The following is a 171,116-nucleotide window of genomic DNA, read 5'->3' as shown; positions in this document are numbered from 1 at the left end:
GCCACGGGCACCCCGATCACGATCAGCAGCGCCCACCAGAATCCGAGCAGGGGCCACAGGATCGCCGCCGGAGTTCCAGGCCCGGCTGTGTCCCGGCCCGCGCTCGGCGACGGTCACCATGCCGGGCGCGTACACGACGTCGCCGGCGACCTCCCCGTCCGGGACCGGCGGCCACTCGACGACGAGATGGTCCCCGGGAGCCAGTTCGTACTCCATGCCCGACGGCTCGAACTGCACGACGACCGCGGTCTCGCCGGCCGATACGCGGAACCTCATCCGGCCCCCGCCGCCCGGCCCGACGTCGGGCCCTCCAGCTCATCGTCCTCGTCCTCGTCCTCGGCGGGCCCGAGTTCCTGGAGCAGGAACCGCAGCTCGTCCCGCTCGTGGGCCAGTTCGAAGACGCGCATCATCGCGGGGACGCCCGCGTGGCGCGTGACGACGAGGTCCGGGCACCGGAACTGAAGCCGCTCGTACGCATCCGCCCCGCTGTCCATCCACCGCTGGAGCGCGGCGACCGTCAGCACGGTCGCGCTGTAGCGGCTCCCGTCCGCGAGGGTGACCAGGACGTCGACGTTGTCGACCGTCGCCTCGTCGTCCTCGGCTCCCAGCATGAAGTACGCCTCGAAGTCCGGCGTCCGACAGGTCACTTCGCCCACGGCTTCCTCTCGCGGCCCGGCGGACGGCGCCGCGGGCCGCGTCCGGCGGAGTGGACGCGGCCCGCGGCGTGTGCGGCTCCCGAGGGGGCGGGGGTCAGGCCGGTTCGATGGTGTTGCGGAGGTCTTCGACCTTGAGGGTGCCGCCGAACTGACCCGCCTGCTTCAGCTTGACGTTGGTGAAGAAGACCGCCGGGAGGTCCAGCGGCGGCGGGGACTCGGGGCCGAAGGTGATCGGGATGATGCCGAGGAGGTTGCCCTTCAGCTCCTCCGTGTACATCGTCACCGTGCCGTCGGTGATGGTCGACGTCGAACCCCTCTGGGAGCGGACGTGGGCCTCGCGGCCCTCGGAGTGCTCCGTGATCTGGTGCAGGTCCTTGATGCCGATGTACGTCGCGGTGAACTTCAGGACCTTCTTGACCTGACCGCCGTACGTCTTCACCTCGACGATGCCGTGGTACTTCAGGCCGCTGAGCGAGAGCCTGCTGCTCTCCAGGCGCCACGGCTCGTCCGGCAGCAGCGGGATGCCCTGCTCCAGTTCGGCGGCGGCGAGCGCCGCGTCGTCGCGCTCGGGGCACGGGAAGCGGGGCTTGGCACCGTCGGGTATGTCGGTGTCCTTCTTGGCGTCCAGGCCCTTCGCGCTCTCGGGGAGCTCCCGGACCGGCACGCCGGCCTTCTCCGCGGCCTCCCTGATGGCGGCCTTGGTCGTGTCGGCGGCCTTGTCCGCCTTCGGGGCCTTCGTGGCCGCCGGCGACGGGGTCGCCGTCGCGGTGGGCGCGAGGTCGTCCGCCGTCGCCGCCTTCTGCTGCTGCTGCGGTGCCGTCGTCGTCGGCGCGGGGGCGGTCGGGGTCGGGGTCGGGGTCGCCGTGGGCTCCCGGTCCGGGGTCAGGCCGTCGAAGAAGTCCGTGAGGGCGTCGCCGACGCCCAGCGGGTCCAGCGGGTTGGCCGACTTCGTCGGCGTCGGCGCGGCCGTGGCCGTGGCCGCCGGTTCCTGGGGGGCCGCCGCCAGGGCGGAGGCCGTCGCGGTCGCCGTCGGTTCCGGGGTCGCCGTCGCGGTGGGCTCCGCGGACGCGGTCGTGGTCGTGGTCGCGGACGGGGTGACCGTCGGCGCCCCGGTCGGCTCGGCCGGCCGCGTCGCCGTGCTCGTCGGTTCCGGCTTCGCGGTCTCGGTGACCTTCGCCGTGGGCGTGGCCGTCGTCTCCTCCGCCACCGGCTCGTCCGAGCGGGTCACACACGGGCCGGGCGCGAAGGGGACGTCCTTCTCGTCGGCCAGGGCGGGGCTGGGCGCCAGTCCCATGCCCACGAGCACCGCGGTCGGCATGGCGGCCAGCGCCATCGCCTTGCCCGCCGGGCCCTGGATCCTGTTCAGCAGCGTCTTGCGAGGGGCCGCGTGGCGCGGTCCGCTCCTCCCGAGGCCCCGCTGGGTCTCGTCACCCCGCACTGTTCCTCCCGCCCTTGGCGTCGATCGTCGTGTCGGTCGCCGGCCCGTACGGCTCGCGCTGCTCCGGGACCCCGGCCGCCAGTACGGCCTCGGTCGCGGGCTCGCCGTCGAACGCGGTCTCCTCGGAGGCCGCCGGCTCACCGTCGTGCTCCGCGTCGCCGGTCTCCTCGACCGGCGGGGCGGGGGCCCACGCCGCGGACATGCCGCCGCCGACGAGGGCGAACAAGAACCCGATGACGAGACCGCCGAAGTTCGACACGGGGATGGAGACCAGGCCGAGCACGATCGCCGCGATGCCCGCGAAGACCCGCACGGCGGGCTGGAACCACATCGTCAGGCCCAGCGTGAAGAGCAGGACGCCGATGATCAGCGCGCCCGCTCCGGCGGTCGTGGCCATGGCCAGGGTGATGTTGCCGAGCCGGACGTCCCCGTACGGGAGATAGGCGATCGGCACGCTGGCGATGACGGTGAACAGGCCCGCCCAGAAGGGCCGGGTCTGCCGCCAGACCTTGAACCGGTTCTCCTTGCGGACTTCGGGGGAGGCAGGGGTCTCGGCGCTCATGGAAAACAGCTCCCTGGAAGCGGTGTTGCTGAGAAAGGTGGAGAGACCGGGACGGACCCGGTGCGGGTGCGGGCCGCCGGGACGGCCCGCACCTCAGAGGACCGGGTCGGTCCTAGAAGCACTCCTTCTCGGTGCCCCGGTGCAGGGACAGCTTGAGGTCGGGGAGCTTGAAGGTGGCGGCCGTGGTGGCCCACGCCTTCTGCTGAACATTGGTGAGGGTGGCGGTCTTGGCGCGCTGCGCGAAGCCGTGCGGGCTGGCCGGGGTGTCGGGCTGGATGCCCGGACGGCCCGGCAGCGGCGTCTTGCCGTCGGCGGCCTTGTCGGCGACGCCCGCCGCGATACCGATGTCGATCTGGTCGAACTCGGCATCGGCCTTCAGCGAGGAGACATCCAGGTAGATGCCCTCGGCCACGACCGGCTTGTTCTTCGTAGTGCCCGCCGTCAGGCGGAGCGTCACGTCACCGACGAACGGCACCTTCGGGGTGACCACCGACTGGCACATGTTGGTGATCTCGGCGTGGTCGAAGCCCGACACCGCGACCGGGGCGGCGAACCGCTCGCCGGCGAGGGTGTGGCCCTGAGCGACGCTGCCGTACTGGACGAAACCGTCACCCTTGAGGCGGTCCGTCGTGACCTTGAACTCCTGGCCGGAGATCGCGAACGACGCGGCGAGCGCGCCCTGCGCCAGGCCGACACCGATCGCGGCCGTGGCCGCCAGGCTCGGGACCATGACGACGGCGAACCGCTTCCATCTGGTCCCGCCACGAACCTGGGAACTCATGAGAATCCTCCTTCTCGGACGTACATCTCCAGCAGGGGCCCGGGGCCCGTCCTGGGATGGGAGAAGAGCTACGTCCTCGGGAAGGAGAGCGCCGAGGCATCAGGAGACGCGACGCGCGTCCGATCACCGGCGATCACCCCCGAGCGACAACCATGTGCCGCGCGTGCGCACGGCCCGGTGGACAGGTCCTGCCCGGTGGGAGCAGGAACCCCCCTGTCCGATGGCCGGCCGCCTGTGGCGCCGGCCCGCTCGGTGGGGACCCGCGCCGCGCGACCCAGGCGGTTGCCGGGGAGCGTGCGGTACGGACCGAGCGTGGCCGATCGTGGTCTATCGGCGGCGCCCGCACAAGGGGTTCATTACTCGCTAGTAACGGATGTGTGACCCCGTCATGGCGCGACGCCGCCGGGCGGGTACGCAGGGTGGAGGCGCGAGGTGCGGAAAATCCTCTTATAGGAGAGCGAACCCGGACAGATCAACAGGTTCGATTTACTGCAAGTAACAGCGGCCGCGATTATCAAGATTTGGTAAAGCGCGGCCGCCGTTTGTCACCGTGTCGCCAAATCGTCGGACGATCCGGCGCCTTTTCCGGCCCTGAGCAGGCGCTTAGCGCATACGCCCGCGACAGGACCGGAATTCGGGAATCAGAACAGCACGCGCGCCAGCGCCTGCCGGGCCGCGATCACCCGCGGGTCCTCCGGGCCGATCACCTCGAAGAGCTCCAGGAGCCGCAGCCGCGCCGTGTTCCGGTCGTCGCCGGCGGTCCGGCCCACGGTGTCGACCAGCCGCCCGAAGGCGTCCTGCACGTGACCGCCCGCCAGGTCCAGGTCGGCGGCGGCGATCTGCGCCTCGACGTCCGCCGGGTGGTCCGCCGCGTTCTTCCGCACCGCCTGCGGGTCCATGTCCTGCACCCGGCGCAGCAGCTCCGCCTGGGCGAGGCCCAGCCGGGCCTCGGGGTGCTCGGGGTCGTCGGCCAGCACGTTCTTGTACGCCTGCACCGCGCCGCCCAGGTCGCCCGCGTCCAGCGCGGCCATGGCCGCCTCCAGGAGGGCGTCGTACGGGCCGGCGGCCGGGCGCGCGGCGGCGGAGCCGTCGGCGTCCCGGTCGACGGTGAGACCGGTGAGGCCGAAGCGCTCCTCGCCGACCTTGATCAGCTGGTCGAGGGTCTCGCGGATCTGGGCCTCGGGCACCGCGCCCTGGAAGAGCGGGAGGGCCTGGCCGGCGACGACCGCGAAAACGGCCGGAATTCCCTGGATGCCGAACTGCTGCATCAGCATCTGGTTGGCGTCGACGTCGATCTTCGCGAGCAGGAAGCGGCCGTCGTACTCCACGGCCAGCCGCTCCAGGAGCGGGCCGAGCTGCTTGCACGGCTCGCACCACTCGGCCCAGAAGTCGAGGACGACCGGGACCTCGGCGGAGCGCTGGAGCACGTCGCGCTCGAAGCCCGCCTCGTCGACGTCGATCACAAGGGCGGAGGGCGGCACCGCCGCGGGCCCGCCGTGCCGCGCCGCCTCGGCGCGCGCCTGCTCCGCCTTCGCCTTGGCCTCTCCGGCCGCCTTCACCGCGGCGAGGTCGACGACGCCGCTCATGGACATGTTTCGGGGCTGCATGAGTACATCCTCCCCCTTCCGCGCGCGGAACCGGTAAGCCGTGGCTGAACAGCGCCCTCCGCCGAGGGCGCTCCGTCTCCGCCGGGTCCCCACCCGGCGGTCCTGCACTGGTTGTCGCTCAGGCCGCTCAATGCCTTTCGCTACGGGTCGTAGCGTAATGGCCGAGGGCGCCCCCCAGGGAGCCCTTCACCGTGAACTGCCTCACACGACGGCCCTCTGGCGCCCTACCTACCGGCGAGTATGGTCGTCGTCCATGTGTAGCCGCACCACCCCCCGAACCGGCCGCCCCCGCTCCACGGAGGCCGACGAGGCCATCCTGGAGGCGACCCGCGCGGCCCTGGTGGAGCTGGGCTGGTCGAAGCTCACCATGGGCGACGTCGCCACCCGTGCCGGGGTCGCCAAGACCACCCTGTACCGCCGCTGGGCCAACAAGAACGAACTGGTCGTCGACGCCGTCGCCGTCCTCTTCGACCAACTCGAACTGCCCGACCTGGGTTCCCTCCAGGCCGACATCGAGCACGTGGTCCTCCAGTTCGCCGCCCTCCTGGAGCGCCCGGAGACCAAGACGGCGCTGATGGCCGTGGTCGCCGAGTCGACCCGGGACGCGCCGCTGCGCGAGCGGATCCGCGCCTCGATCGTGGAGCGCCAGAAGCGGCTCGTGCTGGACGGCCGGCGGCGCGCCCAGGAGCGCGGCGAACTGCCCGCGGACCGGGACCCGGTGGCCGTGGACGCCACCGACGACCTGATCTTCGACGTGGTCGCCGGCGCCGTGGTGCACCGCGCCCTGGTGAGCGCCGAGCCGGTGGACGGCCAGTGGGTGGCGCGGCTCTCCGCGCTGCTCGTGGGCGGTCTGGGCGCGGCGGCGGTGCTGGGTTAGCGTGCCGGGATGACGACACCGCTTCCGGACCGGGTCCGGGCCCTGCTCGACGACGTGAACCCCGCCGTGCTGGCCACCGTCCAGCCCGACGGCTCGCCGCAGACCTCGGTGGTCTGGGTGGGCCGGGACGGCGACGACCTGCTGATCTCCAGCCAGGACGGCCGCCGGAAGGTGAAGAACGTGCGGGCGGACGCCCGGGTCTCCCTGACCGTCCACGACCGCCGCGACCCGCTGGTCTACGCGGAGATCCGCGGGACGGCCACGGTCGCCGAGGACGAGGGCCGGAAGCTGGCGGTCGCGCTGGCGGAGGCGTACGAGGGCGAGGGCGCCGGCCAGGAGTACCTGGACCTGCCGCCGGAGCGGGTCCGGGTGGTCATCCGGATCACGCCCGTGAAGGTGCTGGGCACGGCGGCGAAGTAGCGGAGCGGCAGCGCGGAGGGGCCGGTGCGGGAACTCCCGTACCGGCCCCTCGCCTTCGGGAACTCAGAAGCCGGCGGGCTCCACGTACACGCCCCACTCGTCGCGCAGGACGCCGCAGATCTCGCCGAGGGTGGCCTCGGCGCGGACCGCGTCGAGCATCGGCGGGATCATGTTGGAGCCGTCCCGGGCGGCGGCCAGCATGGCGTCGAGGGAGGCGCGGACCTTCGCCTCGTCGCGCCGGCCCTTGCGCTCGCCGAGGACCCGGACCTGCTCCCACTCGACCTCGTGGCTGACCCGCAGGATCTCCAGGTCGCCGGTGACCGAGCCGTGGTGGACGTTGACGCCCACGACCTTCTTCTCGCCCTTCTCCAGGGCCTGCTGGTAGCGGAAGGCGGACTCGGCGATCTCGCCGGTGAACCAGCCGTCCTCGATGCCGCGCAGGATGCCGGAGGTGATCGGGCCGATCGGGTGCTGCCCGTCCGGGTGGGCGCGCAGGCCGCGCTCCTTGATCTGGTCGAAGATCTTCTCGGCGTCGGCCTCGATGCGGTCGGTCAGCTGCTCGACGTACCAGGAACCGCCCAGCGGGTCGGCGACGTTGGCGACGCCGGTCTCCTCCATGAGGACCTGCTGGGTGCGGAGCGCGATCTCGGCGGCCTGCTCGCTGGGGAGGGCGAGGGTCTCGTCGAGGGCGTTGGTGTGGAGCGAGTTGGTGCCGCCGAGGACGGCGGACAGGGCCTCGACCGCGGTGCGCACGACGTTGTTGTACGGCTGCTGGGCGGTGAGGGAGACGCCGGCGGTCTGGGTGTGGAAGCGCAGCCACTGCGCCTTGTCGGTCTTCGCGCCGTAGACCTCCTTCATCCAGCGGGCCCAGATCCGGCGGGCGGCGCGGAACTTGGCGATCTCCTCGAAGAAGTCGAGGTGCGCGTCGAAGAAGAAGGAGAGGCCGGGCGCGAAGACGTCGACGTCGAGGCCGCGGCTCAGCCCCAGCTCCACGTAGCCGAAGCCGTCGGCGAGGGTGTACGCCAGCTCCTGCGCGGCCGTCGCCCCGGCCTCGCGGATGTGGTAGCCGGAGACGGAGAGCGGCTTGTACGCGGGGATGCCCTGCGCGCAGTGCTCCATCAGGTCGCCGATGAGGCGCAGGTGCGGCTCCGGCGGGAAGAGCCACTCCTTCTGGGCGATGTACTCCTTGAAGATGTCGGTCTGGAGCGTGCCGTTGAGGACGGCGGGGTCGACGCCCTGGCGCTCGGCGGCGACGAGGTACATGCAGAAGACCGGGACGGCGGGTCCGGAGATCGTCATCGAGGTGGTGACGTCGCCGAGCGGGATGTCCTTGAAGAGGACCTCCATGTCGGCGGCGGAGTCGATGGCGACGCCGCAGTGGCCGACCTCGCCGAGGGAGCGGGGGTCGTCGGAGTCGCGGCCCATGAGGGTGGGCATGTCGAAGGCGACCGAGAGCCCGCCGCCGCCGGCGGCGAGGATCATCTTGTAGCGCTCGTTGGTCTGCTCGGCGTTGCCGAAGCCGGCGAACTGGCGGATGGTCCAGGTGCGGCCCCGGTAACCGGTCGGGTGGAGTCCCCGGGTGAAGGGGTACTCGCCCGGCCAGCCGATGCGCTCGAACCCCTCGTAGGTGTCCCCCGGGCGGGGCCCGTAGACCGGCTCGACCGGGTCACCGGAGAGCGTGGTGAAGTCGGCGTCGCGCTTGCGGGCCTTGTCGTAACGGGCCTGCCAGCGACGGCGGCCTTCCTCGATGGCGTCAGCGTCCATGCCTTCGAATTTACTAGGACGTCCTAGTAAATGTCGATGACAAACCCCCGTACATCTGTACGGGGGCGGAGGTCAGGCGTTGGCGGGCACCGGTCGCGCGCCGTCGACCAGCGGCTTCACCTCGGCGTACACCTTGCGCTCGACGAAGAACGCGGCGAAGGGGATCGTGCCGGAGAGCAGCACCCACACGATCTTGCCGAACGACCAGCGGGCCTTGGAGCCCAGGTCGAAGGCGAAGACCAGGTAGACGATGTAGAGGACACCGTGGAGCTGGGAGACCGCGAAGGTCACGTCCTCGCCGGTGTCGAAGCCGTACTTGGCGACCATGCAGCCACAGAGCACGAGCAGCATGACGGCGGTCACGTACGCCATGACGCGGTAGCGGGTCAGCACGCTGGATTTCATGCCGTCGAGCGTAACCGCCCGTTCCGGGCGATCTTCGCCGGGGTCAGCCCTCGTCGAAGTCGTGGGCCGCGACCCGCAGCGGGCGCAGCAGGGCGAAGATCTCGGCGCACTCCTCGGCGTCGTAGGCGCCGAGGCCGAAGTCCATGTCCATCAGGTCGCGGGTGGCGGACTCGACCACCTCGCGGCCCTTCTCGGTGATGGAGGCGAGGGTGCCGCGCCCGTCGTTGGGGTTGGGGCGCTTGGCGACGAGGCCGGACTTGACCAGGCGGTCCACCGTGTTCGTCACCGAGGTGGGGTGGACCATCAGCCGCTCGCCGATCTTCGACATCGGCAGCTCGCCCGCCTGCGAGAAGGTGAGCAGCACCAGCGCCTCGTAGCGGGCGAAGGTCAGCCCGTACGGCTTGACCACGGCGTCGACCTCGGCCAGCAGGATCTGGTGGGCGCGCATGATCGAGGTGATCGCGGCCATGGAGGGGACCGGGCCCCAGCGCTTCTGCCAGAGTTCGTCGGCTCGGGCGATGGGGTCGAAGGGGAGACTGAGCGGCTTCGGCACGCGTCGACCTTACCGACTGGTCATATGGCGGTCAGCCCCGTCTCACCTTTCGGCCGCCCGCGGCACGCGTCTCGGCCAGCAGGGCGGCGACCGCGGCGGTGGCGAGGACCCCGGCGCCGGCGACGACGAGGTGGACGGGGACGAACTCGGCGACGAGCCCGGCACCGGCCATGCCGACGCCCTGGACGGTCATCATCCCGGCCGACATGAGGGTCATCGCCCTCCCCCGCCGCTCCTCCGGGACGGCGGCGACGAACCAGGCGTCGAGGCCGAGGGTGTACGCGCCGGCGGCGCCGGCCAGCACGAGCGCGACCGCGGCGAGGGCGGCGCCGGGGCGGAGCGCGTACAGGAGGAAAGGGAGGAAGCCGGCCAGGAGCAGGGGGGCGACCAGCCGGGAGCGGGTGGCGGGCCGCAGGACGGCGCCGGCCAGGAGTTCGCCGGCGACGGTGCCGACGGGCAGGGCGCACATGAGGAGGCCGAGGGCGGCGGTGGAGACGCCGATCTCGTCGGCGTACGGGGCGGCGAGGGCTTCCGGGACGACGGTGAACATCGGCGGCACCCAGAAGAGCAGCATCAGGGCGCGGATCCGCCGGTCGCGCAGCAGCGCCCAGGTGGCCCCGAGCCCTTCGCGCCGGTCCCCGGCGCGGGCGGGGCGGCGGGCGGTGCCGGCGCGCAGCAGGAGCGCGGAGAGGAGGAAGGTGCCGGCGGTGAGGGCGATGGCGCCGCGCGCGGGGACGACGGTGAGCAGGACGCCGCCGATGCCGAAGCCGGCGAGCAGCGCGGACTGGGACACGATCCGGAGGAGCGAGCGGCCGAGGACGAAGAGGTCGCCGTCGCCGAGGATGTCGGCGAGGGTCGCCATCCGGGTGCCCTGGAAGACGGGCGCGACGGCGGCGACGGCGCAGCGGAGCGCGAGCAGTCCGGCGACGGGGGTGGCGGGCAGCACCATGAGCGCGACGGCGGCGGCGCAGACCAGGTCGCAGACGACGAGCACCCGGCGGGGCGGGTACCGGTCGGCGAGGCCGGCGAGGAGGGTGCCGCCGAGGAGGTAGGGGAGGAAGCCGAGGGCGAAGGTGAGGGAGGAGAGCAGCGGCGAGCGGGTGAGGTCGTAGACGAGCACGGTGAGCGCGATCTCGCTCACGACGAGCCCGAGCAGCGACAGCAGGTGGGCGCCGAAGACCCACCGGAACTCCCGGACGCGGAGGACGTCGAGGTATCCGGGCGGGGCGGCTTCCGCGTCGGGAGGAGCGGTGGGCGGGGTGTCGGTCCGGGTCATGGCCGCAGCGTGCTGCGTGGGGCGGCCCGGCCCCTAGACTTTCGGCTGGAGCCGAATCTTGGGGGTGTGGTGCCGTACCACCTGGTCTTCGGGGAGGCCGATCCGCTGCGGATCCGGTTCGCCGTGTCGCCGCTGTGGGAGACGCAGTCGGCCGTACGGGTGCTGGCGCGGCCCCGGCAGCAGGGCTACCACCTGCCGTGGCTGCGGCGGATCGCGGGGGCGGCGCGGTCGCTGGAGCTGGCGCCGCTGCAGCTGCTGATGCCGGAGCGGGGGCATTCGCCGGACTTCCTCTATCCGCCTCCGCTGGGGCCCGCCGCGTCCTTCGAGGAGGAGCTGGCGGCCGTCCGGGCGGTGGATCCGGCGCTGGTGCGGCCGGACCTGGAGCAGGCGCTGGCGTGTACGCCGGGGGCGGCGCGGAGCGCGGAGGGGCGGCGGATGCTGGCCGACCCCGCCGGGACGGTGGAGCGGCTGGCGGGGCTGCTGGAGGCGGCGTGGGAGGCGCTGATCGCGCCGGAGTGGCCGCGGTTCCGGGCGCTGCTGGAGGCGGACGTGGCGTATCACTCGCGGCGGCTGGCGGAGGGCGGCCTGGAGCGGCTGCTCGGGGAGCTGCACCCGTCGTTCTCGTGGGACGCGGAGGCCTCGGTGCTGGAGGTGGGCGCCTTCCGGGGCGAGCACGTGCGGGTGCTGGGCGGCCAGGGTCTGGTGCTGATGCCGTCGGTGTTCATCTGGCCGGAGATGGTGAGCGGTTTCGAGGAGCCGTGGCAGCCGACGGTGGTGTACCCGGTGCGCGGGATCGGCGGGCTGTGGACGCGGTCGCGGGAGCGGACGCCGGAGGCGCTGGCGCGGCTGCTGGGGCCGGTGCGGGCGGACGTGCTGTGCGCGCTGGACGAGCCGGCGGGGACGACGGCGCTGGCGCACCGGCTGGGGCGGGCGCCGTCGTCGGTGTCGGCGCACCTGGCGGTGCTGCGGGACGCGGGGCTGCTGACCTCGCGGCGGTACGGCCACCAGGTGCTGTACGAGCGGACGCCGCTGGGGACGGCGGTGTCGCAGCCGGACGCCGGGTGACCGGCATGTCACGATGTGTCCCGTTGGTTCCGCCTGTCCTCCCCGTGTTGCCGACCCTGGGGGCCGGATGTCCCGCCGTACCACCGCCACCGCCTCGCTCGCCCTGCTCGGCGCGCTGCTGCTGACCGCGAGCGGCTGCTCGTCCGACGGGCCCGCCCCCTCGCCCGTCGGCCCGCCCGCGACGAAGGGCGAGGCCCCGGCGCCGACCGCCGGTTCGCCGTTCTGGGTGGACCCGGAGAGCGACGCGGCGAAGCAGGTGCGGCAGTACGAGGCGGAGGGCCGCGCCGACGACGCCCGGGTGCTGAAGCGGATCGCCGAGCGGCCGGTCGCGGAGTGGCCGGCCGGCGACGACCCGGTGCCGGACATCCTGCGGGCGGTGCGCGGGGCGACGGCCGAGGACCGGACGGCGGTCTTCGTGGCGTACAACATCCCGCACCGGGACTGCGGCATGTACTCGGCGGGCGGCGCGCGGGACGGGGCGGCGTACCGGGCGTGGGTGGACGCCTTCGCGTCGGCGATCGGGGACGCGAAGGCGGTGGTGGTGCTGGAACCGGACGCGGTGCCGCACATGGTGGACGGCTGCACGCCGGCGCAGTACCACGACGAGCGGTCGCGGCTGCTGACGGAGGCGATCGAGCGGCTGAAGCGGCAGCCGCGGACCCGGGTCTACCTGGACGCGGGGAACCCGGCGTGGATCGACGATCCGGGGAAGCTGGTGGAGCCGCTGCGGCGGGCCGGGATCGAGCGCGCGGACGGCTTCGCGCTGAACGTGTCGAACTTCCAGACCAACGAGACGGTGCGGGCGTTCGGGGCGACCCTGTCGGGGCTGCTCGGCGGGATGCACTTCACGATCGACACGAGCCGGAACGGCGCCGGCCCCCTCCCGGGGGACCGGGAGGAGGCCTGGTGCAATCCCCCGGGCCGGTCGCTCGGCGTGCCGCCGACGGACCGGACGGGGGACGCGCTGGTGGACGCGTACCTGTGGATCAAGCGGCCGGGCGACTCGGACGGGCAGTGCCGCGGCGGCCCGGCCGCGGGGACCTGGTGGCCGGACTACGCGCTCGGGCTGGCCCGCCGCGCGGGGTCCTGACGCCCCGGCCGCCCGTCAGTCGCCCTTCACCTGGACCCACTTCGCCTCGGAGGGGATGCCGGCGTCGTCGGTGACGAAGAGCATGTACCAGCCGGGCGGGACGAGGGTGCGGTCGTCGGGGGCGTCGACGGTGACGGTCAGCCCGTCCTTGCCCTTGGTCAGCTCCAGCGCCACCGACCGCTGTTCGACGTCGGTGGTGTGGGTGACGGCGCTGGGCCGCATCAGCCGGGCCTTGGCGATCCGGCCGGCGTCCTTGGTCTTGAAGGTGGCGCGGCCGTTCCGGTCGAGCTCCCGGGGGCCCTCGCCGAGCGCCGGGCGGTCGCCGCCGGCCTTGTGCAGGTAGGGCGGGGTGAAGACCTCGATGCGCTGCTCGAAGGTGCCGAGCTTGGTGTTGTCCTTGTCGCTGAAGAGCGGGTCGGAGCCGAAGGTGGCGACCCGCCCGTCGGGCAGCAGCAGCGCCTCCGAGTGGTAGTTGCGGCCGACGGTGGGGTCGGCGGCGGCGGCGAAGGCGTTGGCGGCGGGGTCGTAGAACTGGGCCTTGAGGATGTCGCTGCCGCCGCGGCCCCGGTAGTCGCGGGAGCCTCCGGTGGTGAAGACGGTGTCGTCGGGGAGCAGGACGCTGTTGAGGTAGCGGGTGCCCTGCGGGAGCGCCGGGCCGTCCTTGAAGGTGGGGCTCTCCGTCGTCAGGTCCACGATGGAGGTGCGGGCGGTGGACTTGGGCGACTCGCCGACGCCGCCGCCGCCGAGGACCATGACCTTCTGGGCCTGCGCGGGCGGCAGGATCAGGGAGGCGGAGGTCTCCAGCTGGTCCGGGTCGGTGAGGCCGGCCAGGGGGGTGAACCGGTTGGTCTTCAGGTCCCACAGGCCCGGGGCGCGGCCCTTCTCGGCGGGGCCGTAGCCGGCGTTGGAGCCGGTGTAGAGGAGCTTGCCGCCCTTGGTGAGGAAGAGCGAGGGGTAGGTGGGGAAGTAGCGGAAGGGGCCCTTGGACCACTTCTTGGTCTTGGGGTCGTAGATCTCGTTGTCGCCGGGGACGACGTCGCCGACGTCGTTGAGCCCGGAGACGGCGAGGACCTTGCCGTCCTGGAGGCCGACCAGGGTCGGGTACCAGCGGGCGTCCTTCATCGGCGCCACGGGGACGTACTTCTCCGCCTTGGGGTCGAACTCGTAGGCGGCCTTGATGCCCTGGAAGTCCTGCTTCTCGGTGGTGAGCTTCTGGGCGAGGCCGTAGACGTTGTCGGCGTCCTTGCCCTTGAGGCCCACGACCTCGTACTGGGCCGCCTGGGTGGTGAGGCCGCGCGGCCCCTCCTCGACGGCCTCCACGAAGACGCGGGCCTCGGCGGCGGTCACCTTGGTCCTCCACGGCTTCATCTGGCCGCTCTTGAAGTACGAGATCTCGAACTCGCGCTTCGCCTTGGGGACGGTGACGTCGGTGGTGGTGACGTACTCGACGCCGGACGGGGAGCGGAAGCGGGTGCCCTTCTTCAGCGTGACCGCCTTGTCGGGGCTCTCGTTCTTCACCCGCATCCCGCCGCCGGCCTTCGTCACGCCGCCGTCCAGGACCTCGTAGCGGGCGGTGCCGCCGGCCACCAGCAGCCGCCCGTCGGGCAGCTGGCTGTGGCCGGCGCAGAAGAAGTCCTCGGGGGTGGGGACCTTCTTGAAGGTGTTCTTCACCGGGTCCCACAGCACGGTGTCGAAGGTCCCGGCGTCGAAGTTCTTCTGGTTGTTGCCGGAGCCGGCGATCAGCAGCACCTTGCCGGTGTGCAGCAGGGCGGCGTGGATCGCGTTGATCCGGGCGCCGTCGGGGACGGAGACGCCGCCCCAGGAGCCGTACTTCTTCTTGTAGCCGGGCTGGGCGATCTTGTAGGCGTGGTACTTCTCCGCGGCGAAGGAGACGGCGGCGGGCGCGTTGAGCGCCGCCAGGACGACGACGGCGCCGCTGCCGAGCAGGGTCTTCTTGAACTTCTTGGACGGCCGGTAGGCCATGGATCAGTTCCCTCCGGTCGTCGTGGGCGCGGGGGTCGCGGGCGGGTGCGGGGGCAGCGGCGGGAACTGCGGCCGCGGCGGTACGGGGCGCAGCTCGATCGCCGAGCGGGCGATGGTGAGGCGGCGGTTGCCGGTGCGGGCGCGGGCCTTGGCGCGGACCGCGCGCCGGCGCCGGTCGCGCAGCAGGGTGAAGGCCCAGACGGTGACCGGGGCGAGCGCGATGACGAGGGCGAGGACCGCCCAGGTGCGCATGGCCGCGTGGGTGTGGTCGTAGCGGACCGAGGCCACCAGCGAGGCGATCAGGACGGCCGCCCAGAAGAGGTGGATGCGGAAGGTGAGGACGCGGTCGGGGCTGGCGGCGCCGCCCTTGGGGGTGACGACGAACCGGCCGCGGGTGCGCAGCAGCGCGGAGCCGAGGGACCGCAGGTAGACGGGGGCGGAGAGCGCGGACATCACCATGCCGGCGAGGCCGCCGGAGCCCTCGGGTTCGTGCGGGGAGACGTTGTGGCGGCGGTTCCACAGGTAGAGGCCGATCTGGAGGGCGACGGCGTCGCTGTAGATCATGAGCCAGACCTGGGAGGAGACCTGGGTGCCGGAGGCGCCGAGCCACAGGTAGAGGACGCAGCTGAGGATGCCGAGCAGCCAGTTGACGGCGGTCATCGGGTAGTAGACGAGCATCAGCGTGTAGTTGAGGAGGCGGCCGGGCGGCATGCTGAACGGCGCCTTCCAGTACTGCTTGAGGATCGTCTCGTACGTGCCCCGGGACCAGCGGAGCTGCTGGGTGAAGAAGTCCGTCCAGGACTCGGGGCCCTCGCCGACGGCGAGGACGTCGGGGGTGTAGACGGAGCGCCAGCGGCGGCCGGTGGCCGGGTTCCTGCGGCGGTGGAGCTCGAAGCCGGTGGCCATGTCCTCGGTGATGGAGTCGTACAGGCCGCCGATCTGCTTCAGGGCGGCGATCCGGACGACGTTGTTGGTGCCGACGAACATGGGGGCGCGGTAGCGGTTCCCGGCGCGCTGGATGAGCGCGTGGAAGAGGAACTGCTGGGACTCGGCGGCCTTGGTGACGGCGCCGGTGTAGTTGCCGTAGACCTGCGGTCCGACGACGAAGGCGGTGTCGGGGTCGCGGAAGTAGCCGAGCATCCGCTCCAGGAAGTTCGGGAGCGGGACGTGGTCGGTGTCGACGGAGGCGAAGAAGTCGTAGGCGTCGCCGTGCCGGGCGAGCCAGGCGTTGTAGTTGCCGTGCTTGGTCTTCGCCTTGTGCGGGCCCTTGGGGCGGTTCCACTCGGGCACGCCGGCGCGGGTGAAGTGGCGGACGCCGAGTTCGGCGCAGAGGGCCTTGGCCTCGTCGGAGTCGCCCTCGTCGAGGAGCCAGACGTGCAGGGTGCCGTCGTGCCGCAGGCGGACGGCGGCCTCCAGGGTGCCGCGCACCATGGCGAGGGGTTCCTTGCCGGGCACGTACGTGGTGAGGAAGGCGACCCGGGTGCCCTTCTCGGGGTACACGGGGACGGGGTCGCGGGCGACCATCGTGGCGTGGGCGATCGAGGTGACGTTCACCAGCATGAAGAGGCAGATGAGCCCGATCGACACGAGCATCACGGTGTCGTACGGCACCCGCCAGCTGTCGTCGCCCTCGCGGACGGTCCAGTGGCTGGGCCAGACCAGGTAGGCGAGCAGCACCGCGGAGAGCAGCGGCGCGAGGGCCATGAGGAGGACGGCTCGTATTCGGTGCGGCTCCTTCGAGAGCAGACTCGTGTACCGCACCTGGTACTCCGCCGTGTCCGGTTCCGTGAGGGGACCGGCGAGTCGGCTGTAGGTGTCGTAGTCGTAGCCTCCCGGCCGCACGGTGCCTCCAGCTGTCGTCGATCGGGTCGATATCCCCACGAAAAGGGACATCATCCGGCGTGTCGACTGGAGTACTCCGAGTGAGGGCGTTCTAGCGCTCGCGTCCACCCGATCGACGCAGCGTGTACGCGACCGCCTTCCGCGCCACCGGGTTCAGCTCGTCCATCGCGGCGAGCAGGGCGCCGAGCTGTTCCAGCGCGGTGAGGGCGGCGTCGGCGCCGGCGGGGTCGACGCCCTCGTAGAGGGCGAGCCCGACGAAGGAGGCGGCGACGGCCCGGGCGAGTCCGGCGGGGTCGGCGAAGCCGTCCAGCGGGGTGCCGGCGAGCACCCGGCGGAGCACCCGCTCGATCTCGTCGGCCCACAGGTCGAGCCCGGCGGCGGTGGCGGGTGCGAGCCGGGGGTGGCTCTGGGCGCCGGCGAGCAGCTGGGCGAGGACGGCGACGTGCCCGGCGGCCCGTTCCTCGTCGTGCATGGCCCGCCCGAAGGCCAGCAGCTCGGTGAGGCTGGTGACGGCCCGCAGCCGGTCGCGGTGGCGGGCCACCCGCTGCTCGGCGCCGCGCCGGCACGCCTCGGCGAGCAGTTCGTCGACGGAGCCGAAGTGGTAGAAGACCAGGGCCTGGTTGACGCCCGCGGCGGCGGCGACGGCCCGGGCGGAGGTGCCGGTGATGCCGTGCTCGACGAGCACCCGCAGCGCCCCGTCGAGCAGCTTCTCGCGGGTCTCCCGCCCCTTGGCGTCCTGCGCCATCCCGCCCCTCCTCGCGTCCGCGGCGCACCGCCGGCCCCGGTGGCGCTCCCCCGCGGAGACACCGGTGCCGGCGGTGGCCGGGCGACGGGGTCCGCCGTGGCGCCCCCGCCCGATGCCCCGTCTTGAGCGACTGCTCAAGGAGCACGCTAGCCGATGTTGAGCACTCGCTCAACACTCCTCCGGCGCGCGGGGGAAGGCAGCAGCCCCCGGCCGGAGGGCCGGGGGCTGCTGGCGGTGCGGGCGGGGCCGGGCAGGGCGGGCTCAGGCGCCGAGGTGGCGCTCCACCGTCTCGACCTTGGCGGTCAGCCCGTCGGTGACGCCGGGCCGGATGTCCGCCTTGAGGACGACGGAGACGCGCGGGGCGCGCGCCTCGACGGCGGCCACGGCCCGCTTCACGACGTCCATGACCTCGTCCCACTCGCCCTCGACGCTGGTGAACATCGCGTCGGTGCGGTTCGGCAGGCCGGACTCGCGGACCACCCGGACGGCGTCGGCGACGTACTCGCCGACCTCCTCGCCCACGCCGAGCGGGGTGACGGAGAAGGCGACGATCACGCGGTCACCTTGCCCTCGGCGGCCTCGGCGCGGGCGCGGGACGCCATGACGGCGGCGTCGGCCTCGCGCTTCAGCTTGCGGTCGGCGAAGAAGCCGCCGAAGGGCACGACGGAGAGCAGGAAGTAGACGGCCGCGGCGCCGAAGCTCCACTTGGTGCGGTTCCAGGCGTCCAGCCAGAAGAGCACGTACAGCACGAAGAGCACGCCGTGGACGGCGCCCATGACCGGCACCGCGTTGAAGTCCGTGGTCCGCTTGAGCACCGAGCAGACCAGCAGGAGCAGGAACGAGACGGCCTCGGGCGTGGAGACGAGCCGGAGACGGTGGAGGGAGGAAGCGGTCTTGATGTCCACGGGGTCCTCTTCGGGAAGGGGCGGGCGATCTTGTGAATCGGCGCACAAGCGTCGGTCCATTGTGCACGGCGACTTTGCAGTCCCTTTAACCGGGTCCCCGCTACCTTCGGGCCGTGGCTACGTTCCGACTCCAAGGCAGCAAGGTGCTCGCCGTGACGATGACCGGCGACGCCGTCAAGGCGAAGAACGGCTCGATGGTCGCCTACGACGGGCAGATGGCGTTCAAGAAGATGAGCGGTGGCGGTGAGGGCCTGCGCGGCATGGTCACCCGTCGGCTGACCGGCGAACAGATGGAGGTGATGGAGGTCAGGGGCCAGGGGACCTGCTGGTTCGCCGACCGGGCCTCCGAGATCAACCTCGTCCAGCTGCACGGCGACAAGCTGTGGGTCGAGGCGAGCAACCTGCTCTGCGCGGACGCGGGGCTGCGCACCGGCACCACCTTCACCGGCATGCGCGGCGGGGCGACCGGCAACGGCCTCTTCACCACCACGGTGGAGGGCACCGGCCAGGCCGCAATCATGTCCGACGGCCCGGCGACGGTGCTGCGGGTGACCCCGCAGTACCCGCTGTCGGTCGACCCGGGCGCGTACGTCGCCCACCAGGGCAACCTCCAGCAGCACTTCCAGTCGGGCGTGACCTTCCGCACCCTGATCGGCGAGGGCGGCGGCGAGGCGTTCCAGATCCGCTTCGAGGGCGACGGACTGGTCTACGTGCAGCCCAGCGAGCGCAACACGATCGGAGGGGACGTCTAGTGCCGTTCCGTGAGGTCAACTCCAAGATGATCGAGGCGACCGTCGTCCCCGGGCAGCGCCTCTTCAGCCAGCGCGGCGCCATGCTCGCGTACCGCGGGGACGTCACGTTCACGCCGAACATCGCGGGCGGGCAGGGCGGCGTGATGTCGATGATCGGCCGCCGGGTGGCCGGCGAGGCGACGCCGCTGATGACGGTGGAGGGCAACGGCCTGGTGATGTTCGGGCACGGCGGCCACCACATCCAGGTGATCACGCTCTCCGGCGACACCCTGTACGTGGAGGCGGACCGGCTGCTCGCCTTCGACGGCACCCTGGAGCAGGGCACCATGTTCATGGGCTCGCAGGGCGGGGTGATGGGCCTGGTCCGCGGCCAGGTGACCGGCCAGGGCCTGTTCACCACGACCCTCAAGGGGCACGGCTCGGTGGCGGTCATGGCGCACGGCGGGGTCATCGAGCTGCCGATCGCGCCCGGCCGCCCGGTGCACGTCGACCCGCAGGCGTACGTGGCCCACCACGGCGACGTGCGGAACAAGCTCTCGACGGCCCTGGGCTGGCGGGACATGGTGGGCCGCGGCTCGGGCGAGGCGTTCCAGCTGGAGCTGAGCGGCAGCGGCGCGGTGTACGTCCAGGCGTCGGAGGAGAAGCTGTGAGCACCCCTGTCATCCACGATCCGCACACCCTGCCGTCGGACGACAACGTCAACGCGTACACGTTCTGCGTCGAGCTCAAGGGCAGCCCCTGGTTCCTCCAGAAGGGCAAGATGATCGCCTACTACGGGCGGATCGAGTTCAACGGGATCGGGCACGGCCGGCTCGACCGGCTGGTGCGGACCGCCTTCCACTCGCCGCTGCACGCGAGCGACTGGGTGGTGGCCGAGGGCACCGGGAAGATGCTGCTCGCGGACCGGGCCTTCGACGTGAACTCGTACGACCTGGACGAGGGCAACCTGACGATCCGGTCCGGGAACCTGCTGGCCTACCAGCCGACGCTGGCGCTGAAGCAGTCGATCGTGCCGGGGTTCGTGACGCTGATCGGCACCGGGAAGTTCGTGGCCGCGTCGAACGGGCCGGTGGTCTTCATGGAGCCGCCGCTGCGCGTGGACCCGCAGGCGCTGGTCGGCTGGGCGGACTGCCCCTCCCCCTGCCATCATTACGACCACGCCTATCTGACGGGCGTGATGGGCGGCGTACGGGCCCTGACCGGCATCGGCGGCTCCTCCGGCGAGGAGCACCAGTTCGAGTTCGTCGGCGCGGGCACGGTGCTGCTCCAGTCGACGGAGCTGCTGATGGCGGAGCGCGCGACCGGCGGGCCGCCGGCCCAGGCCGGGGTGCCGGGCGGGCACGGGGCGCACGGTTCCGGCCAGGCGGCGCAGGGTGCGGTACCGCGCCTTCCCGGCCAGCTCGGGGACCTGCAGCGGCGCTTCGGGCTGTGAGCGGTAGTCTGCGGAGCGTGACGCATCGAACGGCCGCGCGGGGTGCGCGGACGGAACGGCGGGTGCCGAGCGTCACCCCGCAGATTTCGTCAAGTATTCAACTTCTTAGGTAGAATCCACTCTATGGACACCGAGACGGCCACTCCCTGGCTCACCGACGCCGAGCAGTGCGCGTGGCGCACCTTCCTCGACGTCCAGAGAATGCTGACGCACCAGCTGGAGCGGGACCTCCAGCCCTTCGGCCTGACCATGAACGACTACGAGATCCTCGTCAACCTCTCGGAGTCCGCCGACCGCCGGCTCCGGATGAGCGACCTGGCGGCGGCCACCCTCCAGTCCAAGAGCCGCCTCTCCCACCAGATCACCCGGATGGAGAACGCCGGCCTGGTCGAGCGGGTGAACTGCGAGTCCGACCGGCGCGGCCTCTACGCGGTCCTCACCGACCACGGCATGGAGACCATGCGCAAGGTCGCCCCGCACCACGTGGAGTCGGTCCGCGACCACTTCATCGACCGGCTCACCCCGGAGGCGCTCGGCGACCTCCACGAGTCGCTGAAGCCGGTCGCCGAGCGGCTGCGCGGCAAGCGCGGCAAGCCGTGACCTGACAGATGTGCGGAAGAAGGGCCTCCCCGGCGCGGGGAGGCCCTTCTCTCGTCGTTCGGGCGCTCAGCTGCCCGTCAGGCTCGCCAGGAGCTCGTCGGAGGCCGCGTACGGGTCGAGCGCCCCGGTCGCGATCCGCTCGGCCAGCGCGTCCAGCCGCCGGTCCCCGTGCAGGTCGCCGATCCGCTCCCGCAGCGCCGTGATGGTGATGGTCTCCACCTCGCGGGCCGCGCGCGCCTTCCGGCGCTCCGCGAGCACCCCGTGCTCCTCCATCCAGGCCCGGTGCTTCTCCAGCGCCTCCACGAGCTCGTCCACGCCCTCGGCGCGCGCCGCGACCGTCCTCACGATCGGCGGGCGCCAGTCGCCCGGGCCGCGGGCCTCGCCGAGGCCCAGCATGTGGTTGAGCTCGCGGGCGGTGGCGTCGGCGCCGTCCCGGTCCGCCTTGTTGACCACGTACACGTCGCCGATCTCCAGGATGCCCGCCTTCGCGGCCTGGATCCCGTCGCCCATGCCCGGGGCGAGCAGCACCACCGACGTGTCGGCCTGCCCGGCGATCTCCACCTCGGACTGGCCGACGCCGACGGTCTCCACCAGGATCACCTCGCAGCCGGCCGCGTCCAGCACCCGGATGGCCTGCGGGGCGGCCCAGGCCAGACCGCCCAGGTGCCCGCGGGTGGCCATCGAGCGGATGTAGACGCCGGGGTCGGAGGCGTGCTCCGACATGCGCACCCGGTCGCCGAGCAGCGCGCCGCCGCTGAACGGCGAGGACGGGTCGACGGCGAGCACGCCGACCCGCTTCCCCGCCTTGCGGTACGCGGTCACCAGCGCCGACGTCGACGTCGACTTGCCGACGCCGGGCGAGCCGGTCAGGCCCACCACGTAGGCGTTGCCGGTGAGCGGGGCCAGCGCCGCCATCACCTCGCGCAGCTGCGGGGACGCCCCCTCCACGAGCGAGATCAGCCGGGCCACGGCCCGTGGCCGGCCCTCCCGTGCCTGGGCGACGAGAGCGGGGACGTCCACCATGCTGCGTTCTCCTGTCAGAGGTGCTTACTTGCCGGTGACCTTGATGATCAGGGCGTCGCCCTGACCGCCGCCGCCGCACAGCGCCGCCGCGCCGACGCCGCCGCCGCGCCGCTTGAGCTCCAGGGCGAGGTGGAGCACCACGCGGGCGCCGGACATGCCGATCGGGTGGCCGAGCGCGATGGCGCCGCCGTTGACGTTCACCTTTTCCGGGGACACGCCGAGGTCCTTCATGGACTGCACGGCGACCGCGGCGAAGGCCTCGTTGATCTCGATCAGGTCGAGGTCGTCGACGGTCAGGCCCTCCTTCTTCAGGGCGTGGTTGATCGCGTTGGACGGCTGCGACTGGAGCGAGTTGTCCGGGCCGGCCACGTTGCCGTGGGCGCCGATCTCGGCGATCCACTCCAGGCCCAGCTCCTCCGCCTTGGCCTTGCTCATCACGACCACGGCGGCGGCGCCGTCGGAGATCTGCGAGGACGAGCCGGCGGTGATCGTGCCGTCCTTGGCGAAGGCCGGGCGGAGCTTGCCGAGGGACTCGACGGTGGTCTCGGCGCGGACGCCCTCGTCGGTGGCGAAGACGACCGGGTCGCCCTTGCGCTGCGGGATCTCGACCGGGGTGATCTCGGCCTCGAAGACGCCGTTCTTCTGGGCGGCGGCGGCGCGCTGGTGCGAGAGGGCGGCGATCTCGTCCTGGGAGGCGCGGTCGATGCCGAGGCGGGTGTTGTGCTTCTCGGTGGACTCGCCCATCGCGATGTTCTCGAAGGCGTCCGTGAGGCCGTCGTACGCCATCGCGTCGAGCATCTCGATCGCGCCGTACTTATAGCCCTCGCGGGACTTCGGCAGCAGGTGCGGGGCGTTGGTCATGGACTCCTGGCCGCCGGCCACGATGACGTCGAACTCACCGGCGCGGATCAGCTGGTCGGCCAGCGCGATGGCGTCCAGGCCGGACAGGCACACCTTGTTGATGGTGAGCGCGGGGACGTTCATCGGGATGCCGGCCTTGACGGCGGCCTGGCGGGCGGGGATCTGCCCGGCGCCCGCCTGGAGCACCTGGCCCATGATCACGTACTGCACCTGGTCGCCGCCGATGCCGGCCCGGTCGAGGGCGGCCTTGATGGCGAAGCCGCCGAGGTCGGCGCCGGAGAAGGACTTGAGCGAACCGAGCAGGCGACCCATGGGCGTGCGGGCGCCCGCGACGATCACTGAGGTGGTACCGGTCGTTCCAGACATGAGGCACGGCCCCTTGGGATGAGGAGTGAACGAGGGTTTACCGCCAATGTACTGAGCGGTGCGGCGCGAGGTCACCGGCCTGCCGGTGTGACGGCGCGCACGTTGCGTAACCACCCCGGCGGGGGTGCACTGGAGCCATGCTGACGCGTATCGACCACATCGGGATCGCCTGCTTCGACCTGGACAGGACCGTCGAGTTCTACCGTGCCACGTACGGCTTCGAGGTCTACCACTCCGAGGTCAACGAGGAGCAGGGCGTCCGCGAGGCCATGCTGAGGATCAACGGCACCGACGACGGCGGCGCCACCTACCTCCAGCTCCTGGAGCCGACCCGCGAGGACTCCGCGGTCGGCAAGTGGCTGGCGAAGAACGGCGAGGGCGTCCACCACATCGCCTTCGGCACGGCGGACGTGGACGGCGACGCCGACGCCATCCGCTCCAAGGGCGTCCGGGTGCTGTACGACGAGCCGCGGATCGGCTCGATGGGCTCCCGGATCACCTTCCTGCACCCCAAGGACTGCCACGGCGTCCTGACCGAACTCGTCACCTCGGCACCGGCTTCCGCTGACCACTCCTCAGCGGAGCACTGACCTCCGTATTCCGGGCCCGGTAGAGTGGGCGGCTCCGGGCCGGGGCCGGTCGGGGCCGCTTCGCGCGGCGCCGTAGTCGGGATGTCGGGGTCGTCCGATCTGCCACGATTCCCCGGGGGGCCGTTCTTCCAGTGAACGGTGCTCGTCGGAAAGTTGCGACCGGGTTGGGGTCTCCCCTGCTCGCAGAGCTCGGGGAAGGATGGACCGCGCAGTGCGGGGCTACGAACGCCAGGAGAGCCACCGAGCTGAAGACGACCATCTCTCGCGGTTCGAAGCCGAGATGGACCGGCTGAAGAAGGAGCGAGAGAAGGCCGTCCAGCACGCCGAGGACCTGGGCTACCAGGTCGAGGTCTTGCGTGCCAAGCTCCACGAGGCGCGGCGCACCATCGCGTCCCGGCCCGCCTACGACAGCGCCGACATCGGCTACCAGGCCGAGCAGTTGCTGCGGAACGCGCAGGCCCAGGCCGAACAGCTCCGCCAGGACGCCGAGCGCGAGCTGCGCGAGGCCCGGGCGCAGACCCAGCGGATCCTCCAGGAGCACGCCGAGCACCAGGCCCGGCTCCAGGCCGAGCTGCACAACGAGGCCGTCCAGCGCCGCCAGCAGCTCGACCAGGAGCTGAACGAGCGCCGCCAGACCGTCGAGGCGCACGTCAACGAGAACGTGGCCTGGGCCGAACAGCTCCGCGCCCGCACCGAGTCCCAGGCCCGCCGGCTGATGGAGGAGGCCCGCGCCGAGGCCGAGCAGTCGCTCGCCGCCGCCCGCGCCGAGGCCGCCCGGCTCACCGAGGAGACCGGCCGCCGCGTCGGCGCCGAGGCGGAGGCCGCCCGCGCCGAGGCCGAAGCGATTCTGCTGCGCGCCCGCAAGGACGCCGAGCGGCTGATGACGACCGCCTCCACGCAGGCCCAGGAGGCCACCGGCCACGCCGAGCAGCTGCGTACCGCCGCCGTCGCCGAGACCGACCAGGCCCGCCGCCAGGCCACCGAACTGTCCCGCGCCGCCGAGCAGCGGATGCAGGAGGCCGACGAGCGGCTGCGGCAGGCCCGCGCCGAGGCCGACAAGACGCTCGCCGAGGCCAAGGACGCCGCCGCGAAGGCCCTCGCCTCCGCCGACTCCGTCAACGAGCAGCGCACCCGTACGGCCAAGTCCGAGATCGCCCGGCTGGTCGGCGAGGCCACCGAGAAGGCCGAGCAGCTGAAGGCCGAGGCCGAGGAGAAGCTGCGCGAGGCGACCGCGCACGCCGAGAAGGTCCTCGCCGAGGCCACCGAGAAGGCCCGCGCCACCGCGGCCGAGGACTCGGCGGCGGCGCTGGCCAAGGCCGCCCGCAGCGCCGAGGAGATCCTGACCAAGGCGTCCGAGGACGCCGCCGAGACCACCCGCAAGGCGTCCGAGGAGGCCGAGCGGATCCGCCGCGAGGCCGAGACCGAGGCCGACCGGCTGCGCTCGCGCGCCGAGGAGCAGGCCGACGAACTGCTCGGCTCCGCGAAGGACGACACCAAGGAGTACCGGGCCAAGACCGTCGAGCTCCAGGAGGAGGCCCGGCGGCTGCGCGGCGAGGCCGAGCAGCTGCGCGCCGAGGCCATCGCCGAGGGCGAGCGGATCCGCGGCGAGGCCCGCCGCGAGGCCGTCCAGCAGATCGAGGAGGCGGCGAAGACCGCCGAGGAGCTGCTGTCCAAGGCCCGGGGCGACGCCGACGAGCTGCGCGCCAGCGCCGGCGCGGAGAGCGAGAAGGTCAAGTCGGAGGCGATGGAGCGCGCCCAGACGCTCCGGGCCCAGGCCGAGGAGACCCTGGAGCGGACCCGCGCGGAGGCCGAGCGGCTGCGCGCGGAGGCCGAGGAGCACGCCGGGTCGGTACGGGAGGCGGCCGAGAAGGCCGCCGCCGAGCTGCGCGCGGACGCCGAGCGCGCCGCCGAGGCGCGGCGGGCCGAGGCCGCCGAGGAGCTGGCCCGGCTGCACGCCGACGCCGAGGCGAAGGTGGCGGCGGCCGGCCGGGAGCTGACCGACGCCCGCGCGGAGGGCGAGCGGATCCGGCGCGAGGCCGCCGAGGAGACCGAGCGGCTGCGGACCGAGGGCGCCGAGCGGATCAGGGCGCTGCGCGAGCAGGCCGAGCAGGAGGCCGAGCGGCTGCGGGCCGAGGCCGCCGCGGACGCGTCGGCGTCCCGCGCGGAGGCCGAGGCGACCGCGCAGCGGCTCACCTCCGAGGCGGAGACCGAGGCCGAGCGGCTGCGGTCGGAGGCCCAGGAGACCGCCGACCGGGTCCGCGCCGAGGCCGCCGCCGCGGCCGAGCGGGTCGCCGCCGAGGCGGCCGAGGCGCTGTCGGCCGCGCAGGAGGAGGCCGTCCGGCGCCGCCGGGAGGCCGAGGAGACGCTGGAGTCGGCCCGGTCCGAGGCCGGCCGGGAGCGGGAGCTCGCCCGCGAGCAGTCCGAGGAGCTGCTGGCCGCCGCCCGGAAGCGGGTGGAGGAGGCGCAGGCCGAGGCGCAGCGGCTGGTCGAGGAGGCGGACGCGCGGGCGACCGAGATGGTCGGCGCCGCCGAACAGACCGCGCAGGAGGTCCGGGACTCGGTCGCCGGGCTGCGCGAGCAGGCCGAGGAGGAGATCGCCGGGCTGCGCTCGGCCGCGGAGCACGCGGCGGAGCGGACCCGTACCGAGGCGCAGGAGGAGGCGGACCGGGTCCGCGCCGACGCGTACGAGGAGCGGGAGCGGGCGTCGGAGGACGCGGCCCGCACGCGCGCGCGTGCCCAGGAGGAGTCCGAGGCGGCGAAGGCGCTGGCCGAGCGGACGGTCGGGGACGCGATCGCGGAGGCGGAGAAGCTGCGCGCGGACACCGCCGAGTACGCGCAGCGGGTGCGGACGGAGGCGACGGACGCGCTGGCGTCGGCCGAGCAGGACGCGGCCCGCACCCGGGCGGACGCCCGGGAGGACGCCAACCGGATCCGTTCGGAGGCGGCCGAGAAGGCCGAGGGCGTGGTCGGCGAGGCGACCGCCGAGGCCGAGCGGATCGGCGCGGAGGCCGAGCGGGTCCTCGACGAGGCCCGGCAGGCCGCCGACAAGCGCCGCCAGGACGCCGCCGAACAGGCCGACGCGCTCGTCGGCGAGGCCACGGCCGAGGCCGAGCGGATCACCGCCGAGGCGGCGGAGCTGTGGGAGACGACCGAGCGGGACGCGGCGCGGCTGCGGACCGAGGCCGAGCAGGTCAAGACGGACGGCGAGGCGCACGCCCAGGCGCTGCGGACGGCGGCCCTGGCCGACGCCGAGCAGATCCTGGACGAGGCCCGGCAGGCCGCCGACAAGCGCCGCCAGGACGCCGCCGAACAGGCCGACGCGCTCATCGGCGAGGCGACGGCGGAGGCCGGCCGGATCACCGAGGAGGCCGGCGAGCTGGCCGACTCGGTGACCGCCGACGCCCGCGCCGAGGCCGAGCGGACCGTCGCGGAGGCGGCGGGCGAGGCCGAGCGGCTGCGCACCGAGGGCGCCGAGGAGCTGGCGGCGGCCCGTCAGGACGCCGAGCGGATCCGTACGGAGTCGGCGCGGGTCCGGGAGGACGCCGAGGCGGCGGCCGAGCAGATGCGCGCGGAGGCCCGCGAGGAGGCGGACCGCACCCTGGACGAGGCCCGCGAGGCTGGTGCCCGCAAGCGCGCGGACGCGGCCGAGCAGGCGGACCAGCTGATCGCCAAGGCCCGCGAGGAGGCGCTGCGGGCGACCGCCGAGGCGGAGGCGCAGGCGGACACGATGGTCGGCGCCGCCCGCAAGGAGGCCGAGCGGATCGTCGCCGAGGCGACCGTCGAGGGCAACGCGCTGGTGGAGAAGGCGCGGACCGACGCGGACGAACTCCTGGTCGGGGCGCGGCAGGACGCGACCGCGATAAGGGAGCGGGCGGAGGAGCTGCGGAGCCGGATCGAGGGGGAGATCGAGGAGCTGCACGAGCGGGCGCGGCGGGAGTCGGCCGAGCAGATGAAGACGGCCGGCGAGCGCGTCGACAAGCTGGTGAAGGCCGCGGAGGAGCAGCGGGCCGAGGCCGAGGAGAAGGCCAAGGAGATGGTCTCCGAGGCGAGTTCGGAGGCGAGCAAGGTCCGCATCGCGGCCGTGCGGAAGGCGGACGCGCTCCTCAAGGAGGCGGAGCAGAAGAAGAGTTCGCTGATCGCGGAGGGCGAGCGGATCAAGGCGGAGGCCGAGCGGCTGAAGGTGGAGGCGGAGGCCGAGGCGGACCGGCTGGTCGAGGAGGGCCGGCGCGAGCTGGAGACCCTGACCCGTCGCCGGACCGACATCAATGCCGAGATCTCCCGTGTCCAGGACGTGCTGGAGGCGTTGGAGTCTTTCGAGACGCCGTCGGCGGGGACGAAGGACGGGCTCAAGGCGGGCGCTTCCTCGGGTTCCACTCGTTCGGGTGGCAAGTCCCAGGACGGCTAGCCACTCAAAAGGCTGGACATTCTCCAGATCAAACGGGCATACGCTCGATGACACGCCGCTTCGGCCCCTAGGATTCCCTCTAACACCTCACCGGTCTCATTCGACAGGAACCCCATGAGCGACACTTCCTCCCCCTTCGGCTTCGAGCTCGTGCGGCGTGGTTACGACCGCGGTCAGGTGGACGACCGCATTACCAAGCTCGTCGCCGACCGTGACAGTGCTCTGGCCCGGATCACCTCCCTGGAGAAGCGCATCGAGGAGCTGCACCTCGAGACGCAGAACGCGCAGGCGCAGGTGAGCGACGCGGAACCGTCGTACGCCGGGCTCGGCGCGCGCGTCGAGAAGATCCTCCGTCTCGCCGAGGAGGAGGCGAAGGACCTGCGCGAGGAGGCCCGTCGCGCCGCCGAGCAGCACCGCGAGCTGGCCGAGTCGGCCGCCCAGCAGGTGCGCAACGACGCGGAGTCGTTCGCGGCCGAGCGGAAGGCGAAGGCCGAGGACGAGGGCGTCCGGATCGTCGAGAAGGCGCAGGGCGAGGCCAACTCGCTGCGGGCCGAGGCGCAGAAGGACGCGCAGTCGAAGCGCGAGGAGGCGGACGCGCTCTTCGAGGAGACCCGCGCCAAGGCCGCCCAGGCCGCCGCGGACTTCGAGACCAACCTGGCCAAGCGCCGCGAGCAGTCCGAGCGCGACCTGGCGTCGCGTCAGGCCAAGGCGGAGAAGCGCCTGGCCGAGATCGAGCACCGTGCCGAGCAGCTGCGCCTGGAGGCCGAGAAGCTGCGCACGGACGCCGAGCGCCGGGCCCGCCAGACGGTGGAGACCGCGCAGCGCCAGGCCGAGGACATCGTGGCCGACGCCAACGCCAAGGCGGACCGGATCCGGTCGGAATCGGAGCGCGAGCTCGCCGCGCTGACGAACCGCCGCGACTCCATCAACGCGCAGCTGACCAACGTCCGCGAGATGCTGGCGACGCTGACCGGTGCCGCGGTGGCCGCCGCCGGTTCGCCGCTGGACGAGGAGCGCTCCGCCGGCGTGCCGGCCCAGCAGACCCGCTGAGGCCCCGCCCCGTCGCGTCCACGGACCCCCCGTCACTCCGGTGGCGGGGGGTTTCGCGCGCCCTTAGCTTGGTACGCATGATCGAGCTTGACGGGCTGACGAAGCGGTACGGGACGAAGACGGCGGTCGATCATCTCTCCTGCCAGGTCCGGCCGGGCATGATCACCGGCTTCCTGGGGCCCAACGGGGCGGGGAAGTCGACCACGATGCGGATGATGCTCGATCTCGACAACCCGACGAGCGGGACGGTGCGGATCGACGGCCGGCACTACCGGGAGCTGGACGAGCCGCTGAAGTACATCGGGGCGCTGCTGGACGCCAAGGCGATGCACGGGGGCCGGTCGGCGTACCACAACCTGCTGTGTCTGGCGCAGTCGAACCGGATCCCGGAGCGCCGGGTGGGCGAGGTGCTGGACCTGGTCGGGCTGACGGCGGTGGCGCGGAAGAAGTCGAAGGGTTTCTCGCTCGGCATGGGGCAGCGGCTGGGGATCGCGTCGGCGCTGCTCGGCGATCCCGAGATCCTGATGTTCGACGAACCCGTCAATGGTCTGGACCCCGAGGGAATTCACTGGATCCGCAATCTGATGAAGTCGCTGGCGGCGGAAGGAAGAACGATCTTCGTCTCCAGCCATCTGATGAGTGAAATGGCGCTGACGGCGGATCATCTGATCGTGATCGGGCAGGGAAAGCTGCTGGCCGACATGTCCATGGCTGATTTCATCCAGCGGAATTCACGGAGTTTCGTACGGCTCCGCTCGCCGCAGCAGGAACGGCTGCGGGACGTCCTGCACGCCGAGGGATTCGTGGTGGTCGAGGCCGGGAACGGGACGCTGGAGGTGGACGGCGCCACCACCGAGCGGCTGGGCGAGCTGGCGGCGGCGCACCAGCTGACGCTGCATGAGCTGAGCGCCCAGCGGGCCTCGCTGGAGGAGGCGTTCATGCAGATGACGGCGGGCGCGGTGGAGTACCACGCGCACGGCACCGACACCCGCGGCGGCGACGGGCCGGCGGCGCCCGGCCCCGCGTGGGGCGCGACGTCCGGCTGGGGCCCGGCCCGCGGCTCCGGCTCCGGCTCCGGCTCGACAACCGAAGGGGTCTGATCCATGGCAGCGGTACCCGCGGTCCTCCAGTCCGAGTGGACCAAGATCCGGACGGTCTCGTCGACGGTCTGGACGCTGGCGAGCGCGCTGCTCGTCACGGTGGCGATGGGCGCGGCGCTCTCGGCGGTCCTGAACTCCACCTTCGACGACCTCTCCGAGCTGGAGCGGGCCACCTTCGACCCGACGTTCGTCAGCTTCTCCGGGATGGTCCTCGGGCAGCTGGCCATGGTGGTCTTCGGCGTCCTCGTGGTGGGGACCGAGTACTCCTCGGGCATGATCCGCACCTCGCTCGCCGCCGTGCCGCAGCGGGCCACCTTCCTCTTCTCCAAGGTCGCGGTGGCCGGGGTGCTCGCCCTGCTGGTCGGTCTGGTGACCAGCTTCCTGTCGTTCTTCCTCGGCCAGGCGCTGCTCGGCGAGCACCGCACGACGATCGGTGCCGACAACGTGCTGCGGGCGGTGGTCGGCGGCGGGATCTACATGGGGCTGATCGCGGTCTTCTCGATGGGCGTGGCGGCGATGCTGCGCTCCACGGTGCTGTCGCTCGGCGTCCTGGTGCCGTTCTTCTTCCTGATCTCGCAGATCCTGTCGGCGGTGCCGAAGGCGAAGGAGGTCGCGAAGTACTTCCCCGACCAGGCCGGCTCCAAGATCATGCAGGTGGTGCCGGACGCGCTGGGCTCGGACAGGGCGCCGTACGGGCCGTGGGGCGGGCTCGGGATCATGCTGCTGTGGGTGGCGGCCTCGCTGCTCGGCGGCTACCTGGTGCTGAAGCGGCGGGACGCCTGACGGCGACTGCCCCGCCCCTGGGGTGCGTCCCGGATTTCCCCCTGAGGTTTCGCTTCGGTCTCGCTTCCCGGAAGCGGGAACCGTTCATGGCTGGATAAGCTCCTCACTCGTACGGGGGCCGTCCGGCCGTGCGCCGCCATGCCCCGATCGCACGCGACCGATCTGTCGATGGGGCTGGAGAATGATCGAGGCAGTCGGCCTGACCAAGCGCTACGGCGCCAAGACGGCCGTGTACAACCTTTCCTTCCAGGTGCGGCCGGGTGTCGTCACCGGCTTCCTGGGGCCGAACGGCTCCGGCAAGTCGACCACCATGCGCATGATCCTCGGCCTCGACCGGCCGACGGCCGGGCACGTGACGATCGGCGGCCACCCCTTCCGGCAGCTGCCGAACGCGCCCCGGCAGGTCGGCGCGCTGCTCGACGCCAAGGCCGTGCACGGCGGGCGCAGCGCCCGCAGCCACCTGCTGTCGCTGGCGCAGCTGGCCGGCATCCCGGCCCGCCGGGTGGACGAGGTGCTGGGCGTGGTGGGCCTCCAGGACGTGGCGCGGCGCCGCTCCAAGGGCTTCTCGCTCGGCATGGGCCAGCGGCTCGGCATCGCGGCCGCGCTGCTCGGCGACCCGCAGGTGCTGCTCTTCGACGAGCCGGTCAACGGCCTGGACCCGGAGGGCATCCTCTGGGTGCGGAACCTGATGAAGAAGCTGGCCTCCGAGGGCCGTACGGTCTTCGTCTCCAGCCACCTCATGAGCGAGATGGCGCTGACGGCCGACCACCTGATCGTGATCGGCCGCGGCCAGCTGCTCTCCGACATGCCGGTGAAGCAGTTCATCTCGGCGAACTCGGCGGACTTCGCCCGGGTCCGCACCCCGGACGGCGAGGTCGCGGTGCGGGAGAAGCTGTCCCGGGTGCTGGCGGGGGCCGGCGGCCAGGTGCTGTCCGAGCCGGACGGGGCGCTGCGGGTGACCGGTCTGCCGCTGCCGCGGATCAGCGACCTGGCGCACGAGGCGGACGTACGGCTCTGGGAGCTGTCCCCGCACCAGGCGTCGCTGGAGGAGGCGTACATGCGGCTGACGCAGGGCGCCGTGGACTACCGCTCCACCGACGACCGGCTGGCCCACCTCCAGGCGCCGCCGCAGCCCGGGCAGCCCGGGTACGGGATGCCGCCGCAGCCACCGGTCCCGGCGGACGTGCCGCAGCAGGGCTGGTACGCCCCGCCGCCGCCCGGACAGAACCCGTACACCGCGCCGCAGCCCCCGGCGGCGGCCCCGGCCGCCCCGCCGAGCGCCCCGCAGCCCGCCGCCGCCCAGCCGGGCGGCGAGCGGCCGAGCCTCCAGAAGCCGAGCGACACCACCGAGGACGCCCGATGACCGCCCCGACGCCGACCCCCACGCCTCCCCCGCCGTACGGCTACGTCTCCCCCATCCCGGTCCGCCGGGCGCACCTCGGGGACGCCCTCGCCTCGGAGTGGACGAAGATCCGCTCGGTGCGGTCGACCATGTGGACGCTGGGGACGATGGTGGCGCTGATGCTGCTGATCGGTCTGGGCGTCGCCGCGGTCGCCGCGAGCGAGGGCGGCACCATGGGCGAGGACTCGGCGCTGCCGCTGGGTTTCTTCGGGATGCTGCCGGCGTCGATCTGCGTGATCACGCTGGGCGTGCTGACCATCTCCTCCGAGTTCGGCACGGGCATGATCCGGACCACGCTGACGGCGTGCCCGAGCCGGTCCCGGGTGCTGACGGCGAAGGCGGTCGTCTTCTTCCTGCTGGTCTTCACGGTGACCCTGGTGGTCGCGTTCGCGGTGGCGACGGCGCAGGTGTCGATGGTGGACGCGGCGGAGCCGACGGGCGCGGAGTGGGCGCGGGCCACGGTCGGCGCGGCGGCGTTCATGGCGGTGCTGGGCCTGCTGTCGATGGCGGTCGGCGCGCTGGTGCGGCACTCGGCCGGGGCGATCACGGCGATGATCGGCGTGCTGCTGCTGCCGCTGGTGGCGGCCCTGTTCATGATGGCGCCGGCGCTGAAGGGGATCCAGGAGGCGCTGTTCACCTACTCGGTGCCGTCGCAGATGATCGCCCTGTACAGCGCGGAGCCGATGCTGGGCGACAGCGGTCCGGCGGGCTGGGACGCGCTGTTCATCCTGACGGGCGTCACCGCGGTGGTCCTGGGCGCCGCGTACGCGCTGCTGAACAACCGGGACGTCTGAGCCGGCGTCCGGGCCGGCGCCGGACCGGGGCTCAGTACTTCGGCGCGTTGCGGGACCGCTGCACCCGGGTGGTGCGGCGGTCCTTCGCGTTCCAGCACGCCTTGTGCCAGTGGCGGCGGTCGTCGACGCCGCCGTACTCGGGCCAGGCGACGACGTGCGGGGCGCCGGGCGGGATCTCCTGGTCGCAGCCGGGGCAGCGGTAGCGCTTGCCCGGGGAGCTGGCGCCGGCGACGAGGCGGACGTACCACTCCTCGCCCTGCCAGGTCTCGGTGCGCTGGGAGCCGCCGTACCGGTCGTCGCGGTCCTCCTGCGCCGCCGACTTGGCGCCGCGGCGGGGGCGGTGGTGACGCGGGGACACAGCACACCTCACGGGGTCGGGAACACGGACCGTTCGTTCCAGCCTACGGGCCGCGACGGGCTGCCCGGCTCCCCGGTCCCCGCCCCCGGACCGAAAATCGCAAGAACTTCATGTTCGGCCGTTGCCTTTGGCACGTGTCAGACGTTGTTGCCCTACGAGGGGGAGTGAACGCGCCGGCCGCGAGGAGGCAGAAGGCGATGCGCGTAGGGACATTCGTACTGGCGGCCCAGTTCCCGGGCCAGGGCCAGGGAGAGGCACTGCACCGCGCGGTGCGGACCGCCGAGGTCGCCGAGGAGGCGGGCCTGGACTCGGTCTGGCTGGCCGAGCACCACTTCGTACCGTACGGGGTGTGCCCGTCGGCGGTGACGCTGGCGGCGCTGCTGCTCGGCCGCACCCGGCGGCTGCGGGTGGGCACGGCGGTGAGCGTGCTGCCGACGGTCCACCCGGTCTCCCTGGGCGAGCAGGCGGCGCTGCTGCACATCGCCTCGGGCGGCAGGTTCACCCTCGGGGTGGGCCGCGGTGGGCCCTGGGTGGACCTGGAGGTGTTCGGCGCGGGCCTGGAGGCGTACGAGCACGGCTTCCCGGAGGCGCTCGACCTGCTGCTGCGCTGGCTGGGCGAGGCCCGGGTGGGCGCCGAGGGAGAACGATTCTCCTTCCGGGAGGTGGCCGTGGTGCCGCGCCCCGGCGAGCTGATCGGCGGCGCGCCGTCGCCGGAGGTCGTCGTCGCCTGCACCTCGCCCAGGAGCGTGCGGCTGGCGGCCGAGCGCGGGCTGCCGATGCTCCTCGGCATGCACTGCGGCGACGAGGACAAGGCGGAGATGGTCGCGGCCTGGCAGCGGTGCGCGCGGGAGGCCGGGCGGGACCCGGACGAGATCGCGCGGATCGGCGCCGGGCACGTCTCGGCGGGCGTGGTGCAGCTCGCGGACCGCACGCAGGAGGCGGCGGAGACCCTGGTGAAGGCGATGCCGGGCTGGCTGAAGCAGGGGCTGGACGCGCATGTGACTGTCGACGGCCGGCACCGGGCGATGCGGGACCCGGTGGCGTACACCGAGCTGCTCTGCTCGCTGCACCCCGTCGGCACCCCGGCGCTGGCGGCCGACCGGCTGGCGGCCACGGCCGAGCGCACCGGCATCACCCGCTTCGCGCTGCTCGCCGAGGGCTCCGGCGACCTCGCGGGCACCGAGGAGAACCTGCGGCGGCTCGGCACCGACGTCCTCCCCCTGGTGGTCTGAGGTCCGGCCCTCGCCGCCGGTCCCGGACACGGCACCGGACCCGTCCGGGGTCCGGCTCCCGCCGCCGCTCCGGCGTCCCGGCGGGACGGTGCGCGTCGGCGCGCACCGGTCGCGGGTCCGCGACGCGGCGCGGCGGCGTTCGAGTCCCCGGGGTCCCGGTGGCGGTCCGGGCTCAGCAGTCGCGGAGTTCCGGGGACTGGTTGAGCAGCTGGCCCCGGATCGAGGTGAAGCGGGCGAGCCGGTCGTCCACCGCCGGGTCCAGCGGGAAGACGGCCACGCGGTGGCAGTTCTGGAAGGCCAGACGCACCCCGAAGTGACGCTGGAGCGCACCGCGTATCGCGTCGCTCGCCAGCGCGCGCAGCAGCTGACCACGTGCCTGCTCGTTCGGCGGCGGCGTCTGGTTGTCGGCGAACTCGCCGCCTTCCACCTCCAGCTGGGCCACCAGAGAACTGATCATCTCCCACGCGTAGGGCAGGGAGGTCCGGACGCAGTCGACGAAGGCGGCTTCGTCGACCTCGCCTCGCTCGGCCTGTTCCAACAGTGCCGGTGAGACGTCGAGCGACATGGGTTCTCCTCTCGCGACCCCGCGGACGGGGTCTGTGCGGGCAGGGTCGAGGGCCGCCGTACGCCACGCAGCGTGCACGGACGACGACCTCCGGCATCCACGGTAAGCGCGCGGTCCGGTCGGCACCAGGAGAATGGGCACACAACAGGCCGATAACCGACGGGTGTTCGTCTCACTCGGGTGCCCGAATCGCGTAGAAGGGCGCTCCTCTTGTAGCGTTGGCGACCATGCGTCTCGTCATTGCCCGCTGTTCCGTGGACTACGCGGGCCGGCTCACGGCCCACCTGCCCTCCGCGCCCCGTCTGATCCTGGTCAAGGCGGACGGCAGCGTCTCCATCCACGCGGACGACCGGGCGTACAAACCGCTCAACTGGATGTCCCCGCCGTGCACCCTCAAGGAGGACTCCGAGGGCGCGGACGGCGCGGCCGGCGTCTGGACGGTGATCAACAAAGCGGGCGAGAAACTGATCATCACGATGGAGGAGATCCTCCACGACTCGTCGCACGAACTGGGCGTGGACCCGGGTCTCATCAAGGACGGCGTCGAGGCGCACCTCCAGGAACTGCTCGCCGACCGCATCGAGACGCTGGGCGAGGGCTGGACGCTGGTGCGCCGCGAGTACCCGACGGCGATCGGCCCCGTCGACATCCTGTGCCGGGACGCGGACGGCGCCACGGTCGCGGTGGAGATCAAGCGGCGCGGCGAGATCGACGGCGTCGAGCAGCTGACCCGCTATCTGGAACTGCTCAACCGCGATCCCCTGCTCGCGCCGGTGAAGGGCATCTTCGCGGCCCAGGAGATCAAGCCGCAGGCACGGGTGCTGGCGACGGACCGCGGGATCGGCTGCGTGGTGCTCGACTACGACGCGCTGCGCGGCATCGAGGACGACAAGCTGCGGCTGTTCTGAGCCGGGCGGTACGACGACGGGGACGGCCCCGGGCGCGAGAAGCGCCCGGGGCCGTCCCCTTTCCCGCTCGCGCCTCAGCTCACGGGGGTGGTGCCGGCGGGGGTGCCGTCGAGGGTGGAGGAGGCGGCGTTGCTGGGCGCCTCGTTGCTGGCCGTCGTGCTCGGCGTCTCGGGCGACGACGGAGTGGCGGAGCTCGTCGTCGGCCCCGGGCCGGGACTCTCCGAGGTCGGCGGGGGCGAGGTGGTCGTCGGCGGTGCGGACGTCGTGGTGGGCGAGGCCGGCGGCGGGGTGGTCGTCGGCCGGCCCGTCGACGGGGCCGTCGGGGCGTCCGTGGTGCCGGTCCCGGTGCCGGGCGTGCTCGTCGTCGCCGACGGGTCGGGGTCCCCCGAGGCGCTGGTGGACGGCGAGTCCGTCGCCGTCGGGTCGGTCGACGTGGCCGTCGGGGCCGCCCCGGAGGTGGTGGGCCCGGGCGTGCCGGAGGCGGTGGGCGTGCCCGTCTCGGCCGGGTCGCCGGCCTCGCCCTCCGCCGGGGTCCCGTCGTCGGTGCTGGGGGTCTCGTCTCCGCCGCCCTGGTCGGCGGTGGCGTCGGTGGTGACGGTGCCGGAGGTGGGGGTGTCGTCGTTGCCGGAGGTGGCGCCGAGGGTGACGACGGTGCCGAGGACGGCGACGAGGAGCGCCCCTGCGCCGACGGCGGCCAGGTTGCGGCGGGTGCCGTCGAGGATGCCCGCCGCCAGGCCCTTGCGCGGCGGGGCGGCCGGGGCGGGGTCGGGTCGGGTGACGAGGGTGGGTCCCTGCTCCGCGAAGTCCGGGTAGTCCGGGAAGGAGGGGACGGCCGGGACGACGGGGGTGGTCGCCGCGGTGGCCGGGCCGGTGCCCGGGACCGGCTGCAGCGGCGCGGTGGGCGGCTCGGCGGGCGCCGGGGCGGCGGCGCGGACGGCGGGCAGGCCGCGCGCCGGCGAGTCGGTACGGGACGGCTGCGGGGGCTGCGGCTGCTCGCGGTCGCGGCCGAGGTCGGCGACGAGAGCGAGGGCCCGGCGGCCGGCGACGGTGCCGCGCTTGTCGGCGAGGACGCCGCGCAGGCCAATGGACGCCTCCAGTTCGGCGCGGGCGCGGCCGAGGTTGCCGGCGCAGAGGGCGAGGACGCCGAGCTCGTGGTGGAAGTACGCCTCCTCCGCGACGTCGCCGGCGAGCCGGGCGGCCTCCTGCCCGGAGCGCAGGGCGCGTTCCCAGGCGCCCCAGTGCAGGCCGGCGGCGAAGGCGGGGGCGGCGGCCCGGGCGAGGGCGACGGCGGTGGCGCGCGGGTCGGCGGCGGTCTCGCCGGAACCGTCCCCGGCCGCTCCCCCGCCGTCCGTGCCGGCCGCGCCGCCCTGCGTACCGCCGACGAGGGCGGCGAGGGCGGCGAGCAGGGCGTCGGCCTCGGCGGCGGCGCGGTCGGGGCCGACGGACGGGTGGCCTGCCCACCACGCGTAGTGCTGGGCGGCGGTGTGGGCGCGGTCGGCCGCGTCGAGGCCGTAGCCGTGGGCGAGGAGCTGGGTGAGGACGCCGCCGGCGAGGCGGTGCCGGGGGCCGACGGGGCTGAGGAGGCCGCAGGCGCGGAGCTCGCCGAGGGCGGCGTCGGCGTGGGTGTCGCCGACGAGCGCCGGGAGGTGGGCGTGGTGCGGGACCTCGCCGCCGAGGGCGACGGCGAAGCGCAGGGTGGTCTGGGCGGCGCGGCTGAGCCGGGAGGCGAGCAGCGCGGCGGGGGCGGCGCCCTCGCCGAGGCTGGGCAGCGGCACGTCGTGGAGTTCGACGTCGGGGTCCTCGTACGGATCGGCGGGGCGGCCGGCGGAGCCCGTGCCGGGGCCGGTGCCGGTGGGGCCGAACGCCTCCTCCAGGGCGCCGAAGGCGTCGAACTCGGCGGGGGTGACGCGGAGCCGGTCGCGCTGCCGGAGCAGGGCGCCGGCCTGGACGAAGCGGAGCGGCAGGCCCTCGGACTCGAACCAGAGGTCGCCGGCCCAGTTGGCCTCCTCGTCGGTGAGGCGGCGGCCGACAGCGGCCTCCAGCAGGGCGAGGGAGGCGGCGCGGCCGAGGCCGGGGAGGGCGACCTCCTCGATCGCGGCGTCCGCCGAGGGGGCGGGGACGCCGGGGGCGGCGGCGAACAGGAAGGCGCACTCGGGGGCGGCGGCGAGGAGTTCGTCGAGGGCGGCGCCGCCGAACTCCAGGTCGTCCACGACGACGACGGCGCCGACGCCGGCGAGGTCGGCGCGCAGGCCGTCGCGGTCGGGGCGGTGGCCGGGGGCGTGCAGGACGGCGGCGCGGAGGTCGTGGAGGAGTTCGGCGGTGGTGCGGTGGTGGCCGCAGAGGCGGACGACGCCGTCGGGGGCGAGCGTGGCGACGTCGGCGGCGACGGCGTCCAGGAGGGCGGTGCGGCCGGAGCCGTCGGGGCCGGTGAGGCGGGCGCTGCGGCCCCGGGTCAGGATCTCGGTGAGCCGGGCGCGCTGTTCCTCGCGCTCCAGGAGGGGCAGTGCGGGGGCGGCGGGGCCGGGCGGTACGGGGGCGGTGGCGGCGCGGGCGGCCCCGGCGCGCTCCTCGGGGGTGCGGCGGCGGGCGGCGGGGGGTTCCTCGCCGGGCGGGCACGCCTCGATCTCGCTGCCGTCGACGGGGTTGACGGTGAGCAGCAGGCCGCCGGAGACGATCCGGGTGACGCGGGCGCGGGCGGGGGTCGCGGCGGCGCGCTCGGGCAGGGCGGCGGGGTGGGCGGGGCGGGCGTCCTCGGCCGCGGTGTCGTGACCGGACTCGTCCGGCCCCCGGTGTATCGGGTCCATGGTCAAAGCCCCCAAGAGCGGTGGTGCGGAGCCCGCCGGGTGGGTGGTGTCGTCGGGTGCGGGCGACCGAACCCTAGACGGTCGCGGGGCGCCCGGGAACAGCCGGGGTGCCGTCGAGCCCAAGACGTCACGGTCTCGTGAGGATTGAGCGTGACGCCTGGTTCGCACAGGGGCTTCACCATCGGTTCACCCCGGGACCGGGCCGGTCCGGACGCGACCCCGTCCCCTTGGAGGAGTGCCCTCCGTCCTTCCGGACGGCCGGCGCCCGTCCCTCCGTACGCCCAAGGCCCCCGGCCCGTCCGCCCGTTCAGACGCGGGGCAGCGACTCCAGGGCGAGGCCGCCCTCGATGGCGAGGATGCGGTGGAGGCGGGTCGCCACGAGGAGCCGCTGCATCTGCGGCGGGACCCCGCGCAGGACGAGCCGGCGGCCGCAGCGGCCGGCCCGCCGGTGCGCGCCCATGATCACGCCGAGTCCGGTCGCGTCCCAGGAGTCGAGCCCGGTCAGGTCGAGGACCAGGTCGCCGACGCCGTCGTCGACGGCCGAGTGCAGGACCGTACGGGCGTCCGCCGCGCTGCGGACGTCGAGGCGGCCCCCGACGACCAGCTCGACGTGGTCGCCCCTGATGTGCATAGTCGCTCCCCGGGAAATGCTCCGTCTTCGCAACAACTGACTGCTGCCTCGGCAGATACGTTGCGCCTTGTCAGCAAACCGATACCGAAATTCACCCCGTGGAGTGACGAGGGGTGGCGCCTCGGACTCAGTACGTATAAAAGCCCTGCCCGCTCTTGCGGCCGATGTCACCCGCGTCCACCATCCGGCGCATCAGCTCCGGCGGCGCGAACTTCTCGTCCTGGGACTCGGTGTAGATGTTGCCGGCGGCGTTCACCAGGATGTCGATGCCGGTGAGGTCGGCGGTGGCGAGCGGGCCCATGGCGTGGCCGAAGCCGAGCTTGCAGGCGGTGTCGATGTCCTCGGCGGTGGCGACGCCCGACTCGTAGAGCTTGGCGGCCTCGACGACGAGGGCGGAGATCAGCCGGGTGGTGACGAAGCCGGCGACGTCGCGGTTGACGACGATGCAGGTCTTGCCGACGGACTCGGCGAACGCGCGGGCGGCGGCCAGGGTGGCGTCGCTGGTCTTGTGGCCGCGGACGAGCTCGACGAGCTGCATCATCGGGACGGGCGAGAAGAAGTGGACGCCGACGACGGCCTCGGGGCGCCCGGTCACCGCGGCGATCTTGGTGATCGGGATCGCGGAGGTGTTGGAGGCGAGGACGGCGCCGTCCTTGACGATCTTGTCGAGCGAGCGGAAGATCTCGTGCTTGACGTCGAGGTTCTCGAAGACGGCCTCGACGACGACGTCCGCGTCGGCGACGGCGTCGAGGTCGGTGGTGGCGGTGATCCGGCCGAGCGCGGCGGCGGCGTCCTCGGCGGTGAGCCGGCCCTTGGCGACGAACTTGTCGTACGAGGCCCGGATGCCGTCGGTGCCCCGGGTGAGGGCGGCGTCGGTGACGTCCCGCAGGACGACGTCCCAGCCGGCCTGGGCCGAGACCTGCGCGATGCCGGACCCCATGAGTCCGGCCCCGATGACGGCGAGCTTCCCAGCCACGATTCCACCCCTTAACGCCTGTTCACTTCTGGCTCTCCGGCGGAGATTAGCGGGCGCGGGCCGCCATGTGACCGTGAAGTAATGCGCGTCACGCTCTCTTTGACGGACGTCACACTCGCGACACCCCCGGGGGCCGCGGCCCGGCCGCCGGCGGCGGTCTCGCGGGGGAGGAAGCCGGCGGCGGTGGGAGCGGCGCGCCCGGGGGGCGGGGCGTCACTAGGGTGGTCCCATGGTCAATCTGACGCGCATCTACACCCGTACCGGCGACCAGGGCACCACCGCCCTCGGCGACATGAGCCGCACCGCCAAGACCGACCTCAGGATCGCGGCCTACGCCGACGCCAACGAGGCCAACGCCGTCATCGGCACGGCCATCGCGCTCGGCGGGCTCGACGAGGCCGTGGTGAAGGTCCTCGTCCGGGTCCAGAACGACCTGTTCGACGTGGGCGCCGACCTCGCCACGCCGGTGGTCCCGGACCCGGAGTACCCGCCGCTGCGGGTGGAGCAGTCGTACGTCGACAAGCTGGAGGCGGACTGCGACCGCTTCCTGGAGGACCTGGAGAAGCTGCGCTCCTTCATCCTGCCCGGCGGCACGCCCGGCGCGGCGCTGCTGCACCAGGCGTGCACGGTGGTCCGGCGGGCCGAGCGGTCGACCTGGGCCGCGATGGAGGTGCACGGCGAGACGATGAACCCGCTCACCGCCACCTACCTCAACCGGCTGTCAGACCTGCTCTTCATCCTTGCGCGGACCGCGAACCGCGAGGTCGGGGACGTGCTCTGGGTCCCGGGCGGCGACCGCTGACGCCTTCCCGGACGCGTCCTCCCCGTCCTTCTTGGGGAAGACCGCGTAGCTGAGCGCGATCAGGCCGTGGATGCCGACGGCCTTCCACACGGCGCTGATCGTGGAGTGGAGTCCGGAGGTGTCGCCGCCGTCCCCGACGTAGGCGATCGCGGCCAGCAGCAGCCCGGAGGCGACGGCGCCCGCGACCACCGAGCCCAGCCAGATCTCGCCCTCGTGCCGGGCCCGGGCGAGTCCGTACCGGGGCGGCTTCGGGGGCGGCGGGGCGTCGCCGAAGCGGTGGGCGGCGTGCCCGTCGAGCCACTTCACGGTGCGGTGGCCGTGGCCGACGGTGTAGCCGATGTACGCGGCGGCGATGCCGTGCCGCCAGCTGGGGTCGGCGCCGTTCTTGAGGTCCATCGCCGTGACGACGAGGAGCAGCACCTCCAGGAGCGGCTCGCACAGCAGGAGCCCCATGCCGAGCCGGGGCATCCGCAGCAGATAGCGGGCGGCGAGCCCGGCGGCCAGCAGGACCCAGAACCCCACCTCGCAGACGATGATCAGCGTGACGATCACGGCGTTTCCCCTTTCGCTTCCCCCGCCGGGTCCCTCCCAGCCTCCCGTGCGGTCCGGCGCGCCGCGTCGTCGCCGGAGACGAACCGCGCCTACATCGTTCGGCGGAGGCGCCGACCCGCCCGGATCGGCCCGGACGCCGAGGGCAGACGGGCCCGGGGCGTGTTGGATGGGGACGTGACCCTCCCCCGTCCCCACCGCCACGACCTCCTCATCGCCCTCGCCGGCCTCTCCGTCGGCGTGCTGCTGTGGTCGTTCGGGCTGTACACCACGGCCGACCGGGTCTTCGACCAGCGGGGGGCGGCGCTCGTGCCGCTGACCGTGATGGCCGGGGCGGAGGCGCTGCGCCGGGCCGCGCCGTGGACCGCTCTGGTGACCGGGACGCTGGCCATCGTGGCCGACCAGCTGACCCAGGGGAACCTGGCGACGGTGCTGATGTTCACGGACGTGGTCTACGCGGCGGTCGTCTACGGCACCCCGGCGCAGGCCCGCCGCATCCCGTACACGACCGCGCTGGTCACCGTCGGCGTCACGGTGGCCTTCCTGGTCTGGTGGCAGAACGCCTACGCGCTGCTCGTCGGCGTGATCACCGGCATCGTCGCCTTCCTGCCGGCCGTCACCGGTTCCATCGTGCGCAACCACCGCGAGGCCGCCGAGTCCGCCCGGCTGCGCGCCGAGCAGACGGCGCTGCTGGCCGAGATGGACCGGACGCAGGCGGTGGTGGCGGAGCGGGCGCGGATGGCGCGGGAGCTGCACGACATGGTGGCGAACCACCTCTCCGCGATCGCGATCCACTCGACGGCGGCGCTCTCCCTGGACGATCCCGGCACCACCCGGCAGGCGCTCGCGGTGATCCGCGAGAACAGCGTGGCGGGGCTGGCGGAGATGCGGCGGCTGATCGGGCTGCTGCGGGACAGCGGCGCGGAGACCGAGCCGGCCGCGACGGCGACGCTGGCGGGGCTCGACGCCCTGGTCGCCCAGGCGCGGGCCAACGGGTCGGCCAGCGGGCTGCGTTTCGTCCTGGACGACGCCCGCCGGGACGGTCCGGGGCTTCCGGCGCCGGTGGAGCTGGCGGCGTACCGGATCGTGCAGGAGTCGCTGACGAACGCGCTGAAGCACGCGGCGCCCGGCGAGGTGCGGGTGGCGCTCGCGCACCGGGACGGGGCGCTGCGGGTGACGGTGACGAGCCCGTACGGGCAGCGGCCGGGGCCCCGCGCGCCGGGGTCCGGGGCGGGGCTGGTGGGCATGCGGGAGCGGGTGGCGCTGCTGGGCGGGTCGCTGGAGGCCGGTCCGGCGGCGGTGGACGGCGGCGCGAGGGTGTGGCGGGTGCGGGCGGAGCTGCCCGTGGACGCGAGCGAGGAGGAGCGGGCATGACGGTGCGGGTGGTGGTGGCCGAGGACCAGGCGGCGGTACGGGCCGGTCTGGTGCTGATCCTGGGCAGTGCCCCGGACATCGAGGTCGTCGGGGAGGCGGAGGACGGGGAGCGGGCGGTGGAGCTGGCCCGGGAGCTGCGGCCGGACCTGGTGCTGATGGACGTGCAGATGCCCCGGATGGACGGGGTGACGGCGACCCGTCTGGTGGTGGCGGAGGGGCTGGCGGACGTGCTGGTGCTGACCACCTTCGATCTGGACGAGTACGTCTTCGGGGCGCTGCGGGCGGGGGCGTCGGGCTTCCTGCTGAAGAACGCGGACGCGCGGGAGCTGGTCGAGGGGGTGCGGACGGTGGCGCGGGGCGAGGGGCTGATCGCGCCGGCGGTGACGCGGCGGCTGATCGCCGAGTTCGCCGCGCCCACGCCGCCGGTACGGAGGGACCCGGAGGTGCTGGCGGGGCTGACGCCGCGCGAGCGGGAGGTGCTGGCGGCGCTGGGGGCGGGGCTGTCGAACGCGGAGGTGGCGGTACGGCTGGAGATGGCGGAGGCGACGGTGAAGACGCACGTCAGCAAGGTGCTGGGCAAGCTCGGGCTGCGCAGCAGGGTGCAAGCGGCGGTGCTGGCAAGGGAGTTGGGGCTCCAGTAGAACGCCACCGACGTTGGTCTGGACCTCTTGACGATTGGTCCAGACCTTCCTACGCTCGCGGGGCGCGCGCAACTCTCCCACGGACCACCCCCACCCCGAACGTCCGCAACTTGAGGAGCACCGTTGAGCACTCAAGCACCGACGCGCCGAAGAGGACTCAAGGCGAAGGCCGCCGCCGGCCTCACCGCCCTGACCCTTCCGCTGGCCGCCATGGTCGGTCTCGCCACCCCCGCGGAGGCGGCCACCTCGGTCACCGCCACCTACACCAAGACCCAGGACTGGGGCACCGGATTCGGTGCCAGCTGGACCATCAAGAACACCGGCACCACCACCATCTCCGCGTGGAACCTGGAGTGGGACTACCCCTCCGGCACCAAGGTCACCTCCGCGTGGGACGCCACCGTCACCAACAGCGGCGACCACTGGACCGCCAAGAACGTCTCCTGGAACGGCACCCTGGCGCCCGGCGCCTCCGTCTCCTTCGGCTACAACGGCTCCGGCTCCGGCGCCCCCAGCGGCTGCAAGATCAACGGCGCCTCCTGCGACGGCACCCAGCAGCCCGGCGACAACCCGCCGTCGGCCCCCGGCGCCCCCACCGCCTCGAACGTCACCGACACCTCGGCGAAGCTCAGCTGGGGCGCCGCCACCGACGACAAGGGCGTCAAGAACTACGACGTCCTCCGCGACGGCACCAAGGTCACCACGACCACCGCCCTGAGCTACACCGACACCGGCCTCACCGCCGGCACCGACTACAGCTACACCGTCGTCGCCCGCGACACCGCCGACCAGACCGGCCCCGCCGCCGGCCCGGTCGCCGTCCGCACCACCGGCGGCGACGGCGGCCAGCCGAACCCGAACACGGTCAAGATGGGCTACTTCACCAACTGGGGCGTCTACGGCCGCAACTACCACGTGAAGAACATCGTGACCTCGGGCTCCGCGTCCAAGATCACCCACATCAACTACGCCTTCGGCAACGTCCAGGGCGGCAAGTGCACCATCGGCGACGCCTACGCCGACTACGACAAGGCCTACACCGCCGACCAGTCCGTCGACGGCGTCGCCGACACCTGGGACCAGCCGCTGCGCGGCAACTTCAACCAGCTGCGCAAGCTGAAGAAGGCGTACCCGCACATCAAGATCCTCTGGTCCTTCGGCGGCTGGACCTGGTCCGGCGGCTTCGGCCAGGCCGTGCAGAACCCGGCCGCCTTCGCCCAGTCCTGCTACGACCTGGTCGAGGACCCGCGCTGGGCCGACGTCTTCGACGGCATCGACCTGGACTGGGAGTACCCGAACGCCTGCGGTCTCACCTGTGACACCAGCGGCCCCGCGTCCTTCAAGACCATGATGCAGGCCATGCGCGCCAAGTTCGGCCCGAACAACCTGGTCACCGCGGCCGTCACGGCCGACGCCTCCGCCGGCGGCAAGATCGACGCCGCCGACTACGGCGGCGCCGCGCCGTACTACGACTGGCTGAACGTGATGACGTACGACTTCTTCGGCGCCTGGGCGGCGAAGGGCCCGACGGCCCCGCACTCCCCGCTGACCTCGTACGCCGGCATCCCGCAGGCGGGCTTCAACTCCGCCGAGGCGATCGCCAAGTTCAAGGCCAAGGGCGTCCCGGCCAACAAGCTGCTGCTCGGCATCGGCTTCTACGGCCGCGGCTGGACCGGCGTCACCCAGTCCGCCCCCGGCGGCACGGCCACCGGACCGGCGCAGGGCACGTACGAGCAGGGCATCGAGGACTACAAGGTCCTCAAGACCTCCTGCCCGTCCAACGGCACCGTCGCCGGCACCGCCTACGCCCACTGCGGCACCAACTGGTGGAGCTACGACACCCCCGCCACCGTCACCTCCAAGATGGGCTGGGCAAAGAACCAGGGCCTCGGCGGAGCGTTCTTCTGGGAGTTCAGCGGTGACACCAGCAACGGCGAGCTGGTCTCCGCGATCAACGGCGGCCTGAGCTAGCGGACGCCGGTACGACGAAGCGGGGGACGGTGCAGCACACCGTCCCCCGCTTCCGTACGCACGCGCGTGGCTACGCCACGTTCACCCTCTGGCCGGGCGGCGCCGCCTCCAGCCAGGCCATGAAACCGGTCCGGGCGTCCTCGCTCATCGCGAGCTCCAGCCGGACCCCGTTGTACATGCAGGGCTGGATCACCGAGTCCGAGAGCAGCGCCAGCTCCTCCTCGCCCTCCGGCATCCGGCGCTCCAGCGCCACGATCGCCGACCGCTCCAGGAACCGGCGCGGCCGGGGCGCGTACGAGAAGACCCGGAACCACGCGATCTCGTCACCGCTGTACCGGGCCACGCCGTACACCCAGCCCTTGCCGGACAGGTCCGGCTCCTCCGGGACGTCCCAGCGCAGCGAACAGTCGAAGGTGCCGCCGGCCCGCTGGATCAGCCTGCGGCGCAGTCCGAAGACGAAGAGCCCGATCACCAGCAGTGCGACGACCAGCCCGCAGACAAACAGCGCGAGGAACATCTTCACCGACCTCCTCGCTGCGTCCCGTGACCGGCGCCGCCGGCCCCACCGAATACGACCTGCATCTGCATCGCCTCAGCCGCGGCACGGTCTGGAACATTCCAGCCGTGCCGCGGCTGAGGGCACTACTCTCTTCGGTCGCCGGTCCGCTAGCGGACGGCCACCGCGCGCAGCCGGACCTCGGCGCGCCGCTCGGCGGCGGCGTCCTCCTCCGACTTCGCACGCTCCAGCGCGCGCTCGGCGCGCTGGGCGTCGATCTCGTCCGCAAGCTCGGCGATCTCCGCCAGCAGCGACAGCTTGTCGTCCGCGAAGGAGATGAAACCGCCGTGGACGGCGGCCACGACGGTGGCGCCCTCGCTCGTGCGGATGGTCACCGGGCCCGACTCCAGCACACCGAGAAGCGGCTGGTGACCGGGCATGACGCCGATGTCGCCGGAGGTGGTACGCGCGATGACCAGGGTGGCCTCGCCGGACCAGACACTCCGGTCCGCGGCGACCAGCTCGACGTGCAGCTCAGCAGCCAAGGGTGGGCTCCTCGGTTCACCACCCGGCGGTGCCGCCGGGTGTTGGGTCAAAGTCTAGTGGGGCGTCCGGCACCGAAGTGCCGGAGCCCGTCCCCGAGGGTGAATCCCGGGGATCCCGGGGTCGTCCCCCGGGGATTGCCGCTAGGGCGTGGGAGAGGGGCGGGAAGCGGTCCCGCCCCCCTCGGGCGAGCACGGGGCTCAGGAGACGCCGAGCTCCTTGGCGTTCTTCTTGAGGTCCTCGAGACCACCGCACATGAAGAACGCCTGCTCCGGGAAGTGGTCGAACTCGCCGTCGCAGATCGCGTTGAACGCGGCGATCGACTCGTCCAGCGGAACGTCCGAACCGTCCACACCGGTGAACTGCTTGGCGGCGTGGGTGTTCTGCGACAGGAAGCGCTCGACACGACGCGCACGGTGCACGACGAGCTTGTCCTCCTCGCTGAGCTCGTCGATACCGAGGATCGCGATGATGTCCTGGAGGTCCTTGTACTTCTGCAGGATGCCCTTGACGCGCATGGCGGCGTCGTAGTGGTCCTGCGCGATGTAGCGCGGGTCCAGGATCCGGGACGTGGAGTCCAGCGGGTCCACGGCCGGGTAGATGCCCTTCTCGGAGATCGGACGGGAGAGAACCGTCGTCGCGTCGAGGTGGGCGAAGGTGGTCGCCGGCGCCGGGTCGGTGAGGTCGTCGGCGGGGACGTAGATCGCCTGCATCGAGGTGATCGAGTGACCACGGGTCGAGGTGATGCGCTCCTGGAGGAGACCCATCTCGTCGGCCAGGTTCGGCTGGTAGCCCACCGCGGAGGGCATGCGGCCGAGCAGGGTCGACACCTCGGAACCGGCCTGGGTGAAGCGGAAGATGTTGTCGATGAAGAACAGCACGTCCTGCTTCTGCACATCGCGGAAGTACTCCGCCATGGTCAGACCGGCGAGGGCGACCCGGAGACGGGTGCCCGGCGGCTCGTCCATCTGGCCGAAGACGAGGGCGGTCTTGTCGAGAACGCCCGAGTCCTCCATCTCCGCGATGAGGTCGTTGCCCTCACGCGTACGCTCACCGACGCCGGCGAACACGGAAACACCCTCGTGCAGCTTCGCCACACGCATGATCATTTCCTGGATCAGAACGGTCTTGCCGACACCGGCGCCACCGAACAGACCGATCTTTCCACCCTTGACGTACGGGGTGAGAAGGTCGACGACCTTCAGGCCGGTCTCGAACATCTCGGTCTTCGACTCGAGCTGGTCGAACGCCGGGGCCTTGCGGTGGATGGACCAGCGCTCGCCGACCTCGGACTCGGCCTCGGGCTCGTTCAGGATCTGACCGAGGGTGTTGAACACGCGGCCCTTGGTGACGTCGCCGACCGGCACCGTGATGCCGTCGCCGGTGTCGACCACCGGGGCCTGGCGGACCAGACCGTCGGTGGGCTGCATGGAGATGGTGCGGACCATGCCGTCACCGAGGTGCTGCGCGACCTCCAGGGTCAGCGTCTTGGTGCCCTCGCCGGTCGAGTCCGGAACCTCGACGTTCAGCGCGTTGTAGATCTCCGGCATCGCGTCGACGGGGAACTCCACGTCGACGACCGGGCCGATGACCCGGGCGACGCGGCCCGTGGCAGCGGCGGTCTCAACAGAGGTCGTCATTACTTGTCACTCCCCGCGGTCGCGTCGGCCAGGGCTGCGGAGCCACCGACGATCTCGCTGATTTCCTGGGTGATTTCGGCCTGGCGGGCCGCGTTGGCAAGTCGGGTCAGGCTGGTGATCAGCTCGCCCGCGTTGTCGGTCGCCGACTTCATCGCGCGCCGCGTGGCGGCGTGCTTCGACGCCGACGACTGGAGCAGCGCGTTGTAGATGCGGCTCTCGACGTAGCGCGGCAGGAGGGCGTCCAGGACGTCCTCCGCCGACGGCTCGAAGTCGTACAGCGGACGGAGCGCGTCCGTCTCGCCGGCCTCCTTCGCCACCTCGTCGAGGCTGAGGGGCAGCAGCCGGGCCTCGACCGCCGTCTGCGTCATCATCGAGACGAACTCGGTGTAGACGATGTGGAGCTCGTCCACACCACCCTCGGCCGTGTCCTTCTCGATCGCCTCGATCAGCGGGGCGCCGATCTTCTTGGCGTCCGCGTACGTCGGCTCGTCCGTGAAGCCCGCCCACGTGTCGGCCAGCTTGCGCTCACGGAAGTTGAAGTGCGCGATGCCACGACGGCCGACGACGTAGATGTCGACCGCCTTGCCCTCGCCCTCCAGCCGCTTGATGAGCTGCTCCGCCGCCTTGATGGCGTTGGAGTTGAAGGCGCCGGCCAGACCGCGGTCGCTCGACAGGAGCAGAACCGCGGCGCGGGTCGGGTTCTCGGCCTCGGTGGTCAGCGGGTGCTTGTCGTTGGCGCCCGTGGCCACCGCGGTCACCGCGCGGGTGAGCTCGGTGGCGTACGGGGTCGACGACTGCACCTTGCGCTGAGCCTTGACGACGCGCGAGGCGGCGATCATCTCCATCGCCTTGGTGATCTTCTTCGTCGCGGTGACGGATTTGATGCGACGCTTGTAGACCCGGAGCTGCGCTCCCATGAGTCAGGTCCCTTCCGTCGTCACTTCGAGACGTTGACGGCGGCAGGAGCGGCAGCGTCCTCGCCGAGCAGCTTGCCGTCAGAGGTCTCGAACTGCTTCTTGAACTCCGCGATGGCGTCGGCCACGGCCGTCAGGGTGTCGTCCGACATCTTCTTGCCCTCGCGGATGGAGGTCATGAGGCCGGAGTGGTTCTGGCGGAGGTACGCCAGCATCTCGGCCTCGAAGCGACGGATGTCCGCCACCGGGACGTCGTCCATCTTGCCGGTGGTGCCGGCCCAGACGGAGACGACCTGGTTCTCGGTCGGCATCGGCTGGTACTGAGCCTGCTTGAGCAGCTCGACCATGCGCTGACCGCGCTCCAGCTGCGCCTTCGAGGCCGCGTCCAGGTCGGAACCGAAGGCGGCGAACGCCTCGAGCTCACGGAACTGGGCGAGGTCCACGCGGAGGCGGCCGGCGATCTGCTTCATGGCCGGGTGCTGGGCGGAGCCACCGACGCGGGAGACCGAGATACCGACGTTCAGGGCCGGGCGCTGGCCGGCGTTGAACAGGTCGGACTCCAGGAAGCACTGGCCGTCGGTGATGGAGATGACGTTGGTCGGGATGAACGCCGAGACGTCGTTGGCCTTGGTCTCGACGATCGGCAGACCGGTCATCGAGCCGGCGCCCAGCTCGTCCGAGAGCTTCGCGCAGCGCTCCAGCAGGCGGGAGTGCAGGTAGAAGACGTCACCCGGGTAGGCCTCGCGGCCCGGCGGGCGGCGCAGCAGCAGGGACACGGCGCGGTAGGCGTCGGCCTGCTTCGACAGGTCGTCGAAGACGATCAGGACGTGCTTGCCCTGGTACATCCAGTGCTGGCCGATGGCCGAGCCGGTGTACGGGGCGAGGTACTTGAAGCCGGCCGGGTCGGACGCCGGGGCGGCGACGATCGTCGTGTACTCGAGCGCGCCGGCCTCCTCCAGGGCGCCGCGCACGGACGCGATGGTGGAGCCCTTCTGGCCGACGGCGACGTAGATGCAGCGGACCTGCTTGTTCACGTCGCCCGAGCGCCAGTTGTCGCGCTGGTTGATGATCGTGTCGACGGCCAGGGCGGTCTTGCCGGTCTGGCGGTCGCCGATGATCAGCTGTCGCTGACCGCGGCCGACCGGAGTCATGGCGTCGACGGCCTTGTAGCCGGTCTCCATGGGCTCGTGGACCGACTTACGGGCCATGACGCCCGGGGCCTGCAGCTCGAGGGCGCGGCGGCCCTCGGTGGCGATCTCGCCGAGACCGTCGATCGGGTTGCCGAGCGGGTCGACGACGCGACCCAGGTATCCCTCGCCGACGCCGACGGAGAGGACCTCGCCGGTGCGCTGCACCGACTGCCCCTCCTCGATGCCGCTGAACTCGCCGAGGACGATCGCGCCGATCTCGCGCTCTTCGAGGTTCAGCGCGAGGCCGAGGGTGCCGTCCTCGAACTTCAGCAGCTCGTTCGCCATGGCCGAGGGAAGACCCTCGACCTTCGCGATGCCGTCGCCGGCCAGGCTGACCGTGCCGACCTCCTCGCGCGAGGCCGCGTCCGGCTGGTACGACTGGACGAAGGTCTCCAGTGCGTCCCGGATCTCCTCCGGCCGGATCGTGAGCTCCGCCATCTGGGTTCCCTGCTCTCCTTGTTGGGCCCGAAGTTTCTTAAGGGGTCTGGGGGCCGACCCCCAGGAATCTTCTGCAATCTCTGCACGGCCCAACCGGGCCGCTGTGATGCGTGTTGTGTTGCCGGCGGCTGCTGCCGTCAGCCGGCCAGCCGCCGCTTCGCCTCGCCGAGGCGCTCTGCGACCGTGCCGTCGATGACCTCGTCACCGACTCGCACCGAGATCCCGCCGAGGACCGCGGGGTCCACGTCCAGGTTCAGGTGCATCTCGCGGCCGTACAGCTTGGCGAGGACGCCACCGAGGCGCTGCTTCTGCTGGTCGGTCAGCGGGACCGCCGAGGTGACGACCGCGACCATCCGGTCCCGGCGCGCCGCGGCGAGCTTGGACAGGGACTCGAGTCCCGCTTCCAGGCTACGTCCCCGGGGCTGGGTCACCAGACGGACGACCAGACGCTCGGTGGTGCGGTGGGCCTTTCCGCCGAGCAGGCTGCGGAGCAGCTCGCCCTTGGCGGTGGCCGTGGCGGTCTTGTCCGTCAGCGCCGAGCGGAGCTCGGTGCTGGAGGACACGATCCGGCCGAACCGGAACAGCTCGTCCTCGACGGAGTCGAGGGCGCCCGCCTTCTGGGCCGCGGTGAGGTCGGCGGTGTTCGCCAGCTCCTCGACCGAGTCGACCAGGTCGCGGGAGCGCGACCAGCGGGACCGGACCATGCCGGAGACCAGATCGACGGTCTCCCCGCCCACCTGACCGTTCAGGAGTCGCTGCGCGAGCTCGGCCTTGGCCTCACCCGCCTGCGCGGGGTCGGTCAGGACCCGGCGCAGCGACACCTCGCGGTCGAGCAGGGCGGTGACTGCGGCCAGCTCGTCCGCAAGCTTCGTCGCGTCGACCGAGGTGTTGTCGGTCAGCGCGTCGAGGGACTCGCGGGCGGCGGCCAGTGCCTCACGGCTCGCTCCGTTCATCGGACGGCCTCAGCCTTCTCCTCGAGCTCGTCGAGGAAGCGGTCGATCGTGCGGCTCTGGAGGGCGGTGTCCTGGAGGGACTCGCCGACCAGCTTGCCGGCCAGGTCGCTGGCGAGCTTGCCGACGTCCTGGCGCAGGGAGGCGGCCGCGGCCTTGCGGTCGGCCTCGATCTGCGTGTGGCCGGCGGCGATGATCTCCTCGCGCTGGCGCTGGCCCTCCGCCTTCATCTCCTGGATGATCGCGGTGCCCTGCTCCGTCGCCTCCTGGCGGAGACGCGCGGCCTCGTGGCGGGCCTCGGCAAGCTGTGCCTTGTACTGCTCCAGCACACTCTGAGCCTCGATCTGGGCCGACTCGGCCTTCTCGATGCCACCCTCGATGGCCTCGCGGCGCTCGACCAGAACCTTGTTGATGTTCGGGAGGAGCTTCTTGGCGAGGAAGCCGAAGACGATGACGAAGGCGATCAGGCCGATGACGAGCTCGTCAAGATGCGGGAGGAGGGGGGGCATGGGCTCCCCCTCGGCCGCAAGAAGCAGAGCGTTCACATCAGTGCCTTCCGTGAAAATGTGGCTGTCGTCGTGAAGCAGGCTTAGTAGACGAAGCCCATGACGATGCCGATGAGGGCGAGCGCCTCACAGAAGGCGAAACCCATGATCTGGTTGGTGCGGATCAGGCCGGCCGCCTCGGGCTGGCGGGCGAGGGCCTGGGTGCCGTTACCGAAGATGATGCCGACGCCGACGCCGGGGCCGATCGCGGCGAGGCCGTAACCGATGGCGGCGACGTTGCCTTCGACAGCAGCAAGGGTCTGGAGAGCGGACATGCCGGTTCTTCCTTCTCTTTCAAGGACCCGGTGGGGGTTGGCCACCGGAGACTGCGGGGTGGGTGGTGGAGCTGGTCCGTGGCAGGGGGCTCAGTGGTGCTCGGAGAGCGCGCCCTGGACGTAGCTGCAGGCCAGGAGGACGAAGACGTACGCCTGGACGGCCTGGATGAAGAGCTCGAAGGCGGTCATCACGAGGACCATCACGAAGGACGTGCCCGCGTAGACGATGCCGATGCCGTTGAGCAGGTACCAGGAGGCCAGCGAGAACATCACGATCAGCAGGTGACCGGCGAACATGTTCGCGAACAGTCGGACCGCGTGCGTGAAGGGCCGGATGATCAGGTTCGAGAAGAACTCGAGGACGACGACCAGCGGCAGGATCGGGCCGAGGGACTTGTCCCAGCCGACGATGTTCTTCCAGCCGCCGACGAAGCCGTGCTTCTTGAAGGTCAGCGACACCCAGAGGACGTAGACGATCAGCGCGAGGGCCGCCGGGAAGGCGATCAGCGAGGTGACCGGGAACTGGGCGAGCGGGATGATCGACCAGAGGTTCATCATCCAGACGAGGAAGAACATCGACACCATGAAGGGGACGTACTTCTCGCCGTCCTTCTTGCCGATGATCTCGTAGACGATGCCGCGGCGCACGAAGTCGTAACCGGCCTCGCCGATCATCTGCATCTTGCCGGGGACCAGCTTCGGCTTGCGGAAGGCCGCCCAGAAGAAACCGACCACCACGACGGAGCTCAGCACCGCGAGCAGCATGGGCTTGGTCAGCTCGAAGCTGCCCCACGTCGCGATGGGCTCGTAGATGAACGTGTGCAGGCCCGGAGCCGGGAAGCCGCATCCGGTGAAGATGTGGCAATCCGGGTCGAAGGCAAGCGTCTGGTCAGCACTCACCGCGGGCTCCTTCAGCGTGGCGCATAGGTACGGCAACCTCGTTGTGTCGGCGCGGCACGCAGCCGCGGGTCGGCACTGGACTGGTCTTACGGATAAGGGGGCGGCGGTTCGGCATCGAGCCTCGCGCTGGGACAGGCGCCTCTTCGGATGCCCGCGCCCGCAGTGCCGCAGTTGGCACCGGACGATAGCAGGAAGCAGAACGCGTCTTTATACCGGCCCTACCCCTCACGGCTTTGAACCCGACTTCTCGGGCTCGACATACGCGATCTTGGCCTTCATGTAGGCACGGGCCTGGGCAGCCACCCACATCACGGTCGCCGCGAGCAGCGTGAAGGCGAAGGCCTTGAAGTCGAACACCGTGGTGCCCTTCAGCAAGGCCAGGAAGACGAAGAGAACCAGCAGCTGGGTCGTGTAGAGCAAGAGCCCCATGGCCTGGAACAGCTGCGGAAGCTTCTTTGCCGTCCGCTGGAGCACCAGCATCCCGATGCCCATGAAGAGGATCACGACCAGGGTGCCGAGCACGGCGCCGATCGCCCCCTTCCCGCCGGCGACGATCCCGCTGATGACCGTGGCGACGGCGCCGACGGCGGCAGTGGGTACGACGGCCGAGAGAAGAAGGCGTGCGTCGGTGGAAGGCATGGCGGTGTCTCCGCATTGCTGGGGGGCGATGGTGTCGTCAGGGACGAGCGTATGCCCGGTCCGAGGTGGGTCTCGGGGCCAACAGACCGTCGCACTACGGTCTTTCGGCACTGTCGCCGGGTCTCGTGAACCGTATCACAAACTATTTGAATAGGTCTTTACTCAGGGGTGTGCCAACTGTCACACATGAGGGCTACAACGCGCGGTTGTGCGGGACAGCGGGGCACCTTGTCTGGTAATGGGCGCCGCTGAGGCTTTCGGTGGCCGGCGCCGGCCACCGCGTCAACTCGGCGTTCCGGCCTTCCGCCGGTCGGTGAAGCGCGAACGGTGACCGATGGCCGTCGACCCGTGCAGCCCGGCCGGCACCGGGACCCGCTCGTCCGCCGCCGCCTCGTGCTGCGGCTCCGGCTCCGGTACGGGGGCGGGCTTGCGGCGCCGGTACCGCGGCGGGACCACGGCCTCCGCCCAGCGCGGCGCCCGCGGCGAGAAGCGCGGCAGCAGGAGCAGCACCAGCCCGACCGCGCTCAGCGCGGTGATGACCAGCACGATCCACATGGACGTCGAGTGCACCGAGTACGCGAGCGTGCCGAACGCGATCAGCGCCGACCAGAAGTACATGATCAGCACCGCCCGGCTGTGCGAGTGGCCGATCTCCAGGAGCCGGTGGTGCAGGTGGCCGCGGTCGGCGGCGAACGGCGACTGGCCCTTCCAGGTGCGCCGCACGATCGCGAGCACCAGGTCGGTCATCGGGATCGCGATGATGGTCAGCGGCAGGATCAGCGGGATGAAGACCGGCAGCGCCGCGTGGGTCGCCTCACGGGTCGAGCCCTCGAAGATCTTCAGGGTGTCGGGGTCCACCTGGCCGGTGATCGAGATGGCGGACGCGGCCAGGATCAGGCCGATCAGCATCGAGCCGGAGTCGCCCATGAAGATCCGCGCCGGGTGCATGTTGTGCGGCAGGAAGCCCAGGCACATGCCCATGAGGATCGCGGCGAAGAGGGTCGCGGGGGCCGCCGCCTCGATCGTGTAGCCGTACCAGAGCCGGTACGCGTACAGGAAGAAGGCGCCGGTGGCGATGCAGACCATGCCGGCGGCCAGGCCGTCGAGGCCGTCCACGAAGTTGACCGCGTTGATCGTGAGGACCACCAGGGCCACCGTCAGCAGCGTGCCCTGCCACTGGGTGAGCGCGACCGTGCCGACGCCGGGGATCGGCAGCCACAGGATCGTCAGACCCTGCGCCACCATCACGCCGGCCGAGATCATCTGGGCACCCAGCTTGATCAGCGCGTCCAGCTCGAACTTGTCGTCCAGGACACCGATCAGCCAGATCAGCGCGGCGCCGGAGAGCAGCGCCCGCGGCTCGTTCGACTGGTCGAAGACGCTGTTGAGGTTCTGGAGGTGGTCGGCGACGAGCAGGCCCGCGCACAGCCCGAAGAACATGGCGATGCCACCGAGCCGCGGAGTCGGTTCTCGGTGCACGTCCCGCGCGCGGATCTCCGGCATCGCGCCGGTCGCGATGGCGAACTTCCGCACCGGACCGGTCAGCAGATAGGTCACCGCGGCCGTGACACAGAGCGTCAGCAGGTAATCACGCACGGGCTGTCCCCACAGGAATCGCTGGCCATCTCAGCCCCACACCCTAGCCGTGCCGTCCATGTGGTTGGAGACACCAGGGGCCGCCGAACGGTTGCGGACGCCCGGCGGCCGTCTTCCGCTCACCGTCCATACGGGGGAAATCTCCTGGTCAGCTCCCGTACCTCGGCCCGTACCCGCGCCGTCTCCTCCGGTTCGTCGCGCAGCGCCGCGGTGAACAGCGCGGCGATCCTCGCCATCTCCGGGGTGCCCATCCCCTGGGTGGTGACCGCCGCGGTGCCGAGCCGGATCCCGCGCCGGTCCCCGTACGGGAGCGCGCAGGTGTCCAGGACGACGCCGGCGGCGGAGAGCCGGGCGCGGGCGGTCCGGCCGTCGGTGCCGAGCGGGGCGGGGTCGGCGGCGATGAGGTGGGTGTCGGTGCCGCCGGTGCTCAGCGCGAAGCCCTCGGCGGCGAGCGCCCCGGCCAGCACGCGCGCGTGCTCGACCACCCGATGGGCGTACGCGGTGAACGCCGGAGTGGACGCCTCCCCCAGGGCCACCGCCTTCGCCGCGATGGTGTGCATCTGGGCGCCGCCCTGGGTGAACGGGAAGACCGCCCGGTCCACCCGCTCGGCCAGCTCCGCCGTGCACAGCAGCATCCCGCCGCGCGGACCGCGCAGCACCTTGTGGGTGGTGGCGCAGACGACGTCCGCGTACGGCACCGGGTTCGGCGCCGCTCCCCCGGCGACCAGTCCGATCGGGTGCGCGGCGTCGGCGATCAGATAGGCGCCGACCTCGTCCGCGACGGCCCGGAACAGCGCGTAGTCGGGGTGGCGGGGGTACGAGATCGAGCCGCACACGATCGCCTTCGGCCGGTGGTGGCGGGCGAGCGCGGCGAGCTGCTCGTAGTCGATGAGCCCGGTCTCGGCGTCGAGGCCGTACGGGACGAAGTCGAACCAGCGGCCCGAGAAGTTCGCCGGCGATCCGTGCGTGAGGTGCCCGCCCTGGTCCAGACCGAGGGCGAGGACCGTGTCACCGGGCCTGAGAAGGGCTGCGTACGCCGCCAGGACGGCCGCGGAGCCCGAGTGGGGCTGGAGGTTCGCGTGATCCGCTCCGAAGAGCGCGGTGGCCCGTTCCACGGCGATCCGCTCGGCGGCGTCGGCGTACGCGCAGCCGCCGTGGTGGCGGGCGCCGGGGTACCCCTCGGCGTACTTGTTCGCGAGCGGCGACCCCAGCGTCGCCAGCACCGCCGGCGACGTGAAGTTCTCCGCCGCGATCAGCTGCAGCGTCTCGGCCTGCCGCCGCCCCTCCCCGGCCAGCACGTCGGCGATCTCCGGATCCTGCCGCCGCAGGACGTCGAGGACCTCTTCGGGGGGCGCGCTGACCGACATGGCTGACTCCGTGCCTGGAGGGACGTAGCACCAATGTAGGCGCGCCCCCCGCACCCCGCCCCCGGAACGCCCGCCCCTCAGCGGCGGGTCGGGACGCCTGTCAGGGCGGTGACGACCGGGTCCAGGGCCTCCTGGATTTCGTCGCCGATGGAGCGGAAGACGGTGATGGGGGCGCCGTACGGGTCGTTGACCTCGTCCGCTTCGGCGGAGGGGGCCAGGAGCCAGCCGCGGAGCGCGGCGGCGGCGCGGACCAGGGCGCGGGCGCGTCCGACCACGCCGTCGCGCGGGTCCGGGAGGGTGGCGGGGTCGATGGCGCGGACCAGCCGGGTGAACTCCTTCAGGGTGAAGGTGCGCAGGCCGGCCGAGTGGCCCATCGAGATGACCTGCGCGCGGTGGTCGCGGGTCGCGGTGAGGACGAGGTCGGCGCGGATGACGTGCTCGTCGAGCAGCTCGCGCCCGACGAAGCCGCTGTGGTCGGCGCCGAAGTCGGCGAGGACCAGCTCCGCGTTGGTCTCCATGGGCGCGCCCTCGTGCCCCCAGGTGCCGGCGCTCTCCACGATGAGGCCCGTGCCGAGCCCGTCGCCGAGCCGCTGGCCCAGGGCGTGGCGGGTCAGCCGCTCGGTGATCGGCGAGCGGCAGACGTTGCCGGTGCTGACGTGGAGGATGCGGAAGGTGCCCTCGTGCTGCTCGTACCCCGCTATGCCACGCCCCTCAGGGGCGGTCAACTGGCCACCTCGAGGTCGGGTACGACCTTCCGGAGCTCCTCCGGTGACAGCGCGCCCTCGCGCAGCAGCACCGGGACCTTGCCCGTGACGTCGACGATGGAGGAGGGGACGATGCCCGGGGTCGGGCCGCCGTCGAGGTAGACGGAGACCGCGTCGCCGAGCATCTGCTGGGCGGCGTCGCAGTCCTCCGGCGCGGGGTGCCCGGCGGCGTTCGCCGAGGTGACGGCCATCGGGCCGACCTCGGTGAGCAGCTCGATGGCGACCGGGTGCAGCGGCATCCGGATGGCGACGGTGCCGCGGCTGTCGCCGAGGTCCCACATGAGGGACGGCTGGTGCCGGGCGACCAGGGTCAGCGGGCCGGGCCAGAACGCGTCGACGAGCTCCCACGCCTGCTCGGAGAAGTCGGTGACCAGCCCGTGCAGGGTGTTCGGGGAGCCGATGAGGACGGGCAGGGGCATGCCGCGGCCGCGGCCCTTCGCGGCGGCGAGGTCGGCGACGGCCTCGCCGGAGAAGGCGTCCGCGCCGAGCCCGTACACGGTGTCGGTGGGGAGCACGACGAGTTCGCCGCGGCGGACGGCCGACGCGGCTTCGCGCAGGCCGGTCGCGCGGTCGGTCGCCTCGTTGCAGTCGTATCGGCGTGCCATCAGTCGCGCTCCTCCTTCGTGGTGGTGCGGTGCCGGCTCATGGCATCGCCTTGCGGGCGGTCGCGAAGCGCGGCCGGTTGTTGAGGTCGGGGTGGTCGGCGGCGTCCGACCAGCCGGCCTCCTCGTTGAAGATCCACGGCACCTGGCCGCCCTGGGTGTCGGCGTGCTCGATGACGACGAGGCCGCCGGGGCGGAGCAGCCGGTGGGCGGTGCGCTCGATGCCGCGGATGGTGTCGAGGCCGTCCTCGCCGGAGAACAGCGCCATCTCGGGGTCGTGGTCGCGGGCCTCGGGGGCGACGTACTCCCACTCGGTGAGGGGGATGTACGGCGGGTTGGAGATGACCAGGTCGACCTGGCCGTTCAGCTCCGGGAGCGCGGTGAGCGCGTCGCCCTGGTGGACGGTGACGCGGGAGCCCTCGGCGTTCTTCCGGGTCCAGACGAGCGCGTCCTCGGACAGCTCGACGGCGTGGACGCGGGAGCGCGGCACCTCCTGGGCCATGGCGAGGGCGATGGCGCCGGAGCCGGTGCAGAGGTCGACGATGAGCGGTTCGACGACGTCCATGGCGCGGACGGCGTCTATGGCCCAGCCGACCACGGACTCGGTCTCCGGGCGGGGCACGAAGACGCCGGGGCCGACCTGGAGCTCCAGGTAGCGGAAGAACGCCCGGCCGGTGATGTGCTGGAGGGGTTCGCGGGCCTCGCGGCGGGCGACGGCCTCCCAGTAGCGGGCGTCGAAGTCGGCGTCCTTGACGTTGTGCAGCTCCCCCCGCTTGACGCCGTGCACGAACGCGGCGAGTTCCTCGGCGTCGAAGCGCGGTGAGGGAACGCCGGCGTCGGCCAGCCGCTGGGTGGCCTGGGCCACCTCGGCGAGCAGCAGGTTCACGCGGTCCTCCGTGGTGCGGGGTGGGGCTGGGGAACGGCCTTGCTCAGGTCGCGGCGAGCTTCGCCGCCGAGTCGGCGTCGACGCACGCCTGGATGACGGCGTCGAGCTCGCCGTCGAGGACCTGGTCGAGGTTGTACGCCTTGAAGCCGACGCGGTGGTCGGAGATGCGGTTCTCCGGGAAGTTGTACGTGCGGATCTTCTCGGAGCGGTCGACCGTGCGAACCTGGCTGCGGCGGGCGTCGGCGGCCTCGGCCTCGGCCTTCTCCTGGGCGGCGGCGAGGAGCCGGGAGCGCAGGATGCGCATGGCCTGCTCCTTGTTCTGGAGCTGGCTCTTCTCGTTCTGGCAGGAGGCGACGATGCCGGTCGGCAGGTGGGTGATGCGGACCGCGGAGTCGGTGGTGTTGACCGACTGGCCACCGGGGCCGGAGGAGCGGTAGACGTCGATGCGCAGGTCGTTGGCGTGGATCTCGACGTCGACCTCCTCGGCCTCGGGGGTGACGAGCACGCCGGCGGCGGAGGTGTGGATGCGGCCCTGCGACTCGGTGGCGGGCACGCGCTGCACGCGGTGGACGCCGCCCTCGTACTTGAGGCGGGCCCAGACGCCCTGGCCGGGCTCGGTGGCGCCCTGGCCGCCCTTGGTCTTCACGGCGACCTGGACGTCCTTGTAGCCGCCGAGCTCGGACTCGGTGGCGTCGATGATCTCGGTCTTCCAGCCGACGCGCTCGGCGTAGCGGAGGTACATGCGGAGCAGGTCCCCGGCGAAGAGGGCGGACTCGTCGCCGCCGGCGCCGGCCTTGATCTCCAGGATGACGTCCTTGTCGTCGCTGGGGTCGCGCGGGACCAGCAGGAGGCGGAGCTTCTCGGTGAGCTCGTCGCGCTGCTTCTCCAGCTCCTTGACCTCGGCGGCGAAGTCGGGGTCGTCGTGCGCGAACTCGCGCGCGGTCTCGATGTCCTCCCCGGTCTGCTTCCAGGAGCGGTACGTGCCGACGATCGGGGTCAGCTCGGCGTAGCGCTTGTTCAGCTTGCGCGCGTTGGCCTGGTCGGCGTGGACCGACGGGTCGGCGAGCTTCTTCTCGAGGTCGGCGTGCTCGCCGACCAGTTCCTCGACCGCCTCGAACATCTTCGGGCTCCTGGTTTCGTCAGTTGCTACGGGGACGCCAAAGCGCCGGTCCCGGCCGCCCCGCTCGGGGGCGGCCGGTGACCGGCGCGGGGGCTCGCTACTTCTTGGAGCCGGCGGCCTTGCCGAAGCGGGCCTCGAAGCGGGCGACGCGGCCACCCGTGTCGAGGATCTTCTGCTTGCCCGTGTAGAACGGGTGGCACTCGGAGCAGACCTCGGCACGGATGGTGCCCTCGGTCAGGGTGCTGCGGGTGGTGAACGACGCGCCACAGGTGCAGCTGACCTGGGTCTCGACGTACTCGGGGTGGATCTCGCGCTTCAAGGGTGTCTCCTAGTTCCGGGAGGGCACCGGGTCGTCGCCGCGGGTTGCGGCGGACGTGAACCGGGGCCGACGTACCAGTCTGCCAGGACCGGCCGCATCTCCCCAAACCGGGGTGGCGGCGCCGGTATTCCCGGGGGCCGGCGGGGTCAGCGGATGACGCCCTCGGCCTTGCCGGTGGCGGTGTCCTTCGTCGCCGCCGCGGGGATCGGGCGGTCGGCGGCGAGGGCCTTCCAGACCTGCTGGGCCTTCTCCTCGACGGGGACGACCCGGTTGGGGTCGGCGGGGTCGTACCGGACGGGGAGGGTCACCATGTGCACGTTCCCGGCGGAGAGGCCGGTGAGGCCCTGGGCGAAGCCCATCAGCTCCTGGACGGAGTCGAGCTCGGAGTCGGTGGTGATCGCCTTGGTGGCGGCGTCGGCGACGTCCAGGAGCTTCTTCGGGTTCGTCCCGAGGCCGAGGCCCTTGACCTGGTCGATGAACGCCTTCATGAACGCCTGCTGGAGCTGGATGCGGCCGAGGTCGCTGCCGTCGCCGACGCTCTTGCGGGTGCGGACGAGGCCGAGGGACTGCTCGCCGTCGAGGGTGTGGGTGCCGGGCTCCAGGTCGAGGTGGCTCTTGGCGTCCTTGATGGGCCGGGTGGTGGTGATCTCGACGCCGCCGAGGGTGTCGATGAGCTTCGTGAAGCCGGTGAAGTCGACCTCGACGTAGTGGTCCATGCGGATGCCGGACATCGCCTCGACGGTCTTGACGGCGCAGGCGGGGCCGCCGACCTCGTACGCGGTGTTGAACATGGCGCGGCTCTCGCCGGGGGCCTCGGCGCCCTGCGGGGTGGTGCAGGCGGGGCGGTCGACGAGGGTGTCGCGCGGGATGGAGACGACGCTCGCCTTCCGGTGGCCCTCGGAGACGTGGACGACCATCGCGGTGTCGGAGCGGGCGCCGCCCTCGTCCTTGCCGTAGGCGCCGTTGTCCCCGGAGCGGGAGTCGGAGCCGAGGACGAGGATGTCCAGCGAGCCGTTGTCGACGTTCTTGGGGCGGTCGGTGCCCAGCTGGGCGTTGATGTCGACGCTCTGGATGTTCCCGTCGAGCTGGAGGAACACGTAGCCGAGTCCGGCGCCGGCCAGGACGAGCACGGCGAAGGCGCCGGACACGGCTATGCCGGCGCGGCGGCGTTTGGCGGACGGTTTGCGGCGGCGTCCGGTGGCGCCTCCGCGTGCGCGCCCGCTCGGTGTCTGCTCGGTCATCGTCTTCCCTCGGGCCTATGGTTCACCTTTTGTGACGGCGAAGCACCCGAAAGGGTTGCATACGGACCTGTGAGGTTTCGCTGCGCGAGCCTCCCGCAACGCGCCGTGCCCGCCACTCGGTGAGTGGCGGGCACGGTGTTCGCGCAGGTCACGAACGGATCACGGCCTCGGAGCCGGTCTCCGCGATGTGACGCGGGTCTCCCCGGCGACGTCAGTCGTTGTTGCCGCCCGGCGTCGTCTTCTGGATCTGCAGCAGGAACTCGCCGTTCGACTTCGTCTGCTTGAGCTTGTCCAGGAGCAGCTCGATGGCCTGCTGCTGGTCGAGCGCGTGCAGGACGCGGCGGAGCTTCCACGTGACGGCGAGCTCGTCGCTGCCGAGGAGGATCTCCTCCTTGCGGGTGCCCGAGGCGTCGACGTCGACGGCCGGGAAGATCCGCTTGTCGGCGAGCTTCCGGTCGAGCTTGAGCTCCATGTTGCCGGTGCCCTTGAACTCCTCGAAGATCACCTCGTCCATCCGCGAGCCCGTGTCGACCAGCGCGGTGGCCAGGATGGTCAGCGAGCCGCCGTCCTCGATGTTGCGCGCGGCACCGAAGAAGCGCTTCGGCGGGTAGAGCGCGGTCGAGTCGACACCACCGGACAGGATGCGGCCGGAGGCGGGCGCCGCGAGGTTGTACGCGCGGCCCAGGCGGGTGATGGAGTCCAGCAGGACGACCACGTCGTGACCCAGCTCGACGAGGCGCTTGGCGCGCTCGATGGCCAGCTCGGCGACGGTGGTGTGGTCCTCGGCCGGGCGGTCGAAGGTCGAGGAGATGACCTCGCCCTTGACCGACCGCTGCATGTCGGTGACCTCTTCCGGACGCTCATCGACCAGGACGACCATCAGGTGGCACTCGGGGTTGTTGTGGGTGATCGCGTTGGCGATCGCCTGCATGATCATGGTCTTGCCGGTCTTCGGCGGGGCCACGATCAGACCGCGCTGGCCCTTGCCGATCGGCGACACGAGGTCGATGATCCGCGTGGTCACCACGCCCGGGTCGGTCTCCAGGCGGAGCCGGTCCTGCGGGTAGAGCGGCGTCAGCTTGTTGAACTCGGGGCGGCCGCGGCCGGAGTCCGGCGCCATGCCGTTGACCGAGTCCAGGCGGACCAGCGCGTTGAACTTCTCGCGGCGCTCGCCCTCCTTCGGCTGGCGGACCGCGCCGGTGAGGTGGTCGCCCTTGCGCAGGCCGCTCTTGCGGACCTGGGCGAGGGAGACGTACACGTCGTTCGGGCCGGGCAGGTAGCCGGAGGTCCGGATGAACGCGTAGTTGTCGAGGATGTCGAGGATGCCCGCGACGGGGATCAGGACGTCGTCCTCGGAGACCTGCGGCTCGCCGGCGGCGAACTCGTCGCGCCCGCGACGGCCGCGGCGGTCGCGGTAGCGCCCGCGACGCCCGCGCCGGCCGCCCTCGAAGTCGTCGTCGTCCTGGAAGCCGCCGCCGCCCTGCTGGCCCTGGCCCTGACCCTGCTGCTGGCCCTGGCCCTGGCCCTGGCCCTGGCGCTGCTGGTCCTTGCGCTGGCCGCCGCCCTGCTGCTGGTCGTCGCCCTTGCCGCGCTCGCGCTGGCGGTCGCGGCGGTCCCGGCGGTCCCGGCGGCTGCGGCCCTCGGCGGTGTCGGCGGCGGACTCGGCGCGGTCGCCCTGCGCCTCGCCCTTGGCCTCGGTACGCGTCTCGGTCTTCACGGCCTGCGCGGCCTCGGCGCCCTCCGGCGAACCGGCGGGGGCGGTGGCCCGGCGGCGGCGGCGCTCGCCGGCCGGCTGCTCGTCGCCCTGCTCGGCGGTGCTCGGCTTCGACGGCTGGCCCGGAATGTCGATCTGCTGCTGGGCGGGGGCCTGCTCGGCCTGCTCCGCCTTCGGCTCGGCGGCCTCGGCGGTCTCGCCCGTGCGGGCCTTGGAAGTGGCGCGGCGCTTCGGCTTGGCCTCGGCGGCGGCGTCGGTCTTGGCGGGGGCGGCGCTGCCTGCCCCGGCCTGCGCCTCCTTGATGACCTCGATCAGCTGGCTCTTGCGCATCCGCGCGGTGCCCCTGATGCCGAGGCCGGACGCGACCTGCTGCAGCTCGGCCAGGACCATGCCCTCGAGGCCGGTGCCGGAGCGGCGGCGCCGTGCGGTGCCGCCACTGGCAGCACCTGCGGCGGGCGCGGCGGCGTCGACGGTGTCGTCGGCAGTCACGCCCATCAGATCGGTGGTGTCGCTCACGAAGGGTCCTTCCCTGGAGCGGACGTCGGCCCTGTGGCTCGGCGACCGGTTGTGCTGTCCGGCAGCGGTCCTGGTTGGCGGACCGTGTCCGGGGCGGTGGTCCCGCCGGAATGCGGCGAGAGGAGAGAAAACGTGCTGTGTCCGGCCCGAGCGCCCCCTGCTCGGCCCTCGCGGGTGGGAGCGAGGGGTGTCGTGCCGGTTCCGGAGCGTGCTCGAAACTGCTCAGGCAGGCTGCTCAGGCAGTTGGGGAGGAGGCTCCCGGAAGAATGGGTGGTCCCTGAGGGGACACTCCGCACCGCTCCACAAAGAGGTCGGGTGCAGACTTGAGGTTAACACTACCGGCTCCAACAAACATTCCCCCTCTCACTCACCGGCAATCGCGTGTTCGGAACGCTGCCCGGCGTCCCGTACGGCGTCCGCCGCCGCGCCGTCAGGGCGCCAGCGGCAGCACGCTCGCTCCGGACGCGTCGAGGTCGAGCCGGTTGGCGGCCCAGCCCTCGCCCGCGAGCAGGGCGACCTTGTCGGCCGTCCCGTTGTCGGCCAGCGCGAGGACCGTCGGGCCCGCGCCGGAGATGACCGCGGGCACTCCGTCGGCCCGCAGCCGGTTCACCAGGGCGACGCTCTCCGGCATCGCGGGGGCCCGGTACTCCTGGTGCAGCCGGTCCTCGGTGGCCGCCAGCAGCAGCTCGGGGCGGCGGGTCAGGGCCTCGACGAGGAGGGCGGCGCGGCCGGCGTTGGCGGCGGCGTCCACGTGCGGGACGGTGCGCGGCAGCAGGCCCCGGGCGGTCTCGGTGAGGACCGGCTTCCCGGGCACGAAAACCACCGGAACGATGGAATCCGAGGGGTCCATCCTGATCGCCCGCGCGGCGCCGGCCTCGGTCCACGCGAGGGTGAAGCCGCCGAGCAGACAGGCGGCGACGTTGTCGGGGTGGCCCTCGATCTCGGTGGCCAGCTCCAGCAGGGCGGCCTCGTCGAGCTTGGCGTCGCCGCCTATGGTCACGGCGCGGGCGGCGACGATGCCGGCGCAGATGGCGGCGGAGGAGGAGCCGAGGCCGCGGCCGTGCGGGATGCGGTTGGCGCAGACGACCTCCAGGCCGCGCGGCTGCCCGCCGAGCAGGTCGAAGGCCGTGCGCAGGGAGCGTACGAGCAGGTGCTTCTCGTCGCGCGGGAGCGTGTCGGCGCCCTCTCCGGCGATGTCGATGTGCAGCCCGGAGTCGGCGACCCGGACGACGACGTCGTCGTAGAGGCCCAGCGACAGGCCGAAGGCGTCGAAGCCCGGGCCGAGGTTGGCGCTGGTGGCGGGGACGCGCACCCGTACGGCGGCGGCGCGGAACGCGGGACCGGCCATCGCTCGATGACTCTCCTTGACTGCGGCAACGGGGTGTTCAAGAGAAGTGCTGGGGAACCCGGGGGGCCGTTTCGGCCGTTCGGTCGCGAGCGGGCGACCACGGCGACGGCACCGCGCCTGCGCGCCGGGGCGGGTTCGGTACAGCCTATCGAAGGAAGGTTCTGTGGCGACATAGGGCGCACGGGAGGCGCACGATGCGTGTCGCGCGCCAACCTGTGCGCCTATGTACGTTCCTGATCGGGTTTCGACCAGAGCCTTCACCCGGTCGGGGGAGTTTCCGCTCGTTCCCGAGCATCCGCTCCCCCGTCCGGGGCATCGGGATCAGGCCAGTCCGAGCCGCTCGGCGGCCGCGGCGGCGTCCACCGGGACGGTGACCGGCTGCGGGGCGCCGGCGACGGCCCAGTCGGGGTCCTTCAGACCGTTCCCGGTCACGGTGCAGACGATCCGCTGGCCCGGGTCGACCTTGCCCTGCTCGGCGGCCTTCAGCAGACCGGCGACCGAGGCGGCCGACGCCGGCTCCACGAAGACGCCCTCCTGCGCGGCCAACAGACGGTAGGCGCGCAGGATCTCACGGTCCGTCACCTCGTCGATGAAGCCGCCCGACTCGTCGCGCGCGGCGATCGCGTACTGCCACGAGGCCGGGTTGCCGATGCGGATCGCGGTCGCGATGGTGGAGGGGTCCTTGACGACCTCGCCGCGCACCAGCGGCGCCGAACCGGACGCCTGGAAGCCCCACATGCGCGGCCGGCGGGTGGCGAGCCCGTCCTCGGCGTACTCGCGGTACCCCTTCCAGTACGCGGTGATGTTGCCCGCGTTGCCCACCGGCAGGACGTGGATGTCGGGGGCGTCGCCCAGCATGTCCACGATCTCGAACGCGGCGGTCTTCTGGCCCTCGATGCGGACCGGGTTGACCGAATTGACCAGCGCCACCGGGTAGTTCTCGGAGAGCGCGCGGGCCAGCGTCAGGCAGTCGTCGAAGTTGCCGTCGACCTGGAGGATCTTCGCGCCGTGCACGAGGGCCTGGCCCATCTTGCCGAGCGCGATCTTGCCCTGCGGCACCAGCACCGCCGAGACCATCCCGGCGCGCACCGCGTACGCGGCGGCGGAGGCGGAGGTGTTGCCGGTGGAGGCGCAGATGACCGCCTTGGCACCCTCCTCCTTGGCGCGGGTGATGGCCATGGTCATGCCGCGGTCCTTGAAGGACCCGGTGGGGTTGGCGCCCTCGACCTTGAGGTGCACCTCGCAGCCCGTGCGCTCGGAGAGGACCTGGGCCGGGACGAGCGGCGTGCCGCCCTCACGGAGCGTGACGACCGGCGTCGTGTCCGTGACCGGAAGGCGGTCCCGGTACTCCTCGATGATGCCGCGCCACTGGTGGGTGCCCTGCTTGGTCATGGGTCCTTACTCCCCTTCAACACGCATGATGCTGGCGACACCGCGCACGGTGTCGAGCTTGCGCAGCGCCTCGACCGTCCCGGAGAGGGCGGCGTCGGCGGCGCGGTGGGTGACGACGACGAGGGACGCCTCGCCGTCCTTGCCCTGCTGGCGCACGGTATCGATCGATACGCCGTGCTCGGCGAAGACCGTCGCGACCTGGGCGAGGACGCCCGGCTTGTCGGCCACGTCGAGGCTGATGTGGTACCGCGTCACCACGTCGCCCATGGGGCTCACGGGCAGCTGGGTGTACGCGGACTCGCCGGGGCCCGTCGCCTCGTTGAGACGGTTGCGGCAGACGGCGACGACGTCGCCGAGGACGGCCGAGGCTGTCGGCGAGCCGCCGGCGCCGGGGCCGTAGAACATGAGCCGGCCGGCGGCCTCCGCCTCGACGAAGACCGCGTTGTACGCCTCGCGGACGGAGGCCAGCGGGTGGCTCAGCGGGATCATCGCGGGGTGCACGCGCGCGGTGACGGACTCGCCGTCGGCGGCCCGCTCGCAGATCGCGAGCAGCTTGATGGTGCAGCCCATCTCCTTCGCGGAGGCGAAGTCGGCGGCGGTGACCTCGGTCATGCCCTCGCGGTACACGTCGTCGAGGCGCACGCGCGTGTGGAAGGCGATCCCGGCGAGGATGGCGGCCTTGGCGGCGGCGTCGAAGCCCTCGACGTCGGCGGTCGGGTCGGCCTCGGCGTATCCGAGCGCGGTGGCCTCGTCCAGGGCCTCCTGGTAGCCGGCGCCGGTCGAGTCCATCTTGTCGAGGATGAAGTTCGTGGTGCCGTTGACGATGCCCATGACCCGGTTGATCTTGTCGCCGGCGAGGGACTCGCGGAGCGGGCGGATCAGCGGGATGGCGCCGGCGACGGCGGCCTCGTAGTAGAGGTCCTGCCCGTGCTGCCCGGCGGCGGCGTAGAGGGTCGCGCCGTCCTGGGCGAGCAGCGCCTTGTTGGCGGAGACCACGGAGGCGCCGTGCTCGAAGGCGGTGGTGATGAGGGTGCGGGCCGGCTCGATCCCGCCGATGACCTCGACGACGACGTCGATGTCGCCGCGTTTGACCAGGGCGGTCGCGTCGGTGGTGATCAGGGCGGGGTCGACGCCGCCGCGGACCTTGTCGGGCCGGCGGACGGCGACGCCGGCGAGCTCGATCGGCGCGCCGATGCGCGCGGCGAGGTCGTCGGCGTGCGTCGTCATGATGCGCGCCACCTCGGAGCCGACAACTCCACAGCCCAGCAGCGCCACCTTCAGCGGACGCGTACGCATCATCCGACCTCGTCTCTCGTACTTCTGCTTCGTATCTCTACGGTTCTTGCGGTTACTGCCGGTATTGCGGTTCGTGCGGCCCTTGCGGTTCACACGGGGGTGAGGACAAGTCTCACTCACCGGACGGACAATTCCGCCGCCGGTCCGGATCGTGAGACATCGATTCCACCACCCGACTATTTCATCAGCCGACGTCGAGACGCAGGAGATCTTCCTCCGTCTCGCGCCGGACGATGACCTTTGCTTCGCCGTCGCGGACCGCCACCACGGGCGGCCGGAGGGCGTGGTTGTAGTTGCTCGCCATGGAGCGGCAGTAGGCGCCGGTGGCGGGCACGGCGATCAGGTCGCCGGGGGCCAGGTCGGCGGGGAGGAAGGCGTCGCGGACGACGATGTCGCCGCTCTCGCAGTGCTTGCCGACGACCCGGGAGAGCATCGGCTCGGCGTCGCTGACGCGGGAGACGAGGCTGACGCTGTACTCGGCGTCGTACAGGGCGGTGCGGATGTTGTCCGACATGCCGCCGTCCACGCTCACGTACGTGCGCAGCCCGTCGAGCGGCTTGATCGTGCCGACCCGGTACAGCGTGAACGCGGTCGGTCCGACGATGGCCCGGCCCGGCTCCACGGAGATCCGCGGCGTCCGCAGCCCGGCGGACTCGCACTCGCGCGTCACGATCTCGCTGAGCGCCTTGGCGATCTCGTGCGGCTCGCGCGGGTCGTCCTCGGAGGTGTACGCGATGCCGAGGCCGCCGCCGAGGTCGATCTCGGGCAGCTCGACGCCGTGCTCGTCGCGCACCTCGGCGAGGAGCTGGACGACGCGGCGGGCGGACACCTCGAAGCCGGCCATGTCGAAGATCTGGGAGCCGATGTGCGAGTGGATGCCGATGAGCTCCAGGCCGTCGAGCTTCAGCGCCCGGCGGACGGCCTCGGCGGCCTGCCCGCCGGCGAGCGCGATGCCGAACTTCTGGTCCTCGTGGGCGGTGGCGATGAACTCGTGGGTGTGCGCCTCCACGCCCACGGTGACGCGGATCTGCACGCGCTGCCGCTTGCCGAGGGACTGGGCGATATGCGCGACCCGGACGATCTCCTGGAAGGAGTCGAGGACGATCCGGCCGACGCCGGCCTCGACGGCCCGCCGGATCTCGTCCTCGCTCTTGTTGTTGCCGTGGAAGGCGATCCGCTCGGCGGGCATCCCGGCGGACAGCGCGGTGGCGAGCTCGCCGCCGGAGCAGACGTCGAGGTTGAGCCCCTCCTCGTGCAGCCAGCGGACGACGGCGCGGGAGAGGAACGCCTTGCCGGCGTAGAACACGTCGGCGTCCGGGCCGAAGGCGTCGGCCCACGCGCGGCAGCGGGTGCGGAAGTCGGTCTCGTCCAGGAAGTAGGCGGGGGTCCCGAACTCCTCGGCGAGGTCGGTGACGCGCAGTCCGCCGACGGTCGCGACGCCCTGCTCGTCCCGGGCGACGGTCCGCGCCCACACCTTGGGGTCGAGCGTGTTCAGGTCGGCGGGCGGCGCGGTGTAGTGGCCCTCGGGGAGGACGTCGGCGTGGCGGGGGCCGGCGGGGTGGGCGGAACGGCTCATGTCTGGTCTGCTCTTTCAGATCCGGTCGGGTGCGCTGATGCCGAGCACGGAGAGGCCGCCGGCGAGCACCGTCCCGGCGGCTTCGGCGAGCGCCAGCCGGGAGCGGTGGGCGGCCGAGGGTTTCTCGTCGCCGAGCGGCAGGACGGTGTGCTGGAAGCCGAGCAGCGCGTCGGCGACGGCTTCGAGGTGCCGGGCGACCCGGTCGGGGGCGCGGTGGCGGGCGGCGGCGAGGAGGACGTCGGGGTGGTCGCGGAGCAGCCCGGGCAGCGGGTCGTGGACCTCGGTCTCGTACGAGGGGAGGACGTCGAGCTGCCGGCCGTTGACGAGGAGCCGCCGGACGCGGGAGTGGGCGTACTGGACGCGGAACAGCGCGTTGCGCTCGTGCCGTACGAGCAGCGGGGGCCCGTCGAGGGGCCGGTCGTGCGGGGCGGCCCGCAGCAGCCGCCAGCGGGCGGCGTCGCTCCCGAGCCGCGCGGTCTCGTCGGCTCCGGGGTGCACGTACGGCCGCTCCCCGCCGGACGCGACGCCGGCGTCGGCGCCCTGCCCGCGCAGCAGTCCGGTCACACACGCGACGACGAGGGCGGCGCGCGCCTCGGCGGGCGGCTCGAACCGTACGACCTCCCCGGCGAGCGCGTCCCCCCGTCCGTATCCGGTTCCGGCGGCGCGCACGGCCCGGACGAGGTCGGCGCCGTCCTCCGGCCGCAGGGTGAAGTTCAGGAAGCCGGGGCCGGTGATGTCCACGGCGAGGATCCCGGCGGCGCCGTCGAGCCGCGCCTTCAGCACGGAGGCCACGTCGAGCGCGGGGCGCCCGGCGGGCCGGGCGAGCGAGAGGGCGACACTGCTGGCGTACTCCCCCACCCCTCCGGGCCGGGCCTTCTCGACCTTGACCCGCGGGGGGACCTCGACCCGCAGCGCACCGTCGTCGACCGCACGGCGCACGGCGTGCTGCACGGTGAGGGAGAGGTCCGCGGGGGTCACGGTCCCCAGCCTAGGGGAGGAGGGGGGTCGGAACGCGAACCGGTTTCGCCATCCGGTCACCCGCCTCGCGCGGGACCGGGAATGCGGAGGCGGGAGGCCCGGGCCGCTGCCGAGCCTCAGGCCCCCGGCCGAACACTCCCGGCCGCCGGCCTGTCCCCGTCCCGTCTGTCCCCGTCCTGGCTCCCGCCGCCTGCGGACGGCTCCTCTCCCGCGTCGGGCGCGCCGGGCTGCCGCCGCGGCCGGGGCTCCCGGTGCAGCAGCTGCCGGACGACCCGTACGAGCTCCGCCGGCTCGAAGGGCTTGGCCAGGAACGCGTCCGCCGCCGGGGCGGCCTCGCCCTCCCCGCAGGCACTGATGATGGCCACGGGCAGATGCCGGGTGCGCGGATCCTCCCGTAGCCGCTGGGCGGTCCTGATGCCGTCGAGCCGTGGCATGACCACGTCGAGAGTGACGACGTCGGGCCGGACGCGGTGCACCACGTCCAGGCACTCGGCACCATCGGCCGCGGTCACGACCTCGAACCCCTCGAGTTCGAGATTGACCCTGATCAACTGCCGGATGACCTTGTTGTCGTCGACAACGAGCACCCGCCCGGACATGCCTGACACGTGAACGAGAGTAGGGCGCCCCGAGGGGCTGCGTCCGGGTTTTGCCCACTTCCGACCCGTGCGAGCGAACACCCCCCTGGTGACGCCCCGGAAATACCTGTTCACAGGCACCCCGAAAGAGCTGGTAAGGTTTCACCCGTCGCCGCCGAGCAGCGACGAAGCCCCCGTAGCTCAGGGGATAGAGCAACGGCCTCCGGAGCCGTGTGCGCAGGTTCGAATCCTGCCGGGGGCACTTCCGGAAAGAGGGTCTGACCAGCGGAAACGCTGGTCAGACCCTCTTCGCGTGGGACTGAAACAGCGACGCCTACCTTGCCGCTCCTGCTGTCGGCGGCGTCGCCCTGACCTGGACCTTTACCGCGCCGGACGCGCAGTATCCCGTATGCCCGATCCCGTTAAGACGACGTCGCGGGACATGCGCGGGACATGAGATCCCGTGGGCCACTGGGTTGACCGCGAGGAGGTGGGCGGCCTCTCATCCGTATGCGTCCAGAAGCGCGTCGATACGCCTGTTGGCGAGGGCCTGACGGCCGTAGAGGCATTTCGCGTACCGGGTCATGAGGACCTCGACGCTGTTGCCCGCCCGTTCGGCGACCTCGGTGGGGTCGACGCCGGCGTTCAGCCAGGTGGACAGGGCCGAGTGTCGCAGGTCGTAGGGGCGGACGGCGAGGGGAGACGCCACGAGGTCCGGCGGGAGGGCGAGTTCGCGGGCCTCGTGCCGGGCGCGATCGTACGTGCTGGAGCCCACGATGCCGCCCTTCTCGTTGAAGAACAGCCGTCCGCCGTCCGCAGTACCGAAGGTGTCGACGCTCTCCCTCTACAGGCGGACGAGTTCGGGCGGAAGCGGCACGACACGCGTGTCGCTCGGTGGGCGGCTCTTCAGGCCGCGGAGGTCGTGGTTCCGTCCGCTGTCGGTCCACTTCTTGCCGACGGAGGGCGGTGGCGTGCAGGACCGCGGTGCCCCACCCTGTCGCGGGCAGGTCGCAGTCGGGCAGCGCGACGGCCACGGCTTCGGCCGGCCGCAGTCCCGCGTAGTACATCCCGGCGAAGAGGCCGACCAGCCTTCGCCCTCGCGCCCGCTCGTAGCCGCCTACGTAGGAGACCGCGCAGAGCAGGCTCCGCGCCTGCACGGGGTTGACGACGACACGGGGATCGAGCTGCTGGACGGTCTCGGTGATGCGCCAGCTGACGTGGGCCAGGGGATCGGCGCGGAGCCGTCCCAGTTCGATCGCGTACCGCACCGAGTTCACGAGCGTCGTGCCCTTGCGTCGCTGTGTTTCGGCAGCCGCGACCGTGCCGTCCCGCTTCAGCCGGAGAGCCTGCAGCACGCCGCGCATCACGACTGGGTCCGACAAGTCGTCCAGGGGGCGCGAAGCCCGGGCGACCCAGTCCAGAGCGAGCCGCACCTCCGTGGGCGCGGTGCGCGCATCGGGCCGGGGGATCACGAACGCCCAGTTCCGCAGCGCCCGCCGCAGCAGCTCGTCATCCGGCCGTCCTCGCGTCCTTCGGAGCATCGCCATGGTGAGGGAGCACAGGGCGTCGTTGGTCTCGCTCCGGGTCTTCGCCGAAACCTGCCCCCAGCGCACCTCCAGGTATTCGAGCGCGAAGGCGTACCAGCTGATGGCGGTCGCACCGCGCCCGCTCCTCACCCGGCCGAAGTCGTCAGCGGCGGCTTCCCTGACGGCTCGGACCAACGAGGCCCCGAGCTCGTCGGCCGGAGCCCTGACATCCACTCCACCGCCGGCCGCCGGCCCCGCCGGGGCTTCATCACCCTCGGCCCACGCCGTTCGGGTGCATTTCGTACCTGGCCTGCCGAACTCTGCATGGCGTCCACCGCCTCTCTCCAGCTCAACGTGCTGCCTGCGGTCCCAGTGCCAGACAAGAAAGCCCTACTAGGAGGATGAAGGGTAGGATAAGTAGCATGAGCGAGCCCACCGGAAAGTACTCGATCACCATGCCGCGCGACATCGCCGAAGCCGCCAAGGCCCGCAGCGGCCCCTCCGGCCTGTCCGCCTACGTGGCCGCCGCCGTCGCCCGCCAGATCGAACGCGACAACCTCAACGAACTCATCACCGTCGCCGAGGCCGAGCACGGCCCCGTCACTGACGACGAGATCCAGTCCCTGCGCGACCAGCTCACCGAAGCCCGTCGCGAGCAGAACCAGCATGGGGCGAGCGCAGCGTGACCCGCTCCCCCGCGGTCCCCGGCGGAACCCTCGTCCTCGACAGCGAAGGTCTGGCCAAAGCCGTCCTGCGCGACCGCACGGTCACCGCCTGGCTCGCCCTGGCCCGCGCCGACGACCTGCGCGTGATCACCTCGGCGGCCACCCTCGTCGAGGTGGTCCACCCCCGCATCAACCGCCCGGCCCTGGAGTGGACACTCTCCCGCCTCGTCGTGGAACCGATCACCGAACCGATCGCCCGCCACGCCGCCGCGCTCCTCGCCGACGCCGGCCTGCACGGCCACAAGTACGCCATCGACGCCATGCTCGCCGCCACCGCGCTCGCCTCACCGGGGCCTGTCACGATCCTCACCTCGGACCCCGAGGACCTCATCGCCCTGTGTGGTGGACGCGTCACAGTGATCAAGGTCTGACCGCCTGACCATGCGAAACGCGATCGCGAATTCGGGCGGCTGTTTCAGCCCCTGCCCTCTGTCCCCAGCCATGACTCGAAGGCCATCAACTGTTCGCCCGCGGCCCCAAGCGAGTACGGCGAGGACTCGTACTGCACCGACAGATTGGTCTCGTAGAGCTTGTACACCGCCGGAGCCGTCTCCCCCGCCAGGGAGGCCTCCTTCAGGGCCCGGGCCACTGTTTCGATGTCCGCTCGACGAAGGGCACCCGTGACCTCCGGCCACACCGTCTCCGCGAGGTGATCACAGAGCTCCATCAGAAAGCGGCCCGCCCGTGCCGCACGGTCGGAGGTCGCCTCTTGCCTCGCCTCGTGCATATGGTCCGCAAGATGGTCGTTCCGCTCGTCCTCGCTGTCCCATGATCCATCGTCGTAAATATCTTTCCAGGTGCTCTCAGCCCGATCTATCGCCGCCTGAAACTCTTGGTCGAGTGCCCCTTGAGTGAGGGTGGGATGCGATGCCTCGACGTCCTTCAGCCCGTCCATCAGCCCGTCCACCGACGCCGCGGGGAGAGGATGCCCGTCGCGTACCGCGGTCAACAACGCGACCGTATCGACCGCCCGCCGCACCTGTTCACTGTCGACGAGACCCCATAGCTCATAGGCACATCGCTCGACGGCCGGATAGTTGTGATCGGCGATCTCTCCGTCGAGTTCCCCTGAGAGATTAAGGAGTGCTTCGGTCACACCCTCAATCTCTTCCAGGGCGTTCTCGATCTCCTCGTCGATCTTCGCGACGACTCGCAACGCCTCTTGGGCCTCCGTGAAATCACGTTCCAGTCGCGCTACGCGGTCCGCGAGCTCGCCCATTTCCCCTCCTCGTCTTGTCGTGACTCCGTGCTCGGTCGTTACGGGACCAAGCCAATTCGCCGCCGCTCACATCCCGGTCGTGAGCAGGAAGGGGCTGGGATCCCCCGCCCAAGACACATACAGGCCGTCGCGGGCCCGGGTGCAGGCAACGAACAGCAGGCAGCGTTCCGCCAGCAGGTCGGCCTCGTGCTGGAGGCGGTCGACGTCCACTGGCGTCACCGCCTTGGGATAGGGAACGGCGCCGTCATGGACGCCGACCACCGCGACGCAGCGGTACTCCAGGCCCTTGAAGGAGTGCATGGTGCCAACGTTCACGGCGCCAGCCGCCGACGGCCGATCCGCCCGCAGTCGTCGAGCGGGGATGCCGGCCGCCGACAGGCGCTCCGTCACCTGGTCACAGGTCCGGTTGAAGCGTGCGCTCACGCCGATGTCACCGGGGGTGATGCCGTCGTCCAGCCAATCGCGCACGCGTGCGACGAGCGCTGCCAGCTCCGCGTCGTGAGAGGCGGCCGCATGGGTCTCGGGGCCGCTCCCGTGCAGCGCCGAACGGTAGCCGAGCAGGGTTTCGTGGCGGCCATCGTCCTCGAGCTCGGTGAAGGGGCGGCCGACGAGGAGCGCGGTGGACCAGCTCAGGATCTCGTGCGTGGAGCGGTAGTTCTTGCGCATCTTCGTCGACCGCCCGGCGACCTTGATCCCGACCGTCTTCAGGGAGACCTTGCTGTCGTAGATCCGCTGGTGCGGGTCGCCCGCGATGAACAGGTCGTCCGGGCGTGCCGGGGTGGCGGCACGCAGAAGGCGCCACTGGGCGGGGTGAAGGTCCTGAGCCTCGTCGACGACGACGTGCCGGTAGCGCGGGCCGGTCCGATCCAGCAGGTCCGCGGCCTCCGCGCAGGTCCCCAGGTAGGTCCGCAGCCCGTCGGAGGCCAGCCGGGCGGTGAACTCCTCGACGGCGCGCCACACCGGTAGCCGGGCCGCCGCCGGCAACGCGCTGCCGCGCCCTTTGCGTTCGGCGGCCTCGTACTCCTCGTAGGTGCGCAGGTTCTGGGCGAGGACGACGTGCTTGTACTCCTGGGCGAGGAACTGCGGGCTCCCGGCGAAGCCCGCAGCCTGGGCGGCCTGCTGCCAGCGGGTCGGCTCCTCGTCGGCGCGCAGGGGCCTGCGTGACGTGGACAGCACCCGTCCGGCGAACGCGTCGACGGTCATGATGTCCACCCGGTCCCGGAGCGCCGCGTCATCGACGAGTTCGACGAGGCCGGCGCGCAGGGCGGCCACCAGCGCGTTGGTGTAGGTGGTGAGGAGGATGCGGTCACCGTCGCGCAGGTGGCCGAGCAGGTGACGCACGCGGTGCAGGGCGACGACCGTCTTGCCCGTGCCGGGGCCTCCGGTGACCTGCGCCGGGCCGGAGTAGGAGGGCCGGTAGGCCACCTTGTGCTGGGACGGGTGCAGGAAGACCCGCCACGCGGCGAAGGGTTTGTCGAGGATCTCTCGGAGCTCGTCCGGTCCCGTGACCAGGGCGATGCGCGTACGCGTGTGCCGGATGGCGGTGGCGTAGTCGACGGGGTTCACGGGCCCGGCGCTGTCCGCGGTGGCCAGGTTGACCGCCACCACCTCGCGCCACACGTCCTCCACGGTGAACCCGGCGGCGAGGTACTCCAGCACCTCCCGCTGGTCCTGGGGGAAGAACGGGGCGAAGGCCTCCAGTTGCTCCGGAGTGGTCAGGACACGGGCTTGCCTCAGCGTCGTGCCGTCGATACCGAGGGCCGCGAGATCTCCGTCCGAGAACCTGGCGAAGAGCCGCTGCTCGGGGGCGGGAGCGGTCCGCTCGTACGCGGGGGTGAGCTCCTCCAGGACGGCGATGTCGCGGATCTCGACGGCCCGGGTGACCGTGTTGATGCTCGCCTTCTGCTTGACGGCCCACGCGTTCGCCTCGTCGTGCGGCAGCACCCGCAGCAGGACGTAGGTGTCCCCGCTGTCGGGTGCCAGCACGACCCCCCGTGTGCCGCGGTCGATCCGAATCGTCCGAATGTGCGGATCCCGGGCGTTCTTGAGCGACTCCAACTTCAGGCCGGGATCCTTGAACAGCTCCGCCAGAGTGAGCCGTTCAAACTTCTCCCAGGCATCGAAGACTCCTTTGCGGACCGTGCCCTGGAGCTTGGGGAGCTGGGCGCAGAAGGTGATGTCGAAGGCGAGGCGGGGCATGGCGGAGTTTCTCTCCCGGTGGTTCTACTCGTCGGTCTCGTCCGGCTCTTCCAGGGCGCCGAGCACCCGCCAGGCCACCTCGGCGAGCGTCTCCCCGGACGTGGTGGACCACCGGGCCGTGCCCTGATTGGCGACGGGTCGTTGCGCCCAATCGGCGAGCTCCCACATCCGGGTGATCAGACCGGACGGGGCGTACTGCTTGCCGTCGGCGGCCCACAGGATCGGCTTGGTGCGGTGGTTCACCCAGGTCGCTCGTGCCCGTCGTTCATCCTGGGCGAGCCAGTCCCGCAGCGCCTCCGCCTCCAGCGGGTAGCCGGCGGAGAGAACGAGGGGCTCACCGTCCTCGAAGATCTTCTTGTCCACCAGGACGTGGACCGCGTTGGGCCGTCGGCGCTTCCGCTGGGGATTGACGCGCCGGTACGTGTCCGGGGTGACGATGTCGCCGTCCGCCTTGGCCATGCGGGCGAGCACATGGTCGGCGAGATCCCGGCTCCGGGCGACATCGGAGCAGACCGCGCGGACCTGCGAGCGTTCGGTGAACAGTTCATCGATGGCCGCCATGGTCATCGGTACCAGCCGCTCCAGCAGGTCCTTCGTACGCTCCGTGGCTTCCTTGGCCCAGGTCAGCTCGGGGTCGGGTTCGCCGATGGCCTCGGTGTCGAGCAGCCGGAACACCAGATGGGTGAGGAAGTACGTCCCGTGTTCCGTGAGGGCCGCGCCGCGGCCCTGGTAGCGCTTGCGGATGTCGAGGAGGCTCCGACGCACCTGGCGGAGCACCTGGACCGCGTTCCACAGGAGGTAGACGCCCGGCTGGGGTCGGAACAGGACGTCATAGACGCCCTGGCCGCCCCGCTCCCACAGGGGGTCCAGCGAGAGGGCGATCCGGGCCGCGTACTGGCTGTCGGCATGGGCGCAGGCCAGAGCGCAGGCGGCTTCCACGACCGAGCAGCCCGACTCCTCCGGCGGGTCCAGCTCGCTGCGCCTGACGCCGTACTCCAGGTCCAGTTCGGCGCGCATCTCGTCCATGATCGCGGCCTGGACCGGGTCGAGGGCGATGAAGTCGCGTGCCTCGACGCTGTTCTGCCGGTTCGTCGCCTTGGTGGTCTCCTTGGCGAAGTGGGCGGCGCGGTTCGTCGCGATGATCCGCACGTTGATGCGGGCCTCGGCCGCGGCGGCGTCCTGGGCGAGGGCGTCGGCGACGGCCCGAACCGTCTGGGCTCCGTTGACGACGCTGGCGTTGTGCAGCGTCAGCCTGATCGGCTTGCGGTGGGGACTCAGGGTCGACTGTTCGGCCTTGTCCACCGCGTCGCACAGCACCGTGATGCCGTTGTTGAAGTACCAGAAGTGCGCCGGCTCCTCGGTGAGCGTCGCCATCAGGGCGTTGTTGATGGAGGTACGGCCGAGGGGGTTGCGGATGTTCAGATTGAAGAGGTCCGGTCCCTTCCGAGCCCACTCCGCCACCTGTTCGGCGTCGACCACCCCCTGGTAGGACTCGTAGAGCTCGTCCGATCCCATGCCGAACCAGGGGAACAGTTCGGCGGTGAGTACGACCGGTTCGGGGGCCTGGTCGTCCCGCACCGACCGCCAGACCTCGGGCGCCAGGATGATCCTGTGGTCGAGCACCTCACCATACTGGTTGAACTGCTTCTCCCCGTTGGCGATGGCCTGCGTGAAGCCCTCACCCGGAGGGTCCGAGCGCATGAGAACGACGACCTGGGTGACCGGCACCGGTCCTCTGTTCATGACGGACTTGGCGTACTCGGCCAGCTGCCGACCGCGCGGGTTGAACGGCGCGTACTCCTCGTAATCGATGAGGCGCAGCCCGTCGAGCAGCTCGAGCACCGCCTTGCGGTCCGCGCCCGCCTTTCCCTCCGGGCTCCACTTGCCCTGGACGAGGTAGACGTGCGGGTCGGCACCCTCGACCACGGCGATCGCGTCAATGCCCTGGTCGGCGTGTCCGTCGATGACGGTGGCCGCCGCGTCCTCGGGGCTGAAACCGGTGACGATCCGTACGGCCTGCGCGGTCAGCGCCCGTGACAGCAACCGGTTCTCGTAGTCCTGCCCCGAGTACTGCGCCAGGTCGCTGACGTCGAGCAGGCTCTCGTAGACCTTCTTCAGCGCGTTGCCGACCTGGCGCACCTGAGTGGCGACCTTCGTCGCGCGTTCGGTGCCCGATTCCGCCTTCATGGTTCTCCCCTCCCCACGGCAGGCCGACGGCCTCGCCGCTCACAGCGATGTGCACGAGACCCTCGTCGGGGCTCAGGATTCCTGACCGTCGGGATCCAGCCGTATCAGCGCCAGCGCCTCGGCGACCTCGCCCGTCAGCTCGTCCGCGGGCCCGTAGACGACGTTCAGGTCGTCGTGCAGTGGTTCCAGCACGACGAGGGCGTCGGCGGCACGGCCCTGGGCGAGCAGCAGCATGCCGATGTCACGGCGCAGCTCGATGGCTTCCTCGCTGACATCGCTGTCCACTGACCGGACGACGGCCAGCACCGATTCCAGCGTCGACAGCGCCTCCGTCACCTGCCCGAGTTCGGCGCGGCAGCGGGCGGCCTGGGCCCGGCAGGCGCGGGCCCGCTCGCTGGTGGGTCCGGCGATTCGGCCGTACGCGTCCGCCAGTGCGGTGAACTCGGGCAGTGCGGCCCGGTAGTCCCCGCCGAGCAGCCGGATCGCCGCCCTCTGGGTACGCAGCTCCAGCACCTGCCGGTTCTCGGTGCCGAGGGCACGGGCGGCCGGCTCGATGACCTCGCTCAGCACCTCGGCGGCCTGCGCGAACCGCTCCTCTTCGAGGAGGGCGTCGGAGTGCGCGTACGCCTCCTTGATGTCCGCGCGGAGTTCGTCCGGTACGGGAAGGGGCGCGGGAGCCGGCTCTCCCGAAGGCGTCGGGGAGACCGCCGCCCGGGGCCGGGAACGGGGCGCGTACGGGTCGCGGAACAGCCCTGTCGGGTCCGGGGCTCCGGCCGGACCCGTCTCGCCCGGCACCGGCTCCTGGCCCGCCTTCGGGAGGAAGGGCCGCAGTCGCTCGTACACCTCCTGGACGTCGGCGGGCCGCGCCTCGGGCGCCTTGCGGAGCAGGTGCAGGACGAGTTCTTCCAGCGCGGCCGGGACCTCGGGGCGCAGCCGCCTGAGCGGGATGGGGTCCTTGGTGACGTGCTGATACATGAGCGCCAGCTCACTGTCCGCCTGGAACAGTGCCCGCCCGGCGAGCAGTTCGTGGAGGACGCACCCGAGCGCGTACAGGTCCGTCCGCGGGGTGACGCGCCCGCCCCGTACCTGCTCGGGCGCCATGTACTGGGAGGTCCCGATCGGGCTGCCGGTGGCGGTCAGCTTGGTCGCGTCGGTACGCAGGATCGCCGCGATGCCGAAGTCCAGGACCTTGACCGTGCCGTCGTGGGCGACGAGGACGTTCCCCGGCTTCAGATCCCGGTGGATCACGGGGACCTCATGGGCGTACGACAGGACAGTGGCCACCTGCGCCGCCACTGCCACGGCCCAGCTCACCGGCAGGGGCCGGGCCGGGTCCACGTAGGCGGACAGCGGCACGCCCTCCACCAGTTCCATGACCAGGAACAGGTGGTCATGGGTGTCGTCCAGGACCGCGTCATAGACCTGCGGTACGCCGGGGTGCTGGATCCGGGCCGTGATCCGGGCCTCGCGCCGGAATCGCTTGGCCAGCTCGTCCGCCATCTGCGGCGAGGTGACGGCCTGGGGCCGGATGAGCTTCACGGCGACCGGCCGGTCCAGGACGGCGTCATAGCCGCGCCAGACGTCGCCCATGCCGCCGTGGCTGAGCTCTTCCAGGAGTTCGTAACGCCCGGCGATCATCCGTTGGGACACCGTGCCCGCCCCCGTCGCATCCGCTCGCCGGCGTGCGTACCAGTCGGCGTGTCGGCCGGCCCGACATGCCGGTACCAGTGTGGCGGCGGTGACGATCTTCCGTCCAGGCAGGCGGGGAAGGTCTGTCACATCTGGCCGAGATCAGCCTGTGCGGTGTGGTGCCGTCTGTCGTACTCGACTCGCCTGATCGGCGGCCCCGCACTCACCGGGGTCCCGCCGGCTGGGCCGGATGCGGGGGCTAGCGGCCGGGCGTTAGAACGCGACGCCGGCCCTGTGTACATCTCGCCGATGCACACAGGGCCCGATCCATCTCGGTCTACGCGGCGTCTTCCACGCCCTCCTCGCGTCGGATCATCCGCCACGCGGCGCGGCGGGCGCTGCGGTCGAGGCTGGACTTGAAGTTCCGGTCGGAGCCGAAGTACTGGCGGCCGAGATCGGCGATGGAGTCGATGTGGTCGGCCATCTTGTCGGCGAAGACCTTGTCGAAGACCTTCCCGAAGTTGTCGACGTCGTCGTTGGCGACCGCCGCCTTCCTGACCTTGGGGTCGGCCTTCGCCTCCTCGAAGGGACGGATGACGTCCTGTTCGGTGAAGTCCGTGCCGAACTTGGCGTTGAACTTCTCGATCAGCTCGGACAGCAGCGACTTCTCGGCGTCCTTGGCGCCACCCGTGCCGTCTCCGAAGCCCGGCATCGTGGCCGCCCCCTCGGGGGACAGCGAGACGTCGTGCTCGCCGGTCTTCTCCACCCGCAGGTGGCTGAGGTCGACCTCGCCGATGTCCACTCCCCCGTCGGCCTTGCCGCGCAGCCGCGTGAGGAGGTAGCGGCCGTAGAGGTACAGCCGCTCCAGGTCGGGGTCGTGGTAGGGCACGATCTGGGCGAGGAAACCGTACTTGCGGACGTAGTCGTTGAGGTCGGCACGGAAGTCCTCCGCGGTCTGGACCGCGTCGTCGTCCTCGTCGTTGTCGCGCAGGGCCTCGTACCGGGCCACGGCCGGGGAGAGTCGGCGGTACAGCTCGGCGTGCAGCTTCTCCCACGCGGCCTGTGATCCGGCGGCCTTCTCCTTCGCACCGAAGTACGCGGCGGCGAACTCGTCCATCTCCGCTTCCGAGACGATCGGCGCGGACATGACCCGGCTCTGGGCGGTGTAGAGGAGGTTCGGATCGGAGGGGAGGGTGTTTGCCTCCTCGAAGTACGGCCGGAACGAGTCCTTGATGTCCTCGGCTTCGTTGACGAAGTCCAGGACGGCGAGGTCCGCCTGGGACTTGCGGTCGGCGGTGCGGTTGAGGCGGGAGAGGGTTTGGACGGCCGCGATGCCGGTCAGCGTCTTGTTGACGTACATGGTCGTCAACAAGGGCTGGTCGAAGCCGGTCTGGTACTTCTCCGCGACCACCAGGATCCGGTACTCCGGCTGGCCCTTCGCACCGGCCTGGACGGCCTTGTCGTCGGCGCGGGTGTACGCGAACGCCTTGGGCAGCGCGCTCTCGGACAGGCCGCCGTTCTCCTTCGGCTCGGTGGTCTCCTCGCCGTCGATGGTGAGCGAGCCGGAGAAGGCGACGAGGACGCCCAGGTCGGGATACCTGGTGTCGTAGTCCCGGTCCTTGATGTAGCTCTTGATCGCGCGGGCCATCTGGACGGCGGACTGCCGGGAGGCCGTCACGACCATGGCCTTGGCCCGGCCGCCGAGCCGGCCGCGGGTGTGGGTGACGAAGTGCTCCACGATCACCTGGGCGTGCTGGGAGACCGTGGAGTCGTGGGTGAGTGCGAACCGGGCGAGGAGCGAGTTCGCCTTGGAGGGGTCTACCTCGACCTCGTCGCGGTTCTGGTTCACCAGCTTCCAGTACGTGTTGTACGTGACGTAGTTGCGCAGGGGGTCGAGGATGAAGCCTTCCTCGATGGCCTGACGCATCGAGTACGTGTGGAAGGGGCGGTACGCCTCCTTGCCGTCCACCGTGTCCGGGGTCCCGAAGAGCTCCAGGGTCTTGGCCTTGGGGGTGGCGGTGAAGGCGAAGTAGGAGAGGTTCGCGGCCCGGGAGCGCTCCAGGGCCTTCTTCTTGAGCTTGTCCGTGACGGTGACGCTGGTGGCGCCCGCCTCCTCGGAGTCGGAGTCGAGGCCGAGTTCGCGGAGGGCGGCGCGTACGGCGGTGGCCGCGTCGCCGGACTGGGAGGAGTGCGCCTCGTCCAGGATGATCGCGAAGGTCGTGCCGCTGAGCTCCGTCGGGTGGCGCTTCATGTAGTCGAGCAGCGCGGGGAACGAGTGCAGGGTGACGGTGACGATCTTCCCGGTGTCCCGGGAGAGCGCGCGGGCGAGCTGTTCGCTCTTCGCGCCGTGCTTCTCGTCGATCTTCACGACCAGGCCGTCGGTCTGCGAAAATCCGCCGACCGTCTCGCGGAGCTGGGCGTCCAGGTTCCGGCGGTCGGTGATGACGATGACCTTGTCGAACACCGGTGCGCCGGGCTTGACGAAGCCGGCCGCCAGGGCCTCGGTGTCGAGGGCGCGGGGGTCGGTGTCCGCGTGCAGGTCGGAGAGGCGGTGGGCGAGCCAGCCGATGGTGTTGGACTTGCCCGATCCGGCGGAAGCCATGACCAGGTAGTTGTGCCCGGCGCCGTGGGTGGCGGCGTGGGCGGTCAGCTTCTTGACCACGTCCCACTGGTGGTAGCGCGGGAAGATCGTGGTGCGGGAGGTGCCACCGCCAGGCGTCTTCGTCTTGTGCTGGTGCACGAACCGCTGGAGGAGATCCAGCCAGTTGTCCCGCTGCCAGACCTGGTCCCAGAGGTAGGAGGTCGCGTACTGGCCGAAGGCGGTGGGCGCGGGGTTCCCGGCGCCGCCGGGGCGGCCGGGGCCCTCGGAGCCGGTGTTGAAGGGCAGGAACCGGGTGTTCTTGCCCTTGAGGGTGGTCGTGACGAAGACCAGGTCCGGATCGACGGCGAAGTTGGCGATAACCCGGCGGGTGAAGATCAACTCGGTGGGGTCGCGGTCGGTCCGGTACTGATCCATGGCGTGCTCGACGCCCTGACCGGTGAGGGGGTTCTTCAGCTCGGCGGTGGCGATGGGAATGCCGTTGAGGAAGAGGGTCAGGTCGAGGCGGTTGTGCCAGTCGCGCTGCTTGGTGGCATAGGGCAGTTCACGGACGACGGTGAGGCGGTTGGCCCGGTAACCGTTGAGGACGGAGTCGTCCGGGACCAGGTTTGGCTTGAAGTAGGCGACGCGAAGCCGCACGCCACGGTCCTTCACGCCGTTGCGGAGGACGTGGAGCAGCCCATCGGTGGCGATCGCTTGGTCGAGGCGCCGGGCGAAGCCGCGCTGGGCCTCGTTGGCGTCGCCGTAGATGGTGCGGAGCTCGTGCCACTCCTCGGCCTGGGTCCTGCCGAGGAACTCGAAGAGCTCCTGGGTGTCCAGGCCGAGGTCGGGCTGATAGCCGGCGGAGCTCGCTTCGCGCCAGCCGCGCGCGGTCATGGCGGCGACTATCGCGTCACCGAAGGCGGACTCGCGGTGGACGGGGCCGTTGCTCATGCGGTGATTCCCTCCGTGACGTTGCGTCCGCTGGCGGTGGAGACGTCGAACTGACCGGTTACGGCGGCGGTGATGAGGGCTTGGCGGCGTTCAGCTGCCAATGCTGATGAACGCTCGACCGCTTCTCTCAGAGGCCGAATTCTTCTGATAGAAGCTCCGATCTCACGCTGTTCGTCGCACGGCACGACAGGAAGAGGAATGCGCCCGAAAAGATCCCAGTTTCGAAAGTCAACGGCCCGCTCACGAGTACTCGTCGCAAAGTTGCCGAGATACCCTTGAATGGCCAGCAAGCGAAGTAGCCGTCCCAAGAAGTACGGATCGCCACCATTCAGGGGCTCGCACACGTGATAGACGGGGCTACAGTTGCCAGAGGCTTCTGACGTCCCGATGGCCCCGGCGAATCCGTCGAGACCGTGAACAACGACATCACCGGGTGCCACGTATTGCCCTTGCGGTTCTACGGATCCCGACAGCGTGTAGCCTTCAGCCCGCCGCAGCGAGCGTTCCGTAACATGCCCATCTCTGTAAGCCGTGACTACGCCGACGTCGCATACTGGCGGCCGGACCACCTTCGCCAGGAGACGCCGAACGGGAAAGACGGGTGCTCCAGCCGATCCGGCCACAAGGGCGCTCGCCCCCACGTAAGCGAGGATGCGGCTGTCAACGCGTTCCTCTAGAAGCGCGACGAGGCGGCACTTCTTGGACACCAGATCGTCAATCTTTCCGGTCTCGATGTCGAGAAAGTCAGCGATCCGACGCTGCTCCCACAGAGGAGGCTCCGGCAGCGGAAAGCGCTTAATATCCCTCTGAAATAGATGCGGAACACCCATCCCATCCTTCACCGACTCAATGTGTGACTGGATAGGATTACTCGCAATCACATATCGAAGAAACCGAGGTTCCATCACGGAGGCGCGCAGCACTGCAATCGATCCGTTCACGGTCGCCTCGCGCGGCAATTGCTTTACAATGTTCACGATGCCGAGCGTGTTGCCGTCTTTGGCGAGGAGCACGTCTCCTGCCTTCAGCTTTAGCTCGGGAGACTCCTGGTAGCGAAACTCCGAGATGTAGTTCACATTCTCGAAGTCGATATCTCGACCCTTGATGTTAGGCGTGGCCAGAAAAGCGTACCCGTCCGTCTGATACTCGGCTGCAGTGAGCGCCTTCCAGCCGATGCGCGCATTGATAGCGGCTACTCGATCCAGCCGCGTCTTGCCCCAGTGAGGGGGCAGTGAACTCCAGACATCGCTCATTCCGTCACCTCCCCCAACAGTCCCTGGATCTCTTCCTCAAGAGCCTTCAGCTCGGCGTCGATTTCCACCAGCGGCCTCGGCGGGTGGTAGACGTAGAAATGGCGCGTAACTGGGATCTCGTAGCCGATCTTCGTCCTCGTGTGGTCGATCCACGCGTCTGGCACGTGCGGCAGCACCTCGCGCTTCAGGTACTCCTCAACGTCCTCGCCCAGCGGCACGTTCTCGTAATCCCGCAGCTCCGCGTCCGGTTCCGGTTCGCCCTTGATCCGCTGCACCTCGCCCTCCGGGTCGCGGACGCCCACCGCGTCCCGCAGCGCCTTCGCGAAGGGCGCGCCCGTCGGCCACAGCAGGCCGGCCGCCACCACCGCGTCCTTCAGGGCCACCAGGGCGTCGGACTTCTTCGACCACGTCGAGCCCAGCAGCGTACGGACAGCCGCCACGAACGCATCCGCGTCCGCCAGCTTCTGAACCGGCTTCGCCGCAGCCAGGGCCGTCAGCGTCTCCTCCGTGACCTCGAAGCGGAGCTTCAGCGGGCGCTCGACCGTGATGCGCTGGTAGCCGAAGACCGAGTTGTCGAAGACCTTGACCTTGGAGTGCTGAGGGTGCTCGGGGTCCGCCACGACCTGGATCGCCTCGGCGTAGAGGCGCGTCACGTCCTTGATGTGCTGCTTGCCCAGTTCCTTGCGCTTGTCGCCGAGCGACTTGCGCATCTTCTGGAACTGGTCACGCGCGTCCAGCAGGATGACCTTGCCCTTGTGGTCCGGGGACTTCTTGTTGGTCAGGATCCAGAAGTACGTGGAGATGCCGGTGTTGTAGAAGAGCTGGTCCGGGAGCGCGACGATGCCCTCGAGCCAGTCGTTCTCCAGGATCCAGCGGCGAATCTCGGATTCGCCGGAGCCGGCCGCGCCGGTGAAGAGCGGGGAGCCGTTGAAGACGATGGCGATGCGGGAGCCACCGCCACCCCTCACGTCGACCGGCTTCATCATCGAGATCATGTGCTGGAGGAAGAGGAGCGAGCCGTCGTTGATGCGCGGCAGGCCCGCAGCGAAGCGGCCGGCCTCGCCGAGGTGCTTGTGCTCGTACTCGACCTCTTCTTTGACCTTTTTCCACTCCACGCCGAACGGCGGGTTGGCCAGCAGGAAGTCGAACTTCTCGCGGCCGTGGCCGGGGTCGCTGAAGGAGTTGCCGAAGGCGATGTGCTCCGGGTCCTGGCCCTTGATCATCAGATCGGACCGGCAGATGGCCCAGGACTCGGGGTTGAGCTCCTGCCCGTACACCTCCACCGTGGCGTCGGGGTTGTGCTTCCTGATGAACTCCTCGGCCGCCGACAGCATGCCGCCCGTGCCGCAGGCCGGGTCCATGACGGTGCGGACCACGCCCGGGACGGTGAGCGCGTCGCCGTCCGGCTCGATCAGCAGGTTCACCATGAGCTTGATGACCTCGCGGGGCGTGAAGTGCTCACCGGCGGTCTCGTTGGACTGCTCCGCGAAGCGGCGGATCAGCTCCTCGAAGATGTAGCCCATGTTGTGGTTGGGCACGACGTCGGGGTGCAGGTCCAGGTCGGTGAACCTGCCGATGACCTTGTAGAGCAGGTCGGCGCCGTCCAGCCGCTTGATCTGCTGGGCGAACTCGTACTTGTCGAGGACCTCGCGGGCGTTGTCCGAGAAGGCGCCCACGTACTTCTGCAGGAGGACCGCGGCGTTCCTGGGATCGCCCGCGATCTTCTTCAGGGTCAGGTCACTCCTGTTGTAGAAGGAGTGGCCCGAGGCGCGGCGCAGGAAGTGGTCGGTGTCGATGTCCTGGCCCTCGAAGCGGGCCACGGTCTCCACGACCTTGTCGCGGGTGGGCTCCAGGACGCATTCCAGGCGGCGCAGCACCGTGAACGGCAGGATGACCTTGCCGTAGTCGGACTGCTTGTAGTCACCGCGCAGGAGGTCGGCGACGGACCAGGCGTGGTTCGCCAGTTCCGTGTGCTTACTGCTGTTCAAGGGGTTCCCCGGTTTCCTTCCGAACCGTCCCGCCCAACCGGAGCGGGTGCGGACAAGTGTGGTCGATGGGAGTGCGTACGAGTCGGGTTCAGGCCGGATCGGCGTCCGCCGGGGTCCTGGACGGCAGGAGCGCGCCGCCCGTGAGGCCGTCCGTCAGCAGAGCCGCCGTCTCCTCCGCGAGCCGCGCCGCCCGGTGCGCCCGCGCGCGTAGTTCGTGGACGTGCCGGAACGCCTCTCCGTAGCGGCGCTGTTCGTCCAGGGGCAGCAGCGGGACCCGCAGCCGGCCCGGGGCCACGTGCAGTACGGTGCTGCCGGTGGAGGCGCCCGCGATGTTCTCCGCCGAGCCGATGAAGCCGGCGAGGAACCAGGAGTCCAGGCGGGCCGGGTCGGGGCGCAGGAGGTGGACCTGGGGGCCGAGGAGCGCACCCGCGTCCACCTCGTCGGCCACGCGGGCCATCGGTCCGGCGCCGCCCGCGATCGCCCGTACGAGGACGTCACCCGCGGCGATCACCGGGGCGGGAGCCAGGGATCGGATCTCCGCCGGGTCGCCGGTCGGGCCCGTCCCGCCCGCGATGTCGGCCCCGGTGAGCACCGGTGTCCCTGGCGCGGAGGAGGCACCGTCCGGCTCCGGGCCTTTGGTGTCCGCCACTGTACGGAGCAGGGTCAGCGCCCCTCCCCGGGTGAGGTCGGAGGCAGTGGCCGTGCGCCACTCCCGGGGCGAGCCGGGTTCGGACCGGCCTGCGAGGTCCGCCGCGTCGAGGAGGCGGTGGGCAGCCTCGGTCAGTTCGCGGCGGCCTGTCTCCGTGCGGGTGAACAGCTCGGCGGGATCGACGTCCGTACGCGAGATACGGACCTGGCGTGCGGGGGTGAGGTCGACGAGGTCGTCGAGGAGGTCGATGACCGGCACCGCACGCGCGGTGCCGGGCTCGGCCGTGAACCGGTCCGGGTCGGCGGTGAAGGCGTTCCAGTGGGCGAGGGTCCGGGCGGTCAGGCCGACCCAGTCGACGGGGGCACGGGAGGAGCCCGTACGCGGCGCGCCCGTCGACTGTCCCCTCGTACTCGACGAAGCTGTCCCGGCCGTGTCGACGAACAGCACCGCCTTGCGCTCCGGGCCGCCCGGCTCGGGCCGCTGAAGTACCCACAGCTGCAGGCCCACGTGGAGCGGTGCCGCCGCCCCGGCCGGGAGGGCGAGCACGGCCCGCACGGCGCCACTGCGTACCAGCTCGGCCCTGACGCGGCGCCCGGCGGGGCGGGAGGCGGTGGCCGGAGGCAGGATCAGCACAGCCCAGCTGCCCGGAGCGAGGTGGGCGAGGCAGTGCTGCACCCAGGCGAGCTCGGATTCGGACCGGCCGGGTACGCCGTACGCCCAGCGCGGGTCGTAGGCGAGCTCGTCGTGGCCCCACTCGCGGTCTCCGTACGGCGGGTTGCACACCACCGCGTCCGCCGTCAGGCCGTCGAAGCAGTCAGCGCGCAGGCTGTCCCCGACGCGTACGGTGACCTCGGCCCGCGGGGCGGCGAGGGTCAGCCCGACGGCGGCGCGCTGAGCCTGTACGGGCACGGAGTCCTGTCCGAAGAGGGTGGTGGCGCCACACTCGGCGGCGGCCGCCAGCAGCGCGCCGCTGCCGCAGGCCGGATCAAGCACACGCTCGACCCCGGCGGGGAGCAGGGCCGCGGCCAGGCGCGCCAGGGGTTCGGGGGTTCCGTGGACGCCGGTCGCGGCGCTCTCCTCTAGTTCCCTTTCGGCCAGCACCGTCAGCGCGGCCTGACCGCCTTCCTCGCGTACGCAGCGAAGGAGCGCGCGCAGGACGGGGCCGTCCGCGGCGGAGAAGACGGGACTCGGGGGCGTCGGACCGGGGAGCGAGGCCAGGAGCCCGGCCACCTCTTTAGCGGCGCGATCGGCGAGCTCGGCGTCCGTGAGGTCAGTCGGCGCCGCCGTCTCGGCCGGGCAGCGGCGGGCGAGGGCGAGGACGAAGCCGATGCGGCTGGTCGTCCTGTCCGGGTCGGGCGCGTGGAAGCGGACCGCCGTGCGCAGTTCCTCCCGGGGGTCGGCGGCCTGCGAGTGCCCGCGCGCGCCGAGCCATTCCCGTACCGCCCCAAGGTCGTAGAGCGGACTCGTCTCGGTGCCACCGGACGGAGCAGGGAAGTCGGCGTGACGTCGGCGCCAGTTGCTGACCGTGGCCCGGGTGACACCGGCGATGCGCGAGATCTCCGCGGCTGTCACATGGGCTGTTGTCTCTGGCATGGCCTGCCGGCACCTCTCCTCAGGGCGAACAGCTCACACAGTACACCAGAAGCCAAACAGAGATCAATGTTTGACAGTGCTTTCACGGGACCATCTACTGAACGCAGCTATCACCGGCCTTTCACCCCGCGACCCCGGGAGTCACCGTGCCACTCGACCCGACCCGCACCCACAGCCCTGCCGCCCCCCTCAGGACCCGGCGCAGCACCCTCTACCTGCTCCGGAACACGGGCGCGTCTTCCGCCGACCTGCGCGCCGCGCTCAACAGCAGGTACGAGCGTGATCACTCCTTCGCCATCGAGGACGTGATCACCGCAGGCACTCCCGCGCTCTTGTGTCACGGGGTGATCGGCCGCCACCGACCGCCCGACTGGGCGTCGGCTGTGCACGTCCTCACCGGGCGCAAGCCGCCTGTGGAGAACCGCACGTCGGCATGCGCGCTGCTCGTCCCCGTAGCCGACGACGTCTTCGCCCTCACCTTCGGCATGGGGCACCTCCTGCTGGATCAGAGCAGGATCTCCCCCGGCTTCGGGTTCGACTTCGTCTTGCGCGCCGCGCAGCCCGACGCCATCCGCCAGGTCACACACAGTCTGATGGACGCCAGAGGACGCACGGACCGGAGCTCGGCCGCCCAGGGGCAGCACATCCGCGCGTTCCCCATCGAGGAGTACGGCGAAGTGGTCAGCCGACTGGTCGGCACCCTGAGCTCGACGGAGCTCACGATCGGCAAGCGCAGTCGGCGAACGGCTCAGGTCGCCGGTACGGACGCCCTGAAGATCCATCTCGGTGCGGAGCCCGAGAACCTGCTTCACGACCTCACACAGATCCGGGCGATCCTCGCCCGCCGGTCTCCGGCACCCGAATTCGAGGCAATCGCTCGCGTTCGACCGCTCAAGAGCGGAGACCCCCGGCGCAGCGTCCTGGAGGCCCGCCTCGACGATCTGCTGGGCGCCTCGGCGGACACCGGATCGCTCGCTCTGGCCGTCCCCGCGGCCTGCCTCGACCAGGAGGACGCCGCACTTTCCTACCAGGTGAAGGTCGGGCCCGTCCGCCGGCTCATGGCTTCCCCGACGCTCGACGACATGCTGGCCCTCCTCGACGGCATCCCGCCCGGCAGGCGCCTGGAAGCCCTGTCCGCCGGCTACGTGCAGATGCACCGGGACGAGGAGGGCACCGACCCTGTGAGCGCCCAGGTGAAGGCCCACAAGTGGATCACAGCCGAGATACCGCTCGACTCCAGCCGCTATTTCCACCACGAGGGACGCTGGTTCGAGATCGGGGACCAGCATCTGGAGGGCATCCGGAGAGAGGTCGACACGCTGCTCACCACCCCGGCCGACTGCCCACTGCCTGCCTGGACCGCCGGCCTCGCGACGGAGGAGGAGTACAACCAGGAGGCAGCGAAGCAGGGTTACGTCTGCCTGGACCGTCGACTGATCCGGACGGCCCAGCATCCGCACGGTTTCGAAGCCGCGGATCTGCTCGCCGAGGACGGGACCCTGATCCATGTCAAGAGGGCAGCCTCCTCAGCGCCTCTCAGCCACCTCTTCGCCCAGGGCAGGATCTCCGCCGACGCCCTGCGCTACGACGCGGAGGCACGTGCCGAATTCGTCCGCCGCGTCCGGGAACGTCGCCCCGGGCACCCGGTCGGCGAGGACTTCACTCCGAGGAAGGTCGTCTACGCCATCTCACTCAAGGGCGGCAAGGCCCTGACCACGAAGAACCTGTTCACCTTCGCCCAGGTGTCCCTGCTGCAGGCAACCCGGGCGCTGCGCGCGCAGGGCATCGACGTGGCAGTAGTCGGCATTCCGTCGCCGAACGCCGACTACTGAGCCGCACCATGTCACCCGCGTTGTCGCATCGCGTGCCGCCTTCACAGGCCGGGGGCGTCGGCAGCACCGCTGTTCGCCCTTACATCCGTCCCGGCATGAGACGGTGCCACGCTGGTCCCCCCTCGCCGAGCAACCGGGTGACAGCATCGTCCTGAATGGCCGCTTCACCCTGCCCGAGCGGACCAGTCCACCGTTCATAGACCACGTTGCCCGGCCTGGCCGGCGAGCGGGGCGGCCAGCAGATGAGGCGGACTGGTCGGCGAGGGCGAGCCGCTGACCGTCATGGACGTCCGTGTGTCGCGGCCGCCCACCAGGCCGCCTGGTCTGACCCCAACACGACTGACCCCAACACAGAATGACAACCAAGTAGGACATTTCATTCTCGCGGGACATGCGCGGGACAAGACGCCTGACGGCACATCAGCAAAGCCTCTGACTTGCGAAAATCGCCGGAAACACCGACGGCCTCCGGAGCCGTGTGCGCAGGTTCGAATCCTGCCGGGGGCACTTCGCAGAAGTGCCAGACAGACCCCGTGATCAGCGGAAACGCTGAGAGCGGGGTTTTGTCGTATGCGCGGGCGGGCGGCCCTCTGACAGGTCGCGGTCCGGGCCGCGCGGCGTCGGGTCGGGTCAGGGCCCGGGGGTCGGGCACGCCGCGCCGGGCCCGGCCGTCGGTGACGGCCGGGCGGCAGGGGTCACTTGACGTTGACGGCCTTCCAGGCCGCGTTGACGGCGGTGTACTCCGGGGAGGTCGGGCCGTAGAGGTCGGAGGCGGCGGTGAGGGTGGCGGTGCGGGCGCCGGCGTAGGTGGTGGTGGAGGTCATGTAGGTGGAGAGGGCCTTGTACCAGATGCGGTACGCCTTCTCGCGGCCTATGCCGGTGAGGGTGGAGTTGTCGTAGGTCGGGGAGGTGTAGGTGACGCCGTTGATCGTCTTGGTGCCGCTGCCCTCGGCCAGGAGGTAGAAGAAGTGGTTGGCCGGGCCCGACGAGTAGTGGACGTCGAGGCGGCCGAGGCTGCTGGACCAGTAGTCGGCGGAGTTGCCGTCCTTGCTGGGACGGTCCATGTGGCGGAGCGGGGTGCCGTTGCCGCGGATGTCGATCTTCTCGCCGATGAGGTAGTCGCCGGGGTCGGAGGGGTTCGCGGCGTAGAACTCGACCGCGGTGCCGAGGATGTCGGAGGTGGCCTCGTTGAGGCCGCCGGACTCCTTGCTGTAGCGGAGGTTGGCCGTGGCGGCGGTGAGGCCGTGGGTCATCTCGTGGCCGGCGACGTCGAGGGACGTGAGCGGCTTGGCGTTGCCGGCGCCGTCGCCGTACGTCATGCAGAAGCAGGAGTCGGACCAGAAGGCGTTGACGTACGCGTTGCCGTAGTGGACGCGGGAGTAGGCGGCGACGCCGTCGCCGCGGATGCCGTTGCGGCCCAGCTCGTTCTTGTAGAAGTCCCAGGTGACCGCCGCGCCGTAGTGGGCGTCGGCGGCGGCCGTCTCGCGGTTGCTCGCGAGGCCGTCGCCCCAGGTGTCGGTGGAGTTGGTGAAGAGGGTGCCGGTGCCGCTGGCGGCGCCCTTGAGGTCGTACGTCTTGTGGCCGCCGCGGGCGGTGTCCGTGAGGGTGAAGCCGGGGGCGGTGCCGAGGGTGACCTGGCCGCTGTACTGGGTGTTGCCGACGCCCGTCTCGATCGCCTCGTACGCGTGGAGCTCCTTGCCCGTGGCGGCGTCCGTGATGACGTGGCGCTCGCTCGGCGTGCCGTCGTGCTGGCGGCCCTTCTCCACGGTCTCCCAGGCGAGGACGGGCTTGCCGCCGGCCGCCCAGATCACCTTGCGGGCGCCTTCGCGGGCCTCGGTGGCGGTCGTCGTGGCGGGGACGGCGATGCTCGCCTTCGTCGCCTTCGTGGTGGAGCGGGCGCCGTTCTTCTTCTGGTGGACCACGAGGTCGCCGCCGAGCACCGGCAGGCCGTCGTACGTGCGCTCGTAACGGGTGTGGACCGTGCCGTCCGCGTCCTTGACGACGTCGCGGGCGACCAGCTTCTCGCGGGTGGTGAGGCCGATCGCCTTCGCCGTCTCGGACGCCGACGCCTGGGCCTGGCGGATCGCGGCGGCCCGCTCGGGGGCGCTGAGGACGAGGGCGGTGGCCCCCGGCTCGCTGCCGGTCTCGTTCACGGCCGCGGCTCCGGCGGTTCCGGTCTGGACGCCGACGACGACCATGGCGGCCGAGGCGACGAGGGCGGCGGTGCGGACGACGGTCCGGCGGTGCGAGGACTGCTGGCGGATCACGCGGGCTCCTTCGCTGAAACGCGTGGGGGTTCATGTGGGGGGTGACGCGGAGGGGAGCGTGCCAGCAGAACCGGGTTTTTGACAGGTATGCAACAAGAATGTGACCATCTGTTGTCCGAAGGGCGGGGTGACGCGTCCGGTATGCGGCACCCTCAACGGGGGTGGGCGGGGGCGGTTTTGGGGCATGCGGAAGCCCCCTGCCCCCTCCGGCGGGGAGGTGGGGGCAGGGGGCTTCCGTATGCCCTGGGGAGGGCGGTACGTCAGGCCGAGCGCTTCTTCGGGGTCGACTTCTTCGCCGCAGTCTTCTTCGCCGTCGCCTTCTTCGCCGTTGTCTTCTGAGCTGCCGTCTTCTGCGCCGTTGTCTTCTGCGCTGCCGTCTTCTTCGCCGGCGTCTTCTTGGCGGTCTTCCTCGCCGCCGTTCGCTTCTCCGCCGGCTCCGTCTCGGCCGGCTCCTTCTCGGCCGTGTCCTTCTCCGCCTCCGCCGCCTTCTTCGCCGCCGTCTTCCTCGGCGGGCGGCTCGTGATGTCCGTGACCTCCGCCGGTTCGCCGCGGGCCTCCTTCGCCTCGCGGACGCTCTTCTCCAGCGCCGCCATCAGGTCGATCACCTGGCCGCCGCCGCGTTCCTCGCCCGGTTCCGGCGGCGCGACCCCCTCGCCGCCCGCCGCCTTCGCCGCGATCATCTCCTCCACCGCCTCGCGGTAGTCGTCGTGGAGGGTGCTGATGTCGACCTCGCCGAGGGTGGCCATCAGGGCGTCCGCCAGGTCGAGTTCGGCGTCACGGACGGTGACCGGGGTCTCCGGGGCCACGCCCTCCGGCGCGCGGATCTCGTCGGGCCAGAGCAGGCCGTGCATGGCGATCACGTCGTCCACCACCCGGAGCATGCCGAGCCGTTCGCGGCCCCGCAGCGCGAACTTCGCCACCGCCACCTTGTCGCTGCGCTTCAGCGCCTCCCGCAGGAGCGTGTACGGCTTGGCGGCCGGCACGCCGTTCGCGGAGAGGTAGTACGCGGCGTCCATCTGGAGCGGGTCGATGTCGGCCGCCGGGACGAAGGCGACGATCTCGATCGTCTTGGCCGTGGGCAGCGGCAGCGCGGCCAGGTCCTCGTCCGTGATCGGGATCATGGTGCCGTCGGCGTCCTCGTACGCCTTCCCGATCTCGGCCTGTGTGACCTCCTCGCCGTCCAGCTCGCAGACCTTCCGGTAGCGGATCCGGCCGCCGTCGGCCTCGTGGATCTGGCGGAAGGAGACGGACCGGCTCTCCGTGGCGTTCACGAGCTTGATCGGAATGCTGACCAGGCCGAAGGATATGGCGCCGTTCCAGATCGATCGCACGGTTCGCTCCCTTCGTACCGGTTTATCGGGATTCGTGGGAGCCTCATCGTATGACGCCCATCACAGAGGTGGCGGGGCGCCGCATCACGCTCAGTAACCTCGGCAAGGTCATCCATCCGGCCACCGGCACCACCAAGGGCGAGCTGCTGCACTACTACGCCACCGTCGAGGCCGCGATCCTGCCGCATCTGCGCGACCGGCCCGTGTCCTTCCTGCGCTATCCGGACGGGCCCGACGGGCAGCTCTTCTTCACCAAGAATCCGCCGCCCGGTACGCCCGCCTGGGTGGCCACCACGCCCGTTCCGCGCACCGAGGACCCGCGCGCCCGGCAGGTGATGGTCCAGGACCTGCCGTCGCTGGTGTGGGCGTCCAACCTGGTCGTCGAGTTCCACACGCCGCAGTGGACCGCCGCCGCCCCCGCCGTCGCCGACCGGCTCGTCCTCGACCTCGACCCGGGACCGCCCGCCACCGTCGTCGACTGCTGCCGGGTCGCGCTCCACCTGCGCGAACGGCTCGCCGGCGACGGTCTGACCGCCTTCGCCAAGACCTCCGGCGCCAAGGGGCTCCATCTGCTGGTCCCGGTCGTGCCGACGCCGTCCGGGGAGGTCTCCGCGTACGCCAAGCGGCTCGCCGTCGAGGCCGAGGCGGAGCTTCCGGCGCTGGTCACGCACCGGATGGCGAAGGCGCTGCGCCCCGGAAAGGTCTTCGTCGACCACAGCCAGAACGCCGCCGCCAAGACCACCGCCACCCCCTACACCCTCCGCGCGCGCGAGCGGCCCACCGTCTCCGCGCCGGTCACCTGGGAGGAGGTCGAGGCGTGCGCGGACCCCGCCGACCTCTCCTTCGCCATGGGCGACATCGCGCCACGTCTGGAGCGGTACGGGGAACTGCTGGGGCCCCTGTTCGACGCGGGACGGGCGGGGAGAGTGCCGTGACGAATGCGGTGAACAGCAGCGGCGGCGTCGTGCTGGTGCCGCCGGTGGACGTCATGCGGCCCCGGTCGGTGGCGGAGATCCCCGCGCAGGCTCCGGCGCCCCGGGAGCTGCAGTACTCGCTCAAGCTCGACGGGTTCCGGGCGCTGGCCTTCGTCCTGGAGGGCGGGCGGGTGGTGCTCCAGTCGCGGTCCCGGCGCGACCTCGCCCCCGAGTTCCCGGACGTCGCGGCGGCGCTCGCGGTGCTGCTGCCGCCCGGGATCGTGCTGGACGGCGAGCTGTGCGCGTACCGCGACGGGCGGCTCAGCTTCACCGACCTGCTGCGGACGCACGCCGACCGGGTGCGGACCGGGGTGCCCGTCTCGTACATCGCCTTCGACCTGCTCGCGATGCCCGGCCGGGACGTCCGCGCGCTGCCGCTGCGGGACCGGTGGGAGCTGCTCGGCGCGGCGCTGCGCGAGGCCGGGCCGCCGCTCCAGCGGGTGCTGGCCACGGAGGACGAGGAGACGGCGCGCGCGTGGTTCCGGGACCTGCGGGAGGCGGGCGTGGAGGGCGTGGTGGCCAAGGCGATGGGGTCCGCGTACCGCTCCGGTGCCACCTGGGCGTGGCGGAAGGTGCGGCACGCGGAGACGGTCGACGCGGAGCTGATCGGGCTGATCGGCCCGGCGGAACGGCCGCGGGCGCTGCTGGTCCGGCTGCCGGACGGGCGGGCGGTGCCGACGGTGCCCAGGCTGACGCCGTTGCAGGCCCGCGAGGTCGGCGGGCGGGTCGCGGAGGTCGGCGGCGGCCTCGTGCCGGACACCGATCCCGAGCACGGCCCGTACCTGCGGCTCGCCGTGCCGCTGACGGTGGAGCTGCGGCAGGCCGCCGGACGGCAGACGGGCGCGCCGGCGTTCGTGCGCTTCCGGGGCGAGGGGGTGTGACGTACGGCCGCCGGGCGGTCGTACGACGGCGAGATCCGGCGCCGGGCGGTGCGTTCCTCACTCCCGTGCACGCGCGCGTGAGGCGCACGAGGCCCAACACGCCTGTCGCTGACCGCAGATGGCGCAAACCGAGCGCAACGTTCGCCGGTCCCGGGGTCGGTGGCGTCCGTTCGGCGTCGATGTCCCTCCTGTGGTGCACACTTGCTGCCTGATATGAGGGCTCACGGGGAAGGCGGCCGGGCGATGCTGACGGGGATCGAGGAGGTCGACTGGGCCTCGCTGGGGCACGCGTACGGCCCCGCGGACGACGTTCCGGCGCTGCTCCGCGGTCTCGCCTCGGCCGACCCCGCCGAGCGGGAGGCCGGTCTCGACGGCATGTACGGCGCGGTCCACCACCAGGGCGACGTGTACGACTCCACGCTCGCCTGCATCCCGTTCCTGCTGGAGCTGGTCGCCGACCCCGTCGTCCAGGACCGCGGCGGCATCGTCGAACTCCTCACCAGCATCGGCGGGATCGAGCTCGTCGACGAGGACGACGACCTGAACGGGCCGGCCGGGCCCGGCGGGGACGACGACGGGTTCGTCCCGGCCGCGAACTTCGCGATGGCCGCCGCCGCCGTCGCGGCCGGCGCGGACGTGTTCCTCGGCCTGGTCGACGACGCCGATCCGGAGGTGCGGCTGGCGGTGCCGGTGGCGCTGGCGTCGCTGCACCCGGACCCCGCGCGCGTGCTGACCCTGTTGCGGGAGCGGCTGACCGTGGAGCCGAACACGGAGGTGCGGCTGGCGCTGGTGGAGGCGGTGGGGCGGATCGCGCTGCGGCACGCGTCGCTGCGCGGCGAGACCGTCGACTGGCTGGGCTGGCTGGCGGGCGCGGCGCAGGACCCGGGGCTGCGGCTGGCGGCGCTGGCGCAGCTCGCGCGGTGTGCGCCGGGGCGGATCCCGGACGATGTCGTGGGGCGGGTGACGGCGCTGCTGGAGGAGATCCGGACGGCGCCGGAACCGGGGGACGGGGGCGGCGAGCCGGGTCCGGCGCGGATGCCGGTGACGCTCGTGGGGCAGGTGCGGGAGCTGCTGGAAGAGCACGTGACGGGCCGGCGGACGCCGTGGACGGAGGAGCTGCTGCGGACGCTGCACGGTGCGCTGGACGACCGGGTGGACGACCGGATCGCGCTGATCACGGCGCAGTTGCGGAGCCCGGACGCGGGGCAGCGGTCGGACGCGATCTGGTTGTGCGGCGGGCTGATACGGCTCTGGCGGGGGCGGTACGAGGAGGTCGTGCGGCTCGTCGGGGAGCAGCTGGCCGATCCGGACGCGCGGCTGCGGGAGGCCGCCACCTCGTTCCTGGAGCGGTTGTTCGAGCGGGGCGCGCCGGCGGCGGACGCGTTGGCGGGCGTCCTCGCCCGGGGGGCGGGCGGGGCGCCCGGTGTGTCCGGGGGGCTGCCGGAGCTGACCGGCCGGACCGGGCGGGACGGGGCGCTGCTGGCGCTGGCGCGGAGCGGCGACGCGCGGGCCGTGCCGCTGCTCGCGCGGGCGCTGGAGGGGCCGGGTGAGGTGCGGCGGGAGCTGCTGTACGCGGTGGACGGGCTGGGCCCCGCCGCGGCGGGGCTGGCGCCGTTGCTGCGGCGGCGGCTGGCGGCGGTGGCGCTGGACGAGGACCTGTACGACCGGGCGGCGCCGTTGCTGTACGCGCTGGCGGCGGTGCGGGGCCGGGAGGCGCTGCCGGAGGTGCTGCGGGTGCTGCGCGGGGCGCCGGCGCATCGGCGCGCGTGGGTGCGGGAGGCGGCGGCGCGGACCCTGGGGGCGTTCGGGCCGGCCGCGCGGGAGGCCGTGCCGGAGCTGCGGGAGCTGCTGGCCGCGGAGTCGGCGCCGGTCGCCACGACGGCGGCGGGGGCCCTGTGGGCGGTCGAGGGGGACGCGGACGCGGTGGTGCCGGTGCTGGTGCGGTGGCTGCGGCCGGGGACGTCGGGGGCCGACCGGTGCGCGGCGGCGCAGACGCTGGGCGCGATCGGGCCGGCGGCGGCCGGTGCGGCGCGGGCGCTGCGGCCGGGGCTGACCTCGCGCGACCTGTGGGAGCGGGTGCGGTGCGCGGCGGCGCTGTGGCGGGTGTCCGGGGAGACGGAGCGGACGCTTCCGGTGCTGCTGGCGGCCTGGGAGGAGAACCGGCACGCGCGCGTGGACATCGCGGAGTGCTTCGCGGAGATGGGCCCGGCCGCGGCGGCGGCCCATCTGCCGGTCCTCACGGAGCTGACCCGCCGCCGCCGGCACAACGCCCGCGAGGGCGCCTCCGGCAGCCATGACATCCACCAGGACGAGAAGCTGCTGACCCTGTGCCGGGCGGCCCTGGCCCGCATGGAGCGCCGGGACGCGCGGTAGGCGGCTCCCCCGCGAGACCGGGGCCGCTCCGCCCCGCCATCCTGCCCCGCCCGTCCCTTCCGCCCCTCCCTTCGGCCCCTCCCGTCCGCCCCTTCGTCCTGCCTTCCGCTCGCACGACAATTCCGGCAATCGAACAATGGGAGGCGATTCCGCCTATCGTTCTGATCCGTACGGACTCGGTACCGACTCCGCACCGACCGATCCGGAGGAGCAGCGTGAGACCCCTGACCGTCCGGCTCGCCGCTGCGCCCGCCGCCCTCGTGCTGGGCGCGGTGGTCCTCGCCGGCTGTGGCGGTGAGGGCGGGCTCAAGAGCGACGGTCCGGCGGAGACGGCGGTGGGGCCGGTGCGGCTCTGGCCGGAGCTGCCGCCCGCCTCGGACCCGCCCGTCGACTACGGCGAGACGGACACGCCCCGCGTGCCGGGGATCGCCGTGCGGAACGCCGACGTGCGGAGCGTGGACCCGGTGGCGGTGGTGCGGGCCGAGGTGGCCGCCCGCCCGGGCACGTACTCCGGCGGCGACGGGATGGACGACCCGACCGCCCGCGCGGTCCTCGCCTGCGACACCGCGCCGGCCGCCTGCCCGGTGCTGTCGCCGTACTACCGGGACCTCACCGGGAACGGCCGGGACGAGCTGATCGTGGGGATCCGGATGCCGGAGCAGCAGGTCGCCGTCCGGGTGTACCTCGCCGAGCGCGGCGGGCTCACCCGGGTGATGTCCACGGTCGAGCAGGTGATCAGCGTGGAGCTGGCCGGCCGGGACCTGATCGTGCGGGCCGCGTCGGCGGGGATCCCCGGGTACGAGTACCGCACCGCGTGGTCGTGGGACGAGCGGCAGCACAGCATGCTTCCGGCGCGCGACGAGATCGTGCCCGTACGGACGACGCCCGTGCCGTCCGGGACCGCCGGCCCGCGTCCGGAGCCGGCGCCGTGACCGCGCGCCGGGCCCGCCGGCCCCGGGCGCCCGCCTGGACCGCGACGCTCACCTGGAAGGCCGCGGTCTTCATCGCCGTGATGTGCTGCGCGCTGGCCGCGCTGCTCGGCACGCTGGTGCACGTGTCGGTGACCGGGCAGACCGAGCGGGACGCCCGGGAGAAGGCGCTGGCCCGGCTGGTGGACGTGACCCGGCTGTACGAGGCGGGCGAACCGCTGCCGCCGTTCGCCGGGCTCGATCCGGACGGGCTGCCGGAGCCGCTGCGGCGGCTGACCGCGCGCGGCGAGCGCGGCACCATGGTCGCCGACCACCGGGGGCGGCCCACTATGTGGGCAGCGGGCCCGGCGGACGGGCACGCGCTGGCCGTACGGGTCGACCACAGCCTCGGCGCGGGGACCCTCGACGCCCTGGACCGGTCGATCGTCGGCTCCTCGGTCCTCGCGATCGCGGTGACCCTGGCGGTCGGCGTCACGGCCGTCACCCGGGTCACCCGGCGGCTGCACGCGACCGCGCAGGTGGCCCGCCGGATCACCGCCGGCGACCTGGACGCGCGCGTGGACGACCCGCGGACGCGGGACCCGCGGCGCCCGCAGGACGAGGTGGCGACGGTGTCCGGGGCGCTCGACACCATGGCGTCCTCGCTCCAGCGCAAGCTGCAGAGCGAGCAGCGGTTCACGGCGGACGTGGCCCATGAGCTGCGGACCCCGCTGACCGGCCTCTCGGCCGCCGCCGAACTCCTGCCGGAGGGGCGGCCGGCCGAGCTGGTGCGGGACCGGGTGCGGGCGATGCGCGGGCTGACCGAGGACCTGCTGGAGATCTCCCGCCTGGACGCCCGCAACGAGACGGTCGACCTGGCCGTGCACGACCTCGGCCCGCTGGTGGAGCGGGTGGTGCGGGCGTCCGGCACGGAGACGGAGGTGTGGATCGTCCGGGACGCGGCGGTGGAGACGGACCGGCGGCGCCTGGAGCGGGTCCTCGGCAACCTGGTGGCCAACGCGCACCGGCACGGCCGGCCGCCGGTCGTGGTGACCGTGGACGGTCCGGAGGTGACGGTGCGGGACCACGGGCCGGGCTATCCGGCGTATCTGTTGGCCTCCGGTCCGCAGCGGTTCCGCACCGAGAGCGGCGGCAAGGGGCACGGGCTCGGGCTGACCATCGCGGTGGGGCAGGCGGAGGTGATCGGCGCGGAGCTGGTCTTCGCCGCCGCCCCGGACGGCGGCGCCGAGGCCCGGATCCGCCTGCCGGAGTACGTACGGCTCGCGGACGACGACCCGGAGCAGGGCTGACTGGCCACGCCCCCCTTCGCGGACGACGACCCGGAGCAGGGCTGACCGGCCGCACCGCCGCCCCCGGGGGGGCGCGGCCCCGCACGGCACACCGTCACACAAAAGGGACATACGGCATACGGCTTGCTACGTTGCCGACCATGACCGCACCTCGGACCACGGACGCTCCCCCGGACGCGCCGCCGCCCGGTGTCCGGGTCCCGAAGCGGCGCGGGGTGGAGCTGGTGCTGCTCCTCGGCGCCGTCCTCATCTCCGTCTGCGGCTACGCCGAGGTGGGCCTCGCCCACGACGGGGCCGTGCCGCCGGACGCCGCCCGGTACGGGGCGGGGCTCGGCCTCCTCGCGCTGCTCGCGCACCTCGCCGTGCGGTTCCGGGCCCCGTACGCCGATCCGCTGCTGCTGCCGATCGCCCTGCTGCTCAACGGGCTCGGTCTGGTGCTGATCTACCGGCTGGACCTGGAGACCCCGCGCGACCAGGCGGCCACCCCGCAGCTGATCTGGTCGACGCTCGGCGTGGCGCTGTTCATCGTGGTCGTGCTGGTGCTGCGCGACCACCGGGCCCTCCAGGGGTACGCGTACGTCTCGGTGGCCGCCGCGCTCGCCCTGATGATCCTGCCGATCTTCTTCCCGGCGGTGAACGGCGCCCGGATCTGGATCCGGATCGGCGGGCTCTCGTTCCAGCCGGGCGAGTTCGCGAAGATCCTGCTGGCGGTCTTCTTCGCCGCGTACCTCTCGGCCAACCTCAGCGTGCTCGCGTACGCCGGCCGCCGGATCTGGCGGTTCCAGTTCCCCACCTGGCGGGTGCTCGGGCCGATCGTGGCGATCTGGCTGGTGAGCGTCGGCGTCCTCGTCCTGGAGCGGGACCTCGGCACCTCGCTGCTCTTCTTCGGCCTCTTCGTGATCATGCTGTACGTGGCGACCGGGCGGACCGGCTGGATCGCGATCGGGCTGCTGCTGGCCGCGGCGGGGGCCTTCCTCATCGGGTCCGTCGAACCGCACGTGCACGGGCGGGTGGAGGACTGGCTGGATCCGTACGCCTCCATCCGGGCCGGCGACGGGCCCGGGCAGCTGGCGCAGTCGCTGTTCGCGTTCGCGGCCGGCGGGATGCTCGGCACCGGCCTCGGCCTCGGCCACTCGGTGCTCATCGGCTTCGCCGCCAAGTCGGACTTCATCCTGGCGACGGCCGGCGAGGAGCTGGGGCTCGTCGGGCTGACCGCGCTCTTCCTGCTGTACGCGCTCTTCGTGGCGCGCGGCTACCGGGCGGGGCTCGCGCTGCGGGACCCGTTCGGGCGGCTGCTCGCGGTCGGGCTGGCGTCGATCGTGGCGCTCCAGGTGTTCGTGATCGCGGGCGGGGTGATGGGGCTGATCCCGCTGACGGGCATGGCGATGCCGTTCCTGGCACAGGGAGGGTCGTCGGTGGTGACGAACTGGGTGATCGTCGCGCTGCTGGTCCGGGTCAGCGACTCGGCGCGGGCGCCGCAGCCGGAGGCCGCCGACACCGGCGAGCTCGCCACGGTGGGGGCCGGCCGGTGATCCGGTACATCCGGCGGGCCGCCGCGCTCTGCCTGCTGCTGCTCGCCGCGCTGCTGGTCAACGCGGCCCGGGTGATGCTGGTCGAGGCGGAGGAGCTGGACGCGAACCCGGCCAACCGGCGGAACGCCATCGTCCGCTGGGCCGAGCCGCGCGGCGCGATCGTCGTCGACGGCGAGCCGGTGACGGGCTCCCGGGACAGCGGCCAGCAGCTGCGCTGGGAGCGGACCTACCTGCGGGGTCCGCTGTACGCGCCGGTGACGGGCTACGCCTCCCAGACGTACGGCACCACGCTGGTCGAGCACGCGGAGGACGCGCTCCTCGCCGGCACCGACCCGGCGCTGGCGCCGCTGCCGCTGTGGAACGACCTCACCCGGGGCCGCTCCCCCGGCGGCGACGTGGTGACGACGATCCGGGCGCCGCTGCAGGAGGCCGCCTACCGGGGGCTCGGCGGCAAGCGGGGCGCGGTCGTGGCGCTGGAGCCGTCGAGCGGCCGGATCCTGGCGCTGGTCTCCTCCCCCTCGTACGAGCCGGGGGTGCTCTCCGGCACCGGGCCGGACGTGAAGGACGCCTGGACCCGGCTGACCACCTCGCCGAACCAGCCGATGCTGAACCGGGCGCTGCGGCAGACGTACCCGCCCGGCTCCACCTTCAAGATCGTGACGGCGGCGGCGGCGCTGGACGCCGGCGTGGTGCGGGACGTGGACGCGCCGACGGACACGCCGGACCCGTTCGTGCTGCCGGGCACCCGGCAGGTGCTGCCGAACGAGGCCCGGGGCTGCGAGGACGCCTCGCTCGCGTACGCCCTCCAGTGGTCCTGCAACACGGTGATGGCCGGGCTCGGCGTGGAGGTGGGCCTGGCGGGCATGGTGGAGGCGGCGGAGCGCTTCGGCTTCGGCGACCCGGCGCTGCGGGTGCCGTCGTGGGTGGCGGTGTCGAACTTCGACCGCGACATGAGCCCGGACCAGCTGGCGCTGTCGTCGATCGGGCAGTTCAACACGACGGCGACGCCGCTCCAGATGGCGATGGTGGCGGCGGCCGTCGCCAACACCGGGGAGATCGCGCGGCCGTACCTGATCGAGCGGACGACCACCTCCGGCGGCACGACGGTGGACCGCACCCCGCGCCGCAGCCACCGCCAGGCGATGAACCCGTCGACGGCCCTCCAGCTCCAGCGGCTGATGGTGCGGGCGGTGGACGAGGGCACGGGCGGGAACGCGGCGATCCCCGGCGCCCGCGTCGGCGGCAAGACCGGCACCGCGCAGCACGGCCTCGGCAACACCGGCACCCCGTACGCCTGGTTCATCGCCTGGGCGCAGGCCGAGGACTCGGCCCGCCCGGCGGTCGCGGTGGCGGTCGTCGTGGAGGACGCGGAGGCGTCCCGCACCGACATCAGCGGCGGCGGCAGCGCGGCCCCGATCGCCCGGGACGTGATGCGCGAGGCGCTGCGCCTGGAGGCGGAGGCCCGTACCGCGGGCGCGCCGGGGGCGGGCGGCGGCCGGGACGAGGACGCCGCTCCCGCGCGTCCGGCCGTCCCGCGCGGCGCCCCGGGCGCCGGGCCGCCCTCCGTCAGTCCGACGCGCCGTCCGTGATCGCCTCGGCCACCTCCGCCACGCGGGCTTGTTCCTCGGCGGCGAAGCGTTCGGCGTCGAGGCGTTCCGCGATCTCCTCGTCCTGGGTCATCAGCAGGTCGAGGCTGGAGTCGCCGAGGTCGAAGACGCCCATGTCGAGGTATGCCTTCTGGAGGCGTTCGCCCCACAGGCCGATGTCCTTGACGCAGGGCACGATCCGGCTGAACAGCAGCTTCCGGAAGAGGTGCAGGAACTCGCTCTGCTCGCTGAACTCCTCGGCCTCCTTCTTCGGGATGCCGAAGTTCTCCAGCACCTCGACGCCGCGCAGCCGGTCGCGCATCAGGTAGCAGCCCTCGATGACGAACTCCTCCCGCTCGCGCAGTTCGGCGTCGGTGAGCTGCTTGTAGTGGTCGCGCAGGGCCATCCGGCCGAAGGCCACGTGCCGGGCCTCGTCCTGCATGACGTAGGCGAGGATCTGCTTCGGCAGCGGCTTGTCGGTGGTGTCGCGGATCATGCCGAAGGCGGCGAGCGCCAGGCCCTCGATGAGCACCTGCATGCCGAGGTAGGGCATGTCCCAGCGGGAGTCGCGGAGGGTGTCGTCGAGGAGCGCCTGGAGGTGGTCGTTGATCGGGTACAGCATCCCGATCTTCTCGTGGAGGAAGCGGCCGTAGATCTCGGCGTGCCGGGCCTCGTCCATGGTCTGGGTGGCGGAGTAGAACTTGGCGTCGAGGTCGGGCGCGGACTCGACGATCCGGGCGGCGCAGACCATGGCGCCCTGTTCGCCGTGGAGGAACTGGCTGAAGTTCCAGGAGGCGTAGTGGCGGCGGAGTTCGCCCTTGTCGCGTTCGGTGAGCTTGGCCCAGTGCCGGGTGCCGTACAGGGCGAGCGCCTCGTCGGGGGTGCCGAGCGGGTCGTACGGGTCGACCTCCAGCTCCCAGTCGATGCGGCGGGCGCCGTCCCACTGCTTGTCCTTGCCCTTCTGGTAGAGGGCGAGGAGCCGGTCACGGCCGGCGTCGGCCATGTCGTACTCCCAGGAGAAGCGGGCCTCGCCGGTGGCGGGGATCTCCCGGCCGGGTCCGGACGGGGGGTTCACGTAGAGCTCGTGCGTCGACATCGACCACTCCTTCCGGCCTGACGGCGTGTCAGCCGCTGCCAGCAGGCTCACACGCTGCTGGACGAAGCGTCAACAAGTCGCGCGCGAAGGATTGACGGGCTTGCTGACGGGCAGTCTGATAAAGAGTGACCGACGGTAACCCCGATCTGCCGCCAGCGAGGTGCCCCGCCATGAGTCCCTTCACCGAGCCCGACCTCACCCTGCTGCGGGACGCGCTGGGGCCGCTCCGTGACCGCGAGCGGCTCGCCGCACGGCTCCTGGAGGCGTCCCGCAAGCACTCCCACGACCCCGACGCCGAACTCGACTGGGACGCGCCCTTCGAGGACGGCCTCTGGTACTGGCCGCCGGAGCTGGTCTCGCTCTACGGCACCCCGCTGTGGCGACGGATGTCCGAGGAGCAGCGGATCGCCCTCTCCCGCCACGAGGCCGCGTCGCTCGCCTCGCTGGGCATCTGGTTCGAGGTCATCCTGATGCAGCTGCTCGTCCGGCACATCTACGACAAGCCGCTGACCAGCCATCACGTCGGCTACGCGCTCACGGAGATCGCCGACGAGTGCCGGCACTCGATGATGTTCGCGCGGCTGATCCGCAAGAGCGGGACCGGCGAGTACCCGGTGCCACGGGTCTACCACAACCTCGCCCGGGTCCTGAAGACCGTCTCCACCACCCCCGGCTCCTTCGCGGCGACCCTGCTCGGCGAGGAGATCCTCGACTGGATGCAGCGCCTGACCTTCCCGGACGAGCGGATCCAGCCGCTGGTGCGCGGCGTCACCCGCATCCACGTCGTCGAGGAGGCCCGGCACGTGCGGTACGCCCGCGAGGAGCTGCGCCGCCAGATGGTGACGGCGCCGCGCTGGGAGCGCGAGCTGACCCGCCTCAGCTGCGGCGAGGCCGCCCGGGTCTTCTCCGTCTGCTTCGTCAACCCGGCGGTGTACGACGCGGTGGGCCTGGACCGGCGGGAGGCGGTCGCCCAGGTCCGGGCGAGCGGCCACCGCCGCGAGGTGATGCGGTCCGGCGCGAAGCGGCTGACGGACTTCCTCGACGACATCGGCGTGCTGCGGGGTCCGGGCCGCCGGCTGTGGCGGTCGTCCGGGCTGCTGGCCTGAGCGCCGGGTGGAGCTCCCGGCCCGGACCCGGAGCCGGAGGTACCGGGGTTACGCTGCGGGCATGACGAGCGCCGCTTCCCCCGCGTACCGCCGGCTCAGCGTCGAGGAGCGGCGCGGCCAGCTGCTGCAGGCCGCGCTCGGGCTGTTCGCACACCGGGCGCCGGAGGACGTGTCGCTCGACGACGTCGCCGAGGCCGCCGGGGTGTCCCGGCCGCTGGTGTACCGCTACTTCCCCGGCGGCAAGCAGCAGCTGTACGAGGCGGCCCTGCGGTCCTCCGCCGACGCGCTGCACCACTGCTTCGCCGAGCCCGCCGAGGGCCCGCCGACCGAGCGGCTGGGCCGGGTCCTCGACCGCTACCTCGCCTTCGTGGACGGGCACGACGCCGGCTTCAGCGCGCTGCTGCGCGGCGGCAGCGTCGTCGAGACCGCCCACACCGCCGCGATCGTCGACGAGGTGCGGCGGGCCGCCGCCGGGCAGATCTTCCTGCACCTGGGCGTGGAGCGGCCGGGCGGACGGCTCGCGATGCTGGTCCGCACCTGGATCGCGGCCGTCGAGGCGGCGTCCCTGCTCTGGCTCGGCGACGGCAAGCGGCCGGACGCCGGCGAGCTGCGCGACTGGCTGGTCGACCACCTCGTCGCGGTGCTCGCCGCCGGCTCCGCGCGCGACCCGGAGACCGCGGACGTCGTCCGGCGGCTCCTCGCCCAGGAGGAGCCCGACGGCCCCGTCGCCGGCCTCGCCCGCCGGCTGCTGCCGCTCGCCGGCGACGCGGCGCACCTGCTCGGACCGCCCGCGCAGGCCGGGGGCGGCCGGGAGAGACTTGTCCCGTGAGAAGCGAGAACACCCCCTTCCGCGGCGGCCCGCTCGACGGTCGGGTGCTGCCCATCCTCCTCGGCCCGACCGGCCACCCGCCGAAGTGGTACGAGGTGCCGGTGCCGGCCCACGACGGCCGGCCGCCCATGCTGTACGCGTACCGGCGCGAGCCCGCGGGCCACACCAAGCGGCTCGGGCTGCAGCGGGGCTGGGTCTACGTGTACGCCCCCGAGGGCCGCGAGCGGCGCGAGCTGAAGTGGCCCTGGTCGAAGCCGGGCCCCCGGCCCGCCGGGCCCGGCGGGGAGCCGAACGGGTGAGCCCCGCGCTCCCGTCCGCACGGCACGCCCGTTTCGTACGGTAATCAGAAGAACAGGCGCGTCATGATGCCTCCGGAGCCCGCTCTGGAGGTGGTGGTGACGTGTCGCGAAGGCTGCTGCGCACGGTCTGTACGGGAGCGCTGGCCGCGCTGACGGCCCTGACCGGCACGGCGGCGGCGCCCGCACCGCCCCTACCACCGACAGACCCGCCCGCCGAGTCGGCGCCCGTCGCCTGGGCGGACCCCGCGGCGGAACCGGTCGGCCCGGTGGACCCCGACAGCGCGGAGGCCACAACGGAGCCCCCTGACGCCGCCGACGCCGAGGACCCCGCTGACGCCGAGGACGACGCCGCCGCGCTCGCGCCTCCCGGCGGCGGCTCCGTCGCGACGCTGCTCGCCCGGCTCCGTACCCTCTACCGGCAGGCCGAGGAGGCCACCGAGGAGTTCAACGCCGCCGAGGAGGCGCTGCGGCTCCAGGACGCCGCCACCCGCCGGGTCACCGCCGACCTGGAGACCGCCCGCGCCGAGCTGGCGCGCGGCCGGGCCGACGCGGGGCGACTCGCCCGGGCGCAGTACCAGGGGCGCGCCGGCGACGACTCCCCGCTGCGGCTGCTCTTCGCCCCGGACCCCCAGGCGGCCCTCGACGCGCGGCACCTGGTGGACCGCACGGCCCGCGAGCGCGCCGACGCCCTGCCCCGGCTCCAGGCCGCCGAGCGGCGCGCCGCCGCGCTCGCCGCCGCCTCCCGCACCGCCCTCGGCCGGCAGCGGACGCTCGCCGCCCGGCAGCGGGCCCGGCGGGACGAGGTGCGGAAGAAGCTCGCCGAGGTGGAGAAGCTGCTCGCCTCCCTCTCCGCCGAGCAGCTGACCCGCCTCACCGAACTGGAGCGCACCGAGACGGCCGGCGCCCAGCGCGAACTCCTCGGCTCCGGCGTCCTCGACCTCACCCGCACCCCGTCCCGCGCGGGCGCCGAGGCGCTGGCCTTCGCGGTCGGCGAGCTCGGCAAGCCGTACGCGTGGGGCGCGGAGGGCCCGGACAGCTACGACTGCTCCGGGCTGACGCAGCGGGCGTGGGCGGCGGCCGGCCGGGACATCCCGCGCACCAGCCAGGAGCAGTGGGCGCGGCTGCCACGGGTGGCGCTGGGCGAGCTGCGCCCCGGGGACCTGGCGGTGTACTTCCCCGGCGCCACGCACGTGGCCCTCTACCTGGGCGAGGGCCTGGTCGTGCACGCCCCGCGCCCGGGCGGCCGGGTGAAAGTCTCCCCGCTCGCGGCGAACCCGCTGCTCGGGGCGGTACGGCCGGACCCCGGCGGAACGCCGCTGGCGTCGTACACCCCGCCGGTCCTCCCGGAGGGCGCCCGGGAGGGCTCGGACGAGGGGTACGACGCGGTGTCCGCGCCGCCCGGACCCGGCGGCGGCGGTCAGGCGCCGGCGACCGAGGCCAGGTAGGCGGCGGCCTTCTCCGGGTCGAAGAAGAAATTCTCGAAGTCGGCCGGGTCGTCGAAGCCGTTGGCGAAACGGTCCGCGACCGGCTGGAGCCCGCCGGCCGCGCCCAGCAGGTTCAGCACGTGCTCCGGCGGCGGCGCCAGCATGGCGTTGGTCCACTTGGTGACCGGCTCGGCGGTCTTCCAGTAGCGGTCGAAGGCGGACCGCATCCACTCCTCGTCGAAGGGCCGGTCGCCGTGCTCGACGATGGCCGCGAGGTAGGCGGCGGCGCACTTGGACGCCGAGTTGGAGCCCTGGCCGGTGATCGGGTCGTTGGCGACGACGACATCGGCGACGCCCAGGACCAGGCCGCCTCCGGGGAGCCGGCCGACCGGGTTGCGGACGGTCGGGGCGTACCGGCCGGCGAGGGTGCCGCCGGCGTCGGTCAGCTCGACGCGGGTGGCGCGCGCGTACTCCCAGGGCAGGAACTTCTCCATGAGCTCCAGCGTCAGCGCCAGGTGCTCGGCCGGGTCCTTGACGCCCTGGAAGGCGTCGACGGGGCCGCCGGGGATCCCCTCCCAGAAGAGGATGTCGGCACGGCCGCCGAGGGTGAGCGTCGGCATCACGAAGAGCTCGCCGACGCCGGGCACGATGTTGCAGCGGACCGCGTCGAAGTCGGGGTGCTCGGGGCGGGGGCCGAGGCCGTGCACGTACGCGACGGCCAGCGCGCGCTGCGGCTCGGCGTACGGGGAGCGGTCGGCGTCGCGGCCGAACATGGAGACCAGCTCGCCCTTGCCGGCGGCGACGAGCACGAGGTCGTAGCGGCGGGCGAAGAAGTCGAGGTCGCCGACGGCCGCGCCGTGGATGACGAGCTGGCCGCCGCGCTGGGCGAAGGTCTCCATCCAGCCGGCCATCTTCACGCGCTGGTCGACGGACTGGGCGTACCCGTCGAGCTTGCCGACCCAGTCGATGAGGCGGGCGGACTCGGGGCCGGCGACGGAGACGCCGAGGCCCTCGATCTTCGGGGCCTGGGACTCCCAGAAGTTCAGGCCGAGGTCGCGCTCGTGCCCGAGCGCGGTGGCGAACATGCACTGGGTGGACATGACGCGGCCGGAGCGGATCTCGTCCGCGGTCCGGTTCGACATGAGGGTGACCTCGTAGCCGTGGGACTGGAGGCCGAGGGCGAGCTGGAGACCGGACTGTCCGGCTCCGACTATGAGTATCTTCCGCATGGGTGGTGCTGCTCCTGGCGAGAACGGGGAGGTGGGGGGCGGGGACGGGGACGAACGGCGGGGGTGGCGGCCGCTATTCGGGCGTGGCGGAGAGCGCGTGCTCGACCATGGCGAGCAGGGTCTCCACCACGCTGTAGCGCTTGCGCGCGTCCATGATCACCACGGGGACCTCCGGGGTGATCGTCAGGGCCTCCCTGACGTCCTCCGGGTCGAACCGCGGGGTGCCCTCGAAGTGGTTGACGGCGACGACGTACGGCAGGCCGCAGCTCTCGAAGTAGTCGAGCGCCGGGAAGCAGTCGGTGAGCCGGCGGGTGTCGGCGAGCACGATCGCGCCGATCGCGCCGCGCACGAGGTCGTCCCACATGAACCAGAAGCGCTGCTGGCCGGGGGTGCCGAAGACGTACAGCACCAGGTCGTTGTCGAGCGTGATCCGGCCGAAGTCCATCGCCACGGTGGTGGTGAGCTTGTCCGGGGTGGCGGTGAGGTCGTCGGTCTCCTCGCTGGCCCGGGTCATCAGCGCCTCGGTCTGGAGCGGGGTGATCTCCGAGACCGCGCGGACGAAGGTGGTCTTGCCGACGCCGAAGCCGCCCGCGACCACGATCTTCGTCGCGATCGGGGCGCGCGAGTGGTCGAGCTGCCAGTCCTGGGCCCCGTCCTCCGGGTCGGGTTCCGGGCCGGGCTCCGCGTCGGCGCGCCCGGGCTGGGCGGGGATCGCGGCGGCGGGGACGGTGTCCGCCGGAGGAGCGGCGGGGGTGTCGACGGCGGGGTCGACGGCGGTGGCGTCAGAGACGGCGGAGTCCACTCAGCACCCTTTCGAGGAGCGCGCGGTCGGGCTGGCCGGTGCCGTGACCGGTCCCGTACACACGGATCTTTCCCTGGTCGGCCAGGTCGCTGAGCAGCACCCGGACGACACCCAACGGCATCTTGAGGAGGGCCGAGATCTCGGCCACGGTCCGCATCCGGCGGCAGATCTCGACGATGGCGCGCATCTCGGGCATCAGCCCCCGGGCGCCGGGGCCGCCGTCCGTGAGGACCTTGCGGGCGACCGGCGCCTCCAGGGCGGCCACGAACGTCTCGACGAGCAGCACGTGCGCGAACCGGGTGCGCCCGCCGGTGAGCGAGTACGGGCGCACGCGCGCGGGGCGCCGTCCCTCGCCCCGGACGGGCAGCCGGTGGGCGGCGGCGATCGGCGAGGTCACCGGTAACTCTCCATCGACTTGCGCAGCTCGCTGCGGACTTCGGGGGTGAGGACGTGGCCGGCGCGGCCGACGAAGAGCGCCATGTGGTACGCGATGACGCTCATGTCGCAGTCGGGGGTGGCGTGCACGCCGAGCAGCGAGCCGTCGCTGATCGACATGACGAAGACGCTGCCCTCCTCCATGGCGACCATGGTCTGCTTCACGCCGCCGCCGTCCATGAGCCGCGCGGCGCCGACGGTGAGGCTGCCGATGCCGGACACGATGGTGGCCAGGTCGGCGCTGGAACCGCGCGGGCCGCGCGGGCGGGCCGTCCCGTCGTCGGCGGCCGGGCCCGGCCGCTCGTCGGGGTCGGAGGAGAGCAGCAGGAGCCCGTCGGAGGAGACGACGGCGACCGAGCGGACGCCGGGCACCTCCTCCACGAGGTTGCCCAGCAGCCATTGCAGGTTGCGGGCCTCCGTGCTCGGTCCGTACGTACCGGTGGTGCTGGTGGTGCTCGTTCCCGTGGCGGTCAACTGCGTGCCTCCTCGACTGTGTCCCCCGTCATCTCCTCTGTACGCGTGGTGTCTCCGGCTGCTATCTCCGCCTCGACGTCCCGCCGCCCGGCCACGGCGCCCCGGTGGAAGCCGCCCAGGCGGCGGCGGAGCGCCTCGGCGTCGACCGAGCCCTGGCGGGGCGCGGTGGGCGCGGCGGGGCCGCGGACGACCTGCGGGGTCCGCTTGGGCAGGCCCTTGTCGGTCACGCGCTCCCACTGCGCGGGCCGCGGTCCGGGCACCTGCGCCTCGTCGGCGGGCCCGGCCTGCTCGGGCACGACCGGGGCGGGTGCCTCGGCGGCCCGCTCGTGCCCGTCCGGCTCCGGCGGCGGGTCGGGCAGCCGGACCTGGAGGGTCGTCTCGGAGACGGACTCGGCGGGCTGCCCGTGGTCGGGGGCGTGGCCGGGGCCGGGGCCGTACTCAGAGCTCTGGGCGGAGTCCTGGGCGGAGTTCTGGGCGGAGTTCTGGGCGGGGCCGTGGTCGTGGTCGTACGGCTCCGGGGTGGTCGGCTCGGGCGCGTACGCCGGCGCGGGCTCCGGCTGCGGCCGCGTGTCCGGCTGCGATGCGGGCGCGGGCGCGGGCTCCGCCTCGTACACCGGCTCCGGCTCGGGCTGCGATGCCGCCGGCCCGGGCTGGGGCTCGGACTCCGTCTCGCGGAAGGCGCGTTCCGCCGCCTCGACGAGCGGGTCGCGGGTGCGGGACGGGAGGGCGTTGGAGTTGGCCTCGGCCTCCGAGCCGGGAAGGTGCAGCACGGGGACGGTGCCGGTGCCCGCGAGCAGGGCCGGGTCGGGGACGGCGGCCGGGGGCGCGCTCGGCAGCAGCGGGAGCGGCAGCACCACGACGGCGGCGGTGCCGCCCGGCTTCTGCTCGCGCAGCTCGACGCCGACGCCGTGCCGGGCCGCGAGCAGGGAGACGACCCGCATGCCGAGCCCCTCGCCCTCGAAGGCGTCCGGATCGGCGGCGGCGAGACGGGCGTTGAGGTCGTTGCGCCGGTGCTCGGGGATCCCTATGCCGGAGTCCTGGACGGAGAGCATGACCTCGCCGGTCTCCAGGAGCCAGCCGGAGAGCTGGACCTCGGCGTCCGGCGGGGAGAACGAGGTGGCGTTCTCCAGGAGTTCGGCGACGAGGTGGCTGAGGTCGTCGGCGGCGAAGCCGGCGAGCTGGGCGTGCGGCGGCAGCGACTGGATGGTGACCCGCTCGTACCGCTCGATCTCGCTGACGGCGGCGCGCAGCACGTCGACCAGCGGCACCGGCCCGGTGTGGCCGTGGACGTGCTCGTGCCCGGCGAGGACCAGCAGGTTCTCGCTGTGGCGGCGCATGACGGTCGCCATGTGGTCGAGCTTGAAGAGGGTGGCGAGGCGGTCCGGGTCCTGCTCGCGCTCCTCCAGCTTCTCGATGACGGCGAGCTGCCGGTCGACGAGGCCGAGGCTGCGCAGCGAGAGGTTGACGAAGGTGTGCTGGACGGTGCCCCGGAGGCGTTCGAGGTCGGCGGTGAGCACCGCGATCCGGCCCTGGAGCTCGGCGCGCTGGGCGGCGAGTTCGGCCTGGGCGGCCTCCTCGGCGGCGACCAGGCCGGCCCGCTCGCCGGTGAGCCGGGCGGTGTGCGCGGAGAGCGCGGCGAGCCGGCCCTGGAGGGTGTTCAGGGAGCGGACGACCTGGGCGAACTCGTCGTTGCGGCCGGTGAAGCGGACGGCGTCCTCGGTGGCCGGCTCCTGGGCGGCGGCAAGCCGGGCGGCGCCGAGGCGGAGCACGGCGAGCGGCCGGGTGAGGCTGCGGGCGACGTACGTGGAGACGCCGACGGCGAGCAGGAGGCAGCCGCCGAGGAAGGCGAGGCGCAGTTCGAGGGCGGTGACGTCGTCGTCGCGGAGGGCGGTGAGCCGTTCGACCCGCTTGGCGGCGAGGGTGGACTCGACGCCGCGCATCTGCTCGATGCGGGCGGAGAGCGCCGCGTCGAGGGCGGACGGGGACGTGCGGGTCTCCGCCTCGGAGAGGGCCGGCTGGTCGGTGAGCCGGCCGAGGGCCTGCTCGGCGGTCTTGACCTCGGGGCCGGCGACGGTCCCGGCGAGGGAGTCGCGGGCGGCGGGCCCGGCGGAGCGGTCGAAGTCGCCGAGGGCGGCGAGTTCCCGGACACGGGCCTGCTGGGCGGCGGCGCTCAGCTGGTCGCGGGCCCGCTCGGCCTCCTCCTTGCCCTCCGGCTCCTCGGCGACGTACGTGCCGGTGGCGGGGTCGTAGCGGAGGTCGCCGCTGGGCTCGGGCTGCGGGACGGCGAGCGCGGCGAGCAGCAGGCCGCGGGTGGCGGACGCCTGCTCGACGGCGCGGCCGAGGTCGGCGGGGGCGCGGCCGGTGCCGGTGAGGACGGGGTCGGTGGCGCGCGGCGGGGTCCGCTCGGCCAGGTCCTCGGCGAGGTCCTGGAGCTTGGCGATGACGTCGCTGTACGCCTTGTGGGCCTCCAGGGCGGTGCCTTCGCCGCTGACGGCGGCGCGGCGGACGGAGGCGACGCCGGCGAGCTCCCGGCGGAGCGCGTCGGGGGCGGCGGACCGGATCTCGTCGATCTGGCGGTCCACGCGGGTCGACTTGGCGGGGGTGAGGGTCCGCCGGTCCTTCTTCGGGCCGGTCTGCTCGTCGCGTCCGGCGGCGACGAAGGCGACGACCTCGTCGCGCTCGTCGGCGAGGGAGTGGGCGAGGGTGACGGCCTGCCGGTCGAGCTCGGCGAGGGTCACCAGGCGCCGCGACTCGTTCAGTTCGGTGGAGGCCGTGAGGACGGCGGGGGCACCGGCGCCGACGACGATGACGCCGACGAGGGCGACGCCGGCGACGAGCCGGTTCCGGACGCGCTTGGCCCGGCCGGCGGGGGTCTGCGCGGACGCGGGCGCGGCGGCAGGGGCGTTGGGGCCGGTGGCGGTGGCGCCGGCGGTGGATCCGGTTCCGGTGCCGCCACCGGGGGCGGTGGATCCGGTTCCGGTTCCGGTTCCGGTGCCGGTTCCCGTGGGCGCGGCGGCACGGGCTCCCGGCGCGCTCCCCGGGTTCGGCGAGGTGCCGGGGGCCGGCGGCTCACCGGGGGTCTGGCTCCGCGCGCCGTTCATGCTCCGAGGCCGCTTCTTCTGCACCGGTGCTCGCATCCTTGACTCGTCCGCCCACACAGCAGAGGTGACGGCCGGTCACGAGGTCCTGCCCCCACCCCTGGTACGGCTTCCGACCATTCCAGCGCTTCTCGGCAGGGGACGGGCATCGGCCGCTCCGCCACCCGAACGAGTGAACAACACTCCTGAGTTGGCGAACAACTTCCGGCGACCGCCGCCGGGGGCATGTGCCGGGCCCCGGCTGGATCTTCCGGGCGGGCTTTGGCAGGATGCCCGCCCGCAGCTCGCCGGAGGTGACGGTTCCGCCGTCCGGGCGGGCCTCGGCTGGTTGGTACAGGCCATTTTCGGCCCTTTGCAGACGGTGTGAAGACCTCGCGCGAGCCGGGCACACTGGACATCATGCGCAGCGAAGTCGCCACCCTCCCCGGCAGCCCCGAACGCCCCAACGAGGACTGGGCCGCCGCAGCTCTGCCCGCCTCGGGCGGCGGGGGGACGCTGGTCCTCCTGGACGGGGTGACCCCTCCCCCGGGTGAGGACGGTTGTGTGCACACGGTGCCGTGGTTCACCGCGCGACTCGGCGGCGCTTTGACCGAACTGTCCGCTTCCCGCGCCGATCTGACGCTGTCCGAGATCCTGGCCCGGGCAATCCGGCGCACCGCGGAGCTCCACGCGGACACCTGTGACCTTTCTCACGTCCGTACGCCCCAGGCGACGGTGGTCCTCGCGCGGTGGGACGCGGAGGCGGTCGACCACCTCGTCCTCTCCGACTCGGTACTGCTGCTCCAGGCGCCGGACGGCTCGGTCCGGGCGGTGGTGGACGACCGGCTGGACCGGATCCCCCGCGAGGCGCTCCGCTCGCACGAGGCGGCGGACCGGCTGCGGAACCGGGAGGGCGGCTTCTTCACCGCCGCCGCGGACCCGTCGGTGGCGGAGCGGGCGGTGACCGGGCGGACCCCGCTGGCGGAGGTGCGGGCGCTGGCGGCGCTCACGGACGGGGCGAGCCGCTGGGTCGAGCGGTTCGGCGCGGGCGACTGGACGGAGTGCGCGCGCGTCCTGGCGAAGGAGGGCCCGGCGGGGCTGCTCCAGCGGGTGCGGGTGCTGGAGACGGAGGACGCGGCGGCGGGCGGCGGGCGGCGCGGGAAGCTCCACGACGACGCGACGGGCGTGTACGTGACGTTCTGACGCGGTGCGGCTCAGCCCTCGGAGCGCTGGTTGAAGTGATGGAGCAGCCGGGCCAGTTCGGCGACCTCGGCGCGGTCCCAGTCGGCGAGCTTGCGGACGTACCGCTCGCGGCGGGCGTCACGGACGTGCCGGAAGCGGGCGCGGCCCTCGTCGGTGAGCCGCACGAGGGAGGCGCGCCCGTCGGCGGGGTCGGGGTCCCGGGCGACGAGGCCGAGCTGTTCGAGGGCGCGCAGCTGCCGGCTCAGGGTGGCCTTGCCGACGCCGAAATAGGCGGACAGCTCGGTGGCGCGCTGCGGCCCGGCGTCGTCGAGCCGCACGAAGAGCCCGTACGCGGACGACTCCAGCTCCGGATGGACCTCCCGCGCCATCTCCCCGGACTGCGCCCGGGCCCGCCGCAGGAACACGGCCAGCTCCCGCTCCAGCGCGAGGAACTCCCGCTCGGCCCCGCCCTTCCCGCCCGCGCCGACGCCTCCGGCTCGGCGGGACCCGGCGGACTGAGCACCGTCGCCGGCCTGAGCGCCTTCTCCGGCCGGGCCGGCACCGTCGCCGCCGGCGCCACGGGGCGCTCCCGTCCCCTCGGCCTCCCGGCCGGTCCGGGAGGCCCCGGAGGGCGCATCGCCCCCGGCGGCCGTCCCGTCGCCGGGCCCGTGCGCCGGGGTTCCCCCGGGCGTGGCGTCGTCTTCACCGGCCGTACCGCCTGCGCGCACGCCGCACCTCCCGCGGGTGTTTCGTCGGGTGAAAGTTTGCCGCCGCGGCACCGCATCGCCGCAGCTCCTCCAGTATTTCGCAGGAGTAGACCAACGGCGGCGCCCGGCCCCTCTTCCACCCCGGCTGTCTACGTGCGTAGAGTCACCGTCGAGCACGTGACTGACATGTCCACACCACCCCCAGCGACACCGACCTCTCGGGAGTCACGCCATGCGTGTGCGCAGATCCGTCCCCACCACCCTGCTCGCCGGCCTCGCCGCCACCGCCCTCGTCCTGCCGCTCGCCGGCCAGGCCGGCGCCGCCGACCCCGGTGCCCGCGCCGCCGTCCCCGCGCGCGGCACCGCCCACATGGGCATGGGCGTCCTCAAGCACGACGGCCGGGGCGCCACCGCCCCCGGCGACGTCTCCGCCCTCGCCACCTGGACCGAAGGCGTCGACGTCTCCAGCCACCAGGGGAACGTCGCCTGGTCCACCCTCTGGAGCAGCGGCGTGAAGTGGGCCTACGTCAAGGCGACGGAGGGCACGTACTACAAGAACACCTACTTCACGCAGCAGTACAACGGCTCGTACAACGTCGGCATGATCCGGGGCACGTACCACTTCGCGACCCCGGACACGACGACCGGCGCCGCCCAGGCCGACTACTTCGTCAACAACGGCGGCGGCTGGTCCAAGGACGGCAAGACCCTCCCCGGCGTCCTCGACATCGAGTGGAACCCGTACGGCGCCACCTGCTACGGCAAGACCCAGTCCGGGATGGTCACCTGGATCCGCGACTTCCTGAACCGGTACAAGGCCCGCACCGGCCGCGACGCCGTCATCTACACGGCGACCAGCTGGTGGAAGCAGTGCACCGGCAACTACTCCGGCTTCGCGTCCACCAACCCGCTGTGGATCGCCCGGTACGCCTCCGAGGTCGGCGAACTCCCGGCCGGCTGGCCGTACTACACGATGTGGCAGTACACCTCGTCCGGCCCGACGGTCGGCGACCACAACCACTTCAACGGCGATCTCTCGCGCGTCCAGGCGCTCGCGAACGGCTGACGCCCGCACGGAGAACGGCGGTTCCGGGACGGCTGCGACAAGTGCCGCTCCCGGAACCGCCGTTCGTCTTCACCGTCACTCCACGCCCCCACCACTTCCCGCGCCCCGGTGGGGGCTTTTTGCGTTCACCCCCTTGCTCATTGGTATGGACCAATGCGAGTCTCTATCCCGGTCGCCCGGGTCCCAACCCCCGTGCGCCCCGCGCGCGTTGCTCGTTCCGTACTCCCCCACGCACGAGAGAGAGCCCCCGCATGCCGTCCACCCGCCGTACCGCCGCGGGCGTCGCCGCCCTGTCCGCGGCCGCCGCGCTCGTCGGACTCACCCCCACCACCGCCGCCGCCCACGGAGCCGTCTTCAACCCCGTGAGCAGGATCGCCGCCTGTTACGCGGAAGGCCCCGAGAGCCCCGACTCGCAGGTGTGCAAGGACCTCGTCGCCGACTCCGGCACCCAGCCGCTCTACGACTGGAACGAGGTCAACATCGCCAACGCCGACGGCAACCACCGCGCGCTCATCCCCGACGGCAAGCTCTGCTCGGCCAACCGCGAGAAGTACCGCGCGCTCGACTGGGCGCGCACCGACTGGCCCGCCACCCCCGTCAGCGCCGGCTCCTTCGGCTTCCGGATCCGCGCCACCGCCGCGCACTCCGGCACGATGACCATGTACATCACGAAGCCCGGCTTCGACCCGACGCAGCCGCTCAAGTGGTCCGACCTCGACGCCGCCCCGGTCGCCGTGTACCCCACCACCCGCACCGCCACCGAGGGCTTCTACTCCTTCACCGGCACCCTGCCGGCCCGCACCGGCCGCCACGTCGTCTACATGGTCTGGCAGCGCAACGACAGCCCCGAGGCGTTCTACAGCTGCTCCGACGTCACCTTCGGCACGGCCGCCGCCTCCGCCGCGGCGCCGAAGGCCGAGGCGCCGACCGAGGCCGAACTGGCCGCGGGCGCCGAGCTGTCCACCGTGAGCCACGCGGGCCACGGCGGCGACGAGCAGCCGCCGGCGCTCTCCGCCGAAGCCGCCGCGACCCCCGGCTCGCCGCTGCCGCTCGCCCTGGCCGGCGCGGGCGCCCTCGCCGTCTTCGGCGCGGGCAGCCTGTTCCTGGGCCGCCGCCGCGGAACCTCCGCCTCCTAGGGGAGCCCCCCTCCGCCCCTGGGAGGGGCCTCGCCCCCGGAGCGCGCGCTCCGGGGGCGATTTCGCGCCATCTGCGCGGGGACGGGTGGAAGCCGGGACGTTCGTGGACACCCTTGGAGAAAGCACGTTCGAACGCCCGTCAGCGCACCACCGGCCGCCCGTGAAGGAGAGCGCTCCATGCGGAACCAGCAGCGGTGGGTCTACCACCGCGGGGAAGGACCGCGCACGTTCGGGGTGGAGGAGGAGCTCCTCCTGGTCGATCCCGAGACCGGACTTCCGCAGCCCCTGGCCGGCACCGTCACCGAGATCGCCGCCTGGCACGCCGACGCCGGGCCGAAGACCGAGGGCCCGGAGCCGGCGAAACCCGAGTTGTACTCCGAGCAGCTAGAGATCGGCACCACCCCCTGCGTCACCACGCCCCAGCTCGCCGACCAGCTGCGCCGGGCACGGCTGGCCGCCGCGGCGGCGGCCAAGGAGGCCGGGGTGGCGATCGCCGCGCTCGCGACCCCGCCCGTGGACTTCGGTCCGCTGCTCACCCCCGACGAGCGCTACCGGCGGATCCACGCGCGGTACGCGCACCTGGTGGACGAGGAGTTCGCCTGCGCCTGCCACGTCCACGTCCACCTCGCCTCGCCGGAGGAGGGGGTCGGCGTGCTCGACCGGATCCGGCCCTGGCTCGCCCCGCTCCTCGCGCTCAGCGCCAACTCCCCCTACTTCCAGGGCGTCGACACCGGATACGCGAGCTGGCGCCACCAGCTGTGGCAGCGCTGGCCGATGGCGGGCCCGAGCGAGCTGTACGGGGACGTGGAGGCGTACGAGCGGACCACGCGCGCGATGCTCGCCAGCGACGTGCTGGTCGACGACCACATGGTCTACTTCGACGCCCGGCTCTCCCGCCGCTACCCGACGGTCGAGATCCGGGTCGGCGACGTGTGCCTGGACGTCGAGGACACCGTCCTGCTCGCCGTGCTCAGCCGCGCCCTGGTGGAGACCGCGGCCCGCGAGTGGCGCCTGGGGCTGCTCCCCGACCCGGTGTCGACGGTGGTGCTGCGGCTCGCCGCCTGGCGCGCCAGCCGGTACGGGCTCGGCGGCGAGCTGCTCGACCCGCGCAGCTGGCGGCCCGCCCCGGCCGGCGAGGTGCTGCACGCCCTGCTCGACCACGTGCGCCCCGCCCTCGCGGACGCGGGCGACCGGGAGCGCGCCGAGGCGGGCGTGGAGCGGCTGCTGGCCCGGGGCACCGGGGCGGACGCCCAGCGGCGGGCCGCCCACTCCGGCGACCCGACGCTGGCCTCGGTGATCGTCGACGCCGTGCGCCGTACCACCCCGGCGTGAACCGACGGCGTCAGGTGCTCCCGGTACGCGCGCGTACCGGGAGCACCGGACGTCAGGACCCGGGCGTACCGGCCGCCCCGGGCGGGGCGCCGGCGCCCGCCGCTGACACCCCGGCCGTGACGCCGGGCCCGGCGGCCCGGCTCTCGCGGCCCGGTCAGGCGGCGACCGGGACCGGGACCTCCGCCGGGGCCAGGGCGATCTCCAGGACCTGGCGGACGTCGGTCACCGGGTGGACCTCCAGCTTCTCCAGGACCTCGGCCGGGACGTCGTCCAGGTCGGCCTCGTTCCGCTTGGGGATGACGACCGTGGTGATCCCGGCCCGGTGCGCGGCGAGCAGCTTCTGCTTCAGGCCGCCGATGGGCAGGACCCGGCCGGTGAGGGAGACCTCGCCGGTCATGGCCACGTCGGTGCGGACCAGCCGGCCGCTCAGCAGCGAGGCCAGCGCGGTCGTCATGGTGATGCCCGCGCTCGGGCCGTCCTTCGGGACCGCGCCCGCCGGGAAGTGGATGTGCACGCCCCGGTCCTTGAGGCCGGTGACGGGCAGTTCCAGCTCCGCGCCGTGCGAGCGGAGGAAGGAGAGCGCGATCTGCGCGGACTCCTTCATCACGTCGCCCAGCTGGCCGGTGAGGGTCAGCCCGGCGCCGCCGGTCTCCGGGTCGGCGAGGGACGCCTCCACGAAGAGGACGTCGCCGCCCGCGCCGGTCACGGCCAGTCCGGTGGCGACACCGGGCACGGCCGTACGCCGCTCGGCCGGGTCCTGGGCGGACTCGGGCACGTGGTGCGGGCGTCCGATGAGGTCCCGCAGGTCGTCGGGCGTGACCATGAACGGCAGCTCGCGGTCGCCGAGTTCGTGCTGGGCCGCCACCTTGCGGAGCAGCCGGGCGATGGACCGCTCCAGGGTGCGGACGCCGGCCTCGCGGGTGTACTCGCCTGCCAGCTTCCGCAGCGCCGCCTCGTCCACGGTCACCTCGCCGGTCTCCAGGCCGGCCCGCTCCAGCTGCCGGGGCAGCAGGTGGTCGCGGGCGATGACGACCTTCTCGTCCTCGGTGTAGCCGTCGAGGCGGACCAGCTCCATGCGGTCGAGCAGGGCCTCGGGGATGGCTTCGAGCACGTTGGCGGTGGCGAGGAAGACGACGTCGGAGAGGTCGAGTTCGACCTCCAGGTAGTGGTCGCGGAAGGTGTGGTTCTGCGCCGGGTCGAGGACTTCGAGCAGGGCCGCGGCGGGGTCGCCGCGGAAGTCGGAGCCGACCTTGTCGATCTCGTCGAGGAGGACGACGGGGTTCATGGACCCGGCCTCCTTGATCGCCCGGACGATCCGGCCGGGCAGGGCGCCGACATAGGTCCGCCGGTGGCCGCGGATCTCGGCCTCGTCGCGGACGCCGCCGAGGGCGACGCGCACGAACTTCCGCCCCATGGCGTGGGCGACGGACTCGCCGAGGGAGGTCTTTCCGACGCCGGGCGGCCCGACGAGCGCGAGCACGGCGCCGCCGCGGCGCCCGCCGACGACGCCGAGCCCGCGCTCGGAGCGCCGCTTGCGGACGGCCAGGTACTCGGTGATGCGCTCCTTCACGTCCTCCAGGCCCGCGTGCTCGGCGTCCAGGACGGCCTTGGCGCCCTGGATGTCGTACCGGTCCTCGGTCCGCTCGTTCCACGGCAGTTCGAGGACGGTGTCGAGCCAGGTGCGGATCCAGGAGCCCTCCGGGGACTGGTCGCTGGACCGCTCCAGCTTGTCGACCTCCTTGAGGGCGGCCTCGCGGACGGCCTCGGGGAGGTCGGCGGCCTCCACGCGCGCGCGGTAGTCGTCGGACTCCTCGCCCTCCTTCTCGCCGTTCAGCTCGCGCAGCTCCTTGCGGACGGCTTCGAGCTGGCGGCGCAGCAGGAACTCGCGCTGCTGCTTGTCGACGCCCTCCTGGACGTCCTTGGCGATGGTCTCGGCGACGTCCTGCTCGGCGAGGTGCTCGCGGAGCTGGGCGGTGGCGAGCTTCAGCCGGGCGACGGGGTCGGCGGTCTCCAGCAGGGCGACCTTCTGCTCGACCGTGAGGAAGGGCGAGTAGCCGGAGTTGTCGGCGAGCGCGCCGACGCCGTCGATCTGCTGCACCCGGTCGACGACCTGCCAGGCGCCGCGCTTCTTCAGCCAGGTGGTGGCGAGCGCCTTGTACTCCTTGACCAGCTCGGTGACGGCGCCGGGCAGCGGATCGGGAACGGTCTCCTCGACGACCGTCCCCTCGACCCACAGGGCGGCGCCGGGCCCGGTCGTCCCGGCCCCGATCCGCACCCGCCCGATGCCGCGGATGAGCGCCCCCGGGTCGCCGTCGGACAGCCGCCCGACCTGCTCGACGATCCCGAGCACGCCGGTCCCGGCGTACGTCCCGTCGACCCGCGGCACCAGCAGCACCCGCGGCTTCCCGCCGGCTCCCCGCGCGGCGGCCTGCGCGGCCTCGACGGCGGCGCGCACCTCGTTGTCCGACAGATCGAGCGGCACGACCATCCCGGGCAGCACGACCTCGTCATCGAGCGGCAGCACAGGCAGAGTGAGCGGCACGGACGGCTTGGAGCCAGCAGTCATGATCTCCCCTTCGGCAGTCAAGTTGAGCTATGCCGACTCAATGCTTGTGAGCCTCCGAATGTTCCCCGGCCGTTGTTCGCTGTGAGCGATCACCCTGCCGGGCAGGGTCTCTCGCTGGCGGACCTGGCGTGTTCCGGCTGCGGCCGTCCGTGGGGGCGGGCATGCTCGGGCGCATGGAGAGTCGTGTGCGGGGGCGGCGGGTGTGGGGTGCGGTGCCGGCGGTGGCGGCGGCGCTGGTGCTCGGGGCGGTCGGGTGCGCCGACGCCGACGTGCCCGAGCGGGGCGGGAGCACGACCAGGGTGGAGGTCCCGGCGGAGCCGCGGGCCGAAAGCGTGCTGGTCGAGGTGGGGGTGAGCGGGGGGTTCGCCGGCGTGGACAACCGGCTCGTGGTGCGGGAGGACGGCTCCTGGACCGTGCGGTCCCGGAGCGGGGAGCAGCGGTCGGGGCGGATGACCGCCGGCGGGCTGGCGGAGCTGCGGGCGGCGCTCGACGACCCCGCCTACGCGCGCGTGCCCGAGCGGCCCGCCGGACGGCCGGTCGCCGACGGGTTCCAGTACACCGTGACGTATCACGACCGGACCGTCGTGGCGGGCGACGGCGACCTGCCCGCCGCCCTCCGGCGCGTCTTCGACGCCCTCCCCGAGGGCGCCCCGCCGACCTCTCCCTGACGGCCCGTGAACCGCGCGGGGCGCGCCGTGCGACAGAGAGGGCGTGAGACTGTCACGCCCCGCACGGGGAGGCCCCTCCGGGGGCGAGGGGGACGGCGCGGCCGACGACGCCGCGCTGCTGCGCGCGGTCGCACGCGGCGACACGGAGGCGCTGGGCCTGCTGCACGACCGGCACGCCGGCCGGCTGTACGCCCGGCCGGCCCGGCGGTGCCCGGACGAGGTGTTCACCCTGGTGTGGCCGGGTCCGGCGGCGGAGTTCAGCGGGCTCGCCGCCGTAGGGAACACGCTCGGCCTGACCGGGATGGCGGCCGGCGCGGCGGGCGGACGGGGGCGCGGTCGAGCTGGCTGCCGCCGGTGACGTACGCGTGGGCGGTGTATCTGACGCCGCCGGACGCGACGGCGGCGGTGTGGTGGGGGTGGGTGCTGCGGCCGGGCCCGCAGAGTGTGGCCTGGGCGGTGGCCTGCGGCCTCCTGGCCGCGGGGGCGGGCCTGTACGCGTGGCGCGGGGCGCGCCCGCGCGGGGACGGGTGACGCGGGGGGGCGCGTGGAGCGAGGGTGACGCGCAGGGCGCGTGAGGCGAGGAGCTACGCAGGCGTCGCGCGGATCGTGGCGTACTGGCGCCGCAGGAAGTCCCGTACCCGGGCGGGCATGTCGAAGGAGCCGGGGTCGAGGGCCCACTGGATCTGGAGGCCGTCCATGACGGCCAGGTACTCGCGGGCGACGCCTTCACAGTCGAGGCCGGCGCGGAGTTCGCCGCGCCGGACGCCCTCCTCCAGGCGCTCGACGCCGTGCGCGAGCACGCGCGCGTACCGGTCCTTGAAGTAGGCGTGGGCGGGGTGGCCGGGGTTCCCGGACTCGCCGACGAGGACGTTGAACATGCGGACGATGCCGGGGCGCCGGGTGTTGTCCTCGACCAGCCGGACGAGAGCGTCGAGGAAGGCCTCGTACGACTCCGGCTCGGTGGCGAGGAGGCGCTCGACGTCGTGTTCCTCGCTGTGCGCGAGGACAGAGAGGAGCAGGTCCTCCTTGCTGCGGAAGTGGTGCAGCAGGCCGCCCTGGGTGATGCCGCAGTCATGGGCGATGCGGGCCAGGGAGGAGGCGTGGAAGCCCCACGTGCCGAAGTGGTCGACGGCGGTCTCCAGGATCAGCCGGCGGCGCGCGTCCCCGACGGCGTAACTCCCCCGACCCGCGCTCCGGCCGCCCGCGGTGACCTTCTTCTCCGGCATGCGGCCACCCTAGCCGCGGCCGCGCCACCCCTTGAGGGGCGTGTGATCTGGCTCACACATGACAAACCTAGTACCCACTCGGTTTTCGCACCTAGCCTGAGCCCGCCGAGGACGGCACCGTCTCCGCCGCACCCGGCCCGCAGACCGCGGGGCCCTGACGACCCCGCGCGCTCCGGGGCCCGCCCGTGGGGGGTCGGGCCCCGGACCCCTCTCCCGATGTGTCATGCCCATGAAAGGACGCACTGCCATGCGCCGTACTCTCGCGCTGACCACCGCCGCCGCCCTCCTGGCCGGACTGGGCGCCACCGCCTACGCGACCACCCCCGCCCCGCCGGAGGCGCGCGGCGGGCGCGGGCCGCTCGCCGGGCTGCGGATCCTGCTCTCCAACGACGACTCCATGCGCGCCGCGAAGGCGAGCAACGCCGACGGGCTCGGCCTGTACGAGCTGCGCCGCGCGATGTGCGCGGCCGGGGCCGACGTCGTGGTGATGGCGCCCTGGCAGGTGCAGTCCGGCAAGGGCACGGCCGTGACCAACGGCGGCGCCCTCACCGCCCAGCGCCGCACCGCGCTGCCCGCCGGCTACGAGGGCGACTGCGCGGGCGCGCCGTCCGGGGGCGCCGTCTTCGGCGTCTGCCTGGGCGAGGGCGACTGCACGCCGGACTCCCCCAGCGCGACCCCTGCGGACACCGTGAAGCTGGCGCTGCGCGGCGGTCTGGCCGCGAAGGTGGGCTGGCGGGGCGCCCCCGACCTGGTCCTCACCGGCATCAACTCGGGCCCGAACGTCGCCGCGAGCGTCAACGACTCGGGCACCGTCGGCGCCGCCGTGGCCGCGATCGACCAGGAGGTCCCGGCCATCGCATTCTCGTCCTCCGGTGACACGAGCCAGCTGTTCTTCCCGCGCGAGAACTACCGGGCGCACGCCGAGTTCGGCGCGCGGTTCGTCGCCGGCCTGTCGGAACGAGGCCTGCTGACCTCCGCCTTCGCGCTCAAGGTCGACTACCCGGACGTCAGCGCCGGGCAGCGGGCGAAGGCGCCGGTCTGGACCCGGGTCGGCGACGGCGCGGTCGCCTACCACGCGTACGAGCGGCGAGGCTCAAGCGACACCTTCGACATCGCCCTCGGCCTCTGCGAGGGCGGCGAAGGCGGCGAGCGCGCGGGCGAGTGCGCCGAGCGCCGCGCCGACGCCGACTCCACCTGGCTGCTGGGCAGGGGCCACGTGACCGTCGCCCCGATCACCTGGGACCGCACCTACGGCACCCCGGTCGACGCCCGGCGCGAACTGAGGGCCGTGCAGCGGTACGTGGAGCGCGAGGCCCCGCGCGCGTAACTCCCGTACGAGACCGTCACCGGCCTCCGTACCGTCGCTTCCGAACCCGTTTGTCCCGGCCGTCCGCGCTCCGCGAGGATGGCAGGCAGGACGCGTACCGCACGACGAGACACGGAGTGATCATGAACAGCCCCGTCACCCTCGACCGCCGCGAGGGCCCGTACGGAGAGGTCGTCCTGCGGCGCCGGGACACCGGCGACCGCACCGACTTCGAGATCATCGCCAACGGCACCTTCCTGATGGACACCTCCGACGGACGCTCCGAGCGGCTGCTCGTGGACGCGGCGATGGAGGCGCTGCCCGAGCACGCGCGCGTGGGCGCGTCCGTGCTGATCGGCGGGCTCGGCGTCGGCTTCTCGCTCGCCCACGCCGCCGCCGACCCGCGCTGGGGGCGGATCGCGGTGGTCGAGCGGGAGCAGGCGATCATCGACTGGCACCGCGGCGGCCCGCTCGCCGCGCTCTCCGGCCGCGCGCTCGCCGACGAGCGGACCGTGATCCTGCACACGGACCTGGTGACGTACCTGGAGTCCTCGGACGACACGTACGACGCGCTCTGCCTGGACATCGACAACGGTCCGGACTGGACGGTCACCGAGGACAACGAATCCCTGTACGGAGCCAGGGGGTTGGCGTCCTGCGCGGCCCGGCTGAACCCCGGCGGGGTGCTCGCGGTGTGGTCGGCGCGGCCGTCCGGCGATTTCGAAGAGTCCTTGCGGAATGCCGGATTCAGCGGGGTACGGACCGAAGAGATCGCCGTTGCCCGGGGCGTCCCCGACGTGGTCCACCTCGGCATCCGGCCTGCGTAGCCGGGACGCCGTCGGTGCCTCTAGGCTGCTGCACCGACATCGGCGACGCGAGGCGGGGCAATGGAGCAGACACACACCAGTCACCAGGGTGCGGCGACTCCGGGGGCCCAGCGGCGCGTCCTGGTCGTCGAGGACGACGCCACCATCGTGGAGGCCGTCTCCGCGCGGCTGCGCGCGGAGGGCTTCCTGGTCCAGACGGCGACCGACGGCCCCGCGGCCGTGGAGGCCGCCGAGGCGTGGCAGCCGGACCTGATGGTGCTCGACGTGATGCTGCCCGGCTTCGACGGCCTGGAGGTCTGCCGCCGCGTGCAGGCGCAGCGCCCGGTGCCGGTGCTGATGCTCACCGCGCGGGACGACGAGACGGACATGCTGGTCGGACTCGGCGTCGGCGCCGACGACTACATGACGAAGCCGTTCTCCATGCGCGAGCTGGCCGCGCGGGTGCACGTCCTGCTGCGCCGGGTGGAGCGGGCCGCGCTCGCCGCCGTGACCCCGCGCAGCGGCATCCTGCGGCTCGGCGAGCTGGAGATCGACCACGCGCAGCGCCGGGTCCGGGTGCGGGCGGAGGACGTCCACCTGACGCCCACCGAGTTCGACCTGCTGGTCTGTCTGGCCAACACCCCGCGCGCGGTGCTCTCCCGGGAGCAGCTGCTCGCCGAGGTGTGGGACTGGGCGGACGCCTCCGGCACCCGGACCGTGGACAGCCACATCAAGGCGCTGCGCCGGAAGATCGGCGCCGAGCGGATCCGTACGGTGCACGGCGTCGGGTACGCGCTGGAGACCCCGGCGTCGTGAGCCGGCCGGGGCGGCGCACCGGTGGGCCCAGGCGCCGGATCGTGATCTCGATCAAGACGAAGCTGGGCGCGCTGGTGGTCGGCGCGGTGCTGCTGACCTCGTGCCTGGCCCTGGTGGCGATCCGCACGTCCACCGAGTTCCGGTACATCACGATCTTCGCGATGATCGCGACGCTGCTGATCACGCAGTTCGTGGCGCAGTCGCTGACGGCGCCGCTGGACGAGATGAACACGGTGGCGGGGTCGATCTCGCGCGGGGACTTCTCCCGGCGGGTGCGGGGCGCGGACCGGCGCGACGAGCTGGGCGACCTGGCCTCGACGATCAACCGGATGGCGGACGACCTGGAGGCCGTGGACCGGCACCGCAAGGAGCTGGTCGCCAACGTCTCGCACGAGCTGCGCACGCCGATCGCGGCGCTGCGCGCGGTGCTGGAGAACGTGGTCGACGGGGTCTCGGAGGCCGATCCGGAGACGATGCGGTCGGCGCTGAAGCAGACGGAGCGGCTGGGCCGGCTGGTGGAGACGCTGCTCGACCTGTCGCGGCTCGACAACGGTGTCGTGCAGCTGCGGGTGCGCCGGTTCGAGGTGTGGCCCTATCTGTCCGGGGTGCTGCGGGAGGCGAACCTGGCCGCCGCGCAGCGCGGTCTGCCGTCGACGTCCGGTCTGCACCGGCGTACGGACGTGCACCTGCACCTGGACGTGTCGCCGTCCGACCTGACGGCGTACGCGGACGTGGAGCGGCTGCACCAGGTGATGGCGAACCTGATCGACAACGCGGTGAAGCACTCCCCGCCGCACGGGCGCGTGACGGTGCGGGCGCGGCGCGGTCCGTACCCGGAGTCGCTGGAGCTGGTGGTCGAGGACGAGGGCCCGGGCATCCCGGAGCAGGAGCGGCACAAGGTCTTCGAGCGGTTCAACCGGGGGACGGCTCCGGACCGGCAGGGGCCGGGGAGCGACGGCGGCACCGGGCTCGGTCTGGCGATCGCGCGCTGGGCGGTGGATCTGCACGGTGGCGGAATCGGTGTGGCCGAATCTTCACGCGGGTGCCGCATCCGCGTCACTCTTCCGGGCAGCCTTCCCCTCAGGGATTGACGTAGGGTTCGAACCGGAAGCGAACGTTCTGCGTGATCAGGGGCAGGACGTGGTCAGGGTGCGGCCGAAGGGGGCCGTAGCCCGCGCTTTTCCGTACCCTCACCGATGCGGAACCACGCTTGTTTCCCGCCATTCACGGCGCCGAAACACCCCGTCAAGTGTGACTTGCGCGACGTTGGAGTGCCCGGCCTGCACGTCCCGCCCGGACAGGCGTAGCCTTTATTTCCGCTGTCCATCACCTTGCGAAGCGGAAGAGGGCGGTTGCCGCCGTGTCGTCTCAGTCCCCCAGTACCCCGAGCTCCCCGGCCGACCAAGACGGGCGCGGCGTGAGCCCCGCGACCGCCTTCGGTGCCAATGAGTGGCTCGTCGACGAGATCTACCAGCAGTACCTCCAGGACCCGAATTCGGTCGATCGTGCCTGGTGGGACTTCTTCGCCGACTACAAGCCGGGTGCGGCGGAGACCCCGTCCGCCCCGGCCGCCACCACCTCGGCAGCGCCCTCGGCGCAGCAGACGGGCCCCGCACAGGCCACGTCTGCCGCTCCGGCCGCCGCCGTGCCCGCCCCGGCCGCTCCGGCCGCCGCCCCGGCTCCGGCTGCTCCCGCCGCCCCCGCCGCGGCTCCGGCCAAGCCCGCCGCGGCTCCGGCCGCCGCTCCGGCGAAGCCCGCCGCGGCCGCCCCGGCGCCCGCCAAGGCCGCTCCGGCCGCCGAGGCGCCCGCCGGCCCCGAGCTGATCACGCTCCGCGGCCCGGCCGCCGCGGTCGCGAAGAACATGAACGCCTCGCTGGAGATGCCGACGGCCACGTCCGTCCGCGCCGTCCCGGTGAAGCTCCTGTTCGACAACCGGATCGTCATCAACAACCACCTGAAGCGCGCCCGGGGCGGGAAGATCTCCTTCACCCACCTCATCGGCTACGCCATGGTGCAGGCGATCAAGGCCATGCCGTCGATGAACTACTCCTTCGCGGAGAAGGACGGCAAGCCGACCCTGGTCAAGCCGGAGCACGTGAACTTCGGCCTCGCCATCGACCTGGTGAAGCCGAACGGCGACCGCCAGCTCGTCGTCGCCGGCATCAAGAAGGCCGAGACGCTCAACTTCTTCGAGTTCTGGCAGGCGTACGAGGACATCGTCAAGCGCGCCCGCGTGGGCAAGCTGACGATGGAGGACTTCTCCGGCGTCACCGTCTCCCTGACCAACCCCGGCGGCCTCGGCACCGTCCACTCCGTGCCGCGTCTGATGCCCGGTCAGTCCGTCATCATGGGCGTCGGCTCCATGGACTACCCGGCCGAGTTCCAGGGCACCTCCCAGGACACCCTGAACAAGCTGGGCATCTCCAAGGTGATGACCCTGACGTCGACCTACGACCACCGGGTCATCCAGGGCGCCGCCTCCGGCGAGTTCCTGCGGATCGTCGCGAACCTCCTCCTCGGCGAGAACGAGTTCTACGACGAGATCTTCAAGTCGCTGCGGATCCCCTACGAGCCGGTCCGCTGGCTCAAGGACATCGACGCGTCGCACGACGACGACGTCACCAAGGCCGCCCGCGTCTTCGAGCTCATCCACTCCTACCGGGTCCGCGGCCACGTCATGGCCGACACCGACCCGCTGGAGTACAAGCAGCGCAAGCACCCCGACCTGGACATCACCGAGCACGGCCTCACCCTGTGGGATCTGGAGCGGGAGTTCGCGGTCGGCGGCTTCGCCGGCAAGTCGATGATGAAGCTCCGCGACATCCTCGGCGTCCTGCGCGACTCGTACTGCCGCACCACCGGCATCGAGTTCATGCACATCCAGGACCCGAAGCAGCGCAAGTGGATCCAGGACCGCGTCGAGCGTCCCCACGCGCGCGTGGAGCGCGAGGAGCAGCTCCGCATCCTCCGCCGCCTGAACTCGGCCGAGGCGTTCGAGACCTTCCTGCAGACGAAGTACGTCGGCCAGAAGCGCTTCTCCCTGGAGGGCGGCGAGTCCGTCATCCCGCTGCTCGACGCGGTCATCGACTCCGCCGCCGAGTCCCGCCTCGACGAGGTCGTCATCGGCATGGCCCACCGCGGCCGCCTCAACGTCCTCGCGAACATCGTGGGCAAGTCGTACGCGCAGATCTTCCGCGAGTTCGAGGGCAACCTCGACCCGAAGTCGATGCACGGCTCCGGCGACGTCAAGTACCACCTGGGCGCCGAGGGCACCTTCACCGGTCTCGACGGCGAGCAGATCAAGGTCTCCCTGGTCGCCAACCCCTCGCACCTGGAGGCGGTCGACCCGGTCCTGGAGGGTGTCGTCCGCGCCAAGCAGGACGTCATCAACAAGGGCGGCACCGACTTCACCGTCCTGCCGGTCGCCCTCCACGGCGACGCGGCCTTCGCGGGCCAGGGCGTGGTGGCCGAGACGCTGAACATGTCGCAGCTGCGCGGCTACCGCACCGGCGGCACGGTCCACATCGTCATCAACAACCAGGTCGGCTTCACGGCGGCTCCCGAGTCGTCCCGCTCCTCCATGTACGCCACCGACGTGGCCCGCATGATCGAGGCGCCGATCTTCCACGTGAACGGCGACGACCCGGAGGCCGTGGTCCGCGTCGCGCGGCTCGCCTTCGAGTTCCGCCAGACGTTCAACAAGGACGTCGTGATCGACCTCATCTGCTACCGCCGCCGCGGTCACAACGAGGGCGACAACCCCTCGTTCACCAACCCGCAGATGTACAACCTGATCGACAAGAAGCGCTCGGTGCGCAAGCTGTACACCGAGTCGCTCATCGGTCGCGGCGACATCACCCTGGAAGAGGCGGAGCAGTCGCTCCAGGACTTCCAGGGCCAGCTGGAGAAGGTGTTCGCGGAGGTCCGCGAGGCCACCGCCGCCCCGGCGCCGGCCCACGTGCCGGACGCGCAGGCCGAGTTCCCGGTCGCCGTCACCACCGCGGTCTCCCAGGAGGTCGTGAAGCGGATCGCCGAGTCGCAGGTCAACATCCCGGAGCGGATCACGGTCCACCCGCGCCTGCTGCCGCAGCTGCAGCGCCGCGCGGCCTCCATCGACGACGGCACCATCGACTGGGGCTTCGGCGAGACCCTCGCCATCGGCTCCCTGCTGATGGAGGGCACCCCGGTCCGCCTCTCGGGCCAGGACTCCCGCCGCGGCACCTTCGGCCAGCGCCACGCGGTCCTGGTCGACCAGGAGACCGGCGAGGACTACACCCCGCTGCTCTACCTGACCGAGGACCAGGCCCACTTCAACGTCTACGACTCGCTGCTCAGCGAGTACGCGGCGATGGGCTTCGAGTACGGCTACTCGCTGGCCCGCCCGAGCTCCCTGGTCATCTGGGAGGCCCAGTTCGGCGACTTCGTCAACGGCGCCCAGACCGTCGTCGACGAGTTCATCTCCTCGGCCGAGCAGAAGTGGGGCCAGACCTCCGGCGTCACCCTGCTCCTGCCGCACGGCTACGAGGGCCAGGGCCCGGACCACTCGTCCGCCCGTCCGGAGCGCTTCCTCCAGATGTGCGCCCAGGACAACATGACGGTCGCCATGCCGACGCTGCCGTCGAACTACTTCCACCTCCTGCGCTGGCAGGTGCACAACCCGCACCACAAGCCGCTCATCGTCTTCACCCCGAAGTCGATGCTGCGCCTGAAGGCCGCGGCGTCGAAGGTGGAGGAGTTCACCACCGGCGGCTTCCGCCCGGTGATCGGCGACGACACGGTGAACCCGGCCGACGTCCGCAAGGTCGTCTTCTGCGCCGGCAAGGTCTACTACGACCTGGAGGCCGAGCGGCAGAAGCGCGGCGTCACGGACACCGCGATCATCCGCCTCGAGCGCCTGTACCCGCTGCCGGGTGCCGAGCTCCAGGCCGAGATCGCCAAGTACCCGAACGCCGAGAAGTACCTGTGGGCCCAGGAGGAGCCGGCGAACCAGGGTGCCTGGCCGTTCATCGCGCTCAACCTGATCGACCACCTCGACCTGGCGGTCGGCGCGGACATCCCGGCGGGCGAGCGCCTGCGCCGGATCTCCCGCCCGCACTCCTCGTCGCCGGCGGTCGGTTCGGCCAAGCGGCACCAGGCCGAGCAGCAGCAGCTGGTCAACGAGGTCTTCGACGCCTGACGTCGGCACCCCGTACGGAGGCCCGGCACCCCACCTGGGGTGCCGGGCCTCCGGCCTGTCCGGGCGGGCCTATCCTGGATCGCATGTACTTCACCGACCGTGGCATCGAGGAACTGGAGAAGCGGCGCGGCGAGGAGGAGGTCACCTTCGAGTGGCTCGCCGAGCAGCTGCGGACCTTCGTCGATCTGAACCCCGACTTCGAGGTGCCGGTCGAGCGCCTCGCGACCTGGCTGGCCCGTCTGGACGACGAGGACGACGACGAGTAGACGACGGCGGTACGCGCTGCGCGAGAGGCCCCCTCCCGGGTGGGAGGGGGCCTCTCGCGTTCCGGCGCCGGGCCGGTCAGTGCTCGCGCAGCCGGTCGTAGGCGAGGCCGAGGGCGCCGTGGGCGACGAGCAGGGCCCCGGCGGTCGCCCAGCCGCCGGAACGCCTGCGCAGGCCCCACAGGAGCAGCGGGGCGCCCGCGGCGAGCTGGGCGGCGCCCAGGAGGCGTGCCCGGGGGCCGCGCACGTACGGGCCGAGGGGGCCGTCCTCGACGGCGTCGAGCTCGTCGCGGACGGCGCCGCGCCATCCCGGCCACGCCAACTGCTCGGCGCCGGCGGCGAGGGCCGCCTCGCGGAGCCGGGCGGGGGCCTCGCCGGGGTCGACGCCGGCGGGCAGGTCGAGGCCGGTGCGGGCGAGGACGGCGACCAGGCCGACGAGGCGGGTCCGGGCGTCGGCCTCGGGGTCGGGGACGGTGAGCGGCTCCAGCGCCTGCACGTCGAGGACCGGGTCGAGGGCGAGGCGGTCGGCGAAGGTGCGCATGGCCTCGTCCTCGCCGGCCGGGGTGCCGTCGGCGAGCCAGGTGTAGCCGACGGTGCGGCGGAAGCCGGCGGCGAGGGTGAGGCCGGCGCGGTCGCCGTCCCACCAGAGGGCGAGCACGGGCCAGGTGGCGGCGGAGACGGCGAGGGCGGTGGCCCAGCCGGTGACGACCCGCTCGACCGGCTCGGCGCCGTCCTGCCAGGGCCTTCCCTCCGGTACGAGGACGCTCCAGCCGGCCCCGGCGGGGGCGAGGAGGAGCCATTCCCGCAGGAGCTGGGCGGGCGGCCGGACCGCCGTGGGGTCGGCTCGGCACAGCAGCAGCGCCCCAGCGGGGCTCGGTCCGGATGTCGCGTTCATGGGCCCTACGCTAGGCCAGTTTGTCCGTGTACTGCGGTGTTTGCGCCGACCCTGTCAGGGATGAATCAGGGTTGACTCCGTCACACCGCGATATATCGTGAGTCGTGAAGTCGCGATATGTTGCGTCGCCGGGCGACACCCGCCCGGCGCTCGCTCGACGGCGGTGTCGACGCGGCTTCGGAACGCTTCGAGGAAACGGGAGGTCCGCACCATGACCGAGTGGTCCGTCACCGAGCCGGTGAAACTCGCGCCCGCCGACCCCGTGACGCGGCTGCGCATCCGCGTCGTGGGCGGGGCGGTGAACGTGGTGGGCACCGACGAGAGCACCGCACGGGTGGAGGTCTCGGAGATCGAGGGCCCGCCCCTGATCGTCACGCAGGACGGCTCCACCCTGACCATCGCCTACGAGGACCTGCACTGGAAGTCCCTGCACAAGTGGCTGGACACCAAGACCCACCGGCGGCGGGCGGTCGTCTCCGTCGCGGTCCCGGCCGACGCCGAGGTCGAGGTGGGCGCGGTCACGGCCGACACGGTGGTGTCGGGTCTGCGGGGCCGCGCGGAGGTGCGCGGGGTGACCGGCGCGACGACGCTGGTGCGGCTCTCCGGGCCGGTCCGCGCCGAGAGCGTGTCGGGCCCCCTGGAGGCCCAGTCGGTGACCGGCGCGCTGCGGGTGAGCTCGGTGACCGGCGACGTGACGGTGATCGAGGGCTCCGGCGCGGCGGTACGGGCGGAGACCGTCAGCGGCGACATGGTCCTGGACCTGGACCCGGCACCGGCGGGGGCGCCGCCGGCCGACATCCGGCTGTCCAGCGTCTCCGGCGAGGTCGCCATCCGGCTGCCGCACCCGGCGGACGCCCGGGTCGAGGCGAGCACCACCAGCGGCTCGCTCTCCAACGCCTTCGACGACCTGCGGGTGGCCGGTGACTGGGGCACCCGGTCGCTCACCGGGACGCTCGGCGCCGGCAGCGGCACGCTGAAGGCGACCACGGTCTCCGGCTCGATCGCCCTCCTCCGCCGCCCGGAGTCCCCCGAGGACCCGGAGCCCGCGCCCGCCGGTTCCTCCTCCGGCTCCGCCGACCCCTCCGCCCCCGCGTCCGGAAAGGTGCTCTGACATGCCCCCCGTCTTCGCCCACGGCCGACTCCGCCTCTACCTGCTCAAGCTGCTCGACGAGGCCCCCCGGCACGGGTACGAGGTGATCCGGCTGCTGGAGGAGCGCTTCCAGGGGCTGTACGCGCCCTCCGCCGGCACGGTCTACCCGCGGCTCGCCAAGCTGGAGGCCGAGGGACTGGTCACCCACACCAGCGAGGGCGGCCGGAAGGTGTACGCGATCACCGACGCGGGCCGCACCGAGCTGGCCGGCCGGGAGGCCGAGCTGGACGCCCTGGAGCGGGAGATCCGGGAGTCCGTCGCCGAGCTGGCCGCCGAGATCCGCGAGGACGTGCGGGGCGCGGCGGGCCGGGTGCGCAGCGAGATGCGCGCGGCGGCGAGCCGGACGCGGACGGCGGAGGGCGGCGCCTTCTCCGACGCCAAGGAGGAGCTGCGCAAGGCGACCCGGGAGTGGAAGGAGCAGACCCGGCAGGCGAAGGAGGAGGCCCGCTCGGCGAAGCTCCAGGCGAAGGAGTTCCAGCGGATCGCCCAGCAGGTGCAGGACGAGGTCCAGAACCGGTTCGCCCGGGGCGAGTGGCCGCAGGCCGTCTGGGAGGGCCTGTCGGGCATCACGGCGCAGCTGGGCGATCTCGTGCAGGGCCATCACCCCAGGGCCCGGGCCGAGGCGCCGGACATGCCGTCGGCCGCCGCCGCGGCGCCCGGTGCGGCGGCGGAGGCCCCGGCGGAGACCCCCGCGTGGGCGCGGGAGGCGGCCGGGTCGGGGCAGCCGGCCCGGGACCTGGACCGGCTGCTGGACCGGTTCCGGGACGAGATCCGGGACGCGGCCCGCGACCACGGGGTGACGGACTCCCAGCTGGCGGAGGCCCGCGACCACCTGGTCACGGCCGCGACCCGGATCACCGGGATACTCCACCGCCGCTCGGGCGTCTGAGCGGCGGGGGCCGCCGGGTCAGGGCCGTGCGGCGGCCCGGGTCGCCGTGACGGTGACCCGGGCGTCCGGCGCGGCGACCACGCGCACCCGGCCGCGGTCGCGGTCGCGGTCGCGCAGGACGTGGGCGCCGCGGGCCGTGACCTTCCAGTCGCCGGGCGGCAGGGACAGTTCGGTGACGCGGGAGCCGCGGGGGCCGGCGGCGCGGTACTCCAGGCGGTAGACGCCGGCCGCCGGGTCGTAGGCGGCGGAGCGCACCCGGCCGGCGACGGCCTCCGCGTACGGCTCGGCGGTCAGCTCCTTGTTGGTGCGGAAGGCGCCGGTGCCGTCCACGGCGCAGTAGCCGCCGCCGTAGCACCAGACGTAGCCGGCCCAGCCGGAGGTGTAGCGGCCGAGGGAGGCCATGGCGTCGCGGTAGAAGCGGTTCATCTGCGGCAGGGAGTTGTTGAGCGGGCCCCACTCCCCCACCACCACGGGCACCTTGTACTGCTTGGGGTAGAGGGTGACGGCCTGTTCGTAGCTCTCGATCCAGCCGGCGGCGGGGTCGTAGTCGGCGCCGGCCTCCATGCCGGTGTTGTAGAAGTGCGGCGCGTAGACGATCTTCGGGTCGTCGATCCGGCCGAGGCCGGTGGGCACGCCCTCGCCGACGATCGGGGTCGGTTCGACGAAGATCCAGGCGTCGCGGTCGGCCGCGCGGATCGCGTCGGCGATCCGGTTGTACATGGGGGTGAGCTGCTCGCTCTCGATGCGGCGGGCGGCGGTGGCCAGGTCCTCGCCCTCGCGGAGCTCGCCCATCGGCTCGTTGATCGGGTCGTAGCCGAGGACGGCCGGGTGGTCGTCGAAGCGCTCGGCGAGCACCCGCCACATGCGGACCTGGGCCCGCCGGAGGTCCTCGTCCTCGTACAGGTGGGTGAAGGCGCGCTGGACGGCGGGCTCGAAGTACTCGGAGAACCAGTCGTCGGGACGGGGGGTGAAGGGCAGTCCGTCGGTGCGGGTGGCCCAGGCGGGGATGCCGCGGTGGCCGAAGGCGGGACCGAAGACGTCCTGGTGGGCGTCGAGCAGCACCTGGACGTCGTACCGGTCGGCCCAGTCCAGGATCCGCTCGATCTTCCGCAGGTACGCCTCGCTGTAGTGGCCGGGGCGGGGCTCCAGGTCGTCCCAGAAGACGAGCAGGCGGGCGAAGTTGAAGCCCTTGGCGCGCATGTCGCGGAAGTGCTTCTCGGTGACGGCGGAGAGGGCGGCGTCGCCGCGGTTGGCCTTGTCCTCCACGTTCCAGCCGCGGAGGGTGAGCACACGGCCCCGGGCGTCGGTGAGGTCGGGGATCCCGTCGCCGCCGGTCTGCGGGCCGGTCTCCGCACCGTTCTGGGCGCCGTTCTGGGCGCCGTTCTCCGCGCCGGGCGCGGGCTGTGGGCGGGCGGCGGCGACATCATCGGCGGAGCCGGCGGTGGCGGTGGCGGTGGGGGCGAGCGTGGCGAGGAGGGAGGCGGCGACGGCGGTCGCCACGAGAGTGGTGCGCGACAAGCGGGACACGGGGGCCTCCGGCACGAGGAAGTGAGCGATGTTCACGTTCGCGTGCCGGAGATCCCATCAGGTCGACCGACCCGTATCAAGAGGTCGTCAGCACGATCTTTCCGAAGAGGTCGCCGACGGCCATCTTCTCGAAGCCCTCGCGGGCCCGGTCCAGCGGCAGCACCTCGTCGATCACCGGACGGACCCCGGTGGCCGCGCAGAAGGACAGCAGGTCCTCCAGCTCGTCCTTGGAGCCCATGGTGGAGCCGACCACCTTCAGCTCCAGGAAGAAGATCCGGGTCAGCTCGGCGTGCGAGGGCCGGTCGCCGCTGGTGGCGCCGGAGATCACCAGGGTGCCGCCGGGGCGCAGCGACTTGACCGAGTGCGACCAGGTGGCGGCGCCGACGGTCTCGATGACGGCGTCCACGCGCTGCGGCAGCCGGGCGCCGGGCTCGTACGCCTCGACGGCGCCGAGCTCCACGGCCCGCTTCCGCTTGGCCTCGTCCCGGCTGGTGGCGAAGACGCGCAGGCCGGCCGCCTTGCCGAGGACGATCGCGGCGGTGGCGACGCCGCCACCCGCGCCCTGGACGAGCACCGAGTCGCCGGGGCGGACGCCGGCGTTCGTGAAGAGCATCCGGTAGGCGGTCAGCCAGGCGGTGGGCAGGCAGGCGGCCTCGGCGAAGGACAGTTCCTTCGGCTTGGGCAGCACGTTCCAGCGGGGGACGGCGACGCGCTCGGCGAAGGTGCCCTGGTAGCGCTCGGTGAGGATGGAGCGGGGCTCGTCCGGCCCGACGCCGTGGCCGGTCTGGCCGATGACGGAGTGCAGGACGACCTCGTTGCCGTCCTCGTCGATCCCGGCGGCGTCGCAGCCGAGGATCATCGGCAGCTTCTCCTCGGGCAGTCCGACCCCGCGCAGCGACCACAGGTCGTGGTGGTTGAGCGAGGCGGCCTTGACGGTGACGGTGGTCCAGCCGGGACGCTCGACGGGCTCGGGGCGTTCGCCCAACTCGAGTCCGTTCAGGGGCTGGTCGCGGTCGATTCGGGCAGCGTAGGCAGCGAACATGGCCCCGACCCTAGGCGCCCGTGGCGACGTCGCGGAACCACACACCGCTGTGACGCACATCCCCTCGCCCCGACACACAGCGCCCTCCACGCGAGAGGGTCCTCTGCTCCACCGGGGCCCCCACGCGAAAGGGCCCCGCCCCGTCCGATGCGGCGGACGGAGCGGGGCCCTCCCGGGGGCTTCCGCGACGGGGGTCAGCGGCGGGCGACGCCCTCGGCGCGCGCGGCGGCGGCGACCGCGGCCGCGACGGCCGGGGCGACCCGGTCGTCGAACGGCGACGGGATGACGCAGTCGGCGGCGAGCGCGTCACCGACGACACCGGCGATGGCGTCGGCGGCGGCGATCTTCATGCCCTCGGTGATCCGGGAGGCTCGGACCTGGAGCGCGCCGGCGAAGATGCCGGGGAACGCGAGGACGTTGTTGATCTGGTTGGGGTAGTCCGAACGGCCGGTGGCCACGACCGCCGCGTACTTGTGCGCGACGTCGGGGTGCACCTCGGGGTTCGGGTTGGCCATGGCGAAGACGAAGGCGTCCTTGGCCATGGAGGCGACGGCGGCCTCGGGGACCGTACCGCCGGAGACGCCGATGAAGACGTCGGCACCGGCCAGGGCGCTCTCCAGGGAGCCGGTGAGGCCGGCCTTGTTGGTGAGGCCGGCGATCTCGCGCTTGACGTCGGTGAGGTCCTCGCGGTCGCTGCTGACGACGCCCTTGCGGTCGGCGACGCAGACGTCGCCGATGCCGGCCTCCAGCAGGAACTTGGCGATGGCCACGCCGGCCGCGCCCGCGCCGGAGATGACGGCGCGCAGGTCGCCGAGGGTCCGGCCGGTCAGCTTCGCCGCGTTCCGCAGGGCGGCGAGGGTGACGATCGCGGTGCCGTGCTGGTCGTCGTGGAAGACCGGGATGTCGAGGCGCTCCTGGAGCTTGCGCTCGATCTCGAAGCACCGCGGCGCCGAGATGTCCTCCAGGTTCACGCCGCCGAAGGACGGGGCGAGCCGGACGACGGTGTCGACGATCTCGTCGGTGTCGGTGGTCGCGAGGGCGATCGGGACGGCGTCCACGCCGCCGAACTGCTTGAAGAGGATCGCCTTGCCCTCCATCACCGGGAGGGAGGCCTCCGGGCCGATGTCGCCGAGGCCGAGCACCGCGGTGCCGTCGGTGACGACGGCGACGACCTGGGACTTCCACGTGTAGTCGTGGACCAGGTCGGGCTGCTCGGCGATGGCGGTGCACACCTTGGCGACGCCGGGGGTGTACGCGAGGGACAGGTCGTCCTTGTCGCGGACGGGCACGGTGGCCTGAATGGCCATCTTGCCTCCGCGGTGGAGGGCGAAAGCCGGGTCGAAGGGCTCCTCGGGAGCTCCTTCCGTACCGCTCTCGCTGCGAGGATTGACGATCTCCGCTGCCATGTGGGTGAGACCCCTTATGTCTGTTGTCGAGGGTGGCCGCTCCTGGTGTGGAGCGGTGGGCGGGTCCCGCGGCCGCCGTGTCTGGCAGCCGCGCGGGCGCGCCGCACAACGCGCCCTGAGCCCCGGATGAGGGGTGTAAGGATCCTTCTTACCGGACGGGGGGCACCGCAGACGAGTCCGTATCCCCTCGGTGACACGACTCATACGTACTGCTTCCGGACGCGGACGGACAGCGACTCGTCACCGGATGTCCGGACAGATGCCTCCACCACCCGATTGATGGCCTTCGTGTCGTCCGAATGGCGAGATCGACAGCAGATTTTCCGGTGGAGGGGGAAGCGAACGAAAGATGGTCCGGCCTTGATGTACCGGCCTGTCGGGATTCGGGCGCGACCCGTTACCCGATTTTGACATCCGTGGCCGTCGGTTTGAGGCAGTCCGAATGGCAAGATGCCGTAATCACACGAGGTCGCGACACTCGAAGATGCGTACGCGACTTTTTTGGCAACGCCTATGGCTACTCCCTCACACGCCGGAGGATCCCGACCATGACCGCACGCACCACGCGCTGTACGACCGCCGCCAAGACCCGCACCTCCCGTCTTGCCGCGGTCGCCGCCATCGCGGTCGCCGGCTCGATGCTGCTGACCGCCTGCGGCGACCAGACCGACGGGGGCTCCACGAAGGAGGGCGGCACCGCCGCCAGCAACGCCCCGCTCTTCTCGAAGCTGCCCGCCGACATCCAGAAGGCCGGCGTCATCAAGGTCGGCACGGACGCCTCCTACGCCCCGATGGAGTTCACCCAGGACGGCAAGATCGTCGGTGTCGACCCCGACATCGCCGCCGCCCTCTCCAAGCAGCTCGGCGTGAAGTTCGAGTTCACCTCGGGCACCTTCGACGGCCTGATCACCTCCCTGGAGACCGGCCGCCAGGACATCGTCATGTCCTCCATGACGGACAACAAGAAGCGCCAGGAGGGCCTGGACGACAACGGGAAGAAGATCGGCAAGGGCGTCGACTTCGTCGACTACTTCTCCTCCGGCGTCTCCCTGCTGGTCAAGAAGGGCAACCCGCAGGGCGTGAACTCGCTCGACGACCTCTGCGGCAAGACCGTCGCCGTCCAGCGCGGCACGATCTACGAGGACACCTTCAAGGCCCAGGCCGAGAAGTGCGGCTCCAACAAGCTCACGATCCAGGCGTTCGACACCGACGCCGAGGCCCAGACCCGGGTGAAGGCCGGCGGTGCGGTCGCCGACCTGAACGACTACCCGGTCGCCGCGTACATCGCGAAGACCTCCGGCGGCGGCAAGGACTTCGAGGTCGTCGGCAACCAGACGGACGTCGGCCTCATGGGCATCGCCGTCTCCAAGGAGAAGACCCAGCTGCGCGACGCCATCAAGGAGGCGCTCGACGCCGCCATCAAGGACGGCAGCTACGCCGAGGCCCTGAAGAAGTGGGACGTCGAGGACAGCGCGGTCAAGTCGGCCACCATCAACGCCGGCAAGTGACCTGCTCTCCTCCCCCCACGCACCACTGAAGGGCAGTCGTGATGACTGACAAGATCAGCAAGGACCCGGCCCCCGCGCCGGCCGGGTCCGGCCCCTCGGGCACGCCGTACGAGGCGATCAAGGCCGTCCCGGTCCGGCACTGGGGCCGTTGGGTCAGCGGCGTCGTCGTCGTGGTCCTCCTCGGCTGGCTCGTCTACGCCTTCTCCCAGGGCAACATCGTCTGGGCGACGGTCGGAGACAAGCTGTTCGACCCGTCGATCCTCAGCGGCCTCTGGAAGACCGTCCTCATCAGCGTCTCGGCGATGGCGCTGGGCCTCGTGCTCGGCATCCTCTTCGCCGTGATGCGGCTGTCGAAGAACCCGGTGACGGGCGCCGTCGCGTGGCTCTACATCTGGTTCTTCCGCGGCACGCCGGTCTACGTCCAGCTGCTCGTCTGGTTCAACCTGGCCCTGATCTTCGAGTACGTGAACCTCGGCCCGATCTACAAGGACGAGACCTCCCAGGTCCTGACCCCGTTCATGGTGGCCCTGCTGGGCCTCGGCCTGAACGAGGGCGCCTACATGGCGGAGATCGTCCGGGCCGGCATCCAGTCGGTCGACGAGGGCCAGACCGAGGCGGCGCACGCGCTCGGCATGTCGCAGACGAAGACCATGCGCAGGATCGTTCTTCCGCAGGCCATGCGGGTGATCGTGCCGCCGACGGGCAACGAGTTCATCAACATGCTGAAGACCTCGTCGCTGGTCTCGGCCGTGCAGTACACCGAGCTCCTCCGCGCCTCGTCGAACATCGGCAGCACGGCCGGTGCGGTGATGGAGATGCTCTTCGTCGCGTCCATCTGGTACCTGGCGCTGACCAGCGTCTTCAGCGTCGGCCAGTACTACCTGGAGCGCCGTTTCGCCCGCGGTTCGACCCGTAACCTGCCCCCCACCCCGTGGCAGCGGGTCAAGACGAACCTCGCCACGTTCAAGCGCTCCCCGGAGGCATCGGCATGACCGGTCAGCTCATGGTCAAGGCGGAGGGCGTCCACAAGTCCTACGGCGCCGCCCACATCCTCCGCGGCATCGACCTGGAGGTCCGCAGCGGGGAGGTGTTCTGCCTGGTCGGCCCGTCCGGCTCCGGCAAGTCGACCTTCCTGCGCTGCATCAACCACCTGGAGCGGATCGACGGCGGCCGGCTCTCGGTCGACGGCCAGCTCGTCGGCTACCGCCAGAAGGGCGACAAGCTGTACGAGCTGAAGGACAGCGAGGTCGCGGCCCAGCGCCGGGACATCGGCATGGTCTTCCAGCGCTTCAACCTCTTCCCCCACATGACGGCCCTGGCCAACGTCATGGAGGCCCCGATCCAGGTGAAGGGCGAGTCCAAGGCCGTCGCCCGCGAGCGGGCCGAGCGCCTGCTCGACCGGGTCGGCCTGCGGGACCGTATGGGGAACTACCCGTCGCAGCTCTCCGGCGGCCAGCAGCAGCGCGTCGCCATCGCCCGCGCGCTGGCGATGGAGCCGAAGCTGATGCTCTTCGACGAGCCCACCTCGGCGCTCGACCCGGAGCTCGTCGGCGACGTCCTCGACGTCATGCGGGACCTCGCCGAGTCGGGCATGACGATGATCGTCGTCACCCACGAGATGGGCTTCGCCCGGGAGGTCGGCGACTCGCTGGTCTTCATGGACGGCGGCGTGGTGGTCGAGTCCGGCCACCCGCGCGAGGTCCTGACCAACCCGCAGCACGACCGGACGAAGGCGTTCCTGTCCAAGGTGCTGTAAGACGCACGGTGCTGTAAGACGCACGGCGCCGCAGGGCGCACGAGGAGGGGCGGTACGGGCACGAGCCAGTACCGCCCCTCTCGCACGTCCGCGGTCCCCGGTCCGCGGCCCCTTCTACTTCACGGCCAGCAGCAGGGTGTCCGAGGGCGAGCACCAGACCGGCCGGGCCTCGCCGAAGCCGGCCGCCCGCAGCGCGTCGGCGTGCCAGCGGACCGGGGGCATGTCGCCGTCGGCGTGCTCGCCGTAGATCTCGAAGCGGCGCGCGGTGGGCTCGGCGAGGACCGGGTCCTTCGCGGCGAGCGCCCACCAGTCGGCCCAGTCGAGGACCCCGGCGGCCTTCTCCGCGTCCATCCGGGCGTGCCGCTGGGCCCGCTCGGCGGCGTTGATCCTCGGGGTGTCCGGATCGATCATGTGGTCGGCGTTCATGAAGACGCCGCCCTCGCGGACGAGCCCGCCGATCTGCCCGTACAGGGCGGCCAGGGGCTCGCTGTGCAGCCAGTGCAGCGCGGTGGCCGTGAGCACGGCGTCGTACGTGTCGTACGGCAGCTCCCGCGTCCACGCGGGGTCCTTGAGGTCGGCCGTCACGAAGGTGACGCGCCCGTCGCCCTCGAAGGTGCCCCGGGCAATGGCGAGCAGCGCGGGGTCGAGGTCGACGCCGGTGGATTCGGCCTTCGGGAACCTCCGGAGGAGCCTGTCCGTGATACTTCCCGTACCGCAGGCGAGGTCGAGGACGCGGGGCTCCGGTCCCACCAGTGCCTCGACCATGTCGAGCATGACGCGGAACCGCTCCTCGCGGTCCGGCATGTACCACTCCTGCTGGCGGTCCCAGCTCCGCTGCCAGCCGGCCCAGTCGGTGCCACCCATGTCCGTACCCTCTCGTCGTCGCCACGGAAAAGCCGAGAACGTAATACCCTCAGAGGGGAAACACCAGTTACCCCCTCGACGCCGACCCTAGCCCGCCACCGTAAGGACTACAAGTGGAACTGGCCTATTACTCGGATTACGCCGTGCGCCTCGTCAACACCGAGGAGCCGGCCCGCGGCAGGGACGGCCTCACCACGGTCGAGGTGCTCAAGGAACTCTTCGGCCCGGCCACCCAGATGTCCCGCCGGATCACCGAGGCCGACCTGCCGCGGTTCCGCGCGATCCGGGCCCGGCTGCGGGCCGTCTTCACCGCGGCCGACGAGGGCGACCACACCGGCGCGGTCGACCTGCTGAACTCCCTGCTCCTGGAGTTCCCGGTCAGCCCCCAGATCTCCGGCCACGACACCCTCGACGAGGAGGGCCGGCCCCGCTGGCACATGCACCTCGCCGACCACTCGTCCAACGCGACCGCCGGCTACGCGGCCATCTCGGCGATGGGCCTCGCCTTCCACCTGACCGAGTTCGGCGCCGACCGGCTCGGCCTCTGCCAGGCGCCGCCCTGCCGCAACGCCTACCTCGACACCTCCACCAACCGCTCCCGGCGCTACTGCTCCGACCGCTGCGCCACCCGCGCCAACGTGGCCGCCTACCGGGCCCGCAAGCGTCTGGAGGCGGAACGGGCCGACCTCACCGGCCGCACCGACGAGAACAGCCAGGAGAGCAGCACCCCGGCAGACCGCTGACGCCCCGGCGTCAACGGCCGGTACCGCGCCAGCACCCGCCCGAGCACCAGCTCGGGCGGCACCGCCCCGAACACCCGGCTGTCCCCCTCGGCGCCCGGATTGTCCCCGAGCACCCACCAGCCGGCGTCGCGTCGCTCGACCAGACGCTTCACCACGAGCAGATCCTGCTGGAGCGGATGGCGCAGCACGGCGACGTCCCCGACCGCCACCCGCCCGCCGTACCGCACGAGCAGCCGATCGCGGTGCAGCAGCGTCGGCACCATCGACACCCCGGTCACCTCGGCGATCCCGAACGGCGCCTCGGCCGCCGCGGTAGCCTCCCGCTCCACTCCTGCTCCCCTCGTCGACTCGTACACGAGTCCGATCCGTTCCCCGGACTTTTGACCTAAGCCCCAGGGGGCGCTCGCGAAAACGCCCTTCTCACCGAGTAATCTCCCACTTGAGAAGACGATCACGAGGAAGGACGGCTCCATGCTCTCCCGCCTGTTTGCCCCCAAGGTCAAGGTCAGCGCCCACTGCGACCTCCCCTGCGGCGTGTACGACCCGGCCCAGGCCCGTATCGAGGCCGAGTCCGTCAAGGCCGTCCAGGAGAAGTACCAGGCGAACGAGGACCCGCACTTCCGGGCCCGCGCCACGGTCATCAAGGAGCAGCGCGCCGAGCTCGCCAAGCACCACGTCTCGGTCCTGTGGAGCGACTACTTCAAGGCTCCGCACTTCGAGAAGTACCCCGAGCTCAACCAGCTGGTCAACGACACCCTGAAGGCCCTCTCGGCCGCCAAGGCGTCGACCGACCCGAAGACCGGCGAGAAGGCCCTGGAGCTCATCGCCGAGATCGACCGCATCTTCTGGGAGACCAAGAAGGCCTGACCCAGGCCCTCCCTCTCCCCCTGCCCCACCGCAGGCCAGAGGACGACGGCACGGCCCGCCCGGACACCCCGGCGCGGGCCGTCGCCGTTTCCACAGGGGTGTCGTCTTCCGGGCGGCGTCCTCGGGTGAGGGGTCGGCAGCGGGGTCGTGGGGTGTCACGTTTCGTCGTTCTCGTCGGTCGTAGGGGGGTGAGACGACAACTCGCCGCTGCCGCGTGGCAGTCGGATGAGAGAGACGAGGTCGGGATGGAGCCTTTGCTGGTGACCGGTGGGACCGGGAGGCTGGGGCGGGCCGTGGTGCGGCGGCTCGGTGACGGGGGCCGGGAAGTGCGGGTGCTGAGCCGCCGGGAGCGGCCTTCCGGGCCGGCGGCGGCGTACCGGCACGTGGTCGGGGACCTGCGGACGGGGCGGGGGCTGGACGATGCCGTGCGCGGGGTGGGGGCCGTCGTGCACTGCGCCACCACGTACGGCAGGGGGGACGTCGCGGCGACGCGGAATCTGATCGACGCGGCCCTGCGGAGCGGGAGCCGTCCGCACCTGGTGTACGTCTCCATCGTCGGCGTCGACGTCATCCCCGTGCCCTACTACCGCGACAAGCTCGCGGCCGAGCGGATGATCGCGGACTGCGGGCTGCCGTGGACGGTGCAGCGGGCCACGCAGTTCCACGATCTCGTGGCGGCCTTCTTCGCGTGGCAGCGGCGGCTTCCGCTGACACTGGCCCTTCGGCGGTTCCGGTTCCAGCCGATCGACGTCCGCGACGTCGCCGACCGGCTGGCCGGTCTCGCCCTGAGCGAGCCGGCCGGGCGGGCGCCCGACATCGGCGGGCCGCAGGTGTGCGACATGCGCGACCTCGCCGCCGCGTACAACAGGGCGCACGGCCTCCGCCGGCGTGTCGTCTCCCTGCCCGTGCCGGGGAGGATCGCCCGCGCCTTCGCCGGGGGCGCGAACCTCGTCCCGCACCACGCCGTCGGCACCCTCACCTTCGGCGATTTCCTCGCCGGCCGGCGCGAGCGCGAGGAGGACGGCGCATGAGTGGGGTGAGAGCGGTCTGGGTGCGCGCCGGGCTGGCCTTCCTCGCCGTGGTCTCCGCCGTGCTGGGCCTGTACGTCCTCCTCTCGCCCGAGGGGTTCTTCAGCTGGTCCTGGGTCAACCTGGGCATGGCCTACAACCCGCACCTGACGCTCGACTACGGGGCGATGAACCTGGCCGCCGCGATTCCTCTCGCCGGCGCCGCCGTGGTGATGACCCCGGCCTTCGCCCGCACCGCCCTGGCCTCGTACGCGACGTGGTCCACCGCGCACTTCCTCATCCACGTGCGCTTCCGCTCCCACGCCGTCGCCCACACCTCCGCCGCCGAAGCCGGCCTGCTCCTCGGCGTGCTGGGCATCGGCGTCGTGATCCCGGTCGCGCTGCTCCTGCTCACGTTCGGTCGCGGCCGGCGGTGACGCCGAGCGGTCCGTTGTCCGACCGCCCGCCTATGCTGCGCCGCATGGCGGACGAACGCGCGGGTGGGGTGGGCTCCTGGGGGGTCTGCGAGCTGGTGGTCCACTATTCCGTCGCCGCTCCGAGCGAGGCGGACGCCCGCGCCGTGGCGGCGGCGCTGGCCCGGCGGGGGCACCGGTGGGTGACCGTGCGGCCCGTGTACCTGCCGCATCTGGATCCCGGGCACCACCTGTTCGGCAGGCCCGCGTTCTCGCGGCCCGAGCTGGAGGGCTGGTGGAGCGTCGACAGCCTCGTGGACGAGGAGGCGCCCGACGCGGCCTCCGAGTCCCATCAGCACGACTGCGAGAGGAAGGCCGTCGACGCGGTCGCCCGCGCGCACGGCGGGTTCTGGAACAGCGGGTCCCTGGCCCGCCGGGAGACCAAGCTGTCCGGGTTCGACCGCCGGGGGCTGGTCCATGAGCACGACGAGGAGCACGCCCACCGCGTGCGGCGCGAGGTGGTCGCGCGCTTCCCTCCGCCGGTACGGGAGCCGGTCCCGGCCGCGCCGCTCCGGTGCGCCACCGCCGACCGGTCGTACCCGCCCGTGCTGGAGTGCGTGCGGGAGGTCGCGCGCGATCTGGAGGCCCGTGGGGGCGGGCTGCCCGCCGGGACGGCGTGGTGGCTCACCGGGGAGGCGGAGGACTTCTCCGGCGACCGCGAGGTCGTCTTCGAACTGGCCGACGCGGTCATGCACCAGGGGACCTGCTATCCGCACACCGCGGAGGAGATACCGCTGCTGGCCGGTCTCGCGGGCCATGCGGACGTCCGTCCCGCGCACCGGGCCCTGTTCCTCACGTTCCTGTACGAAGCGGCCACCATCGGCCTGCGGCTGGCCGCTTCCGGGGCCGACCGCAGGGTCGCCCTGGGGCTTCCGCTGGAGGAGACGGCGGACGAACGCGCCGCCCGCCGTGCGGTCGAAGCCGCCGCGCCGCGCCTCCTGGACCGGTGGGACGGCGAGGACGAAGCCGTACGGTTCGCGCTCGCGGGCCTCGCGGCGGCGACCCGGCACGGCGCCTCGCGTCCCCGCGTCCGGCGCCTGGCCGAGCACTGGCCGGCCGGGCCCCGGGCGGACACCCTGCGCCTGGTGCTCGCCCTGACCGCGCCCGGCGACGCCGAAGTGGTCACCGTCCTCCGGGACATGGCCGGAAGCGGCACCCTTCCTCCCCGCCGGATCCCGAGTCCCCTCGCGCCCCCGCGCGGCGCGGCGCTCGTTCTGCTCAAGCCGCTGCTGGAGCGGGAGGTGTCCTCACTGCCGGCCGCATGAGAGGGGCGGGCCCGATGAGGCGGGTGCCGGCCCGCTGAGGCGGGGGCGGGCCGTGGTCAGTGGCCGGGGGTGAGTTCGCCGGTGAGGCGGGTGTGGAGGTCGGCGCTGGGGGTGTTGAGGCCGGTGATCCGGACGGTCTTGCCGCGCTGGGCGTACCTCGTCCCGATCGCGTCGAGGGCGGCGACGGAGGAGGCGTCCCAGATGTGGGCGGCGCTCAGGTCGATGATCACCCGGTCGGGGTCGGTGGCGTAGGCGAAGCGGCCGACGAGGTCGTTGGAGGACGCGAAGAACAGGGCGCCGGTGACCCGGTAGACGACCGTCGTGCCGTCGGGGTCGGTGACGGCGGTGACGTCGGCGAGGCGGGCGACGCGCTGGGCGAAGACGACCATGGCGGTGACCGAGCCCAGGACGACGCCGATGGCGAGGTTGTGGGTGGCGACGACCGCGGCGACCGTGAGCACCATGACGGTGATCTCGCCGGCCGGCATCCGCCTGAGGGTCTTCGGGGCGATCGAGTGCCAGTCGAAGGTCGCGCACGACACCATGACCATGACGGCGACCAGCGCGGCCATCGGGATGTCGGAGACGACCGGCCCGAAGACGATGCAGAGGACCATGAGGAAGGCCCCGGCGAGGAACGTCGAGACGCGGGTGCGGGCGCCGGAGACCTTCACGTTGATCATCGTCTGGCCGATCATGGCGCAACCGCCCATGCCGCCGAGGAAGCCGGTGACGATGTTGGCGACGCCCTGGCCGATGGACTCGCGGGTCTTGTTCGAGGGGGTGTCGGTGATCTCGTCGACCAGCTTCGCGGTCATCAGCGACTCCATCAGGCCGACCAGCGCCATCGCGAACGCGTACGGGGCGATCGTCGTCAGCGTGTCCAAGGTGAAGGGCACGTCCGGCAGGCCGGGCACGGGCAGGGAGGTCGGCAGGGCGCCCTTGTCGCCCACGGTCGGCACCGCGATCCCGGCCGCCACGGTGATCACGGTCAGGATGACGATGGACACGAGCGGGGCGGGGACCGCGGTGGTGACCTTCGGGAAGAACACCATGAGCGCCAGGCCGGCGGCGATCAGCGGGTAGACGGCCCACGGCACGTCGCGCATCTCCGGGATCTGGGCCATGAAGATCAGGATCGCGAGGGAGTTGACGAAGCCGACCATCACCGAGCGCGGCACGAACCGCATCAGCCGCGCCACGCCCAGCGCCCCCAGGACCACCTGGAACACGCCGGCGAGGATGACGGCGGCGACCAGGTGGCCGAGGCCGTGCTCGCGGTTCAGCGGGGCGATCACGAGGGCGACGGCGCCGGTGGCGGCGGAGATCATCGCCCGCCGGCCGCCGACGACCGAGATGACGACGGCCATGGTGAAGGAGGCGAAGAGCCCGATCGCCGGGGCCACGCCCGCGATGATCGAGAACGAGATGGCCTCGGGGATCAGCGCCAGGGCGACGACCAGACCGGCGAGGACCTCGGTACGCCAGACCTTCGGGTCGGAGATCCAGTCGGGCTTCAGACCGCGCAGGCGCGCGGCCGGGGACACGGCGGTGGCAGCGGAGGACACGGGGCGGAACCTGTCGTTGCTCGGGCACGCCCCGTACGGCGGACCGGGGACGTGCGGAGGGGCGCGGAGCGGCCGGGCCGGCGCACCGCGGACGGCACCGCGACGTGCGGCGGCCAAGGGCGGGGAGGGGGTTCGCGGGGAAGGGAGCGCGGCGCGCGCTCTCACGTCCCGGAGCGGAGGGTCACGGCGGGCAGGCGGCGGCGCCGGGCGTCCTGGGCTCGCGCACGCTGCTCTCCTGCGAGAATTCGGTACGTCGCCGGGGGCGCCGTCGGCCCCGGCACGGCAACGGCGGGGCCGCGGAGCGCCGCCCTCGCCACCCACAACTCTACCCTGACGTGAGGGTAGAGATCGGCCGTGCCCCTCGGGGCCGCGGGCCGCCGGACGAGGAGAAGGGCCAGGGGAGCACGGGCGTGGACGCCAAGCACATGCAGATCGGCGAGGTCGCCGCGCGGACCGAGCTGTCCCTGCGGACGATCCGCCACTACGAGGAGACCGGGCTCGTCACCCCGTCCGCCCGGTCCCAGGGCGGGTTCCGCCTCTACACCGAGGCCGACGTCGCCCGCCTCATGGTCGTCCGCCGCATGAAGCCGCTCGGCTTCACCCTGGACCAGATGCGCGACCTCCTCGACGCCACCGACCGCCTCGACGCCACCGACCGTCTGGACGCCACCGACCGCATGGACGGCGCCACGGGCGCGGACGCCCGCGCGGCCCTCGGCGCCGAGGAGCGCGAGGCCCTGCTGGAGCGCGTCCGCGCCTATCAGCAGGAGGCCGCCGCGCAGGTCGAGAAGCTGCGGGTGCAGCTCGCCCGCGCCGAGGACTTCGAGGCCACCCTGCGGGCCCGCCTGGAGCGGGACGCGCCCGGCCGCCACGCCTGACCGCCGACCGCCGACCGCCGCCGACGCCACCACCGGCCGCCCCCGACCGCCTCCGTCAGCCGCCCCGGCCACCACCGGCCGCCCCCGTCAGCCTGCGGCGGCCGGGAGGCAGGGCGGTGCCGTGCCGCCCGCGCGGAGCCAGGCGCGGTACGGGGGCGCCCGGTGCGCGGCTTCGCGGTACGCCTCGGCGAGGGTGGCGTGGAGGGGGGCCAGCGGGGTGGTGCGGCGGGCGCAGAGGAGGAGGCGGACGGCGAGCGGGTCGCCGCGGAGCGGCCGGACCGCCAGGTCCTCGCGGGGCACGGACGTCGGCTGGCAGGGGGCCACCGCCTCGCCGAGGGCGACGAGGGAGGCGGCGGTGTGGTAGTCGCCGTGGAGGAGGGGCGGGTCGATGCCGGCGGCCGTCAGGACGCGGCGTAGCCCGTCCCATTCGCCGTCCACCGCCGGATCGACCATCCAGTGGTCGCGGGCCAGGTCGGCGAGGTCCACGACGGGGTGGGCGGCGGCCGGGTGGGCGGGCGAGAGGGAGACGAACTGGGGCTCGCGGGCGACGAGGACGCGCTGCTGGAGGCCGTCGGGCACCGGGAGGGGGCTGCCCTCGACCTCGTGGACGAAGGCCACGTCCAGGCGGCCCGCCGCGACCTCGCGCAGCAGGGTCCGCGCGGAGACGTCGACGCGCAGGCCGACGTCGGTGCCGGGGAAGCGGGCGCGGAGCCGCCGGAGCCAGCCGGGGAGGGCGCGGCTGGCGGTGGAGCCGACGCGGAGCCGGGGGCCGTCGGCGCGGGCGGCCTCGGCGCGGGTCTCGGTGACGAGCGCGGCCATGCCGTCGACCAGCGGGCGGGCGCGGGTGAGCAGGGAGCGGCCGAGCGGGGTGGGGAGGCAGCCGGTGCGGCCCCGGGAGAACAGCTCGGCGCCGAGGGCGTTCTCGATGCGGCGCAGCTGGGTGGTCAGGGACGGCTGGCTCATGCCGAGCTGCCGCGCCGCCTTGTGCAGGCTGCCCGTGTCCGCGATGGCGCAGAGCGCGCGCAGGTGTCTCACCTCCAGCTCCATGGGGCGAGCGTAGGACGGTGTTCCGGTCGCGCACCAGATGTTCGGATCGGCCCAACTCGCTGGATAGCGGGGCCAATTGGCGAGCTGGAAGCGGGGGTGATGCGGTCGTGCTATCGGGGAGTGGCATTCTTCCCGGCGGGCTCGCGCGGTCCGAGACTCTCTCCCGACCCCGATCAGGAGGAGCCCCCCATGCGACACCCCAAGGTCCTCACCCGTACCCTCACCGCCGCCCTCGGCCTCGGTCTCGCGGTCTCGCTCGGCGCCGCCGCCCCCGCCGGTGCCGCGCCGGACGCCGCCGCGCCGGTGTCCGCGTCCGCCGCCGTCGCCGGGTACGCCGCGTACGCCGGTTCGGCGGAGGAGGCGAAGGCCAACAAGGCGTTCCACGACGCCGTCATGCGGTCGGTGGCGAAGAAGCGGGCCGCGAACCCGTCCGCGACCGCGGCCGTCACCGTCGTCTACAGCGCGGCCAACGCCCCCAGTTTCCGCACCCAGATCGCCCGCTCGACCCAGATATGGAACAGCTCGGTGGTGAACGTCCGGCTCGTCGAGGGCAGCAACCCGGACTTCCGCTACTACGAGGGGAACGACTCCCGCGGTTCGTACGCGAGCACCGACGGGCACGGGAGCGGCTACATCTTCCTCGACTACCGGCAGAACCAGCTGTACAACTCCACCCGGGTGACCGCCCACGAGACCGGGCACGTGCTCGGTCTGCCGGACCATTACAGCGGCCCGTGCAGCGAGTTGATGTCCGGCGGCGGTCCGGGCACGTCCTGCCAGAACGCCACTCCGAACGCCCAGGAGCGGGCCCGCGTCGACCAGTTGTGGCGTTACGGGCTCGCTTCCGCGTTCAAGGGCTGACCGGCGCGGTCGTCACACGGCCGACAGAAGCCGCCGGCCGAAGTCGGCGCCCTCGGGGAGCTGGCCGCGCAGCCGGGCCAGCGCGCCCTCGAAGTCGCCGCCGGCGACGACGGCCTCGAAGGCGGTCCCGCCGTAGTGCAGGGTCAGGCTGAGGTCGGCGCGCTCGCCGAGGGTGAGCAGGCAGCTGAGCGTGGCCTGTTGGGCGGCTCCGCCGGTGACGACGGGGAGCGGCAGGTCCCACTCCAGTACGCAGCCGGTGAGGGCCTGCCCGCCCTCGCCGGCGGCGGTGAGGGCGGCGAAGCTCGCGCCCGTGTACTCGATTCCCCTGACGCGGACGCTGACGCGCCCGCCGTCGGCCGTGATGACGATCGCTTCCGCACCGCGGCGGTCCCGGTACCAGCCGGTCCAGACTTCTGTCGACTCCGATGACATGCGCGGACTGTAGCGGTATGACCGGCTCCGGCGCGCGGCCGGTCACCCTGGGGCCGGACTTCTCCCGTTCTCGCCGTTCTTGCCGGTGACCTGCGTGGTAGTGGCTTCCGTGCCGTCCGGCCCCGGCGCCTCGGCGTGCGGGCAGTCGTGGTTGCGGCACGGCTGCACCGTCCACTCGGGCACCCAGGCCCCGAGGACCTTGTGCCGGGTGGCGACGGTGGCGCGGGGGCGTCCGCAGGCCGGGCAGGGCAGCGCGGCCAGCGGGTCCCTCACCGTGCGCGGGATCTCCTCGGCCATGCCTCCAGGGTAGGCCGGGCGCCGCCGGGCCGCCCGCTACCGCTTCCTGGTGTACGTGCGGACCAGGACGCCGTTGTCGAAGGCGCGCACGGAGCCGAGGGCGAAGTCGCGGGGCTCGAAGCCGGCGCCGAACATCGGCATGCCGGAGCCGTACACCTGCGGATAGGTCTTGATGACCAGCTCGTCGATCTCCTCGATGAGCTCGCCGGCGACGGTGGAGCCGCCGCAGAGCCAGATGCCGAGCCCGCCGTCCTCGGCCTTGAGCTCGCGGACGCGGCCGACGAGGTCGTCGGCGATCAGCTCGACGTTCGGGTCGGGCGACTCCGTGAGGGTGCGGGTGGCGACGTACTCGCGGAGGTGGGCGTACGGGCTGGCGATGCCGACGTCCAGGGCGATGCGGTACGAGGCGAGGCCCTGGATCACGGTGTCGTAGTGCTTGGGGTCGGCGTCGATGCCGAGGGGCTCCCGCATGTGGAACGGGATGGTCTCCGGGTACTCGGAGTTCATCCACTCCTGGTACTCCGCGTCCACGAAGGAGTACATGGACGAGGCGTCGCCGTGCGGGTCGCCGATGAAGCCGTCGATGGAGCAGGCGACGTAGTACGTGAGCTTGCGCAAACCGGGTCCTGTTCTGTCGGGGCGTGACCGCGAGCGCGACCACGACAGACATAGTGCTTCATCTGTAGTGGTCGCGCAACCCTGAAAGCCCACCCGGTTGTTGAGGGAGTCCCTGTCGGCTGGTCAGCGGCTCCTGCGGGTCACGAACTCCGCGAGCGACAGCAGGTCCCCGGCCGCCGACAGGTCCGGGACCGCGCCGGCCAGGTGCTCGACCGCCCGGCCCATCCGGTCGGCCGCCTGGGCCTGCGCCCAGTCCCGGCCGCCGGCCCGCTCCACGGCGTCGGCCGCGGCCCGGACCGCCCGCTCGTCCAGGACCTCGCGGGAGTACAGCTCGGCCAGCTCCTCGCCGGCGGGGGTGCCGGAGGTGAGCGCCGCGACCACGGGCAGCGACTTCTTGCGGGCGACGAGGTCGGCGCCGGCCGGCTTGCCGGTGCGGTCGGGGTCGCCCCAGATGCCGATGAGGTCGTCGATCAGCTGGAAGGCGAGGCCGGCCTCGCGGCCGAAGGAGTCGAGCGCCGCGACCTCCTCCTCCCCCGCGCCCGCGTACAGCGCGCCGAGCGCGCAGGAACAGCCCAGCAGCGCCCCGGTCTTGGCGGTGGCCATGGCGAGGCACTCGTCGAGGGAGACCTCGCGGGGGCCGCGCGACTCGAAGGCGCAGTCCGCCTGCTGGCCGGCGCAGAGCTCGATGACGCAGGCGGCGAGGCGCGCGGTGGCCGCGGCGGCGGCCGGGTGCGGGTCCTCGGCGAGCAGCCGGAGCGCCAGCGCGTTCATGGCGTCGCCGGTCATCAGGGCGTCGGGGATGCCGAACACGGTCCAGGCGGTGGGCCGGTGCCGGCGGGTCGGGTCCTCGTCGACGATGTCGTCGTGGAGCAGGGTGAAGTTGTGGGCCAGCTCGACGGCCGCGGCGGCCTTCACCGCCTGGGTGTCCTCGGCGCCCAGCGCGCGGGCGGCGGCGAGCACCAGGGCGGGGCGGATGGCCTTGCCGGCCTGGCCGTCGGCGGGCGTGCCGTCGGCGTCCTCCCAGCCGAAGTGGTACATCGCCACCCGGCGCACGGAGCCGGGCAGGGTCTCGACGGTGGAGCGGATCTGGGGGTCCACGGCGGTCCTCGTCCGGTCGAGGAGCGCCACGGCGCCCGGTCCGTCGATGACGGGATCCGCGGTCGTCAGCGTCACGGTCTTGGTCGTCCTTCTTCACGACGAGCCCCGCGGCGGGGCGCGGGGCGGGGGCGGTGGATGGGGAATGGAGGGCGATCGGGGCCGGCGGTTTCGGGGGCCTACTGGTGCCCCCGGGGGATACGGCGGGGGCGGGGGCAGGTCGGCGGCCCCCGGGCGGCGGGCGGACGTTCCGACCTCGCCCGCGGCGTCCGCCCGCCGGCCGGATAGGGAACTCCCTCTCGTACGTCTGACTTGCGAAAGAAAGCCTGTCAGCACAGAGGGTGCCGACGCCATTACACAATCGGGTGGGACTGATCGGCGATCTTCGGGGCATGTCGGCGGATTTCCCCTCGGGCGGCGGAGTGCCCGACCCGGCCGGGCTGTCCGGAACGGCTCGCACACGGCCCGAACGGATGGCAGCGGAGGGACGGGCTCCGGTACTCCGGTAACCGGTCCGTTCCGGTAGGAACCGGTAGGAAGGAGCACGCCATGGCCGTTCCGCTGTCCGCGAGCAGGGTCCTCGGCGCACTGCGCGGCGAGGGGCTGTCGGTCGTCGAGGTCGGCGACTGGTCCACCCACAACAGGAACCACAAGGGCCCCTGGGGGCCGGTGCACGGAGTGATGATCCACCACACCGTCACCCGGGGCACGGCGCACACCGTGCGCATCTGCCGGGACGGCTACCAGGGGCTGCCGGGCCCGCTCTGCCACGGCGTGATCGCCAAGGACGGCACGGTCCACCTGGTCGGCCACGGGCGGGCCAACCACGCGGGGCTCGGCGACGACGAGGTGCTGCGGGCGGTGATCGCCGAGCAGCGGCTGCCCGTCGACGACGAGGCCACCACCGACGGCAACCGGCACTTCTACGGCTTCGAGTGCGAGAACCTCGGCGACGGCGAGGACCCCTGGCCCAAGGTCCAGCTGGAGGCGATCGCGAAGGCGTCGGCAGCGCTCTGCCGGGCGCACGGCTGGACCCACCGCTCGGTCATCGGCCACCGCGAGTGGCAGCCCGGCAAGGTCGACCCGCGCGGTTTCACCATGGCCTCCCTGCGCGCCCGCGTCGCCGACCTGCTCCGCTGACCCGACCCGACGAGACCCGACCAGACCCGACTGTCCCCAACCCGACCCGACCCCCGATCCGACCAGACCCCACTCCAGGTCCGCGCGCGTACGGCCCCGGCTCCCGCACGCGCGCGTGCCGCTCCCCCGGCCCGGGAGAATGGCCGGGTGGACACGTACGAGCTCGCCGGCCTGCGGCCCCGGCTGCCCTCGCCCCTGGAGCCGGTGGACGACGAGCGGTTCGCCCGGCGCGGCCTGACGCTGCTGCTCAAGCGGGACGACCTCATCCACCCCGACCTGCCCGGCAACAAGTGGCGCAAGCTCGCGCTCAACCTGCGCGCCGCCGCAGGACGGCCGGTGCTGACCTTCGGCGGCGCCTACTCCAACCACCTGCGGGCCACGGCCGCCGCCGGCCGGCTGCTCGGCTTCCCGACCATCGGCGTCGTACGCGGCGACGAGCTGGCGGGCCGGCCGCTGAACCCCTCCCTGGCGCGGTGCGCGGCGGACGGGATGCGGCTGGAGTTCACGGACCGCGCCACGTACCGGCGCAAGCACGAGCCGGAGGTGCTGGCGGCGCTGCTCGACCGGGCCCCGGAGGGCACCCGCGTGGTCCCCGAGGGCGGCAGCAACGCGCTCGCGGTGGAGGGGTGCGCGGCGCTCGGCCGGGAGCTGTCCGGGCGCGCGGACGTGGCCGCGGTGGCCTGCGGCACGGGCGGCACCCTGGCGGGCCTCGCCGCCGGCTTCGACGGGCGGACGCTCGGGGTGCCGGTCCTGAAGGGCGGTTTCCTCGGCGGGGAGGTGCGGGCCCTCCAGGAGGCGGCCTTCGGCGGGCCCCGGGGCGACTGGTGGCTGGACGAGCGGTTCCACTGCGGCGGCTACGGCCGGACGAACCCCGCGCTCGACGCGTTCGCACAGGACTTCGAGGCGCGGCATGGACTCGCCATCGAGCGGCTGTATGTCGCCAAAATGCTCCTCGCGGTGGTGACCCTCGCGGAGGACGGCGCCTTCCCGCCGGGGACGCGGATCGCGGCCGTGATCACCGGCGGCCCCGGGGACCCCTGACCGTCCCGCGCGGACTCCGTCAGTCCGTCTCCTCCCGGTAGGCCGCCGCCTCCTCCAGGTCGAGCCGCCGCAGCAGGCTGCGCATCATCTCGTCGTCGATCCGGCGCTCGTCGCGCAGCCGGACGAAGACCTCGCGCTCGGCCTCGATCATCTCGCGGGCGAGGCGGCGGTAGGTGTCGTCGGCGGTCTCGCCGGTGACCTCGTTGACCGCGCCGAGGCGCTCCCAGACGCTGTTGCGGCGCCGCTCCAGGACCGTGCGGAGGCGGTCGGCGAGGGGGCCCGGCAGGGTGTTGCGCTCGTCGGCGAGGAGTTCGTCCAGGCGGGTCTCGGCGGCGCGGGACGCCTCGCTCTGGGCCTGCGCCTCGGCGAGCGTCTCCTGGTGGCGGTCGCGTCCGGGGAGCTTCAGGGCGCGGATGAGCGGGGGCAGGGTGAGGCCCTGGACGACGAGGGTGCCGATGACGGTGGTGAAGGTGAGGAAGAGGACGAGGTTCCGGGCGGGGAACTCGACGCCGTCGGTGACGACCGGGATGGAGAAGGCGATCGCGAGGGAGACCACCCCCCGCATGCCGGCCCAGCCGACGACCACGGGCGCCCGCCAGTCGACACCCGGTTCGCGCTCCCGGACGCGGGCGGAGAACCGGCGGGGCAGGAAGGTCGCCGGGAAGACCCAGACGAAGCGGACCACGACGACGAAGACGAAGACCCCGACGGCGTACCAGAGGGCCTCCCCGATGCCGTAGGGGCCGAGCTCCCGGACGACGTACGGCAGCTGGAGCCCGATGAGCGCGAAGACGGAGGACTCCAGGACGAAGGCGACCATCTTCCACACGGCCTCCTCCTGGAGGCGGGTGGCGAAGTCGACCTTCCACGCCTTGTGCCCGAGGAAGAGGCCGACCACGACGACGGCGAGCACCCCGGAGGCGTGGACCTCCTCGGCCGCCGCGTAGGCGACGAAGGGGATGAGGAGGGAGAGGGTGTTCTGGAGCAGGGGTTCGGTGAGCCGGGTCCGCAGCCAGTGGATGGGCACCATCAGCAGCAGGCCGACGCCGACGCCGCCGACCGCGGCGAGCGCGAACTCGCCGAGGCCGCCGGCCCAGCTGACGCCCTCGCCCACCGCGGCGGCGAGGGCGACCTTGAAGGCGGTGATCGCGGTGGCGTCGTTCACCAAGGACTCGCCCTGGAGGATCGTGGTGATCCGGTGCGGCAGGCCGAGGCGGCGGGCGATGGCGGTGGCGGCCACCGCGTCCGGCGGGGCGATCACCGCGCCGAGGACGAGGGCGGCGGTGAGCGGCAGGTCGGGCACCAGGACGTACGCGAGCCAGCCGACGGCCACGGTGGCGAAGAGGACGTAGCCGACGGAGAGCAGCGCGACCGGCCGGATGTTGGCCCTCAGGTCCAGGTAGGAGGACTCGACGGCGGCGGTGTAGAGCAGCGGCGGCAGGATCAGCGGCAGCACGATGTGCGGGTCGAGGGTGTAGTCGGGGACGCCGGGGACGTACGAGGCGGCCAGGCCGGCGGCCACGAGGAGGAGCGGCGCCGGTACGGGGGTGCGGCGGGCGAGTCCCGCGACCGCCGCGCTCGCCGCCACCAGTCCCACCAGTTCCAGTGCGTCCATGCCGCTCTCCACCGTCCCTCTCGCCGCTCGTCCGTCCGCCCGGCCGGGGGTGTCGGCCCCGTACCCTGGCCATCATGATCGAGTGCCCGCACGTAGCAGAAATGCCGCGCCCCGAGCCGGCCCCGCTCCACGACACGTGCCCCGAGTGCCTGGCCGACGGGACGAACCCGGTGCAGCTCCGGCTCTGTCTGACCTGCGGGCACGTGGGCTGCTGCGACTCCTCGCCGGGGCGGCACGCGACCGGGCACTTCGGCGCGACCGGGCATCCGGTGATGCGGACCTTCGAGCCGGGCGAGGCGTGGCGGTGGTGCTTCGTGGACGAGACGCTGGTCTGAGCGGGCCGTCCGCGCGGGCCGCGGCACGGTACGACGTGCGGGGCGGCGCGGTTCGCGGGGCGGGGCGAGGTTCGACGGGCTGCCCGTTGGGTACGTCACCCCTCCGCCGGTCACCGCGTTTTCCGGCCCCGCGCACCCCTGGCCACCGTCCGCACCCATGGGCCTACCATGGGTGACGGGCCGGGATCGGGGGCCCGGGGGCTTGCGGCGACACGGCAGGATGGATCGCGATAGCGTCACGGCGGACCGCGCAGCCCCTGCGTGACCGCGCCCGGTCCGGGGGTCTCCCCCGGGCCCCGAATGAGCTTGTGCCACCTTGGAGGTGAGGGTGTCCCAGATCGCAGGCGAGCCCGGGACCCAGGACTTCGTGGAAGTCCGGCTGCCCGCTGCGGGTGCCTATCTGTCCGTGCTGCGTACGGCCACGGCCGGCCTCGCGGCGCGCTTGGACTTCACCCTCGACGAGATCGAGGACTTGCGGATCGCGGTGGACGAGGCGTGCGCGATCCTGCTCCAGCAGGCGGTGCCCGGCTCGGTCCTGAGCTGCGTCTTCCGGCTGGTGGACGACTCCCTCGACGTGACCGTGTCCGCGCCGACGACGGACGGCCGGGCCCCCGAGCGGGACACCTTCGCCTGGACGGTGCTGTCGGCGCTGGCCGGCAAGGTCGAGTCGTCGGTCGCGGAGGACAACACGGTCTCGATCAGCCTGTACAAACAGCGCGGCGCGGGGCCAGGCCCGGCGTGAGGAGCGGGGACGCGACGGCCGGCATCCCCGGCCAGCAGGCGGCGGGACCGCACGAGGTCGCTACGGAGCAGCAGGCGGACCAGATGAGCGAGCACGAGCAGCAGCACGACGAGGCTGCCCCGGGCCCGGGCCCGTCCCCGGACGGGAGCGCCGGGACGGCGGACGCGACGCCCGGGGACGCGGGCGCGGAAGCGGCGCCTGCCGCAGAGACGGCGGACGGCGACAGCGACAGCGACAGCGGGGACGACGCGGGGGATCCGCCTCCGCAGGACCGCAGCGGTGCCCGCGCGCTCTTCGTGGAGCTGCGGTCGCTGCCGGAGGGCTCCCCGGAGAAGGCCGAGCTGCGCAACCGGCTGGTACGGATGCACCTGCCGCTGGTCGAGCACCTGGCGCGGCGCTTCCGCAACCGCGGCGAGCCGCTGGACGACCTGACCCAGGTGGCGACGATCGGCCTGATCAAGTCGGTCGACCGGTTCGACCCGGAGCGGGGCGTGGAGTTCTCCACATACGCGACGCCGACGGTGGTCGGCGAGATCAAGCGGCACTTCCGCGACAAGGGCTGGGCGGTCCGGGTGCCGCGCCGGCTCCAGGAGCTGCGCCTGTCGCTGACGACGGCGACGGCGGAGCTGTCGCAGCAGCACGGACGGTCACCGACCGTGCACGAGCTGGCGGAGCGGCTGGGGATCTCCGAGGAGGAGGTCCTGGAGGGTCTGGAGTCGGCGAACGCCTACTCGACGCTGTCCCTGGACGTGCCGGACACCGACGACGAGTCGCCGGCGGTCGCGGACACGCTGGGCGCGGAGGACGAGGCCCTGGAGGGGGTCGAGTACCGGGAGTCGCTCAAGCCGCTCCTGGAGGGCCTGCCGCCGCGGGAGAAGCGGATCCTGCTGCTGCGGTTCTTCGGGAACATGACCCAGTCGCAGATCGCGCAGGAGGTCGGCATCTCGCAGATGCACGTCTCCCGGCTGCTCGCCAGGACCCTGGCGCAGCTGCGGGAGAAGCTCCTCGTGGAGGAGTGAGGGTCAGGAGGCGTCCTGGCCGGGGCGCCGGATGCCGAGCGCCTGGGTCGTGGCCGGGTTCACCAGCAGGACGAGCCCGGTCACGGCGAGCACGGCGAGCGCGATGCCGTACGGGATCACGCCCTCGGTCTGGAGCATCTGCCAGGCGACCGGCAGGGCGAGGACCTGGGTGATGACGGCGGGGCCCCGGCTCCAGGAGCGCATCCGCCACAGGCCGACGGCGGCGGCGAGCGGGATCAGGCCGAGCGCGGCGAGGGTCACCCCGCCGGTGACGCCGCCGGTCAGGTCGGCGCCGTCGACCAGCGTCCGCACCAGCATGTACACGCCGCCGGCGAGCAGCGCGAGGGCCTCGACGAGGGCCACGCCCGCGGCTGCGGCCAGGCGGGCGGGGCGGGGGGTCTGCTCCGTACTGCTCATGAGAGGCAGCGTAACGGGACCGGCGCCGGGACCGGAGCCCGCCGGGGGTGTCCGGGGAGCGGGCGCGAGTGGGATCGGTACCACCGGGTAGGTACGCTGGCGGGCATGCGCGCACTTCTCGTGGTCAATCCGGCAGCCACCACCACCAGTGCCCGCACCCGTGACGTGCTGATCCACGCGCTGGCCAGCGAGATGAAGCTGGAGGCCGTCAGCACCGAGTACCGCGGGCACGCGCGGGACCTCGGGCGGCGGGCGGCCGAGTCCGGGGAGATCGACCTGGTCGTGGCGCTCGGCGGCGACGGCACGGTCAACGAGGTGGTGAACGGGCTGCTGCACCACGGGCCCGATCCGGACCGGCTGCCCGGTCTGGCGGTCGTGCCGGGCGGATCGACGAACGTCTTCGCCCGGGCGCTGGGGCTGCCGAACGACGCGGTGGAGGCGACCGGCGCCCTGCTGGACGCGCTGCGCGAGCGGAGTGCCCGGACGGTGAGCCTCGGTCTCGCGTCGGGGACGCCGGACACCCCGGACGAGGAGGTGCCGGCCCGCTGGTTCACCTTCTGCGCCGGGCTCGGCTTCGACGCCGGCGTGGTCGGCCGGGTCGAACAGCAGCGCGAGCAGGGGAAGCGGTCGACGCACGCGCTCTATCTGCGCCAGGTGTTCCGCCAGTTCCTGGAGGACCCGCACCGGCGGCACGGGACGATCACGCTGGAGCGGCCCGGCGCGGAGCCGGTCGAGGACCTGGTCCTCTCCATAATCTGCAACACCTCCCCCTGGACCTACCTGGGCAATCGTCCGGTGTACGCGTCCCCGGAGGCGTCCTTCGACACCGCGCTCGACGTGCTCGGGCTGAGCCGGCTCTCGACCCCGGCGGTGGCCCGTTACGCCACCCAGCTGCTCACTTCCAGCCCCGAGCGGGGCCCGCGCGGCAAGCACGCGACGACCCTGCACGACCTGACCGACTTCACCTTGCATTCGAAGGTGCCCCTCCCCCTCCAGATGGACGGAGACCACCTCGGACTGCGCACGAGCGTGACGTTCACAGGCGTACGCCGTGCACTGCGTGTGATTGTGTGAGTGGAAGGGACGAAAGTCCTTGCACTCGAACGTTTAGGCGCGGCTCCACCCCTTAGAAGTACGGCTGTGACCTAGCCGACACCGAGGAATCAAAAAAAACTTTCCGGAAGGGGTTGTATCCGCTGCCGAGGTTTGCGAGTCTCTTCTTGGCGATCGGGACGGCCCGCAGGACCGGCCTCCACTGAGAGCCAGAACCCCTCCTCAAACCCAGGACCACACCGGTTCATCCGGCAGTCGGCCCTTCACTTGTTGAGGGATTCGTGAAAGCGTTCACATTCACAAGCAACCTGCATGTAACACCGAGAGAGGTAGCAGCCATGGACTGGCGTCACAACGCCGTTTGTCGTGAGGAAGACCCCGAGCTGTTCTTCCCCATCGGCAACACCGGTCCTGCGCTGCTGCAGATCGAGGAAGCCAAGGCCGTCTGCCGCCGCTGCCCCGTCATGGAGCAGTGCCTGCAGTGGGCGCTCGAGTCCGGCCAGGACTCCGGCGTCTGGGGTGGCCTCAGCGAGGACGAGCGCCGCGCGATGAAGCGCCGCGCCGCCCGCAACCGGGCGCGCAACGCCAGCGCCTGAGCCACCTGCACAGCCTGAGGCACGCGGCGCGTACACCGCGTACGCATTCACCGCCCCCGAGCCGCAGCGCGCAGCAGTAAGCAGTACCCCACAGCATTCGAGCCCCGGACCGATCACTTCGGTCCGGGGCTCGCTGCTGTGCGTGACCGGATCGCCGGCCCGCCGGGGGCTTACTTCTGCGGGCGGACCGGGATGTCCAGGACCACCTTGGTGCCGCCCTCGCTGCCGGGCCGCATGTCGAAGGTGCCGCCCAACTCCCCTTCGACCAGGGTCCGTACGATCTGCAGGCCGAGGTTGCCGGCGGTCTGCGGGTCGAAGTCGGCGGGGAGCCCGCGGCCGTCGTCCCGGACGGTGATGAGGAGCCGCGCGTCGGCCCGGGGCTCGCCGCGGACCGCGCTGACCTCGACCGTGCCGTGCTCGCCGGGGGCGAAGGCGTGCTCCAGGGCGTTCTGCAGGATCTCGGTGAGGACCATGGAGAGCGGGGTGGCGACCTCCGCGTCCAGGATGCCGAAGCGGCCGTTGCGCCGGCAGGTCACCTTGCCCGGGGAGATCTCGGCGACCATCGCGATGACCCGGTCGGCGATCTCGTCGAACTCCACCCGCTCGTCCAGGTTCTGGGACAGCGTCTCGTGGACGATGGCGATCGAACCGACGCGCCGCACCGCCTCGTTGAGCGCCTCGCGGCCCCGGTCGGAGTCCATCCGGCGGGCCTGGAGGCGCAACAGGGCCGCCACCGTCTGCAGGTTGTTCTTCACCCGGTGGTGGATCTCCCGGATGGTGGCGTCCTTGGTGATCAACTCGCGCTCGCGCCGCCGCAGTTCGGTGACGTCGCGGAGCAGCACCAGCGAGCCGATGCGGGTGCCCTTGGGCTTGAGCGGGATGGAACGCAGCTGGATGACCCCGCCGTTGCCCTCCACCTCGAAGTTCCTCGGGGCGTAGCCGGAGGCGAGTTTGACCAGGGCCTCGTCCACCGGGCCGCGGGACGGGGCCAGTTCGGCGGTGATCTGGCCGAGGTGCTGTCCGACCAGGTCGGTGGCGAGGCCGAGCCGGTGGTAGGCGGAGAGGGCGTTGGGCGAGGCGTACTGGACCGTGCCCTCGGCGTCCAGCCGGACCAGGCCGTCGCCGGCCCGCGGCAGGGAGTCCATGTCGGACTGCTCGCCGGGGTAGGGGAAGGAGCCGGCCGCGATCATCTGGGCGAGGTCGGACGCCGACTGGAGGTAGGTGAGCTCCAGCCGGGAGGGGGTGCGGACGGTCAGCAGGTTGGTGTTGCGGGCGATCACGCCGAGGACGCGGCCCTCGCGGCGCACGGGGATCGACTCGACCCGGACCGGGACCTCCTCGCGCCACTCGGGGTCGCCCTCGCGGACGATCCGGCCCTCGTCGAGGGCGGCGTCCAGCAGCGGGCGGCGGCCGCGCGGGACCAGGTGGCCGACCATGTCGTCCTGGTAGGAGGTGGGGCCGGTGTTCGGGCGCATCTGGGCGACGGAGACGTACCGGGTGCCGTCGAGGGTGGGGACCCACAGGACGAGGTCGGCGAAGGAGAGGTCGGAGAGCAGCTGCCACTCCGACACCAGCAGGTGGAGCCACTCCAGGTCGGAGTCGCTCAGGGCGGTGTGCTGGCGGACGAGGTCGTTCATGGAGGGCACGGTGCGAGCGTACCCGCGGAATTAACGGCTGGTGAACCTGGCTCTTCGGGGCTCCGTGTTGGAGGATGGGCCCGGAAACACCGCGTTCAGGTGGATGGACAGACAAGAATGGTCTAGTCCACAATGAGCGCATCGAACTGCACACACCTCCATCCTCCCCGCACAGGAGGATGGACGAGGTTCCCGGCGCCCTCTGCCCTGATCGCGCCGAGACCTCCCTTACGGCCGAGGGTCCGCACACCCCCGGCCGGGCACACCCGGGCTGCGGTGCCGGGCGGGTTGAGGGTCCCGCCGGGCGCCGCGGCCCGCGGTCGTTTCCGGGGTCTTCGCCGGGCCCGCGGACCGGGGCGCGCACGGGGTTCGAGTGGCTGGCGCGGGGGGTGCGGCCGAGGATGGTGGAGGGGAGAGGTGCGGGCCGTCCGGGGTGCGGAACGGCATGAGGAGACGGGCCTCCCTCTGCTAAATTGGGACTTTGATTGGTCTATACCACACGGCCCCTCCCCAGCCCCTCACCAGATCGGCAGGCACAGCGTGGAAGTTGTCATCGTCAAGGACGCCAAGGCGGGCGGAGAGCTCATCGCGGACGGCATCGCCGGCCTCCTGCGCCGCAAGCCCGACGCGCTGCTCGGCGTGGCCACGGGCTCGACCCCGATCCCGATCTACGACGCCCTGATCGCCCAGGTGCGCGCCGGCGCCGTGGACGCCTCCCGGGCGCGCATCGCCCAGCTGGACGAGTACGTCGGCCTGCCCGCCGGGCACCCGGAGTCGTACCGCTCGACCGTGCTGCGCCAGGTCGTGGAGCCGCTCGGCCTGCCCGAGGACCACTTCATGGGGCCCGACGGCTCGGCCGAGGACGTCCAGGCGGCCTGCGAGGCGTACGACAAGGCGCTGGCCGACGCCGGCGGCGTGGACCTCCAGATCCTCGGCATCGGCACCGACGGGCACATCGGCTTCAACGAGCCCTGCTCCTCGCTCGCCTCCCGCACCCGGATCAAGACGCTCACCGAGCAGACCCGGATCGACAACGCGCGCTTCTTCGACGACGACATCGAGCAGGTCCCGCACCACGTCATCACCCAGGGCATCGGCACCATCCTGGAGGCCCGCCACCTGGTGCTGCTGGCCACCGGCGAGGGCAAGGCGGAGGCGGTCGCGCAGACCGTCGAGGGGCCCGTCGCCGCGCTCGTGCCGGCCTCCGCGCTCCAGCTGCACCCGCACGCCACCGTGGTCGTGGACGAGGCCGCCGCCTCGAAGCTGAAGCTCGCCGACTACTTCCGCCACACCTACGCGAACAAGCCCTCCTGGCAGGGCATCTGAACCCCGCGCCACCCACCGGCGCGCCGAAGGGGCCCGGCACCTGATCCAGGTGCCGGGCCCCTTCGCGTACGCGCGGACGGGTCCGTCAGGCGCCGGTGCCGGCCACGGCCTCGGCGGCGGCCCGGCCGCAGACCCGGGCGGCGCCGTGCGTGGCGATGTGCAGGGCGCCGCGCGGCCCGGCCTCGTTCAGCCCCATCTCGACCACGACGGTGTCCGGGCGGGCGGCGACCAGGCCGTCCAGGGCCGCGGTCATCCACGAGTGCCGGTGGAGGTCGCGGACGACCGCGACGATCCGCCGCTCCCCCGCCGCCGCGAGCACGGCGTCCGCCGTGGCGTCGGCGCCGAAGGAGCCGGAGGCGGTGCCGGGCAGCAGCCGGTCCAGCTCGGCGGCGACGCCCCACGGGGTCTCGTCGCCGACCGCGAAGTTGGCGACCGGGGTGAAGGAGGCGACGAAGGGGGCGCTCGACACCGGGGTGTGGGGCCCGTCGCCCCTGGTGATCCGCAGGGCCCGGCGGGCCGCCACGAGTCCGATCCCGGCGCCGGGCGCGGTCCCCTCCTGCACTGCCGCGCCCGGCACCGGTCCAGCCCCCCTCGCCCGGTGCGCCTGGGTCCAGGACGCCAGCGCGCGCACGCGCGCCGCGGCGTCGGCCAGCCGCTCCTCGGGCAGTTCACCGGTCCGTACCGCGGAGACGAGCGCGTCGCGCAGCCGCAGCACGGTGTCCTCGTCGCACAGCCCGCCGCCGACGCAGATGGCGTCGGCGCCCGCCGCGATCGCGAGGACGGATCCGCGCTCGATGCCGTAGGTCGCGGCGACGGCCTGCATCTCCATGCCGTCGGTCACGATCAGGCCGTCGAAGCCCAGCTCCTGGCGGAGCAGACCGGTGAGGATCTGCGGGCTCAGGGTGGCCGGACGTTCGGTGTCGAGCGCGGGAAGCAGGATATGCGCGCTCATGACCGCTTTGGTACCCGCGGCGATCGCCGCGCGGAAAGGCACCAGCTCACGGGCGTGCAGTGTGGCGAGGTCCACATCGATCCGGGGCAGCGCGTCGTGCGAGTCGACGTTGGTGTCGCCGTGCCCGGGGAAGTGCTTGGTGCAGGCCGCGACCCCGACGGCCTGGAGGCCGTCGACGTACGCCACCGTGTGCCGGGCGACCAGGTCGGGGTCGGGACCGAAGGAGCGGACGCCGATCACCGGGTTCTCGGCGTTGGAGTTCACGTCGGCCGAGGGCGCCCAGTTGAGGTCGATGCCGCAGGCGACGAGCCGGCGGCCGAGCTCGCGGGCGACGGCCCGGGTCAGCTCGACGTCGTCGACCCGGCCCAGGGCGTAGTTGCCCGGGAAGGACGAGCCCTCGTTGACCTCCAGGCGGGTGACGTCGCCGCCCTCCTCGTCGATGGCGACGAGGACGTCCTCCCGCTCGGCGCGCAGCTGCGCGGTGAGGCGGGCGAGCTGCTCGGGGCCGGCGACGTTGCGGCCGAAGAGGCCGACGGACGACAGACCCTCGCCGATCCGGCGGAGCAGCCAGTCGGGGGCGGTGGTGCCGACGAAGCCGGGCTGGAGCACCGTGAGCGCGTCACGGGTCAGGGTGTCCGAGCCGTGTACGAGTGTGGTCATGGGGCGCCGTTATCCCTTCACCGCGCCGGCGGTCATGCCGCCGACGGCCTTGCGCTGGAGGAAGAGGAACACGATGAGCACGGGCAGGGCGAAGAGCGTCGAGGCGGCCATGGTGGCGCCCCAGTCGTCGCCGAACGCGGTCTGGAACTGGGTGAGCCAGAGCGTCAGGGTCTGGTTCGTCTTGTCCTTGTTGAGCACCAGGACCATGGCGAACTCGTTCCAGGCCGTGATGAAGCCGAACAGCGAGGTGGACATCAGGCCCGGGGCGAGCAGCGGGAAGATGACCTTGCGGAACGCCTGGCCGCGGGTGCAGCCGTCGATCTGGGCGGCCTCCTCCAGCTCGACCGGGACGGCGGCGATGAAGCCGCGCAGGGTCCAGATGGTGAAGGGCAGGACCATCACGAAGTAGATCGCGGTGAGCAGCGGGATGCTGTTCAGCATCTCGTTGTCGCGGGCGATCATGTACATCGCGATGACCATGACCTCCCAGGGGGCCATCTGGGCCATCATCACGATGAGGACGATGCCCTTGCGGCCCTTGAACCTCATGCGGGCGATCGCGAAGCTCGCGGCGAGGGCGACGAGCAGGGCCAGCAGGACGGCGCCGACCGTGACGATCAGGCTGTTGGTGACGTACGTCCAGAAGAGGTCGACGCCGGTGGCGGTCGAGTAGTTCTCGAAGGTCGGGGTGAAGAAGAAGACCGGGTCCTTGGAGAGGATCTCGCTCTGCGGCTTCAGCGAGGACGAGAACATCCAGTAGACCGGGAAGACGAAGATCACGGCCAGGACGAGCGCGGCGGCGTTCTTCGCCACGGCGCCGACGGTCAGCGGCTTGCGGGTGCGCAGCTTCTGCGGGGCCGGGGCCGGCGCGGGCGCCTTGGGGTTCTGTGCGGTGGTGCTCAACTCTCGTCCTCCTGCTTCAGGATCAGGCGGAAGTAGAAGGACATGGCCACGAGGAGCATCACGATGGTGAGGATCGAGATGGCCGCCGCGACGCCGTAGTGCTGCTGGCTCATGCCTTCGATGTAGGCGAAGACGGGAAGGGTCTCGGTGGCGCGGTCGGGGCCGCCCTGGCGCATGGCGTAGACCTGGGTGAAGGCCTTGAAGACCCAGATGATCTCCAGGAAGGTGGTGATCATGAAGAAGGGCTTCAGGTTGGGGAAGACCACGGACCAGAAGGTCCGCCAGCCGCTGGCGCCGTCCATCCGGGCCGCCTCGTAGAGCTCGGTGCCCACGGTGGTGAGGCCGGCGTACATGTTGAGGGCGACGAAGGGGACGGAGCCCCAGACGACGAGGGCCGTGATGATCACGAAGGTGGAGAAGCCGGTCTCGAACCAGTTGTGCTGGTCGTAGCCGGAGAAGCCGAGCGTGCGCATCAGCCAGTTGGCGACGCCGAACTGCTCGTCGAAGAGCCACTGGAAGACCGTGACGGAGGCGACGATCGGCATGGCCCAGGCGAAGGCGAGGGCCAGCGAGAGCACCAGCCGCATCTTCTTGCCGAGGCGGTTGAGGAGGAGGCCGATGCCGGTGCCGATCGCCATGATCAGCGCGACGTTGGCGGCGGTGAAGGCGATCGAGCGGAGGACGACGGTCCAGAACTCGGAGTTCCCCAGCAGCTCCGTGTAGTTGTCGAAGCCGACCCAGGGGGTCTCGCGGCGGATCAGCTCACGCCGGTTGACCGACTGGAAGGAGAGGATCAGGTTGCTGATCAGGGGGTAGAGCAGCAGCACCGCCATGGACAGCAGGGCGGGCGTGACGAGCAGGTACGGCAGCAGCCCGCCGGGCAGCGAACGTCTGCCGCGCGAGGGCTGAAGGGCTTCCTTCGCGCCGGAAGGGGGTGGCGGAGTCTGCGACTTCCCTGCCGCCCTCCCGGGCGCGTCCTGGGAACCGGCGGTCGCCGTCCCCTGGGAGTCCACGGTCATGGTCTTCTTCCTCGCGGTTCTGGGGCTCCCGCGCCCACCGGGGCGCGGCCCGGGGGAGCGGGCCGCAATCACTGCAACGCCCAGGTGGCGGGGGCGGGGGGAGCCCGCCCCCCCCCCGGGGGGGGGCTCCGGGGGGGGGTTGCGGGCGGCGATTACCCAGGGGCGTGATAACAACAGAAGCAGGCGCCCGCAGTGGG

General features: G+C 72.4%; 154 protein-coding genes and 2 tRNA genes. 70 read left to right on the top strand and 86 right to left on the bottom strand.

What is annotated here, in order from left to right; all coding sequences use genetic code 11:
* From ACFVQZ_RS20610 to ACFVQZ_RS20585, 6 genes are all read right to left on the bottom strand, one after another.
* Positions 1–276: hypothetical protein (locus ACFVQZ_RS20610; RefSeq protein WP_383624578.1), on the bottom strand; the 276-nt coding region annotated here is incomplete at its 3' end.
* A complete protein-coding gene (locus tag ACFVQZ_RS20605) occupies positions 273–647 on the bottom strand; it encodes a hypothetical protein (protein WP_383624575.1) in 375 nt (124 codons plus the stop codon). The genes ACFVQZ_RS20605 and ACFVQZ_RS20610, both read right to left, overlap by 4 nt.
* A gap of 103 nt (positions 648–750) precedes the next feature.
* The gene (locus tag ACFVQZ_RS20600) at positions 751–2,094 is read right to left on the bottom strand and encodes a hypothetical protein (RefSeq protein WP_383624572.1); all 1,344 of its coding nucleotides are present in this window, start codon (positions 2,092–2,094) and stop codon (positions 751–753) included.
* Positions 2,084–2,656, bottom strand: coding sequence for a DUF6114 domain-containing protein (locus tag ACFVQZ_RS20595; RefSeq protein WP_030492561.1), 573 nt, complete (start codon positions 2,654–2,656; stop codon positions 2,084–2,086). Before ACFVQZ_RS20595 ends, ACFVQZ_RS20600 begins: the two co-directional genes overlap by 11 nt.
* 112 nt (positions 2,657–2,768) lie before the next feature.
* Positions 2,769–3,437 carry a DUF6230 family protein gene (locus tag ACFVQZ_RS20590; RefSeq protein ID WP_383624568.1) on the bottom strand — a complete coding sequence of 223 codons (669 nt, stop codon included), beginning with the start codon at positions 3,435–3,437 and terminating at the stop codon, positions 2,769–2,771.
* Between the two features lie 641 nt (positions 3,438–4,078).
* Positions 4,079–5,044, bottom strand: coding sequence for a tetratricopeptide repeat protein (locus tag ACFVQZ_RS20585; protein WP_383624566.1), 966 nt, complete (start codon positions 5,042–5,044; stop codon positions 4,079–4,081).
* Positions 5,045–5,297: 253 nt separating this feature from the next.
* Here ACFVQZ_RS20585 and ACFVQZ_RS20580 point away from each other — a divergent pair, with 253 nt between their 5' ends.
* Positions 5,298–5,921, top strand: coding sequence for a TetR/AcrR family transcriptional regulator (locus tag ACFVQZ_RS20580; RefSeq protein WP_030492564.1), 624 nt, complete (start codon positions 5,298–5,300; stop codon positions 5,919–5,921).
* Between the two features lie 9 nt (positions 5,922–5,930).
* Positions 5,931–6,341: a PPOX class F420-dependent oxidoreductase gene (locus ACFVQZ_RS20575; protein ID WP_030492565.1), complete on the top strand. Its 411-nt coding sequence runs from the start codon at positions 5,931–5,933 to the stop codon at positions 6,339–6,341.
* Positions 6,342–6,404: 63 nt separating this feature from the next.
* On the opposite strand, the gene ACFVQZ_RS20570 is transcribed toward ACFVQZ_RS20575, so the two are convergent.
* From ACFVQZ_RS20570 to ACFVQZ_RS20555, 4 genes are all read right to left on the bottom strand, one after another.
* Positions 6,405–8,105, bottom strand: coding sequence for a methylmalonyl-CoA mutase family protein (locus ACFVQZ_RS20570; RefSeq protein WP_030492566.1), 1,701 nt, complete (start codon positions 8,103–8,105; stop codon positions 6,405–6,407).
* Positions 8,106–8,177: 72 nt separating this feature from the next.
* A complete protein-coding gene (locus tag ACFVQZ_RS20565) occupies positions 8,178–8,510 on the bottom strand; it encodes a DUF3817 domain-containing protein (RefSeq protein ID WP_030492567.1) in 333 nt (110 codons plus the stop codon).
* A 43-nt stretch (positions 8,511–8,553) separates the two neighbouring features.
* Positions 8,554–9,063, bottom strand: coding sequence for a MarR family transcriptional regulator (locus ACFVQZ_RS20560; RefSeq protein WP_030492568.1), 510 nt, complete (start codon positions 9,061–9,063; stop codon positions 8,554–8,556).
* A 31-nt stretch (positions 9,064–9,094) separates the two neighbouring features.
* Positions 9,095–10,339 carry an MFS transporter gene (locus tag ACFVQZ_RS20555; protein ID WP_383624559.1) on the bottom strand — a complete coding sequence of 415 codons (1,245 nt, stop codon included), beginning with the start codon at positions 10,337–10,339 and terminating at the stop codon, positions 9,095–9,097.
* A gap of 69 nt (positions 10,340–10,408) precedes the next feature.
* Here ACFVQZ_RS20555 and ACFVQZ_RS20550 point away from each other — a divergent pair, with 69 nt between their 5' ends.
* Both ACFVQZ_RS20550 and ACFVQZ_RS20545 read left to right on the top strand, forming a co-directional pair.
* Positions 10,409–11,404, top strand: coding sequence for a DUF5937 family protein (locus tag ACFVQZ_RS20550; protein WP_383624603.1), 996 nt, complete (start codon positions 10,409–10,411; stop codon positions 11,402–11,404).
* A gap of 67 nt (positions 11,405–11,471) precedes the next feature.
* Positions 11,472–12,494 carry a glycoside hydrolase family 6 protein gene (locus ACFVQZ_RS20545; protein ID WP_030492571.1) on the top strand — a complete coding sequence of 341 codons (1,023 nt, stop codon included), beginning with the start codon at positions 11,472–11,474 and terminating at the stop codon, positions 12,492–12,494.
* 15 nt (positions 12,495–12,509) lie between these two features.
* On the opposite strand, the gene ACFVQZ_RS20540 is transcribed toward ACFVQZ_RS20545, so the two are convergent.
* From ACFVQZ_RS20540 to ACFVQZ_RS20520, 5 genes are all read right to left on the bottom strand, one after another.
* Complete coding sequence (locus ACFVQZ_RS20540) at positions 12,510–14,477, bottom strand: galactose oxidase-like domain-containing protein (RefSeq protein ID WP_383624555.1); 1,968 nt, start codon at positions 14,475–14,477, stop codon at positions 12,510–12,512.
* A 3-nt stretch (positions 14,478–14,480) separates the two neighbouring features.
* Positions 14,481–16,319: a cellulose synthase catalytic subunit gene (locus tag ACFVQZ_RS20535; RefSeq protein WP_030492573.1), complete on the bottom strand. Its 1,839-nt coding sequence runs from the start codon at positions 16,317–16,319 to the stop codon at positions 14,481–14,483.
* A 91-nt stretch (positions 16,320–16,410) separates the two neighbouring features.
* A complete protein-coding gene (locus ACFVQZ_RS20530) occupies positions 16,411–17,064 on the bottom strand; it encodes a TetR/AcrR family transcriptional regulator (protein WP_383624551.1) in 654 nt (217 codons plus the stop codon).
* Between the two features lie 261 nt (positions 17,065–17,325).
* Positions 17,326–17,619 (bottom strand): MTH1187 family thiamine-binding protein, encoded by a 294-nt coding sequence (locus ACFVQZ_RS20525; RefSeq protein ID WP_365330896.1) that lies wholly within the window; start codon positions 17,617–17,619, stop codon positions 17,326–17,328.
* A complete protein-coding gene (locus ACFVQZ_RS20520; protein WP_030492576.1) occupies positions 17,616–17,969 on the bottom strand; it encodes a DUF3817 domain-containing protein in 354 nt (117 codons plus the stop codon). The genes ACFVQZ_RS20525 and ACFVQZ_RS20520 overlap by 4 nt, the downstream gene beginning before the upstream one ends.
* A gap of 113 nt (positions 17,970–18,082) precedes the next feature.
* Between ACFVQZ_RS20520 and ACFVQZ_RS20515 the strand changes: the two genes are divergently transcribed.
* From ACFVQZ_RS20515 to ACFVQZ_RS20500, 4 genes are all read left to right on the top strand, one after another.
* Positions 18,083–18,721, top strand: a complete 639-nt coding sequence (locus ACFVQZ_RS20515; RefSeq protein ID WP_383624546.1) for an AIM24 family protein — start codon at positions 18,083–18,085, stop codon at positions 18,719–18,721.
* Entirely contained in the window at positions 18,721–19,371 is a 651-nt protein-coding gene (locus ACFVQZ_RS20510) for an AIM24 family protein (protein WP_030492578.1), read from the top strand. The genes ACFVQZ_RS20515 and ACFVQZ_RS20510 overlap by 1 nt, the downstream gene beginning before the upstream one ends.
* Positions 19,368–20,153, top strand: coding sequence for an AIM24 family protein (locus ACFVQZ_RS20505; RefSeq protein ID WP_030492579.1), 786 nt, complete (start codon positions 19,368–19,370; stop codon positions 20,151–20,153). The genes ACFVQZ_RS20510 and ACFVQZ_RS20505 overlap by 4 nt, the downstream gene beginning before the upstream one ends.
* 123 nt (positions 20,154–20,276) lie before the next feature.
* A complete protein-coding gene (locus tag ACFVQZ_RS20500; RefSeq protein WP_030492580.1) occupies positions 20,277–20,753 on the top strand; it encodes a MarR family transcriptional regulator in 477 nt (158 codons plus the stop codon).
* Positions 20,754–20,819: 66 nt separating this feature from the next.
* Here ACFVQZ_RS20500 and meaB read toward each other — a convergent pair whose 3' ends face one another.
* Positions 20,820–21,776: a methylmalonyl Co-A mutase-associated GTPase MeaB gene (gene meaB, locus ACFVQZ_RS20495; RefSeq protein ID WP_383624541.1), complete on the bottom strand. Its 957-nt coding sequence runs from the start codon at positions 21,774–21,776 to the stop codon at positions 20,820–20,822.
* A 24-nt stretch (positions 21,777–21,800) separates the two neighbouring features.
* Positions 21,801–23,003 carry an acetyl-CoA C-acetyltransferase gene (locus ACFVQZ_RS20490; RefSeq protein ID WP_081958872.1) on the bottom strand — a complete coding sequence of 401 codons (1,203 nt, stop codon included), beginning with the start codon at positions 23,001–23,003 and terminating at the stop codon, positions 21,801–21,803.
* A gap of 137 nt (positions 23,004–23,140) precedes the next feature.
* Between ACFVQZ_RS20490 and mce the strand changes: the two genes are divergently transcribed.
* The 7 genes from mce (at position 23,141) to ACFVQZ_RS20455 (ending at position 33,127) form a co-directional block, all read left to right on the top strand.
* Positions 23,141–23,593 carry a methylmalonyl-CoA epimerase gene (gene mce / locus ACFVQZ_RS20485; protein ID WP_383624536.1) on the top strand — a complete coding sequence of 151 codons (453 nt, stop codon included), beginning with the start codon at positions 23,141–23,143 and terminating at the stop codon, positions 23,591–23,593.
* A 199-nt stretch (positions 23,594–23,792) separates the two neighbouring features.
* Positions 23,793–27,998 carry a polarized growth protein Scy gene (gene scy, locus ACFVQZ_RS20480; RefSeq protein WP_383624533.1) on the top strand — a complete coding sequence of 1,402 codons (4,206 nt, stop codon included), beginning with the start codon at positions 23,793–23,795 and terminating at the stop codon, positions 27,996–27,998.
* A gap of 114 nt (positions 27,999–28,112) precedes the next feature.
* Positions 28,113–29,048 carry a cellulose-binding protein gene (locus ACFVQZ_RS20475; RefSeq protein WP_030492585.1) on the top strand — a complete coding sequence of 312 codons (936 nt, stop codon included), beginning with the start codon at positions 28,113–28,115 and terminating at the stop codon, positions 29,046–29,048.
* A gap of 77 nt (positions 29,049–29,125) precedes the next feature.
* Positions 29,126–30,148 carry an ABC transporter ATP-binding protein gene (locus tag ACFVQZ_RS20470; RefSeq protein WP_383624530.1) on the top strand — a complete coding sequence of 341 codons (1,023 nt, stop codon included), beginning with the start codon at positions 29,126–29,128 and terminating at the stop codon, positions 30,146–30,148.
* A gap of 3 nt (positions 30,149–30,151) precedes the next feature.
* Positions 30,152–30,931, top strand: a complete 780-nt coding sequence (locus ACFVQZ_RS20465; RefSeq protein ID WP_383624527.1) for an ABC transporter permease — start codon at positions 30,152–30,154, stop codon at positions 30,929–30,931.
* Positions 30,932–31,112: 181 nt separating this feature from the next.
* The gene (locus ACFVQZ_RS20460; protein WP_383624524.1) at positions 31,113–32,294 is read left to right on the top strand and encodes an ATP-binding cassette domain-containing protein; all 1,182 of its coding nucleotides are present in this window, start codon (positions 31,113–31,115) and stop codon (positions 32,292–32,294) included.
* Positions 32,291–33,127: an ABC transporter permease gene (locus tag ACFVQZ_RS20455; protein ID WP_030492589.1), complete on the top strand. Its 837-nt coding sequence runs from the start codon at positions 32,291–32,293 to the stop codon at positions 33,125–33,127. Before ACFVQZ_RS20460 ends, ACFVQZ_RS20455 begins: the two co-directional genes overlap by 4 nt.
* A 31-nt stretch (positions 33,128–33,158) precedes the next feature.
* Here ACFVQZ_RS20455 and ACFVQZ_RS20450 read toward each other — a convergent pair whose 3' ends face one another.
* Positions 33,159–33,485 (bottom strand): ATP/GTP-binding protein, encoded by a 327-nt coding sequence (locus tag ACFVQZ_RS20450; RefSeq protein ID WP_383624520.1) that lies wholly within the window; start codon positions 33,483–33,485, stop codon positions 33,159–33,161.
* A 197-nt stretch (positions 33,486–33,682) separates the two neighbouring features.
* Between ACFVQZ_RS20450 and ACFVQZ_RS20445 the strand changes: the two genes are divergently transcribed.
* Positions 33,683–34,717, top strand: coding sequence for an LLM class flavin-dependent oxidoreductase (locus ACFVQZ_RS20445; RefSeq protein WP_030492591.1), 1,035 nt, complete (start codon positions 33,683–33,685; stop codon positions 34,715–34,717).
* Between the two features lie 172 nt (positions 34,718–34,889).
* On the opposite strand, the gene ACFVQZ_RS20440 is transcribed toward ACFVQZ_RS20445, so the two are convergent.
* The gene (locus tag ACFVQZ_RS20440; protein ID WP_030492592.1) at positions 34,890–35,282 is read right to left on the bottom strand and encodes an SCO5389 family protein; all 393 of its coding nucleotides are present in this window, start codon (positions 35,280–35,282) and stop codon (positions 34,890–34,892) included.
* Between the two features lie 227 nt (positions 35,283–35,509).
* On the opposite strand from ACFVQZ_RS20440, the gene nucS reads away from it, so the two are divergent.
* The gene (nucS, locus tag ACFVQZ_RS20435; protein WP_030492593.1) at positions 35,510–36,190 is read left to right on the top strand and encodes an endonuclease NucS; all 681 of its coding nucleotides are present in this window, start codon (positions 35,510–35,512) and stop codon (positions 36,188–36,190) included.
* A 74-nt stretch (positions 36,191–36,264) separates the two neighbouring features.
* Here the strand turns inward: nucS and ACFVQZ_RS20430 are convergent, their stop codons facing one another.
* The 3 genes from ACFVQZ_RS20430 to ACFVQZ_RS20420 form a co-directional block, all read right to left on the bottom strand.
* On the bottom strand, positions 36,265–38,994 hold the full coding sequence (locus ACFVQZ_RS20430; protein WP_383624515.1) for an ATP-binding protein: 2,730 nt from the start codon (positions 38,992–38,994) through the stop codon (positions 36,265–36,267).
* Positions 38,995–39,301: 307 nt separating this feature from the next.
* A complete protein-coding gene (locus ACFVQZ_RS20425; protein ID WP_030210572.1) occupies positions 39,302–39,625 on the bottom strand; it encodes an STAS domain-containing protein in 324 nt (107 codons plus the stop codon).
* A gap of 127 nt (positions 39,626–39,752) precedes the next feature.
* Positions 39,753–40,601, bottom strand: coding sequence for a 3-hydroxyacyl-CoA dehydrogenase family protein (locus tag ACFVQZ_RS20420; RefSeq protein ID WP_030492595.1), 849 nt, complete (start codon positions 40,599–40,601; stop codon positions 39,753–39,755).
* A 229-nt stretch (positions 40,602–40,830) separates the two neighbouring features.
* Here ACFVQZ_RS20420 and ACFVQZ_RS20415 point away from each other — a divergent pair, with 229 nt between their 5' ends.
* Complete coding sequence (locus tag ACFVQZ_RS20415) at positions 40,831–41,403, top strand: cob(I)yrinic acid a,c-diamide adenosyltransferase (protein WP_030492596.1); 573 nt, start codon at positions 40,831–40,833, stop codon at positions 41,401–41,403.
* Here the strand turns inward: ACFVQZ_RS20415 and ACFVQZ_RS20410 are convergent.
* The gene (locus tag ACFVQZ_RS20410) at positions 41,323–41,955 is read right to left on the bottom strand and encodes a hypothetical protein (protein ID WP_383624511.1); all 633 of its coding nucleotides are present in this window, start codon (positions 41,953–41,955) and stop codon (positions 41,323–41,325) included. The genes ACFVQZ_RS20415 and ACFVQZ_RS20410 overlap by 81 nt on opposite strands.
* Positions 41,956–42,129: 174 nt before the next feature.
* Between ACFVQZ_RS20410 and ACFVQZ_RS20405 the strand changes: the two genes are divergently transcribed.
* The 3 genes from ACFVQZ_RS20405 to ACFVQZ_RS20395 all read left to right on the top strand — a co-directional run bounded on the left by ACFVQZ_RS20405 (position 42,130) and on the right by ACFVQZ_RS20395 (position 45,938).
* Positions 42,130–43,326, top strand: a complete 1,197-nt coding sequence (locus tag ACFVQZ_RS20405; RefSeq protein ID WP_030492598.1) for a histidine kinase — start codon at positions 42,130–42,132, stop codon at positions 43,324–43,326.
* Positions 43,323–43,967, top strand: coding sequence for a response regulator (locus ACFVQZ_RS20400; protein ID WP_383624508.1), 645 nt, complete (start codon positions 43,323–43,325; stop codon positions 43,965–43,967). Before ACFVQZ_RS20405 ends, ACFVQZ_RS20400 begins: the two co-directional genes overlap by 4 nt.
* 210 nt (positions 43,968–44,177) lie before the next feature.
* Entirely contained in the window at positions 44,178–45,938 is a 1,761-nt protein-coding gene (locus tag ACFVQZ_RS20395) for a glycosyl hydrolase family 18 protein (RefSeq protein WP_383624600.1), read from the top strand.
* Between the two features lie 70 nt (positions 45,939–46,008).
* Here the strand turns inward: ACFVQZ_RS20395 and ACFVQZ_RS20390 are convergent, their stop codons facing one another.
* The 25 genes from ACFVQZ_RS20390 to ACFVQZ_RS20270 form a co-directional block, all read right to left on the bottom strand.
* Positions 46,009–46,455 (bottom strand): DUF2550 domain-containing protein, encoded by a 447-nt coding sequence (locus ACFVQZ_RS20390; protein WP_030492601.1) that lies wholly within the window; start codon positions 46,453–46,455, stop codon positions 46,009–46,011.
* A gap of 149 nt (positions 46,456–46,604) precedes the next feature.
* The gene (locus ACFVQZ_RS20385; protein WP_030492602.1) at positions 46,605–46,979 is read right to left on the bottom strand and encodes a F0F1 ATP synthase subunit epsilon; all 375 of its coding nucleotides are present in this window, start codon (positions 46,977–46,979) and stop codon (positions 46,605–46,607) included.
* A gap of 198 nt (positions 46,980–47,177) precedes the next feature.
* A complete protein-coding gene (gene atpD / locus ACFVQZ_RS20380) occupies positions 47,178–48,617 on the bottom strand; it encodes a F0F1 ATP synthase subunit beta (RefSeq protein ID WP_030492603.1) in 1,440 nt (479 codons plus the stop codon).
* Positions 48,617–49,534: a F0F1 ATP synthase subunit gamma gene (locus ACFVQZ_RS20375; protein ID WP_030492604.1), complete on the bottom strand. Its 918-nt coding sequence runs from the start codon at positions 49,532–49,534 to the stop codon at positions 48,617–48,619. The genes atpD and ACFVQZ_RS20375 overlap by 1 nt, the downstream gene beginning before the upstream one ends.
* 20 nt (positions 49,535–49,554) lie before the next feature.
* Positions 49,555–51,159 carry a F0F1 ATP synthase subunit alpha gene (gene atpA, locus ACFVQZ_RS20370; protein ID WP_030492605.1) on the bottom strand — a complete coding sequence of 535 codons (1,605 nt, stop codon included), beginning with the start codon at positions 51,157–51,159 and terminating at the stop codon, positions 49,555–49,557.
* Positions 51,160–51,296: 137 nt separating this feature from the next.
* Complete coding sequence (locus tag ACFVQZ_RS20365) at positions 51,297–52,112, bottom strand: F0F1 ATP synthase subunit delta (protein ID WP_030492606.1); 816 nt, start codon at positions 52,110–52,112, stop codon at positions 51,297–51,299.
* On the bottom strand, positions 52,109–52,654 hold the full coding sequence (locus ACFVQZ_RS20360; RefSeq protein ID WP_030492607.1) for a F0F1 ATP synthase subunit B: 546 nt from the start codon (positions 52,652–52,654) through the stop codon (positions 52,109–52,111). Before ACFVQZ_RS20360 ends, ACFVQZ_RS20365 begins: the two co-directional genes overlap by 4 nt.
* A 44-nt stretch (positions 52,655–52,698) precedes the next feature.
* The gene (gene atpE / locus ACFVQZ_RS20355) at positions 52,699–52,929 is read right to left on the bottom strand and encodes an ATP synthase F0 subunit C (RefSeq protein WP_006346597.1); all 231 of its coding nucleotides are present in this window, start codon (positions 52,927–52,929) and stop codon (positions 52,699–52,701) included.
* A gap of 90 nt (positions 52,930–53,019) precedes the next feature.
* Complete coding sequence (gene atpB, locus ACFVQZ_RS20350; protein ID WP_030492608.1) at positions 53,020–53,829, bottom strand: F0F1 ATP synthase subunit A; 810 nt, start codon at positions 53,827–53,829, stop codon at positions 53,020–53,022.
* Positions 53,830–54,054: 225 nt separating this feature from the next.
* Positions 54,055–54,468, bottom strand: coding sequence for a hypothetical protein (locus tag ACFVQZ_RS20345; RefSeq protein WP_030492609.1), 414 nt, complete (start codon positions 54,466–54,468; stop codon positions 54,055–54,057).
* A 282-nt stretch (positions 54,469–54,750) separates the two neighbouring features.
* A complete protein-coding gene (locus tag ACFVQZ_RS20340; protein WP_030492610.1) occupies positions 54,751–56,064 on the bottom strand; it encodes an MraY family glycosyltransferase in 1,314 nt (437 codons plus the stop codon).
* A gap of 119 nt (positions 56,065–56,183) precedes the next feature.
* On the bottom strand, positions 56,184–57,431 hold the full coding sequence (gene glyA, locus ACFVQZ_RS20335; RefSeq protein WP_383624499.1) for a serine hydroxymethyltransferase: 1,248 nt from the start codon (positions 57,429–57,431) through the stop codon (positions 56,184–56,186).
* Positions 57,432–57,508: 77 nt separating this feature from the next.
* Positions 57,509–58,156, bottom strand: coding sequence for a low molecular weight phosphatase family protein (locus tag ACFVQZ_RS20330; protein WP_030492612.1), 648 nt, complete (start codon positions 58,154–58,156; stop codon positions 57,509–57,511).
* Positions 58,153–58,800: an L-threonylcarbamoyladenylate synthase gene (locus tag ACFVQZ_RS20325; RefSeq protein WP_030492613.1), complete on the bottom strand. Its 648-nt coding sequence runs from the start codon at positions 58,798–58,800 to the stop codon at positions 58,153–58,155. Before ACFVQZ_RS20325 ends, ACFVQZ_RS20330 begins: the two co-directional genes overlap by 4 nt.
* A 37-nt stretch (positions 58,801–58,837) precedes the next feature.
* Positions 58,838–59,683, bottom strand: coding sequence for a peptide chain release factor N(5)-glutamine methyltransferase (gene prmC, locus ACFVQZ_RS20320; protein WP_030492614.1), 846 nt, complete (start codon positions 59,681–59,683; stop codon positions 58,838–58,840).
* Between the two features lie 43 nt (positions 59,684–59,726).
* Positions 59,727–60,803, bottom strand: coding sequence for a peptide chain release factor 1 (gene prfA, locus ACFVQZ_RS20315; RefSeq protein ID WP_383624494.1), 1,077 nt, complete (start codon positions 60,801–60,803; stop codon positions 59,727–59,729).
* Positions 60,804–60,900: 97 nt separating this feature from the next.
* Positions 60,901–61,122, bottom strand: a complete 222-nt coding sequence (gene rpmE, locus ACFVQZ_RS20310; protein WP_030492616.1) for a 50S ribosomal protein L31 — start codon at positions 61,120–61,122, stop codon at positions 60,901–60,903.
* A 146-nt stretch (positions 61,123–61,268) separates the two neighbouring features.
* Positions 61,269–62,363, bottom strand: a complete 1,095-nt coding sequence (locus ACFVQZ_RS20305; protein ID WP_383624491.1) for an LCP family protein — start codon at positions 62,361–62,363, stop codon at positions 61,269–61,271.
* Between the two features lie 211 nt (positions 62,364–62,574).
* On the bottom strand, positions 62,575–64,593 hold the full coding sequence (rho, locus tag ACFVQZ_RS20300) for a transcription termination factor Rho (protein WP_383624488.1): 2,019 nt from the start codon (positions 64,591–64,593) through the stop codon (positions 62,575–62,577).
* A gap of 430 nt (positions 64,594–65,023) precedes the next feature.
* Positions 65,024–65,941, bottom strand: a complete 918-nt coding sequence (gene thrB, locus ACFVQZ_RS20295; RefSeq protein ID WP_030492619.1) for a homoserine kinase — start codon at positions 65,939–65,941, stop codon at positions 65,024–65,026.
* Positions 65,942–66,262: 321 nt separating this feature from the next.
* A complete protein-coding gene (gene thrC / locus ACFVQZ_RS20290; protein WP_030492620.1) occupies positions 66,263–67,333 on the bottom strand; it encodes a threonine synthase in 1,071 nt (356 codons plus the stop codon).
* 6 nt (positions 67,334–67,339) lie between these two features.
* On the bottom strand, positions 67,340–68,629 hold the full coding sequence (locus tag ACFVQZ_RS20285; protein WP_030492621.1) for a homoserine dehydrogenase: 1,290 nt from the start codon (positions 68,627–68,629) through the stop codon (positions 67,340–67,342).
* A 184-nt stretch (positions 68,630–68,813) separates the two neighbouring features.
* Positions 68,814–70,205, bottom strand: coding sequence for a diaminopimelate decarboxylase (gene lysA, locus ACFVQZ_RS20280; protein WP_383624485.1), 1,392 nt, complete (start codon positions 70,203–70,205; stop codon positions 68,814–68,816).
* 15 nt (positions 70,206–70,220) lie between these two features.
* A complete protein-coding gene (nrtL, locus tag ACFVQZ_RS20275) occupies positions 70,221–71,183 on the bottom strand; it encodes an ArgS-related anticodon-binding protein NrtL (protein WP_383624482.1) in 963 nt (320 codons plus the stop codon).
* Between the two features lie 116 nt (positions 71,184–71,299).
* Positions 71,300–71,782, bottom strand: coding sequence for a response regulator (locus tag ACFVQZ_RS20270; RefSeq protein ID WP_383624596.1), 483 nt, complete (start codon positions 71,780–71,782; stop codon positions 71,300–71,302).
* Positions 71,783–71,951: 169 nt separating this feature from the next.
* Between ACFVQZ_RS20270 and ACFVQZ_RS20265 the strand changes: the two genes are divergently transcribed.
* A tRNA-Arg gene (locus ACFVQZ_RS20265) sits at positions 71,952–72,023 on the top strand.
* A gap of 240 nt (positions 72,024–72,263) precedes the next feature.
* Here ACFVQZ_RS20265 and ACFVQZ_RS20260 read toward each other — a convergent pair.
* The gene (locus tag ACFVQZ_RS20260; protein ID WP_383624479.1) at positions 72,264–72,536 is read right to left on the bottom strand and encodes a hypothetical protein; all 273 of its coding nucleotides are present in this window, start codon (positions 72,534–72,536) and stop codon (positions 72,264–72,266) included.
* Between the two features lie 1,173 nt (positions 72,537–73,709).
* Between ACFVQZ_RS20260 and ACFVQZ_RS20255 the strand changes: the two genes are divergently transcribed.
* Both ACFVQZ_RS20255 and ACFVQZ_RS20250 read left to right on the top strand, forming a co-directional pair.
* Positions 73,710–73,973, top strand: coding sequence for a CopG family transcriptional regulator (locus ACFVQZ_RS20255; RefSeq protein WP_383624476.1), 264 nt, complete (start codon positions 73,710–73,712; stop codon positions 73,971–73,973).
* Positions 73,970–74,383 carry a PIN domain-containing protein gene (locus tag ACFVQZ_RS20250; RefSeq protein ID WP_383624473.1) on the top strand — a complete coding sequence of 138 codons (414 nt, stop codon included), beginning with the start codon at positions 73,970–73,972 and terminating at the stop codon, positions 74,381–74,383. The genes ACFVQZ_RS20255 and ACFVQZ_RS20250 overlap by 4 nt, the downstream gene beginning before the upstream one ends.
* Before the next feature lie 44 nt (positions 74,384–74,427).
* Here ACFVQZ_RS20250 and ACFVQZ_RS20245 read toward each other — a convergent pair whose 3' ends face one another.
* From ACFVQZ_RS20245 to ACFVQZ_RS20210, 8 genes are all read right to left on the bottom strand, one after another.
* Positions 74,428–75,231, bottom strand: coding sequence for a hypothetical protein (locus ACFVQZ_RS20245; RefSeq protein WP_383624471.1), 804 nt, complete (start codon positions 75,229–75,231; stop codon positions 74,428–74,430).
* Positions 75,232–75,297: 66 nt separating this feature from the next.
* Positions 75,298–77,430, bottom strand: coding sequence for a UvrD-helicase domain-containing protein (locus ACFVQZ_RS20240; RefSeq protein WP_383624468.1), 2,133 nt, complete (start codon positions 77,428–77,430; stop codon positions 75,298–75,300).
* 24 nt (positions 77,431–77,454) lie between these two features.
* Positions 77,455–79,617: an AIPR family protein gene (locus ACFVQZ_RS20235; protein WP_383624465.1), complete on the bottom strand. Its 2,163-nt coding sequence runs from the start codon at positions 79,615–79,617 to the stop codon at positions 77,455–77,457.
* Positions 79,618–79,689: 72 nt separating this feature from the next.
* On the bottom strand, positions 79,690–81,255 hold the full coding sequence (locus ACFVQZ_RS20230; protein WP_383624462.1) for a protein kinase: 1,566 nt from the start codon (positions 81,253–81,255) through the stop codon (positions 79,690–79,692).
* Positions 81,256–81,583: 328 nt separating this feature from the next.
* On the bottom strand, positions 81,584–84,778 hold the full coding sequence (locus tag ACFVQZ_RS20225; RefSeq protein WP_383624459.1) for a type I restriction endonuclease subunit R: 3,195 nt from the start codon (positions 84,776–84,778) through the stop codon (positions 81,584–81,586).
* The gene (locus ACFVQZ_RS20220; RefSeq protein WP_383624455.1) at positions 84,775–86,031 is read right to left on the bottom strand and encodes a restriction endonuclease subunit S; all 1,257 of its coding nucleotides are present in this window, start codon (positions 86,029–86,031) and stop codon (positions 84,775–84,777) included. Before ACFVQZ_RS20220 ends, ACFVQZ_RS20225 begins: the two co-directional genes overlap by 4 nt.
* A complete protein-coding gene (locus tag ACFVQZ_RS20215) occupies positions 86,028–88,019 on the bottom strand; it encodes an N-6 DNA methylase (protein ID WP_383624452.1) in 1,992 nt (663 codons plus the stop codon). The genes ACFVQZ_RS20220 and ACFVQZ_RS20215 overlap by 4 nt, the downstream gene beginning before the upstream one ends.
* A gap of 88 nt (positions 88,020–88,107) precedes the next feature.
* Positions 88,108–90,261, bottom strand: a complete 2,154-nt coding sequence (locus ACFVQZ_RS20210; protein ID WP_383624450.1) for an N-6 DNA methylase — start codon at positions 90,259–90,261, stop codon at positions 88,108–88,110.
* A gap of 146 nt (positions 90,262–90,407) precedes the next feature.
* Between ACFVQZ_RS20210 and ACFVQZ_RS20205 the strand changes: the two genes are divergently transcribed.
* Complete coding sequence (locus tag ACFVQZ_RS20205) at positions 90,408–92,093, top strand: DUF6119 family protein (protein ID WP_383624447.1); 1,686 nt, start codon at positions 90,408–90,410, stop codon at positions 92,091–92,093.
* 428 nt (positions 92,094–92,521) lie between these two features.
* Positions 92,522–92,600 (top strand) — tRNA-OTHER (locus ACFVQZ_RS20200).
* A 188-nt stretch (positions 92,601–92,788) separates the two neighbouring features.
* On the opposite strand, the gene ACFVQZ_RS20195 is transcribed toward ACFVQZ_RS20200, so the two are convergent.
* Positions 92,789–94,291, bottom strand: a complete 1,503-nt coding sequence (locus tag ACFVQZ_RS20195) for a M4 family metallopeptidase (protein WP_383624593.1) — start codon at positions 94,289–94,291, stop codon at positions 92,789–92,791.
* A 329-nt stretch (positions 94,292–94,620) separates the two neighbouring features.
* Positions 94,621–95,691 (bottom strand): Ku protein, encoded by a 1,071-nt coding sequence (locus tag ACFVQZ_RS20190; RefSeq protein WP_383624444.1) that lies wholly within the window; start codon positions 95,689–95,691, stop codon positions 94,621–94,623.
* 50 nt (positions 95,692–95,741) lie between these two features.
* Here ACFVQZ_RS20190 and ligD point away from each other — a divergent pair, with 50 nt between their 5' ends.
* From ligD to ACFVQZ_RS20155, 7 genes are all read left to right on the top strand, one after another.
* Positions 95,742–96,626, top strand: coding sequence for a non-homologous end-joining DNA ligase (gene ligD, locus ACFVQZ_RS20185; protein WP_383624441.1), 885 nt, complete (start codon positions 95,742–95,744; stop codon positions 96,624–96,626).
* Positions 96,623–97,546: a DNA ligase gene (locus ACFVQZ_RS20180; protein WP_383624438.1), complete on the top strand. Its 924-nt coding sequence runs from the start codon at positions 96,623–96,625 to the stop codon at positions 97,544–97,546. Before ligD ends, ACFVQZ_RS20180 begins: the two co-directional genes overlap by 4 nt.
* Before the next feature lie 243 nt (positions 97,547–97,789).
* Positions 97,790–99,919, top strand: a complete 2,130-nt coding sequence (locus ACFVQZ_RS20175; RefSeq protein ID WP_383624435.1) for a PBS lyase — start codon at positions 97,790–97,792, stop codon at positions 99,917–99,919.
* Between the two features lie 215 nt (positions 99,920–100,134).
* Entirely contained in the window at positions 100,135–100,851 is a 717-nt protein-coding gene (locus ACFVQZ_RS20170) for a hypothetical protein (protein ID WP_383624432.1), read from the top strand.
* Positions 100,848–102,137, top strand: coding sequence for an ATP-binding protein (locus ACFVQZ_RS20165; protein ID WP_383624429.1), 1,290 nt, complete (start codon positions 100,848–100,850; stop codon positions 102,135–102,137). Before ACFVQZ_RS20170 ends, ACFVQZ_RS20165 begins: the two co-directional genes overlap by 4 nt.
* 140 nt (positions 102,138–102,277) lie before the next feature.
* Complete coding sequence (locus ACFVQZ_RS20160; protein ID WP_030492636.1) at positions 102,278–103,669, top strand: FtsW/RodA/SpoVE family cell cycle protein; 1,392 nt, start codon at positions 102,278–102,280, stop codon at positions 103,667–103,669.
* A complete protein-coding gene (locus ACFVQZ_RS20155) occupies positions 103,666–105,258 on the top strand; it encodes a penicillin-binding transpeptidase domain-containing protein (protein WP_383624424.1) in 1,593 nt (530 codons plus the stop codon). Before ACFVQZ_RS20160 ends, ACFVQZ_RS20155 begins: the two co-directional genes overlap by 4 nt.
* On the opposite strand, the gene ACFVQZ_RS20150 is transcribed toward ACFVQZ_RS20155, so the two are convergent.
* The gene (locus ACFVQZ_RS20150) at positions 105,236–106,351 is read right to left on the bottom strand and encodes a ferritin-like domain-containing protein (RefSeq protein ID WP_030492638.1); all 1,116 of its coding nucleotides are present in this window, start codon (positions 106,349–106,351) and stop codon (positions 105,236–105,238) included. The two genes, ACFVQZ_RS20155 and ACFVQZ_RS20150, sit on opposite strands and share 23 nt — an antisense overlap.
* A 170-nt stretch (positions 106,352–106,521) precedes the next feature.
* On the opposite strand from ACFVQZ_RS20150, the gene ACFVQZ_RS20145 reads away from it, so the two are divergent.
* The 4 genes from ACFVQZ_RS20145 (at position 106,522) to ACFVQZ_RS20130 (ending at position 110,030) form a co-directional block, all read left to right on the top strand.
* Positions 106,522–107,457, top strand: a complete 936-nt coding sequence (locus ACFVQZ_RS20145; RefSeq protein ID WP_383624421.1) for a diiron oxygenase — start codon at positions 106,522–106,524, stop codon at positions 107,455–107,457.
* 61 nt (positions 107,458–107,518) lie between these two features.
* Positions 107,519–108,286 carry a TetR/AcrR family transcriptional regulator gene (locus ACFVQZ_RS20140; RefSeq protein ID WP_383624417.1) on the top strand — a complete coding sequence of 256 codons (768 nt, stop codon included), beginning with the start codon at positions 107,519–107,521 and terminating at the stop codon, positions 108,284–108,286.
* Positions 108,283–108,585, top strand: a complete 303-nt coding sequence (locus ACFVQZ_RS20135; protein ID WP_030492641.1) for a hypothetical protein — start codon at positions 108,283–108,285, stop codon at positions 108,583–108,585. Before ACFVQZ_RS20140 ends, ACFVQZ_RS20135 begins: the two co-directional genes overlap by 4 nt.
* Positions 108,586–108,686: 101 nt before the next feature.
* Positions 108,687–110,030, top strand: coding sequence for an NlpC/P60 family protein (locus ACFVQZ_RS20130; RefSeq protein WP_383624414.1), 1,344 nt, complete (start codon positions 108,687–108,689; stop codon positions 110,028–110,030).
* Here ACFVQZ_RS20130 and ACFVQZ_RS20125 read toward each other — a convergent pair.
* From ACFVQZ_RS20125 to ACFVQZ_RS20105, 5 genes are all read right to left on the bottom strand, one after another.
* Positions 110,003–111,238, bottom strand: coding sequence for a styrene monooxygenase/indole monooxygenase family protein (locus tag ACFVQZ_RS20125; RefSeq protein WP_030492643.1), 1,236 nt, complete (start codon positions 111,236–111,238; stop codon positions 110,003–110,005). The genes ACFVQZ_RS20130 and ACFVQZ_RS20125 overlap by 28 nt on opposite strands.
* A gap of 73 nt (positions 111,239–111,311) precedes the next feature.
* On the bottom strand, positions 111,312–111,950 hold the full coding sequence (locus ACFVQZ_RS20120) for an ATP/GTP-binding protein (protein WP_030492644.1): 639 nt from the start codon (positions 111,948–111,950) through the stop codon (positions 111,312–111,314).
* A gap of 70 nt (positions 111,951–112,020) precedes the next feature.
* Positions 112,021–112,437, bottom strand: a complete 417-nt coding sequence (locus ACFVQZ_RS20115; protein WP_030492645.1) for a DUF742 domain-containing protein — start codon at positions 112,435–112,437, stop codon at positions 112,021–112,023.
* Positions 112,434–112,949, bottom strand: a complete 516-nt coding sequence (locus ACFVQZ_RS20110) for a roadblock/LC7 domain-containing protein (protein WP_030492646.1) — start codon at positions 112,947–112,949, stop codon at positions 112,434–112,436. Before ACFVQZ_RS20110 ends, ACFVQZ_RS20115 begins: the two co-directional genes overlap by 4 nt.
* Positions 112,946–116,050 carry a nitrate- and nitrite sensing domain-containing protein gene (locus ACFVQZ_RS20105; protein WP_383624410.1) on the bottom strand — a complete coding sequence of 1,035 codons (3,105 nt, stop codon included), beginning with the start codon at positions 116,048–116,050 and terminating at the stop codon, positions 112,946–112,948. Before ACFVQZ_RS20105 ends, ACFVQZ_RS20110 begins: the two co-directional genes overlap by 4 nt.
* Positions 116,051–116,446: 396 nt before the next feature.
* Between ACFVQZ_RS20105 and ACFVQZ_RS20100 the strand changes: the two genes are divergently transcribed.
* Entirely contained in the window at positions 116,447–117,229 is a 783-nt protein-coding gene (locus tag ACFVQZ_RS20100) for a hypothetical protein (RefSeq protein WP_383624407.1), read from the top strand.
* Positions 117,230–117,240: 11 nt separating this feature from the next.
* Here the strand turns inward: ACFVQZ_RS20100 and ACFVQZ_RS20095 are convergent, their stop codons facing one another.
* Complete coding sequence (locus ACFVQZ_RS20095; RefSeq protein WP_036413597.1) at positions 117,241–117,651, bottom strand: MarR family transcriptional regulator; 411 nt, start codon at positions 117,649–117,651, stop codon at positions 117,241–117,243.
* Positions 117,652–118,147: 496 nt separating this feature from the next.
* Here ACFVQZ_RS20095 and ACFVQZ_RS20090 point away from each other — a divergent pair, with 496 nt between their 5' ends.
* The 3 genes from ACFVQZ_RS20090 (at position 118,148) to ACFVQZ_RS20080 (ending at position 121,449) form a co-directional block, all read left to right on the top strand.
* Positions 118,148–118,981 (top strand): lysozyme, encoded by an 834-nt coding sequence (locus tag ACFVQZ_RS20090; protein ID WP_383624404.1) that lies wholly within the window; start codon positions 118,148–118,150, stop codon positions 118,979–118,981.
* 251 nt (positions 118,982–119,232) lie between these two features.
* Positions 119,233–120,117 (top strand): lytic polysaccharide monooxygenase, encoded by an 885-nt coding sequence (locus ACFVQZ_RS20085; protein WP_383624401.1) that lies wholly within the window; start codon positions 119,233–119,235, stop codon positions 120,115–120,117.
* A 177-nt stretch (positions 120,118–120,294) separates the two neighbouring features.
* Positions 120,295–121,449 carry a glutamate--cysteine ligase gene (locus ACFVQZ_RS20080; protein ID WP_051787393.1) on the top strand — a complete coding sequence of 385 codons (1,155 nt, stop codon included), beginning with the start codon at positions 120,295–120,297 and terminating at the stop codon, positions 121,447–121,449.
* A 154-nt stretch (positions 121,450–121,603) separates the two neighbouring features.
* On the opposite strand, the gene lon is transcribed toward ACFVQZ_RS20080, so the two are convergent.
* Positions 121,604–124,015 carry an endopeptidase La gene (gene lon / locus ACFVQZ_RS20075; protein ID WP_383624397.1) on the bottom strand — a complete coding sequence of 804 codons (2,412 nt, stop codon included), beginning with the start codon at positions 124,013–124,015 and terminating at the stop codon, positions 121,604–121,606.
* A 173-nt stretch (positions 124,016–124,188) separates the two neighbouring features.
* On the opposite strand from lon, the gene ACFVQZ_RS20070 reads away from it, so the two are divergent.
* The 3 genes from ACFVQZ_RS20070 to ACFVQZ_RS20060 are packed head-to-tail and all read left to right on the top strand — an operon-like array spanning position 124,189 to position 125,214.
* Positions 124,189–124,683 (top strand): hypothetical protein, encoded by a 495-nt coding sequence (locus ACFVQZ_RS20070; RefSeq protein WP_383624394.1) that lies wholly within the window; start codon positions 124,189–124,191, stop codon positions 124,681–124,683.
* A gap of 43 nt (positions 124,684–124,726) precedes the next feature.
* Entirely contained in the window at positions 124,727–125,041 is a 315-nt protein-coding gene (locus tag ACFVQZ_RS20065) for a hypothetical protein (RefSeq protein ID WP_383624391.1), read from the top strand.
* Entirely contained in the window at positions 125,038–125,214 is a 177-nt protein-coding gene (locus ACFVQZ_RS20060; RefSeq protein WP_321192379.1) for a hypothetical protein, read from the top strand. Before ACFVQZ_RS20065 ends, ACFVQZ_RS20060 begins: the two co-directional genes overlap by 4 nt.
* 53 nt (positions 125,215–125,267) lie before the next feature.
* Here the strand turns inward: ACFVQZ_RS20060 and ACFVQZ_RS20055 are convergent, their stop codons facing one another.
* Complete coding sequence (locus ACFVQZ_RS20055; RefSeq protein WP_383624388.1) at positions 125,268–125,909, bottom strand: TetR/AcrR family transcriptional regulator; 642 nt, start codon at positions 125,907–125,909, stop codon at positions 125,268–125,270.
* 247 nt (positions 125,910–126,156) lie between these two features.
* Between ACFVQZ_RS20055 and surE the strand changes: the two genes are divergently transcribed.
* The 6 genes from surE (at position 126,157) to ACFVQZ_RS20025 (ending at position 134,279) form a co-directional block, all read left to right on the top strand.
* Entirely contained in the window at positions 126,157–127,236 is a 1,080-nt protein-coding gene (gene surE, locus ACFVQZ_RS20050; protein WP_051787402.1) for a 5'/3'-nucleotidase SurE, read from the top strand.
* 122 nt (positions 127,237–127,358) lie between these two features.
* Positions 127,359–128,042, top strand: a complete 684-nt coding sequence (locus ACFVQZ_RS20045) for a spermidine synthase (RefSeq protein WP_383624385.1) — start codon at positions 127,359–127,361, stop codon at positions 128,040–128,042.
* 60 nt (positions 128,043–128,102) lie between these two features.
* The gene (locus tag ACFVQZ_RS20040; RefSeq protein ID WP_030492658.1) at positions 128,103–128,837 is read left to right on the top strand and encodes a response regulator transcription factor; all 735 of its coding nucleotides are present in this window, start codon (positions 128,103–128,105) and stop codon (positions 128,835–128,837) included.
* Complete coding sequence (locus ACFVQZ_RS20035; RefSeq protein WP_030492659.1) at positions 128,834–129,928, top strand: HAMP domain-containing sensor histidine kinase; 1,095 nt, start codon at positions 128,834–128,836, stop codon at positions 129,926–129,928. Before ACFVQZ_RS20040 ends, ACFVQZ_RS20035 begins: the two co-directional genes overlap by 4 nt.
* Positions 129,929–130,197: 269 nt before the next feature.
* A complete protein-coding gene (locus ACFVQZ_RS20030) occupies positions 130,198–134,013 on the top strand; it encodes a multifunctional oxoglutarate decarboxylase/oxoglutarate dehydrogenase thiamine pyrophosphate-binding subunit/dihydrolipoyllysine-residue succinyltransferase subunit (protein ID WP_383624380.1) in 3,816 nt (1,271 codons plus the stop codon).
* An 83-nt stretch (positions 134,014–134,096) separates the two neighbouring features.
* On the top strand, positions 134,097–134,279 hold the full coding sequence (locus ACFVQZ_RS20025; protein ID WP_019075209.1) for a DUF6104 family protein: 183 nt from the start codon (positions 134,097–134,099) through the stop codon (positions 134,277–134,279).
* A 76-nt stretch (positions 134,280–134,355) separates the two neighbouring features.
* Here the strand turns inward: ACFVQZ_RS20025 and ACFVQZ_RS20020 are convergent, their stop codons facing one another.
* Positions 134,356–135,171, bottom strand: coding sequence for a hypothetical protein (locus ACFVQZ_RS20020; RefSeq protein ID WP_383624377.1), 816 nt, complete (start codon positions 135,169–135,171; stop codon positions 134,356–134,358).
* A gap of 211 nt (positions 135,172–135,382) precedes the next feature.
* On the opposite strand from ACFVQZ_RS20020, the gene ACFVQZ_RS20015 reads away from it, so the two are divergent.
* Entirely contained in the window at positions 135,383–136,282 is a 900-nt protein-coding gene (locus tag ACFVQZ_RS20015) for a DUF4097 family beta strand repeat-containing protein (protein WP_030492662.1), read from the top strand.
* 1 nt (position 136,283) lies between these two features.
* Positions 136,284–137,210, top strand: a complete 927-nt coding sequence (locus ACFVQZ_RS20010) for a helix-turn-helix transcriptional regulator (RefSeq protein ID WP_383624373.1) — start codon at positions 136,284–136,286, stop codon at positions 137,208–137,210.
* 18 nt (positions 137,211–137,228) lie between these two features.
* Here the strand turns inward: ACFVQZ_RS20010 and ACFVQZ_RS20005 are convergent, their stop codons facing one another.
* The 3 genes from ACFVQZ_RS20005 to ACFVQZ_RS19995 form a co-directional block, all read right to left on the bottom strand.
* On the bottom strand, positions 137,229–138,530 hold the full coding sequence (locus tag ACFVQZ_RS20005; protein ID WP_383624589.1) for a cellulase family glycosylhydrolase: 1,302 nt from the start codon (positions 138,528–138,530) through the stop codon (positions 137,229–137,231).
* 283 nt (positions 138,531–138,813) lie between these two features.
* Entirely contained in the window at positions 138,814–139,779 is a 966-nt protein-coding gene (locus ACFVQZ_RS20000; protein WP_383624370.1) for a zinc-binding dehydrogenase, read from the bottom strand.
* Positions 139,780–139,973: 194 nt separating this feature from the next.
* The gene (locus tag ACFVQZ_RS19995; protein WP_030492666.1) at positions 139,974–141,185 is read right to left on the bottom strand and encodes an NADP-dependent malic enzyme; all 1,212 of its coding nucleotides are present in this window, start codon (positions 141,183–141,185) and stop codon (positions 139,974–139,976) included.
* 548 nt (positions 141,186–141,733) lie between these two features.
* Between ACFVQZ_RS19995 and ACFVQZ_RS19990 the strand changes: the two genes are divergently transcribed.
* Genes ACFVQZ_RS19990 through ACFVQZ_RS19980 form a run of 3 tightly spaced genes read left to right on the top strand, consistent with a single transcriptional unit; the run spans position 141,734 to position 144,449 of the window.
* A complete protein-coding gene (locus ACFVQZ_RS19990; protein WP_030492667.1) occupies positions 141,734–142,693 on the top strand; it encodes an ABC transporter substrate-binding protein in 960 nt (319 codons plus the stop codon).
* 41 nt (positions 142,694–142,734) lie between these two features.
* On the top strand, positions 142,735–143,685 hold the full coding sequence (locus ACFVQZ_RS19985; protein WP_383624365.1) for an amino acid ABC transporter permease: 951 nt from the start codon (positions 142,735–142,737) through the stop codon (positions 143,683–143,685).
* Positions 143,682–144,449, top strand: a complete 768-nt coding sequence (locus tag ACFVQZ_RS19980) for an amino acid ABC transporter ATP-binding protein (RefSeq protein ID WP_030492669.1) — start codon at positions 143,682–143,684, stop codon at positions 144,447–144,449. Before ACFVQZ_RS19985 ends, ACFVQZ_RS19980 begins: the two co-directional genes overlap by 4 nt.
* Positions 144,450–144,563: 114 nt before the next feature.
* Here ACFVQZ_RS19980 and ACFVQZ_RS19975 read toward each other — a convergent pair whose 3' ends face one another.
* Complete coding sequence (locus ACFVQZ_RS19975) at positions 144,564–145,313, bottom strand: class I SAM-dependent methyltransferase (protein ID WP_030492670.1); 750 nt, start codon at positions 145,311–145,313, stop codon at positions 144,564–144,566.
* Between the two features lie 113 nt (positions 145,314–145,426).
* Here ACFVQZ_RS19975 and ACFVQZ_RS19970 point away from each other — a divergent pair, with 113 nt between their 5' ends.
* Positions 145,427–146,056 (top strand): CGNR zinc finger domain-containing protein, encoded by a 630-nt coding sequence (locus ACFVQZ_RS19970; RefSeq protein WP_030492671.1) that lies wholly within the window; start codon positions 145,427–145,429, stop codon positions 146,054–146,056.
* On the opposite strand, the gene sodX is transcribed toward ACFVQZ_RS19970, so the two are convergent.
* Positions 145,960–146,385: a nickel-type superoxide dismutase maturation protease gene (gene sodX / locus ACFVQZ_RS19965; RefSeq protein WP_383624361.1), complete on the bottom strand. Its 426-nt coding sequence runs from the start codon at positions 146,383–146,385 to the stop codon at positions 145,960–145,962. The two genes, ACFVQZ_RS19970 and sodX, sit on opposite strands and share 97 nt — an antisense overlap.
* Before the next feature lie 142 nt (positions 146,386–146,527).
* Here sodX and sodN point away from each other — a divergent pair, with 142 nt between their 5' ends.
* From sodN to ACFVQZ_RS19945, 4 genes are all read left to right on the top strand, one after another.
* A complete protein-coding gene (gene sodN, locus ACFVQZ_RS19960) occupies positions 146,528–146,923 on the top strand; it encodes a superoxide dismutase, Ni (RefSeq protein WP_030207400.1) in 396 nt (131 codons plus the stop codon).
* A 260-nt stretch (positions 146,924–147,183) separates the two neighbouring features.
* Positions 147,184–147,954, top strand: a complete 771-nt coding sequence (locus ACFVQZ_RS19955; RefSeq protein ID WP_383624357.1) for an SDR family oxidoreductase — start codon at positions 147,184–147,186, stop codon at positions 147,952–147,954.
* Positions 147,951–148,367: a hypothetical protein gene (locus ACFVQZ_RS19950; protein ID WP_383624354.1), complete on the top strand. Its 417-nt coding sequence runs from the start codon at positions 147,951–147,953 to the stop codon at positions 148,365–148,367. Before ACFVQZ_RS19955 ends, ACFVQZ_RS19950 begins: the two co-directional genes overlap by 4 nt.
* Before the next feature lie 44 nt (positions 148,368–148,411).
* Positions 148,412–149,668 carry a hypothetical protein gene (locus ACFVQZ_RS19945; RefSeq protein ID WP_383624351.1) on the top strand — a complete coding sequence of 419 codons (1,257 nt, stop codon included), beginning with the start codon at positions 148,412–148,414 and terminating at the stop codon, positions 149,666–149,668.
* A gap of 56 nt (positions 149,669–149,724) precedes the next feature.
* On the opposite strand, the gene ACFVQZ_RS19940 is transcribed toward ACFVQZ_RS19945, so the two are convergent.
* Positions 149,725–151,215, bottom strand: coding sequence for a SulP family inorganic anion transporter (locus ACFVQZ_RS19940; RefSeq protein WP_030492688.1), 1,491 nt, complete (start codon positions 151,213–151,215; stop codon positions 149,725–149,727).
* Positions 151,216–151,646: 431 nt separating this feature from the next.
* On the opposite strand from ACFVQZ_RS19940, the gene ACFVQZ_RS19935 reads away from it, so the two are divergent.
* A complete protein-coding gene (locus ACFVQZ_RS19935; RefSeq protein ID WP_383624348.1) occupies positions 151,647–152,114 on the top strand; it encodes a MerR family transcriptional regulator in 468 nt (155 codons plus the stop codon).
* Positions 152,115–152,201: 87 nt separating this feature from the next.
* On the opposite strand, the gene ACFVQZ_RS19930 is transcribed toward ACFVQZ_RS19935, so the two are convergent.
* Positions 152,202–153,161 (bottom strand): LysR substrate-binding domain-containing protein, encoded by a 960-nt coding sequence (locus ACFVQZ_RS19930; RefSeq protein WP_030492690.1) that lies wholly within the window; start codon positions 153,159–153,161, stop codon positions 152,202–152,204.
* Positions 153,162–153,350: 189 nt separating this feature from the next.
* Between ACFVQZ_RS19930 and snpA the strand changes: the two genes are divergently transcribed.
* On the top strand, positions 153,351–154,022 hold the full coding sequence (snpA, locus tag ACFVQZ_RS19925) for a snapalysin (protein ID WP_383624344.1): 672 nt from the start codon (positions 153,351–153,353) through the stop codon (positions 154,020–154,022).
* A gap of 12 nt (positions 154,023–154,034) precedes the next feature.
* On the opposite strand, the gene ACFVQZ_RS19920 is transcribed toward snpA, so the two are convergent.
* The 4 genes from ACFVQZ_RS19920 to ACFVQZ_RS19905 all read right to left on the bottom strand — a co-directional run bounded on the left by ACFVQZ_RS19920 (position 154,035) and on the right by ACFVQZ_RS19905 (position 156,542).
* Positions 154,035–154,454: a DUF6304 family protein gene (locus tag ACFVQZ_RS19920; RefSeq protein ID WP_030492692.1), complete on the bottom strand. Its 420-nt coding sequence runs from the start codon at positions 154,452–154,454 to the stop codon at positions 154,035–154,037.
* Positions 154,455–154,496: 42 nt separating this feature from the next.
* Positions 154,497–154,751, bottom strand: a complete 255-nt coding sequence (locus tag ACFVQZ_RS19915) for a hypothetical protein (protein WP_383624341.1) — start codon at positions 154,749–154,751, stop codon at positions 154,497–154,499.
* Positions 154,752–154,787: 36 nt separating this feature from the next.
* A complete protein-coding gene (locus tag ACFVQZ_RS19910) occupies positions 154,788–155,369 on the bottom strand; it encodes a dihydrofolate reductase family protein (protein ID WP_383624338.1) in 582 nt (193 codons plus the stop codon).
* Positions 155,370–155,492: 123 nt separating this feature from the next.
* Entirely contained in the window at positions 155,493–156,542 is a 1,050-nt protein-coding gene (locus ACFVQZ_RS19905) for a family 2 encapsulin nanocompartment cargo protein polyprenyl transferase (RefSeq protein WP_383624334.1), read from the bottom strand.
* Between the two features lie 471 nt (positions 156,543–157,013).
* On the opposite strand from ACFVQZ_RS19905, the gene ACFVQZ_RS19900 reads away from it, so the two are divergent.
* On the top strand, positions 157,014–157,604 hold the full coding sequence (locus tag ACFVQZ_RS19900) for an N-acetylmuramoyl-L-alanine amidase (RefSeq protein ID WP_383624331.1): 591 nt from the start codon (positions 157,014–157,016) through the stop codon (positions 157,602–157,604).
* A 147-nt stretch (positions 157,605–157,751) separates the two neighbouring features.
* Positions 157,752–158,645: a 1-aminocyclopropane-1-carboxylate deaminase/D-cysteine desulfhydrase gene (locus ACFVQZ_RS19895; RefSeq protein WP_383624329.1), complete on the top strand. Its 894-nt coding sequence runs from the start codon at positions 157,752–157,754 to the stop codon at positions 158,643–158,645.
* 19 nt (positions 158,646–158,664) lie between these two features.
* On the opposite strand, the gene ACFVQZ_RS19890 is transcribed toward ACFVQZ_RS19895, so the two are convergent.
* Positions 158,665–160,260 carry a Na+/H+ antiporter gene (locus tag ACFVQZ_RS19890; protein WP_383624326.1) on the bottom strand — a complete coding sequence of 532 codons (1,596 nt, stop codon included), beginning with the start codon at positions 160,258–160,260 and terminating at the stop codon, positions 158,665–158,667.
* A 74-nt stretch (positions 160,261–160,334) separates the two neighbouring features.
* On the opposite strand from ACFVQZ_RS19890, the gene ACFVQZ_RS19885 reads away from it, so the two are divergent.
* The 3 genes from ACFVQZ_RS19885 (at position 160,335) to ACFVQZ_RS19875 (ending at position 162,356) form a co-directional block, all read left to right on the top strand.
* The gene (locus ACFVQZ_RS19885) at positions 160,335–160,595 is read left to right on the top strand and encodes a UBP-type zinc finger domain-containing protein (protein WP_030492699.1); all 261 of its coding nucleotides are present in this window, start codon (positions 160,335–160,337) and stop codon (positions 160,593–160,595) included.
* Positions 160,596–160,923: 328 nt separating this feature from the next.
* Entirely contained in the window at positions 160,924–161,337 is a 414-nt protein-coding gene (locus ACFVQZ_RS19880; protein WP_030492700.1) for an anti-sigma regulatory factor, read from the top strand.
* On the top strand, positions 161,334–162,356 hold the full coding sequence (locus ACFVQZ_RS19875; protein WP_030492701.1) for an RNA polymerase sigma factor SigF: 1,023 nt from the start codon (positions 161,334–161,336) through the stop codon (positions 162,354–162,356). Before ACFVQZ_RS19880 ends, ACFVQZ_RS19875 begins: the two co-directional genes overlap by 4 nt.
* Positions 162,357–162,359: 3 nt before the next feature.
* On the opposite strand, the gene ACFVQZ_RS19870 is transcribed toward ACFVQZ_RS19875, so the two are convergent.
* Positions 162,360–162,773 carry a hypothetical protein gene (locus tag ACFVQZ_RS19870; RefSeq protein WP_030492702.1) on the bottom strand — a complete coding sequence of 138 codons (414 nt, stop codon included), beginning with the start codon at positions 162,771–162,773 and terminating at the stop codon, positions 162,360–162,362.
* 105 nt (positions 162,774–162,878) lie between these two features.
* Between ACFVQZ_RS19870 and ACFVQZ_RS19865 the strand changes: the two genes are divergently transcribed.
* Both ACFVQZ_RS19865 and ACFVQZ_RS19860 read left to right on the top strand, forming a co-directional pair.
* A complete protein-coding gene (locus ACFVQZ_RS19865) occupies positions 162,879–163,847 on the top strand; it encodes a diacylglycerol kinase family protein (protein ID WP_030492703.1) in 969 nt (322 codons plus the stop codon).
* Between the two features lie 317 nt (positions 163,848–164,164).
* A complete protein-coding gene (locus tag ACFVQZ_RS19860) occupies positions 164,165–164,422 on the top strand; it encodes a WhiB family transcriptional regulator (RefSeq protein ID WP_003953983.1) in 258 nt (85 codons plus the stop codon).
* A gap of 170 nt (positions 164,423–164,592) precedes the next feature.
* On the opposite strand, the gene ACFVQZ_RS19855 is transcribed toward ACFVQZ_RS19860, so the two are convergent.
* On the bottom strand, positions 164,593–166,059 hold the full coding sequence (locus ACFVQZ_RS19855; protein ID WP_383624586.1) for a sensor histidine kinase: 1,467 nt from the start codon (positions 166,057–166,059) through the stop codon (positions 164,593–164,595).
* Between the two features lie 540 nt (positions 166,060–166,599).
* On the opposite strand from ACFVQZ_RS19855, the gene nagB reads away from it, so the two are divergent.
* Entirely contained in the window at positions 166,600–167,385 is a 786-nt protein-coding gene (gene nagB / locus ACFVQZ_RS19850; RefSeq protein WP_383624321.1) for a glucosamine-6-phosphate deaminase, read from the top strand.
* Positions 167,386–167,470: 85 nt separating this feature from the next.
* On the opposite strand, the gene ACFVQZ_RS19845 is transcribed toward nagB, so the two are convergent.
* Genes ACFVQZ_RS19845 through ACFVQZ_RS19835 form a run of 3 tightly spaced genes read right to left on the bottom strand, consistent with a single transcriptional unit; the run spans position 167,471 to position 170,919 of the window.
* The gene (locus tag ACFVQZ_RS19845) at positions 167,471–168,997 is read right to left on the bottom strand and encodes a glycoside hydrolase family 3 protein (RefSeq protein ID WP_030492706.1); all 1,527 of its coding nucleotides are present in this window, start codon (positions 168,995–168,997) and stop codon (positions 167,471–167,473) included.
* A gap of 9 nt (positions 168,998–169,006) precedes the next feature.
* The gene (locus tag ACFVQZ_RS19840; protein ID WP_030492707.1) at positions 169,007–169,843 is read right to left on the bottom strand and encodes a carbohydrate ABC transporter permease; all 837 of its coding nucleotides are present in this window, start codon (positions 169,841–169,843) and stop codon (positions 169,007–169,009) included.
* 53 nt (positions 169,844–169,896) lie between these two features.
* Positions 169,897–170,919 carry a carbohydrate ABC transporter permease gene (locus tag ACFVQZ_RS19835; RefSeq protein WP_383624318.1) on the bottom strand — a complete coding sequence of 341 codons (1,023 nt, stop codon included), beginning with the start codon at positions 170,917–170,919 and terminating at the stop codon, positions 169,897–169,899.
* Positions 170,920–171,116: the final 197 nt, after the last annotated feature.

This window comes from Streptomyces sp. NPDC057854, assembly GCF_042797055.1.
GTDB lineage: Bacteria > Actinomycetota > Actinomycetes > Streptomycetales > Streptomycetaceae > Streptomyces.
Note: the sequence above shows the minus strand (reverse complement) of the source record. Positions and strands in the feature narration are given on the sequence as shown.

Excerpts from the sequence above, each read along its gene's own strand:
- ACFVQZ_RS20595 (WP_030492561.1), bottom strand. The coding sequence starts at position 2,656 with ATGAGCGCCGAGACCCCTGCCTCCCCCGAAGTCCGCAAGGAGAACCGG.
- ACFVQZ_RS20590 (WP_383624568.1), bottom strand. The coding sequence starts at position 3,437 with ATGAGTTCCCAGGTTCGTGGCGGGACCAGATGGAAGCGGTTCGCCGTC.
- ACFVQZ_RS20585 (WP_383624566.1), bottom strand. The coding sequence starts at position 5,044 with ATGCAGCCCCGAAACATGTCCATGAGCGGCGTCGTCGACCTCGCCGCG.
- ACFVQZ_RS20580 (WP_030492564.1), top strand. The coding sequence starts at position 5,298 with ATGTGTAGCCGCACCACCCCCCGAACCGGCCGCCCCCGCTCCACGGAG.
- ACFVQZ_RS20575 (WP_030492565.1), top strand. The coding sequence starts at position 5,931 with ATGACGACACCGCTTCCGGACCGGGTCCGGGCCCTGCTCGACGACGTG.
- ACFVQZ_RS20570 (WP_030492566.1), bottom strand. The coding sequence starts at position 8,105 with ATGGACGCTGACGCCATCGAGGAAGGCCGCCGTCGCTGGCAGGCCCGT.
- ACFVQZ_RS20565 (WP_030492567.1), bottom strand. The coding sequence starts at position 8,510 with ATGAAATCCAGCGTGCTGACCCGCTACCGCGTCATGGCGTACGTGACC.
- ACFVQZ_RS20555 (WP_383624559.1), bottom strand. The coding sequence starts at position 10,339 with ATGACCCGGACCGACACCCCGCCCACCGCTCCTCCCGACGCGGAAGCC.
- ACFVQZ_RS20545 (WP_030492571.1), top strand. The coding sequence starts at position 11,472 with ATGTCCCGCCGTACCACCGCCACCGCCTCGCTCGCCCTGCTCGGCGCG.
- ACFVQZ_RS20540 (WP_383624555.1), bottom strand. The coding sequence starts at position 14,477 with ATGGCCTACCGGCCGTCCAAGAAGTTCAAGAAGACCCTGCTCGGCAGC.
- ACFVQZ_RS20530 (WP_383624551.1), bottom strand. The coding sequence starts at position 17,064 with ATGGCGCAGGACGCCAAGGGGCGGGAGACCCGCGAGAAGCTGCTCGAC.
- ACFVQZ_RS20500 (WP_030492580.1), top strand. The coding sequence starts at position 20,277 with ATGGACACCGAGACGGCCACTCCCTGGCTCACCGACGCCGAGCAGTGC.
- meaB (WP_383624541.1), bottom strand. The coding sequence starts at position 21,776 with ATGGTGGACGTCCCCGCTCTCGTCGCCCAGGCACGGGAGGGCCGGCCA.
- ACFVQZ_RS20490 (WP_081958872.1), bottom strand. The coding sequence starts at position 23,003 with ATGTCTGGAACGACCGGTACCACCTCAGTGATCGTCGCGGGCGCCCGC.
- mce (WP_383624536.1), top strand. The coding sequence starts at position 23,141 with ATGCTGACGCGTATCGACCACATCGGGATCGCCTGCTTCGACCTGGAC.
- scy (WP_383624533.1), top strand. The coding sequence starts at position 23,793 with ATGGACCGCGCAGTGCGGGGCTACGAACGCCAGGAGAGCCACCGAGCT.
- ACFVQZ_RS20475 (WP_030492585.1), top strand. The coding sequence starts at position 28,113 with ATGAGCGACACTTCCTCCCCCTTCGGCTTCGAGCTCGTGCGGCGTGGT.
- ACFVQZ_RS20470 (WP_383624530.1), top strand. The coding sequence starts at position 29,126 with ATGATCGAGCTTGACGGGCTGACGAAGCGGTACGGGACGAAGACGGCG.
- ACFVQZ_RS20465 (WP_383624527.1), top strand. The coding sequence starts at position 30,152 with ATGGCAGCGGTACCCGCGGTCCTCCAGTCCGAGTGGACCAAGATCCGG.
- ACFVQZ_RS20460 (WP_383624524.1), top strand. The coding sequence starts at position 31,113 with ATGATCGAGGCAGTCGGCCTGACCAAGCGCTACGGCGCCAAGACGGCC.
- ACFVQZ_RS20455 (WP_030492589.1), top strand. The coding sequence starts at position 32,291 with ATGACCGCCCCGACGCCGACCCCCACGCCTCCCCCGCCGTACGGCTAC.
- ACFVQZ_RS20445 (WP_030492591.1), top strand. The coding sequence starts at position 33,683 with ATGCGCGTAGGGACATTCGTACTGGCGGCCCAGTTCCCGGGCCAGGGC.
- ACFVQZ_RS20440 (WP_030492592.1), bottom strand. The coding sequence starts at position 35,282 with ATGTCGCTCGACGTCTCACCGGCACTGTTGGAACAGGCCGAGCGAGGC.
- nucS (WP_030492593.1), top strand. The coding sequence starts at position 35,510 with ATGCGTCTCGTCATTGCCCGCTGTTCCGTGGACTACGCGGGCCGGCTC.
- ACFVQZ_RS20430 (WP_383624515.1), bottom strand. The coding sequence starts at position 38,994 with ATGGACCCGATACACCGGGGGCCGGACGAGTCCGGTCACGACACCGCG.
- ACFVQZ_RS20425 (WP_030210572.1), bottom strand. The coding sequence starts at position 39,625 with ATGCACATCAGGGGCGACCACGTCGAGCTGGTCGTCGGGGGCCGCCTC.
- ACFVQZ_RS20415 (WP_030492596.1), top strand. The coding sequence starts at position 40,831 with ATGGTCAATCTGACGCGCATCTACACCCGTACCGGCGACCAGGGCACC.
- ACFVQZ_RS20400 (WP_383624508.1), top strand. The coding sequence starts at position 43,323 with ATGACGGTGCGGGTGGTGGTGGCCGAGGACCAGGCGGCGGTACGGGCC.
- ACFVQZ_RS20395 (WP_383624600.1), top strand. The coding sequence starts at position 44,178 with ATGGTCGGTCTCGCCACCCCCGCGGAGGCGGCCACCTCGGTCACCGCC.
- ACFVQZ_RS20390 (WP_030492601.1), bottom strand. The coding sequence starts at position 46,455 with ATGTTCCTCGCGCTGTTTGTCTGCGGGCTGGTCGTCGCACTGCTGGTG.
- atpD (WP_030492603.1), bottom strand. The coding sequence starts at position 48,617 with ATGACGACCTCTGTTGAGACCGCCGCTGCCACGGGCCGCGTCGCCCGG.
- ACFVQZ_RS20375 (WP_030492604.1), bottom strand. The coding sequence starts at position 49,534 with ATGGGAGCGCAGCTCCGGGTCTACAAGCGTCGCATCAAATCCGTCACC.
- atpA (WP_030492605.1), bottom strand. The coding sequence starts at position 51,159 with ATGGCGGAGCTCACGATCCGGCCGGAGGAGATCCGGGACGCACTGGAG.
- ACFVQZ_RS20365 (WP_030492606.1), bottom strand. The coding sequence starts at position 52,112 with ATGAACGGAGCGAGCCGTGAGGCACTGGCCGCCGCCCGCGAGTCCCTC.
- atpE (WP_006346597.1), bottom strand. The coding sequence starts at position 52,929 with ATGTCCGCTCTCCAGACCCTTGCTGCTGTCGAAGGCAACGTCGCCGCC.
- ACFVQZ_RS20345 (WP_030492609.1), bottom strand. The coding sequence starts at position 54,468 with ATGCCTTCCACCGACGCACGCCTTCTTCTCTCGGCCGTCGTACCCACT.
- glyA (WP_383624499.1), bottom strand. The coding sequence starts at position 57,431 with ATGTCGGTCAGCGCGCCCCCCGAAGAGGTCCTCGACGTCCTGCGGCGG.
- ACFVQZ_RS20325 (WP_030492613.1), bottom strand. The coding sequence starts at position 58,800 with ATGGCACGCCGATACGACTGCAACGAGGCGACCGACCGCGCGACCGGC.
- prfA (WP_383624494.1), bottom strand. The coding sequence starts at position 60,803 with ATGTTCGAGGCGGTCGAGGAACTGGTCGGCGAGCACGCCGACCTCGAG.
- ACFVQZ_RS20305 (WP_383624491.1), bottom strand. The coding sequence starts at position 62,363 with ATGACCGAGCAGACACCGAGCGGGCGCGCACGCGGAGGCGCCACCGGA.
- thrB (WP_030492619.1), bottom strand. The coding sequence starts at position 65,941 with ATGGCCGGTCCCGCGTTCCGCGCCGCCGCCGTACGGGTGCGCGTCCCC.
- thrC (WP_030492620.1), bottom strand. The coding sequence starts at position 67,333 with ATGACCAAGCAGGGCACCCACCAGTGGCGCGGCATCATCGAGGAGTAC.
- ACFVQZ_RS20285 (WP_030492621.1), bottom strand. The coding sequence starts at position 68,629 with ATGCGTACGCGTCCGCTGAAGGTGGCGCTGCTGGGCTGTGGAGTTGTC.
- lysA (WP_383624485.1), bottom strand. The coding sequence starts at position 70,205 with ATGAGCCGTTCCGCCCACCCCGCCGGCCCCCGCCACGCCGACGTCCTC.
- ACFVQZ_RS20270 (WP_383624596.1), bottom strand. The coding sequence starts at position 71,782 with ATGTCCGGGCGGGTGCTCGTTGTCGACGACAACAAGGTCATCCGGCAG.
- ACFVQZ_RS20255 (WP_383624476.1), top strand. The coding sequence starts at position 73,710 with ATGAGCGAGCCCACCGGAAAGTACTCGATCACCATGCCGCGCGACATC.
- ACFVQZ_RS20245 (WP_383624471.1), bottom strand. The coding sequence starts at position 75,231 with ATGGGCGAGCTCGCGGACCGCGTAGCGCGACTGGAACGTGATTTCACG.
- ACFVQZ_RS20240 (WP_383624468.1), bottom strand. The coding sequence starts at position 77,430 with ATGCCCCGCCTCGCCTTCGACATCACCTTCTGCGCCCAGCTCCCCAAG.
- ACFVQZ_RS20235 (WP_383624465.1), bottom strand. The coding sequence starts at position 79,617 with ATGAAGGCGGAATCGGGCACCGAACGCGCGACGAAGGTCGCCACTCAG.
- ACFVQZ_RS20230 (WP_383624462.1), bottom strand. The coding sequence starts at position 81,255 with ATGATCGCCGGGCGTTACGAACTCCTGGAAGAGCTCAGCCACGGCGGC.
- ACFVQZ_RS20225 (WP_383624459.1), bottom strand. The coding sequence starts at position 84,778 with ATGAGCAACGGCCCCGTCCACCGCGAGTCCGCCTTCGGTGACGCGATA.
- ACFVQZ_RS20220 (WP_383624455.1), bottom strand. The coding sequence starts at position 86,031 with ATGAGCGATGTCTGGAGTTCACTGCCCCCTCACTGGGGCAAGACGCGG.
- ACFVQZ_RS20210 (WP_383624450.1), bottom strand. The coding sequence starts at position 90,261 with ATGCCAGAGACAACAGCCCATGTGACAGCCGCGGAGATCTCGCGCATC.
- ACFVQZ_RS20195 (WP_383624593.1), bottom strand. The coding sequence starts at position 94,291 with ATGGTCGTCGTCGGCGTCCAGACCGGAACCGCCGGAGCCGCGGCCGTG.
- ligD (WP_383624441.1), top strand. The coding sequence starts at position 95,742 with ATGACGCCCATCACAGAGGTGGCGGGGCGCCGCATCACGCTCAGTAAC.
- ACFVQZ_RS20175 (WP_383624435.1), top strand. The coding sequence starts at position 97,790 with ATGCTGACGGGGATCGAGGAGGTCGACTGGGCCTCGCTGGGGCACGCG.
- ACFVQZ_RS20160 (WP_030492636.1), top strand. The coding sequence starts at position 102,278 with ATGACCGCACCTCGGACCACGGACGCTCCCCCGGACGCGCCGCCGCCC.
- ACFVQZ_RS20150 (WP_030492638.1), bottom strand. The coding sequence starts at position 106,351 with ATGTCGACGCACGAGCTCTACGTGAACCCCCCGTCCGGACCCGGCCGG.
- ACFVQZ_RS20145 (WP_383624421.1), top strand. The coding sequence starts at position 106,522 with ATGAGTCCCTTCACCGAGCCCGACCTCACCCTGCTGCGGGACGCGCTG.
- ACFVQZ_RS20140 (WP_383624417.1), top strand. The coding sequence starts at position 107,519 with ATGACGAGCGCCGCTTCCCCCGCGTACCGCCGGCTCAGCGTCGAGGAG.
- ACFVQZ_RS20125 (WP_030492643.1), bottom strand. The coding sequence starts at position 111,238 with ATGCGGAAGATACTCATAGTCGGAGCCGGACAGTCCGGTCTCCAGCTC.
- ACFVQZ_RS20105 (WP_383624410.1), bottom strand. The coding sequence starts at position 116,050 with ATGAACGGCGCGCGGAGCCAGACCCCCGGTGAGCCGCCGGCCCCCGGC.
- ACFVQZ_RS20100 (WP_383624407.1), top strand. The coding sequence starts at position 116,447 with ATGCGCAGCGAAGTCGCCACCCTCCCCGGCAGCCCCGAACGCCCCAAC.
- ACFVQZ_RS20090 (WP_383624404.1), top strand. The coding sequence starts at position 118,148 with ATGCGTGTGCGCAGATCCGTCCCCACCACCCTGCTCGCCGGCCTCGCC.
- ACFVQZ_RS20085 (WP_383624401.1), top strand. The coding sequence starts at position 119,233 with ATGCCGTCCACCCGCCGTACCGCCGCGGGCGTCGCCGCCCTGTCCGCG.
- ACFVQZ_RS20080 (WP_051787393.1), top strand. The coding sequence starts at position 120,295 with ATGCGGAACCAGCAGCGGTGGGTCTACCACCGCGGGGAAGGACCGCGC.
- lon (WP_383624397.1), bottom strand. The coding sequence starts at position 124,015 with ATGACTGCTGGCTCCAAGCCGTCCGTGCCGCTCACTCTGCCTGTGCTG.
- ACFVQZ_RS20070 (WP_383624394.1), top strand. The coding sequence starts at position 124,189 with ATGGAGAGTCGTGTGCGGGGGCGGCGGGTGTGGGGTGCGGTGCCGGCG.
- ACFVQZ_RS20055 (WP_383624388.1), bottom strand. The coding sequence starts at position 125,909 with ATGCCGGAGAAGAAGGTCACCGCGGGCGGCCGGAGCGCGGGTCGGGGG.
- surE (WP_051787402.1), top strand. The coding sequence starts at position 126,157 with ATGCGCCGTACTCTCGCGCTGACCACCGCCGCCGCCCTCCTGGCCGGA.
- ACFVQZ_RS20045 (WP_383624385.1), top strand. The coding sequence starts at position 127,359 with ATGAACAGCCCCGTCACCCTCGACCGCCGCGAGGGCCCGTACGGAGAG.
- ACFVQZ_RS20040 (WP_030492658.1), top strand. The coding sequence starts at position 128,103 with ATGGAGCAGACACACACCAGTCACCAGGGTGCGGCGACTCCGGGGGCC.
- ACFVQZ_RS20025 (WP_019075209.1), top strand. The coding sequence starts at position 134,097 with ATGTACTTCACCGACCGTGGCATCGAGGAACTGGAGAAGCGGCGCGGC.
- ACFVQZ_RS20020 (WP_383624377.1), bottom strand. The coding sequence starts at position 135,171 with ATGAACGCGACATCCGGACCGAGCCCCGCTGGGGCGCTGCTGCTGTGC.
- ACFVQZ_RS20015 (WP_030492662.1), top strand. The coding sequence starts at position 135,383 with ATGACCGAGTGGTCCGTCACCGAGCCGGTGAAACTCGCGCCCGCCGAC.
- ACFVQZ_RS20010 (WP_383624373.1), top strand. The coding sequence starts at position 136,284 with ATGCCCCCCGTCTTCGCCCACGGCCGACTCCGCCTCTACCTGCTCAAG.
- ACFVQZ_RS20000 (WP_383624370.1), bottom strand. The coding sequence starts at position 139,779 with ATGTTCGCTGCCTACGCTGCCCGAATCGACCGCGACCAGCCCCTGAAC.
- ACFVQZ_RS19995 (WP_030492666.1), bottom strand. The coding sequence starts at position 141,185 with ATGGCAGCGGAGATCGTCAATCCTCGCAGCGAGAGCGGTACGGAAGGA.
- ACFVQZ_RS19990 (WP_030492667.1), top strand. The coding sequence starts at position 141,734 with ATGACCGCACGCACCACGCGCTGTACGACCGCCGCCAAGACCCGCACC.
- ACFVQZ_RS19985 (WP_383624365.1), top strand. The coding sequence starts at position 142,735 with ATGACTGACAAGATCAGCAAGGACCCGGCCCCCGCGCCGGCCGGGTCC.
- ACFVQZ_RS19980 (WP_030492669.1), top strand. The coding sequence starts at position 143,682 with ATGACCGGTCAGCTCATGGTCAAGGCGGAGGGCGTCCACAAGTCCTAC.
- ACFVQZ_RS19975 (WP_030492670.1), bottom strand. The coding sequence starts at position 145,313 with ATGGGTGGCACCGACTGGGCCGGCTGGCAGCGGAGCTGGGACCGCCAG.
- sodN (WP_030207400.1), top strand. The coding sequence starts at position 146,528 with ATGCTCTCCCGCCTGTTTGCCCCCAAGGTCAAGGTCAGCGCCCACTGC.
- ACFVQZ_RS19950 (WP_383624354.1), top strand. The coding sequence starts at position 147,951 with ATGAGTGGGGTGAGAGCGGTCTGGGTGCGCGCCGGGCTGGCCTTCCTC.
- ACFVQZ_RS19945 (WP_383624351.1), top strand. The coding sequence starts at position 148,412 with ATGGCGGACGAACGCGCGGGTGGGGTGGGCTCCTGGGGGGTCTGCGAG.
- ACFVQZ_RS19930 (WP_030492690.1), bottom strand. The coding sequence starts at position 153,161 with ATGGAGCTGGAGGTGAGACACCTGCGCGCGCTCTGCGCCATCGCGGAC.
- snpA (WP_383624344.1), top strand. The coding sequence starts at position 153,351 with ATGCGACACCCCAAGGTCCTCACCCGTACCCTCACCGCCGCCCTCGGC.
- ACFVQZ_RS19920 (WP_030492692.1), bottom strand. The coding sequence starts at position 154,454 with ATGTCATCGGAGTCGACAGAAGTCTGGACCGGCTGGTACCGGGACCGC.
- ACFVQZ_RS19915 (WP_383624341.1), bottom strand. The coding sequence starts at position 154,751 with ATGGCCGAGGAGATCCCGCGCACGGTGAGGGACCCGCTGGCCGCGCTG.
- ACFVQZ_RS19900 (WP_383624331.1), top strand. The coding sequence starts at position 157,014 with ATGGCCGTTCCGCTGTCCGCGAGCAGGGTCCTCGGCGCACTGCGCGGC.
- ACFVQZ_RS19890 (WP_383624326.1), bottom strand. The coding sequence starts at position 160,260 with ATGGACGCACTGGAACTGGTGGGACTGGTGGCGGCGAGCGCGGCGGTC.
- ACFVQZ_RS19885 (WP_030492699.1), top strand. The coding sequence starts at position 160,335 with ATGATCGAGTGCCCGCACGTAGCAGAAATGCCGCGCCCCGAGCCGGCC.
- ACFVQZ_RS19870 (WP_030492702.1), bottom strand. The coding sequence starts at position 162,773 with ATGAGCAGTACGGAGCAGACCCCCCGCCCCGCCCGCCTGGCCGCAGCC.
- ACFVQZ_RS19865 (WP_030492703.1), top strand. The coding sequence starts at position 162,879 with ATGCGCGCACTTCTCGTGGTCAATCCGGCAGCCACCACCACCAGTGCC.
- ACFVQZ_RS19860 (WP_003953983.1), top strand. The coding sequence starts at position 164,165 with ATGGACTGGCGTCACAACGCCGTTTGTCGTGAGGAAGACCCCGAGCTG.
- ACFVQZ_RS19855 (WP_383624586.1), bottom strand. The coding sequence starts at position 166,059 with ATGAACGACCTCGTCCGCCAGCACACCGCCCTGAGCGACTCCGACCTG.
- ACFVQZ_RS19845 (WP_030492706.1), bottom strand. The coding sequence starts at position 168,997 with ATGACCACACTCGTACACGGCTCGGACACCCTGACCCGTGACGCGCTC.
- ACFVQZ_RS19835 (WP_383624318.1), bottom strand. The coding sequence starts at position 170,919 with ATGACCGTGGACTCCCAGGGGACGGCGACCGCCGGTTCCCAGGACGCG.